Genomic DNA, 230686 nt, shown 5'->3' with positions numbered 1-230686 from the left:
ACGACAAACCCACCGGTGCTGTCGTTGGCCAGCAGCCTTTCGGTGGCGCGCGGGGGTCGGGTACCAACGACAAAGCCGGCGCGCCGCAGAACCTCCTGCGCTGGACCTCCACCCGGGCGATCAAGGAGACTTTCGTCCCCGCCACCGACCACCGTCAGCGGTAGCGGACGCGCTTCACGCCGCACCCAGATCCCACGCCGCACCCCGATCCCACGCCTCGACCCATATCTCCCCCTCCACCCCTTCGGTGATCGTGAGCACGTTGTGGCTCTGATCGCCACGACAAATCGGGCATAACGATGCGGTTGGGGGCTGTAATGTGCTCACGATCACCGATGCGGGGACGCAGGCAGGGTAGCGTCCGGGTTGTGCCTGATTCGAACTTTGACACCAGCGACGAGGTCCGCTCCGCCCTGAACGCGGGCGCGCCGGTCGTGGCGCTGGAAAGCACCATCATCTCCCACGGCCTGCCTCGCCCGGATAACCTGCGCGTCGCGCGCGAGATCGAGCAGACGGTCCGCGACAACGGAGCGGTTCCGGCCACCATCGGCATGGTGGCCGGCCGCTTATGTGTGGGCCTGGATGACGACGCCTTGACCACGCTGGCGACCAGCGACGACGTCGTGAAGCTCTCGATCCGCGACCTGGCGGTGGCGGCGGCCCGAGGCGTCGACGGGGCGACGACGGTGGCCAGTACCAGCGCAGTCGCGGCCGCGGCCGGTATCAGCGTCTTCGCCACGGGCGGTCTGGGCGGCGTGCACCGGGAGGCGGCGCAGACCTTCGACGAGTCCGCCGATCTGACGACGCTGGCCGGCGCACCGATCGTCGTTGTGTGCGCCGGGGTCAAGTCGATCCTGGATGTTGGCGCGACGCTGGAGCGGCTGGAGACTTTGGGGGTGGGCGTCGTCGGCTACCGGACCACGCGCTTCCCGGGCTTCTTCGTCACCGATAGCGGGTTCGAGGTGGACTGGAAGCTGGACTCGCCGGAGCAGATCGCCGACGCCTGGCGTTCCCACATGGCGTTCGGGGTCAGCCCGGCGGCGCTCGTCGTCGCCAACCCGCTCCCGGAAGACCAGCAGCTGGACCGCGACCTGCATGATCGCGTGCTGGCTGAGGGGCTGAACATCATCGAGCGCGACCACATCACCGGCAAGGACGTCACACCGGTGCTCCTGGAGCATTTCCACACGGCCACCGAAGGCGCCAGCCTGGCCACCAATGTGCGCATCATCCTGGCCAACGCCGCCCTCGCCGCCCAGATCGCCGTCGCCGCGTCCCGCGAGCAGCGTCGGTGATCGTCGTCGTCGGCGACATCGTCACCGATGTCCTGGCGGTGCTCGACACCGAGCTCGCGTACGGCTCCGACACCCCGGCGTCCATCCGGTTCACCGGCGGCGGGCAGGCGGCCAACACCGCCGCGTGGCTGGCCTCTCTCGGGGCGACAGTGACGCTGGTGGGCAGCGTGGGCGACGACCAACCCGGCCGCGACCGGCTGGCCGAGCTGGAGGCGGCCGGTGTGCTGACGTCAGTGGACGTACACAGCGGCGTGGGTACCGGTAGCGTCATCGTCCTCGCGCACGGCGAGGAACGCACCATGATCAGCGACCGCGGTGCCAACCTGCTGCTGGACACCGCGCGACTCGAGTCGGCGGTGGCCGCGGGAGCGACACACGTACACGTGTCGGGCTACACGCTGTTCGATCCGGCCTGCCGGGCGTCCGGACTCCGGGCACTTGAACTGGGCAGGGCGGGCGGCCTGACCACAAGTGTCGACGCGGCGTCGGCCGCGCCGTTGCGACTAGTGGCAAGTGACTTCCTGATCTGGGTACGCGGCGTCGACCTCCTATTCGCCAACGCGATGGAGGCGTCCGTGCTCACGAGTCCGGGTGACCCGGAGCACCAGGCAGGGGATCTGGCGCGGTCGACAGGTGGTGCGGTGGTCCTCAAACTGGGTTCCGGGGGAGCGGTGTGGGCCGACGACGCCGGGGGACGCCGGGAGCACGGCATACCGGTGCCGGTGGTGGACGCCACCGGAGCCGGCGATGCCTTCGCCGCGGGTGTGCTCGACGCATGGACCCGCGGCGCAGATGTGGCGAGCACCCTGAGTGCGGGCTGCGGTCTGGGCGCGAAAGCGGTGCGACTCATTGGGGCCCGTCCGTTATGACGTGCATGCCACTCAAGCAGCACGGCTACCCGCGGCTTCTGCCCTCAGGTGTTGCCGGTGCTGGGCGCCGGGTGCTGATGGCGGTCTTGATTGGTAGCGGTGACCGGTGGGTGTGATGGTCTCGACGATGTACCGGCTGGGATCGATGAGGCGAATGGTCCAGCCGGGTAGTTGCCGGGTGTGGTTGCCGCGTTCGCAGGTGCCGCGTCCGTTTACCGGTGTGGTGGGACCGCCGGCGGCGTGGGGCTGGATGTGGTCGATGTGTCGGATCGGTGCGTCGCAGAACGGGTCGCGGCATCGGCCGTCGCGGTAGATGAGCAGGCGTGCGAGTGTGCCGTCGAAGCGGCGTCGGCGCGGGTCACAGTCGGTGACGATCCCGGTGGCGGGGTCGGTGAACAGCCGGCGCAGGAATACACGTGCTTGTTCGAGCAAGGTGCGGGCGGTTTCGGCGGGGATGGGCCCGTAGTCGGTGACCTGGGCTGGTTCATTGTCGCCGAAGAGCAGTGAAGCGTCGGTCATGACCAGGCCGATCTCGGCGGTGACGGCGTCGGCGGTGGCTTGGCCGGTGACGCGTTCGACAAGGGTGTCGGCCATGATCTGCTGACGGGAGCGCGCGTCGCCGGCTGCGACGAGGGTGTCCGCGTGGCGGCGCAGGGCGGCATAGGCAGCGACGCCCTGTTCGCAGGGCAGAAGTGCGGAGAACGTCGTCATGGTGTCTGGTGCTGGGCGTACGCTGACCCGGCGGTCTTTGCGGGCGTGGCTGGCGCGGGCTGCGGCGCCGGCGGGGTCGGCGGCGATGGCGAGTGTGCGGGCGAGGCCCTGGGCCCGCCGGGGCCCCAGGGTGGGCAGCTGGGCGGCGAGCTCCCGGTCGACGCCGCGTCGGTCATCGGCGGCGAGGTGGGAGGTTTCGTTGACCACGTGGGTGGCCACCAGCTCGGATACCTCGCCGCGGCGCAGCAGAGCGAACGTGTCTGGGAGGTGTTCGGTCAGCGCGCGCGCCCGGGTCAGCTGCCGCGCTGCCGCCGACGGTGACACCTTGGTGGCCAGTCCGATCTGTTCGGGGACGCCGCGCATGGCGTGGCGGGCCTCGAACCCCATGGCCGTCTTCGCCTCGGCCTGCGAGCGGGCGAACTGGGTGATCTTCTCCAGCTGGAACGCCGCTGCGGCGGCTTTCAGCCGCTCAGCCGCGGCGATCATGTCGATACCGGCCGCGTCGTCGCCGACCACGGATGACAGCTCGATCAGCCGGTCAACCATGCCGGCTACCTCGTCTACCGCCACCTGTTCGGACATGTGTTCGATTATAGTTGGTAACCATTATCGGCACAAGGCGCACGGAGAGGATCACACGGGGTAATGGGAACGTGCCCCGAGGGAGGTCCGCCGCTCAGCCGGCGTCCGTTGTCCGCTGAGCGATGAATGCCGCCAAAGCGCTCATATCCGCGTCACCAAGCCCGGCGTCAACGGCCGCTTCGGCGACCCGGTGATTCACCGCGGTCTGATCCATGGCGACGCCGAGCTGTTCGGCGAGTCCGGTGATCAGGCTGAGGTCCTTGCGGACGAGCTCCAGGCTGAACGCGACGGGGGTCTTGTCGGGGTGCTCGAAGGCGGCCCGCTTGTAGTGGACGAACGGAGCTGCCACGGCACTGGAGGTGAACACGTCGTACGCGGTACTCCGGTCGATGCCGGCAGTCTCCGCGAGCACCAGCGCCTCGGACAGAACCTGGTTGAGGCCGAGTATGACGGCGTTGACCGCCAGTTTCATCGCCGCGCCCGTACCGGCGGTGCCGACGTGGAACACGGCTTTCGCCAGTAGCTCGAGGACCGGCCGGGCATCCTCCAGGGCCGCTGGGTCGCCACCGGCCATAAACGTCAGCTCACCCTTCTCCACCAGCGGGACGCTCCCCGACACCGGAGCATCCAGCAGCGCCGCGCCCCTCGGCTCGACCATCGCGCGGACGGTCGCGGCGGTTGCCGGGTCCACCGTGCTGGTCTCCACCACCACCGTTCCAGGCTTCAGCCCGGCCGCGAGGCCATCGTCGCCCTCGTATGTGCGCAACACGGCGTCGTCGTCGCCCAGGGAGACAAGGACGACGTCGGCCTGAGCGACGGCCTCCCGAGCGGTGCCGGCCACCGGGAAACCCGTACGCGCGGCGACAGCGTCGGCTTTTGCGCGCGTTCTGTTGTAGAGGGCGACGACGTCGCTGCCCGTCTCGCCGAGCCGCACGGCCATCGCCGCTCCCATCCGCCCGGTTCCGACCACTGCGACCCGCAGGGCAGAGCGCTCCGCAGAGCTGGCTGTGCCGCTCATCGGAGCAACCAGCCGCCGTCGACCGGCAGGTTCACGCCATTGACCGACGGGTTGCGCAGGAGGAACACCACCGCGTCGACCACGTCGGCCATCGACGCCAGCCGCCCGGTGGGCGTGCGGGACCGGAAACCTTCGAGGACCTCGGCCGGCTTGCCGGTCCAGAACGGGCTGTCGCCGACGATTCCCGGGTGGATGGCGTTGGTCCGGATGGGCGCGAGTTCGCTCGCCATGGTGTGCACCATGCCGATCACCCCGCCGTTCACCGTGGACACGGTCGTGGACCCGGGGTAGGGCCGGTCCTTGGCCAGCCCGCCGAAGACGACGATGGACGCGTCGTCGTTCATCCGGGGGAGCAGGGCGTGCACCACCTCGGTGTAGCCGACCAGCTTGAGCGTCGCCAGACTGCGTGCCGCGGCGGTGTTGTAGTCCGCCACCGTGTTGTGATCCCGGTCGACGGCAGCGAGCACCAGGTGGTCGACGCGCTCCAGGCCGGTCAGGGCGGAGGCGATCGCGTCCACATCGGTCAGCTCCAGCGCGATGCCCCGCGCGGTGCCGTTCAGGTCCTTCGCCGCAGACTCGGCGCGCTCGGCATCCCGCCCGGTCAGGACCACGTCATCGCCTTCGCCGGCGAAGAAACGGGCCACCTCCAGGCCGATCCCGGACGTCCCGCCTACCACCAGCACGTGTCGTGGCTGTGTCATGTCGCCTTCCCTTCCGCCGTCTCCGCGAGCCGCTCGCGCAGGTAGTCCCAGTCCCGGGCGAACCGGTACGAGTACCGGGCGGGCGGCTGCGGCGCCTGAGTCTCCAGCCAGCGCACCCGCCCGTCGCCCACATTGGTGAACGAGTGCACGCACCCGACGCCGGCCCAGGCGACGTCGCCGGCTTGCAGGACGTGGCGTTCGCCGTCGAAGCTCGCCTCGACGGTGCCCTCGAGGATCAGGTAAGTCTCCTCGAACGGGTGATCATGTGCCCCGGCGAGCCCGTCGGGTTCGTACTGGACCATGAACATCGAGGTCAACTGGGCGCCGAGGTCGCTGTCGACCATCATCTTGACGGTGATCCCGCTGTAGACGAGGAGCGCGGTACGCATGCTGGCTGAGACGGCCAGCATGCTCTGGCTCTGTCGGGTCGGATCCATGTGCGCCGGGGTGATGTTGCCGAGGCTGCGAACACGCGGGTCACGGACGTCCACCGGGATGGGGTCGTGTTCGGGCAGCGGCGGCACCAGGAAGGTGTCGTCGTCCAGGCGCGCCCGCGGCTGCGGACCCTGCATCTCGGCCCAGCGGACGGGGGCGTCGCCTTCGGTGCGCCACGCATGCGGCACCCCGATGGGGATCAGGCCGTAGTCCCCGGCGCCGACGCGATACGCGCCCTCCGAAGTGTCGACGACGGCCGCGCCGTCCAGGACGTGGAAACTCTCCTCGAACGAGTGCACGTGGGCCGGCAGGGCGCCGCCGGGTTCGAGTTCGCAGATCCCGAACCCGGTGTGCACGGCGCCGGCGTCTTCACCGACGACGGTCCAGCGCCGATAGCCGGTGGCCGCGGCTGCCCATCCCGGCTGTGACGTGAAGGACGCCTGCGCTGCGCGCCGTACGAGGTGCCGCTCGGTCATGCGACCGCCTTTTCTTTCGCGGCCGCTCCGACCAGGTAGTCGCGCGACGATTCGACGAGGTCGCGGGCGCGCCCGACGTGGCCGGTGAGTTTGCCGTCGCGTTTGCGGATTGCGCCGTCGACAATCACCGTCGAGACATTGCTGACGTCGGCGCAGAGGACGACGGCCGCCACCGGGTCGATGATCGGTGCCACGTTGATGGACCGCCCGTCGATCACCACGACGTCGGCCTGTTTGCCCGGCGTCAGCGAGCCGGTGCGGTCTTCCAGCCCGGCGACGTGTGCGCCGTTGATCGTCGCCATTTCCAGCATCTGCCGGGCGGTCAGCATGGTGTCCGGAACGGCGGTGTTCGCCTCCCAGCAGGAGGCGTTGACCCGGGCCCGCTCGCCGCCGAACGCAGCCCGCATCTGGGTGAACATGTCACCCGGAACAGTGGTGACAACGTCCACCGACAGGCTGGGCCGCAGCCCGAACTGATAGGACTTGTTGACCGGTGGCCAGCCGTGGCCCATCTGCAGCTCCACCTGGGCCGCGATCGAGATGGTGCCGCCGGTGTCGGCGACGCGCTGCCACTCGTGGTCGCTGAAGTAACAGGAGTGGATGTAGGTGGTGTCCGGTCCGAGCAGGCCGAGCCGGTCCAGTTGTTCCACCATCGCGAACCGCCCGGCCAGCCGGCCCATCGCCACGTGCACGGTGATGGGGATGCCGAGGTCGCGGGCCATCTGCCACTCGGCGGTGACGACGTCGTCCTGGCAGAACCCGGGGCCCCGCGTGGCCAGAGCGAGGGTGAGCAGCCCGTCGTCGCCTGCGAAATAGGTTTCCCGGACCCGGCGGACGTCGTCGGCCGGTATCACTTCGGCGCTGTTGAACCAGTACTTGGCCAGCGACGTGTTGGCCGAGCCGTACGCGTACTGCGCGCGGATGCCGGACTCCTGAAGCGCGGTGATCGCGGCGTCGGGGTGCTCGGGACTGTTGTTGATGTGTGACCAGTCCACCAGCGTCGTCACACCCGCGTTGAGGCATTCCAGCGCGCCGGCGAGGTTGCTCGCGTACACGTCGTCGGACCGGTACAGCGGCGCGAACGTGTCGAGCACCTCGACGAAATAGTCGTCCAGCGTCGCGTTCGGCGCACAGCCCCGGATCGCGGACTCCCAGGTGTGCCGGTGGGTGTCGACGAAGCCGGGAATGACGATGTGCCCGGCGGCGTCGATGATCTCCGCGTCGGCGTCGATGTGGTGGTCGATGGCGGCGATCTTGTCGTCCTCGATGAGGACGTCTCCTTGCGGCAGGTCTGCGACCTGTGGGTCCATGGTGAGCACATGGCCCCCACGCAGAAGCATCCGGTGCGTCATCTCGTCGTCTCCCTCGAGTTGAGTCGTCGTTGACTTAGGGGATCTCTGTGTCGCTGGTGGTCAGTAGGCCATCAGCCTTCTGATCTGGTCGGTGACGGAGTCGGTGGTGGGGATCACTCGCTCCTCGAGCGCGTCGGCAAAGGGAAGCGGCACGCAGGCACTGGCGATCCGTTTGATGGGTGCGTCGAGAAGGTCGAACCCCTCGTCGGCGACGAGGGAGGCGAGGGTGGCGCCCCAGCCGCCCTGGTACGGGTTCTCTTCGACGATGACGAGGCGGGAGGTGTGTTGCAGGGACGTGAGCACGGTCCGCACGTCGAGGGGTATCAGGCAGCGCAGGTCGATGACCTCGGCGGAGATGTCCTCCGGTGCCAGGCGCTCGGCCGCGGCGAGCGCGGTGGGCACGGTGGAGGCGAGTGCGACGACGGTGACGTCGCTGCCCTCGCGGACGATGCCGGCCTGACCCAGCTCCACCACGTGCTCAGGCGGCGCCGGGGTGCCCTTGCTCGCGAAGAGGCCTTTGTGCTCGAAGAAGACGACGGGGTCGTCGCTGCGGATCGCCGCGGCCATCAGCCCGACGACGTCCGCCGGGTTCGAGGGCGCCGCGATCTTCAGCCCGGGCACGGTGAGCGCCCAATTCTCCACCGCCTGCGAGTGCTGCGCGCCGAAGCCCAGCCCGCCGCCGTTGGCGGTGCGGATCACCAAGGGGACGGTGACCTGCCCGCCGGTCATGTACCGCACCTTCGGGATTTCGTTGGCCAGATAGTCCCAGCAACAGGCCAGGAAGTCGCTGAACATGATTTCGGCGACCGGCCGGATGCCGGTCATGGCCGCACCCATGGCAGCGCCGACGATGGCCTGCTCGGAGATAGGCGTGTCCCGGATCCGGTCCGGCCCGAACTCGTCGTACAGCCCCACCGTGGTCTTGAAGACGCCGCCGGCCGCGCCGATGTCCTCGCCGAGACAGACGACGCTGGGGTCGCGCCGCATCTCCCTGGCGATGCCCTCGGCGACGGCGTCGCGATAGGTGATCACGTCCGCCATGTGCTGCCTCCATCGGCCCAGACGTCGGTGAACGCCTCGGCGGGATCGGCGTCGGGTGCGTTCTTGGCGGCGTCGACGGCGTTGGCGACCACCTGCTCGGCGCGGCTGTCCGCCTGCGCGAGCTCATCTCCGGCAATTCCGAGTTGCGTCAGATGACGGTGGGCGACCGTCAGAGGATCGCGTTCGAGCCACTGCTCGAGCTCGCCGTCCGGGCGGTACTTCGCCGGATCGGTGCGGCTATGACCGTAGTGCCGGTAGGTCTGCGCTTCGATCACGGTGGGGCCGTCGCCCGCCCGGGCGCGTTCCGCCGCGCGGGCGACGGCGTCGTGGACCGTCAGCACGTCGTTGCCGTCGATGACCTCGCCCGGTATTCCGTAGCCGGGGGCGCGGTCCGCCGCCGGGTTGGCTACGGGCGTGACGGAGCTGATCGGGGTGTATTCCATGTAGAAGTTGTTCTCGCAGATGAACAGCACCGGCAGTTGCCACACCGCCGCCAGGTTGAGCGCCTCGTGGAACGCGCCGATGTTGGTGGCTCCGTCGCCGAAGAACGCCACCGCGACCTGTCCGGTGCCGCGCACCTGGGCCGACCACGCCGCACCCGCGGCCATCGGCAGGTGTGAGCCAACGATCGCGTACGAGCCCAGCATGCCGGTGTCCACTTTGGTCAGGTGCATCGAACCGCCCTTGCCACGGCACAGCCCGGTGGCCTTGCTCATCAGTTCGGCGAGGCATTCTTCCGGCGTCGCACCGCGGGCGATGGCATGGTGGTGGCCGCGGTAGGTGGCGAAGACGTAGTCATCGGGCCGTAGCGCCGCGCTGGCGCCGACCGCGACGGCCTCGTGACCCGCTGCGAGATGCGTCGTCCCCTTGACCAGGCCGGACATAAACAGATCGTGGGCGGCCTTCTCGGTTCGCCGGATGACGCTCATCTGCTCGTAGAGCGAGAGGAGGGCAGCGGCATCGAGCTGGCCGGCCTGCTGGGTGCTCGTCCCCGTCATTGTGGCTCCCCGTCGCCGTCGCCGGCCGGTGAGATGTTTGCCGTGGCGGTGTTGAGGTGCGACTGCGATTCGCGGACCGTGCTGAGCTCGCCGCCGACGGTCCAGTACTTGCGCCCGGCGACCAGCAGCTCTTCGGCCGGGAACTTGGTGATGACCTCGCAGCCGTCCGCCGTGACCACCACCTCTTCCTCGATGCGTGCGGCGGACCAGCCGTCGGCGGCCGGCCAGTACGTCTCCAGCGCGAACACCATGCCTTGTTCCAGGGTCTCGGGATGATCGAGGGAGACCAGCCGGCTGAAGATCGGCTTCTCCCAGATCGATAGACCCACGCCGTGGCCGTACTGCAGGGCGAAGGCGGCTGTCTCGTCCGGGAACCCGAACTCTTCCGCGCGCGGCCAGACGGACACGATGTCCGCGGTGGTTGCGCCCGGTTTGACCAGGGAGATGCTTGCGTCCATGTACTCGCGGCAGCGGGTGTAGGCGTCGCGCTGGGCCGCCGAGGCGCTTCCGACGGCGAACGTCCGGTAATAGCAGGTGCGGTAGCCGAGGTGGCTGTGCAGGATGTCGAAGAACGCGGGGTCGCCGGGGCGGATCAGCCGGTCGCTGTAGACGTGCGGGTGTGGTGAGCACCGCTCGCCGGAGATGGCGTTGACCCCTTCGACGTATTCGCTGCCGAGGTCGTACAGGACCTTGCTGACCAGGCCGACGCACTCGTTCTCTTTGACGCCGGGCCGAAGGAACTCGTAGAGGCGCTCGTACGCGGCGTCGACCATCGAGCAGGCCTGGGTGAGCAGACTGATTTCGTCCGTGGTCTTGATCCGGCGTGCCTCCAGGAACACCTGCTGACCATCGACGACGTCCAGGCCTTCGGCCCGCAGCGCTTCGAGGATCGGCATCTCGACGACGTCGACACCCAGTGGTTCTTTGTCCAAGCCATGTTCGCGGAGCACGGTGGCGACCTTGGCGGCGACGTCGGCGGCAATCCCGGCGTCGGGATGGAACGCACCCCGAAGTGTGGAGATGCCGGCGCGGGCTCGTTGCTCGCCGTCCAGCCACGGGTTGTACAGCTGGTGGTGTTTGGCCGCCGACCCGAAGTCCCAGACGTAAGGCTGCGCGGACCGGGGGAGGAGGGCGAACCGGATGAGCTTGTCCATCGCCCAGGTGCCGATATGGGTGGCCGTCATGTACCGGATGTTGGAGAAGTCGAACGACAGCACGGCGCCGAGGTCGGAGGCATCGAGGTGGATGTTCAGCCGCGCGAGGCGGTCACGTCGCATGCGGTCGAGATCGACTCGCTCTTCCCAGTCAACCGCATTGGGGCCGAAGGTCCGGATGGCCATTGGCCGGCACCTCATCTCAGGGCAGATGTTAAGCCCGATGTTCAGTAATGCTATCCATCATTGAACATGGAGAATAGCGGCGTCAATGGGAAGATTCGGGGGTTTCTGCCGCAGTCCGTGGTCGGGAAGGCGTAAAGTGTTCACCCATACTGGTCACTTGATGGAGGTTCTGCAGGTGCCACGTCAATCGGCGCTCGAGATCGGCAGCCGGCTGCGCGCCGAACGCCAGCGTGTGGGTATCAGCGCACGCGCACTGGCCAGGGAGATTGGGGTTTCGCCGAGTTTGGTGTCCCAGATCGAGACCGGCAAGAGCCGTCCGTCGGTGAGCACGCTCTACGCGATCACCAACACACTCGGCATCTCTATCGAGGACCTGTTCGACCGGCCTGAACGCGCGCTGGGCAGCGAGGGCGCGGACCCCGCCGGCGTCTCGGTGGAAACCGGGCTGCCTGATGTCCTGGCCGCACTCGCGGGACAACACGGCGGTCCGGCCGTCTCCAGCGGGCAACGCGTGCTCGGCCCGGACCGGGAGCGTGAGGTGGGGCCGGTGGTGCAGCCGGGCGAACGGGAGATCCTGACCCTGGACTCCGGTGTCACGTGGGAGCGGCTCGGCCAGGTGCCGGGGGCACACATCGACTTCCTCCGGATCACGTACCAGCCTGGCAGTACGTCTGCCGGTAATGGGCGTTTGATGCGCCATTCCGGCGTGGAGTACGGGTATGTCGTCAGCGGCGAACTGGTCCTCACGCTTGGCTTCGACGAGTACCAACTTGGTCCCGGCGACGCCGTCTCCTTCAGCTCGAGCATCCCGCACGGCTACCGCAACGATGGTATCGAGCCGGCCGTGGGGATCTGGTTCGTCCTCGAATCCACCTGACCCGCGCCCATCCCGGTGATCGTGAGCGGATTTCTGCTGCCGAAATCGGTGCGCCAGGTGAGGGGGCGCGGAAGAATTCGGTGGCGAGGCTGCGCCTGGGCCGATAGCGTGAGTCGCGCGTTCGAAGACTCGATCGTGTGATTCCAGAGTGAGGAGGTGAATGATCATGACTGTGCGTACCCGTGCCCGGAATCCATTCACCTCGAGGATCCGCCGACGCTGAGTGGCATCAGCTCCGCTAGCGCGGTGAGCGCCTCGCCGTTTCGAAGGTCTCACCATGTCCAAGGCACACGAACGTTCTCACCTCTCCTCCTACCACCCTGGCGAAGAACAGAGCACCTCCCGCAGCCTCGCGCCGGATACCCCGGGTGACGGCCGGTTGGCCGATCTCGGCTGGTCCGCCGAGATAGCGCACGCCTTCGCTCCGTACGCCGGCTCGCACCACCTGGCGCGGGTCTCGCGCGTCGAACGCGGCGGCGCCGAAGTCATCACCGACGAGGGCCAGATACAGGCCACGTACGGTGGCGACATTCTCGCCGCGGCCGCTGCCGACCGATCCTGGCATCCGGCCGTCGGCGACTGGGTAGCGCTCAGATACTGGCCAGACGGGCGGATCACCATTGACGCGATTTTGCCGCGTCACACGGCGATGGTCCGTGACGGTGCCGACCGGACGTCACATGCCCAGGTGGTGGCGGCGAACGTCGACGTCGTCGTCATCGTGGAACATCTGGACCCTGAACCCGATCTCGGCCGGATCGAACGGCTGCTGGTACTGGCCTGGGCCAGCGGCGCGACCCCGCTCGTAGTGCTGACCAAGGCCGACCTCGTGCCCGCGCCCGAGGTACTGCGGGACGACGTCGCCGCTGTGGCGCTCGGGGTGGATGTGCTCGCCGTCAGCGCCCCCGACGCCGAGGGACTGGATGACGTGCGCAACTGGTTGGGCGACAACCGCACCATGACGTTCGTCGGCCCGTCCGGCGCGGGCAAGTCGACGCTGGTGAACGCGCTGGCCGGCGCCGAAGTCATGCCGACGGGGGAGGTGCGGGCCAGCGACGGCAAGGGCCGGCACACCACCACACACCGGGAGCTGATCATGCTGCCGGGCGGCGGTGTGGTGATCGACACTCCGGGTATCCGGGCCGTGGGGCTGGTCGCCAACGAAGATGCGATCGCTGACGCGTTCCCCGACATCGAAGAGCTGGTCGAGCAGTGCCGATTCGCCGACTGCGCACACAACACCGAGCCGGACTGCGCGGTGCGCGCCGCGGTGGAGACCGGTGAGCTGGACGCGGGCCGGCTCGCCCGCTGGTACAAGCTTGGTCGCGAAGCGGCATACCAGGCCCGGCGAGCCGATGTGCGATTGCGCCAGCAAGAGCGCGCGGAGTGGAAACGTCGCGAGAAGGCGCTGCGGGGTTATTACCGGCTCCGTAGCGGAAAGGGCCGCTAACTCGCACCCACCCCCTCACCCGTGATCGACAGTGCGTTGTGGTTCCACAAACGCGACATTACGGGCGGAGAGTGGGCGGATAACGACCACAACGCACTGTCGATCACGGGGTGGCGGGCGGCGGATATCCTACGAAGGGTGAGGAATGTGCTTGGGGCGGAAGGCGACGTCGCCATCGTCGAACGCGTCCGGGCCATCCTCGGTGACGGTCCCGTCACGGTGTTGACCGGCGCCGGGATCTCCACCGACTCGGGGATCCCGGACTACCGCGGCCCGGATTCGCCGCCCCGCAAGCCGATGACGTATCAGCAGTTCGTCGGTGACATCCGGTTCCGCCGACACTATTGGGCCCGCAACCACGTGGGCTGGCGGCATATGGCCGACGTCCGCCCAAACCCAGGTCACCTGTCGCTGGCGCGGATGGAGGGCGATGGCGTCGTCGCCGGTGTCATCACCCAGAACGTCGACACCCTGCACGACGCCGCCGGAAGTCGCCGTGTCATCGACCTGCACGGCCGCTTCGACCGTGTTATCTGCTTGTCCTGCCGCACCGTGATCAGCCGCGCGCACCTCGCCGAACGCCTGGCCAGGCTCAATCCACACTTCACCGATGGCGTTGACGACGTCGAGATCGCGCCCGACGCGGACGCCGTCGTCGCCTCAACTGAGCATTTCCGCATGGCCGACTGCGAGTTCTGCGGCGGAGTCCTCAAACCCGACATCGTGTACTTCGGCGAGAACGTCCCCAAGAATCGGGTGCTGGAAGCCTTCGACCTGGTCGACGAAGCCACCGCGCTGCTGGTAGCGGGCTCTTCGCTGAGTGTGATGTCCGGGCTGCGTTTCGTGCGCCACGCCGCGAAGTCGGGCCAGCCTGTGGTGATCCTCAACCGGGGCTGGACCCGAGGCGACGATTTCGCCACCTTGAAGGTCGACGCCGGCTGCTCGCAGGTGCTGTCCGAGCTGGCTGACGCCTACACCCGCTAGTAGTGCTGGCCGAGCACATCGGCGAGCAGAGCTGGGTCCACGTTGCCGCCGCTGACCACCGCTACCGTCGTAGCCGCGGGCGGCAACTGCTCGCGCGCGAACATGTACGCAGCGGTTGCGGCCGCTCCGCTCGGCTCAGCGACGACGTTCGCACGCACGGCGAGAACCTGCATAGCCGCCCGGATCTGGTCCTCACTCACGGTGATGATGTCGTCGACGTGGGCCTGGATGTGCTCCCACGGGTGTACACCCACCGACGTGGTGCGCAGCCCGTCGGCGATGGTCCGGTACGTCTGTTCCGGGGTCCATTCGACCCGCTGGCCGCCGGCGAAGCTTTCGGCTGCGTCGCCGGCCAGTTCGGGCTCGACGCCGACGACGCGGGTCGACGGGCTCAGCGACTTGATCGCGGTGGCCACCCCCGAGATAAGCCCGCCGCCGCTGACCGGTACCAGAACCAGATCCGCTGCCGGCAGGCCGGCCGCTGCGATGTCGTCAGCGATCTCCGCCCCGACGGTGCCCTGCCCAGCGATGATCTCGGGATCGTCGTAGGGCGGAACGAGAATCTGGCCGTGTTCCTTGACCAGCTGACGGGCGGCGACGTCGCGCTCCGCGGGCGGCACGAGGACGACGTCGGCGCCGAGCGCCTTCGTGGCAGCGACCTTGTGTTGCGGCGCGGCATCCGGAATGACGATGGTGGCCCGGGCGCCGAACAACCGGGCGGCGTAGGCGACAGCCTGCGCGTGGTTGCCGCTGGAACTGGCGACGAGACCGCGCTCGCGCTCCTGCGCCGTCAGCGCGGCGATCTTGTTGTACGCGCCGCGAATCTTGAAAGCGCCGATCGGTTGCAGTGACTCCGGTTTGAGCAGCAGATCGCCATCACCGGGCGCCCAGATACACGGCAGCAGGGGCGTGTGAACCGCGACACCGGCGAGGCGTTCTTGTGCGGCCCGGATATTGGCGAGCGTGACGAGGTCAGGCACGTCACGCCTCCGCCGCTGCGGCCGACATAGCGTCCCAGAACATCAGCTCGTAAGCCTGGAGCAGCCGGGCGGCCGAGAGCGCACGCGACGGTGAGTCACCGCGGCGCAGTCCGTGGTCGATCACGGCCAGCGCCTGGTCTTCGAAGCCCGGCGCGGGGGTGGCGAAGAAGTCGAAAAAGGCCACGGCGTCGTCGTCGGCTCCGTAGTTAGAGCGCAGCGCCTGGGCCGCCCGGCCGCAGTTGGTACCCCAGGCGGCCAGGTTCGCCAGGAACGCCGCGGCGACGTCGGTGGCGGAGCCGTTGAGTGCCAGCCAAGAGACATAGGCGGTGTAGGCGTGCGCGCCAGGGGTTGGCGCGGTGCTGGTCAGCACGTCCGGATCGATCCGCAACCAGCGGGCGAAATCGCGCAGGTGGCCCAGCGCGACGCCCTCACCCTGGGCCAGGGTGAGGAAGAGGTCCCCGCCCGGCTCGTCGGCGTAGCGTGCGGCCAGGTGCGCGAAACTGCGGCGGTCGCTGGAGATGATCCAATGCTGCTCGCCGGCGAATTGCTCGAGGGCGGAGCTGGGAACGTCGCCTGCGGCCAGCGCCGTCACGAAGCCATGACCGGCGAGCTGCTCCTCGATGGGAGCCAGTTCGGCGCGGATTTGCTCGATCAGCGTCGCGGCTGTGGTGGTCTCCGCGCTCATAGGTCCGTTCCTCCTGGCCTCGTCCTGTGAATGGCATCGGGTACCTACCGGACGATCATGGCATCTGTGGTGGTGAGAACAGGCCCGGGGGTGTCGGTAACGAGGTCGCGGAGTCCAACGGGTCGCCCGAGCAGGGTCAGCCGTGTGGCGGCCGGGTACCGATGCTGGATTCGCGAATTCTGAGCTCGGGCTTCAGCCGGATGCTCTGCGGGGTCTCGCCGTTCATGACCTCGACGAGCATCTGGACACCCTGCGCCCCGGCCGTGGCGGATGTTCGGTCTCCAGCTCATTGCCCGCCCCTATGACGAGCATCAATTGCTGTAGGTAGCCGCCGCGGTGGAGGCGATCTGAGCCGAACCGAGCGGGATGCCGCGGAGCCTTGAACAGGTGATGACCAGCTGTCAACCGTATATGCGAGACTTTGCCACCATGAATCGACGGTTGGGCCCACGGGCGCTTGCGATCATCGCGATCACCTTGCCCGCGATGCTGGCCGGATGTGGCCTCTTCGGTGATGACACGCCCGAGCTGGAACTGGTGGCCGGTGGAGGCGACGATCCGCAGGGTGCGACTCGGGACGAGGTCAGCCTCCCGGGATACGCCGCAGACCTGGTTGTCGCCGACGGCACGGTATATCTGCTGGCCAGCGACGAGCACGGAGACAAACGCCTCGTGACGGCCGCTGCCGACGGATCCGTGTCACACATGCCGCTGGATTTCTCCTCGGCCCAGTATCTGGCCGCCGGGCCGGAAGGGCAGGTGTACGCCGCCTCCGAGAGCGAGATCCGTCGCCTCGACACGGACCCACTCGAACCCATCATCGTCAGCGCTGGCACCAGCGCGGCCGAGAATTCGGATGCGCTCGTCGTCGATGCCACGATCCAGGGTCTCGCCGTCGATGCCGAGGGATTCCTGATCTGGGCGGAGAGTTTCCTCGGAACGGGCCCGGACGGTGGGGAGCCTGCGCTGGTCCGGGTCAACCGTCTCGTCGACGGCCACGTCGAGCACGTGGCCGGGGCGTCGGAGACCGACCATCGCGGTCAAGAGCTGATGGCCTGGCAGGAGTCACCGCCGGATGGCATGGCGGCGGTCGATTTGCCGCTGCGGCGCACGGGAGGCGGAGGCGCGCTCGCGGCGGGCGAGTCCGGGCTATATCTGGGTAGTTCCGAAGGAATCCTGCACGTGGATAACGACGGCTCGGTGGCTGGGGTCGTCGGCGCCGGGGAGCGCGGGCATCCGGACGGGCCGTTCGCTGATGACCGTGACGCCCAGGAGTTCGGTGGTGCGTGGGCGTATGCGGATATGGACACCTCGGGGGACGTCTTCGTAGGTGTAGACAGCGCGCTCAGCGATCAGCCGGTAGCCGTCGACGCGTTTGAGTGGTCAGGTGACTTCAGCGACGGAGCGGAGGAGCTCGCCGCCAAAATCGGCCGCAGTCCGCGGGCCGATGGCTCGCTCGAACATGACCACGACCGTAGTCACTACGGCGATGTGGCCGTCGTGGTTCATGATGGCCAGGCGGCGACGGCGATGGCGCACGTGACCAAGGTCGCCGTCGAGGACGGGCGGCTCTATGCAGTCGGTCAGACTCGTCAGCGCTCGTCGTCACATATCGAGGATGCCGAGATGCTTCTCGTGGCGATGGAACTCCCGGAGGACTGGCGGTAGGGGCGCCCGGCCCGGCGGCGTAGTCGTACGTCAGGCGGTCTTCTGCGTGAGCGAGTCGATCGCGCGGTGCACGTCAACCAGGCGGACGGTTGGCGAGCGTTCGGCGGAGGACAACCCCGCATCGACGAGGTCGCGGATGACCTCGCTGGGCGTGACGCCTCGTCGCTGAGCCTCCACGAGCAGCCGCTCGGTCAAATCTCGCGGCATGCGAACCGAGTGGACCACGCTGGCCTTCGGCGGGCGTTTATGAACCTCGGCGGTGGACCAGCTGCGGTCTTCCAGTTCCGCGTTGGCTTTGTCGAACCTGTTCATCGCTCCTCCTTGCCGATGAGGCGAGTGATGATCTCGAGCTCGCTGTCATCGAGGTACCGGGCGCCGGTCACCGTGTACTCGTCGTCGTTGGCGCCTTCGACTAGTGCCACCACGAGCCAGACACCTGTGCGGTCCTGGCCAGCTATCTGCAGGGACGAACCAATGTGACGACGCACTGTGGGCGAACCGTGCAGCACGTCCGTTACCGCGAGCGGCGCCATCCCGGCTTTGGCCAGGTACTCGTATGTCTGGTCGGTGAAGTTGTAGGCGTCGTCGGCCACCCCACCAGTGTATGACATCTGTAAACACCGACGCATGAAGATGACACACCAGATGCCGGTCGAGGGGAGGAGCGCCAGCGACCCAGCCGACGGCCCCGCCGAGGAGCGGGGCCGCTACGCTGCGTTGTCAGTCGAGCGGACGGCCGTCGTCATCCCAGGCAGCGGGCGCGCCACCGCGGGCCATGGGCATCAGACGTGGTCCTCGATGTCCGGCGAGGAAAGCGCCGATGAGCTGTGTGCAATGGTCGGGATGCTCGTGCAGCAGCAGGTGCGATGAGCCGGGGACGATCGCGAGATAGCCGTCGGGAAGCGCCCGATACAGCTCGACGGTGTGCTCCAAGGTCACGATGTCGTCATCGGCCGCGACGACCAATGCCGGGCAGCCAACGCGACCAAGGTCGTCGGCCGTGAGCGGGGAACCCTGATCGACCGAGTCGGCGATTTTGCGCGCGATGACAGGGAAATGATCCCCGCCGTCCGGCGACACCTCTGCGTAGGCGGCAACCACCTGCGGGGGCCATTCGCCTTCGGCGTCCGGTCGCATGATGAGACCGGCCGGATCGAAGGCGCCGCTGATCAGCACGAGGTCCGAGACAAGATCGGGCCGCTGCGTAGCGAACCACAGCGCCACGCTGGCTCCGGCGCTGTAGCCGACTAGCGCGGCCGGCCCGCCGACGACCCGCTCGACAAAGCCGGTCATGTCCGCTGCCATGTTCTCGATCGTGATCGGGCCCGCAACGTCAGCGGTGTGTCCGTGCCCCCTGCGTTCAGGAAGCAGCAGCCGGTGACGCGATGAAAGGGTGTCCAGATTGCCGGCGAAGTCGCGGGAGTCGCTGAAGCCGCCGTGCATCAGGACGACGGGTGATCCGGCGCCCTTCTCGTCGTACCAAAGATTGACTTCACCAATACGGATGTAATCGCTCATGTTGAGGTATACGAGGCAGCGCCATGGAACTCATCGGTCAGCCCGAACATCCGGAACAACCTCGGCGCCTCCACCAAGAACGTCGTCTGCGCAAAGGCCTTTCCGTCGAGCCACTCGATGACGGTGAGCCCGAACGGGCGCAGGTGACCTTCACCGTCCGGTGAGTACTGGGCGACAGCGGTGGTTCCGTTCGCCCGAACCGGCACCAGGCGCGATCCCGCGCAGGGATTGCCCGCGGCTCGCAACGCCGCTTCGATAGCGGCGCGACCACGCAGCCACCACGGGTACGGGGGCATCGAGGTGGTGCCGTCTTCGTGGAGGAGGGCGACCAGAGCGTCGATGTCGTCGTTCTCGAACGCCTCGCAGTAGCGGGTGAGCAAGTCCTCCGACGCCGGGTCGAGGCGGGCAGAACCCGGTTGGCTGTCCGCAAGGGTCGCCCGCGCACGCTGAAGGGCGCTGTTGACGGAGGCGGTGGTTGTCTCGAGGATGCCGGCCACCTCGCTGGCCGCATAGCTCAGGACGTCGCGGAGGATCAGCACGGCACGCTGGCGCGGCGGGAGCAGTTGAAGTGCCGCGACGAACGCCAATCTGATCGACTCGCGCAGCATCGTTTGTCCAAGCGGGTCTGCTGTGCGGGGGAGTGCGAGCGTATCGGTGATCGGAAGGACCCATGAGTCCTCCGGCAGCGGTGTGCCGAGGTCCGGTCCGAGCGGAAAGGCAGGTCCCATGTCCACCGCGAGTTCACGCCGACGGGTCGCGCTCTTCAGCATGTCGAGACACAGGTTCGTGGCGATCCTGTAGAGCCAGGTACGCGGCGACGAGCGTGACTCATCGAACGTGGAGAGGCTGCGCCACGCGCGCAGGAAGGTCTCCTGGACAGCGTCCTCGGCGTCGAACGGCGAGCCGAGCATCCGATAGCAGTAGCCGGTCAGCTCGACACGGTAGCGCTCCCACTCGTTGGGGACGACGCTTTCGGATGGCTGACCCTCACTCATCTCGGAAGCTCAGGCCTCTCGAGCTCAACTCCTCACGCAGGATGCGGATGGCTTTCGGGCCGACGCCATGGATCGCGAGAAGTTCACGTTCCGACCAGTCAGCCAGCTGCGCGAACCGGGTGATGCCGTGTGCCGCCAACTCCCGAGGGGCTACTTTGCCCATCGATGGTGGGAATTCCGTCTCTTCGGTGGTCAACCTCGACGCCTCCGGCTCGTTCACCTTCAGGGGTAGACACATCCACCACCTTATCGGCCCCAAAACCACGAACAGGCCAGTCCATGATGGCACTGACCTGCGTGGATCGGGTGGTGGGCGATACTGGGATTGAACCAGTGACCTCTACCGTGTCAAGGTAGCGCTCTCCCACTGAGCTAATCGCCCGCACCGGTGTGTCGGCTGCTGAAACACAGCGAGGTGGAGACGGGATTTGAACCCGTGTAGACGGCTTTGCAGGCCGTTGCCTCGCCTCTCGGCCACTCCACCGAGGTGAGGCCAACTGTGGCCTCGCTCCGAGCGGACGACGGGATTCGAACCCGCGACCCTCACCTTGGCAAGGTGATGCGCTACCACTGCGCCACGTCCGCATGCTCACCCGATCTTCAGGCCCTTGGCCGGTGAACCGGGGTGCGGTAGAACATTAACGCATCAAGGCCACGGGTACCAAACAGGTTGGCTAGCGGGGTGTCGAGATCGCTCTGACCAGGCAGGGCGGCTCGCGGGATTCAGCGCCGCGCCCGATGCGGCATTTGACCGACGACGATGCGGGGCGTCCCGGTGTAGCGTCGCAAAGCGTGAACGGTGGTTCGTTGACGGCGCGGCCAGTGGCCCATCTGGGTGGGATGCTGGCGACCGAGCTCGTGGAGATCGCAGACGACCCCGCTGTCCTGGATGGGTCTGGACGCTGGGCCGTCGTCGTGACCTTCGAGGGCGACGTCACGTGCGCTCGGTTCGACAGGTGGGAACAGGCGTTCCTGCCACACAACCTCGGCGGTACCTGGCGCGGCCCGCGCCGCGACGCTTGGGCCACGTCACTGGACCGAGACGGATACATCGGAGCAGTCGAGGACGTCCGTGAGCGGATCGCGGCGGGCACCGTCTACCAGGTGAATGTCTGCCGGGTCATGCAGGCGCCGCTCCCGGAGCATGGGGCCGACGGCCTGCTGCCGCTCGCAGCGCGGCTGGCGGAGCGGCACGACGCTCCGTTCGGTGGCCTCATCCAGGTTCCGGGAATGCAGGTGGTGACCGCGTCGCCGGAGTTGTTCCTGCGCCGTCGCGGCGGCAAGGTGTGGTCGTCGCCGATCAAGGGCACTGGGCGCACCGTGGACGACCTCACCGCGAAAGACGAAGCCGAAAACATCATGATCGTCGACCTGGTCCGCAACGACCTGTCGCGAGTGAGCCGCACCGGCACCATCGCCGTCGAAGGGCTGTTGTCGGTCGAGAAACACCCTGGCCTGGTCCACCTCGTTTCCACTGTGACCGGCGATTTGCTCGACGGCGCCGGCTGGCCCGAGCTGCTGGAGGCGACGTTCCCGCCGGGCTCGGTGACGGGCGCCCCCAAATCGAGCGCGCTGCAGGCCATCGCCGAACTGGAACCAGTGCCGCGCGGACCGTACTGCGGCGCCGTCGGCTGGGTGGACGCCGACACGGGGGAGGGTGAGCTGGCCGTCGGCATCCGGACGTTCTGGGCCGACGACGCGGTGCTGCGGTTCGGAACCGGCGCCGGGATCACCTGGGGATCCAACGCCGAACGGGAATGGGCCGAGACCGAACTCAAAGCGGAACGTCTCGTAGGCTTGGCCTCGTGCTGATTTGGGTGAATGGAAAACTGAGTCCTGCTTCCGAGGCGACGGTCAGTGCGCTCGACCATGGCCTGACCGTCGGGGACGGCGTGTTCGAGACCGCCAAGGTGGTCGACGGCGTCCCGTTCGCCATGGAGAGACATTTCGAGCGGCTGGAGCGCTCGGCCGTGGGCCTCGGGCTGCCCGCGCCGGACCGGGACCAGGTTCGTGAGGCTTGTGCCGAGGTGCTGGAGCAGTTCGGCAGCCCGCCGCTGGGCCGGATCCGGATCACCTACACCGGTGGTGTGGCGCCGTTGGGCTCGGGCCGTGGTGAGGACGATGCTCCGACGCTGATTGTCGCTTGCACGGCCGTCGAGCCGTATGAGCCGACCACCACCGTCGCGGTGGTGCCGTGGCGGCGCAACGAGCGTGGCGCCACGGCCGGGCTGAAGAGCACGTCGTACGCCGAGAACGTCATCGCACTGGCGCGTGCACATCAGCTCGGCGCCACCGAAGCGCTGGTGGCCGACACTCAAGACCGGTTGTGTGAAGGCACCGGCAGCAATGTGTTCGTCGTCGTTGACGGCAGGCTGCTCACGCCGTCGCTGGCGACGGGCTGCCTGGCCGGGATCACTCGCGCGCTGGTTCTCGAATGGACCGAGGCCGAAGAGACGGACATGGACCTCGCCGTACTGGATGAGGTGGACGAGATCTTTCTCACCTCATCCGTGCGCGACATCCAGGCGGTCGAAGCCGTGATCGATGTCGATGGCACCCGGCGCGAGCTGCCGGCTCCGGGGCCGGTGACCGCGAAGGCCGCCGAGGAGTTCGCGCGTCGCAGCGCGGAGACCAGCGAGCCCTAGCGCTGTATCAGCGCGTCAGCTGGCTGCGCGGCGTCGTTCCCGATAGGCGGCGACGTGCAGCCGGTTCCCGCAGGTTCGGCTGTCGCAGTAGCGCTTGGACCGGTTGCGGGAGAAATCGACAAGGACCCGTCCGCAGTCAGGTGCCGCGCAGACGCGCAGGCGTTCCTGTTCTCCTGCGACGACGACGAATGCCAGGGCCATACCGCCATCGGTGAGCAGGTGTTCGGCCAGCGCCGCGCCAGGCGCGAAGTAATGGATGTGCCAGTCGTAGCCGTCGTGGTCGGTCAGCCGGGGACAGAGCCTCGCTGCGGCGAGCAGATCGTTGACCAGGGCGGCGGCGTCGGACGTGTGCTCGGCGAGGAAGACCTCGCGAAGCTTCGGCCGTAACGCCCGAACGTTGAGTGCGTCGGTCTGGGTGAGGGTGTTGACATCACTGATCTTGTGGTCGGCCACGAAGGCCCGCAGCGAATCCACATCGGGCAAAAGCTCCTGGCCAGAGCTTTCTGGCGCAGTGTTGACCAAGTCAACGACGATGCCGAGCGAGAACTGTACGTCGTGGCTGAAAGTCACGGCCTACCTCATGGAGACGGATACGGGGTTGGCCGACGTTAGACCGCTTGCGCACCGTTGCACAACAGCTGGTCGAAAATAGCGCGGAAACCGTGACACTTCACTCACGCACCGTTCAGTAAGGCATCCAGCGCCAGGTCGATGTTGAGACGCGAGCTTTCGGTGCCTGGCGGCACCGCCCGCCACGTCCGGGCCAGGAATTCTTCGACCTCTTCAGCCGGCGCGACGATGAAGGCGTCGCCGTCGGGCGAACTCAGCTGGATCTGGATGGACGGCAAGCCGTGCTCGTCCTCCACCGGGCAGATCGAGACGTCGCCGAGACCGGCTTGACGGTCGAGGCCATCGCTGAGCAGCTCGCGGGCGAAGACCCAGCGCACCGGTGCCTCCGACCTGCTGTCGAAGAGGATCGTCACCGCCAGCGGGTCGTTGGGGTAGTAGTGAAACTCTGCAGGCAGCGGTCGCGCCCCGGTCGGGGTGGTGAGCAGCTGCAGGGTCATCGGGTACGAGACCATAGTGCGTTCCATGCCCGATAAGACGGCCAACTAAGCCAGTTCTGACGCGATAAAGGTCACGATCTCATTACTGTGGCGCACATCACGGCTGGCTCCGGACCGCAGTTCGATTCCGGGCCGCGGGTGAGGTATGGTTCTGTTCGCGCCCGGGCGATTAGCTCAGCGGGAGAGCGCTTCGTTCACACCGAAGAGGTCACTGGTTCGATCCCAGTATCGCCCACCCGTATTTCCCCAGCTAGACGGCCTGTCGATCATCGCTATCGGCGGGCCGTTCGTGCGAAGTGGGAGCAAATGGGAGCACGCGATCTTGACCACATTCGCGTTCCTAAGTGTTCGGGGCCGTTCTCCGATCAGCAAGTCCGGGCGGCTCAGGGGTATCTCGTACTCCGATTCCTTGACTACTTACTCGGGCGTCGACATCGCAGCATCGCTCGAAATACACATGACTGGGTCAGTGAGATCATCACGGCTCTTCGGACTTCAGCGGGGTGTTTGGCCTTGCGGCGAGGCGCTCGGGGTGGGTGACGAAGGTGCTTCAGCTTGAGGTGTGAGCCAACAATCAAAAAGCACCTTCGTCGTGTCCGAGCCTAGCGAGATCCTGCAAGTGTTGGTGGGTTTGAAGGACCTCCGTGTGTTGCGTTACGAGCGACGCGGCCCGCAGGTCGAGCTGGTCGTTGAGCAGGTCGTGTCCGATCCACGGTGTCCGGGCTGTGACGGTCCGGCCGGGTGAAGGAACGCCCGCTGGTGAGCTATGTCGATCTTCCGGTGTATGGCATGCCGATGCGGCTGGGATGGCACAAACACCGGATGCGCTGCGCTAACCCTGGCTGCGCGAGGAAGAGTTGGGTGCTTGCTGATCACCGGATCGCGGCGAAGCACTGCCTGCTCACCACGCGGGCAGCGAAATGGGCGACCGTGCAAGTCGGCACCGGCCGGACCGTGTCGGAGGTGGCCGGGCGAACTCGACTGTGACTGGCACACCATCAATGACGCGGTCACCGTCTCGGCGGCGCGCTGCTGGCCGCGGACCGCAAGCGGCTGAACCACACAGCCGCGATCGGCTTGGACGAGATCACCTACGACGCACAGGGCAACCGGGTTGCGGTCAAGACATTCCGGTCGGGGATGGGCATCACCCGCAAGCTGAGTTGGGATATCAACGCCGCGCTGCCGTTGCTCACCGCCGTGGACGATGTCACCGGCGACTCGTTCTACCGCTACGACCCGCAAGGCAACCCATCCGCGGGTGTCCTGGACGGCGAAGAGGCGGCGATCTTTGCCTTCGGGTGGAGTCGGTTTTGCAGCGCGGACGGTGCCGCTCTGCCTCGCGCTCACCCCAAGAACCGATCCAAGCAGCGGAAACAGGCCATGTGGCAGCTCCGTCGCCTGCAAGAACGCCTTTGCGTCGAGCTCATCCTCGTTCGCGCGCGCCACCTCGACCTGGAGCTCACTGTTACCGGCAGGCCCGGTGCAGTCCGCCTGCGGAGTGCCTGCCAACACGCCTTGCATGTCGGCCTTACTTCTCCATCGTTCGTCCCGAATCTCAGAAGAAAGGCGGCGCGCAAAGCGCGCCTCAGCACGCACGGCCTCGCGCCGGGCGCGCGCACGAGCTGGCCGACACCAACTCAGGTTACGCGGACACGTCGCCGAACGGCGTCCCCCTCATCGCAGCCATTCTTTGACCTCAACTCCAGGCGTCAAGGGCGTCAAGATCGTTAGCCAGGGCAGATGGGCACAGTCGCGTTGGGCGACGACGGGGCGAACCATCTTGGCGTCGCCCCGCGATGGCGCAAGTGCCACCCTTGACCCCTTGCGCTCCGGCTAACGACCGGCAGCCATGAGAACGACGCCTCAGAATGGGCGTACTGGCGTTCACTCGACGATTGTTCCAACCTGGTCGCCACGCATGATCGAGGCGGCGGCACCATGACACTCGATGTCGAAGACGTGCAGGGGAAGCCTGTGGTCGCGCGCGAGGATGAAGGCGCTTTGGTCCATAACGCCCAACCCCTTCTCGATCACCTGGTGGTAGGTGAGCCGTTCGAACCGCTGTGCGCTGTTCACGTCGTTGGGATCGGCGTCGTAGATGCCGTCGGTACCATTCTTAGCGACGAGCAGCGCATCCGCTTGTAGCTCGACCGCGCGCTGGACAGCAGGGTAGTCGGTGGTCGTGAACGGTTGGCCGTTGCCACCGGCGAGCAGCACGATTGAGCGCTTTTCGAGATGGCGCAGGGCGCGCAAACGGATGTACGGCTCGGCAATGTTGTTGATGGGTACTGCGGTCATCAATCGCACGTCCGCCCGACCGAGCGCCGAAATTCGGCCTCGCAACAGGACAGCGTTGATAATCGTGCCGAGCATGCCGATGTTGTCTGCCTCCACGCGGTCGATGCCCCAATCCGCAGACTGGTTACCGCGGAAGACGTTGCCTCCGCCAACGACCACGGCAACCTCGACGCCCGCACTGTGAACGGCAATCACTTCGTGTGCCAGATGCGTCAGCTGCTCGGAGTCGAAGCCGAACGCCGCCGGTCCCGCGATCGCCTGTCCCGACAACTTGATGACAACTCGCCGATATCCCATGGTGCCAAGCCTCGCACCTGTAAGCCTCGGTCATCCGTCGCGGGGGACATGGGCGGGGCGATGACGCCGTGGAGTGACCAGCTCCAGGCCGTCAGCAGGGAGTCAGCAGGAGAACCATCACCGACGTACAACAGCAGACTACGGGTGGACGACATGACCAGCAAGAACGTGCACGTAACGATAGCGCCGGACACCACATGGTGATAGCGAACCGCGTTCACACCGAAGAGGTCACTGGTTCGATCCCAGTATCGCCCACCACGCATATATGCAGGTCAGCCCCAGGCTTCAGGCCGGGGCTTCTTCTTTCGTATCGCTTATGCGTCGCTCGATCGCGTCCTCGGCTGCGGTCGGGTTGACGGTAATCGGCGATCATGCGCTGGTAGATGCCCCGGATCGCCTCGACTTCGCCGTGCTCGTCGCCCGCGGCAGGTACTCAAGGCGCTGCGTCTGCTTGTCGGTGAGCAGACCGGCTCCGGTGTGCCAGGGTTGTAGAGCGGGTAGCCCTGGCAGCCACGGTGCCCACGCGTGTCCTGCCGGACTCGTCGGCGACACTCAGCCACCGACGCGCCGACCCGCGCTACACCCAACTGCGAAGAGCCGTTAATCAAGCGGCCCTGACGGCACATGAATCCAGGCATTGCAGAGTTCTCGAGGCGTCGGTTAGTCGCCTGTATTTGGCACAGCTGTAGTGACCCAACATTACCTATCGCCATTGGCACTTAGTAGCTGGACAGGCTAAACTCGGCCAAGTTTGGGGTTTCAAGGATGGGTAGCAAGATGAGATTGTCTCGGTTGCGAGTGGCAACAATACCTCTTGCGATTCTGCTGTGCATCAATCTGGCGAGTATGGGAGCGTCGGGGACGTCGGAGGAGCCGGGCGAAGAGTTGGGTAAGCGGGAACAAATCCCAGGTGCGCATCCAGCCGAAGCGGTAGATGACCTTAGCGATCATCTCCATGAGAGCCTAGAGCGACTTGGCTATGCGGAAAATGCCGGGATTGAAGCAGACTATCAGCGAGGCAAGGTCTACCTGTATTGGAAGGACGAGCTGCCGAGAAGTCTTTTGGGTGAAATTCGTCGACTAGAGAATAACGAACGGATTGAGATTAAGAGCGCCCAGTATTCAGCCGCCGAGATTGATGCTGAGATACGCCGAATATTCGCAGAAACTCCAGGTTTCAGGGAAGCCATAGCGACAATTGGTCCGGCAGATGACTACAGTCATATTCTGATTCAGCCGAAGCCGGGGCGTGCTCCGCAAATCGCTATTGAGTCTGAGATTCCTATAGAGGTGACAGCGCCAACGGACGTCGAGGAGGCCCGCGCGGCACACTGACAGCTCCCCTTTTACGGAGGCGCCCTCGTTAGAACGCCCTGCGGTACCGCATGTTCGCTAGGTATGGGGGTAAGCTCAGCGACGGCACGCGCGGCGTCACTACCGCGAGCCACTGTGGAAATCACAAATTTAGAGCGTGGGTAACAATAACCTAGCCGGCACCGCTGCGCGACGATCAACTGCACGTGATACTCAAGTACTCACGGGCCGGTCGGGTTCGAATCGCATATGGATTGGCACGTAGAATAGCAATAATTCCGGCGTATGAAGTCCCGCGCAAATCCAGCCGACAATTCGCGCGTCTGCATAAGCGGGGGAGTTGCGGGCGTAACTTGCACAGGCATGTATGTGCGTGGAGTAGGGCAATACGTGGTGTACAGCGTCAACGGGCGTGGTCCGGGTTCTCGGTGTTGAACGAAAAACGAGCGGAGCAGGAACGTCACGTTGCCCAGTTGCTGCTGGAGGTCATCGGGGCTGCCGGGTTTGCCTTGGCCGGAGCAAGCGCCATTAGCGAGCACGGGCTGACTGACCGCCCGACCCATGACGTGGATCTGTTCGCAGGGCCCACGCTCAGTCCCGAGCAGTTCCAAGATTCGCTCGCACGCGGTGAGACCGCGTTGCGCAACCACGGTTACCAGGTGACGCGCACCCGCAGTTTCCCGTTCTTCGCGCGTCTACACGTGATGGACGCCGACGGTGCGGAGTTGGAGGTCGACTTCGGAATCAACTGGCGGGCGCACCCGCCCGTGCAGCTCACGGTTGGGGCAGTTCTGTCAGAACCGGACGCGGTCGCCGGAAAGCTGTCGGCGGTCTACTCGCGCGGCGAGGTCCGCGACTTCCTCGACCTGGACGCGATCCGCCAGTCCGGCAGATACACCGACGCCGAACTCATCGCTCTAGGGCGAGAACACGACGACGGCTTCGACGTCGGCATGTTCGCTGCGCAGCTCTCACGTGTCTTGGACCTCCTGCCAGCTGAAGCAGACGAGTACGGCGTCGCCGCCGCCGCGTTCACCGAGGTGCAACAACGGCTTACTGACTGGGCCGTCAATCTCCGTGACTCCCACACGCCAGGTCTTGGAACCGAACCTGGAAAGGTCCCTGCCAGAGTCGGCACCCGATCGGGCGTTGGGCGCCTGGCGACGCAGGCTCGGCAGCCCCGATCCGGTTCGCCGCGATGTGACCGAGCCCGAACCACCTGGGCGGTCGCTCTAGCGCCCAGTGTTCGAAGTGGTCTGACGGTCGGTGCGATTCGTTGTGAACGCGTGGTGCGTGGCAACTTACGATGCATCCATGGGTCAACACAGGCCGACCGCGCGCACCCTTCCACTCGCTGATGGCTGGGATTCGAACGCGCATGATTGGATCACCTGGACCAGGACCGGCCTCGACAGCTATGCGAGCCACCGGGAGTCCTTTCTGCCGCTGATCCCGAGTCCTGGCCACCCGACCGTGGACGTCGGCTGTGGCGAGGGACGGGTGAGCCGCGAGCTGCAAGCCCTGGGACACCGGGTCCTGGCGGTCGATCGCTCGCTGGCCATGATCCGCTCGGCTGCAGCGCACTCGGTCGATCCGGTCCCGGCGATCGTCGCCGACGCCACAGAGCTCCCGCTGGCCACCGGCGCCGCTGATTGCGCTGTGGCGTTCATGTCGTTGCAGGACATTGACAACATGCCGGCGGCCGTCAAGGAGATCGCGCGAATCCTCACCATCGGCGGGCATCTGGTGATGGCGATCGTGCACCCGATCAATTCGGCCGGCCACTTTCCCGGGGACAGGGACGACGCGACCCGACCGTTCGTCATCGACGAGTCTTACATGCAGTCCAAGCGCTACGTCTCCACGCGCGCCCGCGAAGGTCTGACGATGACGTACCACGGCGAGCACCGGCCACTCCAGGCCTACACCGAGGCTCTGTCCGACGCTGGCTTTGTGATCAACCGGCTCCGTGAACGGGCCAGTGCCGATACGCGGGACAAGTGGCACCGCATACCCCTGTTCCTCCACATGGTCGCTTCGCTCCAGCTATCCAAGGACCGCTGACCATACGTGTGGCAACCGTTTGTGGGAGGGCTTGGACCTGGTTCTTGATGACGGAAGATCCTTCGGCGGTCGTTAGTGATCGACTGTCTGGAGGTTCAGGGTGCCGGTTGAGTTCTTGACGGATAAGCAGGCGGCTGGGTACGCGGCGCTCCGGGGGGTGCCGTCGCGGTCGGAGTTGGAGCGCTTCTTGCTGGACGATGCGGACCGGGAGTTGATCGATGCCAAGCGGCGGTCCCACAACCGTTTGGGGTTCGCGGTGCTGATGACGAGCGCGGGGTATCTGGGGGTGTTCCTGGACGACCTGGATGAGGTGCCGGTGGAGGTCGTGGACTACCTTGCCGAGCACGCTATATGGACGCCGCCGTGGCCCGGCTGCGCACTGATGGCTCCCGGTCCACGACTGGGACGTGGCCCGACTGTCGCCGGTCGTGCGCCACCACATCAACATGCTGGGCAACTACTCCTTCCGGCTGCCCGATCTGCGCGGCGGTATGAGGCCCCTGCGTGACCCAGACGCGGCCGATGAGTAGGCGGAGGACGGAGAGATAGCTGCCGAAGGGGCCTTCATCTGGCGGCATGCGGCCGCCAGATGAAGGCCCGCCGAAATCAGGCGCCTTCGCGCAGGTACAGGTCGCGCAGCAGTCCGATCTCGCCGCCGTGATGCGCGACCTCGTTCAGAGCGTGCAGCACGAGCTTCAGGTAGGTTTCGCCGGCCCAACCGCCGGGGCCTAGGCCAATTGGCTCCAGCAGGCGCTTGTCGCCGAGGCCTGCGATGCGGGAGATGAAGCGTTCCCAGTCCTCGGCAAGGGCCTGGACGCCCTCTTTCGCGGTGCCCGGCCACGCGTCGCGGTCGCCGAGATCAGGGACGTCCTCGAAAAAATAGATCACGTAGCCGCGCAGACAGAGGTTGCCGATGTGCCAGATGCGCCAGGCGATCGTCGTGACGGGGTCCGGCACGCCCGGGACAGACTCCGGAATCAGCTCGTCGACGCGGAAGACGCCGTCGTCACCGGGGCGGATGCTCAGGCTGTCGCCTACCGGCTCCCACAGGTACTCGGCGTCGGTCAGGCCCTCAAGGCGCTCGAACAGCCGGGATCGTACGCCTTTGAAGATCGCGAGCACGTCGCGGGTCACGGTGTCTTGCACGGCTATGTCAGCTCCAGGGCTCGGTGGTTTGGAGAGTCGGTCGCGATCGTCGGAGTGGTGGGGATCCGGGGGTCGGCCAGCCCGGTTACGCGCGGGCCGGGGAGATTCTGGGTCTGCTCGCCTACGTCGTCGCATAGCAAGTCGCGACGGGCTAGGCCCTGCCCCGAGTGTCATCGAGGACGACTTGGGGTGCTCTCCCTCGCCCCAAACTGGGCCGAGTTTACAGCCCTGCTCAAGGCTGTTCCGGCTTGCGATCAGCGAGTACCCCGCACCGAGTTGGACCAAGCGGCGTCCGATCTTGCCGACGCGATGGAACGGTGGCTGTTGACCCTCGGGTTCGAGTTCACCGACACACCCGAGGGATCGTCGTTCTTCATCATCGATTGGTCACTGCTCATGCTTGAACTCGACCAGTGATCGAGCAGCGGCGGAGGGTTCAGTCACGACGGCAACGGGTGGTGCGCTGCTTCGACGATCGGCCGCGGGTCCTCACCATCGCACTGCTCGCCTCAGCGCCCCGCCGGACCGCGCCCCGGGGGACGTCGCGCTAGTAGTAGTTGTTCTTCGGGCAATCCTGCCACGTGGCCCGGACAGGACGGCCGATCATCTGTTGTCCGGGCCTGGACAGGTTGTGCAGGTGAAAGCCTGGCACGGGGAGTTCGGATGGGGAGCTGACAGCAACCTTGAACGGCCTGGAAGGGCGGTCAACGGCTTCGGACAGAGCCTTTCTACCTTCGGATGTGTAGTTTCCGTAGGTAGAACGAAGTTTCCTGCATGGTTCACACCGATGAGGTCACTGGTGCGATCCCAGTGTCGCCCAACCAGTGTCGGCGGCAGCCAATTCCATCGAGTTCGTGGCCGCGTCATGCTTGCGCGTGACGGCAGGAAACTTTGTAAGCTGCGGTCCGGGTGGAGGGTGCTGAGACGGCTTGAGGGATCGGTGGGACGATGTCGATGTGTCCGACCTGCCCATTCCCAGGACCCGGGAAGATCTCGCTGCTCGTCTGGATGCCTTGGGTGTTCATGGTGGTAGTTTCCATCTGTTCGGTGCCCGTGGTGATGACGCCTTTGTGATGGACCAGCGCCCTGATGGCTGGGTGGTGTTCTACTCCGAGCGGGGACATGAGCATGACCTCGCCAGGTACGACAACGAGGCCGATGCGTGCGCAGACCTTCTGACCCGCGTGACGGGCGAGGAGCATGTGTTCTTTGAACTGGTCGCAGGGCCGGCTCCTGAAGCAGAAGCCGACGCAGCCTTCGACGCCTGGCTGGGTCGCCGAGGGATCTATCGTCGTGACTTGGGCCCTGGCGAGTGGAAGTTCGACGATGTTCCGTGGGTCGCTGGCCCCTATTGGCGCCGGTACTTCGTGCGGATCACGACTATCCGGCGGTTGGGCGAGGCCCGGTGATGGATGCCTCGGGGTGACGCCGTGATGAGCTTCGCGGCGGCCGTGTCTGGTGCAGGATCGGGCAGACGGTGGCGTGGTCCCTAAGGTCGGGTCGCGGTGAGGCGTTGCAGGGCTGCGGATGCGGGTGGTCCCCACGTGGCTTTTCCTCCTGGGCGGCCGTGGATGCCGTTGTCGCCAATGAGTAGGCAGGCGATTGCTTTGGATAGTGCCCAGCCGCGAGCGCGGCACAGTGTCGCTGCATCAGCGGCCGGGTAGCTGTGGTGGAAGCGGTCGATGACCCCGTCGGGCAGGAGTAGCCAGCCGGCAGCCAGGTCACAGGCGGGGTCCCCGGCGCACATGTCGCCGAAGTCGATCACGCCGCAGAAGTTGCCGTCTGCGGTGAGGAGATTGGCGGGGTGCAGGTCTGCGTGTAGCCACAGGGCCGGGCCAGTCCAGTCGGGCGCAGCCAACGCATCGTCCCAGACGTCCTGTACGGCGTCCGGGTTGCAGATCAAGCCGCGAGTGGTTGCTTCCTTGAGGAGATGGGTGAAGCCTTCGCTGGTGTCGGCGAGCGGACCTCCTCGGCGGTGTCGGCCGGCCGGTGCGTCGGCGGGGGCAGGTTGATGCAGGGCGGCGAGGAAGTCTGCCAGGGTGTCGGCGGCGTCGGTTCCGCGAGTTGCGGGGGCGCGGTCGGCCGGTTCGCCGGCGATCCAGGTGGTGATGACCCAGGGGCGTGGGAACCGCTCGGAGGGGTGGCCTAGGCGCTGGGGGACAGGTATTCGCAATGGGAGGCGGGGCGCTGCGGCGGGTACCAAGGTGTGCTCTTTGAGGAGCAGTTCGTCTGCGTCCTGGGTGGCCCAGGGCAGCCGGATCGCGAGGTCGTCACCGAGGCGCCATAGCTGATTGTCCCAGCCGTGAGCGCCAAACGTCAGCGGCAGGTCGGCCAGATCCGGATGCTGTTCGCGGAGTAACTCGGCAATCAGGTCCGCAGTGATCTCGTTGTCCGTGTCCGCCATCGAAGCAACCCTACGAGTTTGCCGGCAGGGTTGGATGATCGAAGTACCGGAATAACTCCATGGAGTTGGGGTGCGCGTGTCGTGTCCCAGCCGTTGTCGCAGCCTGGAGTCCACAATGAGGCATGACTTCGTTCTCGCTCCCGCCGTGGCCGTCGACGCGGCCGGCGTATGGCAGAGTCGAGCTCCGAGCGGTTACGGAGCGTGACACGGGGATGGCTCGGGAGCTTTCGACAGACCCCTACGTGCCACAAGTCGGATCGCTTCCGGCCAATGCCAATGAGGACGAAGCCTTGGCATGGGTGGAGCGACAGCAGGGTCGTTACGTCGAGCTTGCGGGGTTCTCCTTCACGATCGTGGAGGCATCGACCGAAAAGCCTGTGGGGCACTGCGGGCTCTGGCTCAAGGAACTCGGTGAGGGGCGCGCTACCGCTGGCTACTTGATCGTTCCGTCTGCTCGTAGACGCGGACTTGCTGCTGACGCTCTCTTGGCCCTTACGGTGTTCGGGTGGACGGTTCCGGGTCTGTTTCGGATCTCGTTATACATCGAGCCGTGGAACGTCGGTTCCACCCGGACTGCTGAACGGGCCGGGTATGCCCATGAAGGCTTGCTACGCAGCTACCAGGAGATCGCCGGTCAGCGTCGAGACATGCTTCTCTATGCGGCCGTCCGTCCGGCCTAGTGAACGCCAGCAGCGGCTGAGGCTGCGATGTTCTGCATATTTCTAGCGCTCTGAGCTGGCGTAGTTGTTCCACATCGCCCGGCGAGTGCGGCCGAGCGGATTGCGGTGTTGGTATTGAGGCCGATCAGGAGGCGGACACGGCATGCGGGGTGGTCAAAGGCCAGGTACAGCAGCGTCGTGTTCCGGTTGGTGATCGCGAGGTTCGGCGTTCGTCGCGAGAAACCGACTTACATCTAGCGTAAGAATCGCACATTAGATGTAACTTCGGGTTTCGACCGGCGCAGTCAGATGTTTGAAGCGACGGAATAGCCTCGCGGGAGGGCTCCGGGCGGGCGGCAACGAAGCCATGTGTTCCTGCCCGACAGGCGCCTCGCGGTGCCCCCCCCGCTTGCGGCCGCGTGGCGGGTTCGTAGCGTCAGTGGCGGGCGGGGGCGTTGGTGTTCCGGGCCGACTCGGCGAGTTCGGCCTAGCGGGTCGCGGTGTTGATTTGGGCGCCGATGGGGCTGGCGAACACGGCCGGTGGTGTCGTCGGCCTGGGAGCAGTCGCGATGCTGAGTCGAGATTGGGGCTTGACCTTGATCCTGCATCAACCTGAATTCTGTTGTCAGGAGCTTCCCGCACAGAGTGGGGGCGGCTTCATGACGAGGAGGCAGGATGATGTCGGGTTTCATCGAGAAGGTCGTTGGTGACCTCGCTGACAAGCGGCGGTGGCGGGGGTACAGGGCGCGGGTGAAGGCGCTCCCCGCCGCCTACCGGAGGGCGGTCGAGGCGCTGGAGCGGTACCTGATGTACCGCGTGATCCACCGCGAGGCGATCACGGGCGCGGTCACGAAGGGCGATGTCCTGGTGGACCCGTACCAGGAGCTTGCGGAGGTTTTCGAGCGGGCTGCGGCGGATGGCACCCCGATCCGCGAGGTCGTCGGCGCTGATCCCCTCCGCTTCGCCGACGCACTGTTGAGCAAGCACGGCGCCGCTGGGGGGAGCGACAGCGAATGGATTGACAAGGAGCAGCACAAGGAGCAGCAGCGGCTGGTGGGCGCGATCGCTCAGGCTGAGGCAGAGAACGGAAGCAGCCCTTCATGACCGCCGCAGTGACCTCTGCAACGGCGATCAGAGTGCAGGGATTGGAGAAGTCGTACGGGAAGCTGGCGGTGCTGCGCGGGGTGGACTTCGAGGTCGCCCGCGGGAGCATCTTCGCACTGCTCGGGTCCAACGGAGCCGGAAAGACAACAGTCGTGCGAATCCTGGCCACGCTGCTGAGGGCGGAGGCGGGTACCGCCACCGTCAACGGCTTCGACGTCGCTGCCCGGGCGGCGGACGTGCGCGAGTCGATCAGCCTCACCGGGCAGTTCGCCGCCGTCGACGAGATTCTCAGCGGGCGGGAGAACCTGATCCTGGTCGCCAAGCTCCGGCACCTGAATGATGCCGGCGGGATCGCGGACGGCCTGCTCGCCCGGTTCTCCCTGACCGACGCCGGCGGCCGGAAGGTCGCTACGTACTCCGGTGGGATGCGCCGCCGGCTGGACATCGCGATGACCCTGATCGGCGACCCTCCGGTCATCTTCCTCGATGAGCCCACGGCGGGCTTGGACCCGGAGGCGCGGATCGAGGTGTGGAAGACGGTCGAGAAGCTTGCGGCCGGTGGGACGACGGTGCTGCTGACCACGCAGTATCTGGACGAGGCGGAAAAACTCGCCGATCGGATCGCGATCCTGCACCAGGGCCGGATCATCGTGAACGGCACCTTGGCGGAACTGAAGCAACTGCTCCCGCCAGCGAAGGTCGAGTACGTCGAGAAGCAGCCGTCCCTGCAGGACGTCTTCCTCGCCCTCGTCGGCGACGACGGAACACACGGTACTAGCGGCAATGCCCGCTCCGCGGATTCGGGAAAGGAGTAGGGAACGATCATGGCCGCGCATTTCTTCGTAGACACCGCCGCCCTGACCGGGCGGTCGTTGAAGCACGTCACGCGCAGTCCCGACACGATCATCACGACCGCGGTCATGCCGATCGCGATCATGCTGTTGTTCGTCTACGTTCTTGGCGGCGCGATCGACACCGGCCCGGCATCCGGCGCGCGCTCGTACATCGACTACATGCTGCCCGGTGTCCTGCTCATCGCGATCGCCGCGGGCATCTCCTACACCGCGTACCGGCTGTGGGGCGACATGCAAGGGGGCATCTTCGACCGGTTCCACTCCATGCCGATCGCCCGCTCCGCGGCGCTGTGGTCGCATGTGCTGACTTCTCTTGTCGCCAATCTGGTCTCGCTCGTGGTCGTCACGGGCGTCGCCCTCCTCATGGGTTTCCGCACCGGGGCGAGTGTGGGCGCATGGCTGGCGGTGATCGGCATCCTGGTTCTGTTCACCCTCGCGTTGACCTGGATCGCCGTGATCCCCGGCCTCACCGCGAAGTCCGTGGACGGCGCCGGTGCGTTCTCCTACCCGCTCATCTTCTTGCCGTTCCTCAGCTCCGCCTTCGTTCCCACCGAGTCCATGCCGGGGCCGGTGCGCTGGTTCGCAGAACACCAGCCGGTCACCTCGATCGTGAACACGATCCGCGACCTATTCGCGGGCCGTTCGGTCGACGCCGACATCTGGGTCGCGCTGGTCTGGTGTGTCGGCATCCTCGTCGTCGCGTACGTCTTCGCGATGATCGCCTATCGACGGAAGATCGCTTGAGGCGGGGTGGATGGCATGCTCACCATCAGCCAGCTCGCCGGGTACGCCGGGGTGACCGTGGCTGCGGTCCGGCATTACCACAAGATCGGGCTGTTGCCCGAGCCTGAGCGCGACCGGTCCGGGTACCGCAGCTACAACGCGGCGGCGGTGGCGCGGTTGATCCGGATCCGCGTCCTCGCCAGCGCCGGCGTGCCGCTGGCCCAGGTGGAAGACCTCCTCGACGCGGACCCGGAGGATTTCGCCGAGGAGGTGCGCGAGCTCGACGCGCGGCTGCGCGCCGAGGTCCGGCGACTGCAGGACACCCGCAAGCGGCTCGCGCGCCTCGCCGCCGGCGAGCACCTGGCGCTCCCTCAGAGCGTCGTGGGTTACCTCGACCGGCTGCGCGAACTCGGTGTCGAGGAACGATACATCGAGAGGGAGCGCGACGCATGGATCGTGGTCGCAGCCCAATTCCCCGACGAGATCGACGCCGTCATCGCGAATAAGCACGAGGACCTGGACGACCCGGACAGAGTGCGGTTCTACAGCCTCGTAAGCGGCGCGCTCGACTGGAGCGCGGACGACCCGCGCGTCGTCGAGCTCGCCGACATCCTGGACCGCATCTTGACGCGGTGGTTCGAGTCCCAGGACCTGGACGACGACTGGTTCGACGACCAGATGATCGCTCTCCTGGACGCGACCATGGCCGAATCAGCCCCCGCCGCCAAACGGCTCCTGACGCTCCTGGAGGAACGGGGCTGGAAAGGCTGGACACGCGTCGAGCGAATGCCCGCCGACCGATAGAGCACGCAAGACCCCGATACGTCTGCCTTCCACCAAGCCAGAGCCGCCGATGGCGTCGCCTGGTTCGCCACACGCTTCGTCTCAACACGGAAGCCCGGCACCGTAGGCACCTTTCCGACGAATTCTTCTCTCCCCACGAGGGAGGCTGGGTGCAGGTCGGTTCCGGCGGATCTTGCGGGTGAACAGCCACCGCGTCCCGGCGAGACTATGCCGGCAGGGTCGGATGATTGAAGTGCCGGGATAGCGCGGCTTCAGCCAGGCGCGCTGGTGGGTCGTATAGGTGTTGCGCGGTGGTCGAAGTCGGCTTCCCCTCATCCAACAGGCCCAGCCAGCCGCGCGAAGCCGTGATGATGCGCGGGTCTGCAGGAAAACCGCTCCGCGCGAAGTCGTCGGGGCAGTGATGGGACACCCCTGACAGACGTGAGCCTTCGAGTTCTGGCCGACCGGGGCGCGAACGCGCTCCCGCGGGAGGGGCCGGTGGAGTTGACGTTCGACGCGGCGGTGGTCAACGACGTAGGGGTGGTGTCGTGGCTGGTGACGGGTCTGCCGATGAGGGTGTCGTCGGTCGGATCGTGCGTTCCGGCCGGACGTCAGCACCCGTCGAGGTGGCTCAAGATCGCAGCCATCACCTCGGGCATGTCAGGGTAGGGGAACGGGTGACCAGCGCCTTCCAGCCAGAGGCCGTAGGCGGGAGGAATGGCTGCGGCGAGTCGATGACCGTGCTCGATCGGCAAGAACGCGTCGGCCGTCCCGTGGATGACGAGCGTGGGTGCCGTGATCGTGCCCAGCAGCGGGTACCGGGAGCGGGTCACGGCGACAGCCACCTGGTGCTGCCGCAGTGCGCGGAGGTTGAGTCCGTTCCGCTCGCGCAGGTCATACAGGACGATCTTGGTCCACTCCTCCACGTCGATCGGTTCGTCTCCGCCTTGCGCGATCAGCCCCGCGAGGAGCTCCTTAACGAGGTTCGTTTCGCCGCCAAGGAAGCGGTACCTCAGGAGTGGGAGCGCCGCTATCGCGGACTGGATCAGCGGCCAGGTCCGTGGCCCGGGCAGAGCGGTGTCGGTCGGGTCCGCCGATGTCGACATGAGGGTGAGGGAGCGGACCCGCTCGGGGTGGCCGATCGCGACCTCTTGGGCGACGAACCCTCCGAGGGAGAGCCCGATGAGGTGAGCGCGGTCGATGCGGAGCTCGTCGAGGACGGCGATCGCATCGTTCGCCATGTCGATCAGCGAGTACGCGTACTCTCGGCTCCAGCCCGTCATCCAACTCGACGCGCCGGTGCCCCGCTGGTCGTACCGAATCACGCGGTAGCCCACCGCCGTCAGGGCGCGTAGGAACGCCGGCGGCCAATACAGCGAGTTCGCACCGAGGGCGATGTTGAGCAGGATGACGCCCTTCTCCGCACCGACGGGCGGGAGGGACTCGTACCAGATCCGAGCATCGTCGGACTGGGCGTACCCCGATTCGCCGTTGACGACTCCCGTCACGGGGCCGGCGCGGATGCGGGCGATCGTCCGCTCGGCGTCGGGCGGCAGACGGGGTTCTCGCCATGCCAGAAGCGCCGCGAGTCCGGCGAGTCCCAACGCCGCCGAGGCCAACACCGCCCACTTCCTCATCGAACGACTTTACGCGGTCATTCCTCTCGGCGCCTGGTTCACCCGGTCGCAGTACTCTGGGCCGGCAACGTGGGGGTGGGTTCAGCGCCTACTGTTCTCGGGATGGCACGATCCCCGCAGACCTTGAGCGTCGATGATCGCCGCATCCTCGCGTCATGGGCAGCCGACTGCGCTGAGCACGTCTTGGCAGTCTTCGAGCGGTGATATCATGTGCTATCGGAGGTGGGGGCCATGACTGACTTGCTTATCCGCAACATAGATGAAGAGGCCGTGCGACGTATCGACGCCAATGCTGAACGGCAGGGGCTGTCGCGGAGCGAATACCTGAGGCGTGAGGTGTCGCGGCTCGCTCAGATCGGCGCCCGGCCTGCGACGCGTGCTGATCTGGCTCGTTCGGCGGAGCTGTTCGCGGATCTGGCTGACGAGTCGGTGATGGAACAGGCGTGGAAGTGACTGACCTGTGGGTCATTGATAAGTCTGCCTACGTCCGTCTCGGATCATCGCCGGATGCCGACCAGTGGCTGGATCGCATCAACCGGGGCCTGGTCAGGGTGACCACGGTGACGCTGTTGGAGATGGGCTTCTCCGCTCGCTCCGGTCAGGACTGGCGGCGCGGGATTGAGGAGCCGCCGGCGGCGAGCCTGCCGATCGAGAACTTGAGTCCGCGTATGGAGGCGCGTGCAGTCGAAGTGCAGGGGCTGCTCGCAGCACAAGGACACCATCGCGCGGTGAAGATCCCGGACCTGCTCATTGCCGCTGCGGCTGAGCTGGCTGGGCTTACTGTCCTGCACGTCGACAAAGATTTCGATCTCATTGCGGATCTCACGGGCCAGCCGGTCGAACGCCTCCGGGGCGACTTCTAGCTGTTGCGCGCGGCGTCTGTCCGGTCCGCGACTGGCAGATTGGCCTGTCGCCAGCTGCGGTAGGTCCGCGCCGCGACGCTGCAGCCGTGCCCGGTGAGCACCGGGCAGGTCGACTCGACGGCGTGGCCCTCGCTGCGCATGTCCTCGATGAAGGCCATGATCAGCGGTTGCTGGGGTCGAGTTCCCCGGCGAAGATAATCGATGCCTTGCGCAGGATCTCGTTGTCCTCACGCAGCCGACGATTCTCGGCCTTCAACCACTTGATCTCAGCCGACTCCTCGCTCGTGACACCAGGCCGGTCGCCGGCATCGATGTCGGCCTGGACGACCCACCGCGCACCGTCTTCTTCCCGATCCCGAGCTGCTCGGCCGCGACCTTCGAGACCGCGGTCACCGATGAGTAATCCGACCGGTGATCAGTGACCATCCGAAGCGCCCGATCCTGCTTTTTGTGCGGCGGCTCAAGGAACTTTTCGAAGTTTATTTACTTGCTGGATGAGGTATTTGCGCTCAATGTGGATGTCGTGACCCCAATGAGTGCCTTCAAGCACGCGCCGCGGATGAACTTGGCGGCAGGGAAGAGGAGCGCGAATTGATCCTTCGACTGCATGCCACCAAGGAAGATGTTCCGTCACGTGGCGTAATCATCGTCGCCACTGCACTTCGAGGACGTCGTTGACGAAATTCTCGGGCACGGCGGTAGCCTCTGACCTGAATATGTCCCCAGGTGAGTAGGCAGGCGAGAGCGCCCGCCGTAGCGCAGTCGGGGATCCGCTGCGTCCGGCGGAACTCCTTTGTCAGTGCTTCGACTTCGATGATCGACATGAGGGCCTCTCGCAATGGATAGACCCGTCAACCGCCTTGACTGCCATGTCCTGTACAGCGGAGGAGACCTTTGCGTGCGCTCGAGGAATCGACGGACCGGTTGCCGGACTCGCTCGGATCGGAGGTGGTCGTTCGTGCGGTCTGCGATGCATTCGGGTGGCCGCCGGAAGATGCCCACGCCGTCGTCGTCGGGCGTGGTGCGATGGGCCGCGTTTGGAAGCTGACAGCCGCTGGTCGTGCCTACGCCGTCAAGGAAATGCTGTGGGACGAGGGGTGGCTCGACGCGGCCGGTGAAGTCCGGTTCCGCGACGCTGCCGTCGCGGCCGGCGTCCGGGCACCGGATGCCATCGCGCTGGGCGACGGCGAGTACGTGCTTCGACTGCCGGAATCGTCGGGCGGGCTCCGCTATCGCGCTTACTCCTGGAGCGACGGTACGACGGTGTCCGGCACGGCGGCGAGAGCGGGTGCCGCCGACTGGCTGGGCCGGACGCTCGGGCAGTTGCACTCTCTCCGGCTGCAGCCAGTCGCTCCGCCGGACGACTGGTACGAGGTGATTCCGGATCTGGGTGAGCTGGAGGCCCTGCTCACCGCGGCGCGGCACGGGGACCCGGCAGGATCCGGGGAGCGCATCGCCGAGCTCGCGGCGATGGTGACGCCGGCTGATCCGGACGCGCGGATCCTCTGTCATCTCGACGTGAAGCCGGCCAACGTCTTGGAGGAGGACACCGGCCGTTCGCTGATCGACTGGGACGACTTCGGCGCAGCCATGCCGAACCGTGAACTGGCCTCGGTCCTGATGCGCTGGTACGCCGAGGGGCCCGATCTCGACGTCGACGCCGCCGAGCGAATGCTGGCGAACTATAGCGCGGCGGGCGGCACTGTCGAGCTCGACGCGTCCGCCTTCGCCATGCTCTGCGCGACGAGCATCAACTACGTGCACGCTCAGGCCTCGGTGGTCGTCGATCGGTCGCAGCCGCGCGAGGCCCGCGACTTCGCGGCCGACGAGCTCCGGTCCGCTGTGCGCCTGCTTCCGGATCCTGGCGTCATGCGGAAGATGCTGAGCATCGCCGCCCGGCCCTGACGCAGGCGCCGGCGTCCTCATCGACTCGAAGTCTGCTGAGCGGTGCCGCCTAGCTCATCGCGGTGGACGAGACGGGTGGGACCTGTGGCCATGGCACGTTGAATACACGCTGATGAGGTCGAAAACCCGGTTCCCAGCGTGTATACGACGTGCCATCCTCACCTTCGGCGACCGCGAGCTCTCACGGAGCCATCCGACCTGGGATGGGCCCGACTGTGCAGGATTCGTTCGGCCCGGACGCTAACCGGGTGTGATCCTGCTCTGTATGCGGGTACGGCAAAAGACATGATCCACGCGCCGGAGTGGCCAAGTCACGGTGCCGCCGAGTCCGGCTCCGGTACGAGTGCCTGACAGGCGCGACAACCAGTTAGCCGCACCAAAAGGAGTTGACGACGTGTCCTCCCAGCCTGTCCCGGAACGGCACGCCGAGCGTGACCTCGTCGTTCACGTCGACGGCCCGCACGTGGTTCCCGAGTCCGTGACAGTCGAAGGCGACGGCACCCAGGTCACCAACGCCAACGGCCTCACCCGCAACGACGAGGACGTCACCACGCTGAACACCAGCGATTCGCGCAGCGCGACACTTATCGTGGATCTCGGGCGGGTGGCCATGGGCACGGTCGAGGTCGGCGTCGCACGTGCCGACGGTGCCCCGATCCGGGTGGCCTATGCCCAGTTCCGCCAATTCCTCCGGCCAGACGGCGACGGCATGGACGCACCCTTCGGCACCGACGCGTATCCATGGTCCCGCGTCGGTGTGTTCCAGCCGCCCGACGGATCAGCCATCCTGGAGAGCCCGGGCAAACGGGAGACTCGCTACATCGCGATCACCCTCGACGGCCCCGGTCAGCTCGTGATCGACGTCGTCCGCGTCCGCCAGGCGATTTACCCGGTGCGTTACGACGGCTCTTTCCTGTCGAGCGACGACCTGCTCAACCGCGCCTGGTACCACAGTGCCTACACCGGCGACCTGGCCACAGTCAGCGAGGACAGTTCCTTGCCGGGCGCGCCCGAGGGACCCAGCCCGTGGATGCTGACGGTCACCTACGACCGGATTCTGTTCATGGCAGATCTCCATCTGCAAGCACTCGCCGGCTACTACCAGAGCAGCGACTACTTCTGGCTGGTGCGTAATACCCTCCAGCAGTTCGGCCCCGTGCAGAACCCCGACGGGTCGTTTCCTGCCGCCTCTTCGCACCTGGTCAACGGCAAACCGGGCGATCCCGGCCCACCGGACGGATGGCGCTCACCCGAGGATGGCCCGGATCCCGATGCCGCACTCGGCTTGGCCGGCCCCTACTCCATTCATCGTGACACCAGGATCGACAGCTTCACCGCCTTCTGGGTCGCTGCACTGGCCGACTACTACCGCTACACCGGCGACGCGGAGTTGGTGGGATCACTGCTGCCCGTGGCGCGGCGCGCCGTCGAGTTCCTCCGCGGCAGGACCAGCGGCGACGGCCTGTTCTACGAGCCTGAGGACCAGCGCACCAACCCTGATGCCGGGATCCCGATGGTGGCCAACTGGTCGCCGCTGGACATCGCCGCCGGGACCGACTCGTTCTCCAATGCGGTCTATCACGACGCGCTGCTCGGGCTGGCGTTGCTGGAGACTGATGTGGCCGACGACCCCGAGGCCGGCCGGCGGCTCGAACAGCAGGCCGAACGTGTCCGACAAGCGTTGATCGCACGTCTATGGGACTCTCGGGCCGGTGCCATGATCTTGAACGACGACGATCCGCTGCGGGACCACACCGCAGACGCAAACGCCGGGAACCTCATGTTCAGGACGCTGGACGCCCAGCGTGCCCGATCGGCGATGGCATTCCTCGATCAGAGTCTGAGGACGCCGTACGGCACGCGCGCCAGCGAGTATACGGACAACCCCTACCGCGCATCCGACATCCAGGGCTATATCAACGCGATGGAGGCACTTGGCCGCGTCCGCTATGGCGACGGACAGGGCGCGGTGGACTTGATCCGCCGTTGGTGGGGACACATGCTGGCAAAGGGCCCCGGCACCGGGTGGTTCGCCTGGCATAACGACGGCTCGGTAGAGCGCGGCGCATTCGCCAACAGCTCCTGGACCACCGCCCTACCGGCATTGTCGGAGGGCGTCCTGGGGGTACGGCCAACCGGCCCCGGCTACCGGCGATGGGAGGTAGCCCCGCAACCCGCGGACCTGCACTGGGCTCAGGGCCGCGTCCCCACTCCGGGCGGTTCCATCGCGGTCCGCTGGGAGCGCACCGAAAACCGCTTCGCCCTCACCGTCGAGCCCTCGCAGGACGGCGAGGGCGAGGTCGCGGTGCCGCTGCTCGGCGCGGCGCGGGAGATCACGATGGACGGTGAGGTCGCCTGGCGCGACGGAAGCGCCACTGGAGGAGTGAGCGCGTACCAGCGCGGGGACGCCGTCGTCTTCGGAGGGATCCGCGGCGAACACACGTTCGCGTGGGGAGACAGCAGCGACGCCAGGGAGTCCGCGTGACACCCCGGTGGCTGTTGTAACTAATTGGGCGTGGGTTATGGGAGTTATGAACTTCTTGGTCGAAGGAGTGTCGGGGACTGGCAAGACGGCAGGTCTGTTCAGATCTTCTGAGACTCCCAAGGAGTCGCGGACGGGCGTCGTTCCCTAGGTCACCGGGTGAAGTGACCGAGCAGGTGGTGAAGACCCACGGGTTCCCCACCCTGTTGATCATGGGCAGATTACGCCTGTTCGACGCCCAATAGGCGTCACCTGCCCATGATCAACGCCGATGTGTCAGGCGTGCGTCGAACGGCGCCGCATTGTGCGGCACTCCAGCCGGTCACCGTCGGTTCGAGGCGGCACACCGGATACAGGTGCGTGCCACCGGTCTCGCCTCGAGCCGTCCCTCTCCGATCGGCTCCCGACAGCGTTCGCACGTTCCGTACGTGCCTGCGTGCAAGCGCTCGATAGCGATGTCGATCTCTTGAAGATGCTGTTCGGCTTGCCGGACGAAGGCTCCGACCTGCGAGCGCTCGAAGGCGATCGTCGCCCCCTCCGGATCATGCTCGTCGTCGGCGTTCGTATCGCGTGAAGCTGCCACCACCGCGTCAAAACTGCCTGTCAGATCTGCCAGACGGCGCAGCGTCTCCTGCCGCTCGAGCTCGAGTCGCGCACGCGTGCTGTCCATATCGGCAATCCTGACGCGACATCAACGGCAGCTCAACCAGGTTCGTCCAGCTGTCGCCGGCGAATGTGGGTCTGGCAAGATGAATGACATGCCTGGTCCGCTGCGTGTCCGTGGATCGGTGGTCATCCCGGAAGCCGAGCTGCGTTGGCGCTTCTCCCGTTCCTCAGGGCCTGGTGGTCAGTCGGTCAACACCACGGACAGCAGGGTCGAACTCAGCTATGACCTGGCAGCGTCCACCGCACTCGAGCCAGCCTTGAAGGGTCGAGCGCTGCGGCGGCTTGCGGATCGACTCGTCGACGGAGTGATCACCGTCAGTGCTTCGGAGCATCGCTCGCAGCTACGCAACAGGGAAGCGGCCGAGGCACGTCTCACCCAGATACTGGATGAGGCCCTCGCGCCGCCGCCGCGTGCGCGTCGGCCTACTAGACCCAGCCGAGGCTCGGTTGAGCGACGCCTGGCGGCCAAGCGCCGGCGCGGCGAAACGAAACGTCGGCGCAAAACGACCGACGACTAGTCGAACCGGCTGTCTACGTCTTTGCCCGCCGGAGCAGGCGAATCCAGAATGATCGCGCATCGGTCACCGCGTAGGCCGTACAGCGGTGGTCCGTGACCGCTCACCCGGAAAGCGATCTGGGCATCATCCACGCCAAGGAAATCCATGTGGTGAGCCTATGATCGCTGATGATCCGCGAAGTTGGGTGTTGCGACCGTGAGTCGCTCGGCTCCGGAACCGGTAAGTGTTCGCCGGCCACATCGGCCTGGCGAGCGAGACAGCAGGAGGCAACGAGATGACTTTCGAACCCACCGCCATCCAGAAGTTCGGCGTCCGGGATGCGACCGACTGGCTGCAGGTCGGTGACCATCAGGCGTATGTGGGCTACATCGCTGACGAGGATGAGGGGTCCCACCTCGGTCTGGCCTATATCCGATTCCGCAAGGGGGTTGAATTCGACTTCTTGTGGGCCTACGACGAGGTCGCCGTCGTGACCAAAGGGAGCCTGACCGTATGGTACGGCGACGAGGTCATCACGGTGGGGGTGGGGGAGTCGCTCTACATGCCAGCCGGCGTGCGCGGAAGGTTCGACATCCGAGAGGACATGGAAGCGTTCTGCGTCCACTATCCGACCGACGGTAAAGCAGGCCGCGAATGGCAAGGGCCGGAGCTCCTGCCTGCGGATGCGGAGATCCGCCCGGTGTCGATAGACGAAGTCTGGGACTGACGAAACGCCGGCGAAGGATTGTCCGGCGACGCACGGGTGAGCACGGGCCGCACGGCGAATTCACGCTCAGCCGTCGTCTCCGGCAAACAATCCGCTTGCAGGGGTTGCTATAGAGCGCGCCAGGAGTAAGCTAACCACCATCACATAGAGGGTGGGCTCTGGGGAAAATGGAGGAACATCTGCCACGCGCACGGCATGAAGCAAGAGCCCAGCAATTCTCACGGAGAGATGTGCAGATCCGGCGTCTGAGATGTGGAATTTTGTCTGAACGTCAGCACCAGGCGCAAGAGCCAGCGAGTTCTTAAGGGTGGAGATCTGACACACGGATTGTGTCTGCCGTTTGTGGATGCGTGCCAAGCTCCGTGGAGTTGTCGCTTCTGATCATCGAGAGCATCGTTGCGCTGGCGTTTCTGCCGGCGCGCTATTGACGGAGGGGACTCATGAAGCGTCGTATTGGCTTGGCCGTGGCAGCGATTCTGATGTCAGCTATCCTGTTCATGATGCCAGCTAGTGCTGCAACGGGCTGGTTCACCAAAGGTTCGACGAACTCGAAGGGCGCCGGCTATTGGACGACGAGTTCAATGGTGCAGACAGTGGTGCAGAATCCTTATGCGATTCGCGTGGGCTTCCGTACGACAAATGACAAATCAAACAAGGTGAAGTACTCGTACAGTGTGATCTGCGAGAATTCCAGCAAGTCGGTTTACGACAAGACCGTGTGGACCAACGCCAAGAACACCTACAAGTACGTCACGATCTACAGCGGATCGAACTCGCTTGGTCGCTTCTGCGACGTTTATGTGTCGTCCGACCTCGGCAGTACTTCCCGGCTCAGGACACAGATCCAGGCTAAGCATCGTTGATTCGTGGAGGTCGAGTCATGTCGGCCGGAGCCTGATGGTTGAGCTTGGTGTGGCGGTAGCCACGCCAAGCTGTTCCTGCGTTCAGGACACGGCCACTCAGGACATGGCCGCGTGAAACGGCGGCAGGAGGGTGTCATCCACCGCATAGCGTAAGTTGTCGACCACGTCGACCACCCCGTCGATCGTGCGCGTCAGCCGGACAGTTGTCTCTACGAGGGATCGCAGCTCCAACTCGCCGCTCAACGTGACGACACCACCATGCGCTTCGACGTGGATCGTGAACGGGTCGTCCCACAGCGCGTAGCGCACGATCCGGCGCGTGACCCGTCGCTGTAATTCCTCGTCCGATGCCAGGAAGACTCTGATCAGATCGCTGCGGGAGACAATACCGGTCAGTTTGCCTTCATCGTCGACGACGATCAGTCTCGTGACGTCGTGGTCGGCCATACGCCGCGCGGCGGCTGGAAGTGATGCCTCGGGGTGGACAGTGATCGCCGGGGCCGTCATCAATTCCCGGGCCTTCGTGCCAGTGGCCTTGGCGTGTACTTTCCTGCTGCTTCGGCGGGCCCGTTTACGCGATTTCCACGCTACTTGGAACTGCTCCTTGCACAGCAGATCTGTCTCGGACACCACGCCCAGCACCCGCCGGTGAGTATCGATGACGGGCACCGCGCTCACCCTCCAGTCGGCGAGATGCTGGACGATCTCCTTGAATGGTGTCTCCTCGTCGACTGTGAGAACGTGCGTCGTCATGACGTCCGCCACGATCCAGTGCTCTCGCATCGCCGGCCTCCTTCGACAACGTCCCTGGACCGGTCCCGGATGGCAGGCCGGCGTCGGACGCTTACTCCCACGTTCCGCGCTGACCGCTGCGAGAAGTCAGGGGCGAAGGTCCTGAGCACGGGGCAAAAGGGCCTCGGTGGAGGCTCTTGCCATCGGGCGAGCAGAGCTTCCCGATTAATCAACAAGCTGCTTGCACAACGAAAGCCTTGTATGTGTGGTCGGGATCATGTCAGCAGTTGCCGATGCCGAATTGGACGCCGCTATCGCGGCAATAGGGGACCGGCCGCGTCGCTCGATCCTCGCGCGGCGGCCCGGCCTGAGCTGCCCCGCGGTGGTGGCCACTTGGGGCTTCGTCAAGCTTCGTGGCCCCGCGTAACGTTTCCCGCTCCTGAAGGGACTCTATCCGTTACGGGAGGCCACGAAGCTACGTGCCGACCACGTTGATAGTTCAGTAGGCGATGTATTATTCGGCCTATGCTGATCTCTGAGACACGTGAGCAGGCCCTGGCTCGGGTCGGCCGGGCCCTGGCCGACCCCACCCGGTGCCGCCTGTTGCTGGCGGTTGTGGACGGGGTGAGCTACCCTGCGCATCTCGCCGACCACCTGAAACTGTCGCGGGCCAACGTCTCCAACCATCTGGCCTGCTTGCGAGACTGCGGCCTCGTCACCGCGTCGTACGAGGGGCGGCGGGTTCGGTACGAGGTCGCGGATGCGCACCTGGCCAAGGCACTCACCGAGCTTGCTCAAGTTGTCCTGGCGGTCACGCCCACTGACCAGTGTCTCAACGAGTCGCAGCCGTCGTGCGCGTGCGCCGCATGTGCTGCCGAGCCCGCGCCCGAGGTGACACCTTGACGGCTGGCGCGGCGTGCTGCGAGCACGACGACGATGACGGTGCGGCCGAGACCACCCAACCCTGGTGGCGGGCCAGGATGATCCGCATCCCGCTGCTGTCCGGGCTACTTCTCGCGGTCGGCTTCGTGTGCGAGTGGAACGGCGCGGACGTGATGGCGCTCCTCCTGTTCTGGGCGGCGTTGCTGGCCGGCGCGTCCAGGTTCGTGCCGGGGGCCGTGCGCCGCCTGGTGAACGGCAAGCTGGGAATCGGCCTGCTGATGACCATCAGTGCCACCGGCGCGGTGATCCTCGGCTACGTCGAGGAAGCAGCCGCCCTGGCATTTCTCTACTCCATCGCCGAAGCACTCGAAGACCGGGCGATGGACAAGGCGAAAGCCGGCCTGCGTGCCCTTCTCGCGATGGTGCCGGACACCGCGACCGTGATCGCGGACGGCGAGCGCCGCGAGATCCGCGCCGGCGAACTGAGGGCCGGTCAGACCATCCTGGTGCGCCCTGGCGAACGCGTGCCCACCGACGGCGTGGTCCGCGAGGGCACCAGCGGCGTCGACACGTCCGCGGTGACTGGCGAACCCATCCCGGCCGACGTCACGGTAGGTGATCCGATATCTGCCGGTTCGATCAATCTCTCCGGTTCGCTTCTCATCGAGGCGAGCGCCGACGGTGACGACAACTCACTGACGGCGATCGTCGCGCTGGTCGAACAGGCCCAGCGGGAGAAGGGGGAGCGGGCCCGGCTCGCCGATCGGATCGCCCGCCCGCTGGTGCCCGGCGTGGTGTTGCTGGCGGTGGCCGTGGCGCTGATCGGCTCACTCTTCGGTTCAGCCGAAGAGTGGATCACCCGGGCGCTCGTCGTGCTGGTGGCAGCGTCGCCGTGTGCGCTCGCGATCGCGGTGCCGGTCACAGTGGTGTCCGCCATCGGGAGGGCGAGCACCTTCGGCGTGGTCATCAAGAGCGGTGCCGCCTTCGAGCGGCTGGGATCGATCCGGCACGTCGCGTTCGACAAAACCGGCACATTGACGCGCAACCAGCCGAGTGTGATCGAAGTCGTCGCCGCGGCCGGGAGAGAAGAGGGCGAGATACTGCGCCGCGCCGCGTCGCTCGAGGCACACAGCACACACCCACTTGCCAGCGCCGTGGTGTCCGCCGCCGACCGCACAGCACACGCCACCGGGGTGAGCGAACGTCCTGGTGTTGGGCTGACCGGAACGGTCGACGGGAGTGACGTGAGTGTGGGCAGTACTCGTTGGCTCGCCACCGGCGTGCTGCACGCCGACGCCGAGCGCCTGGAACGCGACGGGATGACCGTGGTGGTGGTCCACATCGACGGCGTTCCGGCCGGGCTGATCGGTATCCGCGACGAACTTCGCCCGGAAGCGCCCGAGGCGGTTGCCGCCCTGCATGCCAAGGGACTTGGGACAACTCTGCTCACCGGCGACAATGACGGCACGGCCGCGGTGCTGGCCAAAGCCGCTGGAATCAGCGACGTGCGGGCCCGGCTGCGCCCGGAGGACAAGGCGCGGATGGTGAGCGAACTGTCGGCCGGGCGGCCGACCGCGATGATCGGCGACGGCATCAACGACGCGCCGGCGCTCGCCGCCGCCGACATCGGCATCGCCATGGGAACGACCGGCTCCGATGCGGCCATCGAATCCGCCGACGTCGCCTTCACCGGCCACGATCTGCGGCTCATCCCGGACGCTCTCGCGCACGCGCGCCGCGGGCGGCGCATCATGAACCAGAACGTGGTGCTGTCTCTGCTCATCATCGCGTCCCTACTGCCTCTCTCGCTCACCGGCGTGCTCGGTCTCGCCGCCGTCGTCCTCGTTCACGAGGTCGCCGAGGTAGTCGTCATCCTCAACGGGCTGCGGGCGGGCCGGCGGCGGGCGGGCGATGCTCGCCGCCGGACGCCGGTTCGCATGCCCTCGCCGAATGTGGATATGGAGGGAGCCACAGCGACATGACCCGGCGGTCCACAGCGGAACCTTCTTGATCATTGTGCTCCTTTAGGTGCTATGACGCCTAAAGGAGCACAATGATCAAGAACAAGTGGCGAAGACCCGCACTTCCGGGGCGGGCTGCCACGCTGTCAAGACGCGGAGCGCCTCTTCTCGACGCGGCCGAATCCGGTTCGCTCGACCTCGGCCAGGGCGTGGAATAGCGCGCCGTACAGCTCAGCGTCGTCGCCGAGCGCCGAAATCTCCAAGGCCGGCTGATTGAGAGGGTGCCGTTCGAGATGGCGGCCGAGCGCTTCGAGAAGCGGCTCCCCACATCTGGCCAGAGGCCCGCCGATCACAACCAGTCCGGGGTCGAGGATCGACCGGATTGCTGCTATGCCCGTGGCGAAGCGGCCCGCGACGATGTCGATCGCCTCGACGGCGGCCGGCGCCCCCGCGACGAATGCGTCGATCACGGCGTCGAGCTGTTGATCGGCGTCGGAGTCCAATTGGCTGGCGAGGTCGTTGTCACCGAGGCGTTGTGCGACAGCCGAGGCCAGTGCGACGATCTCGCCGGCACCGACCCATTGTTCGAACCGTCCCAAGCCTGCCGAGCTTTGTGCCGCAGGCTCCTGCGCTGTTTCCGCGGTGCCGGGGACGAAATCGAGGAATCCGATATCTCCGGCGTCGTTGGATGCCCCGCGATACAACCGGCCTTGCAAGACGATTCCGGCTCCCACCCGATCGCCCCAGTGAATCACGACGAGAGATTCCTGTGGGTGATCGACGCCGCGCCACAACTCACCCTGGGTGGCCAGTTTGACGTCGTTATCGAGGTAGACGGTGCAGCTCAGCATGTCAGCGACAGTGCGCACTAATACGTCGCCGGAGATCCCCGGCATGCTCGGGATCAGCTTGATCACTCCGGCTGCCGGATCCACGATGCCCGGGGCGCCCACGGACGCGAACCACACGTCGTCCCGGACGACGGCGGCTGCCTCGAGGGTGCGATTGATCCCGGCCACAAGGGTGTCGAGTGCCTCCTGGCCGTTCGGCTCGGCCTGGAATTCCACGTGATCGGCGGCCACGATGTCGCCGACCAGATCACACAGTGCGACGCGGATGTGCCGAGGGTCGATGGAGATCCCCAAGACGTAGCCGGCCTCTGCCCGGAAGCGGACGAGCTGCGCCGGGCGGCCCATTCGGGTAGCACCCCGCTCGGGAGCCTTGAACTCCACCAGCCCCTCGGAGGCCAGCGCGTGGAGGGACCGGGTGACAGCCTGTCGCGACAATCCCACCGCTTCAGCGAGCGCGGCGACGCTCATGCTGCGGTCCGCTCGCAGCTGCCGCAAGATGGCGGATGCGTTGATCTCGCGCATGAATTCGGTGCCGGCGGCAACCACGGTGTCCGGAGCGCTCAACAAATCCTCCCGTGAACGGATCCTGTGCGATACGCTACCATACTTTGGTACGTACCGTACGAAACTAAATGCGGCTGGAGGTGAATATCCCTGTTGAAATGCGACGACGACAAGCCCGCACCATGGGCAGCCACGCTCCAGGGACTCACCGAGCGTGTACTCGGAGACATCTGGAACTCCGTTCATTTCCGCCTGTCCGGCCAGCCGGGGCGGCACTACAGCTACTGGGCGGTCGCCGGTGAGCTGAGCATAGCGGCGACAGACGGGGTGAGCGCCGCCGTGGCGCTGCACCACTTTCTCCGCCGGCACTGTGGTCGTGCAGTGCACTGGGACACGGCATTGCCGCTGCCGATCCACTCGTTGCCGGATGCGCCGGAGACTTCTGGGGAGGCACGGGTCCAGGAAGGCTATTACCTGAACTTCTGCACCTTCAGTTACACGATGCCCTACTGGACCTGGCAGGAGTGGGAGCGCGAGATCGACTGGATGGCGCTGCACGGTGTCACCATGCCGCTCGCCCTGACCGGGCACGAGGCTGTTCTGTTGGCCGCGTACACGCGCTTGGGGTTGACGGGGGAGGAGGTCCGGGAATTCCTCGGTGGCCCGGGCTATCTTCCGTTTCAGTACATGGGCTGCCTCGACACCTTTGCCGGGCCGCTCTCGCAGGCATGGATCGACAGCCATCGCGATCTGGGAGCCGCCATCCTCGAGCGTGAGCGCTCGTTCGGGATGACCCCAGTGCTACCGGGCTTCACCGGGCACGTTCCGCGGCAGCTGGCACCGGAGCTGGCCAGCCCACGGACCTGGCAGGGATTCACCACGCACGTCCTGCCGCCCACCGATCCCCTGTTCGAGCAGGTAGGGGCCGAGATCACGAAGGCGCAAGCCGAGCTGTACGGTACCGATCACCTGTACGCAGCGGACCCGTTCATCGAGATGCCGCCGGTGGATGGCGATCCGGATTTCGCCGGCGCGGTCGCTACGTCGACACTCAACGGGATGCTGTCGGCGGATCCGCACGCGGTCTGGCTCATGCAGGCTTGGCCGTTCTCGTATCAAGCGGATTACTGGACAGACGAACGCATCCGCGACTTCCTGAACGCGATTCCGGACGATCGCTTGCTCCTGGCCGACCTATGGGCCGAGAGCGACCCGCAGTGGCAACGGCTCAGTGGGCTCTCCGGGAAGTCATGGCTGTGGTGTGCACTGCTCAACTTCGGCGGGCGCACCGAGCCGATCGCCGACGTGAACGGCGTCGTGCATGAGATCGACTCCGCGCTGGGCAGCGTTCATCCGCCAGTGGGACTCGGGCTGTCGATGGAGGCGACGCGGAACAACCCCGTCTTCTTCGAGTTTGTCGCCGACCAGTTGTGGCAGCGTCCCGCCGACGCGACCGCCTGGCTGCCGGGCTTCGTCGCCGAGCGCTACGGCACTGTGTCCGGGCCGCTGCTGACCGCCTGGCAGGGCCTGCTCAACACCGTCTATGACGCGAGTGAGGTGCGGATCTTTCCGGAGCTGTTCACCGGAGTGCTCACGGCCAAGCCGTCGTATTCGGGCATCACCGCAGACGTAGGCCCCTGGCTGGAGAACATGCGGGCTGAGGTTCGCGGGCTGGTCTGGTACGACGCCGGCCTTCTGGTCGATGCTTGGGCCCGGATGATCGATGCTGCTGAAAACGACGCCGTGCTGGCCAGGGGTACGCTCGGGCACGATCTCGTCGACGTCGGCATCGCAGTGATGTCGCGTGTCGCTGACCACCTCTACCTGGAGATCGTCGAACATCTGGGAGACACGGAAGGCGATGTTCGTCACCGCGTCGAGCGGTTCCTGGGTGTGTTCGACGACCTGGAACGCCTACTGGGTACGAGGGTCGAGTTCACGTTCGAGCATTGGGAGGACGCTGCCGCGCGCTGGGCCACTGACCAGCTCGAGCGGGCCGTGCTGATCGACAACGCGCGACGGATCGTCACTACCTGGGGTGAGTCGAGCAGCCCGTTGCTCGATGATTACTCGGGCCGGGTCTGGAGTGGGCTCGTCGGTGGCTACTACCGCCATCGCTGGGCGCTGTGGGCTGGCGGGCTGAAGGCCGCCGCCGACGCGGACCCGGCCGCGGGGACGGCGGCTGCAGACCTGGACATGGGGTTGCGAGAACTCGCCGACTCGTTCATCCGGAACGGTCCCAGAATGCTGCCTCCCGCCGGCGTCCAAGACACGACAAGAGAATCACGCCGGCTTCACACCATGTACGCCACGCTCGCCTGCTCGCTCCCGCGAGCGTCACAGCACGACAGACGACGAGGAGCCCGATGACTGCGCAGAGATCGGCCACCGAGGCACGCAACCCGCGCACCGCCGCGATCGACACGGCCAGCACCCGCGACATCGTCCGGCTGCTGAACGACGAGGACGCCAACGCGGTCAGAGCCGTCGACGAGGCCGGCGACCAGTTGGCCGAAGCGGTGGAGGCCGCGCACCTGCGGCTGAGCCGCGGCGGCACGGTGCACTATTTCGGGGCTGGCGCTTCGGGTCGCCTCGCGCTGCTGGACGCGTCGGAGATCACTCCCACCTTCGGAGTGGCCGCCGGGCTGTTCACCGCTCACTTTCCTGGTGGGCTGGCTGCGGTGACGGACAGTTCCCTCGACTACGAGGACGCCGCGCACCTTGGCGCCACCGACGCGGCGGACCTCGACGAGTCGAGCGTGGCGGTGGGGATCACCGCCTCCGGGTCCACGGCCTATGTGGCCGGCGCGCTCAGCGCCGCGCGGACGATGGGCGCGCTCACCATCCTCGTGACCTGTAACCCTGCGGCTGTTTTACGGGAGGCCGCGGACCTCACCGTCGTCGCTGACACGGGAGCCGAGGCGCTGAGCGGTTCGACCCGGCTCAAGGCCGGAACAGCGACGAAGCTCATCCTGAACTCGTTCTCGACCGCACTGATGATCAAGGCCGGGCGGACCTACGGGAATCTCATGATCGGGCTGGTGGCCACCAACGCGAAGCTGCGGGAGCGTGCGGTGAACGTGTTGAGTGAGGCGACCGGAGCCGATGCGCCCACCTGCCGGAAGGCCTTGGAAGAGAACGACGGCATCGTCTCGCAGGCCCTGGTGTACCTGCTCACCGGATGCGCGCCGGAACGCGCCCGGGCTGCGGTCGCGGCACACACGGGCATTCGCCAGGCCATCGCCGCGGCACGGCTGGAACACGCATGAACATCGCCGGCATCGACGTCGGCGGCGGTGGCGTCCGTGGGCAGCTCGAGTTCCAGGGGAGGGCAACACTCTTCGACGACGGCCGTCCGGTCCCTCGGATCAACGGCAAGGTCGATGTAGCGAGGCTGGCGCCGCGGATAGTGGACGCGTTGAATGCACCCTCCGCACAGGGGACACGCCGGTATCACGCGGTGGCGATCGGCATGACCGGCGTCCCGGGACTCGACGATGCCCCGGCAGAGCTGTCGCGGGCGCTGAGTAGACAGCTCGACATCGATACGTTCATCCTCGCAGGCGACGTGCTCACCACGCATGTGGGCTCGCTCGAGTACGAACCCGGCGTCGTCGTTGCCGCCGGCACCGGGGCCATCGCGCTCGGCACGGATTTCGAACACATCTGGCGACGAGTAGACGGCTGGGGTTATGCGCTGGGCGACGACGGGGGCGGCGCCTGGATCGGTGCGCGTGGCCTGAGAGCCGCGCTGCGTGCCCATGACGGCCGCGAGGACGGCTCAGCGGCCTTGCTGGAGCGGCTGCATGCTGTCTATGGCCACCCATCGAAGCTTGTTGCCCACACCTACGACGTGCCGTCGCCGGCACACGTGCTGGCCCAGTTCGCGACAGCCGTCGCCGAGGCGGCCCATACGGGCGACCCGATTGCCAACGGCATCTGGCGAGATGCGGGCCGGTGCCTGGCCCAGGCCGCCGCGGCGGCCGCGTTCGGTTCGCAACCACGGGTCTCCTGGGGCGGGCGGCTCTTCGATGCCGGTCAGCTGCTCCTGGACCCGTTCACGACGAGCCTCGTCGCGCTGGTGCCGGACGTGCGGGTCGTCAGCCCGAGCGGCACGTCCACCGACGGTGCACTCGCCCTCGCGCGCAAGGCCACCCGGGGCGAGGTGGTGCACAGTCCTCCCTACCTGTACGTCATGACCGGCAGGTAATGACCTGGCGAGGTCAATTCATGACAAGGATGAGCAATTTCGCCTATGTCTGTGGGGCGTCTCCTCGCCGAGAATTGTGCGCAAGCGTTGACTGCATACTTCGTCGAGTCGCCCGATGAGTTCGGCCCGGGCCGCGACGTAGCCGGCCACCTCACCTTCGGATATGGCGTGCACCAATGCCTCGGCCAGCACCTGGCCCGACTGGAGCTGCGGATCGCCCTGGGCCGGTCGAGCGCTACCCGGATTTGCGGCCGTCCCGGTCGACGAACTCGAGGTCAATCCAGGTACTTACCCCGGCTCGTTCTTCGGCCCCTTGACACTAGTTGTTGCGGGTGACGCCACCTCGGTCCTTTGGCGGCATGATCCGGACTCCTCGGTAAGCCTTGACTTACGGTCAGTGGCAGCTTACGGTAACCGAGTACTTACCGACCAGGAGGACTAATGGGCGCAATCGACATGCTCGCGGCCATCGGTGACCCGATGCGCCGCGAGATCTTCGAGCGCCTCACCGAGGGGCCGATCGCGGTCGGCGAGCTGGCGAAGACTCTTCCGATCAGCCGACCCGCCGTGTCGCAGCATCTGGCAGTCTTGAAGCAGGCTGGCTTGGTCTTCGAACGCCAACAGGCCACGCGGCGCCTTTACCAGGTCGACCCGCAGGGCTTTGCCGAGCTTCGGGCCTATCTCGACGTTTTCTGGGATCAGTCCCTGGCGTCGTTCCGAGCCAGTTTCCCCGACGCCGACATCCATATGGGTGATGCCGATGAGCGCACCTGAACCCGTGCATCGAAGCGTTACGGTGCCCGCCGACATCGACCGAGCATTTCAAACGTTTGTTGATGGCATCGACCGCTGGTGGCCAGTACAGAACAGCATCACCCAGGCACCACAAGCCCGAGTGACGATCGAACCCCACGTCGGCGGTCGGTGGTACGAGGAATCCGTCGACGGTGAACAGTGCGACTGGGGCGCGGTCCTCGCGTGGGACCCGCCGCACCGCCTCGTTCTCGCGTGGCAGCTGCAGACCGCGATCCCGGGAATCACCGCCGGCAGCTTGTGCCACGGGTTCTGGCAGTACGACCCGAGGATGCGAACCGAGGTTGAGCTCCGCTTCACGGACCTCGGGCCTCGTTTGACGAAGGTCGATCTGGAACATCGCCACCTGGAGCGGTTCACCTACCCAGAACCTGCCCGCTTCCACCTCGACGACGGCACCGGCGGTTGGCCCGGCTTGCTCGACCGCTACGCACAAGCGACTCTGACCACCGCGTGATCGCGGGCCCTCACGTCACCGCAGGTGTCATGGCTGCGGGCCTGCGCGCTTGCTTTCGTGCGCCAATTTCGACGCCGACCACGCGAGCCACTGCCAACGAAGAAGGGATCCATCGTGCCGACGCCTCGCACTCATGACGAGCGGGTAGCTGCTGCTCAACGACGCCTTCAGCAGGACTTCCAGATGTGGCTGTCGACAGGCGGGCGCACGGGGCCACACCTGATTCCGGTGGCGTTCATCGTCGACGACGACGTCGTCGTCACCGCAACTGGCGAGAACAGCAAGACGGTGCGGAACCTCCAGGAGACACGGCGCGCACGTCTGGCATTAGGCACCACCTCCGACGTTGTGATGATCGATACGGTCCTCGATGGTCTCGTGCCGGTGTCCAAGATCGCCTCGGACGCGGCCGACCGCTTCGCAGCCGTCTCCCATGACCCACGTCAGATGCCGGGTTACGTCTACATTCGCCTGTTCCCTCGCCGTGTTCAGGTATGGAACGGGTTTCACGAGTTTCCTGGCAGAACAGCCATGCTCGAAGGTGAGTGGCTGTCGAATCCGGTCGACTGAACGCAGGTGTCGCCAACGTTCAGCCCTCATGCCACCGGCGGTGCGGCGGGCTCGGGCCGGCGTCCACCGGCCCGAGCCCGTCCAGCGGTTCTTGCTACGACTCACACATCGTGCAGGCCCACCACGCCATGCAGGACGCCGTCCTGGCCGCCCACGACGAGCACCTGTTCCGAACCGGAGCCGAGCAGCGCAGCCGTGGATTGCGTGTACGCGGACAGCACCTGCAGCACCTGATCGACCGACCTGTTCTCGAGGTCGATGCGGACCAGCAGACCGCTCTGATTGACCAGCCAGTACACGGAGTCGTCGTCAGGGCTGGGTACGGGCGCCGCGCCGAAGTTGCGCGGTAGAGCGGACTCTTGCCAGATCTCTTCGCCGGTGTCCGGATCCACCACGTGGATCGTCCCGTTGAAGCCGTCCACCAGGAGGATTCCGTGATCGGTCAACGTGGGCGGGGTGTAGAGCAGCTGTAGCATCCCCAGCTCATCGCCCTGTCCCTCCCACACGAGGTCACCGGTGGCGCCGTCGAGTGCGAAGGCGTTGGTGAAGGTGGTGAACAGCGCGGCGCCGTTCGGCAGGATCCGCACGTAGCAGGCCCACGGCCCGTACAGGACGGTGCCGTACCTCGTGGTCCGATCGGTGAGCTGGACACTCCAGACCTCGTCGCCGCTGTCGGCAGTGAAGGCGTAGGCGTTGCCGTCTCCGCTGCCGATGTACACGCGCTCGCCGTCGCACTCCGGGCGACCGGCGCAGATGCCGCTCAGATCAGCGGACCACAAGATGTCGCCGCTCAGGTCGAGGCTGAATAGGGTCGTCCCCGCGGCGACGAAGATGCGGGTTTCGCCGTCGACCTCCGCGAGCGCGACGTCGCCCGCCAGCGGCGCATCGAGGTTCGTCGACCATTGCACCGCACCAGAGCCCGCGTCGAGTGCGTACAGGTGGTGGTCCGTGGATGGGATCAAGACCGCGGAGCCGTCCGGCGTGAAGACCGGCTGGCGGTAGACCGGGCCGGTCTCGGCGCGCCAGATCAGGCGGTTCGCCCGATGGGTGGGTGCGTAGGCCTCGACGTGTCCTTTTGTCGTCGCAGCGACCACGACGCCGTCCCGCGTTCCCAGCGCGCCCTGTATCCGACCATCGAGGCCGGTTGTCCATCTGACCTGCGCGTTCGCCGATGGCAGCTCGAACCGTACAACGTCGTCGTATAGCGCTCCGTCGTCGCCGACGGCGCGCACCTCCATCTTGTGTTGCCCCGGCCACAGTTCGGAACTGTCGATTCGGCCGGTCCAGCGCCGTCCGCCGGCCTGCCCGTCGGCTCGCTCCAGCGACGACCACCGGTCGATATCCCGGCCGTACCGGTAGGGATGTATCCGGGCTTGAACGTCCTCGACCGTGGCGCCCGGCGGGACGTCGACCCGCAAGGCGACCTCGGAGCCGGCTGGATCCGCCTTCATCCGAAGCGGACCGAGTGTTTCGCCCGGGCCCGGGCTGTCGAGCGGCACGACTGCGACCCGCTCCTCTTCCACCTCCCCGTCGGCGGGGACGGTGACCTCGGTGATCTCGAGCACCGGTCCGGAATCGCGATCCTTGCGTTCGACCCAGTAGTAGTACGGGCCGTTCTTGAGCGAGTTGCCGATCACCTGTGTGGCGCCGTTGTACTGGGAAGCGATCGTGCTGTGCCGGTGGCCGGCGAAGATGCCGCGAACGGGGTACTTCTCGATGATGCGCAGGACCTCGTCGTCGTTGTGGACGTAGTTCCAGTCGGCTCCCATGGGGTAGTGCAGGAAGATGATGATCGGCGTGTTCTTCGGGACCTGCCGTAGGTCGCGTTCCAGCCAGTCGAGAAGGTCCTCATCGAAGTACCATCCCCACTCCATCATCACCTGCGGATCCAGACTCACGAAGTGCAGGCCCCCGGAGTCGAAGCTGTAGTGACCTGCTCCGAGGTACTCGTGGTAGAGCTCGTAGTCGACGCTCCACTGCTGTTCGTGATTTCCCGGAACGTTTCTCATCAGTTCCCTGAGGCCGTCAGGGATGCTGTCGAGGTAGGTCTCGTACTCGTCTGCCAGCCCGAGTTCGGTCATATCCCCGCAGTTCAGCACGAAGCTGGGGTTCCTGGGCTCGATGTGTCGCAGAATGCGCTCGAAATCAGCGGTGCGTTCGGGCCGGTCGACGTCGATGTGGACGTCCGTGAGCATGGCGAAGCTGCCTTCGTTGCCACCGGCGACGGCATGCAGGCGTGCACCCACGGCGAAACTCAGCGCGGCGGCGCCGGCACCCACGAGAACGGTGCGCCGGCTCAGTGGTGTCTTGATCGCTTCGGTCGGAGAAGTGGAGGTTGGGTTCGACAATGTTGTGCGCTCCTTCTTCATCGGGTTGGCAATGCACGCGCGATCCGCTGAGAAGCACCATCGGTGCCGATCTGCGCCGGCTGCCTGCCTTGGCGGGCGCGAAGGTTTGACCGGGCGTATGCCCAGCACTGGACGGCGAGTCGGGGTGGCCCTTTATTTTCGTACGGCATGTAAGTAATATGCAGCTTTGGACTAGGAAGGTCAAGGGGTCCACGTGTCCAGCTCCTCCCAGCCCGCGGTGAGCCCTTCGAAGGAGAAGAACCCATGAGTATTCGAACTCACGCCACCCGCATCAGCGCGGTCGGTGTCGCCATGTTCGTCCTGGCTGGCTGCGTCACAGCTGGCAGCGACGACGGGGACGATCAGGAAGATCCCCAGACAGTTTCCGACGAGATCACCGACGAGGAAGTCACCCTCCGGCTCGCCTATACCGACGACCCTCCGGCCCAGGCACTGGTCGAAGGGTTCGAGGACCAATACCCGAACGTCACGATCGAGACCGCCCAGACCGACTTCGGCAACTACATCACCTCCATCACCCGTTCGATGTCCTCGGACGACGCGCCGGACATCGCGCAGTACAACCCTGGGGCGATGCGCTCGCTTGTACCGGCCGGGCATGTGCTCGAACTCGGCGGCTACTCCGAGCTCTACGGCTGGGAAGGTGCCTTCCCGCCGGCGAGCCTCGAGCAGCTGATGTCTGACGACGACGCACAGCAGTTCGGCACAGGTGGGCTGTATGCGGTGCCAGGTGGTCTATCCGTGCTCGGCGTCTACTACAACCGGCCCATGCTGGAAGAGGCCGGCGTGGACGAGGTGCCCAGCACCCTGGCCGAGTTCAGCGAGGCGATGGAAGCGGTGGCTGAGACCGGCGAACGCCCCCTGAGCCTCGGTGGGCTGGAGGTGGGGGCGCTCCATCTCTGGAACGCCGTGTTGAACAGCGTTGGTCCCGCGCAGGACTATCTCGACTGGGTGTACGGCGCCCCGGACTCCTCCATCGAGACCGACGCCGCCGCCGAGGCCACCGAGATCATCGCCGAATGGGTTGAGGCGGGCTACATTTCGGAGGGTTCGAACGCCACCTCTGACGCGGATGCGCTGGCCGACTTCACCGCCGGCAACGCAGCGTTTCACGCCACGGGGAACTGGGCGGCCGCCACCGTCGCCGATGAGATGGGCGACGACGCAGGGTTCTTCGTCCTGCCTGGTGCAGATGCGGGCAGCGTCCCGGTAGCGTCCGGGTCGTCGGTTGCCTACTCGATCTCCTCGGCCACCGAGCACCCTGATGTCGCAGCCGCCTTCCTGGACTACATGAACTCTCCAGAAGCGGCGGAAATCCAGATCGAGACCGGCTTCATGCCGGTCAATACCGAGGCGGACGTCGCCACCGACGGCCTTCTCGGCGACATCGCGGAGAGCTTCGCGCCCGTGGCGGAGAACGACAACATCGTGCCCTTCCCGGACTTCGCCGCACCCGGGATGATCGATCGCCTCACCGCCGGCCTGCAAGGGATCATCTCCGGCCGGACGACGACGGAAGACTACCTGTCCTCATTGCAGGAGGTGTGGACCAGCCACCATGGCTGACATCACCCAGGTCAGCCCCGCGCCGCGGGAACGATCCCGTGGCGCGGGGCTGGGCACCGGTCGGAGGCGGCCACTGAACCGGCGCGCGGCGAAAGCGTGGCTCTACCTGCTTCCTGCCGTGATCTTCTACGCCTCCTTCGCGATCTGGCCGGCGCTGAACACCTTCTATCTGTCCTTCCTGAACTGGGACGGTGTGCAACCGCCGAGCTGGGCGGGGCTGGGCAACTATGTGCAGATCGTGCAGGACCCCGCTCTCTACAACTCGGTCCTGAACGCTCTGCTGCTCATCGTGTTCTTCTCGTTCATCCCGGTCTGTATGGGCCTGCTGATGACCGCACTGCTGATGGGCAGGATGCGCCGTGGCATGGCGTTCTTCCGGACGGTGCTTTTCCTGCCGCAAGTGTTGCCGCTGGTCGCGGTAGGTGTGACCTGGCGCTGGCTGTACAACGAGACCGGGCTGTTCAACCAGTTCCTTGAACTGATCGGCCTTGGCGGCATCACCCGCGCATGGCTGGGCGACTACGACCTGGCCTTGATCGCGCTGGGCTTCATCGGGACCTGGACGATGAGCGGGCTGTGTATGTTGCTGTTCCTGAGCGGGGCGCAGAAGATCGATCCCGCGCTGTACGAGGCTGCCACCCTCGACGGCGCGGGGGCGTTCCGCCAGTTCCGCAGTGTCACGGTCCCCGGAGTGCGCAGGGAGATCACGATCGCCGGCGTCATCACGACGATCGCGGCATTGGCCAGCTTCGACCTGGTGTTCGTCACCACGAACGGGGGCCCGGCAGACCAGACCACGGTGCCCGCGCTGCTCGTTTACCGGCTCGCGTTCAACGAGGGCGACATCGGCACCGCCAGTGCGCTGGCGATCACGCTGACCGCGCTGGTCATCGGCTTCGTCACCTTGATCCGCCGGTTGGCTCGGGAGAACGCATGAGAACTCAGACCGCGGGCATGAGTATGCGCTACCTGGTGCTGACCGTCATGACGCTGATGGTTCTGCTGCCGTTCGCCAGCATCGTCCTGGCGGCGCTGCATGCGTCCGGGTCGACCGTCTCGGGTATGCGGCTGCCGGAGAACTGGCACTGGGAGAACTTCGCCCTCGCCTGGAACGAGGGCGGCTACAGCGCTCTGATGCGGTCGAGTTTCATCATCTCCGGCGCGGTGGTGCCGCTGGTGGTGCTGTGCGCGACCCTGGCCGGGTACGCGTTGGCGATCCTCAAGGCATGGGGCGGCAGGCAGGTAGGAATCATCTTCGTGCTGGGCCTGACGCTGCCGGTCGAGCTGATCGTCATCGCCTTGTACTACAACCTCAGTAACGTCGGCCTGACCAACAACTACCTCGGCGTCATCTTCGCGGAGGTCGCGCTCTTCCTGCCCTTCGGCGTCTACTGGATGCAGTCGCACTTCTCATCTCTTCCGGGCGAGCTGGTCGAAGCGGGCCGGATCGACGGCGCACGTGACCTGAGTGTGCTGACCCGTGTACTGCTGCCGATCTCGTGGCCGGCGATCACCACGCTGGCCGTGCTCGTCTTCATGTGGTCATGGAACCAGTTCCTGCTGGTCATCGTCCTCATGCAGGACCCGGAGATGCGCACCGCGCCGGGCGGCCTCGGCTTCTTCGTCGGCCAGTACTCGACCAATATCCCGCTGCTGTCGGCAGCCACGATCATCACCATCGCGCCGATCGTGCTCGTCTACATCATCTTCCAGCGCAACTTCGTCTCCGGACTTACGCAGGGGGCCGTTAAGGGATGAGTCCTCCTTGATCATTGTGCTCCTTTAGGTGCTATGGCGCCTAAAGGAGCACAATGATCAAGAGCGCTCAGGCTCCGTCGTCCGTGGGCTCGGCTCGTCTGGCCTGTTCCTGGCGCTGTTCGGCTTCGCGCCGATCCGTGGCGGCGCGGGCAGTTTGCTCCCGCGCGATGGCCTCTTCGCGCTGTGCCCTGGCATGACGCTCGTCTGCCTCCGCGCTGCGCCGCTGTGCCCGGGCCTCGTGCACCTCAGCTTCTCTCTGATGCTTCAGCGCTTCCTCGTGGCGTTGTGCCGCACCCCGCTTTCGGGCCTGAACGGAGATCACCGCCACCAGCACGATGACGACGATCGCCGCTACGACGATCCCAATGATGACTGCTGTATCCATGAGGGGTTCCTCCTCCCACCGTGTCGCTACCCATACACCAAGACCGAAAACGTCATATTCGTCGCATATGTGGTGGGCATGGACGTGCCGCCGCTCGGCGGCGCGGCACGCGCCCGCTACGGGATGAGCTGGACAACGCGGCGGCGCTGGTCGAGGAGGTCTCCGACGCCGGTCTCGAGGTTGCTTTGGTGGACGAACACAGCAAGCTCCAGGACGACGTGGGCGAAGCAGTAGGCGAACGGCCCGGGCCCTGCGACTTGCTCGCCGGCGGCAATGATCATCTGCTGCGCGCCTGGCTCGATGTTGTGTGCCGAGAGCAAGGTGGCGTAGTCGTAGACTCTGCTACCGCTGCCGAGCGCTTCGATGTCGACCACACCGCTGATCCGGCCAGCGTCGAAGATGATGTTATCCGGCCGAAAGTCTCCGTGCACCAGGTCGCCGCTCGGCAGGAACACAGGCTCATGGGCGGCGAGAAGTTGCTCGCAAGCGCCGAGAAGTTCCCGCCCGATCGGTCCGATGCCGGCTACCTGTTGCCATAGATGCGTACGCCCGGAGGTCATCGTGGTCGTCACATACTGCGACCAACACCGCTCGGGGTCAGGGTCCACGCAACGCTGGCTCTCGACAAGGTCAATGAGCATCGGCACCGTGTCAACGGTTACTCGGCCCACTGGGCTTCCGGGGACGAGTTCCTGGATCTGATACGGCAGGCCGTCGTCACTGACGCCGACGGCGAGCCAAGCTGGCGTCGGGTACCCGACGGCGCGAACGCTCGCCACCACGTCGGCGGCGCGCAGGACTTGTGCTGCCCAGTGCCGGTTTGGGCTCCATTTCAGCACGGCATACTCCCCAGCCCGGTTGGTCAGGAGCCACGCACCGGACTGGGCTCCACGATCCATGCGGCGGTCGAGCTGGAAGCGCATGCCGTGCGCGCGGTTGGCCTCGGCCAGAACGGCGTGGGCGATAGCCGATTCGGTTCGTTCTGCGTGGCTGGTCATGACGTGAACTCCTGAAGACGAAGGCACGAGGATCCGTCGGCTGTGCCGAACAGCCATGTGTGTTTCCAGCGGCCCGCTTCGGCGAGCCAGCCAGGTAAGGTCACGCCACGTCTCGCAGCGTACCAACCCATCCGTAAGGTCTTGACCGGGAACACCTCGATGAGAGAGCGGCATACTTCGGGTATGGACACGGCAGGTGAACTCATATTGATCCGCCACGGCGAGACTGAATGGAGCCGTAGCGGCCGGCACACCGGCCGGACGGATGTGGCATTGACCGCGCTGGGCGAAGAACAGGCGAGCGCGCTCATCCCGTACCTTGACGCGAGGAATGTCGTGCACGCATTGGTGAGCCCGGCGTCACGAGCGCGACGGACCGCGCAACTGGCCGGCGTCGTCGGCGTCGAGATCGAGGCCGATCTGTGGGAGTGGGACTACGGCGGCTACGAAGGCCGTACATCGAGAGAGATCCGGCACGAGCATCCCGGCTGGTATCTCTGGACTGATGGCATCATTCCCGGCGACGACGCGCACCCCGGCGAGTCGATCCAACAGGTGGGCGCCCGGGTGGATGCGGTTCTCGACCGTGTTCAGATACTCCTCGATGATGGCGACGTCCTAGTGGTGGCGCACGGACACGTGCTCCGAGTGCTCACCGCTCGCTGGCTCGGCCTCGAGCCGGCCGCTGGGCGTCTGTTCCGGCTGGACACAGGCAAGGTGTCGGTGCTCGGCAAAGAACACGACCGCGCCGTGATCGCCGCGTGGAACATCCCGCCGGTGGTGTGAGGGCATGCGGCAGAGCCGAGTCCAGCAGCCGAAGGGGAGATGCTCCGAGGACTCCCGGGCTCCTCAGCCGAGAGCGGATTGTCAGTCCAAGACGGCGGTGGCCTCGACCTCGACCAAGAGGTCTGGCTCGCCTAAAGCGGCGACGCCCAGCAGCGTGTTCGGTTTGACCGCGTCGACTCCCAGTTTGGTGGCCGCTCTGGCCACACCCTCGCCCAGCAGCGGCCTCTTGTCGGGGGACCAGTCGACGACGTAGATGGTCAGCTTGGCAACGTCGTCGAATGATCCCCCGATCCCGGCCAGGGCTGTGCCGATGTTGAGGTAGGCCTGCTCGACCTGGGCAGCCAGATCTCCCTCGCCAACGCGATTCCCATCCGCGTCGCGGGCCACCTGTCCGGCCAGGAACACCAGCCGTGAACCGGTGGCGACGGACAGTTGCCGGTACACCTCGGGTTTCGGCAGTCCGTCGGGGTTGATCAGCTCCACGGGCATAGCCACTCCTCAATATCGGGCAACGAGATCGATTCTAAACATAGCAGCGCTATGTATTATCGCACCATGGTCAGGACGAAGGACCCCGCAGTCCGCACCATGCTGATCGAGCGGGCCGCTCAGATGCTGCGCGCCAGGGAGCCGGTCACCCTGTGCTCCGTCGTCGCGGGCACCGGCTTGTCCACGATGGCCGTCTACACCTACTTCGGCGGGATGGACGGCCTGTGGCGGGCGATGCGCCAGGAAGGGTTCACTCGTCTGGCCCGGAATCTCGAGGCAGTTCCGTCGTCGGCCGACCCGGTACGCGACCTTGCTGCGCTGGGCGCTGCGTACCTGTCCAACGCCTTGGCCAACCCGGACCTTTATCGAGTCATGTTCGACGCGGGCTTCGGACTGGAAGATCCTGCAGCCTCTGACGAAACGTTGCAATCCTTGGTGCACACCGTCGAGCGGGCGAAGGGCACCGGGCGGTTCCGGCAGGACGTCAACGCTCTGGCTCTGGCCACACAGAGCTGGGCCATCGGGCACGGGCTGGTGTCTCTGGTGAGCAACGGGCCGCTACCGGTCCAAGCACTCGATCACGGCGCGGCCATGCTCGCCGCCCTGTTCGTCAGCTGTGGTGACGACCCCGGCCGCTGCCGCCGGTCGGTCGAACGTGGGTGGCGCTCAATCCGCGATTCGGAACCCTTTCCTGCCGGTCAAGCCCAGCCCACTGATCTGTGACGCCGCTCGTCCGCTGAAGACACGGCACGGCGCTGGCGCTGCGTTCCACGACTTGTTAGAGACCGCGGCGAGGTTGGCGCGATCCTGCGCCTGCCGTTGCGGGCGAATCGCGAGCGTAGTGGGGATCAGGGACTGCCGTGGAGGAACTGCAGCAGATGCGTGGCGAAGGTCTCCGGGGCAAGGATGTCGCCAATGTGTTGCTGCCCGGCCAGCTCCAGGTGCCGCGCGTCGGGTAGTGCATCGGCGACTGTGTCTACTTCGGCCTTGGCTGGGTCGGTGCTTTCCTCGCCGGTCACGAGCAGGACGGGTACGGTGATCTTGGCTGCCTGCTCCGGTTCCAGTCGCGCCCGGGTCTCTGCTGAGATCTCGCGTGGAAGCGCCTCCGCAGCCGCGACGCGGCCTGGCCAGGAAGGCGCCGATCGGAGCCAGGCCACGTCCTCATCCGAGACATTCTCGATGGCACGGAACAGCGTCTCGACGACGCCGCCCCGGTTACCGTCGGCCAACAGATGGTTCATCCGTTCCATCACCTCCACCGGGAGGGCATAGATCGACGGGTCCGGGGCCGGCCAGCCTTCATAGAGGACTAGCTTGCGGAGATTCGCGGTGAGCGTCGCCGCACCGAATGCTGCCATCGCCCCGTGCGAATGGCCGTACACGTCGACGTTTTGCCCGCACGCAGCCGCCACGGCGTCAATGACGGCAGCCACGTCTTCGTACTCCCGCTCCAGGCTGTATGCCACCGCGTCTCCGCTGGCCCCGCTGCCGCGCCGATCCATGGCGTGAACCGTGAGGTGCTCTTCCACGTACGGGAGCAGCGGCCGCCATCGCGTGTGATCAGCCGGCGCCCCATGGACGAGCACAATCGGTGACCCGTCTCCACTGGTCCAGTACACGATCTCGGTGCCGTCGCGCGACACCACACTGCTCTCAACGGTTGAATAGGTAGCCATTCCGGGACCCCCGTCCTGGTTGAGTTGGTACCAGCGTGGCAGGGCGGGGGCCGAGATCACATGGGTAGACCTACCTACGCGGATTGTTGAAGTCGAGCACTCAGAGGCCAAGTCCGGTCGCGGCGCATCGCCGCTGACCTACACCGTGCGTCGATACGATGGGACGGGTGGATGGAACAGACTCAGGCGCGGCACAGCGCCCGGTTGTCTTGACCGTCGGCCATGGTGCGAGGGCCGGTGAGACGTTTCTTCGGGTGCTCGAGGCTGCCGAGGTAGGCACGCTCGTCGACGTCCGGCGATTCCCCGGATCGCGTCGGCACCCGCAGTTCGGTCGGGACGCCTTGGCTGCCGCCCTCGGTGAGAGCCGCATCGCCTACGAGTGGCAGGGAGAAGCGCTTGGCGGTCGCCGCAGCCGCCACGACCAGACCCGGCACACGGCGCTGATCAACGTGGCGTTCGCGGGATACGCGGACCATATGGACACCCCGCCGTTCCGGGACGCCGTGAACACTCTGGTGGTCCGATCGGGTAATGGAGAGCGCGTCGCCATCATGTGTGCCGAGACGCTGTGGTGGCGCTGCCATCGCTCGCTCATCGCCGATGCGCTGGTGTGCCGCGGCGCGAGCGTCATTCACCTGCTCGACGTGGGCCGGCAGGAGAACCATCGTGAACGGCCCACGATGCGCCCCGACGACGACGGCTGGCCGGTCTACGACGTCGCCGACACGCTGCCGATCGACGAATAGGGCGCTTCGCCACACGTGGACCGCTGGTGGTCAGATGATCAAGTTGGGGGTATCGGTGGCCAGTTGGGTGCGGCAGCGGTCGGCGTCGGGCGGCTGGCCGGCGTCGTCGAACACCGCGGCTGCTTCCTCCAGCAGGGCCGTGCGCCGGGGGAGATCCCCGGAGGCCTCGGCGAGGTGGGCGCGCGCCTCGAGGATGGCGCCCTGCCAGGAGGTCCCTTCCCATAGTTCGGACGACGTCTCGGCGACTTTCACGTAGCGCTGCGCGGCTTCGAGGTCTCCGACATCGGCGCAGGCTATGGCGGCCGGCACGGCGAACATGACGACGCAGAACGCACAGGCGTCGTCGGTTCCCATGGTTTCCTCGGCCTGGTCGACCACCAGCCGGGCTGACTGCGGATCGGGGGCGGCCCGGATCATGGTGCCGAAGATGCGTTGCACGAGGTGCAACGCGAGTATCGACCACCGTGCTCGCCGCAATGCCCTTCGGAGGAGGCGGCTAGCCTCGGCGGGGTCACCCTGCAGCAACCGCAGCTCGGCCAGGCGTTGCAGGGAGCTGGCTTCTCCGGCGGCGGCGCCGATCTCGCGGTGGAGGTCGACCGCGTCCTGCAGTTCCCGTTCGGCTTCTGCGAGATCGCCCGCGAGGAGCGCGGCCTCGCCCAGCAGCGCGTCGGCGAACGCCTCGGCGCGCAGCACGCCGGTGCGCCGCGCGGTGCTGCGAAGCGAGTGCGCGAGAGCTTTCACCTCGCTGTACGGGGTGGTGCCGTACAGGAGAAACTCCGCGACGCAGAGGTAGGGGTCGAACAGCGTGCTCGCCAGGGCGGGCGTGTCCTGGGCACGCCGCAGCTCGGTGTTCAGCTGCGAGAACAGCTCCCCGCGGTGGTGGGCGATGAGGGCCTGCAGGGCCAGCAGGTCCAGGCGCTGCCATGTGTTCTCATGCGCGGGCAGCCGGCTGCACACGTCATGTGAGGCTTTCCACGCGGCGTCGACGTCCCCACTGAAATACGCCAGGCTGCCCTTGGCCAGCAGGATGGCCACATCTGCCGGACCGCCGTCGGGCTCCAGCCCATCGAGTACGCCGGCGGCCGTCACCAGGTCGCCCTCCATGACGGCGGCCTGGCCCATCCGGGCCCGTAATAGCGGCCGCGATGACTCGTCGGCGATCGCCAGGGCCGCACGGTAGGCGTCCATGGTCGACCGGTCGCCCAAGGCGGCCAGCAGGTTCGCCCGCAAGGCGAACAACCGGGGCCGATCCGCCGTGGAGGCATGATCCTGAACGGCCTCGAGGAGCGCCAGCGCGTCGCGGTAAGCCCCGATGGCCGCCTCGGTCTCGACGGCTTGCAGGACATAGGGCACCGCTGCGGCGAGCTGACCGGCAGCGATCAGGTGATGGGCGACCCGCGCCGGGGGAGCGCCTACGGCAGCGAGACGCTGGGCGGCTTCATGATGAAACCTGCGCTCCTTGGCGGGAGCGATACCGGCCAGCAGCGCGTCGCGGATCAGGGCGTGCCGGAACCGGTAGCCCGTTCCGGTGTGCTGCACCACCAGCGCGCCTAACGCGGCGTCCAGCGCGGCGAACGCCTGTGGCTCGGGCAGGCCGGTGAGCGCGACGAACTGATCGGTATCGAAGCTGGTGCCGACTACCGCGACCCGCTGCAGAGCTTCGCGTGTCGCTGGTGCGAGGCCGACGACGCTGAGTGCCCCCATCGCGACGGCGTCGGTGGATTCAGGTGCCCTGGCCATCTCGGTGATCGCGAACGGAAGACCTCCGGATACCGCCCAGATCCGCTCGACAGTTTCTGGCGCCGCTTCGGCGACATGGTGCTCGACGAGGGCTTGCGTCGCCGGCCGATCCAGCGGATCCAGCGTGATCTGGATCGCCGCGTTGCGGCGGATCAGGCTGGTGCGGATCTGCTCCACCCTGCGGCCGCCGTCACGAGATCCGAGAACGACGACGGCGCGCTCACTCACAACGGTGCGGGCCAGGTAGTGCAGCATGCGCAGACTGGCCTCATCGGCCTCATGCACGTCGTCGACGGTGAGGAGCAGCCCTGAGCCGGACGCGGCGAGCCGGACGAGCTCCGCCACCGCGACGAACAGCCGCTGGTGGGCGCCTTCGCCGCTCCAGGTCAGCTCGCGCCCCGCCAGGGCCCGCTCGATCTCTTCGCGAAACGCGTCGTCGAGCCCGTCGAGCAGCGTGGGGTGACGACGGCACAGGTCTGCCAACGCATCCAGGACCGGCGCGTACGGCCAGGCGCCCTCGATGGCGGCGGCCACTCCCCGCCCTGCCCGCCAGCCGGTGCGCTCCGCTCGGCGGGCCACCCAGTCGAGTAGCGCCGACTTGCCGACGCCGGCCGGACCTGACACCAGCACTGTCCGGCCCCGTCCACGGGTGGCTTCGGCCAGCGCGTTCTCGATGATTCGCCGCTCGCTGTCCCGGCCGATCAGAGCGACGTGCCCGCTATCGGGTTGTTGCGGCAGCGAGGCGAGAACCTGGTCGCGCAGGGCGAGCGCCGCCGGGCCCGGTCCCACACCCAGTTCGCTGCGCAATGCGGCGTCCATTCGCTCTAGCTGGCGTAAGGCTCCCCGGTGATCGCCCGCGTCGAGATAGCGGCTGGCCAGCGCGAGATGTGCCTCCTCGTCGGCCGGGTCTGTCTCGATCAATCGCGGCCAGTCGCGGGCTTGACGCAGCACCTCCAGATAGCGCAACCGGAGCCGCTCACGGGGCTCGTCGGTCCAGGCCTCGTATGGGTCATCCGGCAACAGCGTTCCGCGGTAGAGGTCGGCGGCGGCAGCAGCCGCCTCCGTCGTCGTGCCGGCGAGGGCTACTTCGGCCGCACGGTCGAAGACGTCGGTGTCGACTTCGACGTCCACACCGGGCAGCAGCACCACCATCTCTCCACGCAGGACGACGGCTTCGCGGTCGTCGCCAAGCGCACGACGGGCGTAATGTGCCAGCTTGTGCAATCGGGGCGCGGCTTCGGCGACCGCGAGATCCGGCCAGAGCATGTCGATCAGGCGTTCCCGGTGCAGCCGGCGACCGGGCGTCAGCGCGAGAGCCTTGACGAGGCTGGCAGCCTGCGGACGTGGCCACGCCGACGGCGCCAGCGGCGTGCCGTCGATCACCACCTCGAATCCACCGAGGAGCCGGATCTCTACCCGTGTCGCCGCCACTGGTACCCCCCTGGTCGCAGCAGCCGTGCCCTAGTGCGCCAGCACCCAGATCCATGATGCGCCTGAACTACACGTCTGTACAGGTGCAGCGTCCGGGGTTAGGGGGCAACGCGGTGGGCTGAATCCGATGCGCTGGCGGGCAGGACGCGCGCCAAGGAGCTATGTTCGGCGTGGTCCTGCGTGGACTCGAACTGCTCGCTCATCGCGGAGCTGGCGTCGAGAAGCGAACGCTGCAGTTCAGCGACGGTCCACTGATAGGACGAGATCGAATCAACCGTGGTCAGAAGTGGCAAAGCGAGTGCGTCCCTAGTCCTCTGGTAGGCCGAAAGTGCCTCCGCCTCGGTGGCGCCGCCTGCGTGGATGCGCAGTATCGCCTCGGACAGCAGGGAGGCGTCGCGCAGCGCGTCGGTGATGCCGTGGGTGCTCAGCGGGTCTTCGAAGCTGCCGGCGTCTCCGGCCAGCGCCCATCCCGGACCCCAGGATTGCCGGAGATAGCCGGTCACGCCCGTGAAGCCGCGCAGGCGCCGGGGTGGTTGGCCGTCAGCCAGCCGGGCCCGCAGATCTGGTGAGACCGCCTCGGCCAGGGTGCGGAATCCTGGCCAGGTGCCGCCCGCACGCGCCAGCTTCATCTTCTCCGGGGTGGTGCCGACGAACACAGTCGTCTGGCCGTCGTTGGTCGGGATCAAACCGGCGCTGACACCGGGGGAGTAGTACCACTCGTATCCCTCGGCCGGGAGGTGATCCCAGTACCCGTACAGGAACGCGCTGCCGGCACCGGACGCCGCCCAGGTCAGCGGTGCGCCGACGGCCCGGGCCACGATTGAGCCGATCCCGTCCGCACCGATGGTCAGTGGACCCGACGCGCGCAGCCGGCGGCCCAGACGATCGGAGGCCACGACGCCGATGATCCGGCCCGTGTGGTCGCGAGACAACGCGGTCACGGTCATCCCGAAGCGCACGTCGGCACCGGCTGCGGTGGCACGGTCAACGATGATGCGGTCCAGCAGGGTGCGCCGGGGTGCGTAGAGCGCATCGACCCCGGGAGTGGGCTTGAGCGTGACTCTGGTGGTGTCGTCGGGGTAGTGGAAGTGCACCCGCCGCACGGGCGGAGTGCCGGCGGCGGCGACGTCGTCCAGCACGCCCAGGCGCTGCAACTGCCAGACGCCACCGCGCATCAACGCGTGCGTGGAAACGGTGTCGCCGCCGTAGCGGCCACGGTCCAGCACAAGGACTCGAAGCCCCAGCCGGGCCAGCAACAGGGCCGTCGTCGCACCCGCGACCCGCGCGCCGACCACGATGGTGTCGTACGTCGATGCACTCATCAGACGTGGGCTCCTTCCAGCACTGTTTCTGCCCGGCGCGTTGCCCGCTGCGCACGCGAGGACATCCTGATGTGGTCGGTGATCGTGCGTGCGTCGTACCGGACGCCGTCGATGAAGCTCGAGTCGCGCCGGTGCAGGAACCGCTCGCCGACGACGTACAGGCCGGGCGCCGCGGTGATGCCCCTGTACTGCAGGACGTGCCCTTCGCGGTCGAAGACCGGAACGCGCAACCAGGGATAGCTGTGCCGGAAACCGGTGGCCCACACCACGGTGGTGATACCAGCGGCTCGTGGGGCGAGCTTGCGGGGGCCCTCGTGCACGTTGAGCACACGTTCCGGGACGGCCGGCAGCACCTCGGCGGCCAGACCGGCCGATTCGGCGTATCGGTCGATGATGTCTAGGGTGCGGCGGGTCCGTGCTTCCGCCGCGGCGATCGTCGGCGCCAGGTCGTCGGCGAAGTACACGGTGGACCCGTCGGCGGCGATGAGCCGGCCGGTCATCTCCACGCCGAGATCGGCCAGAGCGGCGAGGTTGAGATCCTCACCTGACGTGCCGCCGCGCAGCTGCAATGACGGCTGGGTGCGTGCGGCTCGCGGGTCGGGCATCTCGGCGATGGTGCGGCCGAGGACGCCGCTCTGCTCCAGCCACCACATGATGTCCATGCCGCGATACCGGCGGGGGAGGCTGGTGTGCGAACCGACGGCCAGCACCACCCTCCGGCCCGCGCGGCGAAGCTCGGATGCGATCTGGGCGCCCGATGCCGACGCACCGACGACCAGGACGCCGCCGTCGGGCAGCTGGGCGGGCCTGCGGTACTTGCTGGTGTGCAGCTGGTGAAGATCAGATGGGAGCCGCCGGGAAAGCGTGGGAACCGTCCGAGCCGGACCGCTGGCGAGCACCACATTGCGCGCGAACCACGAGCCGCGCAGCGTCGTCACCCGATAACCATGGGCCATGGGAGAGACGTCGGTGACCGGTGTGTGCTCCAACACCGGAGCGCCGAAGGACGTGGCATAACAGCTCAGGTAGCCGGTGAGTTCGGCGGCGGTCATGAAACCGTCCGGCTCGGAGCCGGCATAACTCCACCCGGGCAGCCGGGTCATCCAGTTCGGCGTCAGCAGCCGCAGCGAGTCCCAGCGGGCACTGCGCCAGCTCTCGGCCACCCGCCCACGGTCGAGTACGACGTGATCACGCCCTTCCGCGGTCAGGTAGCGGCTGGTCGCGAGACCGGCTTGACCTGCGCCGATCACAACCGTATCGATCGTTTTCATCACGTTTCTCTTTCTCCTTCTTGCGGGTGGCCGCCCGATGAGGATCGGCCCAGGGGCGGCCACCCGCAGGTGATGGCTCGTGCCGGATCACCGGCGAGCCTCAGACGACGGTCACGTCCAGCGCGACCGGGACAGGGTTGGTGATCACGTCGAACACCGCGGAGCGGTCTCGCGACTGCTCGACCAACGCGCGCAGCTTCTCCGGCGGTGCGTTCCCGGAGATGGTGAAGCTGACCCGGATGTCCTTGTAGCCGTTGCGGACCGAGTCGGAGAGCCCGAGGATTCCGAGCAGGTCGATGTCACCTTCGACGGTCGACGTCACCTCGGTCAGTTCGATGCCGCGGGCCGCGGCGATGTTGGCCAGCCCGGAGGTCAGGCAGGCCGCCAGCGCCCCCAGCACGTACTCGACTGGCGTCGGGCCGTGGTCCTGGCCGACCAGCACGGCCGGGTGATCGGCGTCGATAACGGTGGGATGCTTGTGCTCCATCTCCTGGCCCGCGCCGAAGAAGGTGTGCATCGTCGACTGGTTGTGGGTTCCGCTGATCCACCGGTTGGTCGCGCGGAACTGGAACTTGGCGATGTCCGGCTGGCCCTTGACGGCGTCGAGGGTGGCGAACAGGGTGGGCGTGTCGACGCCGTTGAGAGGGGCTCGTTCTGCGGTGATGCTCATGGTTCTGTCTCCTTGTGATGTGGGGTGGATGGCATTCGGGTGGATCGGTTGCAGTGAACGTAGGGACGTGACCTTCCCGGAACCTTCCGGCGGGCTTCGCGGCCGCGCCGGCGCCGTCATGACGTCGCCACCAAGGCGGTGAGGATCCAGAGCACGGGCATGCCGGCCAGCACCGCCACGTAGGACTTGCGGGTCAGCCGGACGGCGACGACGGCCGCCGTCACCGCGCCGAGCACTGGAACGGCACGGAGGAGATCGACGTCGCCCACGTGGGCGGCGACGCTGCCAGCAGCCAGCGCCGCGAACGCGGCGGGTGCGACGAAGCCCGACGCGCGGGTTAGCCACTCGGGAAGGTCGAAATGGTCGATGAGCAGGACCATGCTGATCCGGAACACGTAGCTTCCGAGCCCGATGACGACGATCACCAGCCAGACGTTCATCGCGCGGCCTCCTTCGCCAGCAGACCGGCCGCAAGGCCGGCGACGATCGCCACGATCAGGCCCAGATGCAGCGGGATCGCGGTGGCCACCGCGGCCACGCCGGCCGCGGTCAGAGCCGCACGGCGGGTGGCTCGGTGGGCCAGCTTCGGCACCACCTCGCCCGCGAGGAACAACGGGATGACGAATTCCAGCTGGAGCGCGGCGGGCAATTGCGCACCGACCAGCGCGCCCGCGGCGATCGCGGCGAACCAGGTCGCGTACAGCACGACGGCCCCGCCCACGTAGTACGTGTCCGCCCGGGACCGATCCCCGGGCTGTTCGTAGCGGGCAATACCGACTGCGAACGACGGATCGATGAGCAGGTACGCGGCGAACGCCCGCCACCGCCGTGAACGGCCTCGCCAGTGTGGCGCCATCGCCGCGGAGTAGAGCACCAGCCGCAGGTTGATGATCAGCGCACTGAACACCACCACCAGCGGAGCGGCACCGGCGTCGAGCAGCTCGATCGTCGCGATCTGAGCACTGCCGCCGGCCATCAACGGGCCGGTCAGCCACCCGGCGAGCGTCGAGACGTCGGCCTGTGCCGCGCTGACCCCGATCACCAGGCCGAACGGGGTGACACCGGCCAGCCAGGGGAGCATCGCGCGGGCACCGAGGAGAAAGTCGGCTGGGCGTGCTGTGTGCCTCGGCGCGTCGGCGTCGGTGTCGGCATAGCTCGATGCCATCACCGATACGGTCACCGGACCCGGCCTCGCTCCCTGGTTGGTGCGGGCAGCCGGCGCGACCAGACGCGCCAGTTCCAGCTGCGACGTGGGCGGGCCTGCACTAGAGCGAGCAGCGCCGCACGTTCAGGGTCAAACGCCGCGCGAGCTTGATTTTCCATCAGCCGCTGGACCTCGATGCCCGCGAGCAAGTACGTCGAATTCATGTTTCCCCCGTGTGTTGGACTGTTGCCGAGACGATGCCCGGGTTGCCTTCCCGGGACCTTCCCACCGGCCCGAGTGCCCGGGCCGTAGCTATGACTCTGCCGTCGTCGCAGGCCACAGACTTGGAGGAAATGTGGAGATGAGGTGGAGAACGGCGTAGCCTCCCTACAGAGATTTCCAACCGGCCGGACCGATCAGCCGTTGGCCGAAAGGGCCGGGCGTGGGCCGAGGGGGCGAAGATTCGAATGATTTACGCCTTTGCCGACTGTCAGCTCGACGTCGATCGATATGAGCTCCGGTTTTCGGGCTCCGTGCAACCCATCGAGCCACAGGTGTTCAGCCTGCTGGCCTTCCTCATTCGCGAGCGGGCGCGGGTGGTGTCCAAGGAGGAGATCCTGGACTCCGTCTGGGGTGATCGATTCGTCAGCGGGTCCGCTCTCACCAGCCGGATCAAAGCAGCGCGACATGCCACCGGCGACGACGGCAGCGCACAACGTGTCATCCGCACCGTGCACGGTCGCGGCTATCAGTTCGTGGCGCCCGTCGAGGAGCGGGCCTCAGCCACCCATGACACCGGACCGCCCGCGCAGCAGATCCGTTTTTGTCTGGGGCCGGACGGCGTCCAGCTCGCGTACGCCACGACCGGCGACGGTCCACCGTTGGTCAAGGCGGCCAACTGGCTCAGCCATCTCGACTACGACTGGCACAGCCCGGTGTGGCGGCACTGGAACGTCGAGCTGTCTCGCCGTTTTCAGCTGGTCCGGTACGACGAGCGCGGCTGCGGCCTTTCGGACTGGGATGTCTCACGCTTCTCCTTCGACGCGTGGGTTGACGACCTCGAAGCCGTGGTCGACGCCGTCGGGCTCGAGACCTTCTCTTTGCTCGGTATTTCACAGGGCGGGCCGGTCGCCATCGCCTACGCCGTGCGCCACCCGGAGCGGGTCAGCCATCTCGTCCTGCTCGGCGCGTTCGCGCAGGGCCGCCGTAAGCGCGCCCGGACCATTGAGGAACGCGAGCTGGTGGAGACCCGCATCAGTCTTGTCCGGCTCGCCTGGGGCCGGCCGGATCCGAGCTACCGGCAGATCTTCGCCGCGCGTTTCCTGCCGGAGGGGACTCAGGAGGAATGGCGCGACTTCGACGAGTTGCAGCGGCGCTCGACATCGCCAGAGAATGCGTGGCATTTCCTCGACGAGTTCGCCGATATCGACGTCAGCGAAATGGCGCCGCAGGTTGGCGTGCCGACCCTCATCCTGTGCTCGCGCAGGGAACCGGACGACATGTTCGAACAGTCGCGGCTGCTCGCCGGGCTCATCCCGGGCAGCCGGCTGGTGTCGCTGGACAGCGCCAACCATCTCCTCCCCGAACGAGACCCGGCGTGGCGGCGATTCCTCGAGGAGATTGACGAGTTCCTCCCGACCCGTCCGGCGGCATAACCAAGGGAGCATCACCGGAGCTCTTTGGCGCGGGTCCGGATCTCGGCGAGGTAGCTCGACACCGGCCCGAGGGTGACCAGCCCGCTGCCCGCGCCGGCCAGCTCCGCCGCGGCGGGGGAGAGCTCGTGGTACGCACGCTCCATCACCTCGGTATTGCCGAGAACGACGGCGGCTCGCCCGGCAAGACACCACATGGCCTCGAACAACAGATCGCGGGGCGGATCCGGAGCCTTGCGCAGTGCGTCCGCGGCATCGGCTGAGCGGTCCTTGGCCAGCAGCACCAGCGGCCGGGCCCATGGATGGTACGGCCCCCAGTCGAGGTCGTCGTCGATGGGTGCGGGCAAGTCATGCTGTACGCGCAGGCACAGCAGAGCGAGGGGGAGGATGCCGCGTTCGAGCCCGGGCATACCGGAACCCTCGAGCCGCCCCGCGGCCTCGCGGTAGGCCGTCTCCGTTTCATCCAGTCCGGCGCGTCCTCCCGCGGAGTGGCGCAGCGCCCGGTACCACTGCGTGAACACTCCCACCAGCGGCAGCTCGTAGCGCTCTGCGAGGTGGTCCGCGGCAGCGGCGTGCTCGTCGGCCCGGTGGAAGTCCGCCAGCGCGCTGAGGGCCTGGATCCGGATGAGGTGGCCGAGTACTTCGGAGGTCGTCAGGCCGTGCCGGGCGGAGAGGCGGATCAGCTCGGCGCCGATCTCGTCCCGGCGCGGGGCCAGGCCGGCTCGCTGGAAGGACTGCATGAAAACGCCGTTGAGCGCGAAGGCGAGCAGCGCGGGGTCGTCGAGACGTCGTGCGATCTCCTCGGCCTGCTGAGCGGCGTGTAACGCCTGGACGGAACAGGTACCGCGGGACTCGAGTGCGACCGTGGCCAGCAGGCGGGCGCGGGTCGCCTCGTGGGAATCCGGCGGAAGTCCGCCCAAGGCGCGTTCAGCTGCCGCCACCACACGTGCCGCCTGTTCTGGGTCGTCGGGGCGGGTCCAGATTGCCGGTACGTCGTAGGCACCGATGACCCGCGCTGTCAGTTCGGCGTCGCCCAGCTCTTCGGCTGCCGTGATCGCCGCGGCACGGTGTTCGCGGGCTGCTTGGAGACCGCCGCCCCCGGTGACGGCGAGGTTGCGCAGCAAGCCGACGGTCGACTCCAGCCGGGCACGGGCGCCGGAGGCCACCGTACGGTCGTAGGCGGCTGCGGCCTCCGACCACACCCGCTCTGCCGCGGCGATCGGGGCGTGGTGGTTCAGGTGGTCAGCCTGACCCAGGACGTCCTGCTCCAGGCGCCGCAGTTGCGGGCTGGGATCAATGCCGAGCTGCTCCACCAGCAGGGACCGCGCCCGGCGCAACACGGCCAGCGCATCGCCCTGACGCCCGGTGCGATACAGCGCCAGAGCCAGCAGCCGCCACGCGTCCTCGCGCCACGGATGCTCGGCCACATGGGCGTCGAGGTCCGGAACCGCCGCTGCTGCCCGGCCAACCGCGAGCATGGCCTCCGCGCGGCGCTCCACGGCGTAAAGACGGAGCTCACCGAGGCGAGAGCGTTCCGGCCGGGCCCACGGCGCATCAGCGAACTCGGTATATGCCGGGCCGCGCCACGAGGCCAGCGCCTCGTCCAGCCGGGTGATCGCCGCGTCCGGAGTCAGGGTGTTGGCATCCGTCGTCGCCTGCTCGAAGCGCCACGCGTCCACCGAGCTGGTCTCGGCGCGCAGCGCATAGCCAGCACCTTCGGTGACCAGCAGCCGAGGCGGCGTGCGGGGAAGGCGTTCTGGCTCGAGCGCACGGCGCAAGGCGGCCACGAACGTGCGTAGCGTGCCGACAGCGTCGTGCGGCGGATGGGTCCAGAGGTCGTCCACGAGGAGGCTGACCGGTACGACGCGCCGTCGGGCCACGATCAGCCGGGCCAGCACCGCGCGATGGCGTGGACCTTTCAGCGCGACGGGGGCTCCGGCAGCGTCCCAGGCCGCCACCGGCCCCAGGACTCCGAACTCGACGTGCACTTTCGAAGACCACCCTTTCGGGGTATCGCTCCTGGTCAACGTAGCACGCTCATTCGATGCTCATCCGGTGCGGCCAGCATGGAAGCAGTCCGCCATCCGACTACCAAGAAATGAGCCGACCATGTCTCCTGTTATCGCCGGATTCACCTATCAGCGTGTTCCCGTGGCCGACGACGTCTCCCTCAACGTGGCGGTCGGAGGCTCGGGCCCGCCGATCGTGCTGCTTCACGGCTTCCCGCAGACCCACCTGATGTGGCGGCATGTCGCCGCGGACCTGGCGGCCGACCACACCGTCATCTGCCCCGATCTGCGAGGTTATGGCGCCAGCGACAAACCCGCAGAGTCTGAAAGCGGCACGTATGCCAAACGCACCATGGCCGCCGACGTCGTCGCGCTGGCCGGCGCATTGGGGCACGAGAAGTTCGCGCTGGCCGGGCATGACCGCGGCGCGCTGGTCGCTTTCCGGGCCGGGCTCGACCATCCCGAGACGATCACTCATCTGGCCTGTCTGGACGTGCTGCCGACTCTGGACATGTGGGACGTGTTGCACGGCACCAACGGCGCGGTCGGCTTCCACCTCTACCTGATGGCCCAGCCGCCCGGGCTGGCCGAGCAGATGATCGGGGCCAGCGCCGACGCCTTCTTCGGGCACTTCCTCGATGTCTGGACCAACGATCCCGAGGCGATCCCCGCTGAGATCCGGGCCGCCTATCTTGACGCCTCTCGCGACGCCGTGACCTCGATCGTGGCGGACTACCGCGCCTCTGCCGGTGTCGACGTCGAGCACGACGAGGCCGACCGTGCGGCCGGGAACCGCCTCGCGATGCCGGTGGGGGTCCTCCAGCAGGACTGGGGTGCGGCGCTGGGATTCGACGCGGCGGCGCTGTGGGGGGCGTGGGCGCCTGACCTGCACCATGCCACCGTCACCAGCGGTCACTTCATGGCCGAAGAAGCCCCCGCCGATGTCGTCAAGGCGCTGCGGGACCTCCTGGCCCGTTGATCTTCCGGTGGTAGCGCCTGATGAGGCGACGCGCGGCGAGGTCCGGGCGCTGGTGATCACTCGCTCGCCGTTTCCCTCGGATTCCCGGAAATGGCAACAGGAGTTGCCGCCATGGCGGCGGCGCGCGCACCATCTTCAGCGGACGTGAGCGCCATGAACGAGGCGATGAACAAGATGATCGGTCAACCGGGCGGGCCGGGAAATGGCGAGGCCGCGCGTATGGGATACGACGTCGTGGTGGCTACCGGCCTGCGCGACGAGCTACCCGACATTCCCGGACTGCGGGAGCGGTGGGCACGTGACGTGCTGCACTGCCCCTACTGCCACGGGTACGAGGTCAAGGACGAACCCCTCGGCGTGCTCGGTACCCACCCGGCTGCCGTGCACCATGCGCTGCTGCTCCGGCAGTGGTCGGAGAACGTCGTATTCATGCCGCACACGCTCGACCTGAGCGACGACGACCGGGAGCGGATCACCGCACGCGGTGTTCAGATCGTCGACGGAGAGATCAGTCGCTTGGTGACCGAGGACGACCAGCTGTGTGGGGTGGAACTAGCCGGCGGGCAGGTGGTGCCTCGCTCTGCCGTGTTCGTGTTCCCTCGGATGGTGCCCAACGACGGCCTCCTCACCGGTGTCGGCTGCGACAGGGACGACCGTGGGTGGGTGACCATCGACGCCACCGGGCGAACGAGCGTTCCCGGCGTGTGGGCCGTCGGCAACGTCGTCGACCCCCGAGCGCAGGTGATCACCGCGGCCGGAAACGGATCCGCCGCGGCGATCGCGCTCAACCATGATCTGCTGGAGGAAGAAGTCCGGCAGGCCGTCGAGCAATATCGCTCGGCCGACCCGCTCGCTGACGCGCCGGCATACCGATAGCGATCTTGGGTACTGATCAGTGCGTGTGGCCACAGGTGCAGGAGGCGGTTGAGCGCAGCACATAGGAGGCGCAACGGATGATTCCCGTCGGTGACTACCTACGTGATGCGTTGGCCGTGCTCTTCCTGCTGATTCCGCTGGGAATGGCTGACGACCTCGCGCATCATGGCGTGGGTTACGACATCCTCATCCCGGTCACGATGCTCTCGATCATCTCCCTGGCACTGCCGTACCTCAAGGCGGCTTCGGTGTTGCCCCGATCGACGAGGCCACGCCAGCTACAGGTGCTCCGGTTGCTGGCGAACACACCGTATCTGGCCTTCGTCGTGATCATGCTGGTATTCGGCTACGTCGGCGCCGATGCGACCGGGGAAGCCGGCGGCGGCCGCGGGGTCGGCGTGGCCGTGACCATCGGACTGGTCGGGGTGCTCCTTGCGGCGCAGGGTCGTGCTTGGGAACAGCGCGACGGGCTGAACGACGGCCGCTTGTGGCGCGGCATCGTCGTCGGCATCGCCGCTCTGGGTGTGTTGCTGGGAACGCTGAGCATAGTGGTGTTCTTGATCGAGTCCGGGGGAGACGTCGGTTGGAGCACGGTCGTGGTGCTCATCCTGGCGACCGCCTTTTTCGCCGGAGTGCCGTTGATCGCGGTGCACGGCTTGGCTCAGGGCGACGGTGTCTGGCGTGATGTGACGTTGGTGCTTGGCCTGGTGGGTCTGCTCAGCGTGCTCTGGGCGCAAGGCGCGGCAGAAACCATGGCCGAGGTCTGGTCTCCGCGGGAAGCCGGCCCGCAGTTCATGTTCTGGCCGGCGATCGGCGCAGCGGCGGCCGCTGCCGGGATCGCGGCCGTGGCTCCGCCCCCGTCAGGCGCCGCTCGCTGGATCAACCTGTCCGGCCGGCTCTTCCAGACCGCGACACTGGTGGCGGTGCTGTCGATCTTGCTCGCCGGGTTCCGGCTGGTCGACCATGTGGATGCTCGTGGTCAGTACATCACCGTGCTGGTGTTGTCGCTGGTCGCGCTGGTCGTCGCCACGTACGGCCGGAACTCTTTGGTGCGCGACGCCCGGGAGGGGCAGGCACGGGCGATGGGAGCGGCCGTCGCACTGATCGGCGTCGCGTTCCTCACGATGGCTGTGCTGGGCATCTCGCGGGCGGCCGTCATCACCGTCGACACCGCGACGATCATCTGCACCTGGTTCGTCTTCGCCGTCGTCGTCATTGTGGCGCTGACGGTACCGAATTCGGTCAATCAAGAACTCGACTCATACGCCGGGGAGCAGGGTGAGGTCCGCGAGGACGACGACGAGTCCGAGGAGCACGGCGAATCGCCGCTGTCCGAACCGGTAGCCGAGCATGCGGAACTGCACGCCGAAGACGAGTCGATCTGGTCCGCCCACACGGAGGGACAGCCAGAAACGTGATCACCGAGCAGGACGCCAGCTTCCCTGCTCGGTGATCATCAACTGATCCGGATGGTGATCTGAGGCCGGATCACTTGGGTTCGTAGGCGAGGTTGGGCCGCAGCCACCGCTCCACTTCGCCGACGTCCATGCCGCGGCGCTTCGCGTAATCCTCGATCTGGTCCCGCTCGATGCGTCCGACGGTGAAGTACCGCGCCGAGGGATGGGCGAAGATCAGCCCGCTGACGCTGGCCGCCGGGTTCATCGCGAACGACTCAGTGAGCTCGAGGCCGAGCCGGTCAGCGCCGAGCAGATCGAAAAGGTCCTGTTTCGGGCTGTGGTCCGGGCAGGCCGGGTACCCAAGGGCCGGGCGGATGCCGCGGAAGCGCTCGGCGTGCAGGTCCTCCAGGGCGGGTTCGGCGTCGGGTTCGAACCAATCGCGGCGCGCCCGCAGGTGGATGTACTCGGCGAACGCCTCGGCCAGCCGGTCGGCCAGCGCCTTCACCATGATCGCCCGGTAGTCGTCCTTGGCTTCCTCATACTTCTTGGCGAGGTCCTCGGCTCCGTGAATCACCACGGCGAAGCCGCCGAGATGGTCACCGTCCGGGGCGATGTAGTCGGCGAGGCTCCGGTTGGGCCGCCCCATCGGCTTCTCCGTCTGCTGTCGCAGCATCGGGAACTGCACGCCGGCGTCACCGAGGATGATCGAGTCACCATCGCTGTGCGCGGGCCAGAAGCCGTAGGCTCCCTGTGCGCGGAACGAGTTCTCGGCGATGATCTGATCCAGCAACGTGTTGGCGTCGTCGAACAGTTCGCGGGCCACCGGCTGGTCGAGAATCGCCGGGTACTTGCCCTTCAGCTCCCAGGCGAGGAAGAGGAACTGCCAGTCGATCAGCTCCCTGAGCGTGGCGATGTCGGGCTGCATCATCCGTACACCGGTGAACTCCGGCACCGGCAGTTCGCCGAAGTCGACCTTCTCGCGGTTGGCGCGAGCTTTGTCGAACGGAAGGACAGGAACCCGCTGCTTGGACGCGTGCTGTTCGCGCAGCCGCTCCTGATCCGCGCGGTTGGCGGTGTCTAGCTCCCGCGCCCGCCCCTCGTCGAGCAGGTCCGCGACCACCCCGACGACGCGCGACGCGTCGAGCACGTGGACCGTGGTCTGGTCGTAGGCGGGGGCGATCCGCACAGCCGTGTGCTGACGTGACGTCGTGGCGCCGCCGACCAGCAACGGCAGGTTCATCCCGCGGCGCTGCATCTCCTCGGCTACGGTGACCATCTCATCCAGCGACGGCGTGATCAGGCCCGACAGGCCGACGGCGTCGGCGCCCTCGGAGATCGCGGTGTCGAGGATGTCCGCGGCCGGCACCATGACCCCGAGATCGATGACCTCGTAGCTGTTGCACCCGAGGACAACACCGACGATGTTCTTGCCGATATCGTGCACGTCACCCTTGACGGTCGCCAGCACCACCTTGCCGTGACCGCGGTCGGCACCCTCGACGCCGTCGAGGATCGCCTGCGCCTTCTCCGCCTCCATGTACGGCTCCAGGTAGGCGACGGCGCGTTTCATCACCCGGGCGCTCTTCACCACCTGGGGGAGGAACATCTTGCCCGCGCCGAAGAGATCACCGACGACCTTCATGCCGTCCATCAGCGGGCCCTCGATCACCTCGAGCGGCCGCGACGCACGTTGCCGGGCTTCTTCGGTGTCGTCTTCGACGTAGTCGACGATGCCGTGCACCAGCGCGTGCGTCAGGCGTTCTTCGACCGGCGCTTCTCGCCAGGACAGGTCGACGGTGCGTTCGGTGGCGGAGCCGCTCACCGTCTCGGCGAACGAGACGAGCCGGTCGGTGGCGTCCTCGCGCCGGTCGAACAGCACGTCTTCGACGAGTTCGAGCAGGTCGGCCGGGATGTTCTGGTAGACCGTGAGCTGCCCTGCGTTGACGATGCCCATGTCGAGGCCGGCCGGCAGCGCGTGGTACAGGAACGCCGAATGCATGGCCTCGCGGACGACGTCGTTGCCCCGGAAGGCGAACGACAGGTTGGAGATACCGCCGCTGGTGCGTGCGCCCGGACAGCGCTTCTTGATCAAGGGCAGGGCGTCGATGAATGCTTTGGCGTAGCCGTTGTGCTCAGCGATACCGGTGGCCACGGCGAGCACGTTGGGGTCGAACACGATGTCTTCCGGTGCGAAGCCGACCTTCTGCGTCAGCAGGTCGTAGGCCCGCGCACAGATGGACACCTTGCGTTCGGTGGTCTCAGCCTGGCCTTGCTCGTCGAAGGCCATCACTACGACGCCACAGCCGTGGTCGCGAATGTGCCTGGCCTGCTCGAGGAACTGTTCCTCGCCTTCCTTCAGGCTGATGGAGTTGACGATGCCCTTACCCTGCACACACGTCAGCCCGGCTTTCAGCACGCTCCACCGGGAGCTGTCGATCATGATCGGGATCCGCGCCACCTCGGGCTCGGTGGCGATCAGGTTCAGGAAGGTGGTCATCGCCCGCTCGCTGTCGAGCAGGTCGGCGTCCATGTTGACGTCGAGCAGGTTGGCCCCACCGCGGACCTGTTCGAGGGCGACGTCGACGGCGGCCTGGTAGTCGTCGGCCTCGATCAGCTTGCGGAAGCGCGCCGACCCGGTGACGTTGGTGCGCTCACCGATCATGACGAATCCAGTGTCAGGACCGATCTCGAACGGCTCCAGGCCACTGAAGCGAGTGGCCGGCTGCGGGTTCGGCAACGTGCGTGCCGGAACGTCGGACACGGCAGCGGCGATCTGCTCGATGTGGGCCGGGCCGGTGCCGCAGCAGCCGCCGACAATGTTGACCAGCCCTGTCTCGGCGAAATCGCGGAGTAGGGCGGCGGTCTCCGCCGGTGTCTGGTCGTAGCCACCGAAGGCGTTGGGAAGCCCGGCGTTCGGATGCGACGACACGTAGCTGTTGGAGATCCTGGACAGCTCGGCGACGTGCGGGCGCATTTCTTCCGCGCCGAGCGAGCAGTTCACGCCGACGACGAGCGGCTCGGCGCCCTCGATCGAGCGCCAGAACGCCTCGACGGTCTGACCGGAGAGCGTGCGCCCACTCAGGTCGACGATGGTGACCGAGATCCACAGCGGCAGGTGTGGGGCGACCTCGCGGGCGGCCATGACGGCGGCCTTGGCGTTGAGCGTGTCGAAGATGGTCTCGATCAGGAGCAGGTCGACACCGCCCTCGTCGAGTCCCTTGATCTGCTCGGCGTAGGCGGTCTTGACCTGTTCGAAGTTCACTGCCCGGTAGGCGGGGTCCTCGACTCGGGGCGACAGCGACAGTGTGACGTTGAGCGGGCCGAGCGAGCCGGCGACGAACCGTCCGTCGAACTCGTCGGCAACCTGGCGCGCGAGCTGTGCGCCGCGCACGTTCATCTCGTGTACGTGCGACTCGAGGCCGTAGTCGGCCTGGCCGATGCTCGTGGCCGTGAACGTGTTGGTGGTGGTGATGTCGGCCCCGGCGGCGAGATACTGGCGGTGCACGTCCAGGACGACGTCCGGCTTGGTCAGGTTGAGCAGGTCCGGGTCGCCGGTGACGTCGTGTGTGTGATTGGTGAAGTGCTCGCCCTGATAGTCGGCGGTGGTGAGCTTGGCTCCCTGCAACATGGTTCCCCATGCGCCGTCGAGCACGAGGATGCGCTGATCCAGGAGCTCCCGGAGGCGATTCTCGCTATCCGAAGCTGCGGGCGTATCCATATGTGACTAGCCACCTTCCGTTGGAAGGCGCCCTTGACGGCAGAGTCCAAGGAGTCGAGCGTGGCGGGCCCGTGAGCCCGTTGCAGCGCCTCTCGACCTGAATCGACCATAACGACCGTTCGGTGTCGATCTCAAACTCGGACCACCTGATGGGCACCACCCCCGGTGATCATGAGCACGTTTTGGCGCTACAAAGACGACATTTCGGACCGAAAACTGGCGGATCGCGACCACAACGTACTGACGATCACCGGGGAAGGGGCGGATCGTCGTCGGGTGGAAAGGCGCGTGCTGCCGCGACGGTGAGTCGGCAGCAGGAAATACGGCTCGTGGCGGGCAGGTAAGCGCTGCGCGCTATGCGCCTACTCGGTCGGACCGATCGCCGATGGGTTGGGGAGGTCGCGCGTCGCGCACGAGTCCGTGAATTTTCAGACCGACGGTCTACCTAAGACGGCATTCTGTCGTTAGGATCTCCCTCAACAGGCAGGCTTCAAATGACCACTGGTATGTAACCGGCGGAAGTGTCAGGTGATCCGGCCCTCGGCGTAGTCGCCGCGACTCAGCACCACTGTCTAGCCGCAAGGCCCGGAACAGGAGTTGATGAGGAGGTGAGGGATGACCCAGCGCCAAGCCGTCGGCGTCCGCTATCGGGGCGTCTCCAAGTGGTTCGGCGATGTGCCCGCCGTGAAGGACGTCGACCTCGACGTGCCGGATGGCGAGTTTCTCGTGCTGGTCGGACCGTCCGGATGCGGCAAGTCGACGTTGCTACGGATGACCGCGGGTCTCGAAGACATCAGTGCGGGCACCCTCGAGATCGGTGGGGAGATCGTCAATGACGTCGACGCGGCTGAACGCGACGTCGCCATGGTCTTCCAGAGCTACGCGCTGTACCCGCACCGAACGGTCCGGGGCAATCTGGCCTACGCCCTGCGGCTGCGGCGCATGCCGAAGCATGAGATCGCCGAGCGGGTCGAGGCGGTGGCCGAGATGCTCGACATCCAGAAGCTCCTGGACCGGCGTCCCGGGCAGCTCTCAGGCGGTCAGGCGCAGCGGGTAGCGCTCGGACGGGCGATCATCCGCCAGCCCAACGTCTTCCTCATGGACGAGCCGCTGTCCAATCTCGACGCCAAGCTGCGGGTGCAGATGCGCGCCGAGCTCATCCGGCTGCACCGGGAGGTGGGCACCACCACCATCTTCGTCACCCACGACCAGGTCGAGGCGATGACCATGGGACATCGGGTGGCGGTGCTGAACGACGGCGTTCTGCAGCAGGTGGGGCCACCCCGGGAGGTGTACGAGCGCCCGGTCAATCTGTTCGTGGCCGGATTCCTCGGCGCGCCGCCGATGAACCTGGTCGAGGCCGAGCTCAGCTCCGACGGCAATGGCCTGGTCGCCCGCGCGGACAATATCTACGCACCCGTGCCGACGGGGGTGGCGCGGGCCGTGGAGTCGATGGCGGCCGGCCGGAGCATCGGTCTCGGCATCCGGCCGGAAGAGCTGGAGGTCGCCTCGGCTGACATGGCGGCCCACGACGCGAGCAATGTTGTGGTGCGCGGCCTCGTCGATGTGGTGGAACTCCTGGGCGGGGAGTCGTACCTGCACCTCACCAGCGGTACCCAGCAGGTCATCGCGAAGGTGCCCGCTTCGATGTCCTTCGACGCGGGCAGCAGCGTCACTCTGCGCGCGCCCGGCAATTCGGCACATTTCTTCGATCTCGATACCGGGTTACGGCTGGACGTTTCGGCGGAGCGTTCGACGCTGGGGGCGCTATGACCCCGGAAGCTCCGGCGCGTCCGGCGCGTTCACGGTGGCGACGGCGACAGAACGTCGTCGCCTTCCTGCTGCTCGCGATCCCGCTGACCGGTGTGCTCGTCTTCCGGTTACTCCCCGGCGTGGCGTCGTTCGGGCTGGCTTTCACCGAGTGGCCGCTGTTCGGCACCCCGGAGTTCATCGGACTGGCCAATTTCCAGGAGTTGATGCGTGACGACGTCTTCTGGCAGGCGCTGCGTAACACCGTCTACTACGTGGTCGTCTCCGTGCCGGGCATCGTGTTCATCTCGCTCGGGCTGGCGCTGATCCTCAATCGGGGCATCCGCGGCATCAAGATCTTCCGCACCATCTACTTCCTGCCGGTCGTGTCGTCCATGGTGGCCGTGGGCATCATGTGGCGCTGGCTGTACAACGCCCAGTACGGCCTGATCAACACCGGGCTCGGCTTCCTGGGCATCGAGCCGATCAACTGGTTGGGATCGTCGACGTGGGCCATGCCCGCGCTGATCATCGTGACGGTCTGGCGGGAGATGGGCTTCTACATGATCATCTTCTTGGCAGCCCTGCAAGGGGTGCCCCGGCCGCTGATGGAGGCAGCCCGCCTCGACGGCGCGGGCCCATGGCAGCGGTTCTGGGGAGTGACGTTCCCGGCGATCTCGCCGGTCACGTTCTTCGTCAGCATCCTGGCGATGATCAACACATTCCAGGCTTTCGAGTACATGTTCGTCATGACCGACGGAGGCCCGCGCAACGCCACCCTCACCCTCGTCTACTACCTGTTCCAGGAAGGTTTCCAGCGCTTCAGCATGGGCTACGCGTCGGCGATCGCGTTCGTCTTGTTTGCGATCATCCTGCTGATCACCATCGTCCAGTGGCGGATTGGAGAACGTCGTGTCGTCTACTGATACCGCCGTGCGGGACGAAGACCGGCCGGACCGGACCAACCTGGTGCAGCCTCTACGGGGCACGGCCGCCGGCCGCCCGGCTGTGGCGGCGAAGGGCGCCGAGCGTGTCGCCGGGATGACACCGCCGCCACCGGTGCATGTCTCGGTGGTGCAGCGGCATACCCGCTGGCTGGGACGGCCCCTGTACTATGCGACGCTCATCGCCGGCGCGGCGGTGATGATCATCCCGTTCCTCTGGATGGTGTCGACGTCGTTCAAGCGGGAGAGCGACGTCTTCACTTATCCGCCCGAGTGGATACCGGATCCGATCCGCCCGGAGAACTATCCGGATGCGTTGACGGCGGCACCTTTCGGGCGTTACCTGGCGAACTCGCTGTTCGTGTCGGTGACGGACACGGTGCTCTCGTTGCTGATCTGCGCCATGGCAGGCTACGCCTTCGCCCGGCTGCGGTTCCGGTTCCGGAACACGATCTTCATCGTGGTGCTGGCCACGATGATGGTGCCCTTCCACGTCGAGTTGATCCCGACGTTCGTGCTGATGCGCTGGCTGGGCTGGGTGGATACGTACCAGGCGATCATCGTGCCGTCGATCTTCTGGGTGTTCGGCATTTTCCTCTTACGGCAGTTCTTCATGACGGTGCCGAAGGCGTTGGAGGACGCCATGCGGATGGACGGCGCCGGACACCTGCGCATCCTGTTCGGGTTGATGATCCCACTGTCGCTGCCTGCCTTGGCGGCGCTCGGCATCTTCAAGTTCATGTTCACCTGGAACTCGCTGATCGCTCCGCTGATCTTCCTGCAGACACGAGAGAACTACACCGTGACGCTGGGCCTGGCCATGTTCCAGGGTCAGTTCGAGACCCGCTGGGCGCTGTTGATGGCGGCCACCGTGGTCACCCTGCTGCCGATCATCGCGGTGTTCCTGATCGCCCAGCGCTACTTCATCGAAGGAATGGCGCTGTCCGGACTGAAACGTTAAGGAGGAACGACATGAGCGCACGCACTTGTGCTGATGGCACGACGCGCCGCCGCACCTCGTCCGTCTGGCCGTGCGCGGCTGCCCTCGCCGCGTCGGCGGCGCTGGTGGTCGCCGCATGTGGCAATGGTGACGACGCGGCGGCCGGCGGTGATACGGACGAACCCGTCACTCTGGTGTTCTCGAGCTGGTTCACCGATGCCGAACTGGCGGTGGCCGATGAGCTGATCGCCGAGTTCGAGGACGAGAACCCGCACATCACTGTCGATCACCAGATCACGCCGTGGGCCGACTACGCCACCACGTTGCAAACACGCGTCGGTGGCGGCCAGTCTCCGGACGTGATGTTCCTCAGCCAGCTCTTCTACCAGGGCTTCGCCGACATCGGCGCGATCGCCCCGATCGACGAGCCGGCGCAGGACGACGCGGACTTCAACATCGCCGACTTCAATGAGGAACTGCTGGCCAGCGGCTACTACGAGGACCAGCTGTACTGGATTCCCTACGGCATCGACATGCAGGTCCTCTTCTACAACACCGACAAGTTCGACGAGGCCGGGCTCGACTATCCGGATGAGTCGTGGACCTGGGATGATCTCCGGCAGGCCGCTGCGGAGTTGACGGTGGAAGACAACGGCCGCACGTCGCAGTACGGCTTGATCGCGCAGAACGATTTCGCTTCCGGCTGGAACTGGATCTGGCAGAACGGCGGACAGGTCCTGAACGCCGAACTGACCGGTGGCGAGATGTCGAGCCCCGCCACGGTCGAGGCGCTGAGCTTCTTCGAAGAGATGATCACCGAGGACGGGTCGGTGCCGAGCCCGGACGTCATCGAGGACCTCGGGTACACGCAAGCCTTTGCCGGTGGCAATGCCGCGATGGGGATCTACGGCGCCTACTTCATCCCCACCCTTGAGGCCGATGCCGACTTCGAGTGGGGAACCACGGTGCTGCCGTCCGGGCCGGCGAACCGCAACTCATTCGCCTCCGGCGCGGGCTGGACGATCTCCACCCAGACCGACCACCCGGATGAGGCTTGGGCGCTCGTGTCGCACATGGCCAGTGAAGACGGCTTGCGTAAGTTCATGGAGCTGGGCTCGATCACGCCGCCGCGCACGTCGTTGTACGAGAGCCCGGACTTCCTGGAGCGCGAGGCCGCGCACGCCTTCGCCGAGCAGGCCGAGCACCTGACTCCGTTGCCGATCTCGCCCCAATGGAACGAGTACTACGACCTCATCACCGATCAGCTCGAGGGTGTCTATCGCGGCGATCTCACGCTTGAGGAAGCGACCCGAACCATCGACGACGGACTGGCCTCCATCCTCGGCGGCTGAGCTCCGCCCCACCCTTCCACTCCTCCCACCCACCCCTTCCCGGTGATCGACAGTGGGTTGTGGCTGTGATCCCGCAACCAGAACCCACTGTCGATCACCAAATCACAGCCACAACCCACTGTCGATCACCGGGAAATGGGGTGAGGTGGTGAGCGGGTAGGTCAGAGGCGGTCAGGCGAGGTCAGGCGAGGTCAGGCGGGTCAGGCGAGGTCAGGCGGGTCAGGCGAGGTCAGGGGAGGGTGACGCCGTGCAGGACGCCGTCCTGGTCGCCGACGACGAGCACGTCTCCGGCCACGGCGGGAGCGCTGTAGCAGTTGGCCGTGGCGGTGAGCTGGAGCCGTTCGGTGATGTCGCCGGTGTGCACGTCCACGCCGGTGAGCTGGCCGGTGGTGCCGTGGACCCACGCGACGCCGTTGTGCAGGGCCGCGCCGGTGTTGAGCGCCCGGACCCCGATGTTGGTGGTCCAGCGGACGTCGCCGGTGGCGGGGTCGATGCTGGACACGGTACGAGCCCAGTCGTCGATGAGCAGGAGCTCGGAGTCACTCAGGCGCTTCTTCGGCGCGAAGACGTACGAGCCGGGGATGCGCCACAGCTCCTCGCCGGTCTCGACGTCCAGGGCGAAGCCGTTCTGCACCGTCGAGACGAGCACCGAGCTTTCGGTGAGGAGTTCCACGTTGTCGTACCACGGCCCGTAAATGAGCCGGCGGTAAGACTCCTGCTGGGTGTTGGTCAGGAAGGACCACACCACGGCACCGCTGGAGGCGTCGAACGCGTAGGCGCGTCCGTCGCCGCCCCCGGTGTAGATCCGGTTGCCGTCGGCGGCGGCCCGTCCGACGAACATGCCGAGGTCGTTCGCCGACCACCGACCGGTGCCGGTCTCGGCGTCGATCACGTGCACGCTCTCTCCGGCAGGACAGACGACCACCGGTGTGCCGTCGATCTCGGATAGGAGCGGGCTGCCGAGCACCGGTTCGCCGGCGTCGTAGGTGAAGCGGGTCTCGCCGGTCGCGGCGTCGAGTGCGTGGATGTGGTGATCGACCGACGGGACGAACACGGTGGCACCATCTTCGGTGAAGACTGGCCTGCCCTTGACCCCGCCGATCTCCCGGGTCCAGCGTTCGTCCAGCCCGGAGCCGGTGACCCGGCCACCGACGACGACACCGGCGCTCGTCGTCGCGACCAGCAGGTCGGCATGGGCGGCGAGCCCGGCCTGGACCGGCGCGCCCAGCTCGACGTGCCATACGACCCGGTCCGCACCCGGTACGGCGAAGTTGTGTGTCTCCTCGTGCCAGACATCGTCGCCGTGCACCTTGACGCTCATCCGGTGTGCGCCCGGTGCCAGCGCGGAGGTGTCGAGGGTGCCGGTGAACCGGCGGCCGCGGTCGTCGGGCGTGAGCGCCTGCCAGTCGCCTGGGTTCTTCATCGCATACGTGTGTTGCGGGTACAGCTGCGCCTCGACCAGCGAGCCGGCGGCACGCGAGCGAAGCCGTACGGATACGGTCAATGATCCGCGGGTGGGTTCGAGATCGACGGTCAGCGGCCGTTGATGCTGCGCGATCCGCTCGCCGCCGAGCGGGATCGTGCCGACCTCACGCACGATGACCTCGTCGTCGTCGGGATCGACGGCACCGCGGTTCGGATCGTGGCCGGCGGGATCGGGAGCGCGGTCGGTGGCGTGGTCAGGGTAGCGCCGCAGCGTGCGGGCGGCCGGATGGTCGGCGCGGCGGACCTCCGAGACCTTCAACGCCGGCCCGTCGGGCCCGGTGATTCGCTCCAGCCAGTAGTAGAGAGGAGCGTTCAGAGTGCCGTTCACCGCCAGCTGGGTGACGCCGTTGAACTGGTGGATCTGCTCGTTGTGGATATGCCCGGCGAACCAGGCGCGCACGTTGTAGGACTGCAGGATCTCCAGGATGCGCTGCTGGTCACTGACGTAGTAGTTGTCGAAACCGATGGGGAAGTGGCACATCATCACGATCGGTTGATCATCCGGCGCCTGCTCCAGCTCGTGGAGGAGCCATTCCATGCCGTGTTCGCCGAAGCCGCCGCCTTCCTGCAGCAGATGACTTGGATCGAGTGCGATGAACCGGATGCCCGCGGCGTCGAACGAGTAGCGGCTCTGGCCGAGGAGTTCCCGGTAGCGTTCGCGAGCCGTCGGGTCCCAGCGCCAGTCGTGGTTGCCGGGTACATGATGGACTCGTTCGAAGAGATCGTCGGGAATGGTGCTGAGGTACGCGTCGTACTCGTCGACCGAGCCGTAATCCATGATGTCGCCCACGTGGCACACCGCCGAGGCATCTCTGGCGAGAATGTGTTCGTAGACCCACCGAGTCCATCCGGTGCGTTCCGGCACCGTCACTCCTACGTGGGTGTCGCCCAGCAAGGCGAATCCTTCTGGTCTCGGCTGGGCCGACGCCGCGTTGCCCAGGGGTGTCGCGCCCAGCGCGGTGGCTCCGACGGACCCCGCGGCCAGGGAGAGTAGGTGACGACGGCCTAACGTGTGCGGCTGAGCTGTGACCTGGTGCTCGACACCACTCATGGCGCTCCTTTCGTCGTGCTTTTCGAAGGCGGGCTAGGTGACTGGAAATGGGCGCGCGTCGTTCGCGGACGAAGGTGGTGGTCAGATGAACAGCCGGCGGGTTTCGGCTGGGAAGTGGGCCTGTCCAGGCCGGACGAAGTGTCAGGCCTGGGGGTAGAGCACCGGATTCAGCGGCGTGTCCGGGACCTCGCCGACGACGGCGCCGGGCATCAGCTTGTCGAGATCGTTCTGCTGCTCGGGCCGGGCCAGCGGTGCGACCCGAATGTCGGCGTCCATGTAGATGACGGTCATCACCCGGCGAGGCTCGGTGCCGACGTTGCGGCCGGCCCGGTGGAAGGTCCAGCCGAGGTGGAAGCTGACGTCGCCGAGATCGTATGGGTGCTCGTCCACGGGGAACTGCTCGCGTGCCAGCGCGTCCTGGAGTTCGCGTTCGGATTCATCGCTGATCTTCATGTCGCGGCCGAACTCGAAGTGGTGGCTTCCGGCGGCGAACGAGAGTGGCCCCATGTCGAGTGGCGTGTCTTGGAGCGGGATCCAGACGGTGCAGGTGCGGTCGCTGGACAGTGGCCAGTAGTACTGGTCGGCGTGCCACGGCGTGATGCCGCCGGATGGTTCTTTGTACAGCGCCTGGTCCGCATAAAGCCGGACGCCGTCCACCTGGAGGAGCTCGGCGGCAATCCGGGCCAGGCGGGGGGAGAAGACGAGATCGTGAGCGGCTTGGCTGTGCCGCCACAGATTGCCGACTTGCAGGAACGCCTTCTGGGTGGTGCTGCGTTCTTCCATGGGCTTGTGGACGGTGTTGAGTTCGAGCACCTTGGCGGTGATCTCTGGCTCCCGTTCACGCAGGGCGTCGGGGTCGAGCACCTCACTCAACCGGATGAAGCCGTCGCGGTCGAACCGCTGAACGTCGTGGTCTGTTAGCAGGTACGGGGTCTCGAGTGCGGCGGGCGCAGCAGTCATGGTGGCCGGTCTCCTCCGAACCATCGGTCTGCTCAAGAGGTCCCGCGAGCGGGTCTCCGGGACCCCCAGATCGGTCATTTTCCGGGAGTCTAGCGGCTATGGCGAAGATTTAACAGACCACTGGTATTAAAAACTGCGGTCGCCAAAAGGTGCCCAGGCAGGTCCTCTGCGGAAGTGATGGGATCACTCGACGCTGCTGTTCGGGCTTATGCACGGTCTGCGACTCGACGGCGGAGTAACCGTCGACGTCGACCTCACCGCGATCCTCGCCTCGGTTCTGGCCGGAGTGTTGCTCGTCTGGGTGCGCGTCCGCGGAGGGAGTCTGCAGCCGGCCGTTGTGCTGCACAACGGGATCAACTCCAGCACGCTTGCCGTCGGCGCCATGGGGTGAGTAAGGCGGACGGGGAGAGATGGCAAGGTAGGGCAGATGAATGGGTGGAGCGGATGATCTCCGACCACGGTGTGCCGGGCGACACGGTGGCCCGGCTGCGCGCCTTTTACGACGACGGCGGTACCCGCGCGCTGGCCTGGCGTCGCCAACAGCTGGCTGCGTTGGCGCGGATGCTCACTGAGGAGTCCGTGGTGCTGGAGCAGGCGCTACGCGACGACCTGGGTAAGTCGGCAACCGAATCGCGGCTGACCGAGATACGGATGGCGGTCGCGGAAGCCAATTACCTGAATCGGCACCTTCGCGCCATGCTGAGACCACGGCGTCATCGGCTTCCGCTGCGGCTGTGGCCGGCCCGCGGCTGGACAGTTCGGGAGCCGCTGGGTGTTGTTCTGGTGGTGTCGCCGTGGAACTACCCCGTTCAGCTTGCTCTTGTTCCGCTGGCGGGGGCGATCGCCAGCGGAAACACGGTAGTGCTCAAACCCAGCGAACAGGCCCCGGCCACGAGCGCGGCGCTGGCGAACCTGCTGCCGCGGTACCTCGATCCGGCCGCCGTCGCGGTGGTCGAGGGCGGACCGGACGAAGCGGCGGAACTCTTGGAGCAGCGTTTCGACTACATCTTCTTCACCGGAAGCGCGAGGGTCGCCCGGATCGTCGCGGAGGCTGCCGCCAGGCACTTGACCCCCCTGACGCTGGAGCTCGGCGGAAAGTCACCGGTATGGGTGGATGGCACGGTGGACCTTCAGACAGCTGCCGACCGGATCGCGTGGGGCAAGTTCCTCAACGCCGGGCAGAGCTGCGTCGCTCCCGACTACGTGCTCACCACCGACGCGGACGCTGATGCCCTAGTTCCCGCACTGCGCCGGTCGATCCGCCAGTTTTACGGCGACGACCCGGCCTCCAGCCCGGACTACGCCCGGATGCTCAGTGCGCAGAACCTCGATCGGCTGACCGCCATGCTCGAGGTGGCTTCGGTAGTGATCGGAGGCGAGTCGGACCGGGCGAGGCGCTACCTTGCCCCCACCGTGTTGGACCACGTGAGCACCGACGACCCCATCATGCGGGAAGAGATCTTCGGCCCCATCCTGCCGATCCTGCGAGTGCCCGACGTCGAGGCCGCGATCGAGATCATCCGCTCGGGGGAGAAGCCACTGGCGGCCTACGTTTTCACCACCAACCGAATGGTGCGCCGCGCATTCGCCCAGCGCGTCTCCTGCGGCGCGCTCGGCGTGAACGTGCCGGTCGCGCACCTCAGCGCGCCTGAACTGCCATTCGGCGGCGTCGGCGGCAGCGGCATCGGCCAGTACCACGGGGAGCATTCGATCCGCACCTTCAGCCACGAACGTGCGGTGCTCTCGAAACCCATGACGCCGGACACGCTGCGTATGGTCTATCCGCCACACGGCCGGCTGGCCGATGCCGTAGCGCGCTGGCTGATGCGATAGACAGGTGCGATGAAATTCGCAGTTGTCGGGCTGGATCACGATCACGTATACGGCATGGTGCGGGGCCTGCGTTCCTCGGGTGCGCAGTGCGCCGGCGCATACGCCGCGGACCCCGCGCAAGTCGCGGCGTTCACACAGGCCTTTCCCGACGTCCCGATCGTGGACGACGCGCGCCGGTTCTACGACGCCCCTGACATCGATGTGATCGTCACCGTGAGCGTGTCCGCCGACCGGGCCGGTGTCGCCATCGATGCCATGTACGCGGGCAAGGACGTGCTCGCGGCCAAACCGGCGGCGACGACGCACGAGCAGATCGCCGACCTGCGCAAGACCGTGGCCGAAACCGGCCGGATCTGGGCGGTGTACTTCGGGGAGCGGTTCGGTAGCCGGGCCACGTCAGAGGCCCATGAGTTGATCACCGGTGGCGTTATCGGAACCGTCGTGCAAACTATCGGCCTCGGACCACATCGGCTCCGGCGCGGCACGCGGCCCTCGTGGTTCTTCCAGCGCGAGCGTTACGGCGGCATCCTCACTGACATCGCATCGCACCAGATCGACCAGTTCCTTTTCCTGACCGGATCGACCACGGCGCAGATCGTGTCCGCGTCGGTCGGGAACTACGGCAATCCCGACGACCCCGAGCTGCAGGACTTCGGCGAAGTACTGATGAGCGGCCCGCACGCGCGAGGATACGTCCGTGTCGACTGGTTCACACCGGACGGGCTCTCCGATTGGGGCGACGGGCGCATCACCGTTCTGGGCACGGACGGCTACATCGAGCTACGGAAGAACGTCGATATCGCCGGGCGAGCTGGGGGTGACCACCTGTTCCTCGTCGACGGCGCTGGTGAGCACTACGTCAACTGCTCGAATCGGCCGCTGACGTTCTTCGACGACTTCATGGCCGACGTTCGCGATCGCACCGAGACGGCGAATCCGCAGCAGATGTACTTCACCGCGATGGAACTGTCGATCACCGCCCAGCTCACAGCGGAGCAGGCAAGCGCCTAGTGCCGCGGCACAGTGGTGGGCTGAGCCAGCCGGATCGCCTCCGGGGGTTGCGCCCACGGCACGCCGATCTCGGAGAACAGCTTGGCCTCGCTGCCGGACTCGGCGATGACATCGTTGATGCCGCGCAGGACAACTCTGCGGTCCTGGCCGTCGTCGTCGGCGTGCACCTCTAGCGCGTCCGCGGGAACCGGATGTGGGGGTGCGGAGGTGACCATGCTTTCGACGAACGACGTGAACGCCGCCGTTCGCGTTAGTGGAACGAGCAACGGGGAGCCTTCGCGGAGATGCGCCAGCAGATTGTCGAGCGGTTCGCCTCGGTCCGCCGGGAGCTCGACCGGCGCGCCGTCAACGCTGAGTGTGGTGGCTGTGGCGCCGAGTTCGGCCACCGCACCGGTTCCGTGCACGGTGACGACCGGATCGGCGAACTCTTCGGCACACAATGTCAGAGCGATGTGAATGCGCTGGCCACCGCTGAGGTCCAGCCGGGCGCTGATCGTGTCGTCAGTGGCGATGTCGCGGCAGCGGTAGCTCTCCACCTCCATCCGAACGGGCACCGCGCCGGGATCGGCAGCCTCGGCAATCGCGAGGGCATTCATTACCGCATGGGCGAACGGGTTGGTGGCCGCGCCGTCGGCCACGACCACGCCGTCGAGTGTGCGGTGCCCGGCCCATCGCGATCGGCGGTAGTAGCTGTCGCGACGGATCCATGCGCCGGTGACGGCGATGTCGCGGATCTCGCCCAGCCGGCCTTCGGCCGTGAGCTGGAGTAGCCGCTGCATCGGTGCGCCCACCAGGTTCTGAAAGCCGATCTGGCACACCCGGTGCCGGCTTCGGCACACGTCGAGCAGAGCCGTGTGTTCCGCGGACGACACGACGGGCGGCTTCTCCATGAGAACATCGCTGCCCGCCTCGAGTGCGCTGCGGGCCATCTCGAAGTGCTGATGCGGGGGAGTCGCGACGATGACCACGTCCGCGGGGCACTCACGCAACATGGCTCGGAAGTCGGTGTAGAACGGCACTTGTGGTGGCAGATCCGCGGCCGCGTCAGGCGCGATGTCGCAACCGGAGACCATCCGGACGTGTTCGGCACGTGCCGGGCTGGTCAGCAGCTCCATGTACTTCTGGCCGAAGCCGCGTACACCGATCAACGCCACCGTGGTTGCTTCAGCTGCATCCATATGTGCTCTGCCGTCCTTGTGCTGTCTGCCAGATCGCCGGATTCGAATCGTCCGGTCCCCAGCATGGTAAGCGTTATCCGGCGATGGCCACGCCGTGCACCGAGGGTGTCTTCGACGAGGTGCTGCTGCCCAACGTCGGCCGGGCCACTCCGCCGGCTGATTTCGAACACGTGTGTTGACCTGGTCAACGCTAGAGAGCGTGAAGCGCGCACGGCTAAACTGCGTGTTAGCGAGGAATGAAACGATCGTGCAGCGGTCCGTGGCGCTATGCCTCTGTCGCGATCGCGGACGGACAGGAGTGCGGCGTAATGAGCCCGCAGGTGTCTGGTGTACCGATCGCGCATGGTGGGGCGTTCATCTCGTGGCGCTATCCGGTCATGTACCTGATCCGGTTCGCCGCCGTCACGTTCGTGGTGCTGTCCGGAATCGTCGCGGCTGCCCTCCAGATGGAGCTGTCCTCGGACTGGGCGGACGTCAGCTTGCGGGAGAGCCTGATCTTGGTCGGCGTACTCGTGGTGCCGCTCAGTGTCGTCGTCTTTCTTCCGATGTTCATCGGCCAGCTCGCGTGGCGCTGGGAGCTGTGGCCCGACCGGCTGGTGGAAGGACGCTTGGGCATGCCGCGGCCGTTCCGCCGCCGGCGGGCCTTGCTCTTGGGCGACGTCACCCGGGTCGAGGTGGTCGTCTGGCACGGGTTGCGGCGAAGTGATGAGAACACCGTCGCGCTGAGGAGGGCTCCTGCGCGCAGCGGCCCGGATGGCTACTACCTGATGGGCCGGTTCTACGACTGGATGCGGCATGGAGTCGCGGTCTACAGCGATCACTCGAAGCGCGTCATGGTGATCGGGCTGCCCACCGAACCGGATGCCGACCTCCTGGCTCGTCAGGTCGAAGAGCTGGTGTCCAAGCAGTAAGCCGCACGCCCGGCATCTCCCTGCGGCGGGTACGCCGGCGTTCAACTCACGGCGAAGGCCGCAGACCCGTGTCGGCGAGCCACGGCTGTTCCCATGCCCCACCGTGATGCGGATGTGTAATCTTGCCGTTATTGGTTTGTGATTTTTGCGTCCTGGGTATGCCCTCAGGATCGCGCCCACATCCGGCCTCGGCGCGGATGCGGCACGGCCCAAGGGAAGGTGAGCACTGACTATGGCGGTGTTGTCGGAGTGGTCCCGTCGGCAGGCAGTGTCATCGTGGCTGGCGGTGCCGTCCATCGCCGGGGCGCTTGTCTTCACGGCTGGATGGCTGATCGCAGGCCGAGTGCAAGATCAGTACGATCCCCGGAGCGACTACATCAGTTCGCTGGCTGCCGTCGGGGCGGCGAACCCCGAGATCATGATCGCCGCATTGGTCCTGTTCGGAATCGGGGTCATGTCGCTGGGTGCCGGGCTAGTCCATTCGTTTCCCGATCCGCTCGGGCGCATCGCCTCGTTCGGGGTTTTGCTGAGTGGGCTCGGTGTGCTGGTGGCGGGCTCGATGCGCCACGATTGTGGTCTCCAGTTGCCGGACTGCTCGGCCAGAGTCAGCTTGGGGGAGATCTCCGGGTATCACGCGGTGCACGACGTCGCCAGTGCCGCGACCTTCATGTTCGCCGGTGCGTCTCAGCTTCTGTTGTCGCGGGCCATGCGCCGGCGGGACGGTTGGCGTTACCTGCGGCTGCCGTCGGTGGCCAGCGGGATGCTCACGTTGCTGCTGTTCGTGCTGATGATCTCCGGGGAGTTCGCCGAATGGGTGGGCGCGCTGCAGCGAACCATCGTGGTCGTGGGGTGTATCTGGGTCTGCATGCTCGCCATCCACCTGATCCGGCTCGGGATGAAAGAGCGTGGACGCAAACGTCTACGTGATGGGCCGAGTGCTCACGAGGCAGGTTCGCCCGCTGGTTTATCGCGTCAAGATCACCGATGATGAGGCATACATATCGGGCAGGACGTAACAGCCGGAGCATCGAATGACCGACAGATTCAAGGCTCACTTCGAGAGCCTGGATGACCGTTTCGCTTCCTACGGAGGAGATGAATACGTCGAGATCCTTCATTCCGGTAGCCGGAAGACCGAAGGGCCCGTGTATTTCCCAGCGGGCCGTTACCTCGTGTGGAGCGACATTCCGAATGATCGGCTGTTGCGCTGGGATGAGACGACGGGAAGCATCGGGGTTTTCCGGGAGCCGTCGGGAAACGCCAACGGCAATACCATCGATCGGCAGGGCCGGCTGCTGACGTGTGAGCAGGGTGCCCGCCGGGTGACGCGTACCGAACACGACGGCTCGGTCACCGTACTGGCGGACCGATACGACGGAAAGCGGCTGAACAGCCCGAACGACATCGTGGTCCGGTCCGACGGGTCGATCTGGTTCACCGATCCCCGATATGGCATCACCGGGTACTACGAAGGCATCGAGGCCGAGAGCGAGATCGGCGCCGATCATGTCTACCGGATCGATCCGGCTACCGGTCAGATCGAGATCGTCGCTGACGACTTCGTCCGTCCCAACGGCCTTGCCTTCTCCGCCGATGAGAGCCGGCTGTACATCGTCGACACCCGTAGGCGGCACATGCGGGTGTTCGAGGTGAGCGACGACGGCGAGCTATCCGGCGGCGATGTGTTCGCCGAGTCCTGGTTCGACGGCATCCGGCTGGACCATCTCGGGCGTATCTGGGCGGCGGCGCTGGACGGCCTGCACTGCTACGACCCGGACGGCACCCTCGTCGGAAAGTTGCGACTGCCGGAAGCGGCCTCGAATCTCACCTTCGGTGGGGCCAAGCGCAACAACCTGTTCATCACCAACTCCGCCGGGGATCTCTACTCGATCCGCGTCACGTTTGCTGGCGCGCGGCCGGGCGTAGCCAGGTGATCCCACCGCCGTTGAGGGCCGGTTGAGCGCCGCGTCGAACGCCGCGGCGACGAACCTGAGATCGGACGGCGCCCAGACGCGCATTGGGAGACTGTTCCGGACCGTACGGCAGGCACGGGCGCTCAGGCAGCGTCGGATTCATCGTCGGCGTGGGTGCCGGATTCGTGGGTACCCTCCCCGTCGGCGCATGCGTGACCGGCGGCATCGCCGGCTCCGGGACTAGGGGCACGTCGGGGCTCGGGTGCGCGTCTGCTGGCAGCGGCGGTGGTTGCAGCTCCCGGTCCGGCTCGCGGCGATCCTTCGGATGTGTCGCTGACGTCGACGAGTCGATGGACCACTCTGCTGGTCGAGACGGGCGGATCCTCGTCGCGTCGGCAGCCGTCCGGGTCGATGAACACGAACCGTCCGGGTGCGACACACAGGATGCTCCAGCCGCCCTCGTGGACGGCCGTGTGGTGTTTTCGGCAAAGACTGATCAGGTTGGCCAGATCGGTACAGCCACCGTGTGCCCAGTGCAATAGGTGGTGCGCGTCGGTCCACTCGATCGGGCGATCGCACCCGGGGAAACGGCAGCCGCCGTCGCGCAGCCGCAGCGCTTTGCGCTGCGCCGGGGTGAGTGTGCGCTGGGCGCGCCCGACGTCCAAGGGCTGGGAGCTGGGGTCAACGATGATCCGCGTGACCTTCGCATCACATGCGAGCCGTCGGACAGTCTCGCCGCGGAGGATGCTGCCGTCAGGGAGCTCTCCGAACCCGCCTGCGCTGGCTTCGAGTGTGTCGAGGTCGGTGACCACCGTGACGTGGGTGGGTTCGCCGCCCTGCGTGGGCAGGAGGCCGGAGTTGAGCTGGCGGCGGCACAGCTCTACCAGCGCATCGGCGCGGCGTTGAGCCGGCGTGCGCTCGTCATTCGGCCCAGACGGCTTGGCCAGCGCGTCGATCGCGGTGGCAACGACGGAACCGGCCTCGTCGTCACCCGGGAGCATGCCGTTGATCGCCACGGCGCCGTCGAAGGTGGACGCGATGTCCAGCCAACGGCCCTGGTCCCGCCGCCGCGCTCGGCGCACGGCGTCCTTGTTGTCCACCGCGGCGCCAAGCCCGCGTAATGCCGCGCGCAGCCGGGTCGGGTCGTCGGTTTTCGCCGCGGCCACCAGAGTGTCTTGGCAGCCGGCAATCACGTCAGTGCCGAGCAGAGCGGCAGCATCGGCGATGGCAGCGGCATGCGGCAGCCGGATGTCACCAGCGATCAGGGCGGCTTCGATGACCGGCAGGTCTACCAGTCTCTTGGCGACGTTCAGCACCCGGCTGGTTTCGGCCGGCGCCACGTGTAGCTCATGTTTCACCCAGGACCGGGTGGACAGCACCGAACGCTGCTCGGAGAGTCTGCGGGTGTCGAAGGTACGCAACCGGCGAAGGTAAGCAGCCTCGGCTACGTCAGCTAGCCGGCGCAGTGCCACCAGCTCAGTCACGATGTCGTCATCGGACAGGCTGTCAGTGTCAACCGCGGCGAGCTGTTTCGCCGCGTTGACAATCTCCACAACCGTGTCCGAACTCATGTGTCAAACAATAGTCATAGCCACTGACAATGTCGTGTCGATGTTCTGCCGAGCGGTGGTGGATGGCGAGCCACTGCGTCGGCGGCGGCGCAGGGATGAGAGGTTGATGGCGTGAGCTTTGACGCGGATGTGGCGGTAATCGGAGTCGGGTCGATCGGCAGTATGGCGTTGTGGCGGCTGGCCGGTCGCGGGTTGGCGGTGCATGGGTTCGACCAGTACGGCGTGCCGCACGACCGAAGCGCCATGGGTGGTGAGACCCGTATGTTCCGGAGCACCAGCCCCAGAGAACCGGTGTACGTGTCGTTCGCCGCCGCGTCGTTGACGTTCTGGCAACAGCTCGAGGCCGAGACGGGCCGGGAGTTGCTGACCCTCAATGGCGAGCTGGTGCTGGGAGCTGAGAACGCACCGCACATCGTCAACGTACTGAATTCCGTGCGCGCATTCGATCTGGAACACGAGCTGCTCGACGAGCGGGACGTCGCGCGGCGGTACCCGCAACAGCGGATGCGGCCGGGCGACGTCGGCGTCCTCGACCCCAACGCGGGTTTCCTGCGCCCGGAGCTCGCGGTGCTGACGGCCGCGCGGCGGGCGGCCGAGCTGGGCGCCGTCGTACACACCCACACACCGGTCACACACGTGGAGCCCGACGCCGACGGCGTCACCGTGACCACCGCGCAGCGCAGTTACCGCTACCAGCACGTCGTGCTGGCCGGCGGGCCATGGGTGCAGCGGCTGGCGCCGCAGCTGGCCGGCAAGATCCAGGTCCGCCGCCCGATCCAGGTGTGGTACGCAGCCGACGATCCCGCGGCCTTCGCTCCTGAGCGGTTCCCGATCACGCTGCGCCCCGAGGACGACGGTTTCTATGCGTTCCCCAGTGTTGACGGCGCCTTGGTCAAGGCCGGGCCCACGGGTCCGTTCAAACAGATCGTCCCCGATCCGGATCAGCTGGACCGCACGGTGGGCCTCGACGAAGTGCGGGGCCTGAACGAGATCATCCGGCAGTACCTGCCCGGCCTGCACCCGGATCCGATCCGGGTCTCGGCGTACATGGACGGCTATACCGCGGACAATCGCCCGATTGCCGGCTGGGCGGAGAACACCGACCGGGTGGTGATCCTCGGCGGGTTCTCCGGGCTGGGATTCAAGTACGCCACCGCGTTCGGCGAAGTGGGAGCCGAGCTCGTCACCGACGGGAAATCCACGTTCGACCTGGAGCCCTTTGCCCCTGACCGGGAGCTGATGGCGTGGCCGGATCAGAAGCGAGAAGGGTGACGACGACGTGTCTGGAACCGCACCGGTATTACGATGCCCTCGCTGCCTCGATGAGGGAACCGGAACGGCGGGGTGTCAGCGCTGCCGCGCCGAGGGGGTGACGGTCAACCTCGAGCTGCCGCTGACCGATCTCCGGGGGCACGACCTCGCGTCGTTCCCGGGTGGTCCGTGGGGGTGGGAAGGCGCCGTACCGGTCCCGCCCGGAACCGGGGTCGTCACGCTGGGGGAGGGGAACACACCCGCGGTGTGGCTCGCACCTCGCCCCGGCCGGCCCGAGGTGTGGCTGAAGAACGAGGCCGCGAACCCCACGATGTCGCACAAAGACCGCTACATGGCGGCGGCGGTGACGACGGCGCGCGCTCAGGGCGCCGATACCGTGATCGCCGCCTCGAGCGGAAACGCCGGGGCTTCCGCCGCGGCGTACGCGGCACGTGCCGGGTTGCGCTGCGTGGTGGTGACCAAGGGATCCCTGCCGGCCGCCATCCACGCGCAGATCGTGGCGGCGGGAGCGGTCGTCGCCGGCTTCCCGGACGTCGTGGCGCGCAACGGTACCATGCAACAGGCTGTGGAGCAGCTCGGATGGTTCCCGCTGACGAACTACGCCGAGCCCGGTCCCGGTGGGCACCCGTATGCGATCGAGGGACTCAAGAGCATCGCCTACGAGCTGGCCCGCGATTTCGGCGATGAGCTGCACACCGTCGTCATTCCGACGTCACGGGCTGACGTTCTCAGCGGTGTGCACCGCGGCTTCAAGGAGCTGGTCAATGCGGGATTGATCAGCGCGAGTCCGCGGCTGGTCGCCGCCGAACCGAGTCGGGCCGCGGCTTTCAGCACTGCTTTGCAGAAGAGCGATCGCTCCGAGCAGGAACGCACCCGGGTGCACTACGGCCCTTCGGCGGCGTTCTCCGTGGGCAGCGACGTGGCCAACTGGCAGGGATTGCAGGCCCTCTGGGACACCGACGGCGAGGCGATCCCGATCGATCCGGACGAGTTCATGGACGAGTACCGGGCCTGTGCGGCGGCCGACGGGATCTTCATGGAAGCCTCGTCCGCCGTTGCAGTGGCCGCCACCAGGCACTTGACCACCAGCCCGGGCAGCGGCGTCGTCGTGGCGCTCGGCACGTCGTGCGGGCTCAAGGACCTTGACCTTGCCTTAAGCGACGCACCAGAGCTGCCCGTGCTGGACAACGGACTCGATGATCTTGTCCCGCTCGTCGACCAGGCTTCGCGCTAACAGGCGGGCACTAGGCATTAGATCCAAAGCCGCGCCGTGGGCGCGATCGGCTGGCTGCCGTCGGCCGTGACCGCATCACCATCGAAGGCGACGGTGGTAGCCGTTGTGTCGAACCCGACGAGCTGATGACGGTGGTCCACGTTGCCGAAGAGGTGCAACGTCCACGGCCGTCCGAGCAGATCGTCGGTCCGGCGGATCGAACCGTCGACCTGGAGACGGGGGAGGATCGTGCCGTCGCGAACCAGGACGGGGATCCGGTCCAGCGGTATGTCCTGGATCACGAACCGTGGCCCGGTGAGCGCTTCGCCGGTGAACAGGTCGGTCCAGCGACCTTCCGGAACGTAGTAGCGGCGCCGGACGGGTGTGTCGCCGTCGTCGAACACCGGCACGACGAGCAGGTCCGAACCGAGCAGGAACTGCCCGTCGACGCCGGCGGCGACGGGGTCGTCCGGGTACTCGAACGCCAGCGGTCTCAGCACGGGCCAGCCGTTGCGGCTTGACTCGTGGGCAACCTGCCACAGATAGGGCAGCAGCTCGTAGCGCAGCCGGATCCACCGCCGGCAGATCTCGAGTGCGTGTTCGCCGTACTCCCACGGCTCACGCGGGCGCAGCCCGTGTGCACGCATGAGGGGAGACAGCGCGCCGAACTGAGTCCAGCGCACGTACAACTCCGGGGTGAGCTCCGGCCCGTAGAACCCGCCGATGTCGTGGCTCCAGAAACCCGGTGCCGACATCGCGTAGGACAGCCCGCCCCGGACGGTAGCCTGCATGCCGGCAACCGTGGACTCGGCGTCGCCGCCCCACTGTCCCGGGTAGCGATGCGATCCGGCCCAGCCGCTTCGGCCCCATACAAGGGCAGGCTCGTCGCCGAGCCGGGCCAGAGCGGCCCACACCGCACCGTTGTAATACAGCGGGTACAGGTTGTGGGCGTGGTTGCCCGGCAGCCCGCTGTGCGGCGCGGTGCCGTCGGGTAGGGCTTCGCCGAAGTCCGTCTTGAACACCGCGACGCCGTCGGCGAGGAATTCCTCGTGCATACCCTGCCACCATGCGACCGCATCCGGATTGGTGAAGTCGACCAATGCGCGCGGCCTACCGTCGGGGGTAGGCGTCTTCTGGATGGTGGCGAGTTCACCGTCGGGATATCGCACCAAGTAGCCTTTCGCCTCGGCTTCGGCGAAGCGGGGCGAGGCCGGGTCCAGGTACGGCAGCTCCCAGACGGAGAGCCGGGTGTGCAGCTTCTCGAGCTCCTGGACGAAGGAGCGCCGGTCGCCGAATCGGTCCTTGTTCCAGATGAAGTCGCAGTTGAGCCGGTCGACGACGAGCCAATCCGGGTCGCAATGCAGCACATCGAGCGGCACCTCCAGCTCGCGAGCGCGGCGGGCGACATCGAGCATCTCCTCGCGCGAGTGGTACCGGCACCGCCCCATCCAATACCCGAATGCCCATAGCGGCGGAACCGGTCCGCGTCCGGTGAGCGCGGTGTAGGAGTGCAGCCGTCGCCGCGGCTGCGCGCCTCCGACCACGTACAGGTCGAGTGCGTCGTCGTCGAGACTCAGACCGAGCACGCTCGGTCTCGTGTGCCCGACGTCGGCGGTGACCGTCGCACCGGTATTGAGGAAGCCGGTGTAACCGGCCGACGAGTGCCAGACGGGGACCGGCTTGTACGCCAGCCCGGTCCCGGTGCCCAAGGCATCTTCGCACCGGAGGGTCAGTTGCTGACCGTTCTTGACCAGCCGGCCGAACTGTTCACCGAAGCCGAGAATGTCCTCGCCGGTGCCGAGTTCCAGATGCACGCTGATCCCGCGGGCGTCCGCGATGGCCGGTGGTGCGACGGGGAAACCTGCGGCCTGGCGCAACCGCTCGGCGGTGCGCAGCACCTGGGCGCCGGTGAGTAGATCGTCGACGATGATCGAGAATGGCCGGCGGCCCACCCGCACCCGCAAGGCGGAACTCTCGATCACCACCGCTGTCTCGGACTCCTCGACGTGCACCGGAGCTGCGGCCGGGGCAGGATCTGTGACGATGCCGAGCCAGGTGCCGTCATCGTCCAGTACCGGGTTGTTCTCCGGCGCGATGGTCAGACGTACGGTGTCGGGCGCCGCCCAGGAGATGCGCACCGCGTAGGCGCGCGGGTCACTCGGCGGCAGGTCGAGATCGGGCAGATTCGGCAGCGTGGTCTCGATGCCCTGCTCGGCCAGCGGCTCGCCGGTGAGGTAACCAGGCATGATGCCCACCTGCACGGCCGGGCGAGCTGCCACGGACAGTACGACGTCGTCGCCGCGGCGCCGCACGCCGACCACCTGGCGCAGCATGTACGCGTCGGTCATCGTCATCCTTTCACCGATCCAGAGGTCATCCCGCTGATGAACCATCGCTGCATGAACAGATAGGCCAGCACGAGCGGCACCGACGCGATGACCACCCCGGTGAAAAGCATGGGGTAGTCGGTGAGGAACTCACCGGTGAAGTCGAGCAGCGCCACCGGCAGTGTCTTCTTGCTCGGTTCCTGGATGAACAACAGGGGATACAGCAGGTCGTTCCAGTGGATGACGAACAGGAAGATCGCGGTGGCGGCGACGGACGGCATCGAGAGCGGCAGTGCGATGCGCCGATAGGTGTTCCATGGTCCCGCGCCGTCGATGCTGGAGGCGTCATAGATCTCCCGCGGCAGTGTCTTCATGAAACCGGTCAGGATGAACACCGAGACCGGCAGCGTCACCACGATGTTGATGATGACCAGTCCGGTGAGGCTGTTGAGCAGGCCCAGGTTCTGGAAGAGGACGTACTGCGGGATCATGTTCGCCTGCGCGGGCACGGCCAGCCCGAGCACCAGAAAAGTGAAGATCGCCCAGCTCTTCCAGCCCGGGATGCGCGCGATCGCGTAGGCGGCCAGGCTGGCCAGGAACAGGGTGATTGGCACCGAGAAGATGATGACCAGGGTGCTGTTGAGGAAAGCCCGGCCAAGGTTCCGTTCGGTGAGCACGGTGTGGTAGTTGCCGGGGTCGAACGATGACGGTAGCCCGAACGGCGAGCTGAACAGCTCGGACTGTGTCTTGAACGTGCCGGTGAAGACGACCAGCAGGGGCACGACGATCAGCACCGCATACACGGCCAGCACGCCGCGGCGCCCGATCCGATAGCGCATGTCTTCCTCCGTTCAGGCGCAGGTGTTCACTGAGCACCAGCTTGGGTGAGCCGGACGATGCGCCGCTGCGCCCAGGTGATCAGTGCGATCACGACCATGAAGTAGATGGACTCGGCCGCGGCGTAGCCGAACTCGGAGTTGGTGAACCCGGCGTAGATACGTGTGGACAGGATGTCCATCGACTGCTTCGGCGGGTTGCCGCCCAGCCCGAGGATCAGGTCGAACGCCTTGAACGACTGAATCGTGGTGTACGCCATCACAATCGCCGTGGCGGGCGCGATCATCGGCCAGGTGACGTGCCGGAACCGGCCCCATCGCGACGCTCCGTCCACCTCGGCGGCCTCGTACATCTCTTTCGGTACCTGCTGCAGGCCGGCGATGAAGATCACCATCATCTGCCCGGCGTGGAACCACACCTGGGTCACCGCGACCCAATAGATCGCCTGGTTCGGATTGCCGAGAAAGGCGCCGGTGAGACCGTCCAGGCCGACCGTCTCCAGCACGCTGTTGATCAGCCCGAAGTTCGGGTCGTACATGAACTTCCAGATGAAGGCCACCGACACCGACGACAGGATCGTCGGGAAGAAGAACAGCGCGCGCAGCATCACCGAGCCGCGGGTGTTGACCGTCAGCAGAATAGCCAGGATCAACGCGAACAACGTCTGGAAGACAACCACGACGAGTACGAACTTGAGGTTGTTGGTCAGGGCGTTGCGGAACAGGTCGTCGCTGGTGGCGATCCGCTCGAAATTGCGCAAGCCGACGTTGTCGTAGGCCGCGCTGAACCCGTCCCAGTTGGTCATCGCGTACTGGAACGCCTGGAACGTGGGAACGGCGAAGAAGATCGCGTACAGCACCAGCGCTGGCACCGGGAACAGGTAGAGCAGTGGGCTCACCGTCGATGACGACCGCCGGCCCCGCCGCGGCGGGGGATGGGGCGCCGCGGCGGGTGGTTGTGGGGGAGAGTGCCCGGTTCCGGGCTTCGTGGGGGTGGTATTCATCCCGCAGCCCTGGTCACGCGCGCCTCTGCTCGACGATGCGCTGGGCATCGGCCGCTGCCTGCTCCGGGTCCTTCCCGCCGACCACCTGGATGGCGGCGTCTTCGATCGCCGAGCGCATGTCGAGATCGTTGAACTGGAACCTCGGCGCCAGGATGGTCGGCTGGTCGAGCCAGTGGGCAAGTGCCTGCAGATCGGGACTGGTGTACTCGACACCTTCGACGGTGACGTGCTGGCCGGTGCCATCGGCGTACACGGCGGCGACCTCCGGCCGGGACAGGTATTCGACGAAGGCGGTGGCCGTGGCCTGGTTGTCCGAGGCGGTGTTCACGCCCAGGATGAACGTGGCGTTGTGCACGCCGCGGAATTGGACCTCGTCCGCGCCGACGGTGATCGGGGAGATGAGATCCATCGGAAACTCCGCGCCCAGATCACGGATGGCGGCGATGTGGTACGAGCCGGTGGCGAGGATCGCTGCCTCTCCCTCGGCGAACATCTGCTGCGCGGGCTCGACCGCCGTCCCGGAGGCGTTGTTCTGGAAGAACGGCCGAAGCTCGGCGTACTGCTTGAGCGTGGTGACGAACCAGTCGTCGGTGGCGTCGAACTCACCCTGTTCCATGCCGGTGAACATGTCCTCCGACGGTGCGTTGTTCATGACCATCGAGTTGATCAGCTGTCCCGCATTCCCGGGCTCGCCGCCTGGCCAGGCCATCGGCGTGTATCCCGCCGAAGCGAGCTTGTCGAGCAGGTCCAGGAACCCGTCCCAGTCGGCCGGCGGCTCGGAGATGCCGGCATCCTCGAACGCGTCGACGTTGAACACCGGCATGTTGAACACGAGCTGGTAGGGAAAGCCGAGCTGACGGCCGTCAGACTGCCCGGCGGTGATGAGGTCGGCCTGGTAGTTCTGCGCGAAAGGCTGCTCGGAGAGATCGGCGAAGAGCCCGGCGCTGGCCATGTCCACGAACTGGGCACCGCGGAAGGCGGTGAACGCGTCACCGATGGCAGCGCTGCGGACTCGCTGCAGGGCGGTGGACTGGTAGTCGTTGGACGGCGAGATGTCCTGCCGAACGCTCACGTCGTCGTGTTCGGCAGCGAAGTCGCTGATGATCTCGTCGAAGACATCGCTGTCTTCGGCACGCCAGTGCGCGAAGGAGATGGCTCCGCTGACGTCGCCCTCCTCCGGGGCGGCGTCGTCGCTGTTCGTGGTGCTGCCCGGTCCGGCGCATGAGACGCCGAGCGAGCCGAGCCCGGCGATTCCGAGGAGCCGGAGCAGATCGCGTCTGTGCATTCCCTGCGAAAAAGCCTTGGTCATCGTGGCCTCCTGCCAGATGCGTTGGGGATCACCACTCGACGATGGGAATCCCGAGATGGTCGGCGGCCGTCCGAAGCGCGGGCCGGACGTCCTGCCAGGCGATGACGGTGTGGTGCGGGAACCCCCCGGTCACCAGACCGTGGACGAACTCGTCGGCCGCCGTGTCGAGGACGACGTCGGCGGTGTTGCCTTGGAATCGGTTGGGCGCCGGAACCGACTCACCCGAGGTGAGGAGCAGCCGTAGCCCGCCCGGCTGTGCCGGGTTTTCGGTGAGCCGGCCGAGAACCACCCGGCCGGTCTTGAGCGGAAAATCTCCTGCCACGCCGATCTTGCGATTGCAATGGACAGACTGGGTGGCTGTCGCTGGTTCGGCGGCGAGTTTGGTGGCGGCGGACCCGCAATGCCAGACGCGGACGATGTTGTCGTCGGTCTGCAGGTCCACGGTGTCGACGAGGTAGGTGGGACCGGATCCGAGCGCCTCGAAGACGAGCATGGTCAGCGCGCCGTACACGTCGCGCTCACAGGCGGTGGCTGTGCCCTCGTCGGCCAGCCGGGAGAGCGCCGAGCACGGACAGGCACCAAGCTCGGTAGGCAACTCCGGCCAGCATCGCAGGGCGACGCCGGAGAGTAGCTGGCCGGCCGACCAATCCCGGAGCACGGTGGTCATCGCCGCGAACGGTTCGACGTGGGTGGTGTCGAGGTGGCGTAGCGTCGGGCGCTGTTCGACCGCCTCGGCGAGTTCGCGGTCCCGAGCGGCGGGGTCGGCGTCGCGGATCCGCTCGATCAACTCGTCGAGGTCGAGCTGATCGACCTCGACGCCGAACAGGCGGGTGATGATCTCCGGATCGTATTCACACGGGGTGAATCCGGCAGGCGCGTCGCCGATCACTCCGATGCGACGGCCACGCAGGCCGTCCAGCGCCGGGAGTACGTCGTCTGACGCCGCGCGGGCTCGGCCGGCGGCAGCCGGCAGTTGAGGTGCCGGGGGCAGGGCGCCGGCCAAGGCCTCTCGCAAGGCGGCACGGACAGCAGGTTCCTCCGGGTCGCCGTAGAGCAGCCGGACTTCACCACCGTGTCCAACCAGGGCGTGGCCGAACAAGTTGGCGCCGCACAGTGAGTTGAGCCAGAGCCGGTCTCCCACCGGCCCTGGTTCGCGGAATGCCCACAGCAGCACCGGCCGGTCGAGGTCGCGATAGAGCCTGAGCGCCGGTGTTGCGTCGGAGAAGGAGGCACAGACGTTGACGACGAGATCTGCGTCCGGATCGACGAATCCGGCCGCGTCCTCGACGTCGTCGGGTGTCATCACCAGATTGGTGGGCCCGACGACGTCGGCACCCAGTTCGGCCAGGAGGGTACGAGCTTGGGCGGCGCGTTTGGCCGCGGTCTCGACGGCGAACGTGGGGCGCGCCGTAGGGATGCAGACGACACGGGGCACGGAGTACACCTCCTCAGCGGTTGGTGATGCCTTCGTCGACGACGTCGCACAGCCTGCGCAGCCGCGAAACCGCATTGCTTCGTAGGGTCGCTTCGACGTCGGACGCGCCGATGCTCGACTGCCACACGGCCCGGCCGGCAAGGAAGCCTGACGCGCCTTCGGCGACGGCTAGTTCCACCGCCCGCGGGAACGCGTCTTCGGGAACGCCGGAAGACAACACGACCCACGGCGAGGCCAGCGTCTCGGTGATCTGGGCGCAGCGGCGCCGAATCTCGGCGGCATCCCCCAACCCGTGCAGGGGAACCTCCGCCTTGTACAGGTCAGCCCCGAGGTCACCGAGTTCTTTCACCGCGGCGAGCACTCCGGCGTCCCAGTCCCAGGACCCGCCACCGCGTGGCGCCCGGGATACCGGTTCGATGATGCTGGCCAGCCCCGCGGCATGAGAGCGTGCCACGAACCGCTCGACCAACTCGATCCGCCGAGCCGGGTCTTCATCGGGCCGCCACACCACGAGGAGTTTGAGGGCCACCGCGCCGTGGTCGCGGTAATGGACTGGATCGACCGTGTGGTCGATCCGGGTGTCCGCGACGAACTCGTCAGATCCGGCGACGAACTCGTCGGCAGCGGCGATCAGGGAACACCCCGGCGCGATCGCCTTCTCGGAGATGGCCTGATCGAGAACGAACTGCTTGTCCAGCAGCACGGCGGAGGCGAATGGCGTCAATACTCGGGCGGCGGTCAACTTGAACTCGGTGACCTGCTGATCGGTGACTGGATCGGATCGATGCTCGGCAAGCATGGCTCGCAGCGCTTCGCGCTGATCGAGGGCGAGCATGGCGAAGGCGCCGGATGGACGGGTCAGCGGTGCGAGGTCTGGCGCTCCCGCGGCGTTGGTGGCCAAGGGATTGGACTCCTTCTCGTGGTGAAGCATCAGGCGAGGTCCGCCAGGTGGCGACGGACTTCGTCGTGGGTGGGAATTGCTGAGCGGCCGTCCAGCCCCCGGCAGGCGAGCGCAGCGGTGACATTGGCGTAGGCCAGGCATTCCGGCAGATCAGCGCCGTGGTGTATGGCGGCCAGCAGTGCGCCGTGGAAGACATCGCCGGCCCCGAGTGTGGAATGCACCTGCGCCGGAAAGCCGGGAGCCTGGTAGCGCTGCCCGCCGGAGCCGACGGCGATCGAGCCCTGAGCGCCGCGCGTGGCCACGACCGTGCGCGCACCGTCGGCCTGCGCGGCGTCGAGCAGGTCTTCGGCCTGGCACTCTCCATATCTGACAGTGAGTGCTTCGACGGTGGGCACGTAGAGATCTACGCCCGCGGGGGTGAACCCGTCGATCGGGTTGCCCCCGTCGACGCTGAGTCGCGGCTGATCTTTCTGGGACCCGGCGAAGGTGGCGCTGAACGCAGGCCAGCCGACGTGATCGGTGTGGACCCAGGCGGCTCCCACCATCCGGCTGCGTTGGCCGGCGTCGATCTCGAGCCGTGGGCCGGAGCGGTGCGAGATGGCTCGGGTGCCCTGGCTGTGATCGACGACGACGACGCTGGCCGGCGTGCGCGTTCCGGGTATTCGGCGAACGCCCGAGGTGTCGACGCCCTCTGCCTGAAGGTCGGTGACGACGCGCTGGCCGTCTTCGTCGTCGCCCACGGCGCCGAGGAAGGCGACATCGGGTACCCCGAGGCGGGCGGCGGCGACGGCTGCCGTGGCGGCCGGGCCGCCGCCGGCGTAGGTGACGTCGTCGGCGAGCACGCGTTCGTCCGGCTGGGGATACCGCTCCACCAGTGCGATCGCGTCGAGAGTCGCGAGACCGACGAAGATCAGCGGTCCGTCGGACTGGTGGGTCATGGCTTCCTCCATTGGTGAACGACTGGTCAAACACTAACAACGGTTGTTGGAAAGTCAACACTTCTCGCGTAAGGTGCTGCCCAGAAGCCCGAGAAGGGAGCCGTTGGTGACCACCGATAACCTCCGCTACGACCAGGCGCCTGACCGGCGGGAGAACATCCTGTCGCGGCTGCGTGCGGCCGGGTTTCTCTCGGTCAGCGCGCTGGCCGAAGACCTTGGCGTGTCCGACATGACCATCCGCCGTGATCTCCGGCGGCTGGCCAGCGACGGCGAGGTTCGCATCGTGCATGGCGGCGCGAGCCTGCCGCACCCCACGCTGCGGACCTCTGAGTTCGTCAGCCGCGCCCGCGCTCATGCCGAGGAGAAACGGATGATCGCGCACCGTGCGGTCGAGCTGATCGGCCCGTCCGACACGATCGCCATCGACGCCGGTACCACGACCTACGACGTCGTCCACGAATTGCCGGATGAGTTCTCGGGGTGTGTGGTCAGCCATTCGGTGCCGGTTCTGCAGGCGCTACTGGCCCGGCCGGAGCCGCGGGTCGTGGGCCTCGGCGGCGACCTGTTCCGATCGAGCCAGGCATTTGTCGGACCTCTCACCGAGTCGGCAGCGGCCGGTCTGCGGGTGCGGGTCTTCTTCCTCGGCGCCGCCGGTGTCGACGAGAAGGGCGTGTACGTCGAGGCCGACATCGAACGGCCTACGAAACTCGCGCTCATCGAGGCCGCGGACGTCGTCGTGCTGCTCGCCGACAGATCGAAGTTCGAGCACCCGGCCACGGTGCGCCTGTGCGGGCTCGAACAGCTCGACCGGGTCATCACCGACCAGGAGCCCCCGGAGCGAATCCGGCAGGCGTTGGCCACGGCCGGTGTCGACGTGACCAGTTCATGAACGTAGTTCCCATCACTGGAGGTGGACATGACCGAGCGAGGACCTGACTTCCTCGCCCATCGCGAAGGCGACCACGTCGCGGTGGCTGTACGTGATCTGAGCCCCGGCGAGGTCCGGGGTTCCTACCTGGATGGATCGGGCGAGGCCGGCGTCGTGCTGAACCACGACGTGCCTCTTGGGCACAAACTCGCCCTGGCGCCGGTCGCATCCGGCGCCGATGTCGTCGAGTACGGGATACGGATCGGCGTCGCCAGCAAAGACATCGAGGTGGGCGACTACGTCCACGTACACAATGTGAGGAGCGCACGGTGGCAGAACAGCGTCGCCTGACCGGATATCGCCGGCCCGACGGCCGGGTGGGCACCCGCAACCACGTCGCCGTCCTCCCGGTCGACGACCTGTCCAACGCCGCGGCGGAGGGGGTGGCGAGCTTGGTGCCCGGGACGCTCCCGCTGCCGCACGCGTTCGGACGGCTGCAGTTCGGCGACGACCTGGAGCTGACCTTCCAGACGCTGATCGGTGTCGGCGGCAATCCGAACGTCGCCGCCGTGGTGGTGATCGGGATCGAGCCGAACTGGACCGAGCGGGTCGTCGAGGGCATCGCCGCCACGGGTAAGCCGGTCACCGGGTTCTCCATCGAAGGCAGCGGTGATCTCGCCGTCATCGAGCGAGCCTCGCGGGTGGCCAAGGACTATCTCCAGCAGGCCAGCGAGCTGACCCGGGAGCCGGTGGAGATCCCGGACATCATGCTCACGATGAAAGACGGCGAGTCCGACACGACGACGGGCCTTGGGTCCAACCGGGTGACCGCCTATCTGGTGGAGCGGTGGGTCGACGCCGGCGGCACGGTGATCTTCGGCGAGACCAGCGAACTCACCGGCGGTGAACACCTGATCGCCGAACGATGCGCCGACGACGACGTGCGCAAGAGGTTCCAGGCGTTGTACGACGACTACATCGACATGATCGACGCCACCGGCGCCAACCTGCTCGGCTCACAACCCACTCAAGGCAATATCGCCGGTGGGTTGTCGACCATCGAAGAGAAGGCGCTGGGCAACATCGTGAAGACCGGCAGCGTGCCCATCGTCGGCGCGCTCGCAGCAGCCGAGGCTCCCACCCGGGCGGGGCTGAACTTCATGGACACCTCGTCCGCGGCGGCGGAGTGCGTCACGCTGATGACCGCCGGCGGCGGCGTGGTGAATCTCTTTCCGACCGGACAGGGCAATGTGATCGGCAACCCGGTCCAGCCCGTCGTGAAGATCACCGCCAATCCGAAGACGGCCACCTCGATGGCTGACCACATGGACGTGGACTGCTCGGCGGTTCTTGCCGGCCGAGCCAGCGTCGAGCAGGCGGGCGAAGAGCTCATCGATCTGGTGGTGCGCACCGTCAACGGGCGCCTGACCGCGGCAGAAGCTCTAGGGCATCGCGAGTTCACGCTGACCAAGCTCTACCGCAGCGCCTGAGCACGGGACGAAGGCGGCGGCGCGACAAAGGAGGAACACCGAAGGTGAAACGCCAGGCGAACTCGCTCATCGCGGGCGAATGGACGGAATCGGCCGGGCATGTCGACGTCCTCAATCCAGTGGACGGCTCCGTCGTCGGCGTTGTCGGGTACGGGGGAGCGGCCGAGGCGCGGGCAGCGGCCGACGCTGCCGCCGCGGCCGCCGATCAGTGGGCGTCCACACCCGCCCGCCTACGTGGCGACATTCTCCGTCGCGGTGCTGACCTCATCGCCGAGCGGGCCGAGGAGATCGGCGTGCTGCTGGCCACGGAGGCCGGGAAGCGGCGCCCGGAGGCCGTGGGAGAAGTCCGGTTCTCCGCGGAGTACTTCCGGTGGTTCGCCGAGGAAGCGCGCCGTCCGGACGGTAGTGTGCATCCGCCTGAGGATCCGGCGCGCCGGCACATGACCATCCGTCGCCCGGCGGGCGTGGTCGCAAGCCTGACGCCGTGGAACTTTCCGTGCTCCATCCAGGCTCGTAAGCTCGCGCCCGCTCTTGCCGCCGGGTGCACAGTCGTGGCTCGGGTATCGGAGAAAGCGCCGCTAGCCGTCACCGAGATGATCCGGTGCCTCGCTGAAGCCGGTGTGCCGGACGGCGTGCTGAACGTCGTGCATGGCCTCGCGGCGGAGGTGACCGGTGCTTATCTTGATCATCCGGCGGTCCGGGTGGTCTCGTTCACCGGTTCCACCGCCGTGGGCCGGCAGATCATGGCCAAGGCCAGTGAACGGGTCGTGCGGCCCCTGCTCGAACTCGGCGGCGATGCGCCATTCGTCGTGTTCGAGGACGCCGACGTCGACGCCGCTGTCGAGGGGGCCATGCTGGCGAAGTTCCGCAACACGGGACAGTCGTGCATCGCCGCCAACCGGTTTCTCGTGCACGACGCGGTCTACGACGAGTTCGTCACGGGTCTGGCCGCCCGGATCGATGCGATGGTTGTCGGCGACGGCCTCGCTGATCCGGTGCCAGACCTGGCCGCGTGTATTGACGACGAGCGAGTCCGCGCGGTGGAGGCGATGGTGACCGAAGCCGTCGACGGCGGTGCCAAGAAGGTGACGGCCGAGCGCGAGCTGCCGTCCGGAGCCTTCTGCGCGCCGTCGTTGCTGGTGGATGTGCCCGACGATGCTGCACTGGCCACGGAGGAGATCTTCGGCCCGGCGGCCGGGGTGTTCCGGTTCAGCTCCGAGGAGGAAGCACTGAGCCGGGCGAACAACACCGAGATGGGCCTGGCGGGCTATTTCTACAGTCGCGATGTGGCCCGGATGTGGCGGATCGGCGAACGGCTCGACGTGGGAATCGTCGGCGTCAACAACCCGCTGCCCACGGTCTGCTTCGCCCCGATGGGCGGGACCAAACAGTCCGGGCTCGGGCGCGAAGGCGGCTCACCCGGGCTGGAAGAGTTCCAGGAGGTCCGATATCTGGCCGTCGGCCTGTGACGGCCGAGGACGCGGCCGGGATTCACGGCCGCGCGGACCGGCGACGAGGAGGATGCAGTGATCGCGGATAGCGGTGCGGCGGATGTCGCGGTGGTGGAGGACGTACGTGGAAAAGGTCTGGACGACCTGGCCGCTCGGCTGAATGTGCGCCACGACCCGGCCGCGTGGAGCACGCCGGAACGGATAGTGGCGGTGGCAGCCGGCGCACGTGCGCTGGTGGTGCGCAACCGCGCTCAGGTCGACGCCGCACTGCTGGACGCTCTGCCGGCTCTGCACGTCGTCGCCCGGGCCGGGACGGGCTTGGACAACATCGATCTCGACGCGGCCGACCAGCGTGGCGTCGTCGTGGTCGCTCCGCTGGGCGCCAACGCGCTGAGCGTGGCCGAGCACACACTCGGTCTCGCGCTGGCCGTCGCCCGCCGGATCGTCAAGCTGGACGTCGAATGCCGGGCCGGAGGCTGGAACCGGACACCGGGTCTGGAGCTGAGTGGGCGGACGTGGGGTGTGCTCGGCGCGGGGGCCACTGCCCGGGCCGTGGCACGTGTCGCCGCGGCGTTGGGGATGGCGGTCATCGCCTATGACCCCTACGTCGACGCCGGAGACCCGGAGCTCGCCCAACTCGGCGTGCGGCTGGCGCCGCTCAGCGAGGTCATGGCGACCGCTGACGTGATCAGCAGCCATCTACCCGCCACCGACGCCACCCGCCACCTCGTCGATGCCTCATTGCTCGCCCACGTCAAGCCGCAGGCGTTGTTTGTCAGCGTCGGCCGCGGTGAGGTGGTGGACGAGGAGGCCCTCGCCGATGCGCTCGAGTCGGGCCGGCTCGCCGGCGCCGGACTCGACGTCCGAGAGCAGGAGCCACCGGTGCCGGGCCGGCTGGAGAAGCTGGACAACGTGGTGCTCACCCCGCATGTCGCCGGCATCACCGCGCAGAGCCAGGAGCGGATCGTCGGCATCCTGGCTGCCGACATCGAGGCGGTGCTCTCTGGTGCGCCGGCCCGCCATGCCGTCGGCCAGTCCACCCGGAGGAGAACCGCGTGAGCCTGACCATCGGCACCGCTCGTCGGCTGGCCACAGACTTGCTCCAGGGAGCCGGATTCGGGCCTGAAGAGGCCGGCGCCACCGCCGAGGGCATCGTGCTGGCCGACTGCTGGGGTATCGGCTCACACGGACTCATGCGGTTGCCGTATTACCTGCACCGTGCCGTCACCGGCGGTTACCCGCCGACGGCGGCGTTGCGCACCGTCTCCGATACCGGTCCGGCGATAGCCCTCGATGGAGGTGGCGGGCTCGGGCACTGGCAAGTGCGTCGTGCCGCTGAACTCGCCGCCACCCGGTGCGCCCGGTTCGGCCTGGCCGCGGTCAGCGTCGGCAACTCGGGGCACTGCGGCGCGCTTGGTGCGTACACGTTGCCGCTGCTCGAAGCCGGCTACGTGTCCATGATCTTCTCCACGGGGCCGGCTGTGATGCCGCCCTGGGGCGGCTCGCAACCGCTGTTGTCCACCTCCCCGCTGGCCGCCGGGATACCGAGCCGGCCCCGGCCGATGATCGTCGATCTGGCGAGCAGCGCCGTGGCCAGAGGGAAAATCGCCGCGCACGCCGCGCGGGACGAGCCGCTGCCTGCGGGATGGGCGCTGGACGCCGCGGGTCGCCCCACCACCGACGCGCGAGCCGCGCTGCACGGGATGCTGGCTCCGCTGGGCGGGGCGAAAGGATACGCGCTGGCCATGCTCGTGGAGACGATGTCGGCCGGGCTGGCGGGGCCCCGGCTCGCCGGTGACGTGACCGACATGTTCGACCCGGAGGACGCGGCCGAGCCGCAGCGGATCGGGCATCTTGTCGTTGCCTTCGATCCGGCGCGGTTCGACGTGGAGGGTGGTGCCGGCGCCCAGAGCCGCCTCGATGAACTGGCCGCTCGAGCCACCGTCGCCGGTGGCCGGATACCAGGTGGGCGGCGTGTGATGCCAGCGGAGATCGACGACGACGCCGTACTGGCCGTGGACGAGAAGACCCTGTCGGAGCTGCTGAGCTGGGCGCAACGGCTCGGCGTCGCGGATGGCACGCTGAATACACGCTGAACCGGCGTGGAAATCGCTTGCCAACGTGCATTCAGCGTGCCATGTCTGCCCTGGACGTCCGGCCGGGACGTCAGCGTTGCCCGGCCGGTCGCCGGGCGTCGCCGGTCTGCGGGACGCGGGCACCGGCCTGCTCGGCCAGCCGGACAAGCGTGGCGGCAGGTTCGGCCAGCCGGCGACGCCGTGGCCAGACGGCCCGGAGCGGACGATCGAGTTCGAGCTCCGCCACGGCCACGTCGCGCAGCCGGCCGTCACGGACTTCACCGGCCACGGCCAGATTGCTCAGTACGGCGGGCGCCTGCCCGGTCTCGACGGCGACCTTCACCGCGGCGTTGGACGAGAGCTCCAGCAGTGGCGCCGCCATCTGGTTGCGATCGAGGATGCGCTCCAGCGCCGTCCGGGTGCCGGACCCGGGTTCGCGTACCACCAGCGGGGTAGCGGCCAGTTCGGCGGCCGGGATGGGCGTGCGGCGGCGCGCCCACCGGTGCGCGGGCGCCACGATCACCACCAGCCGGTCCGTGGCCACCTGCCGCGAAGTGAGGCCGCCGGGAACGCTGGGCGATTCGATGAAACCGAGGTCCACGTCACCGGCGCGCACCATCTCGCCGACCGACTCGGAATTGGCCACCTGCAGGCTGACGTCCACGTCAGGACGGTTGTGCCGGAAGGTCATCAGCCAGCCGGGCATCAGGTACTCGGCGACGGTCATGCTGGCCGCCACCCGCAGTGCGCCGGCCCGCTCATGACGCAGGGCGGAGACTCCGGCCATGAGGTCGCCGGCGGCTGCGAGGGTCGCGCGTGCCCAATCGACCACGACCCGGCCGTCATCGGTCAGCCGGGAACCGGTGGTGGAGCGTACGAGTAGCGGGACTCCGAGTTCTCTTTCAAGCGTGTCGAGCCGGCGGCTGGCCGAGGCCTGGGTGATGCCGTGGCGCGCCGCGGCTTGCCCGACGCTGCCGTGCTCGGCGACCAGAACGAACAGCTCCAGGCTGTTCAGGTCCGGCCACGACGTTGATGTCATGCAGTCACTCTATGAGTACTTGCGGACGTGATGGCTACCGGCGCGCCGGGTTACGGCGCAGGCTGGAAACTGTGGAACCGATACCAGGGGAGAAGCCGGCGCACAGCAGTGTGTGGCCGGGCCTGGCTTTTGTGGCGGCGGGCGTGGCGGTCGCGTTCGCGGTCAACCACACCGTCCCGGTCAGTGTGCTGATGATCGCTCTGGCTCTGGGAGCCGTAGCGACGAACACGGGTATGGTCGGTGCCGCGCTGCGGCCCGGGCTCGCCTTCGCCGCCCGCCAGTTGCTGCGAACCGGTGTTGTCCTCCTCGGGCTGCAACTGGCCTTGCCCGAGGTACTGGCGCTCGGGCCCCGCGTGCTCACGCTGGTGATCGTCAGCGTCGCGGTGACCTACGCCGGCACCCTCGTGATGGGTCGCGCCCTGGGGTTGTCGGCCGAACGGAGCCTGCTCATCGCCACCGGATTCTCGATCTGTGGCGCGTCCGCGGTTGCCGCCGCGCGCAGCGTCGTGAACAGTGACGATGAGGATGTGGCCACCGGCATCGCGCTGGTGACGATCTTCGGCACCTTGTCCATCGTGATCATGCCGGCCTTGTACATGCCGCTGGGACTGGACCCGACGTCGTTCGGCATCTGGGCCGGAGCAAGCGTGCACGAGGTAGCCCAGGTGGTGGCCGTCGCCGGGACGGTCGGCGCGTCGGCGTTGGCTCCGGCCGTGGTCGTGAAGCTCACCCGGGTCGTGTTGCTGGCGCCGCTGGTCGCCGGGATGAGCTTGTGGCAGCGACGCCGGGCCGGGCAGCCCGTCCCGGGCTGGCGGCCCCCGATTGTTCCGGTCTTCGTTCTGGGCTTCCTGCTGGCCATGGCGGTGCGCAGCGCCGACGTCGTCCCAGGCGGGTTGCTCGAGCTGGCGGCCACCGCACAGACCATGCTGTTGGCCGCCGCCATGTTCGGCATGGGGGCCGCGGTTCATTTGCGCACATTGATCCGTGGGGGAGGACCGAGCCTGCTGCTGGGGCTGCTGTCCACACTGCTCATCAGCACGGTCTCCGGCGCCGGCCTCATGCTCCTGTGACCACCACCCCACCCACCCCAAACCGCCACCTAAATGATCACGTTCGGTGGGTTTTCCCAAGCGTCACCATGCCTGCAGCCGTGGTGACGCCGGAGAAGACCCGGTGAAGTCGCGGTGTCGTTCGGCCGCCACCAGCCAACCGCCGACGCGTCCGTTCGCCCGCGAAGAGCGGCCGTGTGGATCAGCTAGAGTTGCCGATACGCTCGTCTAAGGGCGAAAACCAAGGAGGTGAGACCCATTTACGTCACGTCAGGCAGGGTGCTCTCACCTCAAGGCCGCCGGGTCAGCCACCGGGACAGGTGATCGGGGAGCGCATCCTGGGTATCTCGAGAGGTTCCCATGCTGGATTCGCTGTTCACCCACCCTCGAACCGTCGTGGCCGCCACGCTGCGCGCCGCTGGTTCTGTCTTCGCCGAGGAAGAAGCTGACCTGCTGATCGACGCCGCGCTCTCGGAAGCCGATCGCAACGCCATGATCGAACGACGCGCCAGCGGCGTGCCACTCGAGTACGTGCTCGGCTGGGCCGAATTCTGCGGCAACCGGATCGCGGTCGATCCAGGGGTGTTCATTCCCCGGCGTCGCACCGAATTCCTCGCTCAACAAGCGATTCTGTCGGCGCGGGAAGCTGCATGCGCGCGGGCGTCGGCAGCCGGCTCGGCGCCGGTGGTGGTCGACCTGTGCTGCGGCACTGGCGCGGTGGGAGTGGCGCTGGCCGCAGCGGCCGGCACCGTCGAACTCTATGCCGCGGATATCGATCCGGCTGCGGTCCGGTGCGCGCAACGTAACATCGGTGCCGCGGGCCGGGTGCTGGAGGGCGACCTGTATGACGCGCTGCCGCCGGCACTGCGCGGCCGGATCGATGTGCTGGTGGCGAACGTGCCGTATGTCCCCACCGACGCGATGGCACTGCTCGCGCAGGAAGCACGCCTGTACGAGCCGCCACTGGCCTTCGACGGCGGGGCCGACGGGCTCGACGTGCTGCGTCAGGTGGCCGGCGCTGCGACCCCATGGGTAGCGCCAGGTGGGCGCGTGCTGATCGAGACCAGCGCGCTCCAAGCGTCCGCCGCCGCGGAGATCTTCGTTGCTAACGGCCTGGACGCGCGAGTAATCAGCTCCGACGAACTGGACGCCAGCGTCGTCGTCGGTACCCGCCCAAGCTGATCCGGGGCACCTTGGCCAGCCGGGTTGAAAGCCCGGGGCTGGCGTGGACCACCAGGGTTGTTCCCCTGATCGCCTCACGACGAGCGATCAGGGGAACAACCGATCAGGCGAGCAAGGTGCGCAAGACCCGGGCCGGGGTTGCTACTGGGTGAGCCCGGCGTGCAGCGTCCTGGTCAAGGTGGCATTGGAGTCGTCCCCGTCGAGCGACCAGATCATCGCGCCACCGAGACCGTTGTCCTTGATGTAGCCGGTCTTCTGCGTCAGCAGGACGGGATCGTCATAGCTCCACCATTGAGTGCCGTCGTATAACCAGTACGCGCCCGTGGACTCGTCACGGAACCGTGGCCCGGACCTGTTGACCAGGACCTTGTAGTCCTCGATCCCGGCCTCCCAGGTCCCAGGCGCAGGGCCGGTGGCCTGCTGGAACAGCCCGTTGGTCGCCCCGGCCGAAACGCCGGTCCAGCCGCGGCCGTAGTAGGGCACACCGACCACCAGCTTGTCCGCGGGCGCCCCGCCGGCCAGGTAGGCCTGGATGGCGGTATCGACGCTGAACTGGACCGGTGAGGGGTCGCCCGGTGTGTCGTACAGGTTGGACTGGTGATTGGCGGTCGATTCCCAGGCGCCGTGGAAGTCGTAGCCCTGTACGGTGCCGAAGTCGAGGTAGTCGAAGACCTTGTCGACCTCGAACCCGGCGTCGATCTTGGCCGGGTCGGCGGGAAGGAACGCGGTGAGGTCATATGTGCGCCCGGTCTCGGCCTCCAGATCGTCCAGCTGGGAGCGGAATTCGGCCAGCAGCGCCGTGAAGTTCTCCCGGTCTTGCGGACGGACGATGTTGCCCGCGTCGCCCTCGGAGGCGGGCCATTCCCAGTCGAGGTCGATGCCGTCGAAGACACCGAACGCCGAGCCGGGTCCTCCTGCCGGCTCGCCGCCCTGAACAGGCAGGTCGCCGCGGAGGTACAGATCGATGCAGGACTTGACGAAGCGCTCCCGGTTCTGCGGCAGCGCGGCGTCGGAGAAGTAGGTCGACCAGGTCCAGCCGCCTAGCGAGATGTAGACCTTCAGGTGCGGATGCATCTCCTTGAGCTTGCGGATCTGGTTGAAGTTGCCCTTCAACTCCTGGTTCCAGGTGTCCCCGACGCCGTCCACACTCTCACCAGCAGTGAATCCGCGCTGGTAGTCAGCCCACGCGTCGCCGACGCCGGTCTGGTTGACGATGAAACACTCGGAGTTCGACGAAACGTTGCCGAAGGCGTAGTTGATGTGGGTGAGGCGCTCTGCCGCACCACTTGTGTGCACGTCACGGATCTTGAAGTTGCGCCCGTAGATGCCCCATTGGGTGAAGTAACCCACGATCCGGTCGTCACCGGGGCCGGCGCTGGCCGGCGGCGTCGTGGCCGTGACCGGTGCGCTCTGGTCTGATCGTCCGGCGTCGTTCTCAGCGGCGACGGTGAGCTGATAGGTGGTCTCTGGGGTGAGTCCGCCGATCGTCGCCGGGGGAGTGGTTGGTGAACTGCGAAGGTTCCCGTCCACATAGACGAGGTAGTTGTCCGCACCGCCCGATGGATCCCACGACAAAGTCACAGCTGTCGGAGTGACACCGGTGACGGTGACATTCGTCGGTGGGTCAGGTGGATCGACAGGTTCTTCACCGTTTCCAGAGCACGGTCTGGAATTGACGACGCAGCCGGAGGGGTCGGTCCAACTGCCCGAATAGGCGCCCTCGAAGCCGAACGTCACCGACGAGCCCGGCGCGAGGTTGCCGTTCCAAGCCTCGTTGGACACCACATGGTGGTTGCCGTCGCGTGTGTGTACGCCGTTCCAGACGCTGGTCACCGACTGAGAGCCGGAGACATCGAACTCCACGGTCCATCCGGTGACGGCAGTGCTGCCGGAGTTGGTGATGGTGTACTGGGCGACGTAGCCAGAGCCCCAGTCCGACGTCTTGGTGAACGTGGCGCTGAGCTGCTCTGACGCCCAGCTGTTTGTGGCCGGCAGGAGCGCGGCCGGTAGCAGGAGTGCGGCACACAGGGCCAGCACCCGGTGGATTCTTCGACGGGGGGACACGATCCACCTCCTAATAGTTAAGAAACCTTCCTATTCAAGGTGAAGCTAAGAGCCGATCGACAGTCCGTCGATCATCCATTCACCCGATTGCCAAAGCCCGCAATGCCTGCTAAAGGCACGCGACGATGACGCTTCGGCCTTGGTTGAGCAGGTGGGCCGACGGTTCCGTTCTGCTCTGAACGCCACTAGCATCGTGGCCACGGTGCTGACGTCTGAGCACCCGAGGGGTGGGGGTTGTGGCGGGTGGACGAGACCAGGTGGGGCCGCTCGAGCGGCTCATCCGGATCCTGGTGACCTTGGAGGAGGCCGAACCGCGAGGTCTCACCACGGATGACCTCATCGACATCGCCGGGTACGGATCCACCAAAGATCCGCATCGGCAGCTGAATCGCGACATTGGCGAGCTCAAGAAGATCGGCTGGGACATCCGCAATGCCACCGAACGTGGTTCAGCCGGGCGGTACCGGCTGTACGCGCGCGACACCAGGCTGCGGGTTGAACTCGCACCACGGCACCAGGTTCAGCTGGTCCGTGCTGCCCTCGCGGCTGGTGCCACCGGCTTCCTGGACAAGCTCGGCGACGATCTCCTCGACTTCGACGTCGATGAAAACGACCCCTTCGTACGCACCAGTGAGCCGCACCGTGCAGGTCACGACGCCCTCGACAAGGCCGCATACGCGACCGAGAACCGGTGCCGGATCAGTTTCGTCTACAAGCAGCAGCCGCGCGTGGTGCATCCGCTTGTCATCCACCCAGGCGCGTCCGGCTGGTACCTGGTGGGGTGCGAGGACGGGGCGACGTCGGTCAAGCGATTCGTCACCGACCGGATGACACACGTGGTAGTCGACCAGCCGAACAGTGCATCAGTCCCCGAAGAGATCACCTACGAGGAACTCAACCCCATCACCTGGGAAGTCGATCCGCCGACAGATGTTGTCATCAAGACGGCGAGCGAACACGAACCCCAGGTGGTGATGATGCTCGGTACTCCGATCCGGCGCGAGGCCGGCGACGACGCCGTCACGCTGACCGTCCCCGTGACGCACCGCGCGGCTTTCCGGGCCCGGCTCTACGAGCTCGGGCAGCGCGTTCAGGTGCTGGGACCCGAGGACGTACGCGCCGAGATCATCACCGAACTCGAGCGGTTCGTTCAAAGGCAGCGGCTGTGGTGACCCGCCCGCCGGTCTATGTCCGCAGATTCGACCGGGTCACCCGAGCATTGAACGTCCTGGCCATGCATGCCAACGGGCTGCCGCTGAACCAACTGGCCCAGGCTCTCGACACCGACCCGGAGGCGTTGCGCGAGGAACTGCGCGTCTTCTTCGCGGCGGACATGCCGCTGCGGTACTACGCTCGGATCAGCCGGCCGACCACGATCAGATTCCACGACGCAGACGGCGACGATGCACCACCGGAGCACGCCGAGTACGTCTCGGCGATCCCGCATTCGGCGATGGAGGTCGGAGCCGACTACGTCAGTGTCGGCGAGCTCGCCCGCATCTATCGAGCCGGACAGGACTTGCTGGCCATCGAGCCGGGAAACACCGACCTGGAGGACGCTCTCGACGCCCTGGTCGCGACGGCGCTGCAGGGGATCGGCACCCGCCGAAGCGCCTGGCTGGCCGACCTCGCCGCCCGCCTGGGCGCCGCGCTGCGCGAGCATCTCCACGTGCGCATCACCTACGCCCGGGCCTGGCAACCCGGGGTCCGCGAACACGTCATCCGGCCCTACCGGTTGACCAAGACGCGCCGGGGATGGGAGCTCGACGCTGGACTCGACGACGACCACACCGGCACCTTCCTGCTGTCCGGAATCCGTTCGGCGGAGGTGCTCGAGGAGGCTTTCGACCGTCCCGACGATGTCGACCAGCGCATCGCCCGCAACAGGCGGACCGAGCCCGTGGACATCGCGGTGCCGCAGGACTCCCGCTGGGTGGTCGAGCGGTTCGCCGAGTCGGTCGAGGTGATCAACGAGACCGAGGACGAGGTGCGGCTGCGGGCGCACCTGCTGGAGCCGATCGAGGAACGGCTCGCACTGCTGCACGTGGTGGCGGGTCCGAGCGCATTCGTCTACACACCTACGCGCCATCGCGATGTGGGAGTCGGCCTGGCCAAGCGCTTGCTCGAACATCACCGAGCCTGACGAAATCGCCCTGGTCTTCTGGCGGCAGGAGTAGGGGGCAGCGTCCTGGGTAAGCGATGAGTAGGCCGTCCGTGGCGGGCAGAAGCGCCGAAGCCGGCGAAGCCACGGGTGAGCCACTCGCGTTCGGCGACTTCGAATGAAGGTGGAAGTGTGATGCTCACATTGACTGGTGACGCGGTGTCTGCGATCCGTGGCCTGACGGTTCAGCCCGAGGTGTCGGACAACGGCGGGTTGCGAATCTCATCGGCGGCGGCGGAGAACGGCTCGGTCGAGATGGTCGCCACCATCGCCGGCGGGCCGAACCCGCACGACGAGATCGTGGAGGTCGGCGGCGTCCGGGTTTATGTCGATCCGTTGGCCGCGCCGGTGGTGGAAGACAAGGTGCTGGATGCCGAAGCCACGGAGCAGGGTCAGGTCCGCTTCGAATTGATCACGCGCCCCGAGGACTCCTTGATCGACGAGTGACGACGACATCCCCGCCGAGTGCGACTAGTGCCCTGCGTGGCACTAGTCGCACTCGCCCGTCACGTTGACGACGGCCGGGTGAAACTGGCCCTGATCCTAGACCGACGGTTCGTCCGGCGTGCCCGCGGTCTTCTGCCGGGTGCGGCCCAGCCAGCCGGTGATAGCACTGGCCAGCAAGAAGATCACCGCAATGATCAGCATCCAGCGCAGCGCTTCGACGGCCAGCCCGATACCTCCGAGCAGCAACGCGAGTATCAGCACCAACAACGCGATGGTCAGCATTTCTCCTCCGTTTCCGTCGCGTGATCAGCACGCACGTGCGGCTGGCCACGCGGCACTGTGTCCGCGAGTTCGGCCGCACAGGCGGATTACTCCTCCGTTACCCGAATCGGCTGCGGGTAACGCCCTGGCACCACGACAGGCCGAGCCGAGCGGCATCGCCACCTCGGGCCTCGTCCTGGCGACCCCGCGGCCGCGCGGGGCTACACCTATATCGGCGCGGCCGAACCTCAATATCCGCTCAACAGGTGTTCCCTGTCTGATCAAGCGCTGGTTCGGTGAAGGCACGCTTCTGCCCCTGCTGCGGCTGTGCCGCGCTGAGGAGGTTCGACCGCATGATCGGACAGGGAAACGGAACCAGACGACGACCCCGTAAACGAATCGGCGCACTCGTGTTGGCTTCGGCCATGGTCGCGGCGCTGCCCCTGGGCGCCGCGACCGCGCCGGTCGCGGCCCAGGGAAACCCCGGGACCGGCCAGCCCGGCGTCGAGATACTTGAGCCGACCACCGAACAACCGGCGGCCGGCGTACCCGGTGAGCCGGTCGAAGTGGTGTTCACCTCGACTCGGGCCTGGCCGTACGTCGTGGACTATCGGGAGACGTCGTCGGACGGAGAATGGACGGAGTTCGCCGACGGCAGCGGCCGGGACGCCGCGGTCAGCGGCGAGAACACCATTGAGGTTGTCCTTCCCGAGTCCGCGGAGGCCGGGGACCACGATCTCCGGCTGCGCCTGTTCACTCCGGGATCCGACCCGGATCGGCATCGCCCACGCGCGGAAGACGTCGTGCCAGCCGCCCTGGTGGTGTCCGACGACACGCCGGGCGCCCACGTCACGGACTTCTCCGGCGATGTGGTGGGGGAGGCTCCGGCGGACTGGTCGCAGCAATGGCGGGACAGCGACTGGACCGTGCTGGACGACCCGTCGCGGCTGCGGCACGAGGTGGACGACGCCGGCGGCCGACGCGCTTTGACCTGGGACGAACCCGGCGACGACGGCTGGATCGAAGGCGACGTCGAGGTGAGCGCCGTTGTCCAGATGCCGGATGGCTTCACCGCGACCCGGTTCCAGCTACCCATTCACGTGTCAGGTGAAGCCGGGGCGGAGAGCGCGTACTACCTGGACGGCCGGGCCGGCAGCGTGCGACTCAACCGGTACGTGGACGGAGCCTTCACGATGCTCAGTGAGGTGGATCTTTCCCACACCGTCGACTCGGGTGCCTGGTATCGGGTCGTTCTGCAGCGTGACGGCGGCACGTTGCGGGTCAAATTCTGGCCGAACGGGATGGACGAGCCCGACGAGTGGCTGATCACCGCGACCGACGACCGGCTCGACGCGGGACGGGTCGGCGTCGCGCACTTCACCGCCGGATCGGTCAACGACTGGGCCTGGTACTCCGTTGGCACGGGTGGGGAGAGCGCGCCGCGCGCGCCGGCCGATCTGTTCCCGCTGCCCGATCCCGACCCGTTGCTCACCGGATTCGAAGAACGCGGCGGCAGCTTCTGGACTACTGAGGCGGAAGAGCTCGAGTTCCTTCAAGCCGTGGACGCAGCGTCGGAGCGGATGAGCTTCACGCAGGTTGGCGAGTCGGTTGAGGGACGGCCCGTGCATCTGGTGCGGCTGGGTTACCCGGCACCGCCGGCGGACGACGAGATCGCCGCCGGACGCAGCGTCCTGGTCCTGGGCTCGCAACACGGAAATGAACCCGCACCCCGCGAGATGACGCTGCAACTTCTGCGTGAGCTGGCCCTCACCGACGACGATGCCCTGGTCGACCAGTTGGCTGAGACAACGGTGCTGTTCATTCCCACCGCGAACCCCGACGGGCGGGTGGCGAACACCAGGCAGAACGCCGCCGGTATCGACACCAACCGCGACCACCTGCACGTGAACACACCTGAAGGGCAGACCATGGCCCGGGTGCTGCGCGACTTCACGCCGGACATCACCGTCGACGCGCACGAGCGCCCGTCCGGGCGGAACCCGGACATGGAGTTGCTGTGGCCGCGCAACCTGAACGTCTACGAGCCGGTCCGCGAACTGAGCCAGCAGCTGGTGGAGGACTATGTGTGGCCGGACACCGAGGATGCCGGGTATACCGTGGGACTCTACGGCCCGAACCCCGGGGCTCCGGGTGACGAGAACGAGACGATCGCCCGCAACGTGATCGGCCTGCGCCATGGTCTCGGCATGCTGACCGAGACCGGTGGCCAGGACCCGACGGTTTCCCGGGTCGATGCCCAGGTGGCCAGCGTGCACGGAGTCCTGCGGTTCCATCGGGAACGCATCGATGACGTCGCCGAGGCGGTGACGGCGGCGCCGTTGCACAAGGAGGCCGTCGGCGCTGACCAGTCGGAGCCGTTCTTCCTGTTCGGGGCGGACAACGACCCGCCGGCCGACGAGGACGTCCTTGATCCGCCGCCCTGTGGGTACGTCATCGGTGCGGCTCAGGCGCAGCAGATCGAAACACCGGCCGAGCTGTTCGGACTGGTGACCGAGCAGGTCACGGACGACCAGGTGTTCGTGACGATGGCACAGCCGATGATGACCGTGGTGCCGTTGCTCCTCGACCCCGACGCCAGAGCCAATCTGGTCGACGGCACCGCGCTCTACGACCCCGCCGAATGCGCTGACCCAGCATCCGCGCGCTAGGTCACGGCTCCGCCTATCCCATGATCATGAACACTAAATGACCGATATGGTCACTTAGTGTTCATGATCATGGGTGTCGTTTAGACTCTCGCGGGGAGGTCCGCTGTGCGTTTGCTCGTCGTCGAAGACGATGCTCATGTGGCGAGTGCGCTCGTCGCCGTGCTGAACCGGGCCGGGTACGAGACGGTGTGGGTGAAGGACGGGCGCGGGGCCCTCGAGCAGCTCGGTTCCGACACCGACATGGTGCTACTGGACCTCGGGCTGCCCGACATCGACGGTCTCGAGCTGTGCCGGCGGATCCGTCGTCTCTCGGACGCTCCCGTTGTCATGATCACCGCTCGCTCGCAGCTCAACGCCCGGATCCAGGGCCTCGAAGTCGGCGCCGACGACTACCTGGTCAAGCCGTATGACGTACGCGAACTGATCGCCAGGATCGAGGCGATCAATCGCCGGGGGCGGCCGCGGGAACTCCGCCCCGCCGGGGACGATTCCGCGATCCGGGTCGGCGAGGTCCGGATCGACCTCGCGTCTCGTGAGGTGCGTGCTGGGCACACCCACGTCTCCTTGACCAAGAAAGAGTTCGACGTGGTGGCTTTGCTGGCCAGGCACCCTGGGGTGGCGTTGCCCCGGGAGCGGATCCTGCGGGAGGTCTGGCAGACGAACTGGCGCGGTCTCGGCCGCAGCCTCGAGGTGCATGTGGGCTCTATCCGGCGCAAACTCGGCAGCCACGACGTGATCGAGACGGTACGGGGCGTCGGGTACCGGTTGGCGCGCAGGTAGGGACTACGTGCGCGTCCGCCTGATCGTCGTCCTTGTCATTCCGCTGATCGTTCTGTTCGGGGTGCTCGGTGCCGCCTACGGGCGCAGCGTCGCGCTCGCGAGCCAGCAGGAACTGTTCGTGGACCGGCTGGGCGACGCCGGCTACTTCGTGACGAGCGCGCGGCAGGCGCTGCGCACGGACGATCCGACCGTGATCGAAGGCGAGCTGGAACGGTATCGGCAGGTCTACGGCATCAAGGCGATGGTGCTCGACCGGTCCGGCGATATCTGGGCGACCAGCGGGCTGAACATGGTGGGCCTGGACGAGCCCGCGATGCAGAACGTCGACACCGCGCTGTCGGGGCGCCGCGGTGACGCACCGCGAACCGTCCTGCCGTGGCAGTTCGACGATCTCGTACTCGCCGAACCCATCTTCGACGCCGGTGACCTGATCGGTGTGGTCGTCACGTCATCGAACACAAACGCACTGGCCCGGGATGTGATGCGCCAGTGGGCCCTGCTGGCGCTCGGCGGTGTGCTGGCCATCGGCGCCAGCCTGTTCCTGATCGCGCGGCTGGCCAACTGGGTGCTTCGCCCGGTCCGGCGGGTGGACTCGGCGATGAAGGAGATCTGGCACGGGCACATGGAGGCGCGGATATCCGACACCACCGGCCCGCCGGAGCTCCAGCACATGATTGCCGTCTTCAACAGCATGGCCGAGGAGGTCGAACACCTCATCCAGCGACAGCAGGAGTTCGTCTCCAACGCCTCCCATGAGCTGCGGAACCCGCTCAACGCGCTGCTGCTCCGGATCGAGCATCTGGCCATGGGACTTCCCGACGAGTGGGCCGAGGAGGCCGAGCGGGCCCGCGAAGAAGGCAGACGGATGACGCGGATCATGGACGCGCTGTTGATGCTGGCCAGAGGTCAGAACTCGGAGCCTGACGCGGCGCCGGTGGACGTGGTGGCGCTGGTCACGCGCCGGCTGGAGGCGTGGGAACCGATCTCGCGGCAACGCGACGTGGAGCTGGCGCTGGTCGACGCGGGCCAGGTCCACGGGTTCGTCGACGAGATCGTGATCGAGAGCGCTTTCGACGCGGTGCTGGACAACGCGGTCAAGTTCTCGCCGCCGGGCGCCTCGGTCGATGTGTCGGTGACCAACGGCGGCGACACGGTGGAGATCGCGGTACGCGACCACGGGCCAGGTGTGGCGCCGGAGGATCTCGCGCTGGTGACCGAGCGATTCTGGCGGAGTCCGGCCGGCCAGGACACGCCCGGTTCCGGGCTGGGCCTGGCGATAGCCACCGAGTTCCTGAATTCGTGTGGCGGGACGCTGGCCGTGGCCTCGGGTGACGGCGGCGGACTGCTGGTCACCCTGCGCCTGCCCGCGGACGGGACGGCGTCGTGACTGGCCGCCGGAGCGGAGTCATCAGCGGCCTCGGGCTCGTCGTGCTGCTGGTCGTCGTCGCTTGCACCGGTGGCGGCGATCAGGCTCCCGGCAGCGAGCGGCACGTGATCGCCGGAGGTGGTACTACCGGTGTCTACTACAACTACGGCCGGTACCTGGCCGCGTCGATGTCGGAAGAACTCGATCTCACCGTGGTGGTGGCGGAGAGCAATGGCTCGGTCGAGAATCTTGAGCAGGTGGCCGCGGGGGAGGCGCTGCTCGGCTTCACCCAGGGTGACACCGCGGTCGACGCGGTGGGTGGTCACCCGCCGTTCGACGAACCGCTGCCGATCAGGGCGGTAGCGCGGGTGTACGACGAGTTCGTGCACGTCGTCGTTCCCGAAGACTCAGCCATCGAAGAGCTCGCTGACCTGCGGGGGCGCCGTGTCTCCCTGGGGGCGTCCGGCTCCGGGACAGAGATCATCTCCCAGCGCATCCTCCGGGCGGCCGACCTGGATCTCAGTGAGCTGGAGAACGCGTCGCTCGGGATCGACGGATCGATCGAGGCCCTGCTGGCAGGTGAGGTGGACGCCTTCATCTGGGTGGGTGGGCTGCCGACGCCGGGGCTGTCCTCGCTGGAATCGCAGATGTCGATCCGGCTGCTTCCGGTCGAGGAACAGGTGGATGAGATCAACGCCGATCACGGCGGCGTCTATCGGCACGCCGTCGTCCCCAAGGGGATGTACGGCATCCGCGAGAGTGTGCCGGCCATGGCTGTGCCGAACTATCTCGTGGTCTCCTCCGAGACCCCCGACGAGCTCGTGTACGAGACGTTGGGAGTGCTGTTCGACGAGCGGCTGAGCATCGCCCGGCACGTTCCGGCGGCCGGTCTGCTCGACCGGCGGCGGGCGATCTTCACCGAGCCGGTGGAACTGCACGAGGCTGCGGCGCAGTACTACCGCGACACCAAGCACTGACCGCGCTACTCAGCCGACTTCGATACCGCCAGGTTGGATTGCCGCGCCTGAAGCCCGCGAAACTCCATCTCTCGGTATTGAAGTGGCGATGCGGTGCCGCCTCGGCGCTTCGGAATGCTCAAGAGCTCCTCAAGAGGCATTCCGTGCCGGGCAGGTCGTTGATTGGATCGCAGGTGCCCGGCTCCTGCCGGGTGTACCCCCTTTCTCGAGCCGGAATACCGGCGCAACGTCTCATTCGCCGAAGGAGGTCGCTACCTAGCACCGCACCGAAACGAGCCGAGAGGAGCAGGGATGAGCGACGACACGAACGAACGACGGTTCCAGCTGGGGCGGCGGCGGTTCCTGAGCTTGCCGGTGGCCGGCGTGGCCACGGCCACCCTTGGGAGCCAGGCGCAGGCCTCCGGCGAGGCTGAGCAGCGTGGCTCCGGACAGGGTGGCTCCGGACGGGGCGGCTCCGGATTCGACATCATCGTGCGTTCCGGCACCGTGATCGACGGTTCCGGTACCGAGGGCTTCGTCGCCGACGTCGGCATCACCGGCGGATACATCGCCGCTGTCGGTGATCTGTCCGGCGCGTCTGCCGACCACGAGATCGACGCCACCGGCCGGGTCGTCTGTCCCGGCTTCATCGACGTGCACTCTCACGGGTCGCTGGCCGCGCTGCCGGTGGCCGAAAGCTCGCTCACCCAAGGGGTCACCACCGAGATCCTGCATCCCGACGGCGGCGGGATCGTCCGCATCGCCGAGCGGTTGTCCATCGGGGAACAAGGCCTCGGCATCAACATCGGGGTGTATATCGGCTTCAACGCGGTGTGGAGCAACGTGGTCGGCAACGAAGACCGGCGGGCCACCGAAGACGAGATCGAGATGATGCGCCAGCGGGTCCGCAGCGGTCTGGAGAACGGCGCCTGGGGCGTTTCAGCGGGTTTGTACTACACCCCGGCGTACTTCGCCCAGACCGACCAGGTCATCGAGATCAGCGAAGCGGCGCGGCATTGGCGCACCAACTTCCCGAACCACATCCGCAGCGAGAACGACGAGGTCATCGACGCCACCGAGGAGACCGTCGTCATCGGCGAAGGCGCCGGCATCGCACCGGTCATCACCCACATGAAGGTGATGGGGCCCGGGAACTGGGGGAAATCGGAGCAGACGGTCGGGCTGCTCGAGGAAGCCAACGCGCGCGGTACCTACGCCGCCGCCGACGTCTACCCGTACCTGCGCAGCCAGACCGGCATCAACGCGACGATTCCGCAGTGGATCCGCGACGGCGGGGAAGCAGCCATGTTCGAGCGGTTCGACGATCCCGGCCTGCGCCCGCGGATCGAGCAGGAGATCGAGGACCTGCTCCACAGCCGGGTGCCGGGGCCCGAGGACGTGTGGATCCGTTCGCTGGGCCAGACTCTCGCTCAGGTAGCGGCTGACCGCTGGGACGACTCACCGGTCAGTGCGGGCGAGGCGGTGATGCGGGTCCGGCAGGAGGAGGGCAACGAATCCTGCATCTGGACGTTCGGAAACGACGAGGACTTCGCCCGCATTCTGCTCAATCCGACGACGGCTATCGCCTCCGACGGCGGCACGACCACGTCGGCCACCACGCACTCACGTGCTTACGGCACGTTTCCACGCGTGCTGGGGTATTACGTGCGTGAGCAGGGTCTGCTCAGCCTCGAAGAAGCGATCTTCAAGATGACCTACCTGCCGGCCACGATGATCGGCATGGTGGACCGCGGCCTGCTGGCACCCGGGATGGCCGCCGACGTGACCGTGTTCGACCCGGACACGGTGATTGACCGCTCTACCTTCGAACAGCCGCGACAGTTCTCCGAAGGCATCGAGCACGTGATCGTCAACGGCACTGTCGCGCTCACCGCCGGCACGCAGACCAACGCCCGGGCCGGGCGTGCCCTGCGCCGGAGCGCTTCGATGATCACCCGGCCGGCCACCCGCTCCGGTGCCGGACGCGTCGCGGTGAACGGCCGGCTGGTTCCCGCCGATCAGCACCAGCCCGACGGCGAGGTGTTCTCCACCGACTTCATCGGCGACACCATCGGCGAGGCGCCCTCCGGGTGGACCGAACAGTGGCGCACCGGTGACTGGACCGTCGTGGACGGCCCGCGTCGTCTGCGCATGGGGTCGGCGCTGAGCAGGCGGGCACTCACCTGGGACGTCGTGGGAGATGTCGACGGTGACGTGGAACTCTACGGCCGGGTACGAGGTAATGGCCACGAGACGCTGTTTCACCTGGGGGCGCTCGTGTCCGGCGACGCGGGGGACGAGAACACGTACTTCCTACGCGCACGGCTCGAATCGGCCAGCGGTACCCCGAACCAGCTGCAGATCGGCCGCTACCAGGGTGGGGATTACTTCACCCAGGACAGCAAGGCCATGGTGTTCCCGGTCCAGGAAGACACCTGGTATCGCGTGCTCTTCCGGCGTGAAGGGCATTGGCTCAGGGGCAAGATGTGGCCCGACGGAGACACCGAGCCGGCTGGCTGGCAGGTCGAGGTGTCGGCGTACGACATCGATCAGTTGAATGGCGGCCGAGGAGCGGTCGGGCCGTCACATTGCTGTTCCGGCGCGGTGACCGAGTGGTCGTTCATCAGTGCCGGCACCGGCGGTGAACGAGCGCCGCGGATGCCGGGAGACCCGCCGCCGGTGCCGGAGGAGTGGAGCGCGGTCCAGGTGTCGTTCAACGCGCGCGAGCGCGCGGGGGAGACCGTCGGCCAGCTCCTGGTCAACGATCACGACCAGGACGTCACCTTCCGTAGCGCGTCGCTCGGGAAACTGCAGACGGCGCCGGGCTGGGCGAGCGTTACCGGTCGCGGCGTCGTCTCGGGTGAGGACCGGGAACGGGCCTTCCTGCTGATTCTCGACGAGCAGAATCCGCTCGCCGACGGACGCACCACGGTCACCGTCGACATCGACGGATTCGAGCGCCGGACCGGAGTGCTCGACAGTGGAACGAGCCGGGTGGAGGGCGCCTGAGCTCCGTGCCGCCAGCTTGGAGCCCCGATCACGACCACCACGAACGCCGTCACCACGACGGCCGTCACCACAGAGACATACCCAGAGACAACCCACATCCCAAGACGTCCCGATCCCAAGATGACCCCCACGAAAGGGAACCTGATGAGAATCACACATGGCGCCAAGGTGCTGGCGCTGACCGGCGTCCTCGCGCTCGGCCTGGCCGCATGCGGGGGCGACGACTCCGGCAACGGCGACGGAGGTGACGACGGTGGTGCGGACACCTCCACACAGGACGACGGCGGTGACGCCGACGACGGTGACGATGACGATGGCGCGCCTGACGACGGCGACTTCACCAACAGCCTCACCTTCGGCACCGGCGGCACGGCAGGCGTGTACTTCCCGCTCGGCACCGAGTACGCCAACCTGTTCGAGGCACACATCGACGACGTGTCCGTCAACGCGATCGAGACCGGCGCGTCGGTGGACAACCTGGGCCGGATCTTCCAGGGCGAGATGCAGATCGGCCTGACACAGAACAACACCGCGATCGAGGCGGTCAACGGCGATGGGGAGTTCGAAGGCCTGCCGCTGGACAACATCGGGTGGCTCGGCCAGCTCTATCCGGAAGCCGCTCAGGTGATCACGCTCGAGTCCGGCGGCTACGACTCGATCGAGGATCTGGCCGGTCAGCGCATCTCCGTCGGTCCTCCAGGTAGCGGTACGCGTGCGGTGGCACAGGCCATCCTGAGCGCCCACGGCATCGAGGACGGCGACTACGAGGCTTTCGAGGAGAGCTTCGGCGACGCCCGTTCGCGGCTGCAGGACGGCAACCTCGACGCGTCGATCGAGATTCTCGGCGTGCCTGCCGGGTCGCTGGACGAGCTGGCGGCGACACACGACGTCAAGCTGCTCTCGATGGATGAAGCCGTTGCCGACGCGATTGCGGCCGACAGCGACTTCGAGCCGTACACGATCGAGGGTGGCACCTACTCGTTCATCGACGACGACGTCACCACCGTGTCGGTCTTCGCGGGAGTCGCGGCATCAACGACGCAGGTCAGCCCGGAGCTGGGTTACGAGATCACCCGGGTGATCTACGAGCACGCCGGGGACATCTCGCTGGCCCAGGGTGATCTGATCAACCTGGAGGACGCGCTGCTCGGCCAGGGAAGCCTGCAGCTGCACCCGGGTGCGCAGCAGTACTTCGAGGAACAAGGCCTCTTGTAAGAGCCGGCGGAATCGATAAGGGGCGATGGTGAGCGAACAAGCCACGACCGCGGAGACGACGGCGGACCCGCATGCCGTTGACGAGCAGACGCGGGAAGTGCTGCGTCAACATGACACGGCCAGCCGGTATCGCACCGATCTGGGCCCGTGGAAATGGGTGGTCGGTCCGCTGGCCATCGCCCTGACCCTGTTCCAGCTCTACACCGCGCTGTACGGCGCCCGGCCGACTTTGGTGCAGGGCGCCATCCACGTCGGAGCCGCGATGGGTCTGGTGTTCCTGCTGTATCCCGCCCACCCCAACCTGGGGCACCGCCGTGGCATTCAGTGGTATGACGCCATCCTGGCCGCTGCGGCGCTCGCGGCGAACCTCTACATCGTCGTGAACTACACCCGGCTGACCGGCACCGAGGTGCGAATACTCGGGTTCACCGACACCGACCACATCGTGGCGGTGGTGGGGATTCTGCTCATCCTGGAGGGAACCCGGCGTTGTGTCGGATTGCCGATCGTGGTGATCGCCTCGGCGGCCATCCTGTTCGGCATCTTCGGTAAGCATATGCCGGTCTTCTCACACGGCGGATACAGCTGGGACGCCTACGCGACCGAGACGTTCTTCACGAGCCGGTCGGTGTTCGGCACGCCGATCCAGGTGTCGTCGACTTTCATCTTCCTGTTCCTGCTGTTCGGCGTGCTGCTGGTCAAGACCAACATCGGCGCGTTCTTCAACGACCTGGCCTACCGGGCCACCGGACGTTACTCCGGAGGCCCGGCAAAGGCGGCCGTCGTCGCCAGCGGCGCGCAGGGGATGGTCTCGGGTAGCTCGGTGGCGAACACGGTGGCGTCGGGCTCGTTCACGATCCCGATGATGAAACGTGCGGGGTTCAAGCCGTCGTTCGCCGCCGCCACCGAGGCGTCGGCGTCCACCGGTGGGCAGTTGATGCCGCCGGTCATGGGTGCCGCGGCGTTCATCATGGCCGAGTACACCGGTGTCCCGTACAACGAGATCATCGTGCTGGCGCTCGTGCCGGCCCTGCTGTACTTCACCGGGCTGTTCATGGGCATCCATTTCGAGGCGAAGCGGCAGGGCATCGTCGGCGTAGACAAGAGTGAGCTGCCGTCGTTGCGCAGCCTGGCCGTCCGAGTCGATCTGTTGCTGCCACTCGTCGTCATCGTCGGGTTGCTGCTGAGCGGGCGCACTCCGGCCAACGCCGCGCTCTTCGGCATCGCCACCGCGTTCGCGCTGAGTTTCCTGCGTCCGTCCACCCGGCTCTCGCCATTGGGTATCGTGCGGCTGCTGGAGGCGGGCGCCCGGGTCGCGTTGCCAGTGATCGCGGCCTGCGCCACCGCGGGCATCGTCGCGGGAACCGTCACCGCGACGGGTCTGGGTGGCAAGCTGGCCGGTGGCATCCTGGATCTGGCGTTCGGCCACTTCCCGCTGGTGCTGATCTTCACCATGCTGGCCTGCCTGATCCTGGGCATGGGGCTGCCGACCACCGCGAACTACGTGGTGACCGCCACCATCGCGGCGCCGATCCTGCTCAGCGAGTTCGACGTGCCGATCATCGCCGCGCACCTCTTCGTGTTCTACTTCGGTATCCTCGCCGACATCACCCCGCCGGTCTGCCTGGCCGCCTACGCCGGTTCGGGGATCGCCGGCGCGAATCCGCTGAAGTCCGGCGTTACCGCCTTGCGGATCGCGATCGTCGGATTCATCATCCCGTTCATCTTCGTACTGGAACCGGCCCTGCTGTTGCAGGACACGAATGTCGGTGAGGTTCTGCCGGTGGTGGTCACGGCGTTGCTCGGGATGCTGGCGGTCAGTTCCGGCCTGACCGGCTACCTGCTGCGCTCGGCGAGTCGACTGGAACGCATACTCCTCGTGGCCGCTGGTATCGCCCTGGTGGTGCCGGAGTGGACCGCGGCGATTCCAGCCCTGGTGGTTCTGCTCGGTATCGCGTTGGTGCAGCACCGGACCAAGAACCCGCGCGTATAGGGCAGACTCCCTCCTAGCGCGCGCCTGGTCCGGTTGAATATGTGCTGATAAATCCGGCGTGTCGTGGCGTGGCGCTGATGATCAAGTCCTAAGCTGCGGGCAGCGGTCAAATGTCTTCGGGGGGTAGGAGACTCATGAAACTCTCCATGCCGCTCCTGGGCGTGCTAGTCGTGATCGTCATCGCCTTGAGCGCGGCCAACAGTCGCTCCGCGGACGAGTCCGGCGCGGGCACCGAAGCGTCCGCGCGTCATTTCAGCACGCTGCCCGAGGCTGTCCGAGCTACCAGCGGTCCACTGGAGTTCGGCGGTGCGTCGGTGCCGGCGCTGCGGGGCGGGAACTCCGTGGCGCTGACGTTCGACGACGGCCCGCACCCGACCTACACACCGCAGGTCCTGGACCTGCTGGCCGAGCACGAGGTTCGCGCCGTCTTCTGCGTGGTGGGCGTGCAGGTTCGCCAGCACCCGGAACTGGTGCGCCGGATCGTCGACGACGGCCACACGTTGTGCAACCACACCGAGAACCACGACTCAGAGCTGGCCAAGCGTTCGCCTGAGAAGATCGACGAGGAGATCGCGGCGACAGCCGGTGCTATCGCCGAGGCCGCCGGTGACGCGCCGGTCCGCTTCTTCCGCCAGCCTGCCCGCTACGTAGCGCCCGAGGTCGCACCGATCGCGGAGGAGCACGGACTCACCTTGCTGGACTGGACCGTCGACTCGCAGGACTGGAAGCGGCCCGGGGCGTCGGAAATCGTCGCCCGGGTCGCCGACGGTCTTCAGCCCGGTGCGGTGGTGCTGCTGCACGACGGCGGCGGTGACCGGTCGCAGACGGTCACCGCGCTGGACGAGATCCTGGTGCTGATCGAGGAGTCGGGCTACCGGGCAACCGTGCCCGTATCTTCATAGGCCGGTTCGCTCACAACTCGGCGACCTCGCGACTGCCGGATCGCCGCCTGCTGTTCAGTCGGGTGGGGCGGGATGGATCATGTCTCGTCGGGGGAGAGCCGGAAGCGCTCCGGCTGCGGCGGAGCCGGCAGGCGAGCCAGCTTGATGGCTTCGTCGGCGTCGGTGGCGTGTTGGACCAGGGCACGTCCGGTGTCGCTGATGAAACCCTCGGCCTCGGCGTGATCGAGCATCGACATCAGCGGCGTGAAGAAGCCGGATTGATCGAGCAGGATGATGGGCTTGTTGTGCAGGCCGAGTTGGGCCCACGTGACCACTTCGAACAGTTCCTCGAATGTTCCGTAACCTCCGGCGAGGACGACGAACGCATCGGACAGCTGGTTCATCAGCGCCTTGCGTTCGTGCATCGAGCCCACGACGTGTAGTTCGGTCAGGTCCTGGCGGGCGAGTTCCCGGTCTACCAGGCCCTGCGGGATGACCCCGATCACCTCGCCGCCGGCCGCGATGGCCGCACCCGACACCGTCCCCATGGTGCCCACCCTCGCGCCTCCGTAGACCAGGCCGAGCCCTTCGGTGGCCAGCTGGGTGCCCAGCTTCGCGGCCATGGTGCCGTACTCTGCCCGGTTGCCCGGGCTGGAGCCGCAGAAGACACAGACCCGGCGGATTTCGGTGGTGGGAGCGTTCAGCTCTTCGTTGTTCACAAGAGGGCAGTTTACGAGCGGATACGTCCCGGGCGGGGCTCAGCGGGCGCGCAACCCGGTGCGCTTGGCGTATCGTCGGTGCGGCACCGGACACGATGGGGGAAGGAATGATGACGCGGATCGCGTTGGCCACATGTTCGGAGTTCGCCGAACTGACCGATGACGACAAGTTCTTGTACGAGCCGTTGCGGCGCCGTGGCATCGACGCGGTACCGGTGGTGTGGGACGATCCACACTCGAACTGGGCCGCCTTCGATCTCGTGGTGATCCGATCGACGTGGGACTATGCGAAGCAGCGGGATGAGTTCCTGAGCTGGGCGAAAACGGTGCCCAATTTGCTGAACCCGGTGGAGATCATCCGCTGGAACACCGACAAGCGGTACCTGCGTGAGCTCGAGTCGGCGGGTGCGCCGGTGGTATCGACCCAATGGATCGAGCCGGGAGAGCCGATCCGGCTGCCCGGCGGCGAGCTCTCCGGCGACGACGTCGCCGAGATAGCACCGGAGTACGTGATCAAGCCGTCGGTGAGTGCCGGGTCGCTCGACACCGGCCGATACTCGATCGCTGATCTATCGCACGAAGCCTTGGCCCGCGATCACGTCACGCGGTTGCTGGACCGCGGCGCCACGGTGATGATCCAGCCGTATCTGTCGGCTGTGGACGCCTTCGGCGAGACCGCCATGCTCTACTTCCGCGGCGAATTCAGCCACGCCATTCGCAAGGGGCCGATGCTCGACGGCCCAGATCGAGGGGTGGAAGGTTTGTTCCGTTCCGAACGCATCACACCGCGCACCCCGTCTGACGACGAGCACAAGGTCGCCGAGCAGGTCCTGGCCACCATCCCCGGCGCCGACGAGCTGCTCTACGCCCGGGTGGATCTCATACCGGGCGCTGACGGATCCCCGATCCTCCTCGAGCTCGAACTGACCGAGCCCAGCTTGTTCCTGGACCAGGACGGCGGCGCGGCCGAGCGTTTCGCCGAAGCCATCGCCGATTGGCTCCGGCCGTCGCTTGGCGGCACCACCTCGTAGGGGGCACGCGCACGCGATCGCCGCGCTCGGGATTCCGGCCCGAGCTGTTGTGCTGATGCCCGAAGAGCGATGAGATCGAGCGACTCGTGGCCAAAATGTGCGGACAAACACGGCCCCGGGCGGCGACAATGGCACTAGCGACCTCCGAAGGCCGCAGCGGAGCTTGGCCAGTCTCTTCACTGTCGAAGGGCCGTCATGGGACCACTGACAACGGCACAGCTGAAGCGGGAGGCCGGACGGCTAAGAGTCGCCTGGCCGGGTCGGCGCGGCTCGGCGGCCGGCGACGACGAAGCCGAGGCAGCGCAACCCTCGGAAGAGATCGCCGTGCCGTTGCAACGGCTGCTGTCGGTGGCTACGCTCACACCTGCCCAGGCCGCGTTGCTGGCGCGTGACCTCGTCGGGTGGCTGGACGCCTACCATCGCCTGGACGTCAACGGAGTGGTGGTGGACACCCGTGCCGTGCGCCTCATGGGCACCGGGCAGGTGCGTTTCGATCCGGAACGGGTCAACACCTCCGCACAGAGCACGGCTGAGTCCGCGGCGGCCGTGGTGGAACAGCTCGTCGCCAGTGCGCAGCAGGCGGGGCCCAGGCGGCAACCCGCTGTCGCCCGCTTGGCGCGGCTGGGAGAACACCACAGCGACGTCACTGAACTGGCTCACCACGTCGAGGAGGTGAGCACTGAGCTGCTCGACGGCGGCGGCCCGGGGCGGGTGCGCCAGGTGCGCCGGGGGTTGGGGGCGCTGGCGGTGGCCAGTCGTGGCCTGGACTCGGCCGCGGCGGAACAGGACCATCCGATCCGCACCGTCCAGCCGGCGGCGCCTACCGTCGCCAACCGCCGTCTCGGACCACCAACCCGCCGGTTGCCCAGGCGGGTCATGTACCACCGCCGGCGCCGCGGCCATAAATGGAAGGTGTTCCTGATCGGCCTCGCGATCGTGATGCTGGTGGCGCTGGGATGGTGGGCCGCGCCGCGTCTCTGGGACGAGCTGCGCGACGGCTGGGACGAGCTCTTCGGTTCATCGGACCCTCCACCGGTCCAGATCGATCCCGTCTCGCCACCTCCGGAGGCCGACGACGACGACGAAGATGAAGCCACCAGCAACGGCGACAACGGCACGGACGGCCCGGCCGACGTCGAGCCCCCGGAACCGGACTCCGCGGGTGCGGTCAACGCGGTGCGTGTCGAGGCCACCGACGGCGAGTGTGCCGCGGGGGAGTCGTGCGCGGTGCGGGTCGAGGTCGAGCTGGAGCCGGCCGCCTCGGCCCGAGCGGTCACGTGGAGCTTCGAAGTGGTGGACCGTTGCGATGACGACTCCAGCACCCAGTCCGGGGTGACGGTGACGGCCCAGGCCGGGTGGACCGAAGTGTGGGGCCTTTCCCAGATCGAGATTCCCGAAGGATCGGCGCTGGCGGTGATGGCTGTGACCGAGACGCCTGATCGCGCGTCGTCGTCGCCCATGCTGATCCCTGAGGGCAACGGCACGTGTTGAGGTTTCCGTCATGCCTACGCTGGAGAGCGGCAAGTGGGGCCACTCCATGCGCCCAGCCAGCCCAAACGAGGCTTCCGGCCGGCAGCTCAGCGCATCACGCGTGCGCACCGTCGACCTGGCGGTGCTCGGCGCCGTCCTGGTGCTCGCTGGGCTCGGCACTCTCAACCTGATCACCATCGGAGCCGAGTCGCTCGCGCTCAGGCACGTGGCGGTCATCGGCGTGGGTATCAGCATGCTGCTGATCATGGCCCGCTGGGGAGCTTCCCGGCTGCCGTTGATCGGCTGGGCCATGTACATCGCGTCGCTCGCGGGTCTGCTGGTGGTTCTGGCCGGTGACGTGGGATCTCGGGGAGCACGCCGGTGGCTCGATCTCGGCGTGGTGACGGTGCAGCCGTCCGAACTGGCGAAGATCGGTGTGGTCATCGTCCTGGCAACCCTGCTGGGGCCCGGGTACACCCGGCGCCGTTTCATCGTCGCGCTGGGGCTGGCCGGCGTGCCGATCGGGTTGATCATGCTGCAGCCGGATCTGTCGACCGGGCTCGTGCTGGCGGCGATGACGGCGTTCGTGGTGATCCTGGCCCGGGTTCCGCTGCTGCCGCTGATCCCGCTCTTCGGTGCTGCCCTGGCAGCGCTGCCGCTCGCAGTGCTGCTGTTGCGGCCCTACCAGCTGGGCCGGATCCAGGCCTTCGTATCCGGCGACCGCGAGGCCTCGGGGTCGGGCTGGGCAATGCTGCAGGCTGAGATCGCGGTGGCGCTGGGGGGAGTCACGGGCACCTCGGGTGAGCCGTTACATGACCTGCGCGTCACCTACATCCCGGAAGCCGAGCACGACCTCGCCTTCGCCAGCCTGGTGCACAGCTGGGGGCTGGCGGCCGGGGTGGCCGTGGCGGTGGCCGTGCTCGTGCTCGTATGGCGGGTTGTGCTGGTGGGGCGGCAATCCCGGATGCCTGAGGCGGCATTGCTGGCCGGAGGGGTGGCGACGTTGCTCGGGGTGCAGACGGTGGTGTCGATCGCTGCCAACCTGGGGCTGCTGCCGCACACCGGACTGCCCATCCCGCTGTTCAGCTACGGAGGCACCGCCGCGCTGGCGACGTTGGTGGCTCTCGGCCTGGTGCTGGCCACCCGGCGCGAGTCCGAGAAGCGCTGGCCGCTGTGGGACGCGCCGGCCGGGCGTCGTCGTCGCCCGCGGTGGGCCCGTACCGCCGCTATGGTGCTCACCGCCAACCTGTTCGCGTTGTCCTACTTCACCTGGCACACCCAGGACGTGCGTAGTGAGGAGCTCCGGGCGGTCAGCGAGGAGCAGATGACGCGCTGTATCAGGCTGCCGGCCGAGCGCGGCCAGATTGTCGCGGCCGACGGCACACCACTGGTGAACAACAGCGACCGCTATGACGTGCGGGTCCTGCCCGGGCTGTTCCCAGATTCAGACTCCGACGAGCTCGGGCGGCTGGCGTCGCTGGTCGATGAGTCGCCCGACGACGTCCAGGCGGTGCTGGACGGCCGTGGCGGCGAACTCGACGTGACCGTGGCGTCGGTGCTGCCAGACGCCGCTGCCGACATCGCCGCCGAGGAGTTCCCAGGTGTGCTCGTGGCACCGTCTGAACGGCGCGAATATCCGCACGGGCGGCTGCTGGGGCCGATGCTTGGTTACGTCGGCGTCGGCACGCCGGAAGACATGGACCGCTGGCCGGATCTCCCGTTGGGCGCTACTGTCGGCCGCGCCGGTCTCGAACAGCAATACGACGACGTTCTGCGCGGCCAGGACGGGCGGCAATGTATCTACGTCGATCCGGTCGGGCGGCCGATGGCGGCAGCGGGGCGCATTGATCCAGAGCCCGGCGACGACGTCGAGCTGCACCTCGACCTCGAGCTTCAGGAACTGGCCGACAGCCTGGTACGAGCGGCGATCGACGACGTGGGCGGTGACGTCGGCGCGGCGGTGGTCATGAACCCCCGGACCGGGGCTGTGCTCGCGCTGGCGGGCGCGCCGGCGTATGACAACAATGCCTATACGCCCCCAATCGACTGGGCAACGCTACGGGCGGAGATCGAGGCCCCTGGAGTCCCGCTGCTGCATCAGGCCGTCCAGCATCCGGCACCCCCGGGATCTACCTTCAAACTGGTCACGGCGGCGGCCAATGCCGAACACGAGATCATCCCACCGAACCGGGTGATCCCCACGGGCGCGTCCTACAACCTGGGCGGGCACTCATTCGCCAACTGGCGGCCGATGCCGCCGCACAACATGATCGACGCGATCGCGTGGTCGAACAACGTGTATTTCTACGATCTGGCCTGGCGCCTCGGGCCGGACCGGCTGATCTCGACGGCCCAGCAACTCGGGGTGGGGCAGCGCACCGGTATCGACCTGCCCGGCGAGAGCCCCGGCATGCTGAGCACCCCGGAATCGGTCGAGCAGGCAGGCGGCACCTGGTACGGCGGAGCCACGGTCATCCTGGGGATCGGGCAGGGGCCGGTCGTTGCCACTCCCATGCAAGCGGCGCGCTGGACCGCCGGGCTCGCCACCGGTGAGATGGTCACCCCGCGCCTGGCTGCCACCTTGGGTGCCGACGGCGAGGTCGAAACCCCGGATCCGGAGCCGCTGTCCTTCGCCGACCAACTCGGCCCGGTCCGCGACGGCATGCGGGCCGCAGTGACCGGTGGCACCGCTGCTCAGCTCGGCGTGCTCCCGGTAGAGGCTGGCGGCAAGACCGGCTCGGCGGAGAACCCGGCTTCACCGCTGGACGGGCCTGACTCCTGGTTCACCGCAGTCGCTCCGCTGGACGACCCCGAAGTTGTGGTGACGGTGTACGTGCGTGGCGGTGGAATGGGCTCGGAGACCTCGGGTCCGGTCGCGCGGCAGCTCCTCGAGCACTACTTCGATTGAATACACAGGGGATAAGTCATCGCGCAGACAGGGAAGGATTCAAGCCGCAATAAGGAAGCTTGTGGTCGCCCCAGCAACAGTGAGCTTCCTCATTGCGCCGGGCGCTAAGATCGTCGGATGCCCTGGCGTACCGTGGTGTTGGCCTCAGTCGCCTTATCGCTCGGGGCAACCACGGCATGTGCCGGCTCGTCCGATGACGAGCCTGAGAGTGACGGGGAAGCGAACGAGACGGTTTTCGTTCCCGAGGGCGAGGAACTCGCGGCAGGTAGCGTGATTGACACCGAGGGACTGGTAGCTGACTGGGAGTTCCAGTTCGATCTGGCCGACGGCACGGATCCCGCTGATGATGGTGTGGTGTTATCCGAGAAGCCGGATCACTTTCGTTTGATCGAGGACACAGCCGGCGATTTACAGCTGATCTGGAGCGAACTGCATTGCAAGGTGCGGCCCACGGTGGTGATCGAGGGTGACGGGGCCACGATCACGTCGTTCACCATCGACGCCGGTCTGATCGTTCTGCCAGATACTGCTCTATCGGCTGGGTGCGATTCGCGCGAAGCGCGACACGCGCTCACATTGACGACGGATGCAGCTGTGTCGGATCACGTAGAGATCGATATGACGACACGCTAGCTTCTCGCCGTCGGCCCCTTACCCGGTGATCGTCAGTGCGTTGTGGTTGTTATCCCGCGACCACAGCGTACTGACGATCACCCGACAGCGACCACAGCGTACTGACGATCACCGAGGATTCGGCGAGCATGTTTGGCCCAACTCCAGGACGTCTGCACGGACGTCTGCAAGGAGGAGTCAGCGGGCGGGAGCGGCTGGATGTGACCACACCGCACTGACGATCACTGCGGGGGTGGGGGAGGGGACGTGCCTACCCGCCGTAGGCGGCCAGGATCTCGGGCTTGTGCAGCGCGATGGTGGCCCCTTCGGCGACGCACGTCAGCGGGCGGTCGGCGAGTTTGACCGGGAAACCGAAGGTGTCCTCGAGCAGTTCGGTGAAGCCGGACATCAGGGCGCCACCGCCGACGGCGAGCACACCGTTGCTCATGATGTCGCTGGCGGCTTGCGCGGGCAGTTCCTCCAGACATCCGGTCAAGGTCTGGATGATCTCGTCAATGGTGGTGTGCAGCGCTTCTTTGACCTCGTCGGTCTCGACCGTCACCAACCTGGCACGGCCGGTGGCGGCGTCGCGGCCTTCGATGATGAGCGGTGGGTCCGCGACGGCGTCGGCGGTTGCCTTGATGTTCTCCGCCGTGAGGTCGCCCACCATCAGGCGATGCTCGGCCCGTAGGTACTGGGCCAGAGCCCGGGTCAGCTCGTCACCTGCGACCCGGCAGGTTCGCGAGGACAGAATCCCGCCGTAGCAGAACCCGGTGATCTCGGAGGTGCCGCCGCCGACGTCCACGACTAGATGCGCACGCGACTCGAGGGGGTCGACGCCGGCACCTAGCGCTCCGGCGACGGGTTCGGGCAGCAGGGCGACCTTGCGCAGGCCCGCCTCATGGGCGGTCTCGAGCAGAGCACGGCACTCGAGCGTGGTGGCCCCGGCCGGGACACCGATGACGGCGCGCCGGCCGCGGCCAGGAAGGGCGCGGCGCTTCACCTTGCGCAGGAGCGCGACGATAAAGGCCCGGGCGGATTCGAGATCGACCACCACGCCGTCCTGCAGCGGCCGGACCATGATGTACCCGGAAGGGGTGCGGCCGGTGAGCTCGCGAGCCTCATGGCCGACCAGGACCGGAACCGTGGGCTCGTCGGTATGGGCCAGCATGACGGAGGGTTCGTCGAACACGATGCCCCGACGTGGTTGACCGACCACCGTGTTCGCGGTGCCGAGATCTATTCCGAAGCCGCCCACGCCGACCTCCAATATCTGTTTCTACTGTACGTCCGGGCGCAGGTACCATCGAGCGGGTTGACCCAAACCGATATCAATTTCTACGCGAGGGAGCACGTCGTGTCCGAACAAATCCGCATTGTCGTCGCCGGAGTCGAGCGACAGGTCGATGCGGGCACGACGGCCGCCGGCCTTTTCGGCGAAGAGCAGGCGGTGATCGCCGCCCGGATCGGTGGCGATCTGGTCGATCTGGCGCGGGTCCTCGCCGATGGCGACAAGATCGAGCCGGTCGTGATCAGTTCCGACGACGGCCGTGCCATTCTGCGCCACTCCACCGCGCATGTGCTGGCGCAAGCGGTCCAGGAGTTGTTCCCGGACGCGAAGCTGGGCATCGGCCCGCCGGTCGAGAACGGGTTCTACTACGACTTCGATGTGTCCGAGCCGTTCACCCCTGAGGATCTGAAGCGGCTCGAGAAGCAGATGCAGCGCATCATCAAGGAGCGCCAGGAGTTCGTCCGGCGCGAGGTCTCCGACGACGACGCCCGGGCCGAGCTGGCGGGGGAGCCGTACAAACTCGAGCTGATCGGGCTCAAGGGCGGCGCCGCCGATGCGGCCGAGGGGGCATCCGCGGAGGTCGGCAGCGGCGAGCTCACCATCTACGACAACGTCCGCCGTGGTGGCGAGGTCGCGTGGAAAGACCTGTGCCGCGGCCCGCACCTGCCGACCACCAGGAACATCCCCGCGTTCAAGCTGATGCGGGTGGCCGGCGCGTACTGGCGCGGCGACGAGAAGAACCCGCAGTTGCAACGGATCTACGGCACCGCCTGGGAGACCAAGGAAGCCCAGCAGGAGTATCTGGACCGGCTGGCCGAGGCCGAGCGCCGCGACCACCGCAAACTCGGCGCCGAGCTGGATCTGTTCAGCTTCCCCGAGGAGATCGGATCCGGGCTGGCTGTCTGGCACCCCAAGGGCGGCGTGGTGCGCCGGGTGATGGAGGAGTATTCCCGGATCCGGCACGAAGATGGCGGCTACGAGTTCGTCTACACCCCACATATCACCAAGGGCGCGCTGTTCGAGAGGTCAGGTCATCTCGACTTCTACAAGGACGACCTCTATCCGCCCGTTCATGTCGACGCCGAGTACGACGCCGAGGGCAACCTGCGCAAGCCCGGGCAGGACTACTACCTCAAGCCCATGAACTGCCCGATGCACACGCTGATCTTCAAGTCGCGGGGGCGCTCGTATCGCGAGCTGCCGCTGCGCTTGTTCGAGTTCGGCATGGTGTATCGCTACGAGCGCTCCGGCGTGGTCCACGGGCTGGCCCGTTCGCGCGGGTTCAGCCAGGACGACTCCCACATCTTCTGCACCCCGGACCAGCTGGCCGGTGAGCTGGCCAGCCTGCTGGACTTCGTGCTCGGCTTGCTACGCGACTACGGGCTCAGTGAGTTCACCGCCGAACTGTCCACCCGCCCGGAGAAGTTCGTCGGCGACATCGCCGACTGGAACCACGCCGAGGCGGCGCTGGAGGAAGCGCTGAAGAAGGCGGGGCTGGCGTATCGCATCAACGAGGGCGACGGCGCCTTCTACGCCCCCAAGATCGATGTCCACGTCACCGATGCCATCGGCCGCAGCTGGCAGCTGTCCACTCTCCAGGTCGACTTGCAGACTCCGGCCCGGTTCGAAGCCGAGTACACTGCGGCCGACGGCTCGCGGCAGCGGCCGTACATGATCCACCGGGCGCTGTTCGGCTCCATCGAGCGGTTCTTCGGCATCCTGCTCGAGCACTACGCCGGTGCGTTCCCGCCATGGCTGGCGCCGGTCCAGGTGGTCGGCATCCCCATCGCGGATCACCACGTGCCTTACCTGGACGACGTCGCGGCCAAACTGCGCGCGCACGGCATCCGGGTCGACATCGACTCCTCGGACGACCGCATGCAGAAGAAGATCCGCAACGCGCAAAAGCAGAAGGTCCCCTACATGCTGATCGCCGGGGACGACGACGCCGCGAAGGGCGCGGTTTCGTTCCGCTACCGCGACGGCAGCCAGAAGAACGGCGTGCCCGTGGACGACGCCGTGGCGGAGATCGTCGACGTAGTCCGGCGGCGGGTCCAGGTCTGAACCTGACGCCGTGCGTCCTGCAGAATGAGCCCCAGGGCGCTCGACATGCAGGACGCACGGTGTTGGAAGGAGCTCGAGGTTGCCAGATCGGCTGGAGCGGCTGTGGACGCCGTACCGGATGGCCTATATCAAGGGTGAGCCGGGCAACGGCCGCGACGGAGATGCTTGCCCGTTGTGTGTCATCCCCACGATGGCCGACGTGGACGGGCTCATCCTGGCGCGTGGCGAGCACGTGTACGCGGTGCTGAATCTGCACCCGTACAACCCAGGTCATCTGATGATCGTGACCAACCGCCACGTCGGCGACTACGAGCTGTTGACCGAGGAAGAAGCCGTCGAGCTCGGCAGCATGACCCGTGACGCCATCGTCGCCGTGAAGGCCGCTTCGTCGCCGCACGGATTCAACGTCGGGCTGAACCTGGGCGGTGTCGCCGGGGGATCGCTGTCGGCTCACCTGCACCAGCACGTCGTCCCCCGGTGGAGCGGGGACGCCAACTTCATGACGGTGCTGGACGACACCAAGGTCATGCCGCAGCTGCTGGCCGACACCCGGGAGCTGCTGGCCGAGCAGTGGCCCAGCCGCCGCTGACTTCTCCCGGAGTACCGCTTTCCCGTCAAACGCCTGCCCGTCGGCACGTGGCGAACGTTTCCAGAAAGTTATCTGCCGCGCGCAACTCGGATATCCTCCGAGCCGTCTGTCTCAGTGATAGGCGGACTGCTTTCTTGTCGTTTCAAGGCCGAGGGGACAGCAATGGGACACCACTATCGGACCACCCTGGCGGGCGCCGGTTCAGCATTCGGCACCGGCAACGCCGCCGAGGCCGCGGATAAGCGCGCCGAAGACCTGTGGTGGCGGAACTCCGCGCTGTTCGCGCCGTCCGGGCCAGGCACGGATACGCCGGCGCCGGACCAGTACGGCGCCGGCGCGGACCCATTGGACGATCACGCAATCCTGGCCTGGTAGCGCCTACTCCATGACCTTCGCGGCCAGATGCTGGGGCATCGGCTCGTAATGAGCGAATGTGCGGGTGAAGGTGGCCGTGCCGTGGCTCATCGCCCGCAGCTCGATCGCGAACCGGGTCAGGCTGGTCTGCGGAACCTCTGCCTTGATCAGGGAGCGGCCCTGCCCGACAGCCTCCGTGCCTTGGACATGACCGCGCCGGCCGGAGAGGTCGCTCATGACGGTGCCGACGTCGTCGTCGTTGACCAAGATCGACACGTGGTCGAACGGCTCGAGGAAGGTGACCCCCGCCGCTTCGGCCGCTTCTCGCAGCGCCAGCGCGCCGGCCATCTGAAAGGCCATGTCCGAGGAATCGACGCTGTGCGCCTTACCGTCGAGCAGCGTGACCTTGACGTCGACCATCGGGTACCCGGCCCGGCTCACGCCCTTCTCCATCTGATGGCGGATGCCTTTCTCGACGGAGGCGATGAACTGGCGCGGAATGGCGCCCCCGACCACCTTGTCGACGAACTCGAACCCGCCGCCCTCCGGCAGCGGATCCACCTCGATCTCACACACGCCGTACTGGCCGTGCCCGCCGGACTGCTTGACGTGACGGCCACGGCCCTCGCCGTGCCCGGCGATGGTCTCCCGCAGAGGCACTCGCAGCTCGGTCTGCTCGACCTCGACGCCGTACCGTTTGGATAGCCGCTCGAGGAGCACGTCGGTGTGTGCCTCACCCATGGTCCAGAGCACCAGCTGGTGCGTCTCCGGGTTGTTCTCGACCCGCAGCGTCGGCTCCTCGGCCACCAGCCTGGACAGGCCCTGGGAGAGCTTGTCCTCGTCCGCCTTGGTCTTGGCGACGATGGCCACCGGCAGCATGGGCTGCGGCATGTCCCACGGCCGCATCAGCAACGGGTTGCCGGGGTCGGACAGAGTGTCTCCGGTCTCGGCCCGGGAGAGTTTGGCCACGGCCACGATGTCTCCGGCGTGGGCCTGCCCGATGGGGCGCTGGGTCTTGCCGAGCGGGGAGGAGAGCGCGCCGATGCGCTCGTCTTCGTCATGTTCTTCGTGACCGCCGCCGGTCAGGAAATGCCCGGACACGTGTACGGGGATGTCTGCACGCAGCGTGCCGGAGAAGATACGGGTCAGGCTGATCCGCCCGACGTAGGGGTCGGTGGTCGACTTGACTATCTCAGCTAGCAATGGCCCGGCCGGATCGCACGTCAGGCCGTTCTTGACGGCACCGTCGACGGACGTGACCTCCGGCATCGGGTGCTCGCCGGGGGAGGGGAACGCGCTGGTCATCACCTCGAGGAGCTCGGTGGTGCCCAGGCCGGAGGCTGAGCAGACCGGCAGCACGGGATGGAACGAGGCGTGAGCGACCGCCTGTTCGAGATCGTCGATGAGGACCTTGGGATCCAGCTCTTCACCACCGAGATAGCGTTCCATGAGGGTCTCGTCCTCGGACTCCTCGATGATGCCTTCGATCAGCTCGCCACGCGCTTCTTCGAGGCGCACCGCATCGGTCTCGCCGAGTTCAGCCGCCGTGCGGGCCCCGTCGCGGTACTCGTGAAGCTGGCGGCTGATCATGCCGATCAGTCCCGTGACGGGCCCGCCGGCGTCGGGAACCGGCAGATAGAGGGGGAGAACCTTCTCTCCGAAGACCTCCCGGCAGGCACTGAGCGTGCCGGCGTAGTCGGACCTCGGATGGTCCAGTTTGGTCAGGACCAGTGCGCGGGGCATGCCCACCGTGGCGCACTCGGTCCAGAGCATCCGGGTGGTGCCGTCGATCGGCTCGGCGGTGGAGACGACGAAGAGGGCGCAGTCCGCGGCCCGCAAACCGGCCCGCAGATCTCCCACGAAGTCGGCGTAGCCGGGGGTATCGAGCAGGTTGATCTTGACGCCGGCGTGTTCGATCGGCGCGAGTGAAAGGTTCACGCTGCGTTGCTGCCGCACCTCGGCGTCGTCGTAGTCGCTGACGGTGTTGCCGTCTTCGACCCGCCCGGCGCGGCTGACCGTGCCGGTAGCCGCTAGCAACGCCTCGACGAGGGTGGTCTTCCCGGCTCCGGTATGCCCGACCAGGACGACGTTTCGCACCTCGCTGGCTGCCGGCGGCCCGGTATCAGCGCCGGCAGCACCTCCTGAGTTTCGATCATTGGAGTGTCGGCTCGCCATGGCGCCCGCCTTTCTCTCGTGGCGGCGCCGTCGCCTCCTGCATCGTCGGTCTCGCGGGTGTCAGCGCCGACCATCATGCGTAGTGGTGAATGCCACTCTGCTGCGCTAGACGAGGATCCGCAAGGGGCAACCAAGGATCCATCTCCTACGATGGCGGGGCCAGGTGGGTGTTTTTCGGGGGACACCGCCGGTCGCAATCCGCACCACCCATGTTCGACTCGTTGTCCGACCAAGAATCGACGAAACCAGGCAGATGCTTGACAAGTACACGCGCGTTTACACCACGCGCATCCTCACTCCAGTTGCGCGTGCCCTGACGAAGGCCCGCATCAGCCCGGACGCGGTGACCATCGTCGGCACCATCGGCGTGACGGCGGGCGCGCTCGCGTTCTACCCCCGGGGCGAGTTCCTCGTGGGCACGCTTGTGATCACGGCGTTCGTCTTCGCCGACAACATCGACGGCATCATGGCGAGGCTGTCGGGCCGCAAGAGCACGTGGGGGGCGTTCCTCGACTCGGTTCTGGACCGGGTGGGTGACGCCGCGATCTTCGGTGCGCTGGCGCTGTGGTTCGCCGGTGACGGGGACAATCTCCGGATGACAGCGCTGCTGATCGCCTGCCTGGCGCTCGGCGCGGTCGTCTCGTATGCGCGGGCCCGGGCCGAAAGCCTCGGCTACACCGCCTCCGGTGGCATCGCCGAGCGTGCCGACCGCCTGGTGGCGGTACTGGTGACCACTGGCCTGGTGGGATTGTTTGGATTGCCGGTTGTGGTGCTGGAAGTTGTGCTCTGGCTGCTGATGAGTGCCAGCGCGTGGACGGTGTTCCAGCGCATCCGCGAGGTGCGGAGGCAGGCGATCCAGGCATGACGAGCTTCGCGGACCGGCGCAGATATCTCATGTACAGCGCCGGGTGGGCCGCCGTGCGAGCGATGCCGGAACGCGGCGCCTACGGGTTGTTCCGGACCATCGCCGACGTCGCGTGGCGCCGGCATGGATCAGCGGCGCAGGGCTTCGAACGCAACCTGGCCCGGGTGGTGCCCGACGCGAGCCCGGGCGAGCTTCGTGACCTGAGCCGGGCCGCGATGCGGTCCTACCTGCGGTATTGGTGCGACGCGTTCCGGATCGGCGACTGGAGTCAGGAACGCGTCACGAACCGGGTGCGCACCATCAACGAACACCGCCTACGGGAGCCGCTGGAAAGCGGGCAGGGGATCGTCGTGCCCTTGGCACATATGGCCAACTGGGACCATGCCGGCGCATGGGCCGGATTGACGGGCATCTCCGCTGCCAGTGTCGCCGAACGGCTGCGCCCGGAGGAGCTGTTCGAGAAGTTCCTGGCCTACCGGACGAGACTGGGACTGATCATCTGGCCACTTTCGGGTAGTGATGTGAACATCATGGCCAAGCTGACCGAACACCTCGAGGGAGGTGGACTGGTATGTCTGCCGGCCGATCGAGATCTGTCGCGGCGTGGTGTTCCGGTCACCTTCTTCGGCGAACAGACCAGAATGCCGGCAGGCCCGGCTATGCTCTCGTTGCGCACCGGAGCCGCATTGGTGCCGATGACCTCGCACTACGAGGGCAAGGAGCCGAACCACGGCATCGTGCTCGAGTTCCACGATCCTATCGAGGTTCCCGAGCAGCGCGCCGGCCGAATAGCTGCGATGACGCAGCGCGTCGCTGATGCTTTCGAAGTGGGCATCAGCCAGCATCCGGAGGACTGGCATATGGCACAACGGCTCTTCTTGTCCGATTTTCCCGCCGAAGACCCTCGGCAGGCGCACGACGGTAAGTTCGTCTCGTGAACATTGGAATCGTCTGCCCGTACTCCTGGCAGGTCCCGGGCGGCGTGCAATTCCACATCCGGGACTTCACCGAGGAGCTGATGGCGCGTGGGCACAACGTGTCCGTCCTCGCGCCGGGCGGTGACGACGACGTCGTGCCGTCCTATGTGGTGAAGGCGGGGCGCCCCATATCGGTGCCGTACAACGGCTCGGTGGCGCGCATCCTGTTCGGCCCGCGCGCGGCCGCCCGCGTGCGGCGCTGGCTCACCGACGGCAAGTTCGATCTAGTGCACATTCACGAACCCGAGACGCTGAGCCTGGGACTGCTGGCCACCTGGTGGGCCGACGTCCCGGCGGTGGCCACATTCCACCAGGGCTCGAAGCGTTCCCGCGTGCTCAGCGCCGCGCACGGGATCTTGCAGTCGACTCTGGAGAAGCTCAGCGCTCGCATCGCGGTGTCCGAAGAGGCCCGGCGAACTATCGTGCAGCACTTGGGCGGTGACGCGGTGCTCATCCCGAATGGACTCTACGTCGACCGTTTCGACGTGCAGCCCCGCCCCGACTGGCAGGGTGATGGTGGCACCCTCTCGTTCCTCGGCCGGGTCGACGAGCCCCGCAAGGGCTTGCCGGTGCTCCTCGCGGCATGGCCGACCATCCACACCGACTTCCCCGGCGCCCGGCTGCTGGTCGCCGGCCCCGGCGACGTCGAAGAGGCCCGCGCGCAGATTCCGGCTGAGCACCGCGACGCGGTGACATTCCTCGGCGCCGTGACCGACGACGAGAAGGCCGCCATGCTGGCCAGTAGCGACGTCTACATCGCGCCGCACACCGGCGGTGAGTCGTTCGGCATCGTCCTGGTCGAGGCGATGGCGGCCGGGGCGCCGGTGCTCGCGAGTGATCTCGCCGCGTTTCGCGCCGTGCTGGACGACGGCAGGCTCGGCTCGCTGGTTCCAGTGGGCGACGCGGATTCTCTCGCGACCGAGGCGTGCGCACTCCTGGCCGACGATGAACGCCGGCAGCGCTACCGCGACGCCGCTTCGGCGGCAGTGCGCCGCTACGACTGGTCGGAGATCACGACCGAGGTGCTGTCCGTCTACGAGATGGTTCTCGCCGTCGGCACGCCGGCGGCCAGCCGCCGATTCCGGATGCCGGGTCGATAGTGTCCACCTTTGTGATCTGGATTCTGGTTGCCGGTGGCGTACTGCTGCTGTTGGGCATCTACCTCTCCTGGACCGCGGGACGTCTGGACCGGCTCCACGCCCGCGTGGACGCCTCCAGGGCGGTGCTCGACGCGGAGCTGCTGCGGCGCTCGGCGTCGGCGCTGGAGCTGGCCACGTCCAACCTGCTCGATCCCGCGACGTCAGTCGTGATCGCCGACGCCGCGTCGCGGGCTCGCACTGTCGACGAGGACGGCCGGCACCAAGCTGAAAGCGATCTCACGGCCGTGCTGGGTGCCGCCCTCGACGAGCCTGAGGAACTGGCCGTCTGGCGGGATGAGGAACCGGAGCTCGCCGAGGCACTGGGTGAGCTGGGGATGGCCTGCCGGCGCGCGGCACACGCCAGGCGATTCCACAACGAGCTGGTCCGCGGCGCGCAACGGCTGCGCCGCAAGCTCCTGGTGCGCTGGCTGCGACTGGCCGGGCACGCACCGTGGCCGGAGCCTGTCGAACTCGACGACACCGTGCCCCGCGCCTTCAACGGCTGACCTCCTCATGATCATGAACACTAAGTGACCATATTCGTCAACTAGTGTTCATCATTGTGACGAGACGTCTGCATGGCGCTTCGGGGGCCGTGAGCTTAGCGGTCTTGGTGGCTCTTTCCGGTTGCCAGGCCCCAAGCGCCTTGGAGGAAGCGACCGCAGAAGTCCGCAGTCGGGCGCTGGCGCTTGAGGGCGAGATCGCAGAAGCGGTCGGTGACATAGACGAGGCACGGGTACGAGGTGCGGTACTGGCGACGGCGGAGTCGCCGGGTGCCTCCAGGCAGGTCTTCCATGTCGCGGACGGAGAGAATAGCGCTGTGGAGATCGGAGTGTCGTTTAGGGCGCGTGCCATAACCGGCGGTGGCTGGACTTACGACGATGCAACGGTGATTCTGTGCGTCCGATACACAGTGGAGATCGACACGAGGCGGACTGCCATGGCAGATTTGCCATGTCCGGACGACCACGTCGCCGGCCAGCGCGGGGACGGTGGATTCCCGCAACCTGTCACCCTCGAATAGCCAAGCAGTTCGGTGGCTCGAGCCGCGAACGCATCACACGGAGCGACCGTATGTTCACGGAAGATGCCGCGCGAATCAGGTGTCGCCGATGCCGCGGCGGCGCAGGTAGCGCTCGAACTCCCGGGCGATGTGTTCCCCTGAGGCTTCGGGGAGATCGATGGCGTCGGAGGCTTCTTCGAGCCGGCTGACGTACTCGGCGACATCGCTGTCTTCTTGGGCGAGCTCTTCGACGCCGTGCTGCCACGCTTCGGCCTGCTCCGGCAGGTCGCCCAGCGGCACCGCCATCTCCAGCAGGTCCTCCAGCCGCCGCAACAGCACGACGGTGGCCTTGGGGCAGGGGGACTGGCCGACGTAATGGGGAACTGCGGCCCAGAGCGAGATCGCGTCGAGCCCGGCGACCGTCGCAGCGTCCTGGAAAACGCCGACGATGCCCGTGGGGCCCTCGTAGCGCGACGGCTCCAGGCCCAGCGCGCTGGCACCGTCTGGATCGCTCGTCGTGGCGGTGACGGGGACCGGGCGGGTGTGCGGCACGTCGGCGAGGAGCGCTCCGAGGGAGATCACCTGCTCGATGCCGAGTTCCGCCGCAGCCCCCAGCAGCTCTGCGCAGAAACCCCGCCAGCGCATGTTGGGCTCGATACCCCGCAGGAGCACGACGTCGCGAGAAAGTTCGGGGCTCTGAGCGATGGTGATCCGGGTGGTGGGCCAGCGCACGCTGCGGATGCCGTCGGCGTCGAGGGAGACGACGGGACGGTTGACCTGGAAGTCGTAATACTCATCAGGATCGAGCGACGCAAGCGGTTCGGCTTGCCAGATCTGCTCGAGGTGTTCAACGGCGGCCGTCGCCGACTCGCCGGCATCGTTCCACCCTTCGAACGCGGCGATGAGAACCGGCTCGCGCAGTTGCGGAACGCTCTCGAGTTCGATCACTCTGATCCTTCCCCGTCGGTGACACTGTCAACAGTCAGACTACGAGGCCACACCGCGAGCGTCGCGGTCGCCGGGGCGTGTCTGACTGGTTGAGGGTGCATCCGTTGATGGTTTCACATCCGATTCCGCCTCGCGCTGCAGGACGCAACGTAGCGTCCTGCGGACTGAGCCCGATGACGCTCGAGTTGCAGGACACAACGTAGCGTCCCGCAGCGGGCAGTCGGTGACATGCGAGGATGGGACCGTGTTATCCCGAAATCCGGCCGCCGTCCTGTGGGATATGGACGGCACCATCGTCGACACCGAACCACTCTGGATCGCCGCCGAGCAAGACCTGGTCAAAAGCCACGGCGGGGTGTGGACCGAGGCGGACAGCCTGGCGCTCGTCGGCAGTGAACTGCTGAAGGCGGGGGAGTACATCCGGAACAAGGCCGGTCTCCCGATCACTGCGGCCGAGGTCGTCGATCGCCTGCTCAGCGAGGTACTGGCCGGTGTCAAACAGGGCGTCGAGTGGCGCCCGGGAGCCGTGGAGCTGCTCTCGCAGCTGAGTGCGGCCGGTGTGCCATGCGCGCTGGTGACAATGTCTTACCGCGTACTCGCCGACGCAGTGATCAGCCAGCTGCCCTCCGACACGTTCGCCGCCGTGATCACCGGTGATTCGGTCAGCAAGGGTAAACCGCACCCCGAGCCGTACCTCGCCGCCGCCGCGGAGCTCGGGGTGTCCCCGGCCGACTGTGTGGTCATCGAGGACTCACCGACCGGCGTTGCCTCCGGCATCGCGGCCGGAATGCCGGTGCTGGGCGTTCCGAACACCGTCGGCCTCGAGCCCCGGCCGGGCTTGGCGCTCGTCGAGACGCTTGCCGGCATCGATCCCGCCGGACTCGTCGCCGCGTTCGGAGCCGGCCCCGCCGGCCGCTGAGCCACGGTCCGCAGACCCGTCGTTCAGCGATCCAGCGAGTACAAGAAGCGCCCACATGTGTTCGTCCCCCTTTGAGGATCCGACGGTCTATGGGCCCGGCAAATGGGGTCTTTCCATGGTGTGCTGGGCATGGCGAGCGCGACCATCAGCTGGCGAGGCAGACCGATGGCGAAGCCTCCCCTCGACCGAGCCTGCTGGGCGAGGAAACACCCCATTTGCCGGGATCACCTATTCGGTGGTGATCGCCCGCAGCACGTCGAGCTTGGCCGCCCGCCGGGCCGGCCACACCGCCGCCAGCACGCCGACCACCGCGGACATGACCACGAACGCAATCAGCTGCCCGAGCGGCACGTCCAGGACAGCGAGCCCGTCGTCGGAGAGCGCCTGCTGCAGCGAGATACCGAACAACAGCCCCAGCCCGATGCCGAGCACCGCACCCAGCACCGCGATGGCGATCGACTCCAGCCGCACCGTCCGGCGAAGCTGCCGGCGGCTCAGGCCCACCGCCCGCAGCAAGCCCACCTCCCGGGTGCGTTCCAGCACTGAGAGCGCCAAGGTGTTGACGATGCCGAGGATGGCGATGAGTACGGCCAGGCCCAGCAGCGCGTAGACGATGTTCAGCATCTGGTCTATGCCGTCGCGGGATGCCTGCTTGTATTCCTCCCGGTTCTGTACCGTCACCGTGGGAAGTTCCGCCGTCGCCTGGTCGAGGGCGGCCTGCACCTGCGTGATGTCGGCTCCGTCCGCGGCCAGGACATAAAGCGTCGAGTCGGCATCTGGCAGCCCGGCGGCACGCGGCGTGTCCAGCCCGACGAGGAAGCCACCGCCGAGCAGCGGGTGGTCGTCGTCGTAGATGCCGGCCACGGTCACCTCGGCATGACCGCCGGTGACATCGAACCTGACGGTGTCCCCGATGTCGATGCCGTCGCGGTCGGCGCGACCTTCGCCCACGATGGCGCCGTCCCCGGACACGTCGAGGGCACCCTCGACCATCTCGATCGGACTGGCCTGGTTGAAGGCGTCCGGTTCCAGGGCTGTGATCATGTCCTGGGATCCGTCGACGACGGCGAACACGTAGCGCACGACGGCGACGGTGTCGACACCCTCGGTCTGTTGGGCCCGTTCGCCGACCTCGGGCGAGAACGGCTGCCCGGGAGTGGCATTGGCGATGACGAAGTCAGCGTTCAGGCCATCGTCGAGCGCCTCGTCGGTGCTTTTCTTGGTCGACGCGCCCACGACGGCGATCGCCGAGACCAAGGCCAGGCCGATCATCAAGGCGGAAGCGGTCGCGGCCGTCCGGCGCGGATTGCGCATCGCGTTCTGCTTGGCGAGCCGGCCGGTGGTTCCGAAGACCCGTGGATACCAGCTGGTGATCACCGAGATGATGGGAACCGAGATGATGGGTGCCAGCAGGGCCACACCGACGAAGACCGCGAGGACACCGGCGCCGACGAAGAGCAACGCATTGGTCGCGATGTCGGCCAGCCCGGCCACCATGGCCGCGGCGCCGACGACGGTGACGGCGCCGCCGATCAGCCAGCGCGTGCGCCGTGAAGACTCCGGCAGTGTGGCGTCCTCGCGCATCGCGGCGATCGGTGGGATCTTGGCGGCGCGGCGCGCTGGCACGAAGGCCGCCACCATGGTGACCAGCACTCCGACCACGTAGGCGACAACGACGGTTCGCGGCTGGAGGACGAGCCCGGTCCCGAAGTCCATGCCGAACGCGGCGAAGACCACCTGCAGCAGCCAGGCGATGCCCAGCCCGAGCACGAGCCCGAGTGTGCCTCCGACCAGACCTACGACCACGGACTCGATCATCACCGACCGGGTGACCTGCCGTCGCTCGGCGCCGAGCGCACGGAACAGCGCCATCTCCCGGCTGCGCTGTGCGACCAGGATCGAGAACGTGTTGAGGATGAGGAAGACTCCGACGAACAGCGCGATGGCGGCGAACACCAGCAGGAACGTGTTGAAGAACCCGATGCCTTCCTCGACGGCCGAGGCGAACTCGTCGTCCACCTCCGCTCCGGTACGTGCCTCCAGGGTGTCCGGCAAGACAGCAGCGACGCTCGCGCGCAGCTCCTCCGGTTCGATACCGGCCTCAGCGGTGATCTGGACCTGGCTGAAGGCGTTCTCGCCGTCCAGGAAGAGTTCTTGTGCGGTGCTGGTCTCGAAGGCCACCAAGCTGGCACCGGCCAGGCTGCCGTCATCGCCGAACCGGACGATCCCCACGATGTCGGCGGTGATCCTGGGCTCGTCTCCCAGCGTGATGATCGAGACTTCGTCCCCGATCTCGTAGCCGGTCTTGTCGATGGTCTGATCATCGACGACCACCTCTCCGGGCCGTTCGGGTGGACGGCCGTCGACGAGCTGGAGAACGTCGTCGCCATCCTCGGCCATCCCTTCGAGGTAGTTCACGGCGATGCCTGGAGCACCCGCGACGCCGACGACCTTGTCGTCCTTGTCGAGGATGTAGACGCTGGAGTTCTCCACCTCGCCGATCGCTCGCTCCACACCGGGAACTTGGGCGATTTCGTCGACGACGGCGGCGGGCACGGCCACGCCGGCGCCTGAACCAGCCATCGAGACGAACGAGTCTTGGCCTTCCGGCGTCGCGGGCCCGACGACGACGTCGGCGTTGAGGTCGCTGAAGATGTCGCTGAATGTCCGGTTGAGTGTGTCGGTGAAGACGAAGGAGCCGACGACGAACGCCACGCCGATGACGATCGCGAAGGCGCTCATACCGAGCCGCAGCTTGCGGGCGGCGAGACTCTTGAGAGTGGCGCGCAGCATGGGCTTACGCCACCTGCCCGGCGGTCGTGGCGTCGAAGCTCTTCATCCGTTCGAGAACCTTCTCGGCGGTGGGATCGATCATCTCGTCGACGAACTGGCCGTCAGCGAGGAAGAGCACCCGGTCGGCGTGGGCCGCCGCCCCAGGGTCGTGGGTGACCATGACGATCGTCTGGCCGAATTCACGGACCGACCGGCGCAGGAACGCGAGGATCTCGGCGCTGGAACGCGAGTCGAGGTTTCCGGTGGGCTCGTCGGCGAAGATGATGTCGGGTTGGCTGACCAGCGCACGGGCGCAGGCGACGCGCTGCTGCTGGCCGCCGGAGAGTTCGTTGGGCTTGTGCTTCAGCCGGTCGCCAAGTCCGACGGTGGCGACAACCGTGGCGAACCATTCCTGGTCCACCTTGGTGCCGGCGATGTCGAGGGGAAGGGTGATGTTCTCCTGGGCAGTCAGCGTGGGCACCAGGTTGAAAGCCTGGAAGATGAAGCCGAGCCGGTCACGGCGGATCCTGGTCAGCTTCTTGTCGTTCAGGGAGCTCAGCTCGACATCGCCGATGAAGACCTGGCCAGTACTAGGAGTGTCCAGCGCGGCCATGCAGTGCATCAAGGTCGATTTGCCGGAGCCGGACGGTCCCATGATCGCGGTGAATTGCCCGGCGGTGAATTCGACGCTCACACCGCCCAGCGCCACCACTTGGGTATCCCCGGAACCGTAGACCTTGGTGAGGTCAACGGCATGGGCCGCTGGAGGGCCGGCTTGATGGGTGCTGGTCACAGTGACTCCTCGGTCTCGTTGTTCACTATGACCACCGTAGGGGTGCATCTGCGCTGCTAGATCACATCTTGGAGGGGTCTGGCCGCTCCACCGGACGAACGAGCCGGGCGCGGCTGTCATCCCGGAGAATGAGCCGGAGACCCCGACTTGTCCCCGACCCGCCCTCGATCTGCCCCGACCTGTCCCCGATCTGGTTGCGGGCTACCGGCGATAGCGCTCGATCTGGCGCTCGTTGTGATCGTCGCCGCCGTCGACGTTCTGACTGACCAGAACCGGGACGTCTGCGCCGTTGCCGGCCAGCAGTTCCGCGGCGCGCACGGTAATGGCATTGACGGCGGCACACGCCAGAATGGTGGAGACGGCCCCGGTGCCGGCGCTCGCGAGGTCGACCGTGGTATCGCCGAACGGGGCGTGCGTGTCCACCACGATGTCAGCGACCTCATACAGGCGGCGGCCGGACACGTGCCGTGAGCTCGCGCGGCGGGAATGCTCCAGGCTGGTCACAGCCACGACGGTGAGGCCGCGCTCGCGCGCTCCGGCGGCCATCTCGATGGGCACGGGGTTGATCCCCGAGTGAGAGATCACGATCAGGACCTCTCCGGGCTCGACGGACGTGTGCTGCAGAATCGTGCCGGCATAGCCCGGCAGCCGCTCGACCGTCGAGACGCGGGACGGGTCCGTGGGGGAGAGGGCAGCGTCGAAGAGTAGGTTGACCGCAGCGAGTCCGCCGGCCCGCACGGTCGGTTCGATCGCTGCCAGCATGGAGTGCCCGCTGCCGAAGACGTGCAGAACCCCTCCGGCGGTGATGCTTTGGGCGACGCGCTGGCCGGCCTGATCGATGGCGCTGGTCTCGTGCTCCTCGAGCTGGGTGAGCAGGCGCCGGATGGCCTCGAGATACGTGGTGGTGGCAGCGGGCATCGAGCAACTCCAGTAGTGGCTGGGCCAGGGAACATGCCGCTCGGCGGGATATGTCACCGGACCGCCTCAGGCGCGAGGCAGCGCCGGATGAGTTTATAGACCGTCGGTCTAGCTAACTGAACAACCGAGGCGATAATATCCCCCTCAACACCGTACTAAGAAGATGACCACTGGTATGTTCATCGGATCGCGAGAGGTAGTGATGGCCCGGCCCTCGGTCAAACCCCGGCAAGTGCGCGACCTGTTGGTGAAACAGTTCATCAACACACTGCAGCCTGCCGACGTGCTCCCGTCCGAACGCAGCCTCGCCGAGCTGTTCGGCGTGTCGCGGGTGACAGTTCGTGCGGCGCTGAAGCTGCTGGAAGAGGAGGGCCTGCTGAGATCGGCACCGGGGGTGGGCACGTTCGTCGCGGCTCCGCACGTGTCCAAGGCGCCGGTGCTGAAGTCCTTCTCCGAAGAGATCCGGGAACGCGGCTGGACCCCCGGCTCGCGGCTGGTGGAGGCGAACGTCGCCGAGGCTGATTTCAATGTTGCCCACGACCTCTCCATCGAGCCCGGCTCGGAGTTCTACGAGATCATCCGGGTTCGGCTGGCTGACGAGGTCCCGTTGTCCATCGAGCGAGTCCGGTTGCCGGCGCGGCTGTTTCCCGGGCTGCTCGATCACGACTTGGAAGCATCGCTGTACGCGCTGTTCGCCAAGGAATACGGCATCCGGATATCCCGGCACGAGCGCCGCATCAGCGCGATGAACATCGACACCCCCACGGCCGAACTGTTCGGCGTCCCCGAGCGCGCGGCAGGGCTGTATGTGGTGCAGAGCGGCTACGACCAGCACGGCCGCAAGGTCGAGCACGGGCGCTCGCTCTACCGCGGTGACCGCTACGACTTCAGCACCGTGACGTTCACCCAGCAGGACAATGCATGACCGATGCGGGAGCTGGAGCGCTCGGGACCCGTGGGACGGCGTGGAAACCCGAGACCCGGCTGTACTCCGACGGCGTCGTGACGGGTACGGACGGCGCACCCGTCGTCGTTCCTCCCCATTCCGGTGTGCTCCGGTACCCGGGCACCGCTTTTCTGGATCCCGCGGGTGCCAAGCTGCCCGGTGCGGCAGCGGCGACGCTGGAACAGGCCGAGCGCGCGCGGGCGTGGCTCGAGCGGGCCGCACTGCCTGGAGGTGACACTCCATACGCGGACATGGCGCAAGTGGCCGTGACCGACATCGACGCGCTGACCTTCCCGAACGGAGCCGCGGTGGCGGCGGGCAGCCCGTACTGGCGTTACGTGTGGCCGCGAGACACGGGTTTCATGGCGGTAGCCCTGTGTCTGATCGGCCGGCATGACGACGCGCGGCGGCAGCTGGAGTACGTCGCGGCGATGCAGGAGGACGACGGCGGCTGGCAGGCCCGCTACCTGCCGGACGGCTCGGGCGACGTTCCGGACGGCAGGGGCCGGCAGCTGGACGGCAACGGCTGGACCCTGTGGGCGAGCTGGGTGTGGTGGAAGACCGGTGGTGGGGAGCCAGGGCCCCTGATGAGCATGATCGACGCAGCCGTACGGGCCGGCGTGGACGCGCTCGATCCGGTAACGCACCTGCCGCGCGCGTCGCAAGACTTCTGGGAGATGGACGTTGAAGAAGCCACACTCGGTTCGGCGGCACCATTGCTTTTCGGCCTCCGGTGCGGCCGGGATTTGCTGGCGGGCAGCGGCGATCCGAGCCGGGCGGCCCTCGCCGAGCAGGCTCACAACGCCGCGACGGGGTTGAGTGCAGCGATCGACGAGCAGTTCGGACGGCACGGGTACTGCCGCCGGGTAAGTGGTCGCGGGGGGCGCGATGCCTCCGTCGCCTTCCTGCTGCCGCCCTTCCGGCCTCCCTCTGAGCTAGTACACGTGGCCTGGCGCGAAGCAGTCGACGCGACGACGGTCGCCAACGGCGGCGTGCGGCCCGGCGAAGAATGGACCGATCGCGCCACCGCGTGGACGCCGCAAGTCTCCCTGCACGCCCTCACCGCGGCGGCCACCGGCGAGACAGCCATGGCGCACCGGCTGCTCAGCTGGCTGGATCTGCGCCGGACAAGGCTCGGCTCGCTGCCCGAGAAGGTCACTGCCGCCGGCACACCGGCTGCCGTGGCCCCGCTAGGACTCACCGGCGCGACAGTGTTGATGGCGCTGGCCGAACTGGAGGGTCGAGCACTGCCGGTACCAGCCTCGGCAGAACCCACGGAGAATAACGTCTCGGCGCCGGGGTCTTAAGGGGGAAACCGTGAGCGAGCCTGGTCAGGTGCGGGTAGCCATTCTCGGCGCGGGCGGACGCGGCCGGGAGGCCTACGGAGGCTGGATCCCCCGGCACCCGGAGCGGGCGCGGGTATGTGGCGTCGGCGCCCGGCCGCGACCCCGGAGACCATCGCGGCCACGCTGGAGGCGCCTGCGGGTTGGTGAGCGTATCTGGGGCGCTGAGTGACTCCGGGGCCCTGAGGGGTTCCGGGAGATGGAGTCTCTCCATGGTGTGGTGGGCATCAGCGAGGGAGATCGATGGCGAAGCCTCCCTGCGACCGAGTCTGCTGGGCAAGGAGAGACTCCATCTCCCGGAGCCGCTCAGCCCTAGAGCACTCAGCCCTAGAGCACTCAGAGAGCGCCCGGCGTGACGAGGCCACTTTCGTAGGCATAGATCGCGGCCTGGACGCGGTCGCGGACCCCGAGTTTGGTCAGCAGGTTGCCGACATGGGTTTTGACGGTGGTCTCGGAGACCACGAGCTCGGACGCGATCTCGGCATTGGACATCCCGCGCGCCACCATGATCAGAACTTCGCGTTCTCGTGCGGTCAGGTGGGACAGGCTGGCCGGGGTGGGAGCGTCGCTGGCGGGCAGCCGGGCCGCGAACATGTCCAGCAGCCGCCGGGTGACACTGGGCGCCACCACGGAATCGCCGCGGGCCACGGTGCGGATCGCGTTCACCAGCTGATCCGCCGGGACGTCTTTCAGCAAGAACCCACTGGCTCCGGCTCGCAACGCTTCGACGACATACTCGTCGAGATCGAAGGTGGTGAGCACCAGTACGCGGGGTGGCTCCTCCCGTGCGGTGCCCGTGATGGCGCGGGTGGCCTCGACGCCGTCCATTCGCGGCATCCGGATGTCCATGAGCACGACGTCGGGCAGCAAAGCGCGGGTGGCGGCGAGAGCGGCCTCTCCGTCCCCGGACTCACCGACGACAGCGATATCGGACTCTGCCTCCAGGATCATCCGGAAGCCCGTGCGCAATAGAGGTTGATCGTCGACGAGAAGGACCCGGATCGGGTGGGTCTCCGTCATCTTGGCACCGCCGCATGTTCAGAAGGGTCGAAAGGTATCCGCGCCCGTACCTCGTACCCGCCCTCCGGACGTGGCCCGACCGCCAACGTCCCACCATAGAGGGTGACCCGTTCTCGCATGCCGAGCAGGCCGTGCCCGCGGCGGCGGTCCTCGAGGCCGGCCGCCATGCCGCGGCCGTCGTCGCGCACGCGGACCAGCAAGGCGTCGGCGGTGCGCGACAGCTGAACCTCCGCCTTCGACGGGCCGGCGTGCTTGAGGGTGTTGGTCAACGCCTCCTGCACGATCCGGAAGACGGTCACGTTGACCCCGGCGGGAACGTCATGCAGACCAGGTTCGACGACGAGGTCCACGTGCACTCCGGCGGCGCGTACCTGCTCGATGAGTTCCTCGAGGTCGGCTACACCGGGTTGGGGGCCACGGTGGGTTGTCCATTCCGGCGCCTGGCGTTGCTCGCTCCCGCGAAAGATGTCGAGGAGCCGGCGTATCTCGCCGAGAGCCGCGCGACCGGTGCTCTCGATTGACCGTAACGCCTCGGCGCTGCCCTCGGGATTCCGGTCGAGCGAGCGCTGGGCGCCCGCGGCCTGAACGGTCATCACCGAGACGTGGTGGGCCACGACGTCGTGGAGCTCGCGAGCGATCCGCGAGCGTTCCTCGATCAGCGCGGCGCGTAGTTCGGCGTCGCGGCTCTGCTCCAGCTGGTCGGCGCGCGCTTCGAGCGCGCTCGTGTAGATCCGCTGCTGGCGCATGCCATGACCGATCACGACCGCGCCGCCGAAGCCCAGAGCAATGAACAAGAGGTTGTACGTGAACGTGCCGCGGAGGCTGACCTCGTCCAGTGAGAGCACGAGGAAGGTCACCGTCACGGCCAGATGGACGCCCAGCGTCGCCAGAGCCATGCCCAACCTGGCGTAGGCGCCCACGGAATAGGCGGCGATCAGCATGATCGGCAACGCTGTCAGGGCGGCATAGTCCCATTCGAGATACAGCAGCATCGCGACCGGGACGAACAGCCCGACCGCCCCCGGATACCGGCGGCGTAGCAGTAGCGGAAGGGTGGTGAGCACGATGATGAACACGCCCAGGGCGTCACCGTCCAGATGAGCGCCGACGGTGTCGGAATACAGGAAGATGGACCCGACCCCGACGGCGAGCAGCACCGTCACCAGCACACCGTCGAACAACCTCGGATTGAAGCGTGAATGTGGGAGGGGCCGCCCTGTCATGTACACCAACGGTAGGTGGCGACTTCGGCGAAACTGTCATCCTCAGCGCGGATCGATGGTCTCCGCCCTCAGGACGATTGCCTGGCAAGCCAGCGGTATGCCTCAGAGATCAGCGCCGGAGGTCCTGGGCGACGGAGCCTCGGTGTCGGACTCCAGCGCGACCGGCGACTCAGGTACGGGCGGCGGGGTGCCGCCGAACTCCGGGCATAGCGCCTGATGGGCGCACCAGTCGCACAAGCGGCTGGGGCTGGGCCGCCAGTCTTTGTTCTCCGTAGCGCGGTTGATGGCGTCCCACAACGCGCCGAGTTTGCGTTCGGTGGCGCGCAGATCGGCCTCATCGGGCTCATATCGCAGGATCTCGCCGCTTCCGAGATAGATCAACTGGAGCAGGCGTGGAACGGTGCCGTGGAGGCGCCAGAGCACCAGCGCGTAGAACCGCATCTGGAACATGGCGCGTTGTTCGAATCCGGCGCGGGGCGCCTTGCCGGTCTTGTAGTCAACCACCCGCATCTCACCCGTGGCAGGCGCCCGGTCGAGCCGATCAACATAGCCGCGTAGCCGCAGCCCGGAGTCCAGCGTGGTCTCGACGTAGAGCTCACGCTCGGCCGGCTCGAAGCGCTGCGGGTCCTCGAGTGTGAAGTAGCGCTCGACAAGCTGCTCGGCGCTGGTGAGCCACGTCTCCAGAGCGGCGGCTTCCGCGCCGAAGAGGTGGGCGACCTCCGGCTCAGCGGCCAGCAACTGATCCCATGCCGGGCGGATCAGCCGGATGGCTACGTCCGGCGTACGCTCCGCAGCCGGCAGCTCGAACAGCCGCTCCAGGACCGTGTGCACCACTGTGCCGCGCGCGGCGTCGGGGCTGGGGGGCTCGGGAAGCCGGTCGATGGTGCGGAAGCGATACAACAACGGGCAACTCATGAAATCAGCGGCGCGAGAGGGCGACAGGCTCAGCACCGGCGGAGGAGGATGCTCGCCAGCCGTGGAGGCGTTGCTCGCCACTGGTGTATTCATTGCCGAGAAGCGTAGACGACCAGACCGACAATGTCGGCCGGGACAACCGGCGTTCTGGTCCGGTGGGTCTGCGTCAGGCTCTGAGGGGCGGCCGTAGGCTTCGGGGTATGCGGATCGGCGGCTGGCAAAACCTTCGACTCGGGCGAATGGCCGGAGTACCTGTTTACGTCAGCCCCACCTGGTTCATCGTGGCAGCCGTCATCACCGTCGGGTTCGAACCGTTCGTCGGACGCAGTTTTCCGGATCTGGGCGCGGGCACTTACGCGATCACCTTCGCCTTCGCCGTGCTGCTTTACCTGTCGGTATTTCTGCACGAGGTGAGCCACGCGCTCACCGCGCTCGGCTTCGGCCTGCCGGTACGTGGAATCACACTGCACTTCCTCGGGGGGCATACCGAAATCGAACGGGAGTCGCCCACCCCCGGGCGCGACCTGCTCGTGTCGGCCGCGGGGCCTGCGGTTTCGCTGGCCCTCGGCTTGCTGGCCTATGCCGCCTCGGTGCCCGTCACCGGTGACATCGCGGAATACCTGCTGCGAGTGCTGGCCGCGGCGAACATCATCGTCGGGGCCTTCAATCTGCTGCCGGCACTGCCGCTGGACGGCGGGCACATGCTGCGTGCCGTCGTGTGGCGGATCAGCGGCGACGAGCACCGGGGGACGCTGGTCGCGGGCCGGGCCGGGCAGGTCCTCGCAGTCCTGGTGCTAGGCGTGCCGTTCCTCGCCGGAGGCGGGCGCCCAACGACGTTCGGGCTCCTGTGGGCCGTACTCGTGGCGGCGATGCTCTGGACCGGCGCGACGCAGAGCCTGGCAGTCGGGCGGATGCGCGCCAGGCTGCCGCAGCTGGATCCAGGCCGGCTGGCCCGGCCCGCGGTAACGGTCCAGGCCGACCAGCCGGTCTCGGAGGCGCTGCGCCGGGCGAGTGAGCAGAGTGCCACCGCGATGGTCGTCGTGGACAGCGCCGGCCGCCCGACCGGCCTGGTCAGTGGGGCGGCGCTGGCGGCTATGCCGGAAGAGCGCCGGCCATGGGTGCCCATCTCCGACATCGCGCGGTCGCTGCGCGACGGGATGGTGGTCAAGCTGGACGTCCGCGGTGAAGACCTGCTCCGCGCCATCCGCGCGGATCTCGCATCCGAGTATCTCGTCGTCGACGAGGACGGGGCGGTGTACGGAGTGCTGGCCGCCGCTGACGTCGACGCCGCGCTGTCCGGCCGTTGAGAGTCCGCGCGTGTAGGAGCGCCGGATAGTGAGCGTGGCCCCTGCTCGCGCGGGTTGTGGCGGCGCCCGGATAGCCTTCGTCGCATGCCGACGACCGAGACAAGACGACGTTCCGGTCCGTTCCGGGTGGGCGATCAGGTCCAGCTCACCGACCCGAAGGGACGTCATCACACGATCACGCTCGAAGCAGGGCGTGAGTTCCACACCCACAAGGGATCATTCGAGCACGATGCTCTGATCGGGCAGCCCGAGGGCAGTCTGGTCACGTCAACCGGCGGAACGGTCTATCTGGCGCTGCGTCCATTGCTCTCCGACTATGTCCTGTCGATGCCCCGCGGCGCCACGGTGATCTACCCCAAGGACTCCGCGCAGATCATCGGGATGGCTGACATCTATCCCGGCGCCAGGGTGGTGGAGGCCGGAGTGGGTTCAGGAGCGTTGACGATGTCACTGCTGCGGGCCGTCGGCGCCGAGGGGCAGGTTCATTCCTACGAACGCCGGGCCGACTTCGCGAAGATCGCGACGCAGAACGTGGAACGTTTCTTCGGGGGACCGCATCCAGCCTGGCAATTGACCGTCGGCGACCTGGCCGATGAGATCGACGACGCCGACGCCGACCGGGTGATCCTCGACATGCTGGCTCCGTGGGAGTGCCTGGATGCGGTGGCGCCCGTCCTAGTACCAGGTGGCGTTCTGTGCGTCTATGTGGCGACCACCACACAACTGTCGACGGTCGTCGAGGCGTTGCGGGAACACCGAGGATTCACCGAACCCATGAGCAGCGAGACGATGCTGCGTACATGGCATGTGGAAGGGCTCGCGGTGCGGCCGAGCCACCGGATGGTCGGGCACACCGGATTCCTGGTGACGACACGCCGGATGGCTCCCGGAGTGCCGGCTCCGTTGCGGAGACGGCGGCCGGCCCCGAGCGCGCAGAACCGCTCTGACGAGGGTGGGGACTGAGGATCGCGACCGGATGCGGCTGGGGTTGGGTGATCATCTACGTCACCATCTCGTCACGACGAGCCTATGGGCGGCGCAATCTGGCTAAGCGAATGTAGGGTCAGGTTATCGAGGAAGCCTGACGAGGAGGTGCGACCGTGGCAACGCATGACGACGGCTTCGAGCACACACGTCGAGGATCGGGGCGTGAGCCCTCTGAGCTCGCTGGTGAGGTGGCCTTTCTCGAGGCCCGCCTGGCTTCGGTCAACGCACAGAACGAACGGTTGTCGGTGACTCTGCGCGAGGCCCGCGACCAGATCGTGACACTGAAAGAGGAGATTGACCGGCTGGCACAGCCCCCGTCCGGTTTCGGCACATTCCTGTCCCGCTACGAGGACGGGACGGTGGATGTGTTCACCGGCGGCCGCAAGCTTCGGGTGGCGGTGAGCCCGGAAGTCGACATCGCCTCTCTGCAGCCTGGGCAGGAGGTCATGCTCAACGAGGCACTCAACGTGGTGCGAGCGCTGGAGTACGAGCGTGTCGGCGAGGTCGTGATGTTGAAGGAGTTGCTCGCCGACACCGAACGCGCATTGGTCATCGGGCATACCGACGAAGAACGCGTCGTCCACATTGCCTCGCCGCTGCGTGACTCTGGATTGCGGTCCGGGGATTCGCTGCTGCTCGAACCCCGTGCGGGCTTCGTGTACGAGCGTATTCCGAAGAGCGAGGTCGAAGAGCTGATCCTCGAAGAGGTCCCGGACATCGACTACCTGGACATCGGCGGCCTCCGTGGCCAGATCGACCAGATCCGCGACGCGGTGGAGCTGCCGTATCTACATGCCGACCTCTTCAAAGAGCATCATCTTCAGGCACCCAAGGGCGTGCTGCTCTATGGCCCGCCGGGCTGCGGTAAGACACTGATCGCCAAGGCTGTCGCCAACTCTCTCGCCAAAGAGGTCGCCCGCAAGACCGGAAAGTCGGAGGGCAAGTCGTACTTCCTGAACATCAAAGGTCCAGAGCTGCTGAACAAGTATGTGGGGGAGACCGAGCGCCACATCCGGCTGGTGTTCCAGCGGGCTCGGGAAAAAGCCAGCGAGGGCACGCCGGTCATCGTCTTCTTCGACGAGATGGACTCGTTGTTCCGTACCCGCGGCTCAGGTGTCTCCTCCGACGTCGAGAACACCATCGTTCCCCAGTTGCTGTCGGAGATCGACGGTGTCGAGAGCCTCGAGAACGTCATCGTCATCGGTGCGTCCAACCGGGAAGACATGATCGACCCCGCCATCCTGCGGCCGGGCCGGCTGGACGTGAAGATCAAGATCGAGCGTCCTGACGCTGAAGGCGCGAAGGATATCTTCAGCAAGTACCTCACCACCGATCTGCCGCTGCACGCCGACGACGTCGCCGAGCACGGTGGCGACAAAGCGGCGACGGTCGAGGCGATGATCCAGCGGTCGGTCGAGCGCATGTACTCCGAGACCGACGAGAACCGGTTCCTCGAGGTCACATACGCCAACGGTGACAAGGAAGTGCTGTACTTCAAGGACTTCAACTCCGGTGCGATGATCCAGAACATCGTCGATCGAGCCAAGAAGATGGCGATCAAAGACGCACTCGACACCGGCGTCAAGGGTATCCGCGTACAGCATCTGCTCAATGCCTGCTTCGACGAGTTCAAGGAGAACGAAGACCTCCCGAACACCACCAACCCGGACGACTGGGCGCGTATCTCCGGCAAGAAGGGCGAGCGTATCGTCTTCATCCGGACGCTGGTCGCCGGCAAGACCGGCAGCGAGGCCGGCCGGTCGATCGACACCGTTGCCAACACCGGCCAGTACCTCTGACACTCACTCACATTCACGCGTAGCGCTCACGCCTAGCACTCACGCCGGACCGTGGTCGCGAGCACATCGGTTGCCGCGCCACGGTCCGCGTGCGTCAGTGGTCAATCGCGTGGCCGGCTACTGGTGATCGGGCTTCTCTCACGTAGGCTCGTTGCATGAGCGTACGCCGCATTATGGGCATCGAGACCGAGTACGGCATCTCGGTGCCGAGCAATCCCGCAGCCAACTCGATGCTCACGTCGTCGCAGGTGGTGAACGCTTACGCGGGCCAGCGTGCCCGGGCCAGGCGGGCGCGCTGGGACTTCGAGGAAGAGAACCCGCTGCGCGACGCCCGTGGCTTCGAGCTCTCCCGCACCGGCGCCGACCCGAGCCAGCTCACCGACGAGGAAATCGGCCTGGCGAATGTCATCCTGACCAACGGCGCGCGACTTTACGTCGACCATGCACATCCCGAATACTCTTCGCCCGAGGTCACCAACCCGCTCGACGCGGTCATGTGGGACAAGGCGGGCGAGCACATCATGGCCGAGGCCGCGCGCTTCGCCGCACATGTTCCGGGCACAGCACCTATCCAGCTGTACAAGAACAACGTGGACAACAAAGGCGCCTCGTACGGATGCCACGAGAACTATCTGATGAACCGGGCCACGCCGTTCGCCGACATCGTCCGGCATCTGGTGCCGTTTTTTGTCTCCCGGCAGGTGGTCTGCGGCGCCGGACGTGTCGGCCTCGGCCAGGACGGCGGCCGCGACGGGTTTCAGATCTCGCAGCGCGCTGACTACTTCGAGGTCGAGGTCGGCCTCGAGACCACCCTCAAACGGCCGATTGTCAACACTCGTGACGAGCCGCACGCCGACCCGGAACGTTATCGGCGCCTTCATGTGATCGTCGGCGACGCGAATCTCTCGGAGATCTCCACGTATGTGAAGCTGGGGAGCACAGCGCTGGTGCTGACCATGATCGAGGATGGCTTCCTCGGCTGGGACCTTGCGATAGAGCGCCCGGTGACGGCCCTGCATGAGGTCTCGCACGATCCCAGCCTGCAACACCAGGTGGAGCTCACCGACGGCCGCAGGCTGACCGCGGTGCAGTTGCAGACCGAATACGCGGAGCAAGCCCGCAAGTTCGTCGAAGACCGTTACGGCTCGGACATCGATCCGGTCACCGCGGACGTCCTCGATCGCTGGGAGTCGATTCTGACCGCTCTCGGAAACGATCCGATGTCGCTGTCCGATCAGCTCGACTGGGTGGCGAAGCTGGCACTGCTCGAGTCATATCGCGAACGCGACGGACTCGACTGGTCCAATCCGAAACTCCAGCTGGTGGACCTCCAGTACTCCGACGTGCGCCCCGAGCGGGGGCTGTACCACCGGCTGGTGGCCAAGTCGCGGATGAAACGCCTGCTGAACGAAGAGCAGGTGACTCGTGCGGTCTATGGTCCGCCGGAAGACACCCGGGCATATTTCCGGGGGCGCTGCCTGGACAAGTACGCCGAGACCATAGCCGCCGCATCGTGGGACTCGGTGATTTTCGATCTGCCCGGCCACGACGCACTACAGCGCGTCCCCACCCTCGATCCGCGGCGCGGCACCAAAGCACACGTCGGTGCGTTGCTGGATCGTTGTGACACGGCGGCGGAACTGGTCTCGGAGCTGACCGCGCGTTAGAGGTCGCGCAGAATGGGGCGCCTGATAGTGAGCGGGGTCGGGCGCCTGGATGGCAAGGCGGAGGAAGGAGTCGCACTGGGTTTGTGCGTCGACTGACGACAACGCCGCCAGCCAGGATGCTCGGGTACGCGAGCCAGGCGACTCCCATTCTGCGCGGCCTCTTAGGGGCTGGGCTCGGCGTTCCGTCTCAAGGAACGGAACGTCGAGCGCACCGCGCTCAGCAGGCGGTTCGCTCAGGGCGAAGGATCTTCTGCGGTATTGGACGGGTCCCTGCGACGCTGATGTCACCTTTCCCGGATAGGGTCGTAGTTAGGCGACGATCGGAGGTTGACGATGGCGCGTGACACAAGCGGCGGGCAGCAGCGCAAACAGCCTCGCCGGAACGAAGAGACCGAGGCCGAAGAGGCTCAGGCGACTGAGGCTGCCGAAGATGTCAAAGATCGGCAGGAGAAGCTCGCTGACGACGTCGATTCCATGCTTGATGAGATCGACGAGGTCCTCGAAGAGAACGCGGAAGATTTCGTCAGGTCATTCGTCCAGAAAGGTGGAGAGTAAGTGGACCTGTCCGACATCGGTCGGCTGCCGACGGCATTCATGACAACGGGGACGTCGTCATTCACCGAGTTTTTGACGCACTATGCCCCCGACCTCTTGCCGGGGCGCCGGCTGGCCGGGCACAGCGACGGCAGGGACCACTCCGGGCTTGCCCCACACGGCACCACCATCGTTGCGGTGACCTTCCCCGGGGGCGTGGTGATGGCTGGTGACCGCCGCGCCACCGCGGGGCACCTCATCTCGCAACGAGATGCCCAGAAAGTGTTCCAGGCTGACGAGTTCTCCGCGGTCGGCATCGCCGGCACTATGGGCATCGCGTTCGAACTCGTCCAGCTTTTCCAGCTCGAGTTGGAGCACTACGAGAAAATCGAGGGCACCGTCCTCTCGCTGGAAGGTAAGTCGAACCGGTTGGCTCACATGATCCGGGCGAATCTGGGCCTCGCCATGCAAGGGCTGGTGGCCGTCCCGCTCTTCGCCGGGTTCGATCCGGGCGACCAGCGCGGCCGGATCTTCTCGTACGACCCCACGGGCGCTCGGTCCGAGGAACATGACTTCTATTCGGTCGGCTCGGGCTCGGTCTTCGCCCGCGGATCCCTGAAGAAGCTCTATCGTTCCGACTTCACCGCTGAAGACGCCGTCACCGCGGGTGTCCAGGCGTTGTACGACGCCGCCGAAGACGACTCCGCGACCGGCGGCCCAGACCTCCATCGGAAGATCTTTCCCATCATCGCCGTGGTAGATGAGAACGGCTTCAACCAGTACGCCACGGATGACGTCGCTCCCATCGTGGACCGCGTGGTTTCGGCCCGGAGTGGCCGTCCCGACGGGCCACAAGCTCCGTTGAGCTAGCGGCGCACGCCTGATCTGACCAACCTTGGCCTCGAGAGGATCACTACTGGTGTCGATGCAGTTCGGATATGTCTCGCCTGAACAGATCATGAAAGACCGGGCGGACTATGCCCGCAAGGGCATTTCCAGGTCGCGTTCGGTCATCGTCATGCAGTATGCCGGCGGGATCTTGTTCGTCGCGGAGAACCCGTCGCCGTCGCTGCACAAGATCAGCGAGATCTACGATCGCATTGCGTTCGCGGCCGTCGGCAAATACAACGAGTTCGAGAACCTCAGGCAGGCCGGCGTGCGGTTGGCCGACCTTCGTGGATACGCCTTCGACCGTGCCGACGTCTCTGGCCGGGCGCTGGCCAACGTCTACGCCCAGACGCTCGGCACCATCTTCACGCAGGATCCCAAGGCTTACGAGGTCGAGATCGTGGTGGCCGAGCTCGGCCAGGATGAGGCCAGCGACGAGATCTTCCGGATCGTGTACGACGGCTCGGTCTTCTCCGAAAGCGGGTTCGCCGTGATGGGCGGGCCCGCCGAGCAGGTGACCGGCTATGTTCGTGAAGGTTTCCAGCACTCCGCCTCGCTCGAAGACTCGCTACGTCTGGCAGTGCAGTCCCTGGGCCGCGACGAGGGCGGGGAGTCTCGCCAGCTCTCCACTTCGCAGCTCGAGGTCGCCGTGCTGGAGCGGCGCCGTCCCCGCCGTACATTCAGGCGCATTCGCGGCGCTCAACTCGAGGCTTTACTGAGCAACGAAAATCGAGACGTAACAGATACCGCATCCGACGAGCCGGACGACTAAAGTCGATTCATGGATCGCCGCATCTTCGGGATAGAGAACGAGTACGGTGTCACGTGCACATTTCGAGGTCAGCGGCGGCTCTCGCCCGACGAGGTCGCGCGTTATCTGTTTCGCCGGGTAGTCACCTGGGGCCGCAGCAGTAACGTCTTTCTTTCCAACGGCGCACGTCTGTATCTGGACGTCGGGAGCCACCCCGAATACGCCACGCCGGAGTGCGATTCGATCACCGATCTTGTCGCCCATGACAAAGCAGGGGAGCGGGTACTCGAAGGGCTGCTGGTCGATGCCGAGCGGCGCCTGGCCGAAGAAGGCATCGTGGGTGATGTCTACCTGTTCAAGAACAACACCGACTCAGCCGGCAACTCATACGGCTGCCACGAGAACTACCTCGTCGGTCGGCACGGCGAGTTCTCCCGGCTCGCTGACGTCCTGATTCCATTCCTGGTCACCCGCCAGATCATCTGCGGTGCCGGAAAGGTGCTGCAGACCCCCCGGGGCGCCATGTTCGCCGTGAGCCAGCGTGCGGAACACATCTGGGAGGGTGTGTCCAGCGCCACCACCCGCAGCCGGCCCATCATCAACACACGTGACGAGCCGCATGCCGATGCCGAGCGGTACCGCAGGCTGCACGTGATCGTCGGCGACTCCAACATGAACGAGTGCACCACCCTGCTGAAGGTGGGCGCCACCGACCTGGTCCTACGAATGATCGAAGCCGGCATCGGCCTGCGTGATCTCGCCTTGGAGAACCCCATCCGGGCCATCCGGGAGATCAGCCATGACATCACCGGACGGCGCAAGGTCCGCCTCGCCGGCGGGCGCGAGGCCTCGGCGCTGGAAATCCAGGAGGAGTACTTCACCAAGGCTCGCAACTTCGTCGAACGTCGTGAAATCGATACGCCGGTCATCCGCCGGGTGCTGGAGCTGTGGGAACGCACGCTCAAAGCGGTCGACACCGGCGATCTGGGCCTGATCGAGCGCGAAATCGACTGGGTGACCAAGTACCGCATGATCGAGCGATACCGCGCCAAACACGGCATGACACTCTCACATCCGAGAGTGGCCCAACTGGACCTCGCCTATCACGACATCCACCGCGGGCGCGGGCTCTACTACATGCTCGAACGTCGAGGTGCCGTGTCACGGGTTTCGCGAGACATCGAGATCTTCGAGGCGAAATCCGTGCCACCACAAACCACCCGCGCGAAGCTACGCGGGGAATTCATCAAACGCGCTCAAGAGCGGCGCCGCGATTTCACGGTGGACTGGGTTCATCTGAAGCTGAACGACCAAGCTCAGCGGACGGTGCTGTGCAAGGATCCGTTCCGGTCCAGCGACGAACGGGTGGCGCGGCTGATCGACAGCATGTAACGGCCCTCAGGCACCCGTAGCCCGGCAAATGTCTCGCACGAGCAGAGTGCGCGCCGCGTGGCACACGAACGAAGCCAGGGATTAGGGTAGGTGCCTGTTCCAGACGCGAATACTCATCGACTGTTGAGGAATATCCCACTGTGCGCAAAATACGCCTGTTGACTGCAGCACTGCTTGCCTCCGCCGTAGTGCTGGCTGCCTGTGGCGATGACGACACCACAGGTGACGACTCGAACGTCACTGATTCAGCCGGTGGCGGGATCAGCGTCTCCGGTGAGTTCGGAGAGAAGCCGACCATCGAGGTCCCGGACGGAGACCCCTCCGGTGAACTGGAGGTGCAGACCTTGTCCGAGGGCGACGGACGCGAGATCGGTGCTGACGATTTCGTCTTGGCGCACTACCTGGGCCAGACCTGGGATGAGCGTAGCCCGGAGGACATTCCGGCGGACCCGATGGCCGACCCGGACGAGGAAGAGGAAACCGACGGCGAGTCGGTGCCTTACGTCTTCGACAACTCCTACGACCGGGAGTCGATCTCCGGGTTCTCGCTGAACATGGTTATTCCTGGCTGGAAGGAGGGGCTGGCCGGTCAGAAGGTGGGTTCGCGAGTTCTGCTGTCGATCCCGCCGGAGAGCGGATACGGCAGCCAGGCCGACCACAACCTCGCCGAGGACACCCTTCTGTTCGTCGTGGATGTGGTCGACTCCATCGCACCGGATGCGGCCGCTACGGGTGAGCCGGTGTCGGACTTGCCTGACGATCTACCGATCGTTGAAGGCGACGAGACCGGGGCACCCAGTGTGACGTTCGACGACGCCCCGGAGCCGGAGGAGTCGGACTCTACGGTGATCTTGCGCGGCGAGGGCGACGAACTCGGTGAGACCGTGATCGCGCAAATGCTGGAGGCGCCGTACCCGGACGGTGAAGGCACCCAGAGTACGTGGGAGCTCGGCAACCCCGAGGAGATCCCCGTCGCCGGCCTGGCGTCCCTGCCCGGCTGGGAGGACGTCGCGGACGAACTCACCGTCGGCTCACGGATCCTGACCCGGATCAGTGCCGAAGACGCGGCGATGCCTGGGGCCGAAGGCGAGGACGACGAATCCACAGCGCTCGTGCTGATCGTCGACATCGTCGGCACGTACTAGACACGTGTGTCCGCCTGAACAGGGGCATGCGGGGGAGCGAACACAAATGAAGCTTGAACGTCCAGAAGTTGACTTCCCGGTGGGTTCGGAGCCGACTGCGCTCGAGATCACCGATCTGCGGATCGGCGACGGTGTGCAAGCCGTGGCCGGCGACGAGGTCAAGGTCCACTACGTCGGCGTCGATTTCGCCACCGGCGAGGAGTTCGACGCGTCGTGGAATCGCGGCCAGCCGATCGAGTTTCCGCTCAGGGGGCTGATCCAGGGCTGGCAGGACGGTATCCCAGGGATGCGTGAGAACGGCCGGCGGCAGCTGGTGATCCCACCGCACCTTGCCTACGGGCCGGCCGGCTCCGGGCACCGGCTCGCCGGCAAGACTCTGATCTTCGTCATTGACCTGCTCGCAGTAAAACGCTGACGTACAGGTCGGTCCCCGGCAGATGGAGTCTCTCCCCGCCCAGCAGACTCGGTCGGAGAGAGGCTGCGCCATCGACCTCCCTCGCTGATGCCCACCACGCCATGGAGAGACTCCATCTGCCGGGTCCACTTGGTCTGCCGGGTGCACTTGCTGGGTCAGCTCTGGCTCAGCTGTCGTGGTTGAGCAACGCGCTGGCATGGCGTCCGGAGGCGGCCGCGGCCACGAAGTACGCATAGTCCTCGTCCAGGCCACGTCCCATCGTGGACAACCGCACGGGACATGCGCGCAAGGCGTCGTCAAGGCCGTCTGCCGGGGCCGTGACGACGTGATGGCGGGGAGGAAGCTTCGCCGCCTGGGCAGCGACCTTCTCGCCGAACTCTCCGTCGAGTTTGGGGACGACGATGTCGGCCGAGGCCATCGCCACCTTGCCGTAGGCGGTCAGGCTGTGGTGGGACACGCCGTGGTGACGCTCACGCGCGTCGGCCTCGCTGATCCGTAGTGAGCCCACCGGCCGTCCGCCGAGAATCACCACGGCATTCACCGCTTCGCCGCAGGCGATGCCGGAGAAACCCCAGCGGGTGCCGGTGCCCAGATTGCCCGGCCCCTGGGTGACCACCGCGATGTCCGCGCCGAGAACATGGCGCGCTGCCAGCAGCCCGGTGTGCAATGTCACCGTCTCCAGATCGCCGCCGAAGGCCTGTCCGACGGTGACAGTGCCCTGGAGCCAGCCGGCGTCGCGCAGCCCTGCGACACTGCGGCTGAACCACAGTGGGAGTGCGCCGCCGTCAGTCATCACGTAGGCGACTCGGGCTTGCGGTGACCCGATTCTGATCCCGGCCACCACAGCGGGCAGCGCGGAGTGCAGGTCGGCCAGGACCACGGGCATGCCGTCGAGATCGTCGGCGTCTCGCAGCGCCTCGTGCCATGTCGAGTCTTGTTCGTCGGCGCCCAGGACGATGGTCTGCAGCGGCGTGTAGCGGGCTTTGACGAGATGTCCCGGCCCGGGCTCGGGATCCGGCGGCAACCGGTCCGGGAGGGCGACCACGTGAGCGTGCCCGCCGGTGCCGAGGCCGAGTTCGAGAGCACCGGTATTCAGCAGTACGCGATCACCGGTCCGCGGCTCACCGACCATGGCGGTGTAGGCCAGTGCGCGAACGTCGTCACGCTCAGGTATCTCGACAATGATCTCCTGCACGCCGGGCCAGGCCATACCGAGAGAACGCACCACGCCGTTTCGCCACCGAATCACCCCGAAAGCCTAGCCAAGAGGTAGTCTCACGGTGAATCGGCGTCCGGCGGCGCGCGGTCTTGCGCGCCGCGGGTTGACGTGCCGCGGCCCGGCGCAGCGGTGGGAACCGTGTCGACGCCGATGGGGGAGGACCCCATCGTCGCGGGTGTTATCGGGAGGTGCGTATGTCTCAGCAGGCAAAGAGCGAGAGGTTGATGAACCTGGTCATCTGCCTGTTGGTGGCGCGCGGCTACGTGCCGAAAAGCCGCATCCGTAACGTCGTCGGCGGGTACGGGGACCAGACCGACGAGGCTTTCGACCGGATGTTCGAACGAGACAAGGATGAGCTGCGTGAGGTCGGTATCCCGATCGAGACCGGCAGCAACGATCCCTTCGGCGATGACGAACCCGGCTACCGTATTTCCCGGCAGGAGTTCGAACTGCCCGAGATCCGGCTGGAGCCGGACGAGGCCGCGGTGGTCGGGCTGGCCGCGCGGGTCTGGCAGCACTCCGGTCTCGCAGCGGCCACCAGCAATGCCGTGGTGAAGCTCAAGGCGGCCGGGGTCGAGGCGGACACCCGCGCGTTAGGTGCCGTCGAGCCACGCGTTGGTGGTGAGGAGCCTGCGTTCTGGCCGTTGTGGGAGGCCGTTCGTGACCGGCGCCCGGTGCGGTTCCCGCACCGCAAGGTGTCCAGTTCTACCCCCATGGAACGCCACCTCCAGCCGTGGAGTGTGCTGTCGTGGCACGGCCGCTGGTACGTGCTCGGGCACGACACCGACCGAGGAGCCGCTCGGATGTTCCGGCTGTCCCGGATCGTGGGTGATGTCGAGCCGGACGGCGAGCCGGGCAGCTACGACGTGCCGCCGCCGGAGGACGTCCGGGCGGCGGCAAGCGCGCTCGCGCCTCCGGAGCCCGGTGATCTGCCGACCGCCACGGTCAAGGTTCGCGACGGCAGCGGGCACACGTTGCGCCGCCGGGCGGTCGATGTGCAACCAGCGGCCGAGGCAGGATGGGACATCGTGACGGTGAAGTACTCGTCGGTCATGAGGCTGGCTGAAGAGGTGGCGACGCACGGCGCCGATGTTGTCGCTCTCGAGCCGGAAGAGTTGCGCAAGCAGGTCATCGCGTCGCTCAATGACGTGGTCGGGGAGCGGGCGTGACAGCGAGACAGGCAGGACAGGCAGGACAGCCTGTGCAGCGCCGCGCGGACAGTGCGCCGGCCCAAGTTTCGCGGCTGTTGTCGATGCTGCCGTACCTGCGCTCGCATCCGGACGCACGGGTGTCCGACGTGGCGGGGCTGTTCGGTGTCAGCGAGCGGCAGGTCATCCGCGACCTCCGGGTGCTGTGGTTCTCCGGGCTGCCCGGATTGGCCATGGGTGACTACATCGAAGTCGACATGGAGTCGGTCGAGGGCGAAGGGATCATCAGCGTCTCCAACGCTGATTACCTGGCCCGGCCACTCAGACTGCGCACGGACGAGGCCATCGCGCTGCTGGTAGCGCTGCGGACGCTGGCCGAGGTGCCCGGCTCGTTCGAGCGCGGCGCCATCGATCGCGCCATCACCAAGCTCGAGCAGGCAGCCGGTGAGGTTGCCGAACGCGCCGGCGCGGTCCAGGTCCAGGTGGACGGTGACGCCGTCGCCGATGTCGCGGCCGTCGTGCGCTCCGCTCTGGACGAAGGGCGCCGGTTGCACCTCTCCTACTGGGTACCGGCGCGGGACGAGACCACCGAGCGAGACGTCGACCCGATGCGCCTCGTCGTTGTCGACGGCCGTCTCTACCTCGAGGGGTGGTGCCGCCGCGCCGAGGAGACCCGGCTGTTCCGGCTGGACCGGGTCGCGGAGGTATCCGTCCTCGACGTGCCGGCAGAGATCCCGGATCGAGCCCGGCCACGGGACCTCTCCGGCGGGCTGTTTCAGCCCTCGCGCGAAGACGAGCTGGTCACACTCGAGCTGAGCCGCGCAGGCCGCTGGGTCACGGACTACTACCCATTCGAGACGTCAGAGGAACTCGCCGACGGCGGTATCAGATTGCGATTGTGGGTACGTGATCGCCGATGGGTCCGCCGGCTGATGCTGCGGCTCGGGGGCACCGGGCGCGTCGTCGACCCTCCGGATCTGGCCGAAGAGGTGGTGGCCGATGCCCGTGAGGCGCTGGCTGCATATGAGACGGGCTCATGAGAGAGGCTCATGAGACGGGCCCATGAAGCTTTCGCCGTGACAAGATGAGGTAAGGTCTACGCGCTATGTCGACGTTGGCGATTTGGCTGCTGGTCGTGGTGGCTGTGTTGTTTGTTCTGGCCGTCCTCACGGTGGTGCTGGCGTTGCGATCTACGTATCGGAAAAGCCGGACACTTGCTCACGAAGTGAACGGTCTTTCCGAGGAACTGGAACACGTCGTAGGATCACTGGGGAACGACGGCACACCCGACAGATGAGCTTGTCACCGCGCCCCTGACGTACCATCGGTAGCACAGGCCGCATCAGGAAGAGGTCGAACATGGGCAATATCGGAACTTGGCAACTGGTGATCGTTGCCGCCGTCGTCTTGCTCCTCTTTGGCGCCAAGAGGCTGCCAGAAGCCGCACGTGGGCTTGGGCGTTCGCTGAAGATCTTCAAGGCCGAGACCAAGGGCCTGATCGACGACGACTCCAAGAAAGACGACGATTCCGTCGTGACTGAGGACTCGGCGCCGGCCGCCTCGTCCGAGAGCAACTCTCGGGCAGTGGAGCCGACGAAGGTGGAGACGCCGTCGGACCGGGTCAACGAGCCCACTCGCGAATCCTGAGTCCGCGTACGCGGGCAGCCAGGGCTTCAGGCGGTCCGGACGCCGGTGTGACGAGGTAGGTATCCGCGCCCGGATGCCGAGGTGGAAGAGGAGTTCGATGTGGGTTTCATCGAGCGACGGCGCAAGCCGGAACGCGCGAGCTGGCGAGCTGTGCTGTCTATGTGCGTATCTCACCCACTCTCTCCACGACTGTCACGACCACTGACCGGCGGCTGAGCAGACGTGGCGATCAATATTGGCCGCCGCAAGAAGCGGTCTGATCCCGAACGCGATCCAGAGGGTCGGATGACCCTCACCGAGCATCTGCGTGAGCTTCGGTCGCGGTTGCTCAAGGCGGCAGGGGCCGTCGTCCTGTTCGGTGTGATCGGGTTCGTTTTCCGCGAGCAGATCATGGACTTCTTGCTCCAGCCCATGTTCGACGCGGCCGAACGCACCGGCGCCGACGCCCGCTCCATCTATCAAAGCCCCACCGACCCGCTGTTCATCCCGCTGAAGATCGCCATGTGGACCGGGTTGGTCCTGGGCGCACCGGTCTGGATCTACCAGGTATGGGCGTTCGTCACGCCGGCGCTGTACTCGAACGAGAAAAAGTGGGCCACCGCGGTGGTGGCCACCTCGGTGCCGATGTTCACTGCCGGCGTGGCTCTCGCGTTGTGGGTGATGCCGCGTGCCTGGGAGTTCTTGCTTAACTTCACTCCGGTCGATCTGGTCGAAAACTATGTGCCGTTCAGCGAGTATCTGTCGTTTGTCATCCGGCTCGGCCTCGTGTTCGGCGTCGGATTCTTGCTGCCGGTCTTCATTGTGCTGCTCAATGGCGTCGGGGTATTGCGGCACGAGACTCTGGGGTCGGCGCGACGCTGGGTGATCGTGGGGATCTTCGTCTTCGGCGCGATCGCCACACCGACAGGTGATCCGCTGACGTTGATGCTGCTGGCCACTCCGATGTGGCTGCTCTTCGAGGCAGCGGTCCTCGTTTGCCGATTCCTCGACCGCCGCCGGGCCCGCGGCTTGGGCTCGGACCTCGGCGACGACGAAGCCACACCTGACGACGAACTCGACAAGATCGGCCGCACGGACGACGAGCCCTGAGAATAGACGTTAGTGCCGGGGCGGCGCGGCGTGTCTCGTCGGCTTGTTATGTAGCCTGGACGGTATGAGCTCGCCCGCGGAGCGATATGCGGCGTCGCAGCGCCGGGTGGCCCAGCGTCAGTCGGCGCTCGGCCGATTTCGCTCCAACTATGGATTTGACCTTGACGAATTCCAGGAACGTGCCTGCGAAAGCCTCGAACGCGGCAGGGGCGTCCTGGTGGCCGCACCCACAGGTGCCGGCAAAACCGTCGTTGGAGAGTTCGCGGTCCACCTGGCCCTGGAAGAGAAGCGCAAGTGCTTCTACACGACGCCGATCAAGGCGTTGTCCAACCAGAAGTTCCACGACCTCGTCGAGGTGCACGGTGCCGCGTCCGTCGGGCTGCTGACCGGCGACAACACCGTCAATGGTGAGGCTCCGGTGGTGGTGATGACCACCGAGGTGCTGCGCAACATGCTGTACGCGGGCTCCGCCACGCTTGCCGGCCTGGGCTACGTGGTGATGGACGAGGTGCACTACCTCGCCGACCAGTTCCGGGGCGCGGTGTGGGAAGAGGTGATCATCAACCTTCCCGAGTCGGTCAGCGTCGTATCTCTGTCGGCCACGGTGTCCAACGCCGAAGAGTTCGGCGAGTGGCTCACCACGGTGCGGGGCGATACCGATGTTGTGGTCGAAGAGCGCCGTCCGGTGCCGCTATGGCAACACGTGATGGTCGGCCCGCGGATGCTCGACCTGTTCGCCCAGACCGGGGCCGGCGACGACGCCCGGCGCACGGTCAACCCGCAGCTGAGCCGATACGTGCGAGACGGCGAGGATATGGTCCGTGGCCGCGGAGGTCGCCGGGGGCGCGGAAACCATGGCCGGCGGCCCGGCGGCGCGGTCTACACACCCAACCGCATCGATGTGCTGGACAAACTCGAGCGTGCTGAGCTGCTGCCGGTGATCGTCTTCGTGTTCAGCCGTGCTGGATGCGATGCCGCCGTGCAGCAGTGTGTCAATGCCGGGGTCCGGCTGACCACGCCGCAGGAGCGCGACGAGATCCGGACCGTCGTGGACGAGCGCTGTGCTGGAATCCCCGACGAGGACTTGCGCATACTCGGCTACGACGGCTGGCTGGACGGCCTCGAACGTGGCATCGCCGCTCACCATGCGGGCATGCTGCCGACTTTCAAGGAAGTGGTCGAAGAGCTGTTCGTCCGCGGCCTGCTCGGGGTGGTGTTCGCTACTGAGACGCTCGCGCTCGGCATCAACATGCCGGCACGCACGGTGGTGCTGGAGCGCCTGGTGAAGTGGAACGGGGAGTCGCATGCCGACGTCACCCCGGGCGAGTACACCCAGCTCACCGGTCGCGCTGGTCGCCGCGGTATCGACGTCGAGGGGCACGCGGTGGTGCTGTGGCAGCCGGGTTTCGACCCCACGGCGGTGGCGGGTCTCGCATCGACTCGTACATACCCGCTGCGCTCGTCGTTCCGGCCGTCATACAACATGGCGGTCAACCTCGTGGATCGGGTAGGACGGGCCACTTCGCGAGAAATCTTGGAATCGTCGTTCGCGCAGTTCCAGGCCGACCGCGCGGTGGTGGGGATGGCCCAGCAGCTACGGCGCAGCGAAGAAGCGCTGGAGGGTTACCGGGAGGCGATGACGTGCCACCTGGGCGACTTCGACGAGTACGCCAAGATCCGGCGGGCGATCAAGGACCGGGAGACGGCGTTGGCCCGCGAGGGTAGCGCTCAGCAGCGTGCCGCCGCAGTGGACTCACTCGAAAAGCTGCGCATCGGCGATGTCATCCGGGTTCCCGCCGGAAAGTTCGCCGGTCTGGCCGTCGTGCTCGATCCAGGTATGCCGAGTGGTTCCACCCGGCGAGAAGGGCCACGACCCACAGTGCTGACCGAGAGCCGGCAGGTGCGCAGGCTCGCCTTGACCGATTTCCCGGACCCTGTGGAAGCACTGACCCGGATGCGAATCCCCCGGTCTTTCAATCCGAAGGTTCCCGCGGCGCGGCGGGATCTGGCCGCGGCGCTGAGGTCGAAGGCACCGGAACAGCCCCGACCGCGCCGCACCAAACGCGCTGCCACGGCCGACGACGAACAGCTGAATCGGCTGCGTCGGGAGATGCGGGCACATCCGTGCCATGGCTGTGCGGAGCGCGAGGACCACGCCCGCTGGGCTCAGCGAGCGTTCAAACTGGGACGCGAGGCGGAGCAGCTCAGCCGCCGGATCGAGTCGCGGACCAACACCGTTGCACGCCAGTTCGACCGAGTGTGTGCGGTGCTGGACTCCCTGGGTTATCTCGACGGGGACTCCGTGACCGAACCGGGCCGCCGGCTGTCCCGCTTGTACGGTGAGCTCGACCTGCTGGCCGCCGAGTGCTTGCGTGAAGGTGTGTGGGAGGGACTCGATCCGGCCGAGCTCGCGGCGTGTGTATCGGTCTTGACCTTCGAGTCTCGCCAGCCCGACGACGCGGCGCGTCCCGCGCTGCCGGAGGGGCAGGTGCGGGATGTGCTCAAGCGGATGGTGCAGCTGTGGTCCGACCTCGACAGCCTGGAATCCGACCACCGTCTGGACTTCCTGCGGGAGCCGGACTTCGGCTTCGCCGACGCCGCCTGGCGATGGGCCAGCGGACACCGCCTGGACACTGTGCTCAGCAACGCCGGCCTCGCGGCTGGAGACTTCGTCCGGGCGATCAGGCAACTACTCGATCTGCTTGACCAGATCGCCGATGCGGCCGCTGGAACGCCGCTGCGCGAAACGGCGCGACTCGCATCGGGTTCACTGCGCCGCGGCGTTGTAGCCTACGCAACCTTCGTGTGAAGTTCTGCGTGTGAAGTTCTGCGCCGGACACCGGCTGCGCTGATCATTCGGCAGATCGGTCGGTTGGCGCGGTAGCGGACTCCAGCGCGGTGAGCACCCGAGTGACCGACGAGCCGAGTCCCCAGCGTTCGGACAGCTCCGCCAACGCTGCGGGATCTGCCGGTGCATGAGGCAGGTGATCACGGAAATCGGGTAGTGGCACGTCGGCACGGACCGCCACGACGTCCGGAGCCACTGCCAGGTAGTCGCGGGCGTCTAGCAGTTTGCGGCGGACGGTGGGGGATAGGTCGGACGATGGGTCGTCAGCAGCCGCTAGCAGGTTCTTGATGTCGCCGTAGCGGCTGACGAGGGTGGCCGCGGTCTTGTCACCAGCCCCGCTCACCCCGGCGAGCCCGTCGCTGGGATCACCGCGGAGCGTCGCGAAATCGGCATACGCACGGCCGGGGATGCCGTACTTGGCGGCAACCGCGGATTCGTCGATGACCTCGTGTTTACCCACACCTCGGGCGGTGTAGAGGATGCGGACGCCACGGGCGTCGTCGACGAGCTGGAAGAGGTCGCGATCTCCGGTGACGACGTCGACCGGACCGGCGTCGCGTTTGGCCAGCGTGCCGATGACGTCGTCGGCTTCGAAGCCGGGCACACCGACGTGAGCGAGTCCTAGGGCGTCCAGAACCTCCAGGATGACTGGGATCTGGGATTCAAGCGCGGGCGGGACCGTTTCGGCGCCGGTTGCGTGGTCGGCGACCCGGTGTGCCTTGTAGGTCGGGATGAGCTCGACCCGGAATGCCGGGCGCCAGTCCGCGTCCAGACATGCGACCAGCCTGGACGGGTGGCGGTCGGTGATCAGCCGGGCGATGAAGTCCAGCAGCCCGCGCACAGCGTTCACCGGGGTGCCATCCGGCGCGGTGATCTTGTCCGGGATGCCGAAGTAGGCGCGGAAGTACAGCGAGGCGGTGTCAAGCAGCATCAGCTTGCCGTCGGGGCGGTTCATTCCCTCACTCTCTCATTAAAATCACTCCCGGCCGCCGCCACTTCATCGGTGATGAGTCGATACCGCGCGGACCACCGGTGTGGGCGATCTCGTAGGCTCACCCTGTGACTACCGTCTTCAGCAATCGACTGGCTCAGGCGCGGGCTGCTACCGCAGCCGCCGGCATCGACGCCCTGCTCATCACTCCCGGTTCCGACCTGCGGTACCTCACCGGGTATGCCGCATTGCCGTTGGAACGGCTCACCTGCCTCGTGCTGCCCGCGGAAGGCCCGCCCTGCCTCGTGGTGCCCGCCCTGGAGAAGCCAGCGGCCGAGGCGTCCGCAGCTGGCGAACTGGCGCTCGAGATCCTTCCGTGGCAGGAGAGCGAGGATCCGGTGCGGATGGTCGCCGCAATGCTGCCGGCCGCCCGCAGCGTCGGCCTCGACGACCACATGTGGGCGGAGAAGGTCCTACGGTTCCGCGCGGCGATGCCCGACGCCGAACAACGTCTTGCCGGCGCTGTGCTGTCGGAGCTACGCATCCGCAAAGACGAGGCCGAGATCAACGCACTGCGAGAAGCAGCTGGCGCCATCGACCGGGTGCACGCCCGGGTGCCGGACTGGCTGAAGGTGGGACGCACGGAGGCCGAGGTGGGCCGCGACATCGCCGATGCGATCATCGCCGAAGGGCACGTGCGAATCGACTTCGTCATCGTTGCCTCTGGTCCCAACGGTGCCAGCCCACACCACGAGACCAGCGGCCGCCGGATCGAGGCAGGCGACGCCGTCGTCGTCGACATCGGGGGCACCACCGCGGCGGGTTACTGCTCCGACGAGACCCGCACTTATGTCGTCGGCCACTCGCCCGCCGGGTTCGCCGCCGAGTACGAGATCCTCAGGCGTGCCCAGCAGGCGGCGGTAGCCCATGTCCGTCCTGGTGTCACCGCCGAGTCCGTGGACGCCGCAGCGCGGTCGATCCTCGCAGAGGCTGGCTTGGGGGAGTACTTCATCCACCGCACGGGACACGGAATCGGTATGGAGAGCCACGAGGAGCCCTATATCGCCGATGGCAACGCCCGCTCGCTGGAGCCCGGTATGGCGTTCTCGATCGAGCCCGGATTCTACCGGCCGGGTGTGTACGGCGCTCGGATCGAGGACATCGTCATCGTGACCGACGACGGGGTGGAGAGCCTCAACAAGCGCCCGCGTGAGTTGGTCGTGGTGGACGGCTGAGAGACACGCCGACGGGACCCGCTGGACCAATCGCCGCTAACGGGCCTGAGTAGGTCCACGACCCTAAACGGGTGGTTCCTCCTCGAAGTCGACTCGGGCTGGCGGGTCGACTCGGGCTGGCGGGTGGACTCGGGCTGGCGGGTGGACTCGGGCTGGCGGGTGGACTCGGGCTGGCGGGTGGACTCGGGCTGGCGGGTCGGGTTCCGCTGATCCCTGGGACGCCCGCGCGCGTACTCCTGAGATTGGGTCTGGGGCCGGCGGTCGGTGCGAATGGGGGCCATCTGTGTCCGCCGGAGCCGTGCCGGAGACGTTCGTATCCGTGGCAGGGGTGGTCGCACTCGCGGTGTTGCCCGAACTGGTCGTGTCCGAGTGAGTGAACGTCCCGGATCGGGGCATGATCGGACCGCAGGCACAGTAGCGCGGGCAGCCGCAGGTGAGCCGGGTCGGTTCGGCCTCGGCCGGGTACAGCGAGGGCTCGTCCGGGTACAGCGAGGGCTCGTCCGGGTACAGCGAGGGCTCGTCCGGGTACAGCGAGGGCTCGTCCGGGTACAGCGAGGGCTCGTCCGGGTAGTCGACGCGCTGACGGGGTGGCGGCAACGGCGGCATGATCGGTGGTGCCCGGTGCACGTGGCGGTGGCCGAGCGGGCTGGTCCAGATGGTGAGTTCAGGTCCGGGTTTGGTGATTGCCCATCCACCCGTGTGCTTGAGCAAGTGGTGGTACAGGCAACAGCAGCCCAGATTGTCGTCCGTGGTCAGCCCGCCGTGGGAATAGTCGATGGCGTGGTCCTGATCGGTATACCTGGCTGGTGCCCGGCACGCCGGATGGGTACACGTCCGGTCCCGGATCTGTATCCAACGACGCAGCCGCGCACCCGCCGTACGCCGACGCCCCTCGTGACCAGCCGCCGGACCGCGGGCATAGTTCATTGTGTCCGTGCCAGCAGGTCCGGACACATGGTTCTCATCGGCGCGTCCGGACAGGCCGCCGCCTGAAGGGGGAGTGGTATCGCCTCCATCGGTGACATTGCTGGCGCCCATGGTGCCTATCTGGCTGGTGATGTCGTCGAGGAGCCGGGCGTAGCCGGGGTAGAAGAGGCTCACCGCCTTAGACAGGCGGGGCAGTTCATCGATCCGGAGTTGAAGTTCAACGATGCTGCGGGCCGACGCGGACGGCGCCCGCCCCGCAGGTGCGCGCGCCCCAGCGGTATCCGGGCGCGCCGAGGTGACTCCGGCGGCGACGGCGTAGCCACCCCGGTCGCACAGCACCCACCTGAACTCTGCGAACACCATGGTTGGGATGAGCTCGCGGGCTTGCACCGCCGGGACATAGTCCCAGCCGACCAGTTCCGCAGGGCGCTCATCCAGACCGAGCAGCGTGGCTAGGCCGACTCGCAACTCGCTCGGCGTCCACCCGGCACGAGGCCTGACTCCAGCATCCGGCTGGCCGGGCTTCGGCGTTGCGGCATGGTTCGGGTCGATGTCCGGAGGATCCAGGCTCTCGGCGGTGGATCTGGCCTCGTCGTCACGAGCATCGTCGTCACGAGCGTCGCTGCCACGGGTATCGCTGTCGCGGAGGTTGCCGTAGGTCTCGATACCGGCGTCACCTCCGACCTCGGCGTGGGCAGCCTCGGCCCCGCTGCGCGGATGGAAGCCCTCGTCACCGCTGTGGGTGTCTTCGGCGTTGCCACTGGGAGGGGTGTTGCGGTTGCCTCCAGGGCGGTTGCCGTTGGGGCCGCCCGCGTCGGGTACGTCGTCGCTGGCAGGGGGGCCGCCATCGTCGCCGTCGCCACCGTCGGTGTTGTCGCCGCTGGGCTGGTCACCGGGGTCGTCGTCTCCCTCAGGTGGTTCGTTCCTGCCGGGCTGGGTGGCGGCTGGCTCGATGAACGGATGAGCCAGAACGTGAGCGACGATTTCCTCGTCACTCATCGCTTCGAAAGTCCCGTCGAGCATGCCTAGGTAGAGGTCGGCCCGGATGTGGTCGATGGCGCGATCGTCTCCGGCACGTTTGCAGCGCCGTCCGAGCGTGTCCACCCGGTGACAAGCAGCTGCGGCACGATCAATCGGCAGATCGAGGCCGGACACGTTCGCACTACCATCGGGGTTGCGGGAGCCTTGTACTCGGCGTCCTTTGATCGCATTGCGGTAGCGCCGCTGCGCCCAGTCCGGATCAAGGGCGATCGCGGCACGCTTGATCGCATCGATGAGCTCACCGACCAGCATCCCCGCTGCCAACGGCAGCAGGTCGTGACATATCTGGGCAGCTTGGTCGTCGCTGAGGCCAATCGTCCACTGGGTGAAGGCGAGTGCGCGTGGCTCGTCGAGATCACCGCCAAGCATCGCCTCGCCCAGCATGGGCAGGCGGTGGTGGATGTCGTACGCCAGTGCGAAGGTGGTGTCGGAACGCCGGCGTGACCACACCAGCGCCGCTCGGGCCTCTTCCGCAGCGAACTCGGCTGGATGTTCGAGGCGAGCGACCGTGTGGGGCGTGTGGCGCTGGCGCATCCCGGTCTCCAGGAGGGCCCGCAGGAACACCGCGCGATCGTGGTTGGCCTGCCGATACGCCGCCGTCATGACATCCACGGTGTCGTATCCGGAAACCCGCCGCACTGAGATTCCGGCCAGCAGAGTGCCCAGGAGGCTGCCGGGCGCCATAGTGGCCAAACCGGCAGGGATCGGGTCAGGCCCGCCGTCTTCCTGCCCGTTCCCGTCTCTCCTATGCTCGTCTGGCCTGCTATGCGGATCCGGCAGGTCAGAAGGATTCAGCGCGCTACCAGTGAGGTCACGGTCACGGGCGGGCTCGGAATCACGGTCGGGGCTGGGATCGAACATGACGAGCACTCCCACTGAGGATCGACCGTGTGTGTCTGCGCCGATATGTCGCAGACACACACGAGGACTTTTGTGGTGGCCCGGCCACACCCGAAGCCCTTTACTCATCACGCCGTCTTGGAGAGCCCAGCAGCCCTCCCGGCAACTAAGGCTAGCTTAGTTGAAACACGTGTTCGAATCAACTCAGAACGGCGAATGACTGACGTCGTCGGCGTCGCGACTCAACTGGCGACGCCGACGCTGGTGCCGATCACCTTTTGGTCGTTGAGTACGCGCAGGATCGCGTGCGCGACGTCGGCGCGGGCGATTCGGTACCCTCGGCGGACGTTCTTGCCGATGCTCATCCGATACGTGCCGGTGAGTGCTTTGTCGGTGAGCATCGGGGGGCGGATGACGGTCCATTGCACGTCGCTGCGCGCGATCCGCTCCTCCATCCGCACCATGTCAGCAAACGGGTGCCGGAGCATCCGGCGCAGTAACGGCTTGACCAGGATCCGGGTGAACGCGCCGTCGCCTTCGGTGTACGGGCCGGCGGCGCTGACGACCACGAGGCGTCGGACGCCGGTGTTCCCCATGGCCCTGACGATGGAGGCCGCACTGTCGGTGCATGCGGTGGAAGGGCCGCTCTCTCTCGGCCCGATGGCGGACACGACGGCATCGTGCCCGGGCAGATGCTGTTCGAGCGCGGCCGGATCCATGACGTCGAGCCCGACGACGTGGAGCCGGTCATGGCGCAGGTCGGCGAGCTTGTCAGGGCTGCGTACCAAAGCGGTGACGGAATGGTCCTGCTCCAGTGCCTGCTGGACGACGTGGCGGCCGGTGCCGCCGGTAGCGCCTAGGACGGCGATCTTCATGGTTGTTCCTCCGAGCGATTTCAGGCGAACTGACGAGAGTTGGTTAGTAAGTATTTACTCACCACCTAGTATGGTGAGCGGACACTTACCTGTCAAGGAGGCGACGAGTGACCACCCGCGATCGGATCTTGGATGCCGCGGCGCACATCATGCGTCACGACGGGATCGCGCGCGCTACCACCAAGGAGATCGCCCGCCGTGCGGGCTTCTCCGAAGCGACGCTGTACAAACATTTCGCTCACAAGACCGAGATATTCGTGGCCGTTCTGCACGAGCGTGCCCCCGGCTTCGCCGATGCTCTCGGAGCCCTGGGCGAGCGGGTGGGCCAGGGGACTGTGGCTGCGAATCTGCGTGATGTGACTCGTGCCGCGATGGCCTTCTACGACCAGGCGTTCATAATTGCCGTCGGTGTGTTCTCCGAGCGGCGGGTGCTAGAGGCCTTACGCGCTGATCTGTACCGGATGGGAGCCGGCCCAGAAGGAGTGAACCACACTGTGGCGGCCTATCTGCGTGCCGAGCAAGGCGTCGGACGTGTGCGCGCCGACGTTGACGCCGACGCCGCCGCTTCGTTGCTGATGGGCGCCTGCCTGCAACGGGCGTTCTTCCGTCACTTCTACGACCGGGAGGCGGAAGAGCCCGAGGCAAAAGCCACGGAGTTCGTGCGAGTGGTGATCGGTGGCATCGAGACGGCTCAGTAGTGGCATGAGGAGTTCGAAAACGGACACCATCCGCGCCACGCCGAGGCAGGTCACGGGTCTCGGCGGCAGAAACCATCTACAGTGGCTGGGTGGAAGACATCGACAGACAGATCGTGTCGCTGCTGCTGAACGACGGCAGAATGAGCTACACGGACCTCGGCAAGGCCACCGGGCTGTCAACGTCGGCGGTGCATCAGCGAGTCCGCCGGCTCGAAGAGCGTGGTGTCATCCGCGGTTATGCGGCCGTCGTGGACCACGAGGCGCTCGGGCTGCCGCTCACCGCTTTCATCTCGATCAAGCCGATCGATCCGAGCCAGCCTGATGACTCTCCGGATCGGCTGTCCGGCATCGCCGAGATCGAGGCGTGCCACTCGGTGGCTGGTGACGAGAACTACATGCTCAAGGTCCGGGTGGCCCGGCCGAGCGCGCTCGAGGACCTGCTCGCGCGGATCCGCTCGTCGGCAAATGTCTCCACCCGAACCATGATCGTGCTCTCCACTCCATACGAGAACCGTCCGACGATCCGCTGATACCGGCGCTGCCCGGGCAGAGCGTCGACAGTCAGGCCGGCGAGCCGGCCCTCAGATCATGACGACGCGTCGTCCTGTCACGCGGTAGCCGCATCGGTCGAACGCTGCGAGCATCGGTGTATTGGCAGCGTCGGTCTGGTCGTTGACGACGGGCTCGTCCTCGGCATCGAACTGATGGAGTGCCTCGCTGATGAGGTCATCGACATAACCGCGGCCGCGATGCTCCGGCACCACTCCGAGGTACCCGATCGTGGCAGAGGAGGGATTACGGGTCGGCATCACAACCCCGACGATCTCATTCGACCGGGTCATCGCAAGCCGCCAGCGGCTGGAGCCACCGGGCATCGACGCGACTTCGTCCATGATCGCCTGAGCGGCTGTTTCGGGACCGCCCTCGGCGATCTGGCGTTGATCCTCCACGTCCAGACTGTGTTCACAGACCCGGGCCAGCGTCGTCAGGAGTTGCTGACGATCCGTGACGGGAGCGAAGTTGAGCCGGCCGGATCGGTTCGGGAGTCCTTGCCCGGCCACCCATCTGACGTTCACTCTCTCCCGGGAAAAGAACAGTCCGGCCTGCTCAGCGGCGTTGATCCGATCCATGGCGTCGGCGGTTGCTTCGGCACGTTCACGCCAATCGGCAGGCAGGAAGAGAAGATAGTCCGGCCGTCCACCATCGGGATGCGGCAACGACCAGTAGTCCGGTGTAGCCACAGCCGCGTACGCCGCCTGCAACAAGCGTGCGCCCACGTCTATGCGATCAGGACCGGTCCCCGGATCGAACCAGTCGAGACTGAAGGGATGCGGAACGCCGGGTGGGCCCCAGAACGCCGCCCTGGCGATCACGTCGCCACCATCGAGGGCGACCCATGTCCACTCGGGACGGTAGTCGCCGGCAGCGACGAATTCGTCGAAGGTGCGGCTTCGGGCGCCGACACCCGACGTGGGTGGCGTTGCGTAGCGGTTGAACAGGTCGAATTCGTCCGCTGCCAGCGGACGGTAAACAATGCTGACCATACGATGCTCCTTGGCGGAGTGGGCCTCCGCGCCCGAGCGAGCTACTAGTGCACCGCACTAGCCAAGGCGAGCGATGGAGGAACCGGACAGTGTGCGGCAAGACATGGTCCAGACCTCCTTTCGCTGCATGAAGTTCGGCTGATCAGAGAGACCCCCTGAACGCACGATTGCAAGAACCGTACGGATCGTCACTACCTGCGTCAAGGGATTTTCGCGACGTCGGATCAGGTGACGTCGGATTAAGTGAAGGCGGCCTCGCCGGTCAGGGCCTGGCCGATCACCAGCTGATGGATCTCGGACGTGCCCTCGTACGTCAGGACCGATTCGAGATTGTTGGCGTGGCGCAGCACCGGGTATTCGAGAGTGATGCCGCTGGCGGCAAGGATGGTCCGGCACTCGCGGGCAATGGCCAAGGCTTCGCGCACATTGTTGAGTTTGCCGAGGCTGACCTGCTGCGGGCTGAGCCGCTCGCCGTCCTTCAACCGGCCCAGATGCATCGCCAGCAGGAAACCCTTCTGCAACTCCAGCGCCATGTCGGCCAGCTTGGCCTGGGTCAGCTGGAACGAAGACAACGTCTTACCGAACACCTCGCGGCTGTTCGCGTACTCGAGTGTGGAATCGAGGCAGTCTCTCGCCGCGCCGATGGCTCCGAAGACGATCCCGAACCTGGCCTCGCTGAGACACGACAGCGGTCCGCGCAAACCCATGGCTTCCTGGAGCATCGCCTCGGCCGGCAGCCGTACTCCGTCCAGAACCAGCTCACTGGTGATCGAAGCGCGCAGCGAGAGTTTGCGGGAGATCTTCGGTGCGGAGAAGCCTTTCGTGCCTTTCGGCACCAGGAACCCGCGCACGCCGTCGTCGGTCTGCGCCCAGACGACGGCCACATCGGCCACGGTGCCATTGGTGATCCACATCTTGGTGCCGTCGAGTACCCAGTCGGTGCCGTCGCGGCGGGCCCGGGTCCGCATTCCGGCCGGATTGGATCCGTAGTCGGGCTCGGTCAGACCGAAGCACCCGATGAGCTCGCCGGCAGCCATACCGGGGAGCCATCGTTGTTTTTGTTCCTCGGAGCCGAACTTCCAGATGGCGAACATCGCGAGTGAACCTTGGACCGAGACCAAGCTGCGGATGCCGGAGTCACCCGCCTCGAGCTCCATGCAGGCGAGCCCGTACGAGACGGCATTGGTGCCCGCGCATCCGTAGCCTTCCAGATGCATGCCGAGCAGGCCGAGTTTGCCGGCATCACGAGCGAGCTGCCGGACAGCGTCCTCGGTGAGCTCATGCTCGTACCACTCCGCGACGTGGGGCCGGACTTGGTCGTCGACGAAGCGCCGCACCGTGTGCTGGATGGTGCGCTCGTCGTCGTCGAGCAGGTGGTCGACATCGAGCAACTCGAGTGGGCTCACACCGGTCATCTCACATCTCCTTCACGGCAAGCTTGAGCGCTGCCGTCTCGATATCTTCCTCACTCAGTAAGACGTGCCGGGCGGCCGGGCCGAGTGGCACGAAACTATCGCGGCTTGCCACTCGCGCGAGACGCCCGGTGAAGCCACTCTCCACCAGGGCGCTGAGCACCCCTTCACCGACCCCACCGGAATGCCGGGTCTCGTCGGCTACCAGCACCCGTCCGGTGGCGTGCGCCTCCCGGAGCAGATCCGTCACTGGCAACGGCGCCAGCCAGCGCAGATCGAGCACGCGGACGTGGACGCCCTGTGCGGCCAGGCGCTCGGCGACCCGGAGACTCATCGGCACACCGTTGCCGAAGGTGACGATGGTCAAATCGTGGCCGGAGCCGTGCACGCGTGCGCGGCCGATGGGGACGTGGTCGCCGGTGTCTTCTGCCAGCCACCTGCCGTCACCGTCGGTGTGGAGGTCGCGGGTGTGATAGAGCGCGATGGGCTCGAGGAAGGCGCTGACCGTGCCGTCGACGTCGGCCGCGGCCAGGCAGGTGCGGAACATTGACGCCGCGTCGTCGGCGCGGGACGGGCACGCCACCACCAAGCCCGGGATGTCTCGCAGTACCGCGGCTGCGTTGTCGTTGTGGAAATGGCCGCCGAAGCCGCGTTGATAGGCCAGCCCGGCGATACGTACGACCATCGGATTGCGGTATTGCGCCTGGGAGAAGAAGGAGAGCGTCGCCGCCTCACCGCGGAGCTGATCTTCGGCATTGTGCAGATAGGCCAGGTATTGGATCTCCGGCACCGGCAGCAGCCCGGCCAGGCCAGCTCCGAGACCGAGCCCCAGGATGGACTGCTCGTCGAGTAACGTGTCGAACACCCGGGCCGCGCCGAAGTGTCGCTGTAGCCCGCGGGTGACGCCGTAGACGCCGCCTTTGCGGCCCACGTCCTCGCCGAACACAACCACCCGCCGGTCGTGACCGAGAGCGTCGGCGAGCGTCTGGTTGATCGCCTCGGCCAGCGTGGCCGGTTTGGTGGGGGAGACGGTTATCGCCGCCGCCGCGGCGGCAACCCGTTCTGGGTGACGTGGCGCCAGCGGCGCCATCACCTGGGCGGCCGATTCGAGCGGCCGGACATCCCCGAGTTCGGCCACCACGGCGTCGATGCCGGCACGGATCCCGCGGTAGCGCTCGACGAGTTCCTCAGGGGTCGCCCCGCCGGACTGTGTCAGCGCGCGGGCGGTGCCAAGGATCGGGTCCCGGGCATAGCCGGCCGCGATCTCGCTGTGTGTGCGGTAGCTGATCTCGGCGTCGCTGCCAGCGTGACCGCCGAACCGGACGGTGCGCAGGTGCAGGAAGGCTGGCCGCTGCCGCGAGCGCACATAGGCGGCCGCGGCCTGAACGGTGTCGAGTACGCCGACGGTGTCCGCTCCGTCGGCGGTGAAATACTCCAGACCAGGCCGCGAGCCGTACGCGGACCGGATCCAGCCCTCGGGCGTGGGCACGGAGATGCCCAGGCCGTTGTCTTCACACACCAGGAGCAACGGCATCGGCAGGCCGCGGTAGGCGGTGTTGACAGCGGCGTTGATGGCGCCCGCCGCGGTGGAATGGTTCGCCGAGGCGTCGCCGAACGAACACACCACGACCGAGTCGGCCGGCCAGGCCGGATCCGCGCCGTCAGCCGCCCGGCTGGTGCCGAGCCGCTTGGCGCGATGCAGCGACATCGCCAGGCCGACGGCGCGCGGCAGGTGAGAGGCGATGGTGGACGTCTGCGGGATGATCGACAGGGACGCGTGGCCGAACACCTTGTGCCGCCCGCCGGCGATGGGCTCGTCTGCCGAACACATCAGGCCTTGGAGAATGTCGCGGACCGGGGTGCTCCCGCTGACCTTCGCAGCACGCGCTACATAGAAGGCCCCGGAGCGGTAGTGAAGTAGCGCGGGGTCGGTCGGTCGAAGCGCGTCGGCGACCGCAGCGTTGCTCTCGTGCCCGGAAGAACCGATCGTGTAATACGCGCGCCCGGCCGACTGCAGCTCCCTGGCGACGGCGTCGAGGTGGCGGCTGGTGACCTGAGCGTCGAAGACCCGCCACAGGACGTCCCGGTCCGCCTCGACCGGAGGCGACGTCACGCTCAGACGCCCAATAGCGTCGATCAGCGCCGCCTCCGGCGTAGTGGCCATGCCGGGCCCTGGTGCCTCAGTCACTGTCCGGCGTCGAGCCGGAACTCGGTGTCCGGCACGAGTTCGGTGACATCCATCTGGGCCTTTTGCAGCTTGCCGGAATAGTCCCAGTTCATGGACTGCCAGCGAGTGAATTGATCGAGCACCCACATGCCGGACTGGCGCGAGCCGTTGCCGGACTTTCCGTTGCCACCGAACGGCAGATGTGCTTCCGCACCGGACGTGGAGTTGTTGATGCTCACCATCCCAGCGCTGGTACGGCTGCGGAAGGCGAAGGCGTCGGCCGGGTTGGACGTGTAGATCGAGGCCGACAAGCCATAACCGGGGGCGTTGGACAGCTCTATGGCTTCGTCGAAATGGCTGTAGGTGGTCACGCCCACGATCGGCCCGAAGGTCTCGTGGTCGAAGATCTGGTCACCCGGGCGTACGCCGTCGACGATGACGGGGTGGTAGTACAGGCCGTCGGCGGGGTCGCCGGCGAAGCCTTCGCGTGGATTGTCAGCGTTGATCCGGCCGGTGCGACCGATGACGGTGTGGTGCGGCTGAATCCACTCGAGGAAGGACTCGTAGCGTTCGGCGAACTTCTGGTCCAGCAGCGGGCCCATGAGAACCTCGCCGCTCGGGTCACCGACGGTAGCCGCTGCCGTGGCGGCTGCGAACCGCTCGATGAACTCGGCATGCCGCGTCTCGTGGACGATGACCGTGCCGAGTGACGTACACCGCTGGCCAGCGGTGCCGAACCCGGAGAACAGCGCGCCCTCGACGGCGAGGTCGAGATCCGCGCTGGGCGTCACCAGAAGCGGGTTCTTGCCGCCGAGTTCCAGGCACGCGTTTTGCAGGTGACGACCAGTGAGCGCGCCGATTTCGCGGCCGACCTCGGGGGAGCCGGTGAAGCCCACTTTGTCGATGGTGCCGGCCTCCAGGGCAGCCTCGAGCCCTGAGAACGTGGCCGGGCCATCGGCATGCACGACGTTGAACACGCCCGGCGGCAGCCCGCCACCGCGGACGAATATGTCGTGAAAGGCCGCGGAAACGGCGGCCGAGTACTCCGCCGGCTTCCACACCACCGTGTTGCCGCAGAGCAGCGCCGGGACGATGTACCAGGATGGAACCGCGACCGGGAAGTTCCCCGCGGTGATGATGGCGACTGTGCCGACTGGATTGCGGAACGTGAACAACTGCTTGTCCGGCATCTCGCTCGGCACGGTCTGACCATAGAGCCGGCGGCCTTCACCGAGGAAGAAGTCGCAGGTGTCGACGATCTCGCGGACCTCGCCGAGGGCTTCGGCGTATGGCTTGCCGATGTCGCGGGTGACGAGCGCCGCGAGTTCGTGCATGTTCGCCTCGACCAGACGGCCGATATGCGCGATAGCCCGGCCGCGAATGGGCGCAGGGACGGCGGCCCAAGCGGTCTGGGCCCGTTTGGCCGATGCGGCGGCGTCGATGAACGTGGTGGCTTCCGCAAGCGAGACTTCGGCCACGACGTCGTCGAGACGTGCCGGATTGCGGCTGGCGACCGTACGGGCGCCTTCGACGGCCTTGCCGTCGACGACGGAGGTCACGAGCTTGTGAGGCATGGTACGAGTTCCTCTCATGAAGTCTGGCGGATAACAGCCCGGGTGAATGCGGCCACCGCGTGATCGATCTCATCATGAGACACCGACAAGGCGGGACGGAAGCGAATCGCATGTTGTCCGCTCGGCAGCGCGATCACGTGTTCTGCCTCGCGAAGGTCTGCGAGTACAGCGTCGCGTAGCGCGCCGTCGCGTAGATCCGCGGCGACCATCAGGCCGCGGCCGCGGATGTTGGACACCGAGCCGGGCGGGGTGTCGTCAGCCGCCGAGCGCAGCCTGGAAAGAAGGTGCTCGCCCTTGGGCTTCGCCGCCTGGATCAAACCGTCACGTTCGATGATCTCGAGAATGCGCCTTGATCGGACCATGTCGACCAGGCCGCCGCCCCAGGTGGAGTTGATCCGGCCCGACACCGCGAAGACGTTCTCCGGTACCTCGTCGATGCGGCCACCCGCCATGATCCCGCCAACCTGGACCTTCTTCGAGAAGGCGACGATGTCGGGGGAGAGGCCGAGTTGCTGGTACGCCCATGGGGTTCCGGTGGTTCCAGCACCGGTCTGAACCTCGTCGACGACGAAAAGTGCGTCGTGCTCATGGGCCAGGTCCTGCATGGCACGGAGGAATTCCGGGCGCATGTGGTTGTCGCCGCCCTCGCCCTGAATCGGCTCGCAGATGAACGCGGCGATATCGTGGGGGTGGGCGGCGAAGGCGTCCCGGGCCTGCTGCAACGCTCGCTGCTCGGCGGCGATGACCTCGTCGAGATGGTCCTGGAGCGGGAACCGGATGGCCGGCACGTCAACGCGCGGCCAGTCGAACTTCGGGTACCGGTCGGTTTTATTCGGCTCGGTGTTGGTCAGCGACATCGTGTACCCGCTGCGGCCGTGGAACGCGCGGGTCAGGTGCAGGACGCGGCTGCCGAGCGCGGGATCGCGGCCGGCGGACTCGTTGAGACGGCTCTTCCAGTCGAAGGCGGCCTTGAGGGCGTTCTCGACGGCGAGGGCACCGCCTTCGACGAAAAACAGGTGGGGGAGCGCGGGATCCCCGAGCACCCGGGCGAAGGTACTGGTGAACTCCGCGAAATGCGTCGAGTAGATGTCGGAGTTGGCCGGCTTGTTCGCGGCGATCTCCGCGAGCACGGCCATGAACTCGGGATCGTCAACGATACCCGGCGGATTGCAGCCGAGCGGAGCAGACGCGAAGAACGTGTACATGTCGAGATAGCGGCTGCCATCGCGCGCGTCCACCAGCCAACTTCCGTGACTCGCCTTGGTGTCGAGCACGAGCTTGAAGCCATCGGTGAGTACATGCTCGCTCAGCACAGCGTGGACCTTGTCGGCTGAGATGCTCAGCTGCACAGCCATTCACGACCTCCTCGTGTCGAGACCAAAGGCCTAAGAAAAACGGGAAGATTTGCCACGATCACGTATGGAGACCGCAAGTCTTACGGTACCAGCCAATAATGTCCTGAAGACATAGTGGTCCGGGTGGGTCTTTGTTGCAGGATTTGGCGTCCAGGTGACGCCGCCCAACGGGTGGTTGCGAGTCGCGTTGGCACCCGTGAGGTGGGGGAGGTCCGTCGGTGCGGGGGCGTGGCCGTTGGACTGGTTGTGGGACTGGAGTGGGACTGGTCGTGTGGCTGGTTCGCGAGGCTGGTTCGCGAGGCTGGTTCGCGAGGCTGGTTGTCGGACTGTGTGGGGCTGGCGCGGAACTGGCGCGGAACTGAGCGAGCCTGGGGGCCGGGCGGGCCGTTGGGTGGTCGCTGCGAGGCAGGCGCTATGAGACGGAGAGCCGGTGCCGGCGTCCGGATTGCGGAGTAGAACCCGAGCGCGCCAGGAATGGAATCCGGTGGAATCGGTGATGGAGTTGACTGGCTTCTGGCCGGATCCTTGGCAAGCCCATGTATCTGGAAGGAACCCACCGTTGACCAACAGGGAACGCGACCGTCGCGGCCAACTTCGATACCGAGAACGTCTCGTGAATCGGTTCAGCCGTTCGGTTCGTGCAGTTCTTGGTATCGAAGGCAGGTCTACGCCGTGATTAGACCCGCCGTCGGTGGGTCCATTGGGGGCAATAGGGAATGTGACTGTGGATCAAGAAGAAATTCGCTCACGCCCGGAGCAGTGCGTCGCTGAGGCCCGACCTGCTGAGTTCTCCTTGCTGATCGTTCATCCGGACGCGCCCGGTTCTCACGCCTTGTTGACCGTCAGGGCGGATGGCGCTCACCCCGAGTCAGCAGATGCTGAGTTACGAATGCTGGGTTGCGGGCCCTGAGATATGGGCGCTGAGTTGTGGGCGCTGGGTAACTGCCTCGGCGCTCCTGGTTTCAGAAAGGCGGGACGATCTTGACTGTCCGCATGACTCCGGTTGAATAACGTGTTCAAATACTGCAACTATTCCGGTGAATGGTGCATGACGAGCCAGATCAAATGAATTATTCCATGATCGATTCTCTGGTCCGGTAGATCGTTGACCTGCGCAGATGCTGTGTTTGCCCAGGTCGGCAAGTGGTTGACATGTGCGACGTCCTGGAGCAGAGTCGCAGGAAGTCCACCAGCGGACGAACCGCCAAGGGGAGATGTCTCGGGTAAGCAGCGTGACCGGGGCCGAGGCGCCGATCGATTATGTCGTAGCGCCTCAGGAACCAGGCCTACGCTTGCGCGGCGGGGCCCGGGCACGTCACCCGCGGCGGCACGGGGTGAGACCAGGTCGGGCCCGGCCGTCCAGTAGACAACGGGTCGCGTGCCGCATCCGGCGGCAGCGCGACTCGGTCCGAAGGGCGGCTGGGCCGCGTCCCTCTCGCGCTGGATCTTTCTATGCCGAGTCTGAGGGCGCAGCTCTGTGCCCGGGCACCTAGAGCCTTTCCGGGACGTTGTACCGTCACGGAGGAGTCTGTTGCGTGCCAGCTGGTCTATGGCGCCGGATACGGCAACCGGCTCGTCCCCAACGCATCCGGGGTAGTGACAAACCGGGCGCGTGCAGTGATCACAGCTGGTGGATGGAGCTCATCACGTGAGTGTCAGTGCGGTTGGCAAGGCCATCGGCGGACGGACCCTGGCGCGCGTCATAGGCGCGATTCTTGCCGGTCTCTTGCTGGCCTTCGCCTTCCAACCCTTCGACCTGTGGTTCCTCGCTGTCCTGGCCCCGGGGTTGCTCGCCCTTCTAGTGCGCGAACAGAGCCTCAAGCTGTCGATGCTCAGCGGCTTCGTGTTCGGTCTGGCTTTCTTCCTTCCGCTGATGTGGTGGACCGGCCTAGAGGTCGGTCCGGTGCCTTGGATTCTGCTCGCACTTCTTCAGGCGGCGTTCTTCGTCCCGCTCGGCATCGGTTTCACCCTGGTGCAGCGGCTCCCGGCCTGGCCGCTGTGGATCGCCGCCGTGTGGGTGGCTGTGGAGGCATTGCGCGGCCGGGTTCCGTGGGGCGGGTTGACGTGGGGCAAGCTCGCGTTCGCCCAAGTGGACGCCCCCTTCCTGGGCTTGGGTGCCCTCGGGGGGACGCCGCTGGTCTCGTTCGCGGTGGCACTCACCGGCGGCCTGCTCGCATGGATCGTCGTCAACCGGAACATGCGAATGCGGGTGGCCGCGGGGCTGGCCGCGGGTGGGTTGACCATGGCCGGCCTGCTGGTCTCGCCGCCGGCCGCCGACGGCGAGACGGTCACGATTGCCACGGTGCAGGGCAACGTTCCGGTGATGGGGCTGGACTTCAACTCGCGGGCCCGGGTGGTGACCAACAACCATGTGGAGGTCACCGAGCGGCTGGCCGCGGACGTCGCATCTGGTGAGGTCGAGCAACCGGATATCGTGGTGTGGCCGGAGAACTCCTCGGATATGAACCCCTACCGCGACCAGCAGACGTACGACAACATCCAGCACGCGGTCGACACCATCGGTGTGCCGGTCTTCGTCAACGTCCGGGTTCCGACTGAGGACGAGCAGAATGTCGAGAACACCGCCGTCCTCTGGCACCCGGAGACAGGGCCGGCCGAGAGCTACATCAAGCGGCATCCGATGCCGTTCGGCGAGTACATTCCGATGCGCAACATCGCCCGGATGATCACTGACGCGGTAGACCGTCAGCCGCGCGACTTCGTGTCCGGTGACGAGGCCGGGATCTTCGATACCGCAGCCGGCTCCATCGGGATGGCCATCTGTTTCGAGGTGGGCTTCGACGCGATCGTCCGGGACGCGGTGGTTGAGGGTGGTCAGGTGCTGGCGGTGCAGACCAACAACGCGACGTTCCGCGACTCACCCATGACCGAACAACACCTGGCTATGTCCAGATTTCGCGCGGTCGAGCACGGGCGCACGGTGATCGTGTCCGCCCTGGCCGGAGTGAGTGCCGTCGTGGCACCGGACGGCGAGGTACTGCAGCGTGCCGAGTTGTTCACGCAGGACGTTCTGGTGGCGGAGGTGCCGCTTTCCGATGCTCGGACCGTCGCGACGGCCGTCGGAACCTGGCCAGAGTGGATCATCGTGGCTCTGGCGCTAGGGGCTCTGGGCGGGCTGGGCCTCACGACGCTCCGACGGGGGAGGGCGGTTGATGCCGCCCCGGCCGAAAAGACCGATATGGTACCAGCTGGGATGTCATCGGAAGCTGGGAGCAGGATGTGACGGAAGAGGCCCCGGGCTCGGTTGACTCTCCGGGTCGACCGGGCGACCGGACACTTGTGATCATCCCTACCTACAACGAAGTTCTGACCATCGAGAACGCGATCGAACGGCTGCACGCATCCGTGCCGGCAGCGCATGTGCTCGTGGTCGACGACGGCTCACCCGACGGCACCGGCGCTCTCGCTGACCAAATAAGCAGACGTGACCAGCGGGTTCATGTCCTTCATCGTCCGGGCAAGGGTGGCCTGGGCGCGGCGTATGTCGCCGGGTTCGGCTGGGCGCTCGACCACGGGTACGACATTGTGGTGGAGATGGACGCCGACGGGTCACATCAGCCGTCGGAACTGCCCAGACTGCTGGCCGCCATACCCGAAGCGGACCTGGTTCTGGGCTCGCGTTACGTGCCGGGCGGCAGCGTGGTCAACTGGCCCAAGCACCGCGAGTGGCTCTCTCGCGCGGGCAACACCTATACCCGCATCTTGCTCGGTATCCGGCTCCGCGACGCGACTGGGGGATACCGGGCATTTCGTTCCTCTGCGCTTCGAACCATCGACGTCGGACAGGTACGCTCACAGGGGTACTGCTTCCAGGTCGACATAGCCTGGAGAGTAGTGCGCGCTGGCCTGAGGGTCGCGGAGGTTCCCATCACGTTCGTCGAGCGCGAGCACGGCGAGTCGAAAATGGGGGCGGCGATCGTGCGTGAAGCGCTCGTACGGGTGACTCGCTGGGGGCTCGAGCACCGGGCCAGCCAGCTGATGAGCATGCTGAGGCCACGACAACCGACCGGGAGGCGAGAACATGAGCCAAGTTAACGCGGGCCGTACACGACGGTTGCGGCTCAGTGCGTTCGCGCCGTTCATCGGTGGCGTGGTGGAGATCGCCGTCTTCGTGATGGTGGCCAACTGGATCGGCTTCGGCTGGGCCATCCTGCTCGCGCTTTCGACGAGTGTGATCGGACTGTGGCTGATGCGTAGAGCCGGGTTCACTGCCTGGCGTTCATTGCGCGCGGCCGCGGCCGAGGCTGCCATGACGGCCAACCCTGAACTGCGAAATCCGGGGATGGTGACAGAGCCCACTCCACAGGAGAAGATCGCCGACGCCGGGGTCACCCTGCTGGCCGGCACCGTGCTGGTCTTTCCGGGTTTCGTGACCGATGCCGCGGCTCTGCTGTTGTTGCTGCCGCCAGTGCGTAAAAACGTGGGCCGCCGCCTGGCGGCGGCGGCCCTGAGGACCTTCCCGACCCCTCCGATGCCCGGGCAGCGGCCACGTGGACGATCGGACGTGATCGAGGGCGAAGTGGTCAACGATCAGTTCCGGGACAATTACTCGACTGACCCTGAGGAACGTGATAGTTGATCGCCCGATGAGCGCGATTTGTCAGGCGCTCTTCTTCCGGTCGCGGACGTTGGCGGCTAGGTGAGCGGTTCCGGGAAGCAGGCCTGCTCGCAAGAGTTCAAGGCGCTCGTCGAGCAGTGCCTCGAGGTCTTCGATGGACCGCCGCTCGAGCAGCATGTCCCAGTGCGTCCGAGCCGGCTTCATCGGCTTTTCTTCGGGCCGCTCACTCGCCTGACGCAGTGCCTCCGCCCCGCAGCGCGGACAGTCCCAGAGGGCAGGTACCTCGGCCTCGGTGGAGAAGGTCACCTCAAAAAGGTGACCAAGCGAACAGCCATAGGCGATGACCTGACGTTCAGCGAACTCGACGCCGCGCTCGTCCTCGTAGCTCCTGGCACCGAGGCGAGAGCCACGTAGGGTAGAACGCTCAGACATGTAGAAACCCTTCCGGAGCGTAGAACGCCCCTGGACAACTCTGTCGTGTGATTAGACGGCATGAATGGAACGGATGAAGCCACGCCAGTGTTCCGGAAACGCGACGTCAACGCGAACCGAATCGAGTGACCCCGCTCACGTGATGCGCCGATCTTCAAACACATCGTGTCAACCACATCGTCGTGCTTACCCATATTACCGCGATGTATGTGCTGGGGCGACGGAAACAGACGACGTGAACAGCACTGGTGAGCGGGACTTCGTTTACTGCCTTCGGCGCTGGTTGAGGCAGTGTGCGCAGGGTGAACCGGCGGTTGTAGTGTGATCGCCCGGTATCGAAGGGGAGTGAACCACATTGACGGTCCGTGAGATCAGGTTGTACGGCGACCCGGTGCTGCGCACCGTAGCTGACGAGATCAAGGAATTCGGTGAGTTCAGCCACGCGCTGGCCCAAGACTTGCTCGACACCCTCGATCTTCCGGGCCGCGCGGGAGTGGCCGCGCCGCAGATCGGTGTGCCGGTCCGTGCCTTTTCCTACGGCGTGGAAGGCCAACGCGGTGTTGTCTTCAACCCGACGTTGGTGGAGACCTCCGGCGAACAGGACGGCGACGAAGGCTGCCTGTCGGTCCCCGGATTGTGGTACCCGACTCGGCGTGCGGCCTACGCGGCCGTGGAAGGCGTGGACGCCGACGGCGCTCCGGTGCGTGTCGAAGGCGGAGCGGAGCTGGCCCGCTGCCTGCAGCACGAGGTTGATCATCTCGACGGCATCGTGTATATCCACCGGCTGGAGGCCTCGACGCGGCGAGGAGCGATGAAAGCGATCCGGCGCAGCGCCTGGTTCGGCGACTGAGGACGTTCATGCTGCTGCCGACATTCGTGCGCCCGACGACGTTCATGCGGCCATGGACGTCGGGCCGCCGAGCCGGCCCACATGAGCGGCGGTGACGAGGTAGACGCCATGATTGGTGATGTCTGCCGCCGCCGTGGCGGTGCTGAAGGCATCGCGCCAGTCGAGGTCACCGGACGTGACCTCGGCAGCACCAGGGCGGCTGATGGCCAGCAGGACACTGTGTACGACGACAGCCTCTGAGAGTACCGTCAGCGAGTTCTGCAGTACCCGAACTCGCTCGGTGAGCGGCGGATCCGGCGGCACGTCGTCGACGAAGATCCCCATCTTCGCGAAGTTGTGGAAGTCGCCGACGAGGAAGTGCAAAGAGCGCTCCGGCAGAACACCGGCCCGACGGGCAGCGCCGAGGTGTGCACGGACGTCGTCGGTGGAGGGCAGATACAGGTTGATTGTCATGTGGTGATGCTCGGCCACCTGCCGTGTGGATAGCACCTTGCTGTCCACAGGCAAGGCGTGATAAGCGCTACCCCTCACCGATGATCATGAACATTAAGTGACCATATTGGTCACTTAATGTTCATGATCATCGGGTGGGCCAGGCGTTACGCGCGATGAGCACTTCGCGCAGTACGTCGGCCCGGTCGGTGACGATGCCGTCGACACCGAGGTCCAGGAGCCGGTGCATCTCCTCGGCGGTGTTGACGGTCCAGACGTGCACTTGACGGCCCGCCGTGTGGGCGTCGGAAACAACACGTGGCGTCACGAGCTGCAGCCCACCAGCCCGGCGGGGCATCTGAAGACAGTGGATCTCGCTGAGCCACCGGCGCGCCCTCGTGATCATGCCGGCCTTCGACGCGAAGTAGAAGCTAGTCGTCAGCGACCGCCCGGCGGACGTGGCCACCGCTTTGGAGAGGCCTCGGACCACTGCACGACGCCGGGCATCGGAAAACGAGGCGATACAGATGCGGTCGTGTGCGGCCGTCCGTTCGATGGCACGTACGGTGGGCGCGATCGCGGATGCGGCTTTGACGTCGATGTTCACTCTGAGTTCGGGCCAGGTGCCGAGGAGATCTTCCAGCGGCGGTATCGCCTCGACCCCGCCGATGCGGGCTTGGCGCACCGTGGACCACGGGAGCTGAGCAATCGCCCCGGTTCCGTCGGTGACCCGGTCCAGTGTGGCGTCGTGGAAGGCGACGAGCACGTCGTCTGCCGTGGCGTGGACGTCGGTCTCGACATATCGGTAGCCGAGGTCTACCGCCGCCGCGAAAGCGCGCATGCTGTTCTCGAATCCCTCGAGAGAGAAGCCACGATGAGCAAGCGCGATCGGGCCGGAGTTCTCGAAGTAGGGGTGCGGAGGTTGCGGACGCACGTTGACCACATACGACAGCCTATGACGCCCGCGCCTGACGAGGGCCAGTGTCATCCGCTCGCGCTTCCCGCTATCGTGAGGGCCGTGGCGACTGGCGCATAGCGGCCCGTATGACGCGGGCTGAGGTGGAACTGACCACCAGGGAGCTGACGGCGGAGTTACCGCGCGCCTGGGGACTCCGGACGAACAGCAGACGAGGAAAGGAAGTGGCCCCGCGTCATGACCGCAACTCCGAATGACCTGCGTACGGTCGACCCCCAGCTGGCCGATCTGATCACCGCTGAAGAAGGGCGTCAGCGCGACACGCTGAAGCTCATCGCCTCGGAGAACTATGTCTCCTCGGCCGTGCTCCAAGCCAGCGGAACCGTGCTCACCAACAAGTACTCCGAAGGCTATCCCGGCCGCCGCTACTACGAGGGCCAGCAGTACATCGACCAGATCGAGACCCTCGCGGTAGACCGGGCCCGGGCGGTGTTCGGCACCGAGCACGCCAATGTTCAGCCATACTCCGGCTCACCGGCGAACCTGGCCGTGTACCTAGCCGCGGCCACCCCCGGCGACACCGTGATGGGCATGGCGCTGCCCATGGGTGGGCACCTCACGCACGGCTGGACCGTCTCGGCTACCGGCAAGTGGTTCAACGCGGTGCACTACAACGTCGGACGTGAGACCGGGCGAGTCGACATGGACGAGGTCCGCGACCTTGCGCTGCGTGAACGCCCGAAGTTGATCTTCTGTGGCGGTACGGCGATTCCGCGGACCATCGATTTCCCGGCGTTCGCCGAGATCGCCAAAGAGGTCGATGCCGTCCTGGTGGCCGACATCGCTCACATCGCGGGCCTCGTTGCCGGTGGTGCGCATCCTTCTCCCGTCGGGCATGCGGACATTGTCACGACGACGACGCACAAAACTCTGCGTGGCCCTCGCGGAGCCATGATCATGGCCACCGAACCGTACGCCAAAGCCATCGACAAGGCAGTCTTCCCTGGTCTGCAGGGCGGGCCCCACAACCACACCACGGCGGGTATTGCCGTTGCGCTGCACGAGGCAGGTACGCCTGAGTTCTCGTCCTACGCGCACCAGATCGTGGCCAACGCCAAAGCCCTGGCCGACGAGCTCCAGTCCCGCGGGTTCGCGTTGTCCTCCGGTGGCACCGACAACCATCTGATCCTCATCGACCTCACTTCCAAGGGAGTGGCCGGCAAGCCGGCTGCGCAGAATCTCGACCGCGCTGGTCTGGAAACGAACTACAACGCGGTTCCCTACGACCCCCGCAAGCCCTTCGACCCGTCCGGGCTTCGTCTCGGCACGGCAGCGCTGACCAGCCGCGGCATGGCTGAAGCCGAGATGCGCGAGGTAGCTCGCTGGATCGACGAGGTGGTCAGCGCGCTGGCCAGCGAGAACTCCGACACCATCGAGAAGACTGTCGGCCAGGTGCACGGTGAGGTCTCTGAGCTCACCGGCCGGTTCCCGGTACCCGGCCTCGGCTGAGCCCTCAGCCAGTCCCGATCGATGTTGGCCAGGGTTTGGCCCTGGCCAACATCGATCGAAAAGGGACAACGCCAGCCGCTCACCCGTTCGTGATCACGGAAGCCGGGACGCGAGGAGCTGAGTGTGCAGGCGGGTTGCTGCCTCGGTGTCAGCCCCGACGATCCGCGTAGCCGCGAGCCACGCCGCACCGGCGGCGCCGTTGTGAGCCGCGGAGATAGTCGCTTTAGGCCACTTCTCGGCCAGCCGAGGTTCGAGCAGCCGGCGTAGCGGAGTGGCCGACGTCAACAATGAACCGGCCAGGACCAGCGGCGTGCCATCATCGGTGGCGCGCACCGTCGATAGCGTGCCGAAGAGATGATCCGCGGCCTCGCGGACAATAGTGGCGGCCGCGGGATCGTCGTCGGCTGTGTCGCTGACCAGCGGTGCGAGCCTGGCAAGCGCGATCGGTGCCTCACTGTGCACCTTCATCACCAGCGAGTCAGCCAGCGCCCGGAAATCAGCCGGCCCCTTCAGTGCGGCGAGCCGTTCGGTGACCGATCCGGATTCGGTGGCCGGTCCGGGGTCGGTGGCGACCGTGTTCGCGGAAGGCCCGGGGGAGACCCGCTCCGCCGAGACGGGCCGCGGGGGCGCGACCAATAACTCGTGCATCACCTTTCGGCCCAACGGTCCCGGGAGGTCGAGGCGGCCGAGCGTGCCCAGCGTGGAGCGCACGGCCTCACGGCCGAGCCAGAAGCCAGAGCCCATGTCGCCCAGGAGCCACCCATGGGCGTCCGCGGTGTGAATGCGCCTGCGGTCCTCGAACCGGGCAGCCACCGCTCCGGTGCCGCACAGGAGCAGGCTTCCATCGGGCTCCGGGGTTCCCGCCACGAACGCGACTTCCGGGTCGCCGGTGATCTCGTACGGACAGGTGAGCCCGGCGCCGTGCCAGACGTCCTCGAACGCTGCCCCCACGCCGGGCTGCTTGAAGTTCGCGGGACCGGCTGTGCCGATGTGCGCCTGCCGAACCTCTGCCGGGTCGATGTCGGCGACGGCATCTCGAAGAGCTGTGAATATGGCCGCGAACGCGTTGTCGACCGAGTGCGACGTCAGGTTGGCGCCGGGACCGGTCCCGGCGCCGTGTAGCTGGCCAGCTGTGTCGGCCACGAGCACCCGGGTGGACGTGCCACCGATGTCGAGCCCGAGCACCAGCGCCGTCGGAGTCGTCAAAAGCCACCTCTCCAGGTCTCGATGGTGTCGCCACCATGTCACGCTTCTACAACCTCTGGCGAAAGCCTTGACACTGCGAGGCGGTAGAAATAGTTTTCAGGACACTACAGCATGGTTGTGGTTGTGAAACTCACAATCGGGTCACGCGTAGTCGAGGCGGCAGGGCGCCAAAGACGGGCATGAAGACCTCGTTAACGAGACATTAGCGGTCAGCTCGCAGAGTTGGAAGCAGAGGAGCAACCGTGGCCGAACAAGTAGTCACCCCTGCCGGGGACAGCGCCGGTGACAAGGCCGGCGACGGCCTCGTGCGGGCGGGCGAGCGGCTCAGTGGTGACGCGGTACTGGCCCGGACGCGTGCGATGTTGCCGAACCTGCCGACCGCGCTGCAACGGGTGGGTGAACAGGTGCTGTCGGCGCCGGCCGGGGTGGCCCGCTCCACCATCCTCGAGACAGCCGAGCGCAGCGGCACTTCCCCGGCCACGGTGACCCGTTTCTGCCGCGCCCTCGGCCTTCCTGGCTACGCCGACCTCAGGCTGGCCATGGCGGAGGAGACCGGACGATCGTCGTCGGTCGCCGGTTGGGAAATCGACATCGGGCGGGAGATCAACCCCAGCGATCCGCTTGACCGGGTGGCCAGCCTGGTCGCCACCGCCGAGATCCGGGCTATCCAGGAGACCATCGCCCAGCTGGACCTGCAAGCCGTCGACCGGGCCGCCGAAGCCATCGACAAGGCCCGTCGGGTGGAACTGTACGGCGCCGGCGGTAGCACCCTCGTCGCGGGAAAGATGCAGCTGAACCTGCACCGCATCGGCGTGCCGACCTGGGTATGGGGTGACGTGCACTCCGGGCTCACCAGCTCCGTGCTGCTGAAGCCCGGCGACGTCGCCATTGGCATCTCGCACTCAGGCGCCACCCAGGAGACGCTGGAAATGCTCTCGGTAGCCGCCAGCAGCGGGGCTACCACCGTCGCGCTGACGAACGTCCCGGACTCACCGCTGGTGGAGGTCGCCGACATCGTGCTGACCACGGCGACCCACGAAACGACCTTCCGTCCCGCCCCCATGGCTTCACGGCTGCCGCAGATCATCGTGCTCGACCTCGTGTACGTGGCGGTGGCCCAGCGGCGCCACGAGCAGACCATCGCCGCGTTGAAGATGACCGCGGACGCGGTGAGCGGCCATCGGAAGGGACCACGAGTGAAGAAGGTGGGGCAGTAGGTGAGTGACGACGAGACGACGCGTGACCTGAGCACCGAGTCCGTGCCAGACGCCGTCGGGGCGGTCAGCGCAGAGGCTTACTTGGTTCAGGCGCGCGAGGCGATTGAGCGGGTCGCGGCCACCGAGAAGGAAAACATCGCGCGAGCCGCTGACTTGATGGCGGAATCGATCAGGAACGGCGGGGTGATCCAGGCGTTCGGCACCGGCCATTCGCAGGCCATCGCCATGGAGATCGCCGGCCGGGCGGGTGGGCTCATCCCATCCAATCGGATCGCGTTGCGTGACCTCGTGGTCGAGGGCGGTGAATCACCGTCGATCCTGGCCGATCCTCGGATAGAACGGGATCCGGACCTGGGACGACGCCTGTACGAAGCCAACCCCGTCGATCCGGCGGACGCGTTCGTCATCGCGTCGAACTCAGGAATCAACGGCAGCGTCGTAGGACTGGCGGGTCTGGCGAAGGAGCGCGGGCACCCACTGATCGCGATCACCTCGCTGGCCCACAGCGCCCAGGTGGAATCTCGGCACCCCTCCGGAGGCAAGCTGGCTGACTATGCCGACGTGGTGTTGGACAACGGCGGGCCGTTCGGCGACGCCGTGCTGCCCCTACCAGGCGGTGGCGCAGTGTGTGCGGTCTCGACCATCACCTCTGCCCTGCTGGCGCAGTTCCTCACGGCAGAGGTGGTGCGCCGGCTGCTGGCCGCCGGCGAAGAAGCCCCTGTCTATCTCTCCGCCAACGTTCCGGCGGGGGACACCCACAACGACGCACTACTCAAACGGTACGAGGGACGGATCCGGCGCGGGGGCTGAGGGGCCCGGCAGCCATCCGTTCCGCACACGCTTCAGCATCAGCGGGTTCGATAAGGAGACACACCATGGCGAGCAGCACGACACGTACCACGGCATCGACCGGCCCCAGTCGGCGGAAGTTCCTGCAGCGGCTGGCTATCGGCGGCATGGCGCTGGGTCCGGGAAGTGCCTTCCTGGCTTCCTGCGCCACCGGTGGTGGAGGCGACGACGACGGTGACGACGGCGACGACGCGCCGCCGGCCGACGTCAGCGACGACAACCCCCTGGGTATCGCCGAGGACGAGCCGGTAGAGATTTACATCTTCGACGGTGGTTTCGGCGACGCCTACGCCACCGACCTCCACCAGCCGATCTTCAGCGAACGGTGGCCGGACGTCACGATCAACCACAACGCGGCCGTCGACATCGGCGCTGAGTTGCAAGCGCGGTTCGCCGCGAACGAGCCCCCGGACTTCATCAACAACTCCGGCGACGGCCAGATGGACACCGGGCAGCTCATCTCCGACGGCCTGCTGGCCGACCTGACGCCGCTGCTCGACGCGCCGAGCTGGGACGACCCGGACGTTCCGGTACGCGACACGCTCATTCCGGGCACCATCGAGCTGGGGAGCCGCAACGGCACCCCCTATGTGCTGAACTACGCCTTCACCGTGTTCGGCATCTGGTACAACAAGACGCTCATGGACGAGAACGGCTGGCCGGTGCCCACCACCTGGGACGAGATGCTGGACGTCTGCGCGGACATCGCCGACCACGGCATCGCGCCGTGGGTGTACCAGGGTGTCACCGCTCCGCGGTACATGAACTGGCCGCTGCTGACCATGGCCGCCAAACTCGCCGGCCCCGACGTTCTTGTTCCGCTGGACAACCTCGAAGAGGGTGCCTGGGGCCATGACGCCATTCGCGAGTCCGCACATGCGCTGTGGGATCTCGGCCAGCGGGGCTACTACCTTCCGGACGTCGAGGGTATGGACTTCCGGGACGCGCAGGGGTTGTGGGCCCGGGGTGAGGCGGTGTTCTGCCCGTCCGGTTCGTGGATCGAGAACGAAGAGGCCGACGCGATCGGTGAGGACCCGACGTTCGAGCTGGCGGTGATGCCGGAGCCGCTGCTGTCGGCGGATGCCGTCATGCCGGTGGAGACGATCCGCGCCACCGCTGGTGAGCCGTACATCGTTCCCGCTCAGGCGAACAACCCGCGCGCCGGTATGGAGTACATGCGGGCGATGCTGTCCATGGATGGCGCCCGGGGCTTCACCGAGAAGGTCACCAGCCTCACAGCTGTCCTGGGGGCGTCCGACGGCGTCGAGATCGAGGCGCCGGGACTGTCTTCCGCTCAGGAAGCGCTCAGTGCGGCAGGCGAGAACGTCGTCAACTGGCTGTACCCCACGTGGTATCCGACCATGGAGAACCCGGGTATCGACCAGGCGACGGGTGCGTTGTTGCGCGGCGCCATCGACGTCGACGAGTGGGTCGATCAGTGCGAGGCGGCCGCCGCCGAGATTCGCGACGACGACTCCATCGAGAAGTACACCAGGTAGTCCGACTCCTCGAGGACCACACGAATGACGTTGTCCAAAGCCGCTGGCGCCGCGCCGTCGCAAGACGCGCGGCGCCGGCGATCCCAGCGTGGCCGGGCCAGCAACCCGTTGAAGAAGGGCACCTACCCCTTCGTGCTGGCGTTCCTGCTCCCGCCCGTCGGTATCTACGTGATGTACATGTTGTCGCCGTACGTCCAGGCGATCTACATCTCGATGACCGACTGGAGCGGCCTGACGGCCACGCAGAACTTCATCGGATTCGACAACTACGTGCGGATGTGGAACGACGACCAGATCTGGGTCGCACTGCGCAACAACATGATCCTGCTGGTGGTCGTTCCGGTCCTCACGTTGTTCCTGGGGCTGTTCTTCGCGTCGATGCTCAACGTCGGCGGACGTGGTCGCAAAGCGGCCATCACCGGGGTGCGGGGATCGTCGATCTACAAGGTCGTCTACTTCTTTCCGCAAGTGCTGTCGGTGGCGATCGTGGGGGTGTTGTTCAAGTACGTCTTCGCGCCCGAGTCCGCCGGTGGGATCCTGAACGGCCTCCTCTCGGCGATCGGCCTGGACGCGCTGACCCGGTTGTGGCTAGGTGACCCCAAGTACCTGATCTGGGTCGTCGTCCTGGTGATGACGTGGTCGTTCGTCGGCTTCTACGTCGTGCTCTTCTCAGCGGCGATGCAGTCCATCCCCAAAGACATCTACGAGGCGGCGCTACTGGACGGGGCCAGCCGGCTCACGACGTTCCGGAAAGTCACCCTGCCCCTGGTCTGGGACACCGTGCAGGTGGGCTGGGTGTACATGGCGATCCAGGCCATGGACGGCTTCGCCATCGTGCACATCATGCTCGGCGTCCACGGCGGCGTCGACGGAGCGGGAGATGTCCTCGGGGTAGCGATCTACCGCGCAGCCTTCGCCAGCAGCCGGTTCGGATACGCCGCGGCGATTGGTGTGCTCATGCTTGTTTTGACGATGACGATCGTCATCCTGTTCATGCGAGTACTCCGGCGCGAACGAGTGGAGCTCGGGTGATGACGGCCACACAGAAGGAGCACAAGGATCCCGCGATGGTGGAGCGGGAGCGTCAGGAACGGCGGCGCCGGCCGGGTATGGGCGGTGGGGGCAGAGCCATCGGCTTGCTGAACAGTGGGTTCCTGCTGTTGTGGGGTCTGATCACGACACTGCCGCTGCTTTGGGCCATCATGTCGTCGTTCAAGACGAACGGCGAGTTCCGGGTGGATCCGATGGGTCTGCCGAGCGGGCTCCAGTGGGACAACTTCGCCAGGGCGTGGACCGCGGCGAACATCGGGCAGTATTTCGTGAACAGCGTCATCGTCGTGACGATGTCACTGACCCTGACGATGCTGTTCGGCGCCATGGGGGCTTACGTGCTGGCCAGGTACGAGTTCCCGGGCAACCGCCTGATCTACTACGGATTCCTCGGTGGCCTTGTGCTACCGGTGTTCCTGGCGTTGGTGCCGATGTTCTTCATCGTGCGCAACACCGGCGAGATCCCGGTGATCGGCCAGTTCCTCGGGCTCAACAGCTACCTGAGCCTGGCGTTGGTGTACACGGCGTTCTCGATGCCGTTTACCGTGTTCTTCCTGACTGCGTTCTTCCGGACGCTGCCTTCGTCGGTGGCCGAAGCCGGCATCGTCGACGGCTGCTCACACTTCGCGCTGTTCTTCCGCATCATGTTGCCCATGGCCAAGCCGGGAATCATCAGCCTGGCGCTGTTCAACTTCCTCGGCCACTGGAACCAGTACGTGCTGCCGCTGGTGATCATGCAGGACGGAGACAAACGGGTTTTGGCGCAGGGGCTGGGCACGTTGGCGGCCAACACCGGATTCCGTGCCGACTGGACGGCGTTGTTCGCCGGGCTGGTGATCGCGCTGCTGCCGGTGCTGATCGTCTACATCCTGTTCCAGAAGCGGATTCAGGCCGGCCTGACCGCCGGTGTCCTGAAGTAGGCACACCCCTGCCCGGTGATCGTCAGTGGGTTGTGGTCGTTAAACCACCACCGGAACCCACTGACGATCACCTGGGAACGACCACAACCCACTGACGATCACCGGGCTTGGCGGCGGGCGATGAGGGCTTCGATGCCGTCGAGGATGATGTCAAGGCCGAACCGTAGGTCTTGTTGAGCCTCGTCTAACTGGGCCTGGTCTGATTGGGCCTGGTCTAACTGGGCCTGGTCTGATTGGGCCTGGTCTGAGTGGGCCTGGTCTGAGTGAGCGCTGTCTGCGTGGGCCCTTTCCGGGGCGGACTCGGGTGTGCCGGATTCGGGCGCCGCTGAGCCGGGGCCGGCGAACAGGACGTTGGCCTGGATCAGTTCGGCTACCGCCGGAAACTCCGCGGGATCGATCACCTTGGCGAGAGTCTCGCTGTAGACCTTCACCCATTCCTCGGGCTGGACGCCGGTGCGCGCCGACCCCTGGGACATCGAATAGTCGAGGCGGCCGATGCTGAGCGCATACATGCTGACCAGCAGCAGAATGCCGAGCTTCTCGTCCGCGGGGAGCCCGGTGGGCCGCAGGGCATGGAGTATCTGCTCCATCCATCGGACGTGGTGCGGGCCCATCGGAGGAGCGCTGATAGGCAGGTCCAGCCACCATGGATGCCGCCGGAACATCATCAGGTTGTGCTGTGCCCACCAGTGAATGGCTTCTCGCCAGTTGTCCTGCGGCATGTCCGCGAAGTCGACGTCGGCCGGTATCTCGGCCGCGGCGTCCTGCATGAGGTCGAGGAGATCTTCCTTGCTCGGAATGTGCCGGTAGATCGACATCGTGGTGAAGCCGAGCTCCTCGGCGATCCGGCGCATCGACACAGCATCGAGCCCTTCGGCGTCCGCGATGCCGATCGCGGTCCGCACGATCTTCTCCACGTTGAGCGACGCCTTCGGGCCACGGCTTGACGGTGTGGTGAGGCCCCACATCAGTTCCAGGGTCCGCACCGGGTATCCGTCTTGCTGGTCTGCGTTCATCCCGTCCTCTCCGTGCAATCGAATTGACGACCATCCTAGAACTGTGTATAGCATATACCTAGTGTACGACGCATACAGTTTATGGTGCATACCGATACAGGCTAGAAGGAGCGAGGCGGCATGACCGACAAACCACCGATCGTCATCGAAGCGACCGGGCTGACGAAGTCGTTCAAGAAGACAGAGGTACTACGCGGCGTGGATCTCGCGGTCGAACGCGGCACCATGTTCGCGCTGCTGGGGCCGAACGGAGCCGGCAAGACCACCACCGTGCGAATACTGAGCACCCTGCTTCCCGCCGACGGGGGAGTGGCGACCATCGCCGGGCACGACGTCTCGCGGGCGCCGGATGAGGTGCGCAACGTCATGGGGATCACGGGGCAGTACGCGACCGTCGACGAGATCCTGACCGGGCGCGAGAACCTCGTGATGATCGGCCGGCTGTATCACCTCGGCAAGGCCGCCGCACAGCAGCGGGCGGATGAGCTGCTCGAGCAGTTCGACTTGGTTGACGCCGGGAAACGGCCGGTCAAAACCTACTCGGGCGGAATGCGCCGCCGTCTGGACCTAGCTGCCAGCCTCATCGCCAAACCGCCAATCATCTTCCTGGACGAACCGACCACGGGTCTGGACCCACGTAGCCGCCAGGGAATGTGGAACGTGATCCGTGAGCTCCTGCAATCCGGTATCACCATCCTGCTGACCACCCAGTATCTCGAGGAAGCCGACCAGTTGGCCGACCGGGTGGCAGTGATCGACGACGGCCGCATCATCGCCGAGGGTACACCTGACGATCTGAAGTCGGCGGTCGGAACAGAACGCCTGGAGCTGGAGTTCGCCGACTCAGCCGAACTCACGGCGGCGGCCGCCGTCATCGGCGGCGACACGCTCCGGCTGGACGATCAGGACCGGCGGCTGAGCTTGGCCGTGGACGGACCGGACGACGTCCGTCAGGTTCTGACGGCGCTCGATCTAGCGGGCGTCAAGGTCGCCGACATGACGCTGTCGCGGCCCACGCTCGACGACGTATTCATGGCCCTGACAGGTTCGGACCCCACGCACGAGGAAGCAGACGCGGCATGACCACCACTGATCTCACACCCCCATTGGTTCCCGCATCGAGCCGGGCCGGCCGTCGTACCCGGTTGGGCTGGTCCGTAGGGGACTCGATCGTGCTCATCGGACGGAGCATGCGGCATTCGCTGCGCGCTCCTGATTCCCTGCTCATCGGAGTGGCGCTGCCCGTGCTGCTTCTTCTCTTGTTCACCTACGTGTTCGGGGGCGCGATCGAAGCAGGAATCGCGCACTCCGACTACATCGACTACGTGGTACCGGGCGTCATCCTGCTGACGGCCGGGTTCGCCGCGGGCCAGACGGCCGCCGGTATCACCAACGACATGACAACCGGGGTGATCGACCGGTTCCGTTCACTGCCGATCAACAACTGGATCGTCGTGCTGGGCCATGTGGTCGCCAGCATGGTGCGCAACCTGGTCTCCACCACGCTGGTGATCGTCGTGGCGCTGCTCATGGGCTTCAGCCCGACAGCTTCGCTGCTCGAATGGCTGGGCGCCATCGGGATGATCATTCTGTTCATCCTGATGATGACCTTCGTGGCGGTCATGTTCGGACTGCTCGCCAAGTCGGTCGACGCGGCCTTCGGCTTCTCCTTCTTCATCGTCTTCCTGCCCTACGTCAGCAGCGCGTTCGTCCCGACGGAGACCATGCCGTCGGTATTGCACGGTTTCGCGGAGCATCAACCGTTGACGCCGATCATCGAGACCGTCCGCGGGCTGCTCATGGGCATGCCGATCGGCGACAGCGCCTGGCAAGGGGTGCTCTGGTGCGTCGCGATCTTGGCCGTCGTCATCCCCATCTCCGGGCGCCTCTTCCGTCGCCGGACCGCCTCATAGTCGGTCCGGCACTCGTAGCGGGTCTGGCAGATGGAGTCTCTCCATGGTGTGGTGGGCATCAGCGAGGGAGGTCGATGGCGAAGCCTCCCTCCCGACCGAGTCTGCTGGGCGAGGAGAGACTCCATCTGCCAGGCACACAAGCCGCAGACTCACCGCGACACAGACGGCGAGGCGGAGTTGTCGACGCCGGTGAGGGCGAGTTCGCCGGCGAAATGGCAGGATGCGTGCTGGCCGTCGCCCACCGAGCGTAGTTCGGGGACCTCACTGGAGCATCGATCCAGCTGGGCGTGGCGGCAGCGGGTGTGGAACCGGCATCCTGGGGGAGGACTCGCCGGGTCGGGCAGGTCGTCGGACATGTGCACCTCGTGGCGCTTCCGGCGGCGGGACACGTCCGCGACGGGCACCGCCCGCATCAACGCCTCCGTGTACGGGTGCGACGGCTGTTGGTACAGCTCGGCGGTAGGTGCGCTCTCGACGACCTTGCCCAGGTACATCACGGTGACCCGGTCGCTGATGTGCTCGACCACCGACAGGTCGTGGGAGATGAACAGGTAGGTCAGGCCGAACTCGGACTGCAGGTCGGCGAGCAGGTTCAGGATCTGGGCGCGTACCGAGACGTCGAGCGCGGACACCGGCTCGTCGGCGATCACCAGGCGCGGCTCGGTGATCAATGCCCGCGCGATGTTGATCCGCTGACGCTCGCCGCCGGAGAAGGCATGCGGGTAGCGGCGCATGTACTCCGGGCGCAGTCCGACGCGCGAGAGCATGCTCGCCACCCGATCCTCCAGTTCACGGCCGGAGGCGAGACCGTTCACCCGAAGTGGTTCGCCGACGATCTGCTGCAGTGTCATCCGCGGGTTCAGGGAGGAGAACGGGTCTTGGAAGATCACGCGGATCTGCTGCCGATACTCCCGCAGCCCGCGCCCACGCAGCGGTATGAGATCCACCTCCCGGCCGTCCGGCCGGCGATACCGGACCTCGCCCGCGGTCGTGTCCAGCAGCCGCGCGATGCAACGGCCGAGTGTGGTCTTGCCACATCCGGACTCTCCGACCAGCCCCATCGTTTCCCCGGGCAGGATGTCGAGATCCACGGCGTCGACCGCTTGCACGGTTCCCGTGGGAGCCCGGAACATCCCACCACCGATGGGGTAGTGCTTCGTCAGTCCGCGCACACTCAGCAACGGCAGCGACGACTGCGGCCCAGGCGCCGAGGCGCGGTCGGGGATGGTCGCGACAGGTGTGGTGCGCGCCGACGGCCCAGGTGCCGTGGGTTCGAGCGGGATGAGCGGGTGCCCGGCAGCACCGCTCTGGACATCGCCGGAAAACACGTCGTCGGAATACAGGTGGCAGTAGGCGACCTGCTGGGCGTCGAACGAGACGGCCGGGGGCGATGACGTGTCGCAGACCCCGGCGATCGCGTGGTCGCAACGGGTGCGGAAGGGGCAGCCAGCGGGGCGCTGCAGCGGATGCGGCACCATGCCGCGGATCGCGTTGAGCCGCCCTCGTTCCCCGGATCCGCGCACGGTGGGAATGGAACGCAGCAACGCCTGCGTGTACGGGTGCTTCGGATCCTCGAAGATCTGCTCCGCCGTGCCCCGTTCGGCCACCCGCCCCAGGTACATCACGACCACCTCGTCGGCGATCTCGGCGACGACGCCCAGGTCGTGCGTGATGAACATCATCGCCATGTCGTTCTGCTCCTGGAGATCCTTGAGCAGGTCGAGGATCCGGGCTTGGGTGGTGACGTCCAGGGCGGTCGTCGGCTCGTCGGCGATGAGCAGGGCGGGTTCGCACGAGATGGCGACAGCGATCATCACCCGCTGGCACATCCCGCCGGACAGCTGGAACGGATAGCTGTCCAGCCGCCGTTCCGGTTGTGGGATACCCACCCGGCGCAGCAGTGCGATGCTCGCCTCGCGGGCTTCTTCCTTGGACATGTCCCGGTGTAGCCGCAGCGCCTCCGACAGGTGCGCCCCGATCGTGTACATCGGCGACAACGACGCCATCGGTTCCTGGAACACCATGCCGATCTCGCCGCCACGGATCCGCCGAATCTCCGGGCCATCGGGATCGAGACTGGTCAGGTCCACTGGAGCAGCACCGTTGGAGCGCCAATGGATCGACCCTCCGACGATCTCACCAGGCCGCTCGACGAGCCGCAGCACGGAACGGGCGGTGATCGACTTGCCGCAGCCGGATTCGCCGACAACACACACGGTCTTTGCCGCCGGCACGCTCAGATTCACTCCATCGACGGCCTTGACCAACCCTTCCGGCGTGAAGAAGTGGGTCTGCAACTCGTCGATCCGCAGTAGCGGCTCACGGTTCATATGCCTCTCCTGCTCCTTCGTCACCGGATTCAGTTCTTGTAGGGGTCGGCGGCGTCACGCAGCCCGTCGCCGAAGAAGTTCATGGCTAGCACGGTGATCACCACGGCTGCCCCGGGCAGCATGATCCACGGCGCGGTCGACACCGCCCGGATGTTCTGCGCTTCTTGCAGCAAGACGCCCCAGCTCACCGTGGGGGTCTGCAGGCCCAGGCCGATGAAGGACAAGGCGGTTTCGGCCAGGATGATGGTCGGGATCGACAGGGATAGGTTGGCGATGATGTGGCTGGTGAACGACGGCAGCATGTGCCGGAACATGACGCGCCTCTGGCTGGCGCCGTCGGCGATCGCCGCGGTGACGTACTCGTCGCTCTTGACCGCGAAGAACTTGCCACGCACTTCGCGGGCCATCCCCACCCAGCCGACGAGTGATATCACCACGGTCAGCGCCAGGTAGCGCTGGACCGGGCCCCAGTGTGCCGGCACCGCAGCGAACAGTGCCATCCACAGTGGGATGGTGGGGATGGCGATGATGAACTCGATCAGCCGCTGGATAGCGTTGTCGATCTTGCCGCCGAAGTATCCGGAGATGCCGCCGAGGGCGACGCCGAGTAACAGCGACAGCAGGACGCCGACCAGCCCGATGGACATGGACACAGTGGTGCCGTGGATGATCCGCGAGAGCATGTCGCGGCCGTTGGAGTCGGCGCCGAGCAGGTACATCGGGGGACCGTCATAGTCTTTCGGTCCGATCAGATGGCGGTCCCAGGTGAACACGCCCAGCAAGGTGTATTCGTCGCCCTTGACGAAGAAGCCGACGGGGACCTTCTGGGTCTCGTCGACCTCGAAGGTCAGCGCCAGCGTGTCTGGGTCCTGCTCGAAGCTGTATCCGTGCACGTGCGGGCTGAGCCTGCCGTCGTCGAACAGCTGCAGCATTTGTGGTGGTGCGTACGTGTACTCGGAGTTATGGGACGACGAACTGTACGGGGCCAGGAACGGGGCGAACACCGCCACCAGATAGATGAAGATAGTGATGAAGCCGCAGACGAGTGCCAGTCGATGCCGTTTGAAGGCCCACCACACCAGCTTTCGCTGGGAGGCCACCGCGAGCTCTTGCTCGTCGGCCACGTCGGCCGGGAGTCCGCCGCCGGTCACGGGGCCCGCCTCGGCGGGAGGCAACTGTTGAGTCATGGTCGCACCTCTCGTCAGTACCGCAGGCGGACCCGCGGGTCCAGCCACGCCAGTGCGATGTCCGAGATCAGCGTGCCGATCACCACGAGCACGGCGCTGATCAGCAGGATCGAGCCGGCCAGGTACATGTCCTGGGCCAGCAGGGAACGCAGCAGCAGCGGCCCCGTCGTGTTCAAGTTCAGCACCTGCGACGTGATGGCGTCGGCGGCGATCAGCCCGGGCAGGATCCAGCCGATGGTGGAGAAGAACGGGTTCATCGCCACCCGCACCGGGTACTTGATCGTCATCCACCGTTTGGGCATCCCGCGTGCCCGGGCCGCCACCACGTAGGGCTTGCGTAGCTCGTCGAGCAGGTTCGCCCGCAGCACCCGGATGTTAGCCGCGGTGCCGGCGGTGCCCCAGATCACCACTGGGATCCACAGGTGAGACATCAGGTCGCCGAACTTGGCCAGGCTCCACGGCGCGTCGCGATACTCCGGTGAGAACAACCCGCCCACACTCATCCCGAAGTAGCGCAGGCTGATCCACATCAGCACCAGCGCGATCAGGAAGTTCGGGATGGCCAGGCCGAGATACCCGAGGAAGGTGAACGAGTAGTCACCGATCGAGTACTGCCGTACCGCCGAGTACACCCCGATCGGGAACGACACCGCCCAGATGAACAGCAAGGTGAGCACCGACAGCATGATGGTCAGCGGTAACCGCTCGGCGAGCAGGTCACTGACCGGGCGGCCGAAGTCGAATGAATCACCGAAGTCACCCCGCAGGATGATGTTGGTGAACCACTTCCAGTACTGCACCAGGACGGGTTCGTCCAGGCCGTAGCGCTCGGTGAGCCGTGCCAGCTCCTGTGCCCCCAGGCTCCCGTCGCCCTGCTCCTGCAACCGTGCGCGCACCGTGGTCAGGTAGTCGCCCGGTGGCAGCTGGATGACGATGAACGTGACGATCGAGATCGCCCACAGGGTCGGGATGAGGATCAGCAGCCGGCGGCTGATGTATCTCAGCATGTCAATGCACCGCCTTGACGAGAGGATGACCGGGTTGCGGGGTCATGCCCTCGTCAGTCGGCGAAGTACCAGGTCGGGATGTTGATCGGGCCGGGAGTGAGGTACAGCCAGGAGTCGGGAAAACTTTCCACGACGTTGCGCAGATTGTTCTTGACGATGCCATAGCCGTCGGCGGGCGAGGCGATGCCGATCACATAGAACTGCTCCTTGGAGATCTGCAATATCTCCCGGAACAGCTCCTTCTGCACCTCCGGATCGGGCTCCAGCGGGATTTGCCACGCCAATTCCATCTGCCGCAGCGCCTCGGGAGATGGCTCCAACGCGTGTTCGCCCTCACCTCTTGTGTCGAAGTAGCTCGCCCAGCGCGGGGCGTAGTTGGCCTCGCCGCCGGACGGGAACCACCAGCGCGTCTCCAGCATCTCGATCTTCTGGCCGCCGTCACCTGCCCAGACGTTGGCGTCGTGCTCGTTGGTGGCGGGCTCTTTGCGCTCGTAGAACAGATTCCGCTCGATCGGGTTCACGGTGGCGTCGACACCCACCTCGGCCCAGTACCGCGTGACCATGTCGGTGGCGTTGGCCCATTCCGGGAAGAGTGTCGTCACATCGATCGTGAACCGGAGCCGGTCGCCGCTGGGCAGCAGCCGGTAGCCGCTGCCGTCCTTCTCGGTGAGGCCAGCTGCGTCGAGGTGCTGGTTGGCCAGGTCGACGTCGTACTCGGTGTACTGCTTGGCGAACTCCTCGTCGTAGAACTCAGAGTCCGGATGTGGCGCCCCCTGCCATGGTTCACCTTGGCGCTGGTAGACGGTGTCGATGATGTCCTGCCGGTCGATGGCGTGGGAGAGCCCGATCCGGAAGTCTTTGTTCTGGAAGACCTCGCGGAGTTCCTCGTCCTTGTGGTTCATGTTCAGCGAGATGATCATGCGGTTCATCGAGGTGGTCTCGACGGTGACGAAGTCGTAGTCGCCGTCCTCCCGGCCTTCGGCCAGCACCGGTTTGTTCTGATCGCTGTTGAAGTGCCGTGAGTGGAAATCGAGCTCACCGTTGACACCTTTGAGCAGCATCACCTCGTCCTCTTGCACCACTTCGAACTCGAGGCGGTCGATGTAGGGGAGCTGTGCCCCGCCCGAATCGACCTTCCAGTAGTAAGGGTTGCGCTCGGCAACGGTCACCTCACCGGAGTTCAGCGGGTTGGTGACCACCCACGCGTACAGCACCGGCTTCTGCGGGTTGTTCCACCACTGGATCCGGTCCTCCCAGTGTTCAGTCCAGTCGCCGAAGCCGGCGTCCGCGGCCAGTTCCTCCGCCTCGGGGTTGTGCTCGGGGAGAAACTCCTGGAGGTAGTGCTTCGGATAGAAGAGCAAGTTCGGTGCCCACCATTGCGCGGCGCGGGAGGCGTCGTCGATCAGGTTGCCCTTCGGCTGGTCGAAGGTCAACCGGACGGTGAAATCGTCAACTCGCTCGGCCTCACACGGTTCGCCGTTGACGTGCAGCATGTTGGGCACGTTCGGATGGAGTTCCGCATTGAAGAAGACGTCCTCGATGGCGAACATGACGTCGTCCGCGGTCACTGGCTCCCCATCGGACCACCGCATGCCCTCACGCATGTGGATGGTGAACTCGGTACCATCATCGTTCACGGCGATGTCCTTGAAGGTCCCGGGCAAGATCTCATCCAGCTGCGGGTCCGCCCGCAGCACCGGCTCGTAGCCGATCATCCGCTCAAGCCAGGGATCGTCACCCTGACCGAGCGCCGCGCCGTTGTAGGTGCCGCCGTAAGCGCCGAGGCCGTCGGGGCCATCCACCACCAGCCGGTCGGCTTCGACGGGGAGCCGTTCTTCCAGCGGTGGGAGCTCCCCGGCCTCGACCATTTCAGTGAGCGTCGGAGACTCCAGCGGGCGGTCCGGGTCGTCCATCGCGTCGTCGTCGTTTGGGTCGTCGGGGTCGTCTGAGGAGCCGGCGCAACCAGCGAGCGACATGGTGGCCAGCAGCGCGCCGCCGCCGCCTAAACGTAGGGCATCTCGTCGGGTCCAACGCTTCTTCTGGTTCGTGAGGGTCATACCAGCACTCCTTCTCCCTGGTGCGGAATGGGTCTTCGTTGACGGTCCGGTCAGGCGGATCGGGCGAGATCGTCGGGCGTCACGGGGTGCGCGAATGGCAACCCGCGGGTATATCGGTCGAGCTCCTCGAGCGCGCTCTCGGCCATACGAGACACTTCATCGCCGAGCGAGCCGGCGATATGAGGCGTGATCAGGACATTCGGCATATCGAACAAGGACGAGTCGGCGGGCAGCGGCTCCGGCTCCGTGACGTCGAGCACGGCCCGCAGCCGGCCGGTTTCGAGCTCCTTGGTAAGCGCTTTCTGATCAACCAACGAGGGCCGGGCGGTGTTGATCAGCACAGCACCATCGCGCATCCGGGCGAGCTCGTCGGCACCGATGAGGTGGTAGGTGTCCGGCAGGGCCGGCGCGTGCAGGCTGACGACGTCACTCGAGGCCACGAGGTCGTCGAGGGTCGTCAGTTGCGCGCCCAGGGCGCGCGCCTCGTCGTTGCTCACGTACGGATCGGCCAGGTACACATGCATGTCGAAGGGCTTCAGCAACGCCATCACCCGGCGCCCGACCCGCGAGGCGCCGATGATGCCGACCGTCTTCCGGTAGTTTCCGAGCCCGGGGTAGAGGGCGGTCCAATCCACCCACTCGCGGCTGCGCTGGTAGTCGCCGGCGATCTCCAGCACGTGTTTGTTCGCGAACAGGATGGCTGCCACGGTGTACTCGGCTACCGGGACCGCGTTGGCGCTGGCTGCTGACGAGACCTGGATGCCTCGCTCCCAGCATGCGTCGGTGATGTGGGGCTTGACCGATCCCGCAGCGTGCACGACGGCGCGAAGCCGCGGCGCGGCGGCCAGCACCTCAGTGCTGAGCCGCGGACATCCCCAGGAGGTGAGAAGTACCTCGGCCTCCGTCAGGGCCGGGCGAACCTGGTCGTTGAGCAGGTCCGTGGCGACCAAGTGCGGATCGACGTCGACGAGTCGACGCAGCCGGGCCTGGACGGGTTCGGTGAGAATCTGGCGTGCGACGCCGTTTCCCATCGCGACGAGCGTCTGCGGGCGACGACGGCGCATTGACACCTCCGATGAGCGGTGTGAGCGTTAACGCATCATTCACTCAATGTCGGTGTGGTGTCTAGGTTAATCAAGGCATAGATTTGGTTACGAATCAGTTAAGCTCGCAACTGTGGCACCACATGACTGCCGTATCCGCAGCTCAGGGAGCATGCTTAGGTGCTGCACTGGTCGCTCATCGACATGAGCGAGTC

The 230686-nt window shown here is 66.6% G+C and carries 207 protein-coding genes, 4 tRNA genes and 3 pseudogenes (2 of these 214 only partly in view); 126 read left to right on the top strand and 88 right to left on the bottom strand.

What is annotated here, in order from left to right; translation table 11 throughout:
• The 3 genes from pruA to F7O44_RS04145 all read left to right on the top strand — a co-directional run.
• On the top strand, positions 1-164 hold the 3' end of the coding sequence (gene pruA / locus F7O44_RS04155; protein ID WP_162448873.1) for an L-glutamate gamma-semialdehyde dehydrogenase. It extends 1456 nt beyond the left edge of the window; only the last 164 of its 1620 coding nucleotides appear in the window; its start codon lies beyond the left edge, outside the window; its stop codon occupies positions 162-164.
• A 171-nt stretch (positions 165-335) separates the two neighbouring features.
• Positions 336-1295: a pseudouridine-5'-phosphate glycosidase gene (locus F7O44_RS04150; protein ID WP_162448872.1), complete on the top strand. Its 960-nt coding sequence runs from the start codon at positions 336-338 to the stop codon at positions 1293-1295.
• Complete coding sequence (locus tag F7O44_RS04145; RefSeq protein WP_162448871.1) at positions 1292-2164, top strand: PfkB family carbohydrate kinase; 873 nt, start codon at positions 1292-1294, stop codon at positions 2162-2164. Before F7O44_RS04150 ends, F7O44_RS04145 begins: the two co-directional genes overlap by 4 nt.
• A 12-nt stretch (positions 2165-2176) precedes the next feature.
• On the opposite strand, the gene F7O44_RS04140 is transcribed toward F7O44_RS04145, so the two are convergent.
• The 8 genes from F7O44_RS04140 to F7O44_RS04105 form a co-directional block, all read right to left on the bottom strand.
• Positions 2177-3457, bottom strand: coding sequence for an HNH endonuclease (locus F7O44_RS04140; protein ID WP_162448870.1), 1281 nt, complete (start codon positions 3455-3457; stop codon positions 2177-2179).
• Positions 3458-3551: 94 nt separating this feature from the next.
• Positions 3552-4475 carry an NAD(P)-dependent oxidoreductase gene (locus F7O44_RS04135; protein ID WP_162448869.1) on the bottom strand — a complete coding sequence of 308 codons (924 nt, stop codon included), beginning with the start codon at positions 4473-4475 and terminating at the stop codon, positions 3552-3554.
• Positions 4472-5176 carry an SDR family NAD(P)-dependent oxidoreductase gene (locus tag F7O44_RS04130; RefSeq protein ID WP_162448868.1) on the bottom strand — a complete coding sequence of 235 codons (705 nt, stop codon included), beginning with the start codon at positions 5174-5176 and terminating at the stop codon, positions 4472-4474. Before F7O44_RS04130 ends, F7O44_RS04135 begins: the two co-directional genes overlap by 4 nt.
• Positions 5173-6087: a cupin domain-containing protein gene (locus F7O44_RS04125; RefSeq protein WP_162448867.1), complete on the bottom strand. Its 915-nt coding sequence runs from the start codon at positions 6085-6087 to the stop codon at positions 5173-5175. Before F7O44_RS04125 ends, F7O44_RS04130 begins: the two co-directional genes overlap by 4 nt.
• Positions 6084-7439 carry an amidohydrolase family protein gene (locus F7O44_RS04120; RefSeq protein ID WP_162448866.1) on the bottom strand — a complete coding sequence of 452 codons (1356 nt, stop codon included), beginning with the start codon at positions 7437-7439 and terminating at the stop codon, positions 6084-6086. The genes F7O44_RS04125 and F7O44_RS04120 overlap by 4 nt, the downstream gene beginning before the upstream one ends.
• Before the next feature lie 60 nt (positions 7440-7499).
• Entirely contained in the window at positions 7500-8480 is a 981-nt protein-coding gene (locus tag F7O44_RS04115) for an alpha-ketoacid dehydrogenase subunit beta (protein ID WP_162448865.1), read from the bottom strand.
• A complete protein-coding gene (locus F7O44_RS04110) occupies positions 8468-9478 on the bottom strand; it encodes a thiamine pyrophosphate-dependent dehydrogenase E1 component subunit alpha (protein WP_162448864.1) in 1011 nt (336 codons plus the stop codon). The genes F7O44_RS04115 and F7O44_RS04110 overlap by 13 nt, the downstream gene beginning before the upstream one ends.
• A complete protein-coding gene (locus tag F7O44_RS04105) occupies positions 9475-10818 on the bottom strand; it encodes a M24 family metallopeptidase (protein WP_162448863.1) in 1344 nt (447 codons plus the stop codon). Before F7O44_RS04105 ends, F7O44_RS04110 begins: the two co-directional genes overlap by 4 nt.
• 175 nt (positions 10819-10993) lie before the next feature.
• On the opposite strand from F7O44_RS04105, the gene F7O44_RS04100 reads away from it, so the two are divergent.
• The 3 genes from F7O44_RS04100 to F7O44_RS04090 all read left to right on the top strand — a co-directional run bounded on the left by F7O44_RS04100 (position 10994) and on the right by F7O44_RS04090 (position 14129).
• A complete protein-coding gene (locus F7O44_RS04100; RefSeq protein WP_222851033.1) occupies positions 10994-11695 on the top strand; it encodes a helix-turn-helix domain-containing protein in 702 nt (233 codons plus the stop codon).
• Positions 11696-11972: 277 nt separating this feature from the next.
• Positions 11973-13145, top strand: a complete 1173-nt coding sequence (rsgA, locus tag F7O44_RS04095) for a ribosome small subunit-dependent GTPase A (RefSeq protein WP_162448862.1) — start codon at positions 11973-11975, stop codon at positions 13143-13145.
• A 138-nt stretch (positions 13146-13283) separates the two neighbouring features.
• Positions 13284-14129 carry an NAD-dependent protein deacetylase gene (locus F7O44_RS04090; RefSeq protein ID WP_222851032.1) on the top strand — a complete coding sequence of 282 codons (846 nt, stop codon included), beginning with the start codon at positions 13284-13286 and terminating at the stop codon, positions 14127-14129.
• Here the strand turns inward: F7O44_RS04090 and F7O44_RS04085 are convergent.
• Together F7O44_RS04085 and F7O44_RS04080 are read right to left on the bottom strand one after the other, a co-directional pair.
• Positions 14126-15109: a pyridoxal-phosphate dependent enzyme gene (locus F7O44_RS04085; RefSeq protein WP_162448861.1), complete on the bottom strand. Its 984-nt coding sequence runs from the start codon at positions 15107-15109 to the stop codon at positions 14126-14128. The two genes, F7O44_RS04090 and F7O44_RS04085, sit on opposite strands and share 4 nt — an antisense overlap.
• A 1-nt stretch (position 15110) precedes the next feature.
• A complete protein-coding gene (locus F7O44_RS04080) occupies positions 15111-15794 on the bottom strand; it encodes a thiaminase II/PqqC family protein (protein ID WP_162448860.1) in 684 nt (227 codons plus the stop codon).
• A 429-nt stretch (positions 15795-16223) separates the two neighbouring features.
• Between F7O44_RS04080 and F7O44_RS04075 the strand changes: the two genes are divergently transcribed.
• Positions 16224-17462: a hypothetical protein gene (locus tag F7O44_RS04075; RefSeq protein WP_162448859.1), complete on the top strand. Its 1239-nt coding sequence runs from the start codon at positions 16224-16226 to the stop codon at positions 17460-17462.
• Positions 17463-17492: 30 nt separating this feature from the next.
• Here the strand turns inward: F7O44_RS04075 and F7O44_RS04070 are convergent, their stop codons facing one another.
• The 8 genes from F7O44_RS04070 to F7O44_RS04035 form a co-directional block, all read right to left on the bottom strand.
• Positions 17493-17774 (bottom strand): ribbon-helix-helix protein, CopG family, encoded by a 282-nt coding sequence (locus F7O44_RS04070; RefSeq protein ID WP_162448858.1) that lies wholly within the window; start codon positions 17772-17774, stop codon positions 17493-17495.
• Positions 17771-18055: a hypothetical protein gene (locus tag F7O44_RS04065; protein ID WP_162448857.1), complete on the bottom strand. Its 285-nt coding sequence runs from the start codon at positions 18053-18055 to the stop codon at positions 17771-17773. The genes F7O44_RS04070 and F7O44_RS04065 overlap by 4 nt, the downstream gene beginning before the upstream one ends.
• A gap of 127 nt (positions 18056-18182) precedes the next feature.
• Positions 18183-18980, bottom strand: coding sequence for an alpha/beta fold hydrolase (locus F7O44_RS04060; RefSeq protein WP_162448856.1), 798 nt, complete (start codon positions 18978-18980; stop codon positions 18183-18185).
• The gene (locus tag F7O44_RS04055) at positions 18977-19975 is read right to left on the bottom strand and encodes an RNA polymerase subunit sigma-70 (RefSeq protein ID WP_162448855.1); all 999 of its coding nucleotides are present in this window, start codon (positions 19973-19975) and stop codon (positions 18977-18979) included. Before F7O44_RS04055 ends, F7O44_RS04060 begins: the two co-directional genes overlap by 4 nt.
• Entirely contained in the window at positions 19968-20213 is a 246-nt protein-coding gene (locus tag F7O44_RS04050; protein ID WP_162448854.1) for a helix-hairpin-helix domain-containing protein, read from the bottom strand. The genes F7O44_RS04055 and F7O44_RS04050 overlap by 8 nt, the downstream gene beginning before the upstream one ends.
• 69 nt (positions 20214-20282) lie before the next feature.
• Positions 20283-20357, bottom strand: a tRNA-Val gene (locus F7O44_RS04045).
• A gap of 31 nt (positions 20358-20388) precedes the next feature.
• Positions 20389-20459, bottom strand: a tRNA-Cys gene (locus F7O44_RS04040).
• Positions 20460-20488: 29 nt separating this feature from the next.
• A tRNA-Gly gene (locus tag F7O44_RS04035) sits at positions 20489-20560 on the bottom strand.
• Positions 20561-20767: 207 nt separating this feature from the next.
• Between F7O44_RS04035 and F7O44_RS04030 the strand changes: the two genes are divergently transcribed.
• Both F7O44_RS04030 and F7O44_RS04025 read left to right on the top strand, forming a co-directional pair.
• A complete protein-coding gene (locus F7O44_RS04030; protein ID WP_222851031.1) occupies positions 20768-21787 on the top strand; it encodes a chorismate-binding protein in 1020 nt (339 codons plus the stop codon).
• The gene (locus F7O44_RS04025; RefSeq protein WP_162448852.1) at positions 21781-22620 is read left to right on the top strand and encodes an aminotransferase class IV; all 840 of its coding nucleotides are present in this window, start codon (positions 21781-21783) and stop codon (positions 22618-22620) included. The genes F7O44_RS04030 and F7O44_RS04025 overlap by 7 nt, the downstream gene beginning before the upstream one ends.
• Before the next feature lie 15 nt (positions 22621-22635).
• On the opposite strand, the gene F7O44_RS04020 is transcribed toward F7O44_RS04025, so the two are convergent.
• Both F7O44_RS04020 and F7O44_RS04015 read right to left on the bottom strand, forming a co-directional pair.
• A complete protein-coding gene (locus tag F7O44_RS04020; RefSeq protein WP_162448851.1) occupies positions 22636-23190 on the bottom strand; it encodes a CGNR zinc finger domain-containing protein in 555 nt (184 codons plus the stop codon).
• Between the two features lie 104 nt (positions 23191-23294).
• Positions 23295-23714 carry an SsgA family sporulation/cell division regulator gene (locus tag F7O44_RS04015; protein WP_162448850.1) on the bottom strand — a complete coding sequence of 140 codons (420 nt, stop codon included), beginning with the start codon at positions 23712-23714 and terminating at the stop codon, positions 23295-23297.
• Between the two features lie 136 nt (positions 23715-23850).
• Between F7O44_RS04015 and F7O44_RS04010 the strand changes: the two genes are divergently transcribed.
• The 3 genes from F7O44_RS04010 (at position 23851) to F7O44_RS04000 (ending at position 25421) form a co-directional block, all read left to right on the top strand.
• Positions 23851-23922, top strand: a tRNA-Val gene (locus F7O44_RS04010).
• 506 nt (positions 23923-24428) lie between these two features.
• Positions 24429-24674, top strand: a complete 246-nt coding sequence (locus F7O44_RS04005) for a hypothetical protein (RefSeq protein ID WP_162448849.1) — start codon at positions 24429-24431, stop codon at positions 24672-24674.
• A 90-nt stretch (positions 24675-24764) separates the two neighbouring features.
• A complete protein-coding gene (locus F7O44_RS04000) occupies positions 24765-25421 on the top strand; it encodes a hypothetical protein (protein ID WP_162448848.1) in 657 nt (218 codons plus the stop codon).
• 153 nt (positions 25422-25574) lie between these two features.
• Here F7O44_RS04000 and pyrH read toward each other — a convergent pair whose 3' ends face one another.
• Positions 25575-26285 (bottom strand): UMP kinase, encoded by a 711-nt coding sequence (gene pyrH, locus F7O44_RS03995; RefSeq protein ID WP_162448847.1) that lies wholly within the window; start codon positions 26283-26285, stop codon positions 25575-25577.
• A 331-nt stretch (positions 26286-26616) separates the two neighbouring features.
• A pseudogene (locus tag F7O44_RS32255) lies at positions 26617-26857 on the bottom strand (ISL3 family transposase); the annotation flags it as partial.
• A gap of 196 nt (positions 26858-27053) precedes the next feature.
• Here F7O44_RS32255 and F7O44_RS03990 point away from each other — a divergent pair.
• The 4 genes and pseudogenes from F7O44_RS03990 to F7O44_RS31605 all read left to right on the top strand — a co-directional run.
• A complete protein-coding gene (locus F7O44_RS03990) occupies positions 27054-27623 on the top strand; it encodes a hypothetical protein (protein WP_162448846.1) in 570 nt (189 codons plus the stop codon).
• Between the two features lie 410 nt (positions 27624-28033).
• A complete protein-coding gene (locus F7O44_RS03985; protein WP_162448845.1) occupies positions 28034-28960 on the top strand; it encodes a nucleotidyl transferase AbiEii/AbiGii toxin family protein in 927 nt (308 codons plus the stop codon).
• Positions 28917-29666 carry a class I SAM-dependent methyltransferase gene (locus F7O44_RS03980; protein WP_162448844.1) on the top strand — a complete coding sequence of 250 codons (750 nt, stop codon included), beginning with the start codon at positions 28917-28919 and terminating at the stop codon, positions 29664-29666. The genes F7O44_RS03985 and F7O44_RS03980 overlap by 44 nt, the downstream gene beginning before the upstream one ends.
• Before the next feature lie 100 nt (positions 29667-29766).
• Positions 29767-30006 (top strand): annotated as a pseudogene (locus F7O44_RS31605) (DUF4158 domain-containing protein); the annotation flags it as partial.
• 266 nt (positions 30007-30272) lie between these two features.
• Here F7O44_RS31605 and F7O44_RS03970 read toward each other — a convergent pair.
• The gene (locus F7O44_RS03970) at positions 30273-30818 is read right to left on the bottom strand and encodes a DinB family protein (protein ID WP_343073829.1); all 546 of its coding nucleotides are present in this window, start codon (positions 30816-30818) and stop codon (positions 30273-30275) included.
• Between the two features lie 183 nt (positions 30819-31001).
• Here F7O44_RS03970 and F7O44_RS03965 point away from each other — a divergent pair, with 183 nt between their 5' ends.
• Positions 31002-31229 carry a hypothetical protein gene (locus F7O44_RS03965; RefSeq protein WP_162448842.1) on the top strand — a complete coding sequence of 76 codons (228 nt, stop codon included), beginning with the start codon at positions 31002-31004 and terminating at the stop codon, positions 31227-31229.
• Positions 31230-31741: 512 nt separating this feature from the next.
• Complete coding sequence (locus tag F7O44_RS03960; RefSeq protein WP_162448841.1) at positions 31742-32221, top strand: hypothetical protein; 480 nt, start codon at positions 31742-31744, stop codon at positions 32219-32221.
• A gap of 80 nt (positions 32222-32301) precedes the next feature.
• Here F7O44_RS03960 and F7O44_RS03955 read toward each other — a convergent pair whose 3' ends face one another.
• Complete coding sequence (locus F7O44_RS03955) at positions 32302-33216, bottom strand: aminoglycoside phosphotransferase family protein (protein ID WP_162448840.1); 915 nt, start codon at positions 33214-33216, stop codon at positions 32302-32304.
• A gap of 122 nt (positions 33217-33338) precedes the next feature.
• Here F7O44_RS03955 and F7O44_RS03950 point away from each other — a divergent pair, with 122 nt between their 5' ends.
• The 5 genes from F7O44_RS03950 (at position 33339) to F7O44_RS03930 (ending at position 37360) form a co-directional block, all read left to right on the top strand.
• Positions 33339-33896 carry a GNAT family N-acetyltransferase gene (locus F7O44_RS03950; RefSeq protein WP_162448839.1) on the top strand — a complete coding sequence of 186 codons (558 nt, stop codon included), beginning with the start codon at positions 33339-33341 and terminating at the stop codon, positions 33894-33896.
• A gap of 657 nt (positions 33897-34553) precedes the next feature.
• Positions 34554-34979 (top strand): DUF1048 domain-containing protein, encoded by a 426-nt coding sequence (locus tag F7O44_RS03945; RefSeq protein WP_222851027.1) that lies wholly within the window; start codon positions 34554-34556, stop codon positions 34977-34979.
• Positions 34976-35794 carry an ABC transporter ATP-binding protein gene (locus F7O44_RS03940; RefSeq protein WP_162448837.1) on the top strand — a complete coding sequence of 273 codons (819 nt, stop codon included), beginning with the start codon at positions 34976-34978 and terminating at the stop codon, positions 35792-35794. Before F7O44_RS03945 ends, F7O44_RS03940 begins: the two co-directional genes overlap by 4 nt.
• A gap of 9 nt (positions 35795-35803) precedes the next feature.
• A complete protein-coding gene (locus F7O44_RS03935) occupies positions 35804-36577 on the top strand; it encodes an ABC transporter permease (RefSeq protein ID WP_162448836.1) in 774 nt (257 codons plus the stop codon).
• Between the two features lie 15 nt (positions 36578-36592).
• Positions 36593-37360, top strand: a complete 768-nt coding sequence (locus F7O44_RS03930; RefSeq protein WP_162448835.1) for a MerR family transcriptional regulator — start codon at positions 36593-36595, stop codon at positions 37358-37360.
• Positions 37361-37950: 590 nt separating this feature from the next.
• On the opposite strand, the gene F7O44_RS03925 is transcribed toward F7O44_RS03930, so the two are convergent.
• Positions 37951-38976 carry an alpha/beta fold hydrolase gene (locus tag F7O44_RS03925; protein ID WP_162448834.1) on the bottom strand — a complete coding sequence of 342 codons (1026 nt, stop codon included), beginning with the start codon at positions 38974-38976 and terminating at the stop codon, positions 37951-37953.
• Between the two features lie 102 nt (positions 38977-39078).
• Between F7O44_RS03925 and F7O44_RS31600 the strand changes: the two genes are divergently transcribed.
• From F7O44_RS31600 to F7O44_RS03915, 3 genes are read left to right on the top strand one after another with little or no spacing between them, the layout of a single operon-like run.
• Positions 39079-39180, top strand: coding sequence for a putative immunity protein (locus F7O44_RS31600; RefSeq protein WP_343073805.1), 102 nt, complete (start codon positions 39079-39081; stop codon positions 39178-39180).
• 27 nt (positions 39181-39207) lie between these two features.
• Complete coding sequence (gene vapB, locus F7O44_RS03920; RefSeq protein WP_162448833.1) at positions 39208-39429, top strand: type II toxin-antitoxin system VapB family antitoxin; 222 nt, start codon at positions 39208-39210, stop codon at positions 39427-39429.
• Positions 39420-39839, top strand: coding sequence for a PIN domain-containing protein (locus F7O44_RS03915; RefSeq protein ID WP_162448832.1), 420 nt, complete (start codon positions 39420-39422; stop codon positions 39837-39839). The genes vapB and F7O44_RS03915 overlap by 10 nt, the downstream gene beginning before the upstream one ends.
• Here F7O44_RS03915 and F7O44_RS03910 read toward each other — a convergent pair.
• Positions 39836-39997 carry a hypothetical protein gene (locus F7O44_RS03910; RefSeq protein ID WP_162448831.1) on the bottom strand — a complete coding sequence of 54 codons (162 nt, stop codon included), beginning with the start codon at positions 39995-39997 and terminating at the stop codon, positions 39836-39838. The genes F7O44_RS03915 and F7O44_RS03910 overlap by 4 nt on opposite strands.
• A 736-nt stretch (positions 39998-40733) precedes the next feature.
• Between F7O44_RS03910 and F7O44_RS03905 the strand changes: the two genes are divergently transcribed.
• Both F7O44_RS03905 and F7O44_RS31595 read left to right on the top strand, forming a co-directional pair.
• The gene (locus F7O44_RS03905; protein ID WP_162448830.1) at positions 40734-41744 is read left to right on the top strand and encodes an aminoglycoside phosphotransferase family protein; all 1011 of its coding nucleotides are present in this window, start codon (positions 40734-40736) and stop codon (positions 41742-41744) included.
• 394 nt (positions 41745-42138) lie between these two features.
• A complete protein-coding gene (locus tag F7O44_RS31595) occupies positions 42139-44229 on the top strand; it encodes an alpha-L-rhamnosidase C-terminal domain-containing protein (RefSeq protein WP_222851026.1) in 2091 nt (696 codons plus the stop codon).
• A gap of 319 nt (positions 44230-44548) precedes the next feature.
• On the opposite strand, the gene F7O44_RS03895 is transcribed toward F7O44_RS31595, so the two are convergent.
• Positions 44549-44896, bottom strand: a complete 348-nt coding sequence (locus F7O44_RS03895; protein WP_162448828.1) for a TraR/DksA family transcriptional regulator — start codon at positions 44894-44896, stop codon at positions 44549-44551.
• 88 nt (positions 44897-44984) lie between these two features.
• Here F7O44_RS03895 and arfB point away from each other — a divergent pair, with 88 nt between their 5' ends.
• Entirely contained in the window at positions 44985-45410 is a 426-nt protein-coding gene (arfB, locus tag F7O44_RS03890) for an alternative ribosome rescue aminoacyl-tRNA hydrolase ArfB (protein WP_162448827.1), read from the top strand.
• Here the strand turns inward: arfB and F7O44_RS03885 are convergent.
• A complete protein-coding gene (locus F7O44_RS03885; RefSeq protein WP_162448826.1) occupies positions 45407-45556 on the bottom strand; it encodes a hypothetical protein in 150 nt (49 codons plus the stop codon). The two genes, arfB and F7O44_RS03885, sit on opposite strands and share 4 nt — an antisense overlap.
• A gap of 128 nt (positions 45557-45684) precedes the next feature.
• Here F7O44_RS03885 and F7O44_RS03880 point away from each other — a divergent pair, with 128 nt between their 5' ends.
• Together F7O44_RS03880 and F7O44_RS03875 are read left to right on the top strand one after the other, a co-directional pair.
• Positions 45685-46116: a cupin domain-containing protein gene (locus tag F7O44_RS03880; RefSeq protein ID WP_162448825.1), complete on the top strand. Its 432-nt coding sequence runs from the start codon at positions 45685-45687 to the stop codon at positions 46114-46116.
• Between the two features lie 440 nt (positions 46117-46556).
• On the top strand, positions 46557-46979 hold the full coding sequence (locus tag F7O44_RS03875) for a hypothetical protein (RefSeq protein WP_162448824.1): 423 nt from the start codon (positions 46557-46559) through the stop codon (positions 46977-46979).
• Between the two features lie 96 nt (positions 46980-47075).
• Here the strand turns inward: F7O44_RS03875 and F7O44_RS03870 are convergent, their stop codons facing one another.
• Complete coding sequence (locus F7O44_RS03870) at positions 47076-47762, bottom strand: CBS domain-containing protein (RefSeq protein ID WP_162448823.1); 687 nt, start codon at positions 47760-47762, stop codon at positions 47076-47078.
• Positions 47763-48236: 474 nt separating this feature from the next.
• Between F7O44_RS03870 and cmtR the strand changes: the two genes are divergently transcribed.
• Positions 48237-48614, top strand: coding sequence for a Cd(II)/Pb(II)-sensing metalloregulatory transcriptional regulator CmtR (gene cmtR / locus F7O44_RS03865; protein ID WP_162448822.1), 378 nt, complete (start codon positions 48237-48239; stop codon positions 48612-48614).
• Positions 48578-50575: a heavy metal translocating P-type ATPase gene (locus F7O44_RS03860; RefSeq protein WP_162449326.1), complete on the top strand. Its 1998-nt coding sequence runs from the start codon at positions 48578-48580 to the stop codon at positions 50573-50575. Before cmtR ends, F7O44_RS03860 begins: the two co-directional genes overlap by 37 nt.
• A 125-nt stretch (positions 50576-50700) precedes the next feature.
• Here the strand turns inward: F7O44_RS03860 and F7O44_RS03855 are convergent, their stop codons facing one another.
• Positions 50701-51969 (bottom strand): ROK family transcriptional regulator, encoded by a 1269-nt coding sequence (locus tag F7O44_RS03855; RefSeq protein ID WP_222851024.1) that lies wholly within the window; start codon positions 51967-51969, stop codon positions 50701-50703.
• Positions 51970-52062: 93 nt separating this feature from the next.
• Between F7O44_RS03855 and F7O44_RS03850 the strand changes: the two genes are divergently transcribed.
• The 7 genes from F7O44_RS03850 (at position 52063) to F7O44_RS03820 (ending at position 57959) form a co-directional block, all read left to right on the top strand.
• Entirely contained in the window at positions 52063-54279 is a 2217-nt protein-coding gene (locus F7O44_RS03850; RefSeq protein WP_162448821.1) for an alpha-N-acetylglucosaminidase, read from the top strand.
• On the top strand, positions 54276-55178 hold the full coding sequence (locus F7O44_RS03845) for an N-acetylmuramic acid 6-phosphate etherase (protein WP_162448820.1): 903 nt from the start codon (positions 54276-54278) through the stop codon (positions 55176-55178). The genes F7O44_RS03850 and F7O44_RS03845 overlap by 4 nt, the downstream gene beginning before the upstream one ends.
• Positions 55175-56119, top strand: a complete 945-nt coding sequence (locus F7O44_RS03840) for an N-acetylglucosamine kinase (protein ID WP_162448819.1) — start codon at positions 55175-55177, stop codon at positions 56117-56119. The genes F7O44_RS03845 and F7O44_RS03840 overlap by 4 nt, the downstream gene beginning before the upstream one ends.
• 45 nt (positions 56120-56164) lie before the next feature.
• Positions 56165-56455, top strand: coding sequence for a cytochrome P450 (locus F7O44_RS32250; protein ID WP_162448818.1), 291 nt, complete (start codon positions 56165-56167; stop codon positions 56453-56455).
• Positions 56456-56560: 105 nt separating this feature from the next.
• Positions 56561-56893 (top strand): ArsR/SmtB family transcription factor, encoded by a 333-nt coding sequence (locus tag F7O44_RS03830; protein WP_222851022.1) that lies wholly within the window; start codon positions 56561-56563, stop codon positions 56891-56893.
• A complete protein-coding gene (locus F7O44_RS03825) occupies positions 56880-57389 on the top strand; it encodes an SRPBCC family protein (RefSeq protein ID WP_222851021.1) in 510 nt (169 codons plus the stop codon). The genes F7O44_RS03830 and F7O44_RS03825 overlap by 14 nt, the downstream gene beginning before the upstream one ends.
• A gap of 114 nt (positions 57390-57503) precedes the next feature.
• Positions 57504-57959, top strand: a complete 456-nt coding sequence (locus F7O44_RS03820; protein ID WP_222851020.1) for a pyridoxamine 5'-phosphate oxidase family protein — start codon at positions 57504-57506, stop codon at positions 57957-57959.
• Positions 57960-58060: 101 nt separating this feature from the next.
• On the opposite strand, the gene F7O44_RS03815 is transcribed toward F7O44_RS03820, so the two are convergent.
• Positions 58061-60307 carry an outer membrane protein assembly factor BamB family protein gene (locus F7O44_RS03815; protein ID WP_162448816.1) on the bottom strand — a complete coding sequence of 749 codons (2247 nt, stop codon included), beginning with the start codon at positions 60305-60307 and terminating at the stop codon, positions 58061-58063.
• 264 nt (positions 60308-60571) lie between these two features.
• On the opposite strand from F7O44_RS03815, the gene F7O44_RS03810 reads away from it, so the two are divergent.
• From F7O44_RS03810 to F7O44_RS03800, 3 genes are read left to right on the top strand one after another with little or no spacing between them, the layout of a single operon-like run.
• Complete coding sequence (locus tag F7O44_RS03810; protein ID WP_222851019.1) at positions 60572-61894, top strand: ABC transporter substrate-binding protein; 1323 nt, start codon at positions 60572-60574, stop codon at positions 61892-61894.
• Positions 61887-62831 carry a carbohydrate ABC transporter permease gene (locus F7O44_RS03805; protein WP_162448815.1) on the top strand — a complete coding sequence of 315 codons (945 nt, stop codon included), beginning with the start codon at positions 61887-61889 and terminating at the stop codon, positions 62829-62831. The genes F7O44_RS03810 and F7O44_RS03805 overlap by 8 nt, the downstream gene beginning before the upstream one ends.
• Positions 62828-63652 (top strand): carbohydrate ABC transporter permease, encoded by an 825-nt coding sequence (locus tag F7O44_RS03800; RefSeq protein WP_162448814.1) that lies wholly within the window; start codon positions 62828-62830, stop codon positions 63650-63652. Before F7O44_RS03805 ends, F7O44_RS03800 begins: the two co-directional genes overlap by 4 nt.
• Before the next feature lie 67 nt (positions 63653-63719).
• On the opposite strand, the gene F7O44_RS03795 is transcribed toward F7O44_RS03800, so the two are convergent.
• Both F7O44_RS03795 and F7O44_RS03790 read right to left on the bottom strand, forming a co-directional pair.
• Positions 63720-64037 carry a hypothetical protein gene (locus tag F7O44_RS03795; protein WP_162448813.1) on the bottom strand — a complete coding sequence of 106 codons (318 nt, stop codon included), beginning with the start codon at positions 64035-64037 and terminating at the stop codon, positions 63720-63722.
• 116 nt (positions 64038-64153) lie between these two features.
• Positions 64154-65035, bottom strand: a complete 882-nt coding sequence (locus F7O44_RS03790) for a phosphotransferase family protein (protein ID WP_162448812.1) — start codon at positions 65033-65035, stop codon at positions 64154-64156.
• Positions 65036-65218: 183 nt separating this feature from the next.
• Between F7O44_RS03790 and F7O44_RS03785 the strand changes: the two genes are divergently transcribed.
• On the top strand, positions 65219-65821 hold the full coding sequence (locus F7O44_RS03785; RefSeq protein ID WP_162448811.1) for a histidine phosphatase family protein: 603 nt from the start codon (positions 65219-65221) through the stop codon (positions 65819-65821).
• An 81-nt stretch (positions 65822-65902) separates the two neighbouring features.
• Here F7O44_RS03785 and F7O44_RS03780 read toward each other — a convergent pair whose 3' ends face one another.
• Positions 65903-66310: a RidA family protein gene (locus F7O44_RS03780; RefSeq protein ID WP_162448810.1), complete on the bottom strand. Its 408-nt coding sequence runs from the start codon at positions 66308-66310 to the stop codon at positions 65903-65905.
• A gap of 66 nt (positions 66311-66376) precedes the next feature.
• Here F7O44_RS03780 and F7O44_RS03775 point away from each other — a divergent pair, with 66 nt between their 5' ends.
• Positions 66377-67033 (top strand): TetR/AcrR family transcriptional regulator, encoded by a 657-nt coding sequence (locus tag F7O44_RS03775; RefSeq protein WP_162448809.1) that lies wholly within the window; start codon positions 66377-66379, stop codon positions 67031-67033.
• Between the two features lie 125 nt (positions 67034-67158).
• Here the strand turns inward: F7O44_RS03775 and F7O44_RS03770 are convergent, their stop codons facing one another.
• On the bottom strand, positions 67159-67986 hold the full coding sequence (locus F7O44_RS03770; RefSeq protein ID WP_162448808.1) for an alpha/beta fold hydrolase: 828 nt from the start codon (positions 67984-67986) through the stop codon (positions 67159-67161).
• A gap of 167 nt (positions 67987-68153) precedes the next feature.
• Between F7O44_RS03770 and F7O44_RS03765 the strand changes: the two genes are divergently transcribed.
• On the top strand, positions 68154-68732 hold the full coding sequence (locus F7O44_RS03765) for a DUF488 domain-containing protein (protein WP_222851018.1): 579 nt from the start codon (positions 68154-68156) through the stop codon (positions 68730-68732).
• Positions 68733-68762: 30 nt separating this feature from the next.
• Here the strand turns inward: F7O44_RS03765 and F7O44_RS03760 are convergent, their stop codons facing one another.
• From F7O44_RS03760 to F7O44_RS03730, 7 genes are all read right to left on the bottom strand, one after another.
• Entirely contained in the window at positions 68763-71903 is a 3141-nt protein-coding gene (locus tag F7O44_RS03760; RefSeq protein ID WP_222851017.1) for an ATP-binding protein, read from the bottom strand.
• Positions 71904-72001: 98 nt separating this feature from the next.
• Positions 72002-73225 carry an NAD(P)/FAD-dependent oxidoreductase gene (locus F7O44_RS03755; protein WP_162448806.1) on the bottom strand — a complete coding sequence of 408 codons (1224 nt, stop codon included), beginning with the start codon at positions 73223-73225 and terminating at the stop codon, positions 72002-72004.
• Complete coding sequence (locus tag F7O44_RS03750) at positions 73225-74496, bottom strand: NAD(P)-binding domain-containing protein (protein ID WP_162448805.1); 1272 nt, start codon at positions 74494-74496, stop codon at positions 73225-73227. The genes F7O44_RS03755 and F7O44_RS03750 overlap by 1 nt, the downstream gene beginning before the upstream one ends.
• 100 nt (positions 74497-74596) lie before the next feature.
• Positions 74597-75166, bottom strand: coding sequence for an OsmC family protein (locus F7O44_RS03745; RefSeq protein WP_162448804.1), 570 nt, complete (start codon positions 75164-75166; stop codon positions 74597-74599).
• A 116-nt stretch (positions 75167-75282) separates the two neighbouring features.
• Positions 75283-75606, bottom strand: a complete 324-nt coding sequence (locus F7O44_RS03740; RefSeq protein WP_162448803.1) for an AzlD domain-containing protein — start codon at positions 75604-75606, stop codon at positions 75283-75285.
• On the bottom strand, positions 75603-76331 hold the full coding sequence (locus F7O44_RS03735) for an AzlC family ABC transporter permease (RefSeq protein ID WP_162448802.1): 729 nt from the start codon (positions 76329-76331) through the stop codon (positions 75603-75605). Before F7O44_RS03735 ends, F7O44_RS03740 begins: the two co-directional genes overlap by 4 nt.
• Before the next feature lie 11 nt (positions 76332-76342).
• The gene (locus F7O44_RS03730; protein ID WP_162448801.1) at positions 76343-76534 is read right to left on the bottom strand and encodes a hypothetical protein; all 192 of its coding nucleotides are present in this window, start codon (positions 76532-76534) and stop codon (positions 76343-76345) included.
• Positions 76535-76777: 243 nt separating this feature from the next.
• Between F7O44_RS03730 and F7O44_RS03725 the strand changes: the two genes are divergently transcribed.
• Entirely contained in the window at positions 76778-77965 is a 1188-nt protein-coding gene (locus tag F7O44_RS03725; RefSeq protein ID WP_162448800.1) for an alpha/beta hydrolase, read from the top strand.
• An 11-nt stretch (positions 77966-77976) separates the two neighbouring features.
• On the opposite strand, the gene F7O44_RS03720 is transcribed toward F7O44_RS03725, so the two are convergent.
• On the bottom strand, positions 77977-79950 hold the full coding sequence (locus F7O44_RS03720; RefSeq protein ID WP_162448799.1) for a BTAD domain-containing putative transcriptional regulator: 1974 nt from the start codon (positions 79948-79950) through the stop codon (positions 77977-77979).
• Between the two features lie 121 nt (positions 79951-80071).
• Here F7O44_RS03720 and F7O44_RS03715 point away from each other — a divergent pair, with 121 nt between their 5' ends.
• The 3 genes and pseudogenes from F7O44_RS03715 (at position 80072) to F7O44_RS03705 (ending at position 83244) form a co-directional block, all read left to right on the top strand.
• Entirely contained in the window at positions 80072-80950 is an 879-nt protein-coding gene (locus F7O44_RS03715) for an alpha/beta fold hydrolase (RefSeq protein WP_162448798.1), read from the top strand.
• A gap of 231 nt (positions 80951-81181) precedes the next feature.
• Positions 81182-81826 (top strand): annotated as a pseudogene (locus F7O44_RS03710) (NAD(P)/FAD-dependent oxidoreductase); the annotation flags it as partial.
• Positions 81827-81903: 77 nt separating this feature from the next.
• The gene (locus tag F7O44_RS03705) at positions 81904-83244 is read left to right on the top strand and encodes a DUF7937 domain-containing protein (protein WP_162448796.1); all 1341 of its coding nucleotides are present in this window, start codon (positions 81904-81906) and stop codon (positions 83242-83244) included.
• A 70-nt stretch (positions 83245-83314) separates the two neighbouring features.
• Here the strand turns inward: F7O44_RS03705 and metH are convergent, their stop codons facing one another.
• Entirely contained in the window at positions 83315-86941 is a 3627-nt protein-coding gene (gene metH, locus F7O44_RS03700; RefSeq protein ID WP_162448795.1) for a methionine synthase, read from the bottom strand.
• A 615-nt stretch (positions 86942-87556) separates the two neighbouring features.
• On the opposite strand from metH, the gene F7O44_RS03695 reads away from it, so the two are divergent.
• The 4 genes from F7O44_RS03695 to F7O44_RS03680 are packed head-to-tail and all read left to right on the top strand — an operon-like array spanning position 87557 to position 91926.
• Positions 87557-88714, top strand: a complete 1158-nt coding sequence (locus F7O44_RS03695) for an ABC transporter ATP-binding protein (RefSeq protein ID WP_162448794.1) — start codon at positions 87557-87559, stop codon at positions 88712-88714.
• The gene (locus F7O44_RS03690) at positions 88711-89616 is read left to right on the top strand and encodes a carbohydrate ABC transporter permease (protein ID WP_162448793.1); all 906 of its coding nucleotides are present in this window, start codon (positions 88711-88713) and stop codon (positions 89614-89616) included. The genes F7O44_RS03695 and F7O44_RS03690 overlap by 4 nt, the downstream gene beginning before the upstream one ends.
• Complete coding sequence (locus F7O44_RS31585; protein WP_222851015.1) at positions 89603-90595, top strand: carbohydrate ABC transporter permease; 993 nt, start codon at positions 89603-89605, stop codon at positions 90593-90595. Before F7O44_RS03690 ends, F7O44_RS31585 begins: the two co-directional genes overlap by 14 nt.
• 11 nt (positions 90596-90606) lie before the next feature.
• A complete protein-coding gene (locus tag F7O44_RS03680; RefSeq protein ID WP_162448792.1) occupies positions 90607-91926 on the top strand; it encodes an ABC transporter substrate-binding protein in 1320 nt (439 codons plus the stop codon).
• Between the two features lie 229 nt (positions 91927-92155).
• Here F7O44_RS03680 and F7O44_RS03675 read toward each other — a convergent pair whose 3' ends face one another.
• Entirely contained in the window at positions 92156-94462 is a 2307-nt protein-coding gene (locus F7O44_RS03675) for an outer membrane protein assembly factor BamB family protein (protein ID WP_162448791.1), read from the bottom strand.
• A 141-nt stretch (positions 94463-94603) separates the two neighbouring features.
• Positions 94604-95422 carry a phytanoyl-CoA dioxygenase family protein gene (locus F7O44_RS03670; RefSeq protein ID WP_162448790.1) on the bottom strand — a complete coding sequence of 273 codons (819 nt, stop codon included), beginning with the start codon at positions 95420-95422 and terminating at the stop codon, positions 94604-94606.
• A 193-nt stretch (positions 95423-95615) separates the two neighbouring features.
• Between F7O44_RS03670 and F7O44_RS03665 the strand changes: the two genes are divergently transcribed.
• Genes F7O44_RS03665 through F7O44_RS03655 form a run of 3 tightly spaced genes read left to right on the top strand, consistent with a single transcriptional unit; the run spans position 95616 to position 98266 of the window.
• On the top strand, positions 95616-95813 hold the full coding sequence (locus F7O44_RS03665; RefSeq protein WP_343073828.1) for a CPBP family glutamic-type intramembrane protease: 198 nt from the start codon (positions 95616-95618) through the stop codon (positions 95811-95813).
• A gap of 53 nt (positions 95814-95866) precedes the next feature.
• Positions 95867-97255 carry an aldehyde dehydrogenase family protein gene (locus F7O44_RS03660; protein ID WP_162448788.1) on the top strand — a complete coding sequence of 463 codons (1389 nt, stop codon included), beginning with the start codon at positions 95867-95869 and terminating at the stop codon, positions 97253-97255.
• Between the two features lie 9 nt (positions 97256-97264).
• The gene (locus tag F7O44_RS03655) at positions 97265-98266 is read left to right on the top strand and encodes a Gfo/Idh/MocA family protein (RefSeq protein ID WP_162448787.1); all 1002 of its coding nucleotides are present in this window, start codon (positions 97265-97267) and stop codon (positions 98264-98266) included.
• On the opposite strand, the gene F7O44_RS03650 is transcribed toward F7O44_RS03655, so the two are convergent.
• Positions 98263-99444 (bottom strand): Gfo/Idh/MocA family protein, encoded by a 1182-nt coding sequence (locus F7O44_RS03650; RefSeq protein ID WP_162448786.1) that lies wholly within the window; start codon positions 99442-99444, stop codon positions 98263-98265. The genes F7O44_RS03655 and F7O44_RS03650 overlap by 4 nt on opposite strands.
• Before the next feature lie 320 nt (positions 99445-99764).
• On the opposite strand from F7O44_RS03650, the gene F7O44_RS03645 reads away from it, so the two are divergent.
• The 3 genes from F7O44_RS03645 (at position 99765) to F7O44_RS03635 (ending at position 102289) form a co-directional block, all read left to right on the top strand.
• Positions 99765-100355 carry a hypothetical protein gene (locus F7O44_RS03645; RefSeq protein WP_162448785.1) on the top strand — a complete coding sequence of 197 codons (591 nt, stop codon included), beginning with the start codon at positions 99765-99767 and terminating at the stop codon, positions 100353-100355.
• Positions 100356-100587: 232 nt separating this feature from the next.
• Complete coding sequence (locus F7O44_RS03640) at positions 100588-101343, top strand: DUF998 domain-containing protein (protein ID WP_162448784.1); 756 nt, start codon at positions 100588-100590, stop codon at positions 101341-101343.
• Between the two features lie 43 nt (positions 101344-101386).
• Complete coding sequence (locus tag F7O44_RS03635) at positions 101387-102289, top strand: SMP-30/gluconolactonase/LRE family protein (RefSeq protein WP_162448783.1); 903 nt, start codon at positions 101387-101389, stop codon at positions 102287-102289.
• Positions 102290-102411: 122 nt separating this feature from the next.
• On the opposite strand, the gene F7O44_RS03630 is transcribed toward F7O44_RS03635, so the two are convergent.
• The gene (locus F7O44_RS03630; RefSeq protein WP_162448782.1) at positions 102412-103839 is read right to left on the bottom strand and encodes an HNH endonuclease signature motif containing protein; all 1428 of its coding nucleotides are present in this window, start codon (positions 103837-103839) and stop codon (positions 102412-102414) included.
• Positions 103840-103950: 111 nt separating this feature from the next.
• Between F7O44_RS03630 and solA the strand changes: the two genes are divergently transcribed.
• Positions 103951-105111: an N-methyl-L-tryptophan oxidase gene (solA, locus tag F7O44_RS03625; RefSeq protein ID WP_162448781.1), complete on the top strand. Its 1161-nt coding sequence runs from the start codon at positions 103951-103953 to the stop codon at positions 105109-105111.
• A 7-nt stretch (positions 105112-105118) separates the two neighbouring features.
• Complete coding sequence (locus F7O44_RS03620; protein ID WP_222851014.1) at positions 105119-106345, top strand: pyridoxal-phosphate dependent enzyme; 1227 nt, start codon at positions 105119-105121, stop codon at positions 106343-106345.
• Between the two features lie 17 nt (positions 106346-106362).
• Here the strand turns inward: F7O44_RS03620 and F7O44_RS03615 are convergent, their stop codons facing one another.
• The 7 genes from F7O44_RS03615 to F7O44_RS03585 are packed head-to-tail and all read right to left on the bottom strand — an operon-like array spanning position 106363 to position 115074.
• On the bottom strand, positions 106363-108672 hold the full coding sequence (locus tag F7O44_RS03615; RefSeq protein WP_162448780.1) for a glycoside hydrolase family 31 protein: 2310 nt from the start codon (positions 108670-108672) through the stop codon (positions 106363-106365).
• Between the two features lie 2 nt (positions 108673-108674).
• Complete coding sequence (locus F7O44_RS03610) at positions 108675-109490, bottom strand: carbohydrate ABC transporter permease (RefSeq protein WP_162448779.1); 816 nt, start codon at positions 109488-109490, stop codon at positions 108675-108677.
• 26 nt (positions 109491-109516) lie between these two features.
• Entirely contained in the window at positions 109517-110491 is a 975-nt protein-coding gene (locus F7O44_RS03605; protein ID WP_162448778.1) for a carbohydrate ABC transporter permease, read from the bottom strand.
• A 13-nt stretch (positions 110492-110504) separates the two neighbouring features.
• Complete coding sequence (locus F7O44_RS03600) at positions 110505-111800, bottom strand: ABC transporter substrate-binding protein (RefSeq protein ID WP_222851012.1); 1296 nt, start codon at positions 111798-111800, stop codon at positions 110505-110507.
• Positions 111801-111828: 28 nt separating this feature from the next.
• Complete coding sequence (locus tag F7O44_RS03595) at positions 111829-113235, bottom strand: hypothetical protein (protein WP_162448777.1); 1407 nt, start codon at positions 113233-113235, stop codon at positions 111829-111831.
• A 13-nt stretch (positions 113236-113248) separates the two neighbouring features.
• Positions 113249-114166 (bottom strand): aldolase, encoded by a 918-nt coding sequence (locus F7O44_RS03590; RefSeq protein WP_162448776.1) that lies wholly within the window; start codon positions 114164-114166, stop codon positions 113249-113251.
• Positions 114166-115074 (bottom strand): carbohydrate kinase family protein, encoded by a 909-nt coding sequence (locus tag F7O44_RS03585; RefSeq protein WP_162448775.1) that lies wholly within the window; start codon positions 115072-115074, stop codon positions 114166-114168. Before F7O44_RS03585 ends, F7O44_RS03590 begins: the two co-directional genes overlap by 1 nt.
• Before the next feature lie 106 nt (positions 115075-115180).
• On the opposite strand from F7O44_RS03585, the gene F7O44_RS03580 reads away from it, so the two are divergent.
• From F7O44_RS03580 to F7O44_RS03555, 6 genes are read left to right on the top strand one after another with little or no spacing between them, the layout of a single operon-like run.
• A complete protein-coding gene (locus tag F7O44_RS03580; RefSeq protein WP_162448774.1) occupies positions 115181-115963 on the top strand; it encodes a DeoR family transcriptional regulator in 783 nt (260 codons plus the stop codon).
• A 27-nt stretch (positions 115964-115990) separates the two neighbouring features.
• Positions 115991-116293, top strand: coding sequence for a UxaA family hydrolase (locus tag F7O44_RS03575; protein ID WP_162448773.1), 303 nt, complete (start codon positions 115991-115993; stop codon positions 116291-116293).
• A complete protein-coding gene (locus tag F7O44_RS03570; RefSeq protein ID WP_162448772.1) occupies positions 116272-117432 on the top strand; it encodes a UxaA family hydrolase in 1161 nt (386 codons plus the stop codon). Before F7O44_RS03575 ends, F7O44_RS03570 begins: the two co-directional genes overlap by 22 nt.
• A 44-nt stretch (positions 117433-117476) precedes the next feature.
• On the top strand, positions 117477-118901 hold the full coding sequence (locus F7O44_RS03565) for an aldehyde dehydrogenase family protein (protein ID WP_162448771.1): 1425 nt from the start codon (positions 117477-117479) through the stop codon (positions 118899-118901).
• A gap of 57 nt (positions 118902-118958) precedes the next feature.
• Complete coding sequence (locus F7O44_RS03560; RefSeq protein WP_162448770.1) at positions 118959-119942, top strand: NAD(P)-dependent oxidoreductase; 984 nt, start codon at positions 118959-118961, stop codon at positions 119940-119942.
• Positions 119939-120979, top strand: a complete 1041-nt coding sequence (locus tag F7O44_RS03555) for an Ldh family oxidoreductase (protein WP_162448769.1) — start codon at positions 119939-119941, stop codon at positions 120977-120979. The genes F7O44_RS03560 and F7O44_RS03555 overlap by 4 nt, the downstream gene beginning before the upstream one ends.
• 70 nt (positions 120980-121049) lie before the next feature.
• Here the strand turns inward: F7O44_RS03555 and F7O44_RS03550 are convergent, their stop codons facing one another.
• Positions 121050-121997, bottom strand: coding sequence for a LysR family transcriptional regulator (locus F7O44_RS03550; protein ID WP_162448768.1), 948 nt, complete (start codon positions 121995-121997; stop codon positions 121050-121052).
• A gap of 71 nt (positions 121998-122068) precedes the next feature.
• On the opposite strand from F7O44_RS03550, the gene F7O44_RS03545 reads away from it, so the two are divergent.
• Both F7O44_RS03545 and F7O44_RS03540 read left to right on the top strand, forming a co-directional pair.
• Positions 122069-123067: a YeiH family protein gene (locus tag F7O44_RS03545; RefSeq protein WP_222851011.1), complete on the top strand. Its 999-nt coding sequence runs from the start codon at positions 122069-122071 to the stop codon at positions 123065-123067.
• 339 nt (positions 123068-123406) lie between these two features.
• Positions 123407-124228: a putative protein N(5)-glutamine methyltransferase gene (locus F7O44_RS03540; protein WP_162448766.1), complete on the top strand. Its 822-nt coding sequence runs from the start codon at positions 123407-123409 to the stop codon at positions 124226-124228.
• Positions 124229-124369: 141 nt separating this feature from the next.
• On the opposite strand, the gene F7O44_RS03535 is transcribed toward F7O44_RS03540, so the two are convergent.
• Positions 124370-126292 carry a glycosyl hydrolase family 18 protein gene (locus F7O44_RS03535; RefSeq protein WP_222851010.1) on the bottom strand — a complete coding sequence of 641 codons (1923 nt, stop codon included), beginning with the start codon at positions 126290-126292 and terminating at the stop codon, positions 124370-124372.
• 236 nt (positions 126293-126528) lie between these two features.
• Here F7O44_RS03535 and F7O44_RS03530 point away from each other — a divergent pair, with 236 nt between their 5' ends.
• The 3 genes from F7O44_RS03530 to F7O44_RS03520 all read left to right on the top strand — a co-directional run bounded on the left by F7O44_RS03530 (position 126529) and on the right by F7O44_RS03520 (position 128900).
• Positions 126529-127464 carry a WCX domain-containing protein gene (locus F7O44_RS03530; protein ID WP_162448765.1) on the top strand — a complete coding sequence of 312 codons (936 nt, stop codon included), beginning with the start codon at positions 126529-126531 and terminating at the stop codon, positions 127462-127464.
• Positions 127461-128435 carry a WYL domain-containing protein gene (locus F7O44_RS03525; protein ID WP_222851009.1) on the top strand — a complete coding sequence of 325 codons (975 nt, stop codon included), beginning with the start codon at positions 127461-127463 and terminating at the stop codon, positions 128433-128435. The genes F7O44_RS03530 and F7O44_RS03525 overlap by 4 nt, the downstream gene beginning before the upstream one ends.
• 153 nt (positions 128436-128588) lie before the next feature.
• Positions 128589-128900, top strand: a complete 312-nt coding sequence (locus tag F7O44_RS03520; RefSeq protein ID WP_162448763.1) for a Fe-S cluster assembly protein HesB — start codon at positions 128589-128591, stop codon at positions 128898-128900.
• 96 nt (positions 128901-128996) lie between these two features.
• Here F7O44_RS03520 and F7O44_RS29540 read toward each other — a convergent pair whose 3' ends face one another.
• Entirely contained in the window at positions 128997-129182 is a 186-nt protein-coding gene (locus F7O44_RS29540; protein WP_222851008.1) for a hypothetical protein, read from the bottom strand.
• 332 nt (positions 129183-129514) lie between these two features.
• Here F7O44_RS29540 and F7O44_RS03510 point away from each other — a divergent pair, with 332 nt between their 5' ends.
• The 8 genes from F7O44_RS03510 (at position 129515) to F7O44_RS03475 (ending at position 142051) form a co-directional block, all read left to right on the top strand.
• The gene (locus tag F7O44_RS03510) at positions 129515-131830 is read left to right on the top strand and encodes a M14 family metallopeptidase (protein WP_162448762.1); all 2316 of its coding nucleotides are present in this window, start codon (positions 129515-129517) and stop codon (positions 131828-131830) included.
• Positions 131831-131935: 105 nt separating this feature from the next.
• Positions 131936-132610 (top strand): response regulator, encoded by a 675-nt coding sequence (locus F7O44_RS03505; protein ID WP_162448761.1) that lies wholly within the window; start codon positions 131936-131938, stop codon positions 132608-132610.
• Between the two features lie 7 nt (positions 132611-132617).
• Positions 132618-133997 carry an ATP-binding protein gene (locus F7O44_RS30020; RefSeq protein ID WP_162448760.1) on the top strand — a complete coding sequence of 460 codons (1380 nt, stop codon included), beginning with the start codon at positions 132618-132620 and terminating at the stop codon, positions 133995-133997.
• Positions 133994-134953, top strand: a complete 960-nt coding sequence (locus F7O44_RS03495) for a TAXI family TRAP transporter solute-binding subunit (protein ID WP_162448759.1) — start codon at positions 133994-133996, stop codon at positions 134951-134953. The genes F7O44_RS30020 and F7O44_RS03495 overlap by 4 nt, the downstream gene beginning before the upstream one ends.
• Before the next feature lie 291 nt (positions 134954-135244).
• Positions 135245-137941, top strand: a complete 2697-nt coding sequence (locus F7O44_RS03490; protein WP_162448758.1) for an N-acyl-D-amino-acid deacylase family protein — start codon at positions 135245-135247, stop codon at positions 137939-137941.
• A gap of 144 nt (positions 137942-138085) precedes the next feature.
• A complete protein-coding gene (locus tag F7O44_RS03485) occupies positions 138086-139156 on the top strand; it encodes a TAXI family TRAP transporter solute-binding subunit (RefSeq protein ID WP_162448757.1) in 1071 nt (356 codons plus the stop codon).
• A gap of 25 nt (positions 139157-139181) precedes the next feature.
• Positions 139182-141149 (top strand): TRAP transporter permease, encoded by a 1968-nt coding sequence (locus F7O44_RS03480; protein ID WP_162448756.1) that lies wholly within the window; start codon positions 139182-139184, stop codon positions 141147-141149.
• Between the two features lie 134 nt (positions 141150-141283).
• The gene (locus tag F7O44_RS03475; protein WP_162448755.1) at positions 141284-142051 is read left to right on the top strand and encodes a polysaccharide deacetylase family protein; all 768 of its coding nucleotides are present in this window, start codon (positions 141284-141286) and stop codon (positions 142049-142051) included.
• Positions 142052-142128: 77 nt separating this feature from the next.
• On the opposite strand, the gene F7O44_RS03470 is transcribed toward F7O44_RS03475, so the two are convergent.
• Positions 142129-142713, bottom strand: a complete 585-nt coding sequence (locus F7O44_RS03470) for an LOG family protein (RefSeq protein WP_162449316.1) — start codon at positions 142711-142713, stop codon at positions 142129-142131.
• 146 nt (positions 142714-142859) lie between these two features.
• On the opposite strand from F7O44_RS03470, the gene F7O44_RS03465 reads away from it, so the two are divergent.
• The 4 genes from F7O44_RS03465 to F7O44_RS03450 all read left to right on the top strand — a co-directional run bounded on the left by F7O44_RS03465 (position 142860) and on the right by F7O44_RS03450 (position 148791).
• Entirely contained in the window at positions 142860-143780 is a 921-nt protein-coding gene (locus tag F7O44_RS03465) for an ATP-grasp domain-containing protein (RefSeq protein WP_222851005.1), read from the top strand.
• 195 nt (positions 143781-143975) lie between these two features.
• Positions 143976-145271, top strand: coding sequence for a hypothetical protein (locus F7O44_RS03460; RefSeq protein ID WP_162448753.1), 1296 nt, complete (start codon positions 143976-143978; stop codon positions 145269-145271).
• Between the two features lie 10 nt (positions 145272-145281).
• Entirely contained in the window at positions 145282-148158 is a 2877-nt protein-coding gene (locus tag F7O44_RS03455; RefSeq protein ID WP_222851004.1) for an FtsW/RodA/SpoVE family cell cycle protein, read from the top strand.
• A 117-nt stretch (positions 148159-148275) separates the two neighbouring features.
• The gene (locus F7O44_RS03450) at positions 148276-148791 is read left to right on the top strand and encodes a hypothetical protein (RefSeq protein ID WP_162448752.1); all 516 of its coding nucleotides are present in this window, start codon (positions 148276-148278) and stop codon (positions 148789-148791) included.
• 250 nt (positions 148792-149041) lie between these two features.
• On the opposite strand, the gene mreB is transcribed toward F7O44_RS03450, so the two are convergent.
• Positions 149042-150028, bottom strand: coding sequence for a rod shape-determining protein MreB (gene mreB, locus F7O44_RS03445; RefSeq protein ID WP_162448751.1), 987 nt, complete (start codon positions 150026-150028; stop codon positions 149042-149044).
• Between the two features lie 99 nt (positions 150029-150127).
• Between mreB and thrS the strand changes: the two genes are divergently transcribed.
• The 3 genes from thrS (at position 150128) to F7O44_RS03430 (ending at position 153089) form a co-directional block, all read left to right on the top strand.
• Complete coding sequence (gene thrS / locus F7O44_RS03440; protein ID WP_343073804.1) at positions 150128-152125, top strand: threonine--tRNA ligase; 1998 nt, start codon at positions 150128-150130, stop codon at positions 152123-152125.
• Between the two features lie 118 nt (positions 152126-152243).
• Complete coding sequence (locus F7O44_RS03435) at positions 152244-152714, top strand: HIT domain-containing protein (protein ID WP_162449314.1); 471 nt, start codon at positions 152244-152246, stop codon at positions 152712-152714.
• Positions 152715-152876: 162 nt separating this feature from the next.
• A complete protein-coding gene (locus F7O44_RS03430; RefSeq protein WP_162448749.1) occupies positions 152877-153089 on the top strand; it encodes a hypothetical protein in 213 nt (70 codons plus the stop codon).
• Positions 153090-153092: 3 nt separating this feature from the next.
• Here F7O44_RS03430 and F7O44_RS03425 read toward each other — a convergent pair whose 3' ends face one another.
• Positions 153093-155243 carry an elongation factor G-like protein EF-G2 gene (locus tag F7O44_RS03425; protein ID WP_162448748.1) on the bottom strand — a complete coding sequence of 717 codons (2151 nt, stop codon included), beginning with the start codon at positions 155241-155243 and terminating at the stop codon, positions 153093-153095.
• A 253-nt stretch (positions 155244-155496) separates the two neighbouring features.
• Between F7O44_RS03425 and pgsA the strand changes: the two genes are divergently transcribed.
• The 4 genes from pgsA to F7O44_RS03405 are packed head-to-tail and all read left to right on the top strand — an operon-like array spanning position 155497 to position 158730.
• On the top strand, positions 155497-156108 hold the full coding sequence (gene pgsA / locus F7O44_RS03420) for a phosphatidylinositol phosphate synthase (RefSeq protein ID WP_162448747.1): 612 nt from the start codon (positions 155497-155499) through the stop codon (positions 156106-156108).
• Positions 156105-157046: a phosphatidylinositol mannoside acyltransferase gene (locus F7O44_RS03415; RefSeq protein ID WP_162448746.1), complete on the top strand. Its 942-nt coding sequence runs from the start codon at positions 156105-156107 to the stop codon at positions 157044-157046. Before pgsA ends, F7O44_RS03415 begins: the two co-directional genes overlap by 4 nt.
• A complete protein-coding gene (locus tag F7O44_RS03410) occupies positions 157043-158185 on the top strand; it encodes a glycosyltransferase (protein ID WP_162448745.1) in 1143 nt (380 codons plus the stop codon). The genes F7O44_RS03415 and F7O44_RS03410 overlap by 4 nt, the downstream gene beginning before the upstream one ends.
• A gap of 11 nt (positions 158186-158196) precedes the next feature.
• Complete coding sequence (locus F7O44_RS03405; protein WP_222851002.1) at positions 158197-158730, top strand: hypothetical protein; 534 nt, start codon at positions 158197-158199, stop codon at positions 158728-158730.
• A 593-nt stretch (positions 158731-159323) separates the two neighbouring features.
• On the opposite strand, the gene F7O44_RS03400 is transcribed toward F7O44_RS03405, so the two are convergent.
• Complete coding sequence (locus tag F7O44_RS03400; protein ID WP_162448743.1) at positions 159324-160175, bottom strand: PAC2 family protein; 852 nt, start codon at positions 160173-160175, stop codon at positions 159324-159326.
• Between the two features lie 244 nt (positions 160176-160419).
• Here F7O44_RS03400 and F7O44_RS03395 point away from each other — a divergent pair, with 244 nt between their 5' ends.
• Positions 160420-161094 carry an HAD family hydrolase gene (locus tag F7O44_RS03395; protein WP_222851001.1) on the top strand — a complete coding sequence of 225 codons (675 nt, stop codon included), beginning with the start codon at positions 160420-160422 and terminating at the stop codon, positions 161092-161094.
• A 228-nt stretch (positions 161095-161322) separates the two neighbouring features.
• On the opposite strand, the gene F7O44_RS03390 is transcribed toward F7O44_RS03395, so the two are convergent.
• From F7O44_RS03390 to F7O44_RS03380, 3 genes are all read right to left on the bottom strand, one after another.
• Positions 161323-163887 (bottom strand): ABC transporter permease, encoded by a 2565-nt coding sequence (locus F7O44_RS03390; protein ID WP_162448742.1) that lies wholly within the window; start codon positions 163885-163887, stop codon positions 161323-161325.
• Between the two features lie 4 nt (positions 163888-163891).
• Positions 163892-164659, bottom strand: coding sequence for an ABC transporter ATP-binding protein (locus F7O44_RS03385; protein ID WP_343073803.1), 768 nt, complete (start codon positions 164657-164659; stop codon positions 163892-163894).
• A 201-nt stretch (positions 164660-164860) separates the two neighbouring features.
• Positions 164861-165577, bottom strand: coding sequence for a sugar isomerase domain-containing protein (locus tag F7O44_RS03380; protein ID WP_162448740.1), 717 nt, complete (start codon positions 165575-165577; stop codon positions 164861-164863).
• Between the two features lie 163 nt (positions 165578-165740).
• On the opposite strand from F7O44_RS03380, the gene F7O44_RS03375 reads away from it, so the two are divergent.
• The gene (locus F7O44_RS03375; RefSeq protein WP_162448739.1) at positions 165741-166502 is read left to right on the top strand and encodes a GntR family transcriptional regulator; all 762 of its coding nucleotides are present in this window, start codon (positions 165741-165743) and stop codon (positions 166500-166502) included.
• Positions 166499-167830, top strand: coding sequence for a glycoside hydrolase family 15 protein (locus tag F7O44_RS03370; protein WP_162448738.1), 1332 nt, complete (start codon positions 166499-166501; stop codon positions 167828-167830). Before F7O44_RS03375 ends, F7O44_RS03370 begins: the two co-directional genes overlap by 4 nt.
• Before the next feature lie 372 nt (positions 167831-168202).
• Here F7O44_RS03370 and F7O44_RS03365 read toward each other — a convergent pair whose 3' ends face one another.
• From F7O44_RS03365 to F7O44_RS03355, 3 genes are all read right to left on the bottom strand, one after another.
• On the bottom strand, positions 168203-168886 hold the full coding sequence (locus F7O44_RS03365; RefSeq protein ID WP_162448737.1) for a response regulator: 684 nt from the start codon (positions 168884-168886) through the stop codon (positions 168203-168205).
• Entirely contained in the window at positions 168883-170109 is a 1227-nt protein-coding gene (locus F7O44_RS03360; RefSeq protein ID WP_162448736.1) for a sensor histidine kinase, read from the bottom strand. Before F7O44_RS03360 ends, F7O44_RS03365 begins: the two co-directional genes overlap by 4 nt.
• A 102-nt stretch (positions 170110-170211) precedes the next feature.
• A complete protein-coding gene (locus F7O44_RS03355) occupies positions 170212-171117 on the bottom strand; it encodes a RecB family exonuclease (protein WP_162448735.1) in 906 nt (301 codons plus the stop codon).
• Between the two features lie 146 nt (positions 171118-171263).
• Between F7O44_RS03355 and F7O44_RS03350 the strand changes: the two genes are divergently transcribed.
• From F7O44_RS03350 to F7O44_RS03305, 10 genes are all read left to right on the top strand, one after another.
• Positions 171264-172331, top strand: coding sequence for a site-2 protease family protein (locus F7O44_RS03350; RefSeq protein ID WP_222851000.1), 1068 nt, complete (start codon positions 171264-171266; stop codon positions 172329-172331).
• 84 nt (positions 172332-172415) lie between these two features.
• The gene (locus tag F7O44_RS03345) at positions 172416-173294 is read left to right on the top strand and encodes a tRNA (adenine-N1)-methyltransferase (RefSeq protein WP_162448733.1); all 879 of its coding nucleotides are present in this window, start codon (positions 172416-172418) and stop codon (positions 173292-173294) included.
• 137 nt (positions 173295-173431) lie between these two features.
• A complete protein-coding gene (gene arc / locus F7O44_RS03340; protein ID WP_162448732.1) occupies positions 173432-175117 on the top strand; it encodes a proteasome ATPase in 1686 nt (561 codons plus the stop codon).
• 155 nt (positions 175118-175272) lie between these two features.
• Entirely contained in the window at positions 175273-176784 is a 1512-nt protein-coding gene (gene dop / locus F7O44_RS03335; protein WP_162448731.1) for a depupylase/deamidase Dop, read from the top strand.
• 333 nt (positions 176785-177117) lie between these two features.
• Positions 177118-177339 (top strand): ubiquitin-like protein Pup, encoded by a 222-nt coding sequence (locus F7O44_RS03330; protein ID WP_162448730.1) that lies wholly within the window; start codon positions 177118-177120, stop codon positions 177337-177339.
• Positions 177340-177378: 39 nt separating this feature from the next.
• Positions 177379-178188 carry a proteasome subunit beta gene (prcB, locus tag F7O44_RS03325; protein ID WP_162449312.1) on the top strand — a complete coding sequence of 270 codons (810 nt, stop codon included), beginning with the start codon at positions 177379-177381 and terminating at the stop codon, positions 178186-178188.
• Positions 178189-178243: 55 nt separating this feature from the next.
• Positions 178244-178978 carry a proteasome subunit alpha gene (prcA, locus tag F7O44_RS03320; RefSeq protein ID WP_187361084.1) on the top strand — a complete coding sequence of 245 codons (735 nt, stop codon included), beginning with the start codon at positions 178244-178246 and terminating at the stop codon, positions 178976-178978.
• Between the two features lie 9 nt (positions 178979-178987).
• On the top strand, positions 178988-180349 hold the full coding sequence (gene pafA, locus F7O44_RS03315) for a Pup--protein ligase (protein WP_162448728.1): 1362 nt from the start codon (positions 178988-178990) through the stop codon (positions 180347-180349).
• Positions 180350-180507: 158 nt separating this feature from the next.
• Positions 180508-181494, top strand: coding sequence for an FKBP-type peptidyl-prolyl cis-trans isomerase (locus F7O44_RS03310; protein ID WP_162448727.1), 987 nt, complete (start codon positions 180508-180510; stop codon positions 181492-181494).
• 46 nt (positions 181495-181540) lie between these two features.
• The gene (locus tag F7O44_RS03305) at positions 181541-181909 is read left to right on the top strand and encodes an FKBP-type peptidyl-prolyl cis-trans isomerase (protein WP_162448726.1); all 369 of its coding nucleotides are present in this window, start codon (positions 181541-181543) and stop codon (positions 181907-181909) included.
• A 166-nt stretch (positions 181910-182075) separates the two neighbouring features.
• Here F7O44_RS03305 and F7O44_RS03300 read toward each other — a convergent pair whose 3' ends face one another.
• The gene (locus F7O44_RS03300; RefSeq protein WP_162448725.1) at positions 182076-183158 is read right to left on the bottom strand and encodes a DUF3866 family protein; all 1083 of its coding nucleotides are present in this window, start codon (positions 183156-183158) and stop codon (positions 182076-182078) included.
• Between the two features lie 164 nt (positions 183159-183322).
• Between F7O44_RS03300 and F7O44_RS03295 the strand changes: the two genes are divergently transcribed.
• From F7O44_RS03295 to F7O44_RS03270, 6 genes are all read left to right on the top strand, one after another.
• The gene (locus F7O44_RS03295; RefSeq protein ID WP_162448724.1) at positions 183323-184297 is read left to right on the top strand and encodes a helix-turn-helix transcriptional regulator; all 975 of its coding nucleotides are present in this window, start codon (positions 183323-183325) and stop codon (positions 184295-184297) included.
• Positions 184294-185316: a helix-turn-helix transcriptional regulator gene (locus F7O44_RS03290; protein WP_222850998.1), complete on the top strand. Its 1023-nt coding sequence runs from the start codon at positions 184294-184296 to the stop codon at positions 185314-185316. The genes F7O44_RS03295 and F7O44_RS03290 overlap by 4 nt, the downstream gene beginning before the upstream one ends.
• Before the next feature lie 65 nt (positions 185317-185381).
• On the top strand, positions 185382-185573 hold the full coding sequence (locus tag F7O44_RS03285) for a hypothetical protein (RefSeq protein ID WP_162448723.1): 192 nt from the start codon (positions 185382-185384) through the stop codon (positions 185571-185573).
• A gap of 62 nt (positions 185574-185635) precedes the next feature.
• The gene (gene tatA, locus F7O44_RS03280) at positions 185636-185923 is read left to right on the top strand and encodes a Sec-independent protein translocase subunit TatA (protein ID WP_162448722.1); all 288 of its coding nucleotides are present in this window, start codon (positions 185636-185638) and stop codon (positions 185921-185923) included.
• Between the two features lie 222 nt (positions 185924-186145).
• Positions 186146-187012 (top strand): twin-arginine translocase subunit TatC, encoded by an 867-nt coding sequence (gene tatC / locus F7O44_RS03275; protein WP_162448721.1) that lies wholly within the window; start codon positions 186146-186148, stop codon positions 187010-187012.
• Positions 187013-187076: 64 nt separating this feature from the next.
• Positions 187077-189821, top strand: a complete 2745-nt coding sequence (locus F7O44_RS03270; RefSeq protein WP_162448720.1) for a DEAD/DEAH box helicase — start codon at positions 187077-187079, stop codon at positions 189819-189821.
• 43 nt (positions 189822-189864) lie between these two features.
• On the opposite strand, the gene F7O44_RS03265 is transcribed toward F7O44_RS03270, so the two are convergent.
• Positions 189865-190815, bottom strand: a complete 951-nt coding sequence (locus F7O44_RS03265; RefSeq protein ID WP_162448719.1) for a 5'-3' exonuclease — start codon at positions 190813-190815, stop codon at positions 189865-189867.
• Between the two features lie 104 nt (positions 190816-190919).
• Between F7O44_RS03265 and F7O44_RS03260 the strand changes: the two genes are divergently transcribed.
• Complete coding sequence (locus F7O44_RS03260) at positions 190920-192026, top strand: M24 family metallopeptidase (RefSeq protein WP_162448718.1); 1107 nt, start codon at positions 190920-190922, stop codon at positions 192024-192026.
• A 63-nt stretch (positions 192027-192089) separates the two neighbouring features.
• Here the strand turns inward: F7O44_RS03260 and F7O44_RS03255 are convergent, their stop codons facing one another.
• Complete coding sequence (locus F7O44_RS03255) at positions 192090-194855, bottom strand: HNH endonuclease signature motif containing protein (RefSeq protein ID WP_162448717.1); 2766 nt, start codon at positions 194853-194855, stop codon at positions 192090-192092.
• 221 nt (positions 194856-195076) lie between these two features.
• Positions 195077-195709 (bottom strand): NAD(P)-dependent oxidoreductase, encoded by a 633-nt coding sequence (locus tag F7O44_RS03250; protein ID WP_162448716.1) that lies wholly within the window; start codon positions 195707-195709, stop codon positions 195077-195079.
• A 107-nt stretch (positions 195710-195816) separates the two neighbouring features.
• Here F7O44_RS03250 and F7O44_RS03245 point away from each other — a divergent pair, with 107 nt between their 5' ends.
• Both F7O44_RS03245 and F7O44_RS31580 read left to right on the top strand, forming a co-directional pair.
• A complete protein-coding gene (locus F7O44_RS03245) occupies positions 195817-196407 on the top strand; it encodes a TetR/AcrR family transcriptional regulator (protein WP_222850997.1) in 591 nt (196 codons plus the stop codon).
• Between the two features lie 89 nt (positions 196408-196496).
• Entirely contained in the window at positions 196497-196937 is a 441-nt protein-coding gene (locus tag F7O44_RS31580; protein WP_162448715.1) for an AsnC family transcriptional regulator, read from the top strand.
• 51 nt (positions 196938-196988) lie between these two features.
• Here the strand turns inward: F7O44_RS31580 and F7O44_RS03235 are convergent, their stop codons facing one another.
• From F7O44_RS03235 to lat, 5 genes are all read right to left on the bottom strand, one after another.
• A complete protein-coding gene (locus F7O44_RS03235; RefSeq protein ID WP_162448714.1) occupies positions 196989-197951 on the bottom strand; it encodes a GNAT family N-acetyltransferase in 963 nt (320 codons plus the stop codon).
• Positions 197952-198190: 239 nt separating this feature from the next.
• Positions 198191-199366 (bottom strand): acyl-CoA dehydrogenase family protein, encoded by a 1176-nt coding sequence (locus F7O44_RS03230; RefSeq protein WP_162448713.1) that lies wholly within the window; start codon positions 199364-199366, stop codon positions 198191-198193.
• A 1-nt stretch (position 199367) separates the two neighbouring features.
• Positions 199368-201527 carry a thiamine pyrophosphate-dependent enzyme gene (locus F7O44_RS03225; RefSeq protein ID WP_162448712.1) on the bottom strand — a complete coding sequence of 720 codons (2160 nt, stop codon included), beginning with the start codon at positions 201525-201527 and terminating at the stop codon, positions 199368-199370.
• A gap of 20 nt (positions 201528-201547) precedes the next feature.
• Entirely contained in the window at positions 201548-203104 is a 1557-nt protein-coding gene (locus F7O44_RS03220) for an aldehyde dehydrogenase family protein (RefSeq protein WP_162448711.1), read from the bottom strand.
• A 14-nt stretch (positions 203105-203118) separates the two neighbouring features.
• Positions 203119-204459, bottom strand: coding sequence for an L-lysine 6-transaminase (gene lat / locus F7O44_RS03215; protein ID WP_162448710.1), 1341 nt, complete (start codon positions 204457-204459; stop codon positions 203119-203121).
• A gap of 1648 nt (positions 204460-206107) precedes the next feature.
• Between lat and lnt the strand changes: the two genes are divergently transcribed.
• The 3 genes from lnt to F7O44_RS03200 are packed head-to-tail and all read left to right on the top strand — an operon-like array spanning position 206108 to position 209059.
• The gene (gene lnt / locus F7O44_RS03210; RefSeq protein ID WP_162448709.1) at positions 206108-207703 is read left to right on the top strand and encodes an apolipoprotein N-acyltransferase; all 1596 of its coding nucleotides are present in this window, start codon (positions 206108-206110) and stop codon (positions 207701-207703) included.
• Complete coding sequence (locus F7O44_RS03205; protein ID WP_162448708.1) at positions 207700-208515, top strand: glycosyltransferase; 816 nt, start codon at positions 207700-207702, stop codon at positions 208513-208515. The genes lnt and F7O44_RS03205 overlap by 4 nt, the downstream gene beginning before the upstream one ends.
• The gene (locus F7O44_RS03200; protein ID WP_162448707.1) at positions 208502-209059 is read left to right on the top strand and encodes an FxsA family protein; all 558 of its coding nucleotides are present in this window, start codon (positions 208502-208504) and stop codon (positions 209057-209059) included. The genes F7O44_RS03205 and F7O44_RS03200 overlap by 14 nt, the downstream gene beginning before the upstream one ends.
• A 21-nt stretch (positions 209060-209080) precedes the next feature.
• Here the strand turns inward: F7O44_RS03200 and F7O44_RS03195 are convergent, their stop codons facing one another.
• Positions 209081-209470, bottom strand: a complete 390-nt coding sequence (locus tag F7O44_RS03195; protein WP_162448706.1) for an RNA polymerase-binding protein RbpA — start codon at positions 209468-209470, stop codon at positions 209081-209083.
• A gap of 355 nt (positions 209471-209825) precedes the next feature.
• On the opposite strand from F7O44_RS03195, the gene F7O44_RS03190 reads away from it, so the two are divergent.
• A complete protein-coding gene (locus tag F7O44_RS03190) occupies positions 209826-210320 on the top strand; it encodes a peptide deformylase (RefSeq protein ID WP_162448705.1) in 495 nt (164 codons plus the stop codon).
• A 42-nt stretch (positions 210321-210362) separates the two neighbouring features.
• On the opposite strand, the gene F7O44_RS03185 is transcribed toward F7O44_RS03190, so the two are convergent.
• On the bottom strand, positions 210363-210773 hold the full coding sequence (locus F7O44_RS03185) for a hypothetical protein (RefSeq protein WP_162448704.1): 411 nt from the start codon (positions 210771-210773) through the stop codon (positions 210363-210365).
• 127 nt (positions 210774-210900) lie between these two features.
• Positions 210901-211695 carry a glycerophosphodiester phosphodiesterase family protein gene (locus F7O44_RS03180; protein ID WP_222850996.1) on the bottom strand — a complete coding sequence of 265 codons (795 nt, stop codon included), beginning with the start codon at positions 211693-211695 and terminating at the stop codon, positions 210901-210903.
• Positions 211696-211905: 210 nt separating this feature from the next.
• Between F7O44_RS03180 and F7O44_RS03175 the strand changes: the two genes are divergently transcribed.
• The gene (locus F7O44_RS03175; RefSeq protein WP_162448702.1) at positions 211906-213177 is read left to right on the top strand and encodes a serine hydroxymethyltransferase; all 1272 of its coding nucleotides are present in this window, start codon (positions 211906-211908) and stop codon (positions 213175-213177) included.
• A gap of 93 nt (positions 213178-213270) precedes the next feature.
• Here F7O44_RS03175 and F7O44_RS03170 read toward each other — a convergent pair whose 3' ends face one another.
• Positions 213271-214383, bottom strand: coding sequence for an N-acetylglucosamine kinase (locus F7O44_RS03170; RefSeq protein ID WP_162448701.1), 1113 nt, complete (start codon positions 214381-214383; stop codon positions 213271-213273).
• A gap of 242 nt (positions 214384-214625) precedes the next feature.
• Between F7O44_RS03170 and F7O44_RS03165 the strand changes: the two genes are divergently transcribed.
• The 5 genes from F7O44_RS03165 (at position 214626) to F7O44_RS03145 (ending at position 219918) form a co-directional block, all read left to right on the top strand.
• Entirely contained in the window at positions 214626-215600 is a 975-nt protein-coding gene (locus F7O44_RS03165; RefSeq protein WP_222850995.1) for a MurR/RpiR family transcriptional regulator, read from the top strand.
• A gap of 42 nt (positions 215601-215642) precedes the next feature.
• Entirely contained in the window at positions 215643-216410 is a 768-nt protein-coding gene (locus F7O44_RS03160; RefSeq protein ID WP_162449308.1) for a sugar isomerase domain-containing protein, read from the top strand.
• 65 nt (positions 216411-216475) lie between these two features.
• Positions 216476-217948, top strand: coding sequence for an N-acetylglucosamine/diacetylchitobiose ABC transporter substrate-binding protein (ngcE, locus tag F7O44_RS03155; protein ID WP_162448700.1), 1473 nt, complete (start codon positions 216476-216478; stop codon positions 217946-217948).
• A 108-nt stretch (positions 217949-218056) separates the two neighbouring features.
• Positions 218057-218980: an ABC transporter permease subunit gene (locus tag F7O44_RS03150; RefSeq protein WP_162449307.1), complete on the top strand. Its 924-nt coding sequence runs from the start codon at positions 218057-218059 to the stop codon at positions 218978-218980.
• Entirely contained in the window at positions 218980-219918 is a 939-nt protein-coding gene (locus F7O44_RS03145; protein ID WP_162448699.1) for a carbohydrate ABC transporter permease, read from the top strand. Before F7O44_RS03150 ends, F7O44_RS03145 begins: the two co-directional genes overlap by 1 nt.
• Before the next feature lie 98 nt (positions 219919-220016).
• Here the strand turns inward: F7O44_RS03145 and F7O44_RS03140 are convergent, their stop codons facing one another.
• A complete protein-coding gene (locus F7O44_RS03140) occupies positions 220017-220934 on the bottom strand; it encodes a TetR/AcrR family transcriptional regulator (protein WP_162448698.1) in 918 nt (305 codons plus the stop codon).
• A gap of 120 nt (positions 220935-221054) precedes the next feature.
• On the opposite strand from F7O44_RS03140, the gene F7O44_RS03135 reads away from it, so the two are divergent.
• Both F7O44_RS03135 and F7O44_RS03130 read left to right on the top strand, forming a co-directional pair.
• Entirely contained in the window at positions 221055-222017 is a 963-nt protein-coding gene (locus F7O44_RS03135) for an ATP-binding cassette domain-containing protein (protein WP_162448697.1), read from the top strand.
• Positions 222014-222847 carry an ABC transporter permease gene (locus tag F7O44_RS03130; protein WP_174255871.1) on the top strand — a complete coding sequence of 278 codons (834 nt, stop codon included), beginning with the start codon at positions 222014-222016 and terminating at the stop codon, positions 222845-222847. The genes F7O44_RS03135 and F7O44_RS03130 overlap by 4 nt, the downstream gene beginning before the upstream one ends.
• A 149-nt stretch (positions 222848-222996) precedes the next feature.
• Here F7O44_RS03130 and F7O44_RS30915 read toward each other — a convergent pair whose 3' ends face one another.
• From F7O44_RS30915 to F7O44_RS03100, 6 genes are all read right to left on the bottom strand, one after another.
• Entirely contained in the window at positions 222997-225177 is a 2181-nt protein-coding gene (locus F7O44_RS30915) for an ABC transporter ATP-binding protein (RefSeq protein WP_162448696.1), read from the bottom strand.
• A gap of 29 nt (positions 225178-225206) precedes the next feature.
• A complete protein-coding gene (locus tag F7O44_RS03120) occupies positions 225207-226364 on the bottom strand; it encodes an ABC transporter permease (RefSeq protein ID WP_162448695.1) in 1158 nt (385 codons plus the stop codon).
• Positions 226365-226378: 14 nt separating this feature from the next.
• Positions 226379-227371 (bottom strand): ABC transporter permease, encoded by a 993-nt coding sequence (locus F7O44_RS03115; RefSeq protein ID WP_162448694.1) that lies wholly within the window; start codon positions 227369-227371, stop codon positions 226379-226381.
• A gap of 53 nt (positions 227372-227424) precedes the next feature.
• Positions 227425-229428, bottom strand: coding sequence for an ABC transporter substrate-binding protein (locus tag F7O44_RS03110; protein WP_162448693.1), 2004 nt, complete (start codon positions 229426-229428; stop codon positions 227425-227427).
• A 50-nt stretch (positions 229429-229478) separates the two neighbouring features.
• Positions 229479-230492 carry a hydroxyacid dehydrogenase gene (locus F7O44_RS03105; RefSeq protein ID WP_162448692.1) on the bottom strand — a complete coding sequence of 338 codons (1014 nt, stop codon included), beginning with the start codon at positions 230490-230492 and terminating at the stop codon, positions 229479-229481.
• An 87-nt stretch (positions 230493-230579) separates the two neighbouring features.
• Positions 230580-230686 carry the final stretch of a substrate-binding domain-containing protein gene (locus F7O44_RS03100; protein ID WP_162448691.1) on the bottom strand. Its footprint extends 1024 nt past the window's final position, so 107 of the gene's 1131 nt are visible here — the last part of the coding sequence; its start codon lies off the right edge, out of view — the gene reads right to left on this strand; its stop codon occupies positions 230580-230582.

This window comes from Phytoactinopolyspora mesophila (genome assembly GCF_010122465.1).
In the GTDB taxonomy this organism is placed as follows: Bacteria; Actinomycetota; Actinomycetes; order Jiangellales; family Jiangellaceae; genus Phytoactinopolyspora; species Phytoactinopolyspora mesophila.
This window is presented reverse-complemented; position numbering and strand designations above follow the sequence as displayed.

Bases quoted from the DNA above. Each gene is read 5' to 3' on its own strand.
- F7O44_RS03740 (WP_162448803.1), bottom strand. From the start codon at position 75,606: ATGAACGTCTGGCTGGTGATCGTCGTCATCGGGCTCGGAAGCTACGTG.
- F7O44_RS03120 (WP_162448695.1), bottom strand. From the start codon at position 226,364: ATGACTCAACAGTTGCCTCCCGCCGAGGCGGGCCCCGTGACCGGCGGC.
- F7O44_RS03610 (WP_162448779.1), bottom strand. From the start codon at position 109,490: ATGCGCTATCGGATCGGGCGCCGCGGCGTGCTGGCCGTGTATGCGGTG.
- F7O44_RS04015 (WP_162448850.1), bottom strand. From the start codon at position 23,714: ATGGAACGCACTATGGTCTCGTACCCGATGACCCTGCAGCTGCTCACC.
- F7O44_RS03910 (WP_162448831.1), bottom strand. From the start codon at position 39,997: ATGGCCTTCATCGAGGACATGCGCAGCGAGGGCCACGCCGTCGAGTCG.
- F7O44_RS03175 (WP_162448702.1), top strand. From the start codon at position 211,906: ATGACCGCAACTCCGAATGACCTGCGTACGGTCGACCCCCAGCTGGCC.
- F7O44_RS04105 (WP_162448863.1), bottom strand. From the start codon at position 10,818: ATGGCCATCCGGACCTTCGGCCCCAATGCGGTTGACTGGGAAGAGCGA.
- F7O44_RS03265 (WP_162448719.1), bottom strand. From the start codon at position 190,815: ATGAACCGCCCCGACGGCAAGCTGATGCTGCTTGACACCGCCTCGCTG.
- F7O44_RS03930 (WP_162448835.1), top strand. From the start codon at position 36,593: ATGCTCACCATCAGCCAGCTCGCCGGGTACGCCGGGGTGACCGTGGCT.
- F7O44_RS03415 (WP_162448746.1), top strand. From the start codon at position 156,105: ATGACGAGCTTCGCGGACCGGCGCAGATATCTCATGTACAGCGCCGGG.
- F7O44_RS03825 (WP_222851021.1), top strand. From the start codon at position 56,880: ATGAGCGCACCTGAACCCGTGCATCGAAGCGTTACGGTGCCCGCCGAC.
- pyrH (WP_162448847.1), bottom strand. From the start codon at position 26,285: ATGGGATATCGGCGAGTTGTCATCAAGTTGTCGGGACAGGCGATCGCG.
- F7O44_RS03350 (WP_222851000.1), top strand. From the start codon at position 171,264: ATGGCCGGAGTACCTGTTTACGTCAGCCCCACCTGGTTCATCGTGGCA.
- F7O44_RS03860 (WP_162449326.1), top strand. From the start codon at position 48,578: ATGTGCTGCCGAGCCCGCGCCCGAGGTGACACCTTGACGGCTGGCGCG.
- F7O44_RS03605 (WP_162448778.1), bottom strand. From the start codon at position 110,491: ATGAATACCACCCCCACGAAGCCCGGAACCGGGCACTCTCCCCCACAA.
- F7O44_RS03945 (WP_222851027.1), top strand. From the start codon at position 34,554: ATGTCGGGTTTCATCGAGAAGGTCGTTGGTGACCTCGCTGACAAGCGG.
- F7O44_RS03425 (WP_162448748.1), bottom strand. From the start codon at position 155,243: ATGGCGAGCCGACACTCCAATGATCGAAACTCAGGAGGTGCTGCCGGC.
- F7O44_RS03255 (WP_162448717.1), bottom strand. From the start codon at position 194,855: ATGTTCGATCCCAGCCCCGACCGTGATTCCGAGCCCGCCCGTGACCGT.
- F7O44_RS03295 (WP_162448724.1), top strand. From the start codon at position 183,323: ATGTCTCAGCAGGCAAAGAGCGAGAGGTTGATGAACCTGGTCATCTGC.
- F7O44_RS03925 (WP_162448834.1), bottom strand. From the start codon at position 38,976: ATGAGGAAGTGGGCGGTGTTGGCCTCGGCGGCGTTGGGACTCGCCGGA.
- F7O44_RS03690 (WP_162448793.1), top strand. From the start codon at position 88,711: ATGACCCCGGAAGCTCCGGCGCGTCCGGCGCGTTCACGGTGGCGACGG.
- dop (WP_162448731.1), top strand. From the start codon at position 175,273: ATGAGCGTACGCCGCATTATGGGCATCGAGACCGAGTACGGCATCTCG.
- F7O44_RS04120 (WP_162448866.1), bottom strand. From the start codon at position 7,439: ATGACGCACCGGATGCTTCTGCGTGGGGGCCATGTGCTCACCATGGAC.
- F7O44_RS03935 (WP_162448836.1), top strand. From the start codon at position 35,804: ATGGCCGCGCATTTCTTCGTAGACACCGCCGCCCTGACCGGGCGGTCG.
- pgsA (WP_162448747.1), top strand. From the start codon at position 155,497: ATGCTTGACAAGTACACGCGCGTTTACACCACGCGCATCCTCACTCCA.
- F7O44_RS04130 (WP_162448868.1), bottom strand. From the start codon at position 5,176: ATGACACAGCCACGACACGTGCTGGTGGTAGGCGGGACGTCCGGGATC.
- F7O44_RS03730 (WP_162448801.1), bottom strand. From the start codon at position 76,534: ATGAATTCGACGTACTTGCTCGCGGGCATCGAGGTCCAGCGGCTGATG.
- F7O44_RS04070 (WP_162448858.1), bottom strand. From the start codon at position 17,774: ATGAACAGGTTCGACAAAGCCAACGCGGAACTGGAAGACCGCAGCTGG.
- F7O44_RS03230 (WP_162448713.1), bottom strand. From the start codon at position 199,366: ATGACCGGTGTGAGCCCACTCGAGTTGCTCGATGTCGACCACCTGCTC.
- F7O44_RS31600 (WP_343073805.1), top strand. From the start codon at position 39,079: ATGGCACGATCCCCGCAGACCTTGAGCGTCGATGATCGCCGCATCCTC.
- F7O44_RS03435 (WP_162449314.1), top strand. From the start codon at position 152,244: ATGGCCTATATCAAGGGTGAGCCGGGCAACGGCCGCGACGGAGATGCT.
- F7O44_RS04055 (WP_162448855.1), bottom strand. From the start codon at position 19,975: ATGAGTGAGGGTCAGCCATCCGAAAGCGTCGTCCCCAACGAGTGGGAG.
- F7O44_RS03950 (WP_162448839.1), top strand. From the start codon at position 33,339: ATGACTTCGTTCTCGCTCCCGCCGTGGCCGTCGACGCGGCCGGCGTAT.
- F7O44_RS03225 (WP_162448712.1), bottom strand. From the start codon at position 201,527: ATGGCCACTACGCCGGAGGCGGCGCTGATCGACGCTATTGGGCGTCTG.
- F7O44_RS04135 (WP_162448869.1), bottom strand. From the start codon at position 4,475: ATGAGCGGCACAGCCAGCTCTGCGGAGCGCTCTGCCCTGCGGGTCGCA.
- F7O44_RS03885 (WP_162448826.1), bottom strand. From the start codon at position 45,556: ATGGATTTCCTTGGCGTGGATGATGCCCAGATCGCTTTCCGGGTGAGC.
- F7O44_RS03430 (WP_162448749.1), top strand. From the start codon at position 152,877: ATGGGACACCACTATCGGACCACCCTGGCGGGCGCCGGTTCAGCATTC.
- F7O44_RS03670 (WP_162448790.1), bottom strand. From the start codon at position 95,422: ATGACTGCTGCGCCCGCCGCACTCGAGACCCCGTACCTGCTAACAGAC.
- F7O44_RS03725 (WP_162448800.1), top strand. From the start codon at position 76,778: ATGATTTACGCCTTTGCCGACTGTCAGCTCGACGTCGATCGATATGAG.
- F7O44_RS03680 (WP_162448792.1), top strand. From the start codon at position 90,607: ATGAGCGCACGCACTTGTGCTGATGGCACGACGCGCCGCCGCACCTCG.
- F7O44_RS04150 (WP_162448872.1), top strand. From the start codon at position 336: ATGCGGGGACGCAGGCAGGGTAGCGTCCGGGTTGTGCCTGATTCGAAC.
- F7O44_RS03640 (WP_162448784.1), top strand. From the start codon at position 100,588: ATGGCGGTGTTGTCGGAGTGGTCCCGTCGGCAGGCAGTGTCATCGTGG.
- lat (WP_162448710.1), bottom strand. From the start codon at position 204,459: ATGGCTGTGCAGCTGAGCATCTCAGCCGACAAGGTCCACGCTGTGCTG.
- F7O44_RS03540 (WP_162448766.1), top strand. From the start codon at position 123,407: ATGCTGGATTCGCTGTTCACCCACCCTCGAACCGTCGTGGCCGCCACG.
- F7O44_RS03810 (WP_222851019.1), top strand. From the start codon at position 60,572: ATGAGTATTCGAACTCACGCCACCCGCATCAGCGCGGTCGGTGTCGCC.
- arfB (WP_162448827.1), top strand. From the start codon at position 44,985: ATGCCTGGTCCGCTGCGTGTCCGTGGATCGGTGGTCATCCCGGAAGCC.
- F7O44_RS03790 (WP_162448812.1), bottom strand. From the start codon at position 65,035: ATGACCAGCCACGCAGAACGAACCGAATCGGCTATCGCCCACGCCGTT.
- F7O44_RS03805 (WP_162448815.1), top strand. From the start codon at position 61,887: ATGGCTGACATCACCCAGGTCAGCCCCGCGCCGCGGGAACGATCCCGT.
- F7O44_RS03780 (WP_162448810.1), bottom strand. From the start codon at position 66,310: ATGCCCGTGGAGCTGATCAACCCCGACGGACTGCCGAAACCCGAGGTG.
- F7O44_RS03880 (WP_162448825.1), top strand. From the start codon at position 45,685: ATGACTTTCGAACCCACCGCCATCCAGAAGTTCGGCGTCCGGGATGCG.
- F7O44_RS03955 (WP_162448840.1), bottom strand. From the start codon at position 33,216: ATGGCGGACACGGACAACGAGATCACTGCGGACCTGATTGCCGAGTTA.
- F7O44_RS03145 (WP_162448699.1), top strand. From the start codon at position 218,980: ATGACGGCCACACAGAAGGAGCACAAGGATCCCGCGATGGTGGAGCGG.
- F7O44_RS03270 (WP_162448720.1), top strand. From the start codon at position 187,077: ATGAGCTCGCCCGCGGAGCGATATGCGGCGTCGCAGCGCCGGGTGGCC.
- F7O44_RS03455 (WP_222851004.1), top strand. From the start codon at position 145,282: ATGCCTACGCTGGAGAGCGGCAAGTGGGGCCACTCCATGCGCCCAGCC.
- F7O44_RS03550 (WP_162448768.1), bottom strand. From the start codon at position 121,997: ATGACATCAACGTCGTGGCCGGACCTGAACAGCCTGGAGCTGTTCGTT.
- F7O44_RS03330 (WP_162448730.1), top strand. From the start codon at position 177,118: ATGGCGCGTGACACAAGCGGCGGGCAGCAGCGCAAACAGCCTCGCCGG.
- F7O44_RS03365 (WP_162448737.1), bottom strand. From the start codon at position 168,886: ATGACGGAGACCCACCCGATCCGGGTCCTTCTCGTCGACGATCAACCT.
- F7O44_RS03800 (WP_162448814.1), top strand. From the start codon at position 62,828: ATGAGAACTCAGACCGCGGGCATGAGTATGCGCTACCTGGTGCTGACC.
- F7O44_RS03390 (WP_162448742.1), bottom strand. From the start codon at position 163,887: ATGCTGCGCGCCACTCTCAAGAGTCTCGCCGCCCGCAAGCTGCGGCTC.
- F7O44_RS03875 (WP_162448824.1), top strand. From the start codon at position 46,557: ATGAAGCGTCGTATTGGCTTGGCCGTGGCAGCGATTCTGATGTCAGCT.
- F7O44_RS03345 (WP_162448733.1), top strand. From the start codon at position 172,416: ATGCCGACGACCGAGACAAGACGACGTTCCGGTCCGTTCCGGGTGGGC.
- F7O44_RS03460 (WP_162448753.1), top strand. From the start codon at position 143,976: ATGGGACCACTGACAACGGCACAGCTGAAGCGGGAGGCCGGACGGCTA.
- F7O44_RS03830 (WP_222851022.1), top strand. From the start codon at position 56,561: ATGGGCGCAATCGACATGCTCGCGGCCATCGGTGACCCGATGCGCCGC.
- F7O44_RS03355 (WP_162448735.1), bottom strand. From the start codon at position 171,117: ATGAATACACCAGTGGCGAGCAACGCCTCCACGGCTGGCGAGCATCCT.
- F7O44_RS03715 (WP_162448798.1), top strand. From the start codon at position 80,072: ATGTCTCCTGTTATCGCCGGATTCACCTATCAGCGTGTTCCCGTGGCC.
- F7O44_RS03235 (WP_162448714.1), bottom strand. From the start codon at position 197,951: ATGGTCAGCATTGTTTACCGTCCGCTGGCAGCGGACGAATTCGACCTG.
- F7O44_RS03745 (WP_162448804.1), bottom strand. From the start codon at position 75,166: ATGAGCATCACCGCAGAACGAGCCCCTCTCAACGGCGTCGACACGCCC.
- prcB (WP_162449312.1), top strand. From the start codon at position 177,379: ATGACAACGGGGACGTCGTCATTCACCGAGTTTTTGACGCACTATGCC.
- F7O44_RS03590 (WP_162448776.1), bottom strand. From the start codon at position 114,166: ATGCTTCACCACGAGAAGGAGTCCAATCCCTTGGCCACCAACGCCGCG.
- F7O44_RS03635 (WP_162448783.1), top strand. From the start codon at position 101,387: ATGACCGACAGATTCAAGGCTCACTTCGAGAGCCTGGATGACCGTTTC.
- F7O44_RS03480 (WP_162448756.1), top strand. From the start codon at position 139,182: ATGGTGAGCGAACAAGCCACGACCGCGGAGACGACGGCGGACCCGCAT.
- F7O44_RS03785 (WP_162448811.1), top strand. From the start codon at position 65,219: ATGGACACGGCAGGTGAACTCATATTGATCCGCCACGGCGAGACTGAA.
- F7O44_RS03375 (WP_162448739.1), top strand. From the start codon at position 165,741: ATGACCACTGGTATGTTCATCGGATCGCGAGAGGTAGTGATGGCCCGG.
- F7O44_RS03650 (WP_162448786.1), bottom strand. From the start codon at position 99,444: ATGGATGCAGCTGAAGCAACCACGGTGGCGTTGATCGGTGTACGCGGC.
- ngcE (WP_162448700.1), top strand. From the start codon at position 216,476: ATGGCGAGCAGCACGACACGTACCACGGCATCGACCGGCCCCAGTCGG.
- F7O44_RS03475 (WP_162448755.1), top strand. From the start codon at position 141,284: ATGAAACTCTCCATGCCGCTCCTGGGCGTGCTAGTCGTGATCGTCATC.
- F7O44_RS03895 (WP_162448828.1), bottom strand. From the start codon at position 44,896: ATGGACAGCACGCGTGCGCGACTCGAGCTCGAGCGGCAGGAGACGCTG.
- F7O44_RS04115 (WP_162448865.1), bottom strand. From the start codon at position 8,480: ATGGCGGACGTGATCACCTATCGCGACGCCGTCGCCGAGGGCATCGCC.
- F7O44_RS03520 (WP_162448763.1), top strand. From the start codon at position 128,589: ATGCTCACATTGACTGGTGACGCGGTGTCTGCGATCCGTGGCCTGACG.
- F7O44_RS03360 (WP_162448736.1), bottom strand. From the start codon at position 170,109: ATGACAGGGCGGCCCCTCCCACATTCACGCTTCAATCCGAGGTTGTTC.
- F7O44_RS03305 (WP_162448726.1), top strand. From the start codon at position 181,541: ATGAAGCTTGAACGTCCAGAAGTTGACTTCCCGGTGGGTTCGGAGCCG.
- prcA (WP_187361084.1), top strand. From the start codon at position 178,244: ATGCAGTTCGGATATGTCTCGCCTGAACAGATCATGAAAGACCGGGCG.
- tatA (WP_162448722.1), top strand. From the start codon at position 185,636: ATGGGCAATATCGGAACTTGGCAACTGGTGATCGTTGCCGCCGTCGTC.
- F7O44_RS03990 (WP_162448846.1), top strand. From the start codon at position 27,054: ATGGGTAGCAAGATGAGATTGTCTCGGTTGCGAGTGGCAACAATACCT.
- F7O44_RS03185 (WP_162448704.1), bottom strand. From the start codon at position 210,773: ATGACAATCAACCTGTATCTGCCCTCCACCGACGACGTCCGTGCACAC.
- F7O44_RS30915 (WP_162448696.1), bottom strand. From the start codon at position 225,177: ATGAACCGTGAGCCGCTACTGCGGATCGACGAGTTGCAGACCCACTTC.
- F7O44_RS04080 (WP_162448860.1), bottom strand. From the start codon at position 15,794: ATGAGCGCGGAGACCACCACAGCCGCGACGCTGATCGAGCAAATCCGC.
- F7O44_RS03795 (WP_162448813.1), bottom strand. From the start codon at position 64,037: ATGGATACAGCAGTCATCATTGGGATCGTCGTAGCGGCGATCGTCGTC.
- F7O44_RS04110 (WP_162448864.1), bottom strand. From the start codon at position 9,478: ATGACGGGGACGAGCACCCAGCAGGCCGGCCAGCTCGATGCCGCTGCC.
- F7O44_RS04125 (WP_162448867.1), bottom strand. From the start codon at position 6,087: ATGACCGAGCGGCACCTCGTACGGCGCGCAGCGCAGGCGTCCTTCACG.
- F7O44_RS03870 (WP_162448823.1), bottom strand. From the start codon at position 47,762: ATGCGAGAGCACTGGATCGTGGCGGACGTCATGACGACGCACGTTCTC.
- F7O44_RS29540 (WP_222851008.1), bottom strand. From the start codon at position 129,182: ATGCTGACCATCGCGTTGTTGGTGCTGATACTCGCGTTGCTGCTCGGA.
- F7O44_RS04060 (WP_162448856.1), bottom strand. From the start codon at position 18,980: ATGAGCGATTACATCCGTATTGGTGAAGTCAATCTTTGGTACGACGAG.
- F7O44_RS03770 (WP_162448808.1), bottom strand. From the start codon at position 67,986: ATGGCTACCTATTCAACCGTTGAGAGCAGTGTGGTGTCGCGCGACGGC.
- F7O44_RS03250 (WP_162448716.1), bottom strand. From the start codon at position 195,709: ATGAAGATCGCCGTCCTAGGCGCTACCGGCGGCACCGGCCGCCACGTC.
- F7O44_RS03840 (WP_162448819.1), top strand. From the start codon at position 55,175: ATGAACATCGCCGGCATCGACGTCGGCGGCGGTGGCGTCCGTGGGCAG.
- F7O44_RS03675 (WP_162448791.1), bottom strand. From the start codon at position 94,462: ATGAGTGGTGTCGAGCACCAGGTCACAGCTCAGCCGCACACGTTAGGC.
- F7O44_RS04140 (WP_162448870.1), bottom strand. From the start codon at position 3,457: ATGTCCGAACAGGTGGCGGTAGACGAGGTAGCCGGCATGGTTGACCGG.
- F7O44_RS03845 (WP_162448820.1), top strand. From the start codon at position 54,276: ATGACTGCGCAGAGATCGGCCACCGAGGCACGCAACCCGCGCACCGCC.
- F7O44_RS32250 (WP_162448818.1), top strand. From the start codon at position 56,165: ATGTCTGTGGGGCGTCTCCTCGCCGAGAATTGTGCGCAAGCGTTGACT.
- F7O44_RS03485 (WP_162448757.1), top strand. From the start codon at position 138,086: ATGAGAATCACACATGGCGCCAAGGTGCTGGCGCTGACCGGCGTCCTC.
- metH (WP_162448795.1), bottom strand. From the start codon at position 86,941: ATGGATACGCCCGCAGCTTCGGATAGCGAGAATCGCCTCCGGGAGCTC.
- F7O44_RS03195 (WP_162448706.1), bottom strand. From the start codon at position 209,470: ATGTCTGAGCGTTCTACCCTACGTGGCTCTCGCCTCGGTGCCAGGAGC.
- pafA (WP_162448728.1), top strand. From the start codon at position 178,988: ATGGATCGCCGCATCTTCGGGATAGAGAACGAGTACGGTGTCACGTGC.
- F7O44_RS03615 (WP_162448780.1), bottom strand. From the start codon at position 108,672: ATGACCGACGCGTACATGCTGCGCCAGGTGGTCGGCGTGCGGCGCCGC.
- F7O44_RS03630 (WP_162448782.1), bottom strand. From the start codon at position 103,839: ATGAGTTCGGACACGGTTGTGGAGATTGTCAACGCGGCGAAACAGCTC.
- F7O44_RS03735 (WP_162448802.1), bottom strand. From the start codon at position 76,331: ATGGCATCGAGCTATGCCGACACCGACGCCGACGCGCCGAGGCACACA.
- F7O44_RS03775 (WP_162448809.1), top strand. From the start codon at position 66,377: ATGGTCAGGACGAAGGACCCCGCAGTCCGCACCATGCTGATCGAGCGG.
- F7O44_RS03585 (WP_162448775.1), bottom strand. From the start codon at position 115,074: ATGACCCACCAGTCCGACGGACCGCTGATCTTCGTCGGTCTCGCGACT.
- F7O44_RS03130 (WP_174255871.1), top strand. From the start codon at position 222,014: ATGACCACCACTGATCTCACACCCCCATTGGTTCCCGCATCGAGCCGG.
- F7O44_RS03660 (WP_162448788.1), top strand. From the start codon at position 95,867: ATGATCTCCGACCACGGTGTGCCGGGCGACACGGTGGCCCGGCTGCGC.
- F7O44_RS03135 (WP_162448697.1), top strand. From the start codon at position 221,055: ATGACCGACAAACCACCGATCGTCATCGAAGCGACCGGGCTGACGAAG.
- F7O44_RS03220 (WP_162448711.1), bottom strand. From the start codon at position 203,104: ATGCCTCACAAGCTCGTGACCTCCGTCGTCGACGGCAAGGCCGTCGAA.
- F7O44_RS03510 (WP_162448762.1), top strand. From the start codon at position 129,515: ATGATCGGACAGGGAAACGGAACCAGACGACGACCCCGTAAACGAATC.
- F7O44_RS03575 (WP_162448773.1), top strand. From the start codon at position 115,991: ATGACCGAGCGAGGACCTGACTTCCTCGCCCATCGCGAAGGCGACCAC.
- F7O44_RS04050 (WP_162448854.1), bottom strand. From the start codon at position 20,213: ATGTGTCTACCCCTGAAGGTGAACGAGCCGGAGGCGTCGAGGTTGACC.
- F7O44_RS04075 (WP_162448859.1), top strand. From the start codon at position 16,224: ATGAATCGACGGTTGGGCCCACGGGCGCTTGCGATCATCGCGATCACC.
- F7O44_RS03940 (WP_162448837.1), top strand. From the start codon at position 34,976: ATGACCGCCGCAGTGACCTCTGCAACGGCGATCAGAGTGCAGGGATTG.
- F7O44_RS03980 (WP_162448844.1), top strand. From the start codon at position 28,917: ATGGGTCAACACAGGCCGACCGCGCGCACCCTTCCACTCGCTGATGGC.
- F7O44_RS03285 (WP_162448723.1), top strand. From the start codon at position 185,382: ATGTCGACGTTGGCGATTTGGCTGCTGGTCGTGGTGGCTGTGTTGTTT.
- F7O44_RS03450 (WP_162448752.1), top strand. From the start codon at position 148,276: ATGCCCTGGCGTACCGTGGTGTTGGCCTCAGTCGCCTTATCGCTCGGG.
- F7O44_RS03600 (WP_222851012.1), bottom strand. From the start codon at position 111,800: ATGACCAAGGCTTTTTCGCAGGGAATGCACAGACGCGATCTGCTCCGG.
- F7O44_RS03200 (WP_162448707.1), top strand. From the start codon at position 208,502: ATGAGCCAAGTTAACGCGGGCCGTACACGACGGTTGCGGCTCAGTGCG.
- F7O44_RS03755 (WP_162448806.1), bottom strand. From the start codon at position 73,225: ATGAGTGCATCGACGTACGACACCATCGTGGTCGGCGCGCGGGTCGCG.
- F7O44_RS03105 (WP_162448692.1), bottom strand. From the start codon at position 230,492: ATGCGCCGTCGTCGCCCGCAGACGCTCGTCGCGATGGGAAACGGCGTC.
- F7O44_RS03110 (WP_162448693.1), bottom strand. From the start codon at position 229,428: ATGACCCTCACGAACCAGAAGAAGCGTTGGACCCGACGAGATGCCCTA.
- F7O44_RS03695 (WP_162448794.1), top strand. From the start codon at position 87,557: ATGACCCAGCGCCAAGCCGTCGGCGTCCGCTATCGGGGCGTCTCCAAG.
- F7O44_RS03705 (WP_162448796.1), top strand. From the start codon at position 81,904: ATGATTCCCGTCGGTGACTACCTACGTGATGCGTTGGCCGTGCTCTTC.
- F7O44_RS03655 (WP_162448787.1), top strand. From the start codon at position 97,265: ATGAAATTCGCAGTTGTCGGGCTGGATCACGATCACGTATACGGCATG.
- F7O44_RS03140 (WP_162448698.1), bottom strand. From the start codon at position 220,934: ATGAACGCAGACCAGCAAGACGGATACCCGGTGCGGACCCTGGAACTG.
- F7O44_RS03370 (WP_162448738.1), top strand. From the start codon at position 166,499: ATGACCGATGCGGGAGCTGGAGCGCTCGGGACCCGTGGGACGGCGTGG.
- vapB (WP_162448833.1), top strand. From the start codon at position 39,208: ATGACTGACTTGCTTATCCGCAACATAGATGAAGAGGCCGTGCGACGT.
- cmtR (WP_162448822.1), top strand. From the start codon at position 48,237: ATGCTGATCTCTGAGACACGTGAGCAGGCCCTGGCTCGGGTCGGCCGG.
- F7O44_RS03380 (WP_162448740.1), bottom strand. From the start codon at position 165,577: ATGCCCGCTGCCACCACCACGTATCTCGAGGCCATCCGGCGCCTGCTC.
- F7O44_RS03490 (WP_162448758.1), top strand. From the start codon at position 135,245: ATGAGCGACGACACGAACGAACGACGGTTCCAGCTGGGGCGGCGGCGG.
- F7O44_RS03465 (WP_222851005.1), top strand. From the start codon at position 142,860: ATGACGCGGATCGCGTTGGCCACATGTTCGGAGTTCGCCGAACTGACC.
- F7O44_RS03115 (WP_162448694.1), bottom strand. From the start codon at position 227,371: ATGCTGAGATACATCAGCCGCCGGCTGCTGATCCTCATCCCGACCCTG.
- rsgA (WP_162448862.1), top strand. From the start codon at position 11,973: ATGTCCAAGGCACACGAACGTTCTCACCTCTCCTCCTACCACCCTGGC.
- F7O44_RS03750 (WP_162448805.1), bottom strand. From the start codon at position 74,496: ATGAAAACGATCGATACGGTTGTGATCGGCGCAGGTCAAGCCGGTCTC.